The sequence below is a fragment of the Nonomuraea sp. NPDC049421 genome (assembly GCF_040677005.1).
GTDB classification, from domain to species: Bacteria; Actinomycetota; Actinomycetes; order Streptosporangiales; family Streptosporangiaceae; genus Nonomuraea; species Nonomuraea salmonea.
This window is the reverse complement of the sequence record NZ_JBFAQA010000007.1, coordinates 113,167-342,552: the sequence shown is the minus strand read 5'-3', so window position 1 is coordinate 342,552 and position 229,386 is coordinate 113,167. Positions and strand designations below refer to the sequence as shown.

207 protein-coding genes, 1 pseudogene and 1 riboswitch (2 of these 209 cut by a window edge) are annotated in these 229,386 nt (G+C 70.5%); of the genes and pseudogenes, 111 read left to right on the top strand and 97 right to left on the bottom strand.

Annotated features, from left to right (window positions below):
- Positions 1–1,016 carry the beginning of a DISARM system SNF2-like helicase DrmD gene (gene drmD, locus AB0K18_RS15495; RefSeq protein WP_364914654.1) on the bottom strand. It extends 2,113 nt beyond the left edge of the window, so only the first 1,016 of its 3,129 coding nucleotides appear in the window; it begins with the start codon at positions 1,014–1,016; its stop codon lies beyond the left edge, outside the window.
- A gap of 141 nt (positions 1,017–1,157) precedes the next feature.
- Entirely contained in the window at positions 1,158–2,192 is a 1,035-nt protein-coding gene (locus AB0K18_RS15490) for a helix-turn-helix domain-containing protein (RefSeq protein WP_364914653.1), read from the bottom strand.
- A 71-nt stretch (positions 2,193–2,263) separates the two neighbouring features.
- Here AB0K18_RS15490 and AB0K18_RS15485 point away from each other — a divergent pair, with 71 nt between their 5' ends.
- Positions 2,264–3,220 (top strand): NADP-dependent oxidoreductase, encoded by a 957-nt coding sequence (locus AB0K18_RS15485; RefSeq protein ID WP_364914652.1) that lies wholly within the window; start codon positions 2,264–2,266, stop codon positions 3,218–3,220.
- Here AB0K18_RS15485 and AB0K18_RS15480 read toward each other — a convergent pair.
- Both AB0K18_RS15480 and AB0K18_RS15475 read right to left on the bottom strand, forming a co-directional pair.
- Positions 3,210–4,649 (bottom strand): protein kinase, encoded by a 1,440-nt coding sequence (locus AB0K18_RS15480; RefSeq protein WP_364914651.1) that lies wholly within the window; start codon positions 4,647–4,649, stop codon positions 3,210–3,212. The genes AB0K18_RS15485 and AB0K18_RS15480 overlap by 11 nt on opposite strands.
- Positions 4,639–5,934 (bottom strand): DUF4407 domain-containing protein, encoded by a 1,296-nt coding sequence (locus tag AB0K18_RS15475; RefSeq protein WP_364914650.1) that lies wholly within the window; start codon positions 5,932–5,934, stop codon positions 4,639–4,641. Before AB0K18_RS15475 ends, AB0K18_RS15480 begins: the two co-directional genes overlap by 11 nt.
- 178 nt (positions 5,935–6,112) lie before the next feature.
- Here AB0K18_RS15475 and AB0K18_RS15470 point away from each other — a divergent pair, with 178 nt between their 5' ends.
- The 6 genes from AB0K18_RS15470 to AB0K18_RS15445 all read left to right on the top strand — a co-directional run bounded on the left by AB0K18_RS15470 (position 6,113) and on the right by AB0K18_RS15445 (position 13,312).
- Complete coding sequence (locus tag AB0K18_RS15470; RefSeq protein ID WP_364914649.1) at positions 6,113–7,462, top strand: hypothetical protein; 1,350 nt, start codon at positions 6,113–6,115, stop codon at positions 7,460–7,462.
- Positions 7,463–7,476: 14 nt separating this feature from the next.
- Positions 7,477–8,433 carry a hypothetical protein gene (locus AB0K18_RS15465; protein WP_364914648.1) on the top strand — a complete coding sequence of 319 codons (957 nt, stop codon included), beginning with the start codon at positions 7,477–7,479 and terminating at the stop codon, positions 8,431–8,433.
- The gene (locus AB0K18_RS15460; RefSeq protein ID WP_364914647.1) at positions 8,433–10,517 is read left to right on the top strand and encodes a hypothetical protein; all 2,085 of its coding nucleotides are present in this window, start codon (positions 8,433–8,435) and stop codon (positions 10,515–10,517) included. The genes AB0K18_RS15465 and AB0K18_RS15460 overlap by 1 nt, the downstream gene beginning before the upstream one ends.
- Before the next feature lie 187 nt (positions 10,518–10,704).
- On the top strand, positions 10,705–11,250 hold the full coding sequence (locus tag AB0K18_RS15455; protein WP_364914646.1) for a hypothetical protein: 546 nt from the start codon (positions 10,705–10,707) through the stop codon (positions 11,248–11,250).
- Between the two features lies 1 nt (position 11,251).
- Positions 11,252–12,898, top strand: a complete 1,647-nt coding sequence (gene rmuC, locus AB0K18_RS15450; protein WP_364914645.1) for a DNA recombination protein RmuC — start codon at positions 11,252–11,254, stop codon at positions 12,896–12,898.
- Between the two features lie 186 nt (positions 12,899–13,084).
- On the top strand, positions 13,085–13,312 hold the full coding sequence (locus AB0K18_RS15445) for a hypothetical protein (RefSeq protein WP_364914644.1): 228 nt from the start codon (positions 13,085–13,087) through the stop codon (positions 13,310–13,312).
- A gap of 72 nt (positions 13,313–13,384) precedes the next feature.
- Here AB0K18_RS15445 and AB0K18_RS15440 read toward each other — a convergent pair whose 3' ends face one another.
- Positions 13,385–14,104, bottom strand: coding sequence for a DUF6082 family protein (locus AB0K18_RS15440; protein WP_364914643.1), 720 nt, complete (start codon positions 14,102–14,104; stop codon positions 13,385–13,387).
- 249 nt (positions 14,105–14,353) lie between these two features.
- Entirely contained in the window at positions 14,354–14,722 is a 369-nt protein-coding gene (locus tag AB0K18_RS15435; RefSeq protein ID WP_364914642.1) for a hypothetical protein, read from the bottom strand.
- A 60-nt stretch (positions 14,723–14,782) separates the two neighbouring features.
- On the opposite strand from AB0K18_RS15435, the gene AB0K18_RS15430 reads away from it, so the two are divergent.
- Entirely contained in the window at positions 14,783–15,511 is a 729-nt protein-coding gene (locus AB0K18_RS15430; protein ID WP_364914641.1) for a phosphotransferase, read from the top strand.
- A 144-nt stretch (positions 15,512–15,655) separates the two neighbouring features.
- On the opposite strand, the gene AB0K18_RS15425 is transcribed toward AB0K18_RS15430, so the two are convergent.
- Positions 15,656–16,288, bottom strand: coding sequence for a TetR/AcrR family transcriptional regulator (locus AB0K18_RS15425; protein WP_364914640.1), 633 nt, complete (start codon positions 16,286–16,288; stop codon positions 15,656–15,658).
- A gap of 96 nt (positions 16,289–16,384) precedes the next feature.
- On the opposite strand from AB0K18_RS15425, the gene AB0K18_RS15420 reads away from it, so the two are divergent.
- Genes AB0K18_RS15420 through AB0K18_RS15410 form a run of 3 tightly spaced genes read left to right on the top strand, consistent with a single transcriptional unit; the run spans position 16,385 to position 19,680 of the window.
- Positions 16,385–17,782, top strand: coding sequence for an MFS transporter (locus AB0K18_RS15420; protein WP_364914639.1), 1,398 nt, complete (start codon positions 16,385–16,387; stop codon positions 17,780–17,782).
- Positions 17,766–19,010 carry an FAD-dependent monooxygenase gene (locus AB0K18_RS15415; protein WP_364914638.1) on the top strand — a complete coding sequence of 415 codons (1,245 nt, stop codon included), beginning with the start codon at positions 17,766–17,768 and terminating at the stop codon, positions 19,008–19,010. The genes AB0K18_RS15420 and AB0K18_RS15415 overlap by 17 nt, the downstream gene beginning before the upstream one ends.
- Before the next feature lie 4 nt (positions 19,011–19,014).
- The gene (locus tag AB0K18_RS15410) at positions 19,015–19,680 is read left to right on the top strand and encodes an AIM24 family protein (RefSeq protein ID WP_364914637.1); all 666 of its coding nucleotides are present in this window, start codon (positions 19,015–19,017) and stop codon (positions 19,678–19,680) included.
- Here the strand turns inward: AB0K18_RS15410 and AB0K18_RS15405 are convergent.
- From AB0K18_RS15405 to AB0K18_RS15395, 3 genes are all read right to left on the bottom strand, one after another.
- Positions 19,677–20,708, bottom strand: coding sequence for a cellulose binding domain-containing protein (locus AB0K18_RS15405; protein WP_364914636.1), 1,032 nt, complete (start codon positions 20,706–20,708; stop codon positions 19,677–19,679). The genes AB0K18_RS15410 and AB0K18_RS15405 overlap by 4 nt on opposite strands.
- Before the next feature lie 108 nt (positions 20,709–20,816).
- Entirely contained in the window at positions 20,817–21,656 is an 840-nt protein-coding gene (locus AB0K18_RS15400) for a universal stress protein (RefSeq protein WP_364914635.1), read from the bottom strand.
- Positions 21,657–21,665: 9 nt separating this feature from the next.
- Entirely contained in the window at positions 21,666–22,016 is a 351-nt protein-coding gene (locus tag AB0K18_RS15395) for a hypothetical protein (RefSeq protein ID WP_364914634.1), read from the bottom strand.
- A 90-nt stretch (positions 22,017–22,106) separates the two neighbouring features.
- Positions 22,107–22,219, top strand: a riboswitch (TPP riboswitch).
- On the opposite strand from AB0K18_RS15395, the gene thiC reads away from it, so the two are divergent.
- Positions 22,212–23,756 carry a phosphomethylpyrimidine synthase ThiC gene (thiC, locus tag AB0K18_RS15390; protein ID WP_364914633.1) on the top strand — a complete coding sequence of 515 codons (1,545 nt, stop codon included), beginning with the start codon at positions 22,212–22,214 and terminating at the stop codon, positions 23,754–23,756. Its footprint overlaps the riboswitch before it by 8 nt.
- 83 nt (positions 23,757–23,839) lie before the next feature.
- Here the strand turns inward: thiC and AB0K18_RS15385 are convergent, their stop codons facing one another.
- The 6 genes from AB0K18_RS15385 to AB0K18_RS15360 form a co-directional block, all read right to left on the bottom strand.
- Complete coding sequence (locus AB0K18_RS15385; RefSeq protein WP_364914632.1) at positions 23,840–24,691, bottom strand: SDR family oxidoreductase; 852 nt, start codon at positions 24,689–24,691, stop codon at positions 23,840–23,842.
- 40 nt (positions 24,692–24,731) lie between these two features.
- Positions 24,732–25,691: a glycine betaine ABC transporter substrate-binding protein gene (locus AB0K18_RS15380; RefSeq protein WP_364914631.1), complete on the bottom strand. Its 960-nt coding sequence runs from the start codon at positions 25,689–25,691 to the stop codon at positions 24,732–24,734.
- Positions 25,688–26,464 carry an ABC transporter permease gene (locus tag AB0K18_RS15375; protein WP_364914630.1) on the bottom strand — a complete coding sequence of 259 codons (777 nt, stop codon included), beginning with the start codon at positions 26,462–26,464 and terminating at the stop codon, positions 25,688–25,690. Before AB0K18_RS15375 ends, AB0K18_RS15380 begins: the two co-directional genes overlap by 4 nt.
- Positions 26,461–27,648, bottom strand: a complete 1,188-nt coding sequence (locus AB0K18_RS15370) for a betaine/proline/choline family ABC transporter ATP-binding protein (protein ID WP_364914629.1) — start codon at positions 27,646–27,648, stop codon at positions 26,461–26,463. The genes AB0K18_RS15375 and AB0K18_RS15370 overlap by 4 nt, the downstream gene beginning before the upstream one ends.
- Entirely contained in the window at positions 27,641–28,306 is a 666-nt protein-coding gene (locus AB0K18_RS15365; protein ID WP_364914628.1) for an ABC transporter permease, read from the bottom strand. Before AB0K18_RS15365 ends, AB0K18_RS15370 begins: the two co-directional genes overlap by 8 nt.
- A 255-nt stretch (positions 28,307–28,561) precedes the next feature.
- Positions 28,562–28,759 (bottom strand): hypothetical protein, encoded by a 198-nt coding sequence (locus AB0K18_RS15360; protein ID WP_364914627.1) that lies wholly within the window; start codon positions 28,757–28,759, stop codon positions 28,562–28,564.
- 19 nt (positions 28,760–28,778) lie between these two features.
- Between AB0K18_RS15360 and AB0K18_RS15355 the strand changes: the two genes are divergently transcribed.
- The 7 genes from AB0K18_RS15355 (at position 28,779) to AB0K18_RS15325 (ending at position 35,727) form a co-directional block, all read left to right on the top strand.
- Positions 28,779–28,934 (top strand): hypothetical protein, encoded by a 156-nt coding sequence (locus tag AB0K18_RS15355; RefSeq protein ID WP_364914626.1) that lies wholly within the window; start codon positions 28,779–28,781, stop codon positions 28,932–28,934.
- A 12-nt stretch (positions 28,935–28,946) separates the two neighbouring features.
- A complete protein-coding gene (locus AB0K18_RS15350; protein WP_364914625.1) occupies positions 28,947–30,356 on the top strand; it encodes an ATP-binding protein in 1,410 nt (469 codons plus the stop codon).
- Positions 30,353–31,015, top strand: coding sequence for a response regulator transcription factor (locus AB0K18_RS15345; protein ID WP_364914624.1), 663 nt, complete (start codon positions 30,353–30,355; stop codon positions 31,013–31,015). Before AB0K18_RS15350 ends, AB0K18_RS15345 begins: the two co-directional genes overlap by 4 nt.
- Positions 31,016–31,534: 519 nt before the next feature.
- Entirely contained in the window at positions 31,535–32,080 is a 546-nt protein-coding gene (locus AB0K18_RS15340; RefSeq protein WP_364914663.1) for a DUF4956 domain-containing protein, read from the top strand.
- The gene (locus tag AB0K18_RS15335; RefSeq protein WP_364914623.1) at positions 32,080–33,093 is read left to right on the top strand and encodes a polyphosphate polymerase domain-containing protein; all 1,014 of its coding nucleotides are present in this window, start codon (positions 32,080–32,082) and stop codon (positions 33,091–33,093) included. Before AB0K18_RS15340 ends, AB0K18_RS15335 begins: the two co-directional genes overlap by 1 nt.
- A 529-nt stretch (positions 33,094–33,622) precedes the next feature.
- On the top strand, positions 33,623–34,558 hold the full coding sequence (locus tag AB0K18_RS15330) for an alpha/beta fold hydrolase (RefSeq protein WP_364914622.1): 936 nt from the start codon (positions 33,623–33,625) through the stop codon (positions 34,556–34,558).
- Between the two features lie 539 nt (positions 34,559–35,097).
- Positions 35,098–35,727: a DUF6879 family protein gene (locus AB0K18_RS15325; protein ID WP_364914621.1), complete on the top strand. Its 630-nt coding sequence runs from the start codon at positions 35,098–35,100 to the stop codon at positions 35,725–35,727.
- A 10-nt stretch (positions 35,728–35,737) separates the two neighbouring features.
- Here AB0K18_RS15325 and AB0K18_RS15320 read toward each other — a convergent pair whose 3' ends face one another.
- From AB0K18_RS15320 to AB0K18_RS15300, 5 genes are all read right to left on the bottom strand, one after another.
- Positions 35,738–36,961, bottom strand: coding sequence for an acyl-CoA dehydrogenase family protein (locus AB0K18_RS15320; RefSeq protein WP_364914620.1), 1,224 nt, complete (start codon positions 36,959–36,961; stop codon positions 35,738–35,740).
- Between the two features lie 33 nt (positions 36,962–36,994).
- Positions 36,995–37,858: an oligopeptide/dipeptide ABC transporter ATP-binding protein gene (locus AB0K18_RS15315; protein ID WP_364914619.1), complete on the bottom strand. Its 864-nt coding sequence runs from the start codon at positions 37,856–37,858 to the stop codon at positions 36,995–36,997.
- A 261-nt stretch (positions 37,859–38,119) separates the two neighbouring features.
- Positions 38,120–39,973: a dipeptide/oligopeptide/nickel ABC transporter permease/ATP-binding protein gene (locus tag AB0K18_RS15310; RefSeq protein WP_364914618.1), complete on the bottom strand. Its 1,854-nt coding sequence runs from the start codon at positions 39,971–39,973 to the stop codon at positions 38,120–38,122.
- Between the two features lie 106 nt (positions 39,974–40,079).
- Complete coding sequence (locus tag AB0K18_RS15305; protein ID WP_364914617.1) at positions 40,080–41,018, bottom strand: ABC transporter permease; 939 nt, start codon at positions 41,016–41,018, stop codon at positions 40,080–40,082.
- On the bottom strand, positions 41,015–42,640 hold the full coding sequence (locus tag AB0K18_RS15300) for an ABC transporter substrate-binding protein (RefSeq protein ID WP_364914616.1): 1,626 nt from the start codon (positions 42,638–42,640) through the stop codon (positions 41,015–41,017). Before AB0K18_RS15300 ends, AB0K18_RS15305 begins: the two co-directional genes overlap by 4 nt.
- A gap of 107 nt (positions 42,641–42,747) precedes the next feature.
- Between AB0K18_RS15300 and AB0K18_RS15295 the strand changes: the two genes are divergently transcribed.
- Positions 42,748–43,425, top strand: coding sequence for a TetR family transcriptional regulator (locus AB0K18_RS15295; RefSeq protein WP_355411763.1), 678 nt, complete (start codon positions 42,748–42,750; stop codon positions 43,423–43,425).
- An 8-nt stretch (positions 43,426–43,433) separates the two neighbouring features.
- Here AB0K18_RS15295 and AB0K18_RS15290 read toward each other — a convergent pair whose 3' ends face one another.
- Genes AB0K18_RS15290 through AB0K18_RS15275 form a run of 4 tightly spaced genes read right to left on the bottom strand, consistent with a single transcriptional unit; the run spans position 43,434 to position 48,173 of the window.
- Positions 43,434–45,362, bottom strand: coding sequence for a DUF6807 family protein (locus AB0K18_RS15290; protein WP_364914615.1), 1,929 nt, complete (start codon positions 45,360–45,362; stop codon positions 43,434–43,436).
- Positions 45,362–46,414, bottom strand: a complete 1,053-nt coding sequence (locus AB0K18_RS15285) for a mandelate racemase/muconate lactonizing enzyme family protein (RefSeq protein WP_364914614.1) — start codon at positions 46,412–46,414, stop codon at positions 45,362–45,364. Before AB0K18_RS15285 ends, AB0K18_RS15290 begins: the two co-directional genes overlap by 1 nt.
- Complete coding sequence (locus AB0K18_RS15280; protein ID WP_364914613.1) at positions 46,411–47,283, bottom strand: 5-dehydro-4-deoxyglucarate dehydratase; 873 nt, start codon at positions 47,281–47,283, stop codon at positions 46,411–46,413. Before AB0K18_RS15280 ends, AB0K18_RS15285 begins: the two co-directional genes overlap by 4 nt.
- On the bottom strand, positions 47,283–48,173 hold the full coding sequence (locus AB0K18_RS15275) for an NAD(P)-dependent oxidoreductase (protein ID WP_364914612.1): 891 nt from the start codon (positions 48,171–48,173) through the stop codon (positions 47,283–47,285). Before AB0K18_RS15275 ends, AB0K18_RS15280 begins: the two co-directional genes overlap by 1 nt.
- A 192-nt stretch (positions 48,174–48,365) precedes the next feature.
- Between AB0K18_RS15275 and AB0K18_RS15270 the strand changes: the two genes are divergently transcribed.
- The 6 genes from AB0K18_RS15270 to AB0K18_RS15245 all read left to right on the top strand — a co-directional run bounded on the left by AB0K18_RS15270 (position 48,366) and on the right by AB0K18_RS15245 (position 55,033).
- The gene (locus AB0K18_RS15270) at positions 48,366–49,319 is read left to right on the top strand and encodes a LacI family DNA-binding transcriptional regulator (protein WP_364555327.1); all 954 of its coding nucleotides are present in this window, start codon (positions 48,366–48,368) and stop codon (positions 49,317–49,319) included.
- A 194-nt stretch (positions 49,320–49,513) separates the two neighbouring features.
- Positions 49,514–50,476, top strand: coding sequence for a sugar ABC transporter permease (locus AB0K18_RS15265; RefSeq protein ID WP_364914611.1), 963 nt, complete (start codon positions 49,514–49,516; stop codon positions 50,474–50,476).
- Positions 50,460–51,326, top strand: coding sequence for a carbohydrate ABC transporter permease (locus AB0K18_RS15260; protein WP_345397181.1), 867 nt, complete (start codon positions 50,460–50,462; stop codon positions 51,324–51,326). Before AB0K18_RS15265 ends, AB0K18_RS15260 begins: the two co-directional genes overlap by 17 nt.
- Positions 51,327–51,369: 43 nt before the next feature.
- Positions 51,370–52,653 carry an extracellular solute-binding protein gene (locus AB0K18_RS15255; protein ID WP_364914610.1) on the top strand — a complete coding sequence of 428 codons (1,284 nt, stop codon included), beginning with the start codon at positions 51,370–51,372 and terminating at the stop codon, positions 52,651–52,653.
- Positions 52,654–52,661: 8 nt separating this feature from the next.
- The gene (locus AB0K18_RS15250) at positions 52,662–53,942 is read left to right on the top strand and encodes a Gfo/Idh/MocA family oxidoreductase (RefSeq protein WP_364914609.1); all 1,281 of its coding nucleotides are present in this window, start codon (positions 52,662–52,664) and stop codon (positions 53,940–53,942) included.
- A 26-nt stretch (positions 53,943–53,968) separates the two neighbouring features.
- Complete coding sequence (locus AB0K18_RS15245; protein WP_364914608.1) at positions 53,969–55,033, top strand: hypothetical protein; 1,065 nt, start codon at positions 53,969–53,971, stop codon at positions 55,031–55,033.
- On the opposite strand, the gene AB0K18_RS15240 is transcribed toward AB0K18_RS15245, so the two are convergent.
- Genes AB0K18_RS15240 through AB0K18_RS15215 form a run of 6 tightly spaced genes read right to left on the bottom strand, consistent with a single transcriptional unit; the run spans position 55,005 to position 60,982 of the window.
- Entirely contained in the window at positions 55,005–56,789 is a 1,785-nt protein-coding gene (locus tag AB0K18_RS15240; protein ID WP_364914607.1) for an ABC transporter substrate-binding protein, read from the bottom strand. The two genes, AB0K18_RS15245 and AB0K18_RS15240, sit on opposite strands and share 29 nt — an antisense overlap.
- Positions 56,790–56,807: 18 nt before the next feature.
- Positions 56,808–57,083 (bottom strand): DUF2160 family membrane protein, encoded by a 276-nt coding sequence (locus AB0K18_RS15235; protein WP_345397202.1) that lies wholly within the window; start codon positions 57,081–57,083, stop codon positions 56,808–56,810.
- On the bottom strand, positions 57,084–57,905 hold the full coding sequence (locus tag AB0K18_RS15230; RefSeq protein ID WP_364914606.1) for a carbohydrate ABC transporter permease: 822 nt from the start codon (positions 57,903–57,905) through the stop codon (positions 57,084–57,086).
- A gap of 5 nt (positions 57,906–57,910) precedes the next feature.
- Positions 57,911–58,825, bottom strand: a complete 915-nt coding sequence (locus tag AB0K18_RS15225) for a sugar ABC transporter permease (protein ID WP_364914605.1) — start codon at positions 58,823–58,825, stop codon at positions 57,911–57,913.
- Positions 58,822–59,916, bottom strand: coding sequence for an ABC transporter ATP-binding protein (locus AB0K18_RS15220; RefSeq protein WP_364914604.1), 1,095 nt, complete (start codon positions 59,914–59,916; stop codon positions 58,822–58,824). The genes AB0K18_RS15225 and AB0K18_RS15220 overlap by 4 nt, the downstream gene beginning before the upstream one ends.
- Positions 59,909–60,982 carry an ABC transporter ATP-binding protein gene (locus AB0K18_RS15215; RefSeq protein WP_364914603.1) on the bottom strand — a complete coding sequence of 358 codons (1,074 nt, stop codon included), beginning with the start codon at positions 60,980–60,982 and terminating at the stop codon, positions 59,909–59,911. The genes AB0K18_RS15220 and AB0K18_RS15215 overlap by 8 nt, the downstream gene beginning before the upstream one ends.
- A 338-nt stretch (positions 60,983–61,320) precedes the next feature.
- Between AB0K18_RS15215 and AB0K18_RS15210 the strand changes: the two genes are divergently transcribed.
- Positions 61,321–62,460 carry an FAD-dependent oxidoreductase gene (locus tag AB0K18_RS15210; RefSeq protein WP_364914602.1) on the top strand — a complete coding sequence of 380 codons (1,140 nt, stop codon included), beginning with the start codon at positions 61,321–61,323 and terminating at the stop codon, positions 62,458–62,460.
- Positions 62,461–62,597: 137 nt separating this feature from the next.
- On the opposite strand, the gene AB0K18_RS15205 is transcribed toward AB0K18_RS15210, so the two are convergent.
- On the bottom strand, positions 62,598–63,422 hold the full coding sequence (locus tag AB0K18_RS15205) for an SDR family oxidoreductase (protein ID WP_364914601.1): 825 nt from the start codon (positions 63,420–63,422) through the stop codon (positions 62,598–62,600).
- Positions 63,423–63,506: 84 nt separating this feature from the next.
- Between AB0K18_RS15205 and AB0K18_RS15200 the strand changes: the two genes are divergently transcribed.
- From AB0K18_RS15200 to AB0K18_RS15190, 3 genes are all read left to right on the top strand, one after another.
- Complete coding sequence (locus tag AB0K18_RS15200) at positions 63,507–65,069, top strand: hypothetical protein (protein ID WP_364914600.1); 1,563 nt, start codon at positions 63,507–63,509, stop codon at positions 65,067–65,069.
- A 69-nt stretch (positions 65,070–65,138) separates the two neighbouring features.
- Complete coding sequence (locus AB0K18_RS15195) at positions 65,139–65,435, top strand: hypothetical protein (RefSeq protein WP_364914599.1); 297 nt, start codon at positions 65,139–65,141, stop codon at positions 65,433–65,435.
- On the top strand, positions 65,435–66,616 hold the full coding sequence (locus tag AB0K18_RS15190) for a DUF6745 domain-containing protein (RefSeq protein ID WP_364914598.1): 1,182 nt from the start codon (positions 65,435–65,437) through the stop codon (positions 66,614–66,616). The genes AB0K18_RS15195 and AB0K18_RS15190 overlap by 1 nt, the downstream gene beginning before the upstream one ends.
- A gap of 6 nt (positions 66,617–66,622) precedes the next feature.
- On the opposite strand, the gene AB0K18_RS15185 is transcribed toward AB0K18_RS15190, so the two are convergent.
- From AB0K18_RS15185 to AB0K18_RS15140, 10 genes are all read right to left on the bottom strand, one after another.
- Complete coding sequence (locus AB0K18_RS15185; protein ID WP_364914597.1) at positions 66,623–67,450, bottom strand: STM4011 family radical SAM protein; 828 nt, start codon at positions 67,448–67,450, stop codon at positions 66,623–66,625.
- Positions 67,444–68,712, bottom strand: coding sequence for an STM4012 family radical SAM protein (locus AB0K18_RS15180; protein ID WP_364914596.1), 1,269 nt, complete (start codon positions 68,710–68,712; stop codon positions 67,444–67,446). The genes AB0K18_RS15185 and AB0K18_RS15180 overlap by 7 nt, the downstream gene beginning before the upstream one ends.
- Positions 68,699–69,490, bottom strand: coding sequence for an STM4013/SEN3800 family hydrolase (locus AB0K18_RS15175; RefSeq protein ID WP_364914662.1), 792 nt, complete (start codon positions 69,488–69,490; stop codon positions 68,699–68,701). Before AB0K18_RS15175 ends, AB0K18_RS15180 begins: the two co-directional genes overlap by 14 nt.
- An 88-nt stretch (positions 69,491–69,578) precedes the next feature.
- Complete coding sequence (locus AB0K18_RS15170) at positions 69,579–70,625, bottom strand: STM4014 family protein (RefSeq protein ID WP_364914595.1); 1,047 nt, start codon at positions 70,623–70,625, stop codon at positions 69,579–69,581.
- The gene (locus AB0K18_RS15165) at positions 70,622–71,650 is read right to left on the bottom strand and encodes an STM4015 family protein (protein ID WP_364914594.1); all 1,029 of its coding nucleotides are present in this window, start codon (positions 71,648–71,650) and stop codon (positions 70,622–70,624) included. The genes AB0K18_RS15170 and AB0K18_RS15165 overlap by 4 nt, the downstream gene beginning before the upstream one ends.
- Before the next feature lie 6 nt (positions 71,651–71,656).
- Positions 71,657–72,622: an STM4015 family protein gene (locus AB0K18_RS15160; protein ID WP_364914593.1), complete on the bottom strand. Its 966-nt coding sequence runs from the start codon at positions 72,620–72,622 to the stop codon at positions 71,657–71,659.
- Positions 72,623–72,694: 72 nt separating this feature from the next.
- The gene (locus AB0K18_RS15155) at positions 72,695–74,062 is read right to left on the bottom strand and encodes a cellulase family glycosylhydrolase (RefSeq protein ID WP_364914592.1); all 1,368 of its coding nucleotides are present in this window, start codon (positions 74,060–74,062) and stop codon (positions 72,695–72,697) included.
- A 4-nt stretch (positions 74,063–74,066) separates the two neighbouring features.
- Complete coding sequence (locus AB0K18_RS15150; protein WP_364914591.1) at positions 74,067–74,915, bottom strand: carbohydrate ABC transporter permease; 849 nt, start codon at positions 74,913–74,915, stop codon at positions 74,067–74,069.
- Positions 74,912–75,784, bottom strand: a complete 873-nt coding sequence (locus AB0K18_RS15145) for a sugar ABC transporter permease (protein WP_364914590.1) — start codon at positions 75,782–75,784, stop codon at positions 74,912–74,914. Before AB0K18_RS15145 ends, AB0K18_RS15150 begins: the two co-directional genes overlap by 4 nt.
- Positions 75,785–75,867: 83 nt before the next feature.
- Positions 75,868–77,148, bottom strand: a complete 1,281-nt coding sequence (locus tag AB0K18_RS15140) for an extracellular solute-binding protein (protein ID WP_364914589.1) — start codon at positions 77,146–77,148, stop codon at positions 75,868–75,870.
- Positions 77,149–77,294: 146 nt separating this feature from the next.
- On the opposite strand from AB0K18_RS15140, the gene AB0K18_RS15135 reads away from it, so the two are divergent.
- The gene (locus AB0K18_RS15135) at positions 77,295–78,305 is read left to right on the top strand and encodes a LacI family DNA-binding transcriptional regulator (RefSeq protein ID WP_364555366.1); all 1,011 of its coding nucleotides are present in this window, start codon (positions 77,295–77,297) and stop codon (positions 78,303–78,305) included.
- A gap of 64 nt (positions 78,306–78,369) precedes the next feature.
- Positions 78,370–79,116, top strand: coding sequence for a maleylpyruvate isomerase N-terminal domain-containing protein (locus tag AB0K18_RS15130; RefSeq protein WP_364914588.1), 747 nt, complete (start codon positions 78,370–78,372; stop codon positions 79,114–79,116).
- 94 nt (positions 79,117–79,210) lie between these two features.
- Here AB0K18_RS15130 and AB0K18_RS15125 read toward each other — a convergent pair whose 3' ends face one another.
- Entirely contained in the window at positions 79,211–79,642 is a 432-nt protein-coding gene (locus tag AB0K18_RS15125) for a MarR family transcriptional regulator (protein WP_364914587.1), read from the bottom strand.
- 50 nt (positions 79,643–79,692) lie between these two features.
- Between AB0K18_RS15125 and AB0K18_RS15120 the strand changes: the two genes are divergently transcribed.
- The 3 genes from AB0K18_RS15120 to AB0K18_RS15110 all read left to right on the top strand — a co-directional run bounded on the left by AB0K18_RS15120 (position 79,693) and on the right by AB0K18_RS15110 (position 85,983).
- Entirely contained in the window at positions 79,693–80,049 is a 357-nt protein-coding gene (locus tag AB0K18_RS15120) for a nucleotide pyrophosphohydrolase (protein WP_364914586.1), read from the top strand.
- Positions 80,050–80,310: 261 nt separating this feature from the next.
- Complete coding sequence (locus AB0K18_RS15115; protein ID WP_364914585.1) at positions 80,311–82,821, top strand: hypothetical protein; 2,511 nt, start codon at positions 80,311–80,313, stop codon at positions 82,819–82,821.
- A gap of 30 nt (positions 82,822–82,851) precedes the next feature.
- A complete protein-coding gene (locus AB0K18_RS15110) occupies positions 82,852–85,983 on the top strand; it encodes a BTAD domain-containing putative transcriptional regulator (protein WP_364914584.1) in 3,132 nt (1,043 codons plus the stop codon).
- On the opposite strand, the gene AB0K18_RS15105 is transcribed toward AB0K18_RS15110, so the two are convergent.
- Positions 85,972–86,385, bottom strand: coding sequence for an SRPBCC domain-containing protein (locus AB0K18_RS15105; RefSeq protein ID WP_364914583.1), 414 nt, complete (start codon positions 86,383–86,385; stop codon positions 85,972–85,974). The two genes, AB0K18_RS15110 and AB0K18_RS15105, sit on opposite strands and share 12 nt — an antisense overlap.
- A gap of 98 nt (positions 86,386–86,483) precedes the next feature.
- On the opposite strand from AB0K18_RS15105, the gene AB0K18_RS15100 reads away from it, so the two are divergent.
- The 3 genes from AB0K18_RS15100 to AB0K18_RS15090 are packed head-to-tail and all read left to right on the top strand — an operon-like array spanning position 86,484 to position 89,502.
- The gene (locus AB0K18_RS15100) at positions 86,484–87,698 is read left to right on the top strand and encodes an amidohydrolase family protein (RefSeq protein WP_364914582.1); all 1,215 of its coding nucleotides are present in this window, start codon (positions 86,484–86,486) and stop codon (positions 87,696–87,698) included.
- 58 nt (positions 87,699–87,756) lie between these two features.
- The gene (locus tag AB0K18_RS15095) at positions 87,757–88,803 is read left to right on the top strand and encodes an alpha/beta hydrolase-fold protein (protein WP_364914581.1); all 1,047 of its coding nucleotides are present in this window, start codon (positions 87,757–87,759) and stop codon (positions 88,801–88,803) included.
- Between the two features lie 9 nt (positions 88,804–88,812).
- A complete protein-coding gene (locus AB0K18_RS15090; protein ID WP_364914580.1) occupies positions 88,813–89,502 on the top strand; it encodes a helix-turn-helix domain-containing protein in 690 nt (229 codons plus the stop codon).
- 186 nt (positions 89,503–89,688) lie between these two features.
- On the opposite strand, the gene AB0K18_RS15085 is transcribed toward AB0K18_RS15090, so the two are convergent.
- Positions 89,689–90,330, bottom strand: coding sequence for an alpha-ketoglutarate-dependent dioxygenase AlkB (locus AB0K18_RS15085; RefSeq protein ID WP_364914661.1), 642 nt, complete (start codon positions 90,328–90,330; stop codon positions 89,689–89,691).
- Between the two features lie 299 nt (positions 90,331–90,629).
- Entirely contained in the window at positions 90,630–91,319 is a 690-nt protein-coding gene (locus tag AB0K18_RS15080; protein WP_364914579.1) for a 2OG-Fe(II) oxygenase, read from the bottom strand.
- A gap of 133 nt (positions 91,320–91,452) precedes the next feature.
- Here AB0K18_RS15080 and AB0K18_RS15075 point away from each other — a divergent pair, with 133 nt between their 5' ends.
- The 3 genes and pseudogenes from AB0K18_RS15075 to AB0K18_RS15065 all read left to right on the top strand — a co-directional run bounded on the left by AB0K18_RS15075 (position 91,453) and on the right by AB0K18_RS15065 (position 94,154).
- Positions 91,453–92,259, top strand: coding sequence for a lysophospholipase (locus AB0K18_RS15075; RefSeq protein ID WP_364914578.1), 807 nt, complete (start codon positions 91,453–91,455; stop codon positions 92,257–92,259).
- An 893-nt stretch (positions 92,260–93,152) separates the two neighbouring features.
- A pseudogene (locus AB0K18_RS15070) lies at positions 93,153–93,335 on the top strand (maleylpyruvate isomerase N-terminal domain-containing protein); the annotation flags it as partial.
- 414 nt (positions 93,336–93,749) lie between these two features.
- Positions 93,750–94,154 (top strand): hypothetical protein, encoded by a 405-nt coding sequence (locus tag AB0K18_RS15065; RefSeq protein WP_364914664.1) that lies wholly within the window; start codon positions 93,750–93,752, stop codon positions 94,152–94,154.
- Positions 94,155–94,811: 657 nt separating this feature from the next.
- On the opposite strand, the gene recQ is transcribed toward AB0K18_RS15065, so the two are convergent.
- Positions 94,812–96,635 carry a DNA helicase RecQ gene (gene recQ / locus AB0K18_RS15060; RefSeq protein WP_364914577.1) on the bottom strand — a complete coding sequence of 608 codons (1,824 nt, stop codon included), beginning with the start codon at positions 96,633–96,635 and terminating at the stop codon, positions 94,812–94,814.
- A gap of 394 nt (positions 96,636–97,029) precedes the next feature.
- Here recQ and AB0K18_RS15055 point away from each other — a divergent pair, with 394 nt between their 5' ends.
- Positions 97,030–97,827: an SDR family oxidoreductase gene (locus AB0K18_RS15055; protein WP_364914576.1), complete on the top strand. Its 798-nt coding sequence runs from the start codon at positions 97,030–97,032 to the stop codon at positions 97,825–97,827.
- Positions 97,828–97,855: 28 nt separating this feature from the next.
- A complete protein-coding gene (locus AB0K18_RS15050; RefSeq protein ID WP_364914575.1) occupies positions 97,856–98,107 on the top strand; it encodes a type B 50S ribosomal protein L31 in 252 nt (83 codons plus the stop codon).
- 99 nt (positions 98,108–98,206) lie between these two features.
- Here AB0K18_RS15050 and AB0K18_RS15045 read toward each other — a convergent pair whose 3' ends face one another.
- From AB0K18_RS15045 to AB0K18_RS15030, 4 genes are all read right to left on the bottom strand, one after another.
- The gene (locus AB0K18_RS15045) at positions 98,207–98,446 is read right to left on the bottom strand and encodes a DUF6343 family protein (RefSeq protein ID WP_364914574.1); all 240 of its coding nucleotides are present in this window, start codon (positions 98,444–98,446) and stop codon (positions 98,207–98,209) included.
- Between the two features lie 26 nt (positions 98,447–98,472).
- Positions 98,473–99,177 (bottom strand): maleylpyruvate isomerase family mycothiol-dependent enzyme, encoded by a 705-nt coding sequence (locus tag AB0K18_RS15040; RefSeq protein WP_364914573.1) that lies wholly within the window; start codon positions 99,175–99,177, stop codon positions 98,473–98,475.
- Positions 99,178–99,208: 31 nt separating this feature from the next.
- Positions 99,209–99,910, bottom strand: a complete 702-nt coding sequence (locus tag AB0K18_RS15035) for a DUF4344 domain-containing metallopeptidase (protein WP_364914572.1) — start codon at positions 99,908–99,910, stop codon at positions 99,209–99,211.
- A 170-nt stretch (positions 99,911–100,080) separates the two neighbouring features.
- Positions 100,081–100,821 carry a hypothetical protein gene (locus AB0K18_RS15030; protein ID WP_364914571.1) on the bottom strand — a complete coding sequence of 247 codons (741 nt, stop codon included), beginning with the start codon at positions 100,819–100,821 and terminating at the stop codon, positions 100,081–100,083.
- 192 nt (positions 100,822–101,013) lie between these two features.
- On the opposite strand from AB0K18_RS15030, the gene AB0K18_RS15025 reads away from it, so the two are divergent.
- Positions 101,014–101,886 (top strand): sugar kinase, encoded by an 873-nt coding sequence (locus AB0K18_RS15025; protein ID WP_355411865.1) that lies wholly within the window; start codon positions 101,014–101,016, stop codon positions 101,884–101,886.
- On the opposite strand, the gene AB0K18_RS15020 is transcribed toward AB0K18_RS15025, so the two are convergent.
- On the bottom strand, positions 101,883–105,158 hold the full coding sequence (locus AB0K18_RS15020) for a discoidin domain-containing protein (protein ID WP_364914570.1): 3,276 nt from the start codon (positions 105,156–105,158) through the stop codon (positions 101,883–101,885). The two genes, AB0K18_RS15025 and AB0K18_RS15020, sit on opposite strands and share 4 nt — an antisense overlap.
- Before the next feature lie 240 nt (positions 105,159–105,398).
- On the opposite strand from AB0K18_RS15020, the gene AB0K18_RS15015 reads away from it, so the two are divergent.
- The 6 genes from AB0K18_RS15015 to AB0K18_RS14990 all read left to right on the top strand — a co-directional run bounded on the left by AB0K18_RS15015 (position 105,399) and on the right by AB0K18_RS14990 (position 111,721).
- Positions 105,399–106,388, top strand: coding sequence for a LacI family DNA-binding transcriptional regulator (locus AB0K18_RS15015; protein ID WP_364914569.1), 990 nt, complete (start codon positions 105,399–105,401; stop codon positions 106,386–106,388).
- A 106-nt stretch (positions 106,389–106,494) separates the two neighbouring features.
- Positions 106,495–107,847 carry an extracellular solute-binding protein gene (locus AB0K18_RS15010; RefSeq protein ID WP_364914568.1) on the top strand — a complete coding sequence of 451 codons (1,353 nt, stop codon included), beginning with the start codon at positions 106,495–106,497 and terminating at the stop codon, positions 107,845–107,847.
- Between the two features lie 5 nt (positions 107,848–107,852).
- Positions 107,853–108,719 carry a sugar ABC transporter permease gene (locus AB0K18_RS15005; protein WP_364914567.1) on the top strand — a complete coding sequence of 289 codons (867 nt, stop codon included), beginning with the start codon at positions 107,853–107,855 and terminating at the stop codon, positions 108,717–108,719.
- Positions 108,716–109,648 carry a carbohydrate ABC transporter permease gene (locus AB0K18_RS15000; protein WP_364378994.1) on the top strand — a complete coding sequence of 311 codons (933 nt, stop codon included), beginning with the start codon at positions 108,716–108,718 and terminating at the stop codon, positions 109,646–109,648. The genes AB0K18_RS15005 and AB0K18_RS15000 overlap by 4 nt, the downstream gene beginning before the upstream one ends.
- Before the next feature lie 4 nt (positions 109,649–109,652).
- Complete coding sequence (locus AB0K18_RS14995) at positions 109,653–111,167, top strand: glycoside hydrolase family 13 protein (RefSeq protein ID WP_364914566.1); 1,515 nt, start codon at positions 109,653–109,655, stop codon at positions 111,165–111,167.
- A gap of 26 nt (positions 111,168–111,193) precedes the next feature.
- Entirely contained in the window at positions 111,194–111,721 is a 528-nt protein-coding gene (locus AB0K18_RS14990) for a carboxymuconolactone decarboxylase family protein (protein ID WP_364914565.1), read from the top strand.
- 3 nt (positions 111,722–111,724) lie between these two features.
- Here the strand turns inward: AB0K18_RS14990 and AB0K18_RS14985 are convergent, their stop codons facing one another.
- From AB0K18_RS14985 to AB0K18_RS14950, 8 genes are all read right to left on the bottom strand, one after another.
- Entirely contained in the window at positions 111,725–111,979 is a 255-nt protein-coding gene (locus tag AB0K18_RS14985) for a hypothetical protein (RefSeq protein ID WP_364914564.1), read from the bottom strand.
- Positions 111,980–112,013: 34 nt separating this feature from the next.
- Positions 112,014–113,009, bottom strand: coding sequence for a LacI family DNA-binding transcriptional regulator (locus AB0K18_RS14980; RefSeq protein WP_364555417.1), 996 nt, complete (start codon positions 113,007–113,009; stop codon positions 112,014–112,016).
- Between the two features lie 32 nt (positions 113,010–113,041).
- Entirely contained in the window at positions 113,042–114,412 is a 1,371-nt protein-coding gene (locus tag AB0K18_RS14975) for a GH1 family beta-glucosidase (protein ID WP_364914563.1), read from the bottom strand.
- Positions 114,409–115,212: a carbohydrate ABC transporter permease gene (locus AB0K18_RS14970; protein ID WP_364914562.1), complete on the bottom strand. Its 804-nt coding sequence runs from the start codon at positions 115,210–115,212 to the stop codon at positions 114,409–114,411. Before AB0K18_RS14970 ends, AB0K18_RS14975 begins: the two co-directional genes overlap by 4 nt.
- On the bottom strand, positions 115,209–116,171 hold the full coding sequence (locus tag AB0K18_RS14965; RefSeq protein WP_364914561.1) for a sugar ABC transporter permease: 963 nt from the start codon (positions 116,169–116,171) through the stop codon (positions 115,209–115,211). Before AB0K18_RS14965 ends, AB0K18_RS14970 begins: the two co-directional genes overlap by 4 nt.
- Complete coding sequence (locus tag AB0K18_RS14960; RefSeq protein WP_364914560.1) at positions 116,168–117,463, bottom strand: ABC transporter substrate-binding protein; 1,296 nt, start codon at positions 117,461–117,463, stop codon at positions 116,168–116,170. Before AB0K18_RS14960 ends, AB0K18_RS14965 begins: the two co-directional genes overlap by 4 nt.
- Before the next feature lie 174 nt (positions 117,464–117,637).
- The gene (locus AB0K18_RS14955; RefSeq protein ID WP_355411894.1) at positions 117,638–118,528 is read right to left on the bottom strand and encodes a serine/threonine-protein kinase; all 891 of its coding nucleotides are present in this window, start codon (positions 118,526–118,528) and stop codon (positions 117,638–117,640) included.
- A gap of 40 nt (positions 118,529–118,568) precedes the next feature.
- On the bottom strand, positions 118,569–120,377 hold the full coding sequence (locus AB0K18_RS14950; protein WP_364914559.1) for an N-6 DNA methylase: 1,809 nt from the start codon (positions 120,375–120,377) through the stop codon (positions 118,569–118,571).
- 77 nt (positions 120,378–120,454) lie between these two features.
- On the opposite strand from AB0K18_RS14950, the gene AB0K18_RS14945 reads away from it, so the two are divergent.
- The gene (locus tag AB0K18_RS14945; RefSeq protein ID WP_364914558.1) at positions 120,455–121,225 is read left to right on the top strand and encodes a protein phosphatase 2C domain-containing protein; all 771 of its coding nucleotides are present in this window, start codon (positions 120,455–120,457) and stop codon (positions 121,223–121,225) included.
- 181 nt (positions 121,226–121,406) lie between these two features.
- Positions 121,407–122,297 carry a CHAP domain-containing protein gene (locus AB0K18_RS14940; RefSeq protein WP_364914557.1) on the top strand — a complete coding sequence of 297 codons (891 nt, stop codon included), beginning with the start codon at positions 121,407–121,409 and terminating at the stop codon, positions 122,295–122,297.
- Here AB0K18_RS14940 and AB0K18_RS14935 read toward each other — a convergent pair.
- Positions 122,294–123,343 (bottom strand): glucose 1-dehydrogenase, encoded by a 1,050-nt coding sequence (locus AB0K18_RS14935; protein ID WP_364914556.1) that lies wholly within the window; start codon positions 123,341–123,343, stop codon positions 122,294–122,296. The genes AB0K18_RS14940 and AB0K18_RS14935 overlap by 4 nt on opposite strands.
- Positions 123,344–123,446: 103 nt before the next feature.
- Here AB0K18_RS14935 and icmF point away from each other — a divergent pair, with 103 nt between their 5' ends.
- Positions 123,447–126,680, top strand: coding sequence for a fused isobutyryl-CoA mutase/GTPase IcmF (gene icmF, locus AB0K18_RS14930; protein ID WP_364914555.1), 3,234 nt, complete (start codon positions 123,447–123,449; stop codon positions 126,678–126,680).
- 92 nt (positions 126,681–126,772) lie between these two features.
- The gene (tpx, locus tag AB0K18_RS14925) at positions 126,773–127,273 is read left to right on the top strand and encodes a thiol peroxidase (RefSeq protein WP_364914554.1); all 501 of its coding nucleotides are present in this window, start codon (positions 126,773–126,775) and stop codon (positions 127,271–127,273) included.
- A gap of 4 nt (positions 127,274–127,277) precedes the next feature.
- On the opposite strand, the gene AB0K18_RS14920 is transcribed toward tpx, so the two are convergent.
- Positions 127,278–128,183 carry a TIGR03619 family F420-dependent LLM class oxidoreductase gene (locus AB0K18_RS14920; protein ID WP_364914553.1) on the bottom strand — a complete coding sequence of 302 codons (906 nt, stop codon included), beginning with the start codon at positions 128,181–128,183 and terminating at the stop codon, positions 127,278–127,280.
- Between the two features lie 3 nt (positions 128,184–128,186).
- Positions 128,187–129,011, bottom strand: a complete 825-nt coding sequence (locus AB0K18_RS14915) for an SAM-dependent methyltransferase (protein WP_364914552.1) — start codon at positions 129,009–129,011, stop codon at positions 128,187–128,189.
- 80 nt (positions 129,012–129,091) lie between these two features.
- On the opposite strand from AB0K18_RS14915, the gene AB0K18_RS14910 reads away from it, so the two are divergent.
- Positions 129,092–129,838 (top strand): helical backbone metal receptor, encoded by a 747-nt coding sequence (locus AB0K18_RS14910; protein WP_364914551.1) that lies wholly within the window; start codon positions 129,092–129,094, stop codon positions 129,836–129,838.
- Here AB0K18_RS14910 and AB0K18_RS14905 read toward each other — a convergent pair.
- From AB0K18_RS14905 to AB0K18_RS14885, 5 genes are read right to left on the bottom strand one after another with little or no spacing between them, the layout of a single operon-like run.
- On the bottom strand, positions 129,831–130,991 hold the full coding sequence (locus AB0K18_RS14905) for an ROK family transcriptional regulator (RefSeq protein WP_364914550.1): 1,161 nt from the start codon (positions 130,989–130,991) through the stop codon (positions 129,831–129,833). The two genes, AB0K18_RS14910 and AB0K18_RS14905, sit on opposite strands and share 8 nt — an antisense overlap.
- A 6-nt stretch (positions 130,992–130,997) precedes the next feature.
- Positions 130,998–131,843 (bottom strand): carbohydrate ABC transporter permease, encoded by an 846-nt coding sequence (locus AB0K18_RS14900; protein WP_364914549.1) that lies wholly within the window; start codon positions 131,841–131,843, stop codon positions 130,998–131,000.
- Positions 131,830–132,798 carry a sugar ABC transporter permease gene (locus AB0K18_RS14895; RefSeq protein WP_364914548.1) on the bottom strand — a complete coding sequence of 323 codons (969 nt, stop codon included), beginning with the start codon at positions 132,796–132,798 and terminating at the stop codon, positions 131,830–131,832. The genes AB0K18_RS14900 and AB0K18_RS14895 overlap by 14 nt, the downstream gene beginning before the upstream one ends.
- Entirely contained in the window at positions 132,795–134,165 is a 1,371-nt protein-coding gene (locus tag AB0K18_RS14890; RefSeq protein ID WP_364914547.1) for an extracellular solute-binding protein, read from the bottom strand. Before AB0K18_RS14890 ends, AB0K18_RS14895 begins: the two co-directional genes overlap by 4 nt.
- Positions 134,166–134,197: 32 nt before the next feature.
- The gene (locus AB0K18_RS14885; RefSeq protein ID WP_364914546.1) at positions 134,198–135,085 is read right to left on the bottom strand and encodes a sugar phosphate isomerase/epimerase family protein; all 888 of its coding nucleotides are present in this window, start codon (positions 135,083–135,085) and stop codon (positions 134,198–134,200) included.
- 113 nt (positions 135,086–135,198) lie between these two features.
- Between AB0K18_RS14885 and AB0K18_RS14880 the strand changes: the two genes are divergently transcribed.
- Positions 135,199–136,227, top strand: a complete 1,029-nt coding sequence (locus AB0K18_RS14880; protein WP_364914545.1) for a zinc-binding alcohol dehydrogenase — start codon at positions 135,199–135,201, stop codon at positions 136,225–136,227.
- A 2-nt stretch (positions 136,228–136,229) separates the two neighbouring features.
- The gene (locus AB0K18_RS14875; protein WP_364914544.1) at positions 136,230–137,015 is read left to right on the top strand and encodes a sugar phosphate isomerase/epimerase family protein; all 786 of its coding nucleotides are present in this window, start codon (positions 136,230–136,232) and stop codon (positions 137,013–137,015) included.
- Between the two features lie 1,184 nt (positions 137,016–138,199).
- On the opposite strand, the gene AB0K18_RS14870 is transcribed toward AB0K18_RS14875, so the two are convergent.
- Together AB0K18_RS14870 and AB0K18_RS14865 are read right to left on the bottom strand one after the other, a co-directional pair.
- Complete coding sequence (locus AB0K18_RS14870) at positions 138,200–139,306, bottom strand: zinc-binding dehydrogenase (RefSeq protein WP_364914543.1); 1,107 nt, start codon at positions 139,304–139,306, stop codon at positions 138,200–138,202.
- Complete coding sequence (locus tag AB0K18_RS14865) at positions 139,296–140,240, bottom strand: Gfo/Idh/MocA family oxidoreductase (protein ID WP_364914542.1); 945 nt, start codon at positions 140,238–140,240, stop codon at positions 139,296–139,298. Before AB0K18_RS14865 ends, AB0K18_RS14870 begins: the two co-directional genes overlap by 11 nt.
- 107 nt (positions 140,241–140,347) lie before the next feature.
- Here AB0K18_RS14865 and AB0K18_RS14860 point away from each other — a divergent pair, with 107 nt between their 5' ends.
- Both AB0K18_RS14860 and AB0K18_RS14855 read left to right on the top strand, forming a co-directional pair.
- Complete coding sequence (locus AB0K18_RS14860) at positions 140,348–141,322, top strand: glucosyl-3-phosphoglycerate synthase (protein ID WP_364914541.1); 975 nt, start codon at positions 140,348–140,350, stop codon at positions 141,320–141,322.
- Entirely contained in the window at positions 141,319–142,437 is a 1,119-nt protein-coding gene (locus tag AB0K18_RS14855) for a glycosyltransferase (protein WP_364914540.1), read from the top strand. Before AB0K18_RS14860 ends, AB0K18_RS14855 begins: the two co-directional genes overlap by 4 nt.
- Here the strand turns inward: AB0K18_RS14855 and AB0K18_RS14850 are convergent.
- Positions 142,434–143,228, bottom strand: coding sequence for a universal stress protein (locus AB0K18_RS14850; RefSeq protein ID WP_364914539.1), 795 nt, complete (start codon positions 143,226–143,228; stop codon positions 142,434–142,436). The two genes, AB0K18_RS14855 and AB0K18_RS14850, sit on opposite strands and share 4 nt — an antisense overlap.
- Before the next feature lie 124 nt (positions 143,229–143,352).
- Between AB0K18_RS14850 and AB0K18_RS14845 the strand changes: the two genes are divergently transcribed.
- Both AB0K18_RS14845 and AB0K18_RS14840 read left to right on the top strand, forming a co-directional pair.
- Positions 143,353–143,610, top strand: coding sequence for a hypothetical protein (locus tag AB0K18_RS14845; protein ID WP_364914538.1), 258 nt, complete (start codon positions 143,353–143,355; stop codon positions 143,608–143,610).
- An 83-nt stretch (positions 143,611–143,693) separates the two neighbouring features.
- Positions 143,694–144,305: a phosphatase PAP2 family protein gene (locus tag AB0K18_RS14840; RefSeq protein ID WP_364914537.1), complete on the top strand. Its 612-nt coding sequence runs from the start codon at positions 143,694–143,696 to the stop codon at positions 144,303–144,305.
- On the opposite strand, the gene pip is transcribed toward AB0K18_RS14840, so the two are convergent.
- The gene (gene pip / locus AB0K18_RS14835; RefSeq protein ID WP_364914536.1) at positions 144,236–145,201 is read right to left on the bottom strand and encodes a prolyl aminopeptidase; all 966 of its coding nucleotides are present in this window, start codon (positions 145,199–145,201) and stop codon (positions 144,236–144,238) included. The two genes, AB0K18_RS14840 and pip, sit on opposite strands and share 70 nt — an antisense overlap.
- A gap of 49 nt (positions 145,202–145,250) precedes the next feature.
- Between pip and AB0K18_RS14830 the strand changes: the two genes are divergently transcribed.
- Positions 145,251–148,367, top strand: coding sequence for an NACHT domain-containing protein (locus AB0K18_RS14830; RefSeq protein ID WP_364914535.1), 3,117 nt, complete (start codon positions 145,251–145,253; stop codon positions 148,365–148,367).
- Here AB0K18_RS14830 and AB0K18_RS14825 read toward each other — a convergent pair.
- A complete protein-coding gene (locus tag AB0K18_RS14825; RefSeq protein ID WP_364914534.1) occupies positions 148,361–148,936 on the bottom strand; it encodes a hypothetical protein in 576 nt (191 codons plus the stop codon). The genes AB0K18_RS14830 and AB0K18_RS14825 overlap by 7 nt on opposite strands.
- A 39-nt stretch (positions 148,937–148,975) precedes the next feature.
- Positions 148,976–149,395 (bottom strand): large conductance mechanosensitive channel protein MscL, encoded by a 420-nt coding sequence (gene mscL, locus AB0K18_RS14820; protein WP_364914533.1) that lies wholly within the window; start codon positions 149,393–149,395, stop codon positions 148,976–148,978.
- Positions 149,396–149,605: 210 nt separating this feature from the next.
- Here mscL and glgX point away from each other — a divergent pair, with 210 nt between their 5' ends.
- The 4 genes from glgX to AB0K18_RS14800 all read left to right on the top strand — a co-directional run bounded on the left by glgX (position 149,606) and on the right by AB0K18_RS14800 (position 156,832).
- Positions 149,606–151,699 (top strand): glycogen debranching protein GlgX, encoded by a 2,094-nt coding sequence (gene glgX, locus AB0K18_RS14815; protein WP_364914532.1) that lies wholly within the window; start codon positions 149,606–149,608, stop codon positions 151,697–151,699.
- Positions 151,692–153,821: a malto-oligosyltrehalose synthase gene (gene treY / locus AB0K18_RS14810; protein ID WP_364914531.1), complete on the top strand. Its 2,130-nt coding sequence runs from the start codon at positions 151,692–151,694 to the stop codon at positions 153,819–153,821. Before glgX ends, treY begins: the two co-directional genes overlap by 8 nt.
- Positions 153,811–155,520 carry a malto-oligosyltrehalose trehalohydrolase gene (treZ, locus tag AB0K18_RS14805; RefSeq protein ID WP_364914530.1) on the top strand — a complete coding sequence of 570 codons (1,710 nt, stop codon included), beginning with the start codon at positions 153,811–153,813 and terminating at the stop codon, positions 155,518–155,520. The genes treY and treZ overlap by 11 nt, the downstream gene beginning before the upstream one ends.
- A 328-nt stretch (positions 155,521–155,848) precedes the next feature.
- A complete protein-coding gene (locus AB0K18_RS14800; protein ID WP_364914529.1) occupies positions 155,849–156,832 on the top strand; it encodes a hypothetical protein in 984 nt (327 codons plus the stop codon).
- Positions 156,833–156,894: 62 nt separating this feature from the next.
- Here the strand turns inward: AB0K18_RS14800 and AB0K18_RS14795 are convergent, their stop codons facing one another.
- The gene (locus AB0K18_RS14795; protein ID WP_364914528.1) at positions 156,895–158,490 is read right to left on the bottom strand and encodes an FAD-dependent monooxygenase; all 1,596 of its coding nucleotides are present in this window, start codon (positions 158,488–158,490) and stop codon (positions 156,895–156,897) included.
- A gap of 285 nt (positions 158,491–158,775) precedes the next feature.
- Positions 158,776–159,360, bottom strand: coding sequence for a TetR/AcrR family transcriptional regulator (locus AB0K18_RS14790; RefSeq protein ID WP_364914527.1), 585 nt, complete (start codon positions 159,358–159,360; stop codon positions 158,776–158,778).
- A 78-nt stretch (positions 159,361–159,438) separates the two neighbouring features.
- Between AB0K18_RS14790 and AB0K18_RS14785 the strand changes: the two genes are divergently transcribed.
- Both AB0K18_RS14785 and AB0K18_RS14780 read left to right on the top strand, forming a co-directional pair.
- Complete coding sequence (locus AB0K18_RS14785) at positions 159,439–159,987, top strand: nuclear transport factor 2 family protein (protein ID WP_364914660.1); 549 nt, start codon at positions 159,439–159,441, stop codon at positions 159,985–159,987.
- Positions 159,984–160,214, top strand: a complete 231-nt coding sequence (locus tag AB0K18_RS14780; RefSeq protein ID WP_364914526.1) for a heavy-metal-associated domain-containing protein — start codon at positions 159,984–159,986, stop codon at positions 160,212–160,214. The genes AB0K18_RS14785 and AB0K18_RS14780 overlap by 4 nt, the downstream gene beginning before the upstream one ends.
- Before the next feature lie 138 nt (positions 160,215–160,352).
- Here AB0K18_RS14780 and AB0K18_RS14775 read toward each other — a convergent pair whose 3' ends face one another.
- The 8 genes from AB0K18_RS14775 to AB0K18_RS14740 form a co-directional block, all read right to left on the bottom strand.
- Complete coding sequence (locus AB0K18_RS14775) at positions 160,353–160,643, bottom strand: MTH1187 family thiamine-binding protein (RefSeq protein ID WP_364378896.1); 291 nt, start codon at positions 160,641–160,643, stop codon at positions 160,353–160,355.
- A 276-nt stretch (positions 160,644–160,919) separates the two neighbouring features.
- Positions 160,920–161,246: a hypothetical protein gene (locus AB0K18_RS14770; RefSeq protein WP_345397482.1), complete on the bottom strand. Its 327-nt coding sequence runs from the start codon at positions 161,244–161,246 to the stop codon at positions 160,920–160,922.
- 10 nt (positions 161,247–161,256) lie between these two features.
- Positions 161,257–161,934, bottom strand: coding sequence for a uracil-DNA glycosylase (locus AB0K18_RS14765; RefSeq protein ID WP_364914525.1), 678 nt, complete (start codon positions 161,932–161,934; stop codon positions 161,257–161,259).
- 70 nt (positions 161,935–162,004) lie between these two features.
- The gene (locus AB0K18_RS14760; RefSeq protein WP_364914524.1) at positions 162,005–163,381 is read right to left on the bottom strand and encodes a M1 family metallopeptidase; all 1,377 of its coding nucleotides are present in this window, start codon (positions 163,379–163,381) and stop codon (positions 162,005–162,007) included.
- Between the two features lie 124 nt (positions 163,382–163,505).
- Positions 163,506–164,417, bottom strand: a complete 912-nt coding sequence (locus AB0K18_RS14755) for a carbohydrate ABC transporter permease (protein WP_364914523.1) — start codon at positions 164,415–164,417, stop codon at positions 163,506–163,508.
- Positions 164,414–165,790 carry an ABC transporter permease subunit gene (locus tag AB0K18_RS14750; protein WP_364914522.1) on the bottom strand — a complete coding sequence of 459 codons (1,377 nt, stop codon included), beginning with the start codon at positions 165,788–165,790 and terminating at the stop codon, positions 164,414–164,416. The genes AB0K18_RS14755 and AB0K18_RS14750 overlap by 4 nt, the downstream gene beginning before the upstream one ends.
- Positions 165,791–165,802: 12 nt before the next feature.
- On the bottom strand, positions 165,803–167,125 hold the full coding sequence (locus AB0K18_RS14745) for an ABC transporter substrate-binding protein (RefSeq protein ID WP_364914521.1): 1,323 nt from the start codon (positions 167,123–167,125) through the stop codon (positions 165,803–165,805).
- 7 nt (positions 167,126–167,132) lie between these two features.
- Positions 167,133–168,380 (bottom strand): ABC transporter substrate-binding protein, encoded by a 1,248-nt coding sequence (locus AB0K18_RS14740; RefSeq protein WP_364914520.1) that lies wholly within the window; start codon positions 168,378–168,380, stop codon positions 167,133–167,135.
- A gap of 124 nt (positions 168,381–168,504) precedes the next feature.
- On the opposite strand from AB0K18_RS14740, the gene AB0K18_RS14735 reads away from it, so the two are divergent.
- Genes AB0K18_RS14735 through AB0K18_RS14725 form a run of 3 tightly spaced genes read left to right on the top strand, consistent with a single transcriptional unit; the run spans position 168,505 to position 172,006 of the window.
- The gene (locus tag AB0K18_RS14735; protein ID WP_364914519.1) at positions 168,505–169,017 is read left to right on the top strand and encodes a PadR family transcriptional regulator; all 513 of its coding nucleotides are present in this window, start codon (positions 168,505–168,507) and stop codon (positions 169,015–169,017) included.
- On the top strand, positions 169,014–169,742 hold the full coding sequence (locus AB0K18_RS14730) for an ABC transporter ATP-binding protein (protein ID WP_355411976.1): 729 nt from the start codon (positions 169,014–169,016) through the stop codon (positions 169,740–169,742). Before AB0K18_RS14735 ends, AB0K18_RS14730 begins: the two co-directional genes overlap by 4 nt.
- The gene (locus tag AB0K18_RS14725) at positions 169,739–172,006 is read left to right on the top strand and encodes an FtsX-like permease family protein (protein ID WP_364914518.1); all 2,268 of its coding nucleotides are present in this window, start codon (positions 169,739–169,741) and stop codon (positions 172,004–172,006) included. The genes AB0K18_RS14730 and AB0K18_RS14725 overlap by 4 nt, the downstream gene beginning before the upstream one ends.
- Here the strand turns inward: AB0K18_RS14725 and treS are convergent.
- Together treS and AB0K18_RS14715 are read right to left on the bottom strand one after the other, a co-directional pair.
- Positions 171,993–173,717: a maltose alpha-D-glucosyltransferase gene (gene treS / locus AB0K18_RS14720; RefSeq protein WP_364914517.1), complete on the bottom strand. Its 1,725-nt coding sequence runs from the start codon at positions 173,715–173,717 to the stop codon at positions 171,993–171,995. The two genes, AB0K18_RS14725 and treS, sit on opposite strands and share 14 nt — an antisense overlap.
- A 264-nt stretch (positions 173,718–173,981) precedes the next feature.
- Positions 173,982–175,619, bottom strand: a complete 1,638-nt coding sequence (locus AB0K18_RS14715; RefSeq protein ID WP_364914516.1) for an asparagine synthetase B family protein — start codon at positions 175,617–175,619, stop codon at positions 173,982–173,984.
- Positions 175,620–175,690: 71 nt separating this feature from the next.
- On the opposite strand from AB0K18_RS14715, the gene AB0K18_RS14710 reads away from it, so the two are divergent.
- The 6 genes from AB0K18_RS14710 (at position 175,691) to AB0K18_RS14685 (ending at position 183,855) form a co-directional block, all read left to right on the top strand.
- Positions 175,691–177,538, top strand: coding sequence for a hypothetical protein (locus tag AB0K18_RS14710; RefSeq protein WP_364914515.1), 1,848 nt, complete (start codon positions 175,691–175,693; stop codon positions 177,536–177,538).
- Positions 177,539–177,600: 62 nt separating this feature from the next.
- Positions 177,601–178,209: an anticodon-binding protein gene (locus tag AB0K18_RS14705; protein WP_364914514.1), complete on the top strand. Its 609-nt coding sequence runs from the start codon at positions 177,601–177,603 to the stop codon at positions 178,207–178,209.
- Between the two features lie 120 nt (positions 178,210–178,329).
- The gene (gene lysA / locus AB0K18_RS14700; protein ID WP_364914513.1) at positions 178,330–179,712 is read left to right on the top strand and encodes a diaminopimelate decarboxylase; all 1,383 of its coding nucleotides are present in this window, start codon (positions 178,330–178,332) and stop codon (positions 179,710–179,712) included.
- Complete coding sequence (locus tag AB0K18_RS14695) at positions 179,709–181,004, top strand: homoserine dehydrogenase (RefSeq protein WP_364378859.1); 1,296 nt, start codon at positions 179,709–179,711, stop codon at positions 181,002–181,004. Before lysA ends, AB0K18_RS14695 begins: the two co-directional genes overlap by 4 nt.
- Before the next feature lie 86 nt (positions 181,005–181,090).
- Positions 181,091–182,164, top strand: a complete 1,074-nt coding sequence (locus AB0K18_RS14690) for a family 2 glycosyl transferase (RefSeq protein ID WP_364914512.1) — start codon at positions 181,091–181,093, stop codon at positions 182,162–182,164.
- A complete protein-coding gene (locus tag AB0K18_RS14685; protein ID WP_364914511.1) occupies positions 182,161–183,855 on the top strand; it encodes a glycosyltransferase in 1,695 nt (564 codons plus the stop codon). The genes AB0K18_RS14690 and AB0K18_RS14685 overlap by 4 nt, the downstream gene beginning before the upstream one ends.
- A 344-nt stretch (positions 183,856–184,199) precedes the next feature.
- On the opposite strand, the gene AB0K18_RS14680 is transcribed toward AB0K18_RS14685, so the two are convergent.
- Positions 184,200–185,639 (bottom strand): glycosyltransferase, encoded by a 1,440-nt coding sequence (locus tag AB0K18_RS14680; protein WP_364914510.1) that lies wholly within the window; start codon positions 185,637–185,639, stop codon positions 184,200–184,202.
- 210 nt (positions 185,640–185,849) lie between these two features.
- Here AB0K18_RS14680 and thrC point away from each other — a divergent pair, with 210 nt between their 5' ends.
- The 22 genes from thrC to AB0K18_RS14570 all read left to right on the top strand — a co-directional run bounded on the left by thrC (position 185,850) and on the right by AB0K18_RS14570 (position 207,737).
- Positions 185,850–186,908, top strand: coding sequence for a threonine synthase (gene thrC, locus AB0K18_RS14675; RefSeq protein WP_364914509.1), 1,059 nt, complete (start codon positions 185,850–185,852; stop codon positions 186,906–186,908).
- Between the two features lie 28 nt (positions 186,909–186,936).
- Positions 186,937–187,851, top strand: coding sequence for a homoserine kinase (gene thrB, locus AB0K18_RS14670; protein WP_364914508.1), 915 nt, complete (start codon positions 186,937–186,939; stop codon positions 187,849–187,851).
- Positions 187,852–188,310: 459 nt separating this feature from the next.
- The gene (rho, locus tag AB0K18_RS14665) at positions 188,311–190,329 is read left to right on the top strand and encodes a transcription termination factor Rho (protein ID WP_364914507.1); all 2,019 of its coding nucleotides are present in this window, start codon (positions 188,311–188,313) and stop codon (positions 190,327–190,329) included.
- 187 nt (positions 190,330–190,516) lie between these two features.
- On the top strand, positions 190,517–190,735 hold the full coding sequence (rpmE, locus tag AB0K18_RS14660; protein WP_148033924.1) for a 50S ribosomal protein L31: 219 nt from the start codon (positions 190,517–190,519) through the stop codon (positions 190,733–190,735).
- An 89-nt stretch (positions 190,736–190,824) separates the two neighbouring features.
- A complete protein-coding gene (prfA, locus tag AB0K18_RS14655; RefSeq protein ID WP_364914506.1) occupies positions 190,825–191,877 on the top strand; it encodes a peptide chain release factor 1 in 1,053 nt (350 codons plus the stop codon).
- A complete protein-coding gene (prmC, locus tag AB0K18_RS14650) occupies positions 191,874–192,728 on the top strand; it encodes a peptide chain release factor N(5)-glutamine methyltransferase (RefSeq protein ID WP_345397538.1) in 855 nt (284 codons plus the stop codon). Before prfA ends, prmC begins: the two co-directional genes overlap by 4 nt.
- Before the next feature lie 120 nt (positions 192,729–192,848).
- The gene (locus tag AB0K18_RS14645) at positions 192,849–193,496 is read left to right on the top strand and encodes an L-threonylcarbamoyladenylate synthase (protein ID WP_364914505.1); all 648 of its coding nucleotides are present in this window, start codon (positions 192,849–192,851) and stop codon (positions 193,494–193,496) included.
- 98 nt (positions 193,497–193,594) lie between these two features.
- Complete coding sequence (locus AB0K18_RS14640) at positions 193,595–196,288, top strand: hypothetical protein (protein ID WP_364914504.1); 2,694 nt, start codon at positions 193,595–193,597, stop codon at positions 196,286–196,288.
- Complete coding sequence (locus AB0K18_RS14635) at positions 196,288–196,665, top strand: hypothetical protein (protein WP_364914503.1); 378 nt, start codon at positions 196,288–196,290, stop codon at positions 196,663–196,665. Before AB0K18_RS14640 ends, AB0K18_RS14635 begins: the two co-directional genes overlap by 1 nt.
- 71 nt (positions 196,666–196,736) lie before the next feature.
- A complete protein-coding gene (gene glyA, locus AB0K18_RS14630) occupies positions 196,737–198,002 on the top strand; it encodes a serine hydroxymethyltransferase (protein WP_364914502.1) in 1,266 nt (421 codons plus the stop codon).
- A 57-nt stretch (positions 198,003–198,059) separates the two neighbouring features.
- The gene (locus AB0K18_RS14625; protein WP_364378825.1) at positions 198,060–199,346 is read left to right on the top strand and encodes an MraY family glycosyltransferase; all 1,287 of its coding nucleotides are present in this window, start codon (positions 198,060–198,062) and stop codon (positions 199,344–199,346) included.
- Between the two features lie 131 nt (positions 199,347–199,477).
- Positions 199,478–199,900 carry a hypothetical protein gene (locus AB0K18_RS14620; protein ID WP_364914501.1) on the top strand — a complete coding sequence of 141 codons (423 nt, stop codon included), beginning with the start codon at positions 199,478–199,480 and terminating at the stop codon, positions 199,898–199,900.
- 65 nt (positions 199,901–199,965) lie between these two features.
- Positions 199,966–200,181 carry an AtpZ/AtpI family protein gene (locus AB0K18_RS14615; protein ID WP_355429926.1) on the top strand — a complete coding sequence of 72 codons (216 nt, stop codon included), beginning with the start codon at positions 199,966–199,968 and terminating at the stop codon, positions 200,179–200,181.
- A 67-nt stretch (positions 200,182–200,248) separates the two neighbouring features.
- A complete protein-coding gene (gene atpB, locus AB0K18_RS14610; protein ID WP_364914500.1) occupies positions 200,249–201,046 on the top strand; it encodes a F0F1 ATP synthase subunit A in 798 nt (265 codons plus the stop codon).
- Positions 201,047–201,124: 78 nt separating this feature from the next.
- The gene (gene atpE, locus AB0K18_RS14605) at positions 201,125–201,355 is read left to right on the top strand and encodes an ATP synthase F0 subunit C (RefSeq protein ID WP_020546689.1); all 231 of its coding nucleotides are present in this window, start codon (positions 201,125–201,127) and stop codon (positions 201,353–201,355) included.
- Positions 201,356–201,383: 28 nt separating this feature from the next.
- Positions 201,384–201,932, top strand: a complete 549-nt coding sequence (locus tag AB0K18_RS14600) for a F0F1 ATP synthase subunit B (RefSeq protein WP_345397575.1) — start codon at positions 201,384–201,386, stop codon at positions 201,930–201,932.
- An 85-nt stretch (positions 201,933–202,017) separates the two neighbouring features.
- Positions 202,018–202,827, top strand: a complete 810-nt coding sequence (locus tag AB0K18_RS14595; RefSeq protein ID WP_364914499.1) for a F0F1 ATP synthase subunit delta — start codon at positions 202,018–202,020, stop codon at positions 202,825–202,827.
- Positions 202,828–202,850: 23 nt separating this feature from the next.
- Positions 202,851–204,500: a F0F1 ATP synthase subunit alpha gene (gene atpA / locus AB0K18_RS14590; protein WP_364914498.1), complete on the top strand. Its 1,650-nt coding sequence runs from the start codon at positions 202,851–202,853 to the stop codon at positions 204,498–204,500.
- A gap of 3 nt (positions 204,501–204,503) precedes the next feature.
- The gene (locus AB0K18_RS14585) at positions 204,504–205,406 is read left to right on the top strand and encodes a F0F1 ATP synthase subunit gamma (RefSeq protein WP_364914497.1); all 903 of its coding nucleotides are present in this window, start codon (positions 204,504–204,506) and stop codon (positions 205,404–205,406) included.
- A 1-nt stretch (position 205,407) separates the two neighbouring features.
- Entirely contained in the window at positions 205,408–206,856 is a 1,449-nt protein-coding gene (gene atpD / locus AB0K18_RS14580) for a F0F1 ATP synthase subunit beta (protein WP_355429910.1), read from the top strand.
- A 66-nt stretch (positions 206,857–206,922) separates the two neighbouring features.
- The gene (locus AB0K18_RS14575; RefSeq protein WP_364914496.1) at positions 206,923–207,324 is read left to right on the top strand and encodes a F0F1 ATP synthase subunit epsilon; all 402 of its coding nucleotides are present in this window, start codon (positions 206,923–206,925) and stop codon (positions 207,322–207,324) included.
- 32 nt (positions 207,325–207,356) lie between these two features.
- The gene (locus tag AB0K18_RS14570) at positions 207,357–207,737 is read left to right on the top strand and encodes a DUF2550 domain-containing protein (RefSeq protein ID WP_355429907.1); all 381 of its coding nucleotides are present in this window, start codon (positions 207,357–207,359) and stop codon (positions 207,735–207,737) included.
- Here the strand turns inward: AB0K18_RS14570 and AB0K18_RS14565 are convergent.
- Positions 207,734–208,324, bottom strand: a complete 591-nt coding sequence (locus AB0K18_RS14565) for a cob(I)yrinic acid a,c-diamide adenosyltransferase (RefSeq protein WP_364914495.1) — start codon at positions 208,322–208,324, stop codon at positions 207,734–207,736. The genes AB0K18_RS14570 and AB0K18_RS14565 overlap by 4 nt on opposite strands.
- A 127-nt stretch (positions 208,325–208,451) precedes the next feature.
- Between AB0K18_RS14565 and AB0K18_RS14560 the strand changes: the two genes are divergently transcribed.
- From AB0K18_RS14560 to AB0K18_RS14545, 4 genes are all read left to right on the top strand, one after another.
- Complete coding sequence (locus AB0K18_RS14560) at positions 208,452–209,348, top strand: ATP-binding cassette domain-containing protein (RefSeq protein WP_364914494.1); 897 nt, start codon at positions 208,452–208,454, stop codon at positions 209,346–209,348.
- Complete coding sequence (locus AB0K18_RS14555; RefSeq protein WP_364914493.1) at positions 209,345–210,454, top strand: ABC transporter permease; 1,110 nt, start codon at positions 209,345–209,347, stop codon at positions 210,452–210,454. Before AB0K18_RS14560 ends, AB0K18_RS14555 begins: the two co-directional genes overlap by 4 nt.
- Entirely contained in the window at positions 210,455–211,621 is a 1,167-nt protein-coding gene (locus tag AB0K18_RS14550; protein WP_364914492.1) for a histidine kinase, read from the top strand.
- Between the two features lie 78 nt (positions 211,622–211,699).
- Positions 211,700–212,017 carry an STAS domain-containing protein gene (locus tag AB0K18_RS14545; protein ID WP_364914491.1) on the top strand — a complete coding sequence of 106 codons (318 nt, stop codon included), beginning with the start codon at positions 211,700–211,702 and terminating at the stop codon, positions 212,015–212,017.
- Positions 212,018–212,135: 118 nt separating this feature from the next.
- Here AB0K18_RS14545 and AB0K18_RS14540 read toward each other — a convergent pair whose 3' ends face one another.
- The 3 genes from AB0K18_RS14540 to nucS form a co-directional block, all read right to left on the bottom strand.
- A complete protein-coding gene (locus tag AB0K18_RS14540) occupies positions 212,136–212,678 on the bottom strand; it encodes a TetR/AcrR family transcriptional regulator (RefSeq protein WP_364914490.1) in 543 nt (180 codons plus the stop codon).
- Positions 212,679–212,822: 144 nt separating this feature from the next.
- Complete coding sequence (locus tag AB0K18_RS14535; protein ID WP_364914489.1) at positions 212,823–214,295, bottom strand: aldehyde dehydrogenase family protein; 1,473 nt, start codon at positions 214,293–214,295, stop codon at positions 212,823–212,825.
- Between the two features lie 143 nt (positions 214,296–214,438).
- Positions 214,439–215,101 (bottom strand): endonuclease NucS, encoded by a 663-nt coding sequence (nucS, locus tag AB0K18_RS14530; protein WP_364914488.1) that lies wholly within the window; start codon positions 215,099–215,101, stop codon positions 214,439–214,441.
- Between the two features lie 36 nt (positions 215,102–215,137).
- On the opposite strand from nucS, the gene AB0K18_RS14525 reads away from it, so the two are divergent.
- From AB0K18_RS14525 to AB0K18_RS14495, 7 genes are all read left to right on the top strand, one after another.
- Positions 215,138–216,595, top strand: a complete 1,458-nt coding sequence (locus AB0K18_RS14525; protein ID WP_364914487.1) for a 3-hydroxyacyl-CoA dehydrogenase NAD-binding domain-containing protein — start codon at positions 215,138–215,140, stop codon at positions 216,593–216,595.
- Positions 216,592–216,882, top strand: coding sequence for an ATP/GTP-binding protein (locus AB0K18_RS14520; RefSeq protein ID WP_364914486.1), 291 nt, complete (start codon positions 216,592–216,594; stop codon positions 216,880–216,882). The genes AB0K18_RS14525 and AB0K18_RS14520 overlap by 4 nt, the downstream gene beginning before the upstream one ends.
- Before the next feature lie 10 nt (positions 216,883–216,892).
- On the top strand, positions 216,893–217,597 hold the full coding sequence (locus tag AB0K18_RS14515; protein ID WP_364914485.1) for an alpha/beta fold hydrolase: 705 nt from the start codon (positions 216,893–216,895) through the stop codon (positions 217,595–217,597).
- 172 nt (positions 217,598–217,769) lie between these two features.
- Complete coding sequence (locus tag AB0K18_RS14510) at positions 217,770–221,048, top strand: LamG-like jellyroll fold domain-containing protein (protein WP_364914484.1); 3,279 nt, start codon at positions 217,770–217,772, stop codon at positions 221,046–221,048.
- A gap of 390 nt (positions 221,049–221,438) precedes the next feature.
- A complete protein-coding gene (locus tag AB0K18_RS14505; RefSeq protein ID WP_364914483.1) occupies positions 221,439–222,182 on the top strand; it encodes an alpha/beta fold hydrolase in 744 nt (247 codons plus the stop codon).
- A gap of 391 nt (positions 222,183–222,573) precedes the next feature.
- Positions 222,574–222,999 carry a helix-turn-helix transcriptional regulator gene (locus AB0K18_RS14500; protein WP_364914482.1) on the top strand — a complete coding sequence of 142 codons (426 nt, stop codon included), beginning with the start codon at positions 222,574–222,576 and terminating at the stop codon, positions 222,997–222,999.
- A gap of 5 nt (positions 223,000–223,004) precedes the next feature.
- The gene (locus AB0K18_RS14495; RefSeq protein WP_364914481.1) at positions 223,005–223,418 is read left to right on the top strand and encodes a VOC family protein; all 414 of its coding nucleotides are present in this window, start codon (positions 223,005–223,007) and stop codon (positions 223,416–223,418) included.
- A 9-nt stretch (positions 223,419–223,427) separates the two neighbouring features.
- Here the strand turns inward: AB0K18_RS14495 and AB0K18_RS14490 are convergent, their stop codons facing one another.
- The 3 genes from AB0K18_RS14490 to mce all read right to left on the bottom strand — a co-directional run bounded on the left by AB0K18_RS14490 (position 223,428) and on the right by mce (position 226,738).
- On the bottom strand, positions 223,428–224,666 hold the full coding sequence (locus AB0K18_RS14490; RefSeq protein ID WP_364914480.1) for an AI-2E family transporter: 1,239 nt from the start codon (positions 224,664–224,666) through the stop codon (positions 223,428–223,430).
- Between the two features lie 143 nt (positions 224,667–224,809).
- Positions 224,810–226,111 (bottom strand): DivIVA domain-containing protein, encoded by a 1,302-nt coding sequence (locus tag AB0K18_RS14485; protein WP_364914479.1) that lies wholly within the window; start codon positions 226,109–226,111, stop codon positions 224,810–224,812.
- A gap of 204 nt (positions 226,112–226,315) precedes the next feature.
- Positions 226,316–226,738: a methylmalonyl-CoA epimerase gene (gene mce, locus AB0K18_RS14480; protein ID WP_364914478.1), complete on the bottom strand. Its 423-nt coding sequence runs from the start codon at positions 226,736–226,738 to the stop codon at positions 226,316–226,318.
- A gap of 85 nt (positions 226,739–226,823) precedes the next feature.
- On the opposite strand from mce, the gene AB0K18_RS14475 reads away from it, so the two are divergent.
- Positions 226,824–228,011, top strand: a complete 1,188-nt coding sequence (locus tag AB0K18_RS14475) for an acetyl-CoA C-acetyltransferase (RefSeq protein WP_364914477.1) — start codon at positions 226,824–226,826, stop codon at positions 228,009–228,011.
- 140 nt (positions 228,012–228,151) lie between these two features.
- Here AB0K18_RS14475 and AB0K18_RS14470 read toward each other — a convergent pair whose 3' ends face one another.
- From AB0K18_RS14470 to AB0K18_RS14460, 3 genes are all read right to left on the bottom strand, one after another.
- A complete protein-coding gene (locus AB0K18_RS14470; RefSeq protein WP_364914476.1) occupies positions 228,152–228,442 on the bottom strand; it encodes a hypothetical protein in 291 nt (96 codons plus the stop codon).
- Positions 228,443–228,653: 211 nt separating this feature from the next.
- Positions 228,654–228,806 (bottom strand): hypothetical protein, encoded by a 153-nt coding sequence (locus tag AB0K18_RS14465; RefSeq protein WP_345397648.1) that lies wholly within the window; start codon positions 228,804–228,806, stop codon positions 228,654–228,656.
- A gap of 141 nt (positions 228,807–228,947) precedes the next feature.
- On the bottom strand, positions 228,948–229,386 hold the 3' portion of the coding sequence (locus tag AB0K18_RS14460) for a DUF4230 domain-containing protein (RefSeq protein WP_364914475.1). Its footprint extends 233 nt past the window's final position; only the last 439 of its 672 coding nucleotides appear in the window; its start codon lies beyond the right edge, outside the window; its stop codon occupies positions 228,948–228,950.

The window sequence follows — 229,386 nt, the reverse complement described above, 5'->3', positions numbered from 1 at the left end:
TTGGTGCCGTCGGCGTTCACGATGTGCCGCTTGAGCCGGCGGATCACCGTCTCCTTCACGGCGGACTCGTCCGGATCGACGCCCCGGGCGAATCCCTGGTCGTCCAGGATCTCCAGCAGCGCGGTGAACGATGCCTGGTAGCCGTTGTGCGGCGTCGCCGACAGGAACAGCCGGTGGGTGAAGTGCGGGGCGAGGCGGCGGATGAGCTTGGTCTGCTGGGAGTCGACCGCGTAGACCTGCTTGGGTGCGGCGGGCGCCACGTGGTGGGCCTCGTCGAGGATCAGCAGGTCGAACCGGCGCTCCATCGCGCCCGGGTCGAGGACCTCGTCAAGCAGCCGCTGGGCCTTCTGCCCGCGCAGCCAGGGCAGGCTCACGATGCTGAGCGGGTAGACCGTGAACGGGTTGGCGGCGCTGCCGTGCGTGCGTCGCACCTGCGCGCAGCGCTCCGTGTCGATGATCGTGAAGTCCAGGCCGAACTTGTCGGCCATCTCGTCCTTCCACTTCAGCGTGAGACCTGCCGGACAGACGATCATGACGGTCCGTGCCCGGTGGCGCAGCAGCAGCTCTTGGGCGACGAGGCCGGCCTCGATGGTCTTGCCCAAGCCGACGTCGTCGGCGAGCAGCAGGTTCACGCGGGGCGCGTCGAGGGCGCGCGACACCGGTTCGAGCTGGTAGTCCTCGATGGCCACCCCGGAGCGGTAGGGGGCCTGCAGGGTCTTCACGTCGGCGCTCGTCACGGCCGACCAGCGGATGGCGTCGAGGAACGCGGCGAGCCGCTCCGGCGAGTCGAACCCGTCAGGACTGACGTCGGGCAGGGAACCACTGGGCAGGACGCGGCGGCCCGGTTCGATCTCCCACACGACGTCGAGGGTGTCGCCGTACCGGCCGTCCTCGACGCTCTGCAGGGTCACCAGGGTGCTGCTCTCGCCCGGTTCGACCTCACCGACCACCCAGCGCTGCCCGCGGACCGAGACCAGCTCTCCGATGGCTGGTCTCTCAGAGGTCGCACTCGTCACCGTTCACTCCTCGCCGACGGACCTTGCAGCTTGCGCCAGACAGGGAACGATCCAAGCCCCATCCGCCCCGGAAGCACTCGCTGAATTTACGGCAGGCGCCGAACCGCTGTCCATAAGGCCGTGGAGGGAAGGGCTTGGGGGTCAGGCGGTCGGGGCCGAGGTGCGGAAGGTGCGGCGGTAGGTCGAGGGGGCTACGCCTGTTTCTGTTGCGAGGTGGCGGCGTAGGGACGTGGCCGTTGCGAAGCCGACCTCGTGGGCTACTCGTTCCACCGGCAGGTCGGTGGACTCCAAGAGGTGGCGGGCTCGTCTCAGGCGTTGCTGGGTGAGCCAGCGGCCGGGGCTCATGCCGGTCTCCTGCTGGAAGCGGCGGGCGAAGGTGCGGGGGCTCATGGCCGCGTGGGTGGCCAACTCCTCCAAGGACAGGGGCAGGTTCAGGCGCTGCAGGGCCCAGTCGCGGGTGGGGCCTGTGCCGGTTTCACCGCCGGGTGGGAGCGGGCGTTCGATGTATTGGGCCTGGCCGCCGTCCCTGTACGGGGCTACGACGCAGCGGCGGGCGACCTGGTTGGCGACCTCGCTGCCGTGGTCCTTGCGTACCAGGTGCAGGCAGATGTCGACGCCGCTCGCCGCTCCCGCCGAGGTCAGGACGTCGCCGTGGTCGACGAAGAGTACGCCGGCGTCCAGCTCCACCCGAGGGAACAGTGCCAGGAAGATGTCGGTGAGCGCCCAGTGGGTCGTGGCGCGGCGTCCGTCCAGGAGGCCGGCGGCGGCCAGCAGGAAGGCGCCGGTGCAGATGGACACCAGGCGGGTGCCGGGGCGGACGTGGGACAGGGCCCTCAGGGCCAGCGGGTCGGGGGTGGCGGCGGAGGACGGCGTGATGCCGTACGGAGGGATGATCACGGTGTCGGCCTCGGCCAGCACTTCGGGGCCGTGGCCGGGGGTGATCGTCAGGTCCGCGTCGGTACGGACCGGGCCCCCGTCCACGCTCGCCGACAGCACCTCGTAGCGGCCGTCGGCGGAGCCCAGGACCCGGTGCGGGATGCCCAGTTCGAACGGGTAGACGCCGTCGAGGGCGAGGACGACGACCTTGTGGGCGCCGGGCCGTGGGGGCGGGTCCAGTTCGGCCGCGCGATCAGCGAGCCCGCGGGGAACGCGGTGGGCGGCAGGGGCGAGAGGCATGGCAGGAATGTATCGGAGGATGACGTTCTTGCCATCGCCCCGTACCAGACGGCAGGGCCAGGATCGAAGGCATGACTTCGACAGACGCCCCCACGATGCTCGCCCTGCACCAGACGGCCCTCGGCGGCCCTGACGTGCTGCGATTGACCGAGCTACCGCGCCCCGAGCCCGGCCTCGGGGAGATCCTCGTCGCCGTGCACGCGGCCGGGCTCAACCCCACCGACGTCAAGCACCGCGCCACGAGCATCTTCCTGCCACCCCCGCCGCTGACCCTCGGCTGGGACGTCTCCGGCACCGTGGCGGCGACCGGCCCCGGCGTCACCCTCTTCGAGCCGGGTGACGAGGTGTTCGGCATGCTGCCCTACCCGTACGGGGCCGGCTCCCACGCCGAGTACGTGACCGGCCCCACCCGCGCCTTCGTCCCCAAGCCCGCCGGGATCGACCACGTCCAGGCGGCCGCTCTGCCGCTGGCCGCGCTCACCGCCTGGCAGGCCCTGGTAGAGACCGCGAAGCTGGAAAAGGGGCAGCGGGCGCTGATCCACGCCGCGGCCGGCGGTGTCGGGCACCTCGCCGTACAGATCGCCAAGGAACGCGGAGCCCACGTCACCGGTACGGCGAGCGCTCCCAAGCACGCCTTCCTGCGCGAGCTCGGCGCGGACGCCTGCATCGACCACCGCTCCGAGGACTTCACGAAAACCGGCGAGCGCTACGACGTCGTCCTCGACGCCCTCGGCGGGAAGAACGCCACCCGTTCCGTAAGCGTGCTCCGCCCCGGCGGCGTCCTCGTCTCCCTCGTGCCGGGCGCCGAGGACACCCAGGCGGCGGCCGAGAAGGCGCAGGTCCGTGCCGTCACGCTGATCGTCGAGCACGACCAGGCCGGGATGCGCGCCATCGCCGACCTGGTCGACCGGGGCAGGCTCCGCGCCCACATCTCTGCCACCTTCCCCCTCGCCGAGGGTGCGCGGGCCCACGCTCTGGGGGAGACCGGCCGCACCACGGGCAAGCTGGTGATCACCGTCAGTTCGTGAGCCTGCTCCGGACGGCGGCGCGGGTGCTGTCGGGGAGGCGGGAGAGCAGGTGGTCGCGGGTGGAGCGGGGGCAGTGCGCGAGGACGTCCGCGATGGTGGCGGGCAGGAGCCGGTTCAGGGCGCGTACGGCGGGATCCTCCGGCATGGCGGCGACCACGAGGCCCGTCTGGCGGGGGTCGGCGGCGGCCATCGCGCCGATGGCGGCGGCGGAGTTCCTGTCGTGCATGCCGCCCAGTATGCGCCCGCGGTGGCGGGGGTCCATCGCCAGCACCACGTCCGCGACCAGGGCGGGGTCGCGTACCTGATCCAACAGCCGGCACGCGCGGCGGGGGAGCAGCATCTGCAGGATCTTGGCGCCCTTGGCCGCCTGCCGGCACATCTCCTCCACGGCGTCGGCCGTGAGGTCCTGCCACCGTTCGCCGAGCATCGACGCGGCTTCGGCGGCGGGGAGCGCGAGCAGCTGCTCCCCCTGGTGCGCCATCGGCGGCCGGGCCCTCCGCACGACGGGACCCTCGCGATCGCGCCCGATCGCTCCGCCTTCGGGCGGTTTCCGTGGGCGAGGGGGTTTCTGAGGGTGAGGAGGTTTCTGCAGGCGGGGCGGTTCCTGAGGGCGGGGCGGTTTCCGTGGGCGAGGTGGCTGGAGGAGGCGGTTGAGGTCGTGGGCCAGTTCGGCGGCCTTCATGCGGGTGCCCGGCTTCTTGTCCAGCAGGCGGCTGATCGTCGGGCCGAGCCTGCCGGGCTCGCGCATGGGGTCGGGTTCGGCGGTGAGTATCGCGAACTTGACCGCCTCCGCGTTGCTCCTGCGGAACGGCGGCCGGCCCTGCAGCGCCGTGTAGAGCGTGGCGCCGAGCGACCACAGGTCGGCGGCCTCTCCGGCCGGGTCGCCGTGCAGCCGCTCGGGCGCCATGAAGTCGAGCGTTCCGACGAGCTGCCCGAGCCCGGTGAGCGAGGAGCGGCCCTCGATGGCGGCGATGCCGAAGTCCACCAGCACCACCTCGCCGGAGGCGGTGATGAGGATGTTGTCCGGCTTCACGTCGCGGTGGTACACCCCGACCGCGTGCGCCGCCGTCAGCGCGTCGAGCACCCGGGCCCCGATCCTGGCCGTTTCGAGCTCCGGCAGCGGCGACCGGTCGAGCAGCGCGCCGAGCGTGTCGCCGCGTACGTGGTCCATCACGATCCACGGCCCGTCCTGGGTGTCCAGGATGTCGTGCACCCTGACGATGCCGGGATGGATGACCCTGGCCAGTGCCTGTGCCTCCCGCCTGGCGCGCGCCGCCAGTTCGGGCGCGGGCCCCATGTCGGGGCGGATCTGTTTGAGCGCCACCGTACGGTCGAGCGCGCTGTCCCTGGCCCGCCAGACCCGTCCCATGCCGCCCCTGCCCAGGGGCGCCTCGATGACGAACCGGCCGGCGACGCGGTCACCAATCATCGTTCAGCCGCCCGGCGTGCTCGTAGCGCCCGCCGCCGGATCGGGTGTCGCGCAGGGTGCGCAGCGCGTCGTCCTCGAAACTGCGCGTCCCGTGGCTCTCCGTGGGGTACGAGCCGGAGTCGTCACGTTCGGGCGGCTCGTAGGAGGAGGTGGAGGAGGTGGAGGAGTAACGCCGTGTCTCGGCGGGTTCGTCGCGGATGTCGTCCAGCGCGTCGCGCAGCCGCTTCGCGTCCAGCTTCTCTTCGATCTTGTCGTACGACCCGGGCCGCTGCATCAGCTTGACCAGCACCGGCAGGCACTCGATGACCAGGATGAACAGGAAGAGCAGCAGCCGCGCCATGGTGAGCGAGGCGTTGTCCTGGGAGACCCGGCCGAGCGCCTCCAGCCGGAGCAGCAGGCCGTCGGAGTCGAGGTTCTCATCGACGAACTGGCCGCGGAGCTCGGCCTGCTGGGCGTTCAGGCGATCCAGCTCGGCCCGCACCTTCGGCAGCTCCTCCTCCGCCGCCTCCAGCCGCCTGGCCCGCCCGGTGGCCTGGGTGTTGCCGAGCTGCTGGCGGCGCTGCTCGATCTGCCGCTCGATGTCGTCGACGCGGGTGGCGGCGCGCCGGTAGGCCCGTTCGGCCGCCCGCGCCAGCGGTCCCGCGCCCTTCTTCGCGCATTTCGGCGGGCCCACGTAAAGCTGGCACTGCCATTCGTCGTAGAAGGTGTCCCGCTGTTTCACCGCCTCTTTGCGGGATTTCTCCAGCTCCTGGATCCGCTGGTCGGAGGCGGGGTCGAGGGCCGTCTCCCCTCGGGAGGCGATGACGGCTTCGAGCTCCGTCACCGTCGTCTCCAGGGTGGCGACGCGCCTGCCCGTCTCGCCGGTCTGCTGGGCGCGGGTGAAGGCGTCGAGGCGCTCCTGCTTGATGTCGAGGATGGTGGCGTCGATCTCCGGCTTGAAGATCTGCAGCACGAGCGGCGTGGAGATGACCGCGCCGAGGAGGAGCGCCAGGAGGACGCGGGGCAGCGCGAGCCAGAACCGCCGCCGGCCCCTGACCGGCAGCGAGGTGGCGAGCCAGCGGTCCAGGCCCAGGATGATCACGCCCCAGACCAGGCCGATCGCGATGGCGAGCGGCAGGAAGACCTTGAGCGCCGAGGAGAGCGCGAACGTCATGGCCAGCGCGGCTAAGCAGGCGGTGGTGAGGATGGCCCCGCCGAGGCCGATGAACCTGGCGCGTTCGCCGTCGTATCTCTCCAGCACGTCCTGGCGGGCGCCGGACAGGATGATCAACCATCTACCGATCACACGCCGCTCCCTCGCGTCCCGCCGCTACCCTCTCGGCAGAGTACTTATTAGCATCAACAATCGGCAACGACGGGGTAACCAACCGCGTCTGACACTTTGACCGGCCACCGCGAGCCTCGAATAACCAGGAAACGGGCGCAATATTGACAAATTCCCTCAAACTTCACATTTCCGCACTATGAGCGCGTCCATTCACGACCTCATCGCGTCGTTCGCGGAGCAGCTCACCGTCGTGGAGATCGACGTCGCCGGCATCAGGTTCTTCGAGGTCCGCGCGGACGAGATCGGCACCCCGTACGTCATCCGCAGGGCCGCCGCCAAGTGGTCCACCCTCACCGCCACCGGGGACGAGGTGGCGGACGCGGTGGGCGACGTCGCCCGCGAGCTGATCTCCCCGGACGGCAGGGACGCGGTCGTCGTGCTGCCCGCCGCCGACGGGCCCGAGCAGGAGGCGAGCCTGCGCGCGATCACCGCGTGGTGCCCCGCCGCCCAGGTCATGCGGCCGCCCGGGGTCAAGGCGGCCGACCTGCTGCGCGACCTGGTGACCCAGGTGCCGCTGCGGCAGTCGTACGACCTGGTCGTGGTCAGGGAACGGGCCGCGGACGGGCGGCTGGAGCTGGCCGGGCAGCCGCTCTTCGCCGCGGGCACGTTGCCGGGGCAGGACGTCCACGTCGCCGTGACCTGCGCCGACCCCGGCGGCATGCTCCTGGCGGTCTCGGCATGGGCGGGCCCGCTCGAACCCTCGGGCCTGGTCTCGGTCGACCACGCGCCCCTGCCCCCTGGCCGGCACACCCTCAGGGCGGTGCTGGAGGCCCCCGGCCGGGTCGGCTTCCCCGGCGTCGCGGACCTGCGGCCGCACACCGGCTCCTGGTCGGAGGTGGTCGCCGGCCTGCCCGCGCGGCGGCGTCCCCCTTCCTCCCGCCCCGCCCACCTGATCTGCGCGATCGAGACCACCGGCGCCCAGGACGAGCTGGAGGCCCGCTGCCACTGGCCCGCGTACCTCATCGATCTGCTGGCCGACAGCCCCACCCAGTTCTCGGTCATCAGCTACGGCACCCACGTCTTCGGCGAGCGCCATCCCACCCACGTCCCGCCCCGCGTGGCCCTCTGGGGCGGCTCGGCGGCCCAGGCCAGGCTGGCGCTCGACTCGCTGCGTCCCACTCCGCCGACGTATCCGAACGCCGCCCAGGTGGAGGACGTCCTGGCCGAGCTGCGCGGCCTGCTGCCGCAGGACGGCGCCCGTACCGCGCTGCTCACGATCGGCGCGCGCCCGCCGCACCCCCGCAGGGTCGGCAGGGACCGCGTGCCGCCCTGCCCGCACCGGCACGACTGGCAGGCGCTGCTGCAGGAGCTGGAGCGGCGCCACGGCACCAGGTTCGCGGCGATCTGCGACGCCGCCTCGCCGGCCTGGGAGCGGCTCGGCTCGGCGGCGCTGTACCAGGTGGACGCGGTGGACGTCGAGGAGCTCGCCGCCCGCCTCGACCTGACGTCCGCCGGGGGCTCGCTCACCCTTCCCTTCGTCAGCTGAAATGAGGACCCCGCGTGACCGACTCAGAACCCGCGCCCGACATCGCGATGTGGGGCGCCTCGGGTAGCGGCAAGACCGCCTTCCTCGCGGCGCTGAGCATCGCGCTGAACAGGGCCGGGACGAGCTGGAGGCTGGTCGGCGAGAACCAGGCGTCGGGCGCCGAGCTGATCAGGCTCCGCAACAGGCTGCTGGACGATCGCATGTTCCCCGACTCAACCGAGTCCCTGACGTACTACAACTGGCTGCTGATCGGCGCAGCCGAGAGCCGGCGGCAGTGGTGGCGGCCGTGGCGGACCCTGCCGGGCAGGGCGCCGCGGATCAGGCTCGACTTCCTGGATCCGCGCGGCGGCCTGTACGCCGAAGAGCAGGCGAGCGTCGACAAGGAGACCCTGGTGGCCAGCCTGGTCAGGAGCCGCGGGCTGATCTACATGTTCGACCCCGACAGGGAGAGCCGGGTCGGCGACGCCTTCAAGCACCTCGACCAGGCCCTGAACGAGGTCGCCGGGCAGATGCTGGTGGGCGAGGAGTTCGCCGACGGCAAGCTGCCCCACTACATAGCCGTCTGCATCACGAAATATGACGACCCGCGGGTGCTGATGCTGGCCGACCGGTGGAAGCTCGCCGAGCCCGACGTCAGCGACGATCTGCGCATCCCGCGCGTGGACGAGGACCGGGCCAGGGAGTTCTTCCACCGGCTCTGCCGGCACGGACGCAGCCACAACGCGGAGATGATCGTCGATCTGATCGAGACCTACTTCCACAAGGACCGCGTGCGGTTCTTCGTGACCTCGTCGGTGGGGATGTACATCGACGAGCGCCGCCGCCGCTTCGACCCTGACGACTTCCTCAACGTCATCGACGATCCGCACAAGGGCCTCATGATCCGCGGCGCCGTCCGTCCCATCAACGTCATGGAGCCGGTGATCTGGCTCGGCGACATGCTGAGCTCGCGTTCGATGAGGAGCGGGTGATGGCGGTACGGCCGACCGCCCACTGGGCGGTCCTCGGCAAGACGCCGCAGAGCCTGGACGACTACGACGTCATCGGCTCCAGTACGGGAGCGCTGAGCAGGGCCGAGTTCTCCGACTGGCTCAAGTCGTTCGCCTCGGGCACCGTGGAGCCCAAGGCGCTGCCGCGGGTGGCGGCCAGCCCCTTCGACCGGGGCGGCGAGTCCTGGCTCGGCCTGTCGCTGCAGACGAAGCCGGAGTCCCAGGACGGCTTCCACCGGCCGTACACGATGACCTGGCACATCTGCCTGCGCTGGGAACAGGTCGCGAAGATCCCGCTCTCCTACCGCGCGCTGTACGAGGCGCTGCAGCGCAAGGACTTCTCCGGCGAGAGCCCGTTCCGGCTCAGCCTGCACGACTACGACCCGCCCAGGCTGGCCGCCGTGGCCAACGCCACCGCGCGCCGGGCGGCGGCGCTCCTGCTCACCGGCCGGCCCGTCTGCGTGGTCCGCGCCGAGCTCCCGCTGGAGCAGCGGCTCGACTTCCTCGACTGCGTGGCGGCGCTCCTCCCGTACGGCATGCGCAGCCGCCTCGCCGTCTCCACCTGGACCAACAGCGCCTCCAGGCACCGCATCCGGCTCTCCTTCGCCGACGTCGCGCCCGCCCAGGGCACCTGGGAGCTGCCGTGGGAGCGGGACGTCGCGCACGATCTCCCCGCCGAGGCCCGCCACTACGAGCAGGAGCTCGCACAGTACGAGGCCGACGGCCTCACCGGTCTGATCAGCCGCATGGCCGGCCTCGACCGCCCGCTCGACCTCGACAGCGCGGGCGACCGCGCGGAGGCCCTCATGCGCGTACGCGAGCACGCCGCGATCAGGCTGGCCTCCTCCGTGCGGCAGCTGCTCCCCGAGTCGCTGGCCGGCCTCGCCCGCGCCGACGAGGCGCGGCTGCACGAGCTCAACGGCCGGCTGTCGCAGGCGCTCGACCGCGTCACCGACGCCGACCGCCGGGCCTATCGCGTCATCGTCCAGCGGAACCTGACCCCGCTGCCCGACCGGCTGGCCGGCTCTCCCACCGCGGAGACCTTCTTCCGCATCCTCCTGAGCCTCCTGTACGGCCCCGTCCTCCGCCCCCACGACATCGACGACCTCCGCGGCGACTTCAGCCCGCTCGGAGCCCTTCCCGGCCCGCTCGCCAAGGCGCTCAAGGCGGTGTCCGCCCGCTGCGAGCCCCTGGTCAAGCTGCGGATCGCCTTCCTCACAGGCGACGGCGGGATGGTTCGGCGGGTCCTGTCGGGCCTGCCCGTCGAGGAGCTGCTGAACCTGATCGAGCAGTCCCGTGAGCGCCACGTGCTGGACGGCGTCCTGCGCGAGCTGGACGGCCGCGGCAGCGGGAGAGACGTCGCCGAGCAGCTCCACCGCCGCCGCTACCTGGTCAGGCCGATCTCCGCCTGCTTCCACGACGACAGCCTGGAGCGTCACCGCCGCATCCTGCGGCTCAGCCGGGGCCGCCTGCTCCTGCCCGCAGACGTCAAGGAGATCCTCGAGGCCCTGGACGAGCCCCCGCCGCAGGCGTTCCTGCTCGCGATCATGGCGGAGAGCGGCTGGGGCACGAGTGCGGCCCTGCTGACCGGGCTGGCCGCGCACGCGCTGCGAGAGCTGCGGCTGGACGGCCCAGTCAAACGGGACATCGAGGACGGCGTCACCAGGATGACCGCCCCCGCGTTCGTCCGCGCGCTGCGCAGCCCGCGCAGGCTCTTCGGCGGCCGGCTCCCGGAGACGGCGTCCTCCTCCATCGGCACGATCCAGTCGGTCCGGGAGGGGCTGCGCCGGCGCTTTCCCACCCCGCTCACCGAGCACGAGGTCAATGCGGCGCTCAACGGGCTCGGCCGCCCCCTCCGGCTGGAGGAACTGGTCGCGATCATGGCGGAGAGCGGCCCGGGAACGGCTCGGGAACTGCTCTACTGGCTCGCCCAGCGCGCGGCCGACCAGCTGGGCTCGGGCGTCACCGAGAAGGCGGCCGCCGACATCGGCCAGGGCCTGGAGCGGATGACCGGCCCCCGCCGCACCCTGCCCTTCGTCCGACGCTCCCCCGGAGGTCAGGCTTAAGGCGCGGTCTCCCGGTTGTTCGTAGAGGCCGGGTGTCAGGAGGCGGCAAGTCGCTCGCAATGCTTTCCATGAAAAAAGCTGATAAATGGGGTTATCGGCTTGAATTCAGCGGGCGGCAAGGCGCTCGCACCACAGTTCTCTCGTCAACCCCATTGGGCTCAGAAGCTCGACCGCGAGAGGACTTGATATGACCAACCACAACCTTGGCGCTGGTCCCCACCCGCAGTCCCCGCACCAGCAGGCTTTTCGCGAGCCCGGCTGGCAGCCTGCCGCGCCTGCGCCTCCCGCGGCGCGTACCGGCCGGCGTTTCCTCGCCTACGGTCTGACCGCGGTGGTCTCCTTGACCATCGGCGTGGGGATCGGTGCGGGTGGCGACGGCGGAACCTCGGCCGCTCCGCGCCCCACCGTCACGGTGACCGAGACGACGCCGGCCGATTCGATGCCCGCCACGGTCACAGCTGACCCCACGGCGGACTCGAAGGAAGAAGACGGCCCGCGCACTGCCTTCCCCGGTGACGGGCAGTACCTCGTCGGTGAGGACATCAAACCCGGCACTTACAAGACGGCCGGGGCGGACGGAGCCAACTGCTACTGGGCCCGGCTGAAGAACGCCTCCGGTGAGTTCACCTCGATCATCGCCAACGGCAACGTCCGGGGCCAGACCAGGGTGGCGCTCAAGAAGGGCGAGTTCTTCGAGACCAGCGGGTGCCAGGACTGGAAGCGGGTGGCCTGAGATGACCCTGTTCCATGTCGTACTGGCGATCGTGCTCATGATGGTCAGCGCCACGATCTCCTATCTGATCGCCCGTAGCCGCGTGGCGGACGAGCGTGTCGCGTTGAGGCTCGCCGAGGAGCAGCGAACCCAGGCGGCCGAGCAGTCGGCCGCGCTGCGTGCCGAACGGGACAAGCTCCAGAGACAACTGGCTGACGTGAACCACGCGTACACCACCGCGCTGACCGAGCGCAGGACGCTGGACGAGCGACTCGGCCGGCTCACCGCCGAGCTGGACGCGACTCGGAGCGGCCTCCAACGCAAGGCGGCCGATGCGGAGCGTCTGCGAGCGGAGCTTCAGGCGGAGCAGGCGCGAGGAGCGGAAGCGGGCACTCGTCTCCGCGGCGGCGAACTCGCGATCACCGAGCTGCGGGCGAGGGAGTCGGTTCTGCGCTTGGAGGTACAGGACCTGAAGACGCAGCTCGCCGAGTCGGCCATGCAGAAGCAGGCGCTCCTGGAGCAGGCCGCGACGGTGCAGGCGGTCCGCGCGGAGCTTGACCAGACTCGCCTGGACAACAACCGGCTCCTGGAGGAGACGCTGCGCGCGGCGACCAAGGAGATGCTGAAGCAGTCTCAGGCCGAGCTGGTCACCAAGGCCGAGGCGACCCTCAGCGCGGCCAGCAGGCCGGTCCATGAACAGCTTGCTGAGATGGACCGGCAGCTCAAGGAGTTCTCCACGAGCCGTGTCGCCGCCGAAGCCTCGCTGAGCCGGCAACTGCTCACCCTCACCGAGGAAGGACAGCGGACCCGGAAGGAGACCCGGGCGCTCGTCGAGGCGCTCAAGAAGCCGCAGGTGCGCGGGTCCTGGGGCGAGATGCATCTCAAGAGGGCGGTGGAACAGGCGGGTCTGGTCGAGCGGTGCGACTTCGACACCCAGGTCCACTTCGCCGACAGCGAGGGCGCACTCCGGCCCGACATGCTGATCCATCTGTCAGGGGGCAAGCACGTCGTGGTGGACTCCAAGGTGCCGATGGCCGCGTTCATGTCGGCGATCGAGGCCGTGGACGACACTGAGGCGGACAGGCACTGGGCCGATCATGCCCGGCAGTTGCGCCAGCACGTGGATGCGCTCGGAGGCAAGGAGTATTTCCGGAAGGTCCTCTCGCCGGAGTTCGTCGTGCTGTTCGTGCCCAGCGACGCCTTCCTCCAGCCGGCGCTGGAGAAGGAGCCGACGCTGCTCGAGTACGCGAGCGCCAAGAACGTCCTGATCGCGACGCCGACCTCGCTCATCGCCCTGCTCCGCACCGTGGCGTTCGCGTGGACGCAGGCGGCGCTCCAGGACAATCTCAAGCAGGTCTACGAGCTTGGCCGCGAACTGTACGAGCGGCTCTCGACCATGGGTGATCACCTCAACAGCTTGGGCAGATCCCTCGACCGGTCGGTCAAGGCGTACAACGACACGGTCGGATCCATGGAGAGGAGGGTCATGGTGACCGCGCGGAAATTCCACACACTCAAGGTCGTGGAAGGCCGGCTGGTCGAGCTCAAGGCGGTCGAGCAGAGTACGCGTCCGCTCGGTGCCCCCGAGCTCGGGGAATCGGCCAGTGCGGTGGCGGGTGTCCGGGCCATCCCGCCGGCGCCGGACGCGGAGAACGGGCTCGCAGGTTGAGCGTCCCGTCGTAAAGCCGCGGCTTCCGTTAGACGGCGTCGGGTCCGGCGGATGCCTTATAGGCAGATTGACAATGAACGACAAATGCGTCGGTCAGCCATGTAAGGTTCGCCTGAATCGGTACTACCCGACGAGTGGCCCATGGAGGCTGAGGGTATGGCGAAGTGCAACGGGTGTGGTTGTGACGTGTCGGAGGGCAGTCTTTGCGCTTTGTGCGCCGCGAAGATGGTCGCCTATCACGACGGAGATTACGACGACGAAAATGACCCCGCGGTAAAGCTCTACCGCGAAACCGCTGCCAAAATGAACTCGAAATCATCCTCCAGCGGGTGCGCCCTCGTCGTGCTCGCCCTCACCTCCGCCTCCGCCGCCCTCGCGGCCGCAGGGATCGGCATCGAGCACTTCATCGGCTGACCGGCCAGTGATGACCTCTGCGCGGCGCGACCGTCATCCTTCAGCTCTGGATCATCCGAGGCGTGCCCGCGGTCAGCTCCGGCGGCCGAGTTTCGTGTCGAGCAAGGCCTTGGCTCCGATGATGGCGAGCGCTGCTATCCCGCCTGCCACGAGCTCTCGGGACAGGCGGCGGGCGACGTGCGAGCGCTCCGCCGTCGCTTCGCCCGCCTGGAGGGCTTTCTGGTACTCCTCCTCGACGACGTCACAGAACCGCTGATCCCTGCGGTGCCGAGCGCTGGCTCGGTACCAGGTTCGATTGGTCTTCCAATGGTGTCGGCCGGTCCGCGACCTGAACCGGCCGGCCATCTGCAACCGCAGCTCCGCTTCCGGAAGCTCCTTGAGCACGTACAACGACCGGAAGTGCGCGAGCTGGATGTTCGCGTAAACCCACCGCCGGATCTCCTCGGACGACTCCGCAGTGCCATCCCAGGTCAGGCCTTCGACCTGGGCGAGGGACGGATCCTCCATCACCAGCCGCATGATGTCATAATGCAGGACCCGCGTGGTGGTCTCCGAGGAGATCCGAGCAGCCCTCACCTGGAAGGCCGCTGAAATGGCGAGCACCAGAAGAGACACAGCGGTGAGCAGTGCGACGGCGGAGCCGTAGGCCTCACCGACGTCGGCAAGAGAAGCCCAATCGACTCCGTTCACGGTCGCGAGCCCGGCTAGCGCGAACGGCGTCATCAGGAGCAGTAGCAGGACCGCTAACCCCGCCACCGAACCGCCGATCCACGTCGCGGCGTTTCTCGTCATGTGGCCCTTTCCCGAGGGGTGCGCTCCTCCGGCTGCAGTCGCCTCAGTCGCTACGGCATAACGGCTCGGATGGCGCGCCTCGCATCCCAGCCAGGATCTATCGATCCCTGTACCCGCTCCTGGCGTCCACATAGTCCCCACGCCGCTGCCGACTCGTTCCACCACGTGTGGGCGGGCGCCTCCGGGAGGGCCGCGCTCGTTCCTTCGACACCATGGACGATCTCTTCGCCGAGACGGACGCGCTTCGGGTCAGGAGGCGGTGAAGCCGGTTTTCGCGGTGTGGCAGAAGTCGCGGAAGCGCCTTAGCCAGTCGTTCGAGGCGGAGTAGTTCAGGCTGAGGTCGTCGCGGTGGAACTCGTTCGTGTCGGGTTCTGTGGTGGTGGAGCCGTCCAGCATGACCTGGGCTTCATCGGGGAGGCTTGCCAGGTACGTGTCCAGGAATGTGGCGATCCGGTGGGCCTGTGCGGCGGTCAGGTCCACGGCGATGTTGTAGCCCAGGAGGCCGGCGGTTTCTTCGTCGAGAATGCCGGATCTTTCCAACAGCTCCAGGGTCGGGCGCCAGTTCCACGCGTTGACTCTCAGCGCGGCGCCGTCCGGGGTTTCGAGGGTCCAGGACATCGGCTCAGCCTACGGAAAACCTGGCGACGTCACGTCGATCTCGTGGTGATAATGGCCCGCGTGGACGGGATCGAGGTCGTCGTCGCTCATCGGGAGCGGGCGACCTTGCGTGTCGGGGACGTGTTCCTGAAGGTCGATGCCGATCAGGAGCGGGCCGAGGTCGAGGTCGCGGCGATGGCTTGGGCGCCCGTTCCCACTCCGGAGATCCTGTGGCGGCGGCCGCCTGTGCTGGCGCTCGCCGCGCTGCCCGGGAGAGCGCTTGGACGGCTCAGTGAGCCGTCCACGGCGTCGCCGGCGGCGTGGGCCGCGGCGGGGGCCGCCGTACGGAGGCTGCACGAGGCGCCGCTGCCGCCGTGGGGCGGGACCAGTCTCGACAAGGTCGTGCGCGAACTCGACGTCGAGTGCGAGTGGCTGGTCGCGAACGGGGTGGTCGGTGCGGACGTGGTCGCGCGCAACCGGCGCGTCGCCGAGGCGGCGTTGCGGCCGTGGACGCCCGTGTTCATGCACGGCGACCTGCAGATCTCCCACGTGTTCGTCGAGGACGACGAGGTCACGGGTGTGATCGACTGGTCCGAGGCGGGGCGGGGCGATGCCATGTTCGACCTCGCCATCTTGACGCTCAACCACGAGGACCGGCTCGCCGACGTCCTCGCCGGTTACGGCGCCGGCGTCGATCTCGACGCGATCCGGGGATGGTGGTCGGTGCGCAGCCTCCAGGCGGTGCACTGGCTGATCGAGCACGGCTTCGACCCGGCCCCCGAGTTGGCGGTGCTGCATTCCCGCAGGTGAGCCCGCCTGCCCCCGGTGAGGGGCGGGCTGCTACGAGGCGAAGCTGGGCGCGGGCGTCCCGGGCGAGCGGTGCATGGGCGGGTCGGGTGGTGCGGTAGGCGTAGCTGGGCGGGTCGGGTGGTGCGGTAGGCGTAGCTGGGCGGGTCAGGTGGGGCGGTAGGCGCGGAGGAAGGTGCGGACGCCTTCCTCGATCAGGGGGCGGACGCGGGTGTCCTCCGCCGCGTTCGCCGAGCCCAGCCGGCTCAGCGCGACCCCAAAGGTCAGCGCGATGAAGTGGTCGGCGGCGAGCCGGGCGTCGGGGACGGACAGGAGGCCGGCGCGGCCCAGAGCCGCGAGGCGTTCGCCCAGCGCCTCGTCGGGGGCGTAGGAGATGGGCTGGTCGGCTCGGTCGGGCAAGTGGCCGGACTCGGTCACGACGAGGCGTTGCAGGGTGGCGTACTCGGCGGAGTCGAGCATGTCGGTCGCTATCCGCATCGCGAACGCCACCAATGCGTCCTCCAGCTCGTCCGGCCGGGTGAGGCCGGTGAGGGTGGCGTCGAGGGTGTGCTGGACGGCGGTCACGAGTGACTGGCCGATGGCCTCGACGACGGCCCGCAGCAGGGTCTGCTTGTCGCCGAAGTAGTCGTAGACCGTGCGCGTGGACACCCCGGCCTTGGCGGCGATGGCCCCGATGCTGGAACGGTCGAAGCCGTCGGTGAGGAACAGCTCCCTGGCCGCCGCGAGGATGGCGGCCCGCTTGTGCGGGGAGCCCTCACGCAGGGTCTTCGTGGTCTGCATGGCCCCGATCGTAGCCGAACTACACTGGTCGTTGTAGCAGCGACTACACTGCACGTTGTAGTGTAGTGACGTACATCCACGGGGGGAAGGACGTTCATGACGCAGACCTCGGCACCGCCCATCCGCATCGGAAGACCCGCGATCGCCGCGCTCGGCACGCTGGCCGTCGCGACCAGCGTGCTGGAGTCGGTGATGGCGCCGGCACTCCCGCTCCTCCAGCGCGAGCTGGACGTCAGCCCCGCCGTCGCGGCCCTGCTGCCCATCACCACGCTGATCGCCGGCGCGCTCATCACCCCGGTCGCCGGCAAGCTGGGCGACCGCTACGGCGCGAAGCTGGTGCTGATGCGGCTGATGGCGGTGGTCGCCGCGGGCGGGCTGGTCTCCGCGCTGGCGCCCAACCTGCCGGTGCTGCTGGTGGGGCAGGTGTTACAGGGCGCGATGATGGGCGTGCTGCCGCTGTCGTTCATCCTCGTCCGCAAATACCTGCCGCCGGGGGACGCGCAGGTGGCGATCGGGCTGGTCACGGGGCTGTTCATCGGCGGCGGCATGGTCGGGACGCTCATCGCAGGGCCGCTGGCGGAGGGGTTGTCCCGGCATGCGATGTTCGGGCTGCCGACGCTGGTGATCATCGCGGCCACGGTGACCGTGGCCAGGATGATGCCGCGTGACCCGGCGGGACGGCCGGGCGCGGGCGTCGACTGGCCCGGCCTCGCCCTGCTGAGCGGCACCATGATCTCCCTGATGGCCGGTCTGGCGATTCTGCCTCAGATCGGGGCGCGGCCGGTCGTCATCGTCGCGGTGGTCATCGTCACGATCGCGTTCGGGACGGCGTTCGTGCTGGTCGAGCGCAGGGTGGCGGCGCCGATGGTGGACCTCGCGATGCTGACCGCGCCCGGCATGTGGACCTCCTGCGTGATGACGCTGGTCGTCTGCGTGGGGTCGGCGTCCGCGACATACCTCGTCCCGCAGCTCTTCGGGGTCGCGGGCGACGGTTACGGCTTCGGCGTCAGCGCCACCGCGACCGGCCTGCTCCTGCTGCCCAGCCTCATCACCTCGGCGGCGAGCGGCCCGATCGCCGGGTTCGCGGTGCGGCGGTACGGCTCGCGTCCCGTGGCCGTCGCCGGGATCGCCGTCATGGCGGCCACGCTGCTCGTCCTCGCCGCCGCGCACGCCGAGCTCTGGCAGCTCGTCGTCGGCAAGGCGGTGATCGCGCTGGCCGCGGGCCTCTGCGTAACGGCCCTGCTCACCGGTACGACCGGCGCCGTCGCCCAGGCCGATACCGGCATCGCCACCGGCCTCGTCCTGGTGGCCAGGGTCGTCGGATCGGCGGTCGGCATGCAGGCGAGTGCCGGGCTGCTCACCGCCGGCACCGACCCGGTGTCCGGCGTGCCGGGGGAGTCGGGCTTCGTGCTCGGGTTCGTCCTCGCCGGCGTCATCACGGCCACGTCCCTGTTCGTTCACAGAGGAAGGAAGTCCAGTGACATCGAAGCGTGAAGTACTGATCTCCGGCGGCGGCATCGCGGGCCCGGCGCTCGCGTACTGGCTCGGCCGCTACGGCTTCGCCGTCACCCTCGTCGAGAAGGCCGGCGGGCTGCGCGGCGGCGGCTACCCGATCGACGTGCGCGGCACCGCCTTGGAGGTGGTGCGCCACATGAGGATCCTGCCGCGGCTGCGCGCGGCGCACGTGGACACGCACAAGTTCACGTTCCTCGACGTCGCGGGCGACGAGGTGGCGGTGATCGATCCGCGGCTCATCGACGGCAGCGTGGCGGGCCAGGACCTGGAGGTACGCCGCGGCGACCTCGCCGAGGCGCTGCACGCGGCCGTCGGCGACGACGTGGAGTTCGTGTTCGGCGACTCCATCGCGGCCATGACCGAGACCGGGCAGGGCATGGACGTCACGTTCGCGAGCGGCGGGCGGCGGACGTACGAGGTGGTGATCGGCGCCGACGGGCTGCACTCGCGTACCAGAGAGATGGTGTTCGGCCCTGAGGAGCGCTTCCAGCACTACCTCGGCCACTGCTTCGCCGGGTTCACCATGCCGAACATCCTCGGGCTGGCCCACGAGGGGGTGCTGTGGAGCACGCCGGGCCGGGCCGCCGTCCTCTACGCGGCGGGCGACGGCGGCGAGGTGCACGGGTTCCTGAACTTCGCGCGGAAGGACCCGCCGTTCGGCGCCTTCCGCGACCCCGAGGCGCAGCGTGACCTGGTGGCCGCGACCTTCGCCGACGCGGGCTGGCGGGTGCCCGACCTGGTGGCGGCCATGCGGGCGGCGGACGACCTGTTCTTCGACACGGTCAGCCAGATTCGCATGCCGGCCTGGTCGAGCGGGCGGGTGGCGCTGGTGGGCGACGCGGCGTACGCGCCGTCGTTCCTGACGGGGCAGGGCACCAGCCTCGCGCTGGTCGGGGCGTACATGCTGGCCCGTTCGCTGGCCGTGCACCCGGGGCACGAGGAGGCGTTCGCCGCGTACGAGCGGGACATCCGCGAGTTCGTCACCCTCAACCAGGCGCACGTGGACGGCGGCGGCAGCGTGCTCTTCCCCGCGACGCAGGAGGCGATGGACCGGCGCGACGCGATGCTGCGCGACCTCACCGCCGACCCCGTCCCGATGGAGCGGCCGGCCCACTCGGCGCTCACCCTGCCCGGCGTCGCGGGGGAACCGGCGGACGGCGGCGGGCGTTGGTCCTTCCATACGGTGCCCGCAGGCGAAAGGTCATGAGGACGTGCGCAGTTCGGTGTTCGGCAATCTCGGCTCCCAGCAGCTGCCTCCGGGGTTCGCCCTGGAGAACGGCAAGATGCTGCGCGTCCAGCTCCCCGACGACGTGCTGGCCAAGCAGGGGTCGATGGTCGCCTTCCAGGGGGAGATGGACTTCGACTACGAGGGCGGCGGGCTCGGGAAGCTGTTCAAGAAGGCCGTCACGGGCGAGGGCGCCGCGCTGATGCGCGTACGCGGCCAGGGCCTGCTCTACCTCGCCGACAACGCCGACGACATCCATCTGTTCTACCTGGAGAACGAGGGCATCACGGTCAACGGCCGCAACCTGCTGGCCTTCCAGCCGCAGCTGACCTGGGACATCAAGCGGGTCCAGGGGGCGGGCATGGCGGCCGGCGGGCTGTTCAACACGACGATCACCGGCACGGGGTGGGTGGCGGTGACCACCCACGGCACGCCGGTGCTGCTCGACGCGGCGCGCATGCCGACGTTCGCGGACGGGCAGTCGGCCGTGTGCTGGAGCACCTCCCTGCAGGTCGGGGTCAACCGGACGATGAAGGTGGGCGCGCTGATCGGCCGGGGGAGCGGTGAGGCGATGCAGCTCGCGTTCAGGGGTCAGGGGTTCGTGCTGGTGCAGGCCAGCGAGGGCGCGCCGGTGATCAAGGCCCAGTCCTAGATCGCGCAGGTGGGCGCCGGGGCGGTGCCGGCCCCGGTGGACGAGCCGAGGAAGCCGAACGTGGTGGACGCCCCCGGCGCCAGCGAGCCGTTCCACGCCGCGTTCCGCACGGTCACCGAGGAGCCGTTCGCGCTCAGCGTGCCGCCCCAGAGCTGGGTGACGCGCTGACCGTCGGCGTACGTCCAGCTCACCGTCCAGCCGCTCATCGGCGCGGTGCCGGTGTTGGTGACGGTGACCTCGCCCTGGAAGCCGCCCTGCCACTGCCCGGTCGTCTTGTACGCGGCCGTGCAGTCACCGGCCGGCACGGTGGGCGTGACGGTGGGGGTCGGGGTGCCCGCGAGCGCCTCGACCAGGGCCGGGTACCACTTGTCGGACATCTTCTGGTCGCCGGCCGCGTTCGGATGCACCCCGTCGTAGGTGTCGGTGGCGGTGTTGAAGCCTGTCCACTGGTCGACCACGGTGATCGGCGACTGGTCGGTGGAGGTCGCGGCGGCCCAGGCGGGGATGGCGTCGTTGAGGGCCACGGTGCGCCGGCCGCAGTCGGGGCAGGTGGCCGGGTTCATCGGGATGATCTCGGCGACCAGGATCCGCATGTTCGGGTTGCTCGCCCGCATCTGGTTCACCAGCGTGGTGAACGCGCCGAGGATCGTCGCGGGCGCGATGTTGCTCCACACGTCGTTGGTGCCCAGGTGCATGAGCACGACGTCGGGCCGGGTGGCCGAGAGCCAGCCGGGCAGCATGTTCTGGTTCGCGATGTTGGTGGCGAGGTAGCCGCCGTGGCCCTCGTTGTCGCCGTCGTGCGCCACCCCGCAGCCCTGCGGCGGCAGCGTGCCGACGAAGTCGATGTTCGTGTGGCCGGTGCTCTGCAGCCGGTTCCACAGCATGGCCCGCCAGCAGCCGGGGGAGCCGGTGATCGAGTCGCCGAGCGGCATGATCCGTACGGCCGCCGCCTCGGCCGGCGTCGTCGCGAACAGCACGGCCGCGATCACGGTCACCATTCCGGCCAGCACGGCGCCGATTGCGCGCATCGTCCGATCTCCCGTCGTCAGCCTGCGCAGATCGTAAGGAGCAGCGGGCGGAACGGGGAAGGAGGCGATCAGGACCGCGGACGTGACCTGCGGGGACGCATGTAACTTTCAGGCGGGGGAGCGCACCACCGCCAGCGGGCAGGGCGCGTGGTGCAGCATGGCCTGGCTGATTGATCCGATGAGCATGCCGGCGAGTTGCCCGCGCCCGCGCGAGCCCACCACCAACAGCTCGGCCCCGGCCGCCGCCTCCTTCAGCACGTCCACGGGATGCCCGTGCACGATCTCGGCGACCGCCTCGACGCGGGGATGCCGGGCGCGGTACGGCGACAGCGCCTCGTGCAGCGCCCGCAGGTGGCCCTGCTCGCTCTCGGGGTCGGCCGGCCCGAAGCCGCCCGGCTGGGGCCAGGCCCACGCCTGGACCACCCGCAGCCGCGCCCCGCGCAGCTCAGCCTCGGCGAAGGCGAACTCCAGGGCCCGCTCGGCGCATGCGGACAGGTCGGTGCCCGCGACAACCTCGCCGGGCGTGGCGGGGCGGTCGCGGACGAGGACGACGTTCGTCTCGGCGTGCGCGACGACCCCGTACGCGACCGAGCCGACCAGCAGCCCGCGCACGCCGCCGATGCCGCTGCTGCCGACGACCAGCAGCTCGGCCTCGGCGGCGGCCTTGACCAGGGCCGCGCGGGGATCGCCGGGGAGCAGGACGGTCTCCACGCGCGCCTGGGGCCGCTCGCGCAGCGCACGGTCCTTGGCGGAGGTGAGCACGGTCTGCGCGCCCTCGCGCATCCACCGCGCCACCTCGGCGTAACGGACGGGCTGGTCCTCCTCGCACACCCACTTGGGCACGACGTGCGCGACGGTCAGCGGCACCTGGCGCAGCACGGCCTCGGTGGCGGCCCAGCCGGCCGCCTCCAGGCCGGCACGGGAGCCGTCCACACCTACGATGATCAACTCGGCTCCTCAGGACGCGGTGTAGCACTCCACCTCGGCGCGGCGGAACGACAGTCCCTCGGCCTCGGAGTCGCGGACGCACGCGCGCTCCGCCTTGCTGAGCTTGAGCGTGCCGCAGACGGTCACGCCGGAGTAGGTACGGCAGTCGAGTGACGGATCGGTACGGCCGACGCGATAGAGCTCTCTGACGTTCGCGCGGCACTTGGCCTTACCGGTATCGGAGTAGCGGCACTGGGCCAGCAGGGTGTCGAACTGCTCCTGGCTGACCTCGTGCTGTTGCATGCCGTCCCCGGCGGCGGCGGTGGCGCCGGATGCGGCCATCACGACGAGTAGTCCTGCGACAGCGGCGATTCTCATCATGTTTCCCCTGATGGGGTCCGTACCGCTGAGAAGCCCCGCCAAACCTTCTCGCCCTGGTTTGGGATCGCGCCCCGCGTGGGTACGATCACCGCCGTCCAACGCGGGAGCCCGGTGGAGACCGGGCTGAGAGGACGGCTGCCAGCCGCCGACCGCCAGAACCTGCTCCGGGTAATGCCGGCGAAGGGAGTTTGCGCGATGACCGACGCGCGCTTTTCCAAGATCTACAGCGGCGAGCTGCGGGTGCCGATGCGGCGGGTGAACCTGTCGAACGGCACGGCGGTGACGCTGTACGACACCTCGGGCCCGTACACCGACCCCTCCTACGAGCCCGACCTGCGGCGGGGCCTGCCGCGCCGCCGGGCCGGGTGGATCGAGGAGCGGCGGGCCGCCGGGCACCCGGTCACCCAGGTCGGCTGCGCGCGGCGCGGGCTGGTGACCAAGGAGATGGAGTTCGTCGCGGTCCGCGAGGGCGTCACGCCGGAGTTCGTACGGGACGAGGTCGCGGCCGGCCGGGCCATCATCCCCGCGAACGTCAACCACCCCGAGACCGAGCCGATGATCATCGGCCGTGACTTCCTCGTGAAGATCAACGCCAACATCGGCAACTCCGCGGTCACCTCCTCCATCGAGGAGGAGGTGGAGAAGATGACCTGGGCCACCCGCTGGGGCGCCGACACGATCATGGACCTGTCCACCGGCGACGACATTCACGAGACCCGCGAGTGGATCCTGCGCAACTCCCCGGTCCCGGTCGGCACCGTGCCGATCTACCAGGCGCTGGAGAAGGTCAAGGGCCGGCCTGAGGAGCTGTCGTGGGAGGTCTTCCGCGACACCCTGATCGAGCAGTGCGAGCAGGGCGTGGACTACGTGACCGTGCACGCGGGCGTGCGGCTCGCGCACGTGCCGCTCACCGTGCGCCGCAAGACCGGCATCGTCTCGCGCGGCGGCTCGATCATGGCCGCCTGGTGCCTGGCGCACCACCGCGAGAGCTTCCTGTACGAGAACTTCGCCGAGATGTGCGAGATCCTGGCCCGCTACGACGTGTCGTTCTCGCTCGGCGACGGCCTGCGGCCCGGCTCGATCGCCGACGCCAACGACGAGGCGCAGTTCGCCGAGCTGCGCACGCTGGGCGAGCTGACCGTGATCGCGCGCGAGCACGACGTGCAGGTCATGATCGAGGGCCCGGGACACGTGCCCATGCACAAGATCAAGGAGAACGTCGACCTCCAGCGCGAGCTGTGCGACGACGCCCCCTTCTACACCCTCGGCCCGCTCGTCACCGACGTCGCGCCCGGCTACGACCACATCACCTCGGGCATCGGGGCCGCCATGATCGGCTGGTTCGGCACCGCCATGCTCTGCTACGTCACCCCCAAGGAGCACCTCGGCCTGCCGGACAAGGACGACGTGAAGACGGGCGTGATCACGTACAAGATCGCCGCGCACGCCGCCGACCTCGCCAAGGGGCACCCGAAGGCGCAGGAGTGGGACGACGCGCTGTCCGACGCGCGTTTCGAGTTCCGCTGGGAGGACCAGTTCGACCTCTCGCTCGACCCCGACACGGCCCGCGCCTTCCACGACGAGACGCTGCCCGCCGCGCCCGCCAAGACCGCGCACTTCTGCTCGATGTGCGGCCCCAAGTTCTGCTCGATGCGGATCAGCCACGACATCAGGCGGGCCGGTTTCGAGGAGAAGGCCGCCGAGTTCCGGCGCCTCGGCGGCACGATCTACGTGGAGTGACGCATTGTCCGATGTCCAGAGCCGCAGCTCTGGACGAAGATCACGCCGCCGCGCGGAGGAGCCATCAAGGACTCGGGCCGCGTCTAGCCCGGTAGCGTCTCGCCGCCGATCGGGGCCAGCACCTCGCCCGTGTAGTACGAGGACAGCCGGTCGGAGGCGAAGAACACGTACGAGGGGGCGATCTCGTCCGGATGGGCGGGTCGCCCCATCGGCACCTGCTGGCCGAACTTCTCCACCTTCTCCTCCGGCATCGTGGCCGGGATGAGCGGCGTCCACACCGGGCCAGGCGCCACCGCGTTGACCCGGATGCCCCGCTCGACCAGGTTCTGGGCCATGGAGTAGGTGAAGGCGTTGATCGCGCCCTTCGTGGCGGCGTAGTCGATGAGCGACTTGTTGCCGCGCAGGCCGTTGATCGACGAGGTGTTGATGATGGCCGCGCCCTCGCGCAGGTGCGGGAGCGCGGCCTTCATGACGCGGAAGTAGCTGTGGATGTTGACGGCGAACGTGTGCTCCCACTGCTCGTCGTCCAGCTCCTCCAGGCCGCTCACCGGCTCCTGGTAGGCCACGTTGTTGACCAGCACGTCCAGGCCGCCCAGCTCGGAGACGGCCTGCTCGACGACCGACGCGCAGTGCGCGCGGTCGGCCAGGTCGCCGGGCAGCGTCACGCAGCGCCGCCCGGCCTCCTCGACCAGCTTGCGGGTGTGCGCGGCGTCCTCGTGCTCGCTCAGGTACGCGATCGCGACGTCCGCTCCCTCCTTGGCGAACGCCACGGCGACCGCCCTTCCGATGCCCGAGTCGCCGCCCGTGATCAGGGCCTTCTTGCCGGCGAGCAGGTCGCGGCCGACGTAGTCGCGCATCTCGTCGCGCGGCTCAGGAGCCATCTCGCCGGTGCTGCCCGGGTACGGCTGGTTCTGCGGTGGTGGTGTGTGCGACATGCCTTGCGGGCTGCCCGTGGTCAGGTGGGGTTAACGCCCGTCATCGGACGAATCCCTCCGACCTGAGCCAGTCGCGGGCCACCAGCGCCGGCATGCCGCCGTCCACGTCCACCTGCGCGTTCAGGTCCCGCATGACGTCGTCGGTCAGCTTCGCGCTGATCGGCGCGAAGATCTTCGCGATCTCCGGGTGTGCGTCGGCGAGCTGCCTGCGCATCGTCACCGCCGCGTTGTACTGCGGGAAGAAGTGCCGGTCGTCCTCCAGCAGCACCAGGTCGAGCGCCTTGACCCGGCCGTCGGTGGTGGTCATCATGCCGAGCGTGCACTGGCCGCTGGCCACCGAGTTGTAGAGCACGCCGACCGACACCCTGCGCACGTTCGCCCTCGGCACCTCCTCGCCGTACGTCAGGCCGTAGCCCTTGAGCATGCCGAGGAAGCCGTCGTCGCGGCCGAACGTCTCGTGGTCCACGCAGAACGTGCGCTGCGCCACCGGCACCTTGGGGATGTCGGAGATCTTCGACAAGCCCCACTTCTCGGCCGACGCCCGGGTGACGCCGATGGCGTAGCTGTTGTTCAGCGGGGCGGGCGGCAGCCACACGATGCCGTTCTTGCGCAGGTCGAGGTCGCGTACGGCCTCGTACTGCGCCTCCGCCCCCTGGACGGGCTTCTGCTGTCCCAGGTAGGTGATCCAGCCGGTGCCGGTGTACTCCCACATCAGGTCGGTGCCGCCGCGGATGAGCGAGGCGCGGGCGTTCACGCTGCCCTGGACGTTGGTCCTGTCCTCCACGTCCGCGCCCGCCGCGGTGAGGGCGAGCACGGCGATCTTGCCGAGCACGAGCTGCTCGGTGAACTCCTTGGACGTCACCCGTACGCGCTGCCCTTCGAGCCCCGGCACCGGGCGGATGCCGCCCGGCTCCACCGGCGGCACGAACGACGACGCCGGCCGCAGCCCGCAGGCCACGACGCAGACCAGGACCGCCACGGCCGCCAGGAACGCCCTCATGAGAGCCCCTTCGGCGACAGCAGCCGCTGCGCCAGGCCCGCCGCCCAGTCGATGAGCAGCGCCAGCACCGCGATCAGCACGCAGCCGGTGACCAGGATCAGGCTGCGCTGCGTGCTCACCCCCGCGGTGATCAGGTCGCCCAGACCGCCCGAGCCGATGAACGCCGCGATGCCCGCCGTGCCCACGTTCAGCACCAGCGTCGTACGGATGCCCGACAGGATCACCGGCACCGCCATCGGCAGCTCGACCTTGAACAGCACCCCTGACGCCGACATGCCGATGCCGCGCCCCGCGTCCACCAGGCGCGGGTCCACCTGCTCCAGGCCCACCATCGTGTTGCGCAGCGTCGGCAGCAGGCTGTAGGCGAACAGCGCCGCCACCGCCGTCCAGAACCCGATCTGGAACACCACCGCGAGCAGCACCACCAGGCCCACCGCCGGGGTGGCCTGGCCCAGGTTCACCAGCGACAGCACCACCGGCGTGGCCTTACGCAGCCCGCGCCTGGTCAGCAGCACGCCCAGCGGCAGCGCCACCAGCAGCACCAGCACGGTCGAGAAGAACACCAGCTGGATGTGCTCCCACGTGCGGCGCATCAGGAACGTCAGGTTGAGCGAGCCGCGCTCGATGCTGTCCAGCGGAGCGACCTGCGTGTAGACGATCATCGCGGCGGCTACGGCGAGGTAGCACAGCGGGGGCAGGATCGCGCGCCAGGACCGCCCGATGCGCGGCTCAGGGGTGGTCGCCTCCCTGTCGGCGGCGCTTTCGACCGTCATCGGGCACCGCTCCTGCGGTGGCGGCGCTCGCGTTCGCGCGCCTTGATCGTCTGGATCGCGTTCTGCACCGTGCTCAGCGACAGCGCCCCCGCGTACGAGCGCCGCCTGCCCTCCACCGGCACCACGTCGGTGTCGGCGTTGAGCAGCGCCTCCAGGGCGTCCTGCAAGGTCATGCGGTGGTGGATGGTGCCGGTGACCGGGTCGCCCGCCGTACCGACCGGGCCGGTCCGGCCTTCGAGGTCGGCCTGGCTCACCCAGCGCAGCGGGCGGCGCATCCCGTCAGTGATCAGCGCGTAGCCGCGGCCGTCGCGCTCGATCTCGCGCAGCAGCTCCGCGCAGTCACGGTCCTCCGAGAAGTACGGCACCTGGTCCAGGTCGATGTCGCCCACCTTCGTCAGCCGCAGCAGGCGCATCGACGAGCCGGCGCCCAGGAACTGCTCGACGTAGTCAGTGGCCGGGTTCGTGAGGATCTCGGCAGGGCGGGCGTACTGCACGATGTGGCCGGGCCGCTGCATGATCGCGATGTGGTCGCCGATCTTGAGCGCCTCGTCCACGTCGTGCGTGACGAAGACGATGGTCTTGGCCAGGTCGTCCTGGAGGCGGAGCAGCTCGTCCTGGAGGCGTTCGCGGGTGATGGGGTCGAGCGCGCCGAACGGCTCGTCCATCAGCAGCACCGGCGGGTCGGCGGCCAGCGCCCTGGCCACGCCCACGCGCTGCTGCTGGCCGCCCGACAGGCGGCGCGGATAGCTGTCGCGGAACGTCTCGGGCTCCAGCCCCACCAGCGTGAGCAGCTCGTCCACCCGCTCGGCGATGCGCGCGCGGTCCCAGCCGAGCATCTTCGGCACCTGGGCGATGTTCGCCGCCACCGTCATATGGGGGAACAGCCCGGCCTGCTGGATCACGTACCCGATGTGGCGGCGCAGCCGGTCGGGGTCGATCTCGCGGGAGTTCTGGCCGTTGATGATGATGTCGCCAGAGGTGGGCTCGATCAGCCGGTTGATCATGCGCATCGTGGTCGTCTTGCCGCAGCCCGACGGGCCGAGCAGGACCACGATCTCGCCCGCCTGGATGTCGAGGTCCAGCTCCTGTACGGCGGGCTCGCCGCCGCCGGGGAACGACTTGGTCACCTTGCGCAGCTCGATCGGCACGCCGCCGGTCGTCGCGGGCCGCTGCAGGTCAGCCACGGGCACCTCCGGTCGCGGGCCGCCGGCTCGGCGTGGTCAGCCGGCCGATGAGCACGAAGACGCCGTCGAAGATCAGCGCCAGGATCGCCACGCCGATCGTGCCCGTCAGCGTGGCGTTGACCGCGTTCGCGCCGCCGAGCCTGGCCAGGCCGGAGAAGATCTGCTCGCCGAGCCCCGGGCCCGACACGAACGCGGCGACCGCGCCGATGCCCATCGCGAGCTGCGTGGCCACCCGGATGCCGGTGAGGATCACCGGCCAGGCCAGCGGCAGTTCCACCCTGGCCAGCGACCTGCGGCGGCTCATCCCGATGCCGCGGGCGGCGTCGACCAGCAGGGGGTCCACGCCCTGCAGGCCGACGACGGTGTTACGGACGATGGGCAGCAGCGCGTACAGGACGATCGCCGTCACGGCGGGGGCCACGCCCAGGCCGAGCGGCGGGATCAGCAGGCCCAGCATGGCCAGCGACGGCACCGTGAACAGCACCCCCGCCGCCGCTATCGCGAAGGCCGACGGTCTGACGCGGCGGTAGGTGGCCACGCCGATGAGCACGCCGAGCACGGCCGCCACCAGGACACACTGGGCGACCATGCTGGCGTGCTGCAGCGTCTCGAAGACGATGAGATCCCATCGGTCTTCGATGTACTCCCACAAGGTCATCTCTTCCCCCGTAACCGGGATGCCGCACCTCAAACGCCCCATCTGTCACTTTGTTCCCAACAATGAGGTGGGGAGGGTTGCGTCTTGACCCGGCGCTTCACCGCTTTAGATGAGAGGTTTCTCATCTGGGCCTCAGCGTGGTCTCCTCGAAGGGCGGCAGGGTCGGGGCATGAGACATCGGGGCACGGTGATCCTCCTCGTTCTGGGGGCCGCGGCGGTCGGGTTCATGTCGGTGGGGCTGGTGCGGGCCGCCGATCAGGGGGCCGACCTGGGCGGGCCCATCGTCGTCACGCCCGAGCCCCCGGGGTCGCTGACCTCGTCGACGCGGGCCTCCACACCGTCGCCGTCGCCCTCCTCCTCGTCCTCGCCGTCGCCCTCCTCGTCTTCGCCGTCGGGCTCCTCGCCGTCCGCGGCCTCCCCGTCCGAGGGGTCTCCGTCCGCCCGGGACGGCACCCCTGATGCGGAGCCGCGGGTGAGCGAGCGGGCCGCCGCCGAGCGCAGGTCCAGGGCCGAGCCGGTCGCGCCGCCTCCGCCGCGGCGCGGAGGCGGCGGTTTCGCCGATGACGACGACGGGGGCGATGATGACGACGGTGACGACGCCGGTGATGACGCCGGTGACGACGACTGACGAGGAGGCCACATGCGGGTGAGCGCCCGTGCCCGGATCGTGGGCTGGATGCTCGCCGTCGTCGGCCTCGCACTCGCCGTCGCGATCTTCGCCACCTGGACCATCCTGCTCGCCCGGCTCGACGACCGCATGACCCACGAGCTCGGCAACGAGGTCGACAAGCTGCGCCGCTACGCCGCCACCGCCCTCGACCAGCGGACCGGGCGCAAGGTCACCGACGTGCGCGACCTGCTGACCGGCTACCTCGCGGTCAACGCGCCCGACCGATGGGAGACGTTCTTCAGCATCGTCGACGGCCGCGCCGACCGCGCCACCTCCGTGCCGCCGCCGGTCCCGCTCGACGGCGACGCGGAGCTGGTCGCCGACATGGCCGAGGCCACGCGCGTCGAGCGCGACGAGGTCGAGACCAGCCGGGGAACGGTCCAATACGCGGTCATCCCGGTCACCGTGTCGGGCGACGCCCGCCAGGGGCACTTCGTCGTGGCCATCTTCTACGACAGGCACCGCGACGAGATCGTGGACGCCGTACGCGTGCTCGGGCTGTCCGCGCTCGCTGCTATGGCGCTGGCCGGGGCGGCCGGCTGGCTCGTGGCCGGGCAGGTGCTCGCGCCGCTCCGGCTGGTCAGGCAGACCGCCGAGCAGATCAGCGACTCCACCGACCTGACCCGCAGGCTCGACGTGCCCGGCGACGACGACGTGGCGGCGGTCGCGGCGACGTTCAACCACATGCTCGACCGGCTGGAGCAGGCGTTCGTCGTGCAGCGGCACTTCATGGACGACGCCGGACACGAGCTGCGCACCCCCATCACCGTCATCCGCGGCCACCTCGAGCTGATGGGCGACGACCCCGCCGACCGCGCCGAGACCCTCGCCCTCGTCACCGACGAGCTCGACCGCATGAACCGCATCGTCGACGACCTGCTCACCCTCGCCAAGGCCGAGCAGCCCGGCTTCCTCGCGCTCGACAACGTCGAGCTGGCCGACCTCACGGTCAGCGTCGTCGCCAAGGCCCGCGCGCTCGGCGCCCGCACCTGGCGGGTCGACGAGGTGGCCGAGGCCAAGCTGCCCGCCGACCGGCAGCGGCTCACCCAGGCGCTCATGCAGCTCGTCGCCAACGCCGTGCGCCACACCGCCGACGGCGACCTCATCGCCGTCGGCTCCGCCGTCCGCGACGGCCGCGTCGAGCTGTGGGTACGCGACAGCGGGCCCGGCGTCCCGACCGCCGAGCGCGAGCGCATCTTCGGCCGGTTCGTCCGTGGGGCCGGCCGCACCGGCGCGCACGACGGGGCCGGGCTGGGCCTCGCCATCGTGCGCTCCATCGCCCAGGCCCACGGCGGCCACGTCCGCGTGATCGACGCGCCCGGCGGTGGCGCCTGCTTTGTCATGTCCCTGCCGATGTGGGAGTTGTGGAGGCTCGGATGAACCGCATCTTGATCGCCGAGGACGAAGCCAGGATCGCGGCCTTCGTGGAGAAGGGGCTGCGGGCCAACGGCTTCGTGACGGCCGCGGTGGGCGACGGGGTGGCGGCGTACGATCTGGCCGCTGCGGGCGGGTTCGACCTGCTCATCCTCGACATCGGGCTGCCGCGCAGCGACGGGTTCACCGTGCTGCGGCGTCTGCGCGAGGCCATGGTCACCATCCCCGTGATCATCCTTACCGCGCGCGACAGTGTCAGCGACACCGTGGCCGGGCTGGAGGGCGGGGCCGACGACTACATCGCCAAGCCCTTCGCCTTCGAGGAACTGCTGGCCCGGGTGCGGCTGCGGCTGCGCGCCGACCGTACACCTGAGGTGACCGTGCTGCGGGTGTCGGACTTGTCGCTCGATCTGCGGACGCGGCGGGTGTACGTGGGGGATCGGGCGGTCGATCTGTCGACCCGCGAGTTCGCGCTGGCCGAGATCTTCTGCCGCCACCCCGACCAGGTCCTCACCCGTGAGCAGTTGCTGAGCCACGTGTGGGGCTTCGACTTCGACCCCGGCTCCAACGTCGTGGACGTCTACGTCCGCTACCTCCGCCGCAAAATCGGCCCCGAACGCATCGAAACGGTCCGCGGCACCGGCTACCGCATGCGAATCGCCTGACTCCCGGCCATCGCCCGCGCTGCGGCCTGCCCGCAACGCGGCTGCATGAGAGCCGCCTGATGGCGCCGGCCACCGAACGGGAGCCGCCTGATGGCGCCGGCCACCGAACGGGAGCCGCCTGATGGCGCCGGCCACCGAACGGGAGCCGCCTGACCGCCCCGTTCATCGCACGAGGTTGGGCCTGCCCTGCCCGCAGTGGCGACCGCACACGCCTGCCGGCGGGGCCGCTGCCTGCGAACTGCCTGATCGCAGGAGGAAGCGACAGGCGAGCCGCCTACGCTCCCGTATGAGCCGCCTGATCGGATCTGCCGCCCGCTCGTCAGCCGCACCCGTTCGCCGATCGCGCGTCCGCTCCCAGGTCACCGCCTTCGCCGGCCACCGCTCGTCGGTCACTGCGCACGTCATGCCGGCGCTGGATGAGAGTCGCCTCATCATCGCCTCACTTCCACCTCACCCCCGCCTACCAAGCTGTTCACCAGGAAGCCAACGAAAGGAGCAGCCTTGGCAGCCGGACTGGCGATGGACCTCGTGGCGATCCTCGTACTCGCCTATGGGCTCTACTACCGCCGACACCACCGCCGTGATCTGTTGTTCGCCTACATCGCCCTCAACGTGGGCATCTTCGCCGTCGTGTCCCTGCTGCTGGTCCAGCGGGTCGACATCGCCGTCGGGTTCGGCCTGTTCGGGGTGCTGTCCATCATCCGCCTGCGGTCGAGCGAGATCACCCAGCAGGAGATCGCCTACTACTTCATCGCGATCGTGCTGGGCCTGGTCAACGGCATCGCCGGCGCGTCGTGGCCGTTGACCGCCCTCCTGCTGAACGCCGTCCTCCTCACCGTCATCTACGTCGCCGACCACCCCCAGGTCCTCGGCCGCACCCGACATCAGGTCGTCACCCTCGACGTCGTCCACGCCGACCCCGACCTGCTCCGTGCCGACCTGGAGAGCCGGCTGCGGGCGAAGGTGCTGCAGTGGGAGGTGACGCAGGTGGACTACGTACGCGACGTGACGGTGGTCGACGTCCGCTTCGCCTCCACCCCGCCCCTCGGCGTAGGAGCCCGCTGATGCCGACCATCCATCGAGCGCCCCTCACCGCCTGCGGGTCCACCCCCAACCTGCCGTCCACCGGGTGCCGCATACCTGGGGCCCGTGGCCTGCCGCCCGGCGATCGGGGCCTGCCGCCCGGCGATCGGGGCCTGTCGCCCGGCGATGGGGGCCTGCCGTTCGCGAGCCTCGCGTCCGCGTCGGAGCACGGCCGGTCCGCCGACGAGACGCAGGTCCACGTACGGCGGGGGGAGGGGTTCGTCGGGCGGCCCTACGCCGACGCGTTGCTCGCCGGGGTCGCGGCCCGGTTGCCGGGCATGGAGCTGGACGACGTCCCCCAGCTCATGAGCCGGGTCGACCGCAAATACATCGTGACGGCCGCCACCATGTCCCACCTGGCCGCCGAGCTGGGCGACCGGTTCCAGGTGCTGCGCATCGACGGCCGCCGTCAGTTCCGCTACACCTCCACCTACTACGACACCCCCGACCTGCTCACCTACCACCACCACCGGCAGGATCGCCGGCGCCGGTTCAAGCTCCGCACCAGGACCTACCTCGACGGTGGCGGCCACTGGCTGGAGCTCAAGCTGAGCGGCGCCAGGGGCAGCACCGACAAACACCGCATCCCGTACGACGGCGCTCCTGGGCAGCCGCTCACCGAGGAGGCGCTCGACTTCGCCCGCGACACACTACTCAAAGAGCTGCACCTCGTCGCACCCGAGCCGCTGCAACCGGTGCTGGCCACCGACTACAGACGGGTGACTTTCATCGACCAGTCGGGTGGCGCCCGCCTCACCTGCGACACCGGCCTGGTGTGCCGTGACGGCCACCGCCGCGCCCCCGCCCGTGGCGACCTGGTCCTGCTGGAGTCGAAGTCGGTGGACGGCCGCGCGCTGGCCGACAAGGTGCTACGCGGCCTCGGGGTGCGCCCGGTCAGCGTGAGCAAATACTGCCTGGCCGTCGCCGCCCTGCGCGCCCAACCCGCCAACCGCTGGCACCCCATCCTCCACCGCTACCTCCTCCCAGCCGGATGACGGTGTACGACGGGTCCGCCGGGAGGTGGGAGTGGTCCCTGGGGCGGGTTGCCCCCGCCTACGTGGGTGTGAGGGCGCTGGTCAGGTTGGGCGTTGGGGATGCGGGTCCGCAGGGCGCTGGCGCTGGCGCTGGGGTGTTAGGGGTGCCGGTGCAGAGTATGGGGGTGGGGGTTGCGGGTCTGGGGCTGGTGTGTTGGGGTGCGGGTTCAGGGTGTGTGGCTGGGGTGTTGGGGTGCGGGTTCAGGGTGTGTGGCTGGGGTGGTGGGGTGCGGTTCAGGGTGTGTGCTGGGGTGGTGGGGTGCGGTTCACGGTGTGTGCTGGGGTGGTGGGGGGTGGTTGTTCGGTGAGTTTCTTGGGGTGGTCGGGGCTTGTCCCCCTTGCGAGCTACGCGCAGTTGTCCACCGTGTGGTGACGACCGGCAGGGGGTCGGATCCATAGCGTTTGGGGTGTCGGGGGCGAGCCGACTAAGCGGCCGCCGGCACCGTCGGTCGGTCAGGCCGGCGGACTGAGACTCGCTTGGGAGGATGACATGATCCGGACGTTCAAGGCAGCCGCTGTGATCACCCTGTGCGCCGCCGTCGGCCTGGGGGCCGCCGCGGGGCCGGCCGCCGCTGCCGAGGAGTGGGACCCGTTCGCGAACACCAACATGGCGAGCTGGGATCCGTTCTCCGGGGGGAAGCGCGTCGCGGACCCGTTCGTCGGCACCAAGAAGATCAAGGTCGCGGCCAAGTCGGTGAACGTGTCGTGCTCGGGGCGGCCGGCCAAGGGGCGCAAGCCGGTCATCGTGCTGCTGGCGGGCATGGGTGACGGGCTGGACAAGCTGGCCAAGCTGCAGAAGACGCTGAGCAAGAAGAACCGGGTCTGCTCGTACGACCGGCTCGGCGAGGGCGCGAGCGACAAGCCGTCCGGCAAGCAGACCTTCGCCAGCACGGGCAAGATCCTGACCGGGGTGCTCGACCGGGTCGCGGGCAGGCAGCCGGTCGTGCTGGCCGGGCACTCGCTGGGCGGGCTCATCGCCGCCCGGTACGCCCCCGAGCACCGCGACCGGGTCAAGGGCCTGGTGCTGCTGGACGCCACCCCCTCCACCATGCTGCGCGACGTCAAGAAGGCGATCCCGGCGTCGGCCAAGGGCCCGGCGGCCGAGCTGCGGGCGCAGAACCTCGCGGTCTTCCAGGGGCAGAACCCCGAGATGCTGGTCGTTCCCGACGGTAAGGTGCGCTACGCCGGGAACATCCCGGTCGAGGTGATCAAGCACGGTAAGCCGTACCTCGCGGCGCTCCCGACGTACGGGCCGAAGCTGGAGCGGGCGTGGACCGCCGGTCAGCGCAAGTGGCTGGCCCTGTCCCGGCAGAGCCGCCTGACCGTGGCCAAGAAGAGCGAGCACTACATCTACGTCGACCAGCCCGAGGTCGCCGTCAAGGCCATCCAGACCGTCGCCACCGAGGCCGCCCGCCACGGCCGCTGAACCTGGCCAGAGGTGTGGCGTCTGGGGGGTACGAAGCACGGCCGCTGCCGGGGGTGGGCACCTGCCCGGCAGCGGCCGGCAAGTTTCCATGCCCGGCCGAATCCCAGGTCCGGATTTTTGGGGAAATGCGGCTTTCCGGTTGATTAGTGGTAATCGTGGGCGATCGGCTGGGCTGGGGCGTGTGCCTGGAGAAAGGTCGCAGGGCTCGCCGGGGCGCACCGGAAGAAGGGCTGCGGGGAGCGCCGGGGTGGCCCAGGAGAAGGGCTGCGGGGAGCGCCGGGGTTGCACATCGGGACAGCGCGAGAGCTCGCCGGGCGTACTTCGGGAAAGGCTGCGGGGGCTGGCCCGGGGGCGTCTGGAGGCAGGGGGTGGGATTTGCCGGGGGTGGGTGGGGACGCTCGACAAGGGGGCTTCGTGGTGATAGGCAGGGACTTGACCTGCGGATATGAGCGAATGCCTGCGAGAGTGGTGACCGGGTTCTGGCGTGATGTCTGGTTGTTCGGTGGGCAGGCTGCTTGCGTAACAAGGGATATTTTCTCATGCTTGAGCGCATTCATGAGATACCGGGCGTCTTGCTGAGTGCGGATGAATATCTCGACGACTTCTGGCCTAATTTCCGGAAAATTGATGACGTGTTCTGGAAGCTGGAGCGCATCCAAAGCTTTCGGGAGGCCGGGGAGCCGAGCTGGGTCGCGATGATGGAGGGCGACTGGGATCGTTCGCTCAAGCTCATCGACGACAAGCCCATCGGCCTGTTCGACAGCCGGGGCGGGCTGATGCGGGAGTGCGAGCGCCCGGCCGAGAACTTCCTGCGCCGCCGCATCAGGATCGTGGAGCAGCCGGTCACGCCGTACCTGCAGTGGGAGATGCACGTGCTGGCGCTGCGGGTGGCGACCGTCGAGCAGGTACGGGTGCTCGACGCGGGCGAGGTGGCCGAGCTGGAGGGCGGGCGGCGGCTGCCGGAGCTGGTGGTGCTGGGAACCGTGGTGATGTACGAGGTGACGTACGACGAGGCTGGGACGCACAGCGGGGCGCGGCGGATCGACGACCGGGAAGTGATCGAGGCCTGCCACGGCGAGCTGGACAAGCTGTTCGCGGCGGGTGAGGACTTCCGGGCCTATTACGACCGGGAGATCGTGCCGTTGCCGGCGCCCCGGGTGAGCGTCTGAGGGTGCGGGCCTACAACGGCAGGTCCCCGGTGGCGGCCGAGGTGGAGCCGGTGGCCTGGTAGGCGGCGATGGTGCGCTCGGCGATGCGCATCTGGTGGATCTCGTCGGCCCCGTCGGCGAAACGGGCCCACCGGGCGTGCTGGAACATGTGGGCCAGCGGCGTGTCCGTGGAGTAGCCGAGCGCGCCGTGCACCTGGATCGCGCGGTCGATGATCCGGTTGAGGCTGTTGGCGACGAAGTGCTTGGCCATGGAAACCTCCGTACGGAAGTCCTCGCCCTTGTCGATCTTCGAAGCGGCGTGCAGGACCATGAGCTTGCACTGATAGAGCTCCATCGCCGAGTCGGCGATCATCCACTGGATGCCCTGCTTCTCGGCCAGCAGCGAGCCGTGGCTGTAGCGGTTGAGCGCGCGGTCCACCATCATGTCGAGGGCCGTCTCGGCCTGGGAGATCCAGCGCATGCAGTGGGCCAGCCGGGCCGGGCCGAGCCGATACTGCCCGAGCCGGTGCCCGTTGCCCCGCCCGCCGAGGATGGCGCTGGACGGCACGCGCAGGTCCTTGATGACGATCTCGCTGTGACCGGTGGAGCCGTGCATGGTCTCCACCTCGCGGACGTCGTTCCAGCCCGGGTTGGGCAGGTCGATGAGGAACGCGGTGTTGGCGCCCCGCGACCCCTCCGGGACGTCCTTCTCGGTACGGGCGATGAGGATCGCGAAGTTGGCTCGCCGCGCGTTCGAGATGAACCACTTGTGACCGTTGATGAGCCATTCGTCCCCGTCCTGCACGGCCTCCGTACGGATCAGCGTCGGGTCGGAACCGGCCACCTCCGGCTCGGTCATGGCGAAGCAGGACATCTTCCTGCCTTCCAGGAGCGGCCGGAGGTACTTCTCCTTCTGCTCGTCGTTCGCCCAGTGCAGGAGCGTGTGCATGTTGCCCTCGTCGGGGGCCTGGCAGTTGAGCACCCACGGGCCGATGCGGGTCTTGGCCGCCTCCGACTGCACCATGGCCAGCTCGACGTGCCCGAGCCCCATGCCTCCCCACTCCTTCGGCATGTGCGGCAGCCACAGCCCCTGCTCCTGGGCGAGCGAGCGCAGGTGGAAGATCGTGCGCAGGTACGCGTCGCGGTCCCCCTCCTGCACCTCGTCCATGGCGGGGATGACCGTGCCCTGGATGAACGCGCGGACCCGCTTGCGGATCTCCTCGTGCTCGGGGGCGAGGGTGAAGTCGATGGCCATGCGGTCGTACCTCTCAGTGTTCTCGGTGGGTGATCAGTCGGGGAAGTGGCAGGCCAGCCAGTGGTCCTCGCCGATCCGCCGGATCTGGGGCTCCTCCTGCGCGCACCGCGCCGCCGCGCGCGGGCAGCGGGTACGGAAGCGGCACCCCGTCGGCGGGCTGACCGGCGACGGCGGCTCGCCGCTGATCAACATGTCGGCGGGCGGCAGGTCGAGGCCGCCGCCCGGGATGGAGGCGATCAGGGCTTTCGTGTACGGGTGCGCCGGCCGGCCGATCAGGTCGGCGCTGGGCGCCAGCTCGCACACCTTGCCCAGGTACATCACCATGATCCGGTCGCTGACGTTCTTCACCACGGCCAGGTCGTGGGCGATGAAGACGAGCGTGAGCCGGAAACGCTCCTTGAGGTCCTCCAGGAGTCCCAGGATCTGCGCCTGCACCGACACGTCGAGCGCCGACACCGGTTCGTCGCAGATCACCACCTCGGGGTCGAGGACGAGCGCCCTGGCGATCGAGACGCGCTGGCACTGCCCGCCGGAGAACTCGTGCGGCCTGCGGACCGCCGCCGTCTCCGGGTCCAGGCCGACGGCTTCCAGCACCTCGTCCACGCGGTCGCCCGGCAGGTTCCAGACGCGGGGGCCCTCGCCGACGATGTCGCGGACGCGGCGGCGCGGGTTGAGCGAGGAGATCGGGTCCTGGAAGATCATCTGGAGGCGCCTGCGGGTCCTGCGCAGGGCCTCGCCGCGCAGCTCGGTCAGCTCCACCCCGTCGAGCCGTACGGAGCCCGAGCGCGGCGGCGGGAGCTGGACGAGCGCGCGGGCGGCGCTCGACTTGCCGCAGCCCGACTCGCCCACGATGCCCAGGGTCTCGCCGCGCGCCAGGTCGAAGCTCACACCGGACACGGCGCGCACAGTGCGACCTCGGCCGGCGGGAAACTCCACCACCAAATCCTCCACCCGCAACAACACGTCGTCACGGCCCCGAAGGTGCGTATTTCCACTACCGGCCATCAGGGGCTCGCCTCTTTTCGGGGGGAAGGGGGAGCGACACGTCGCCGTGGGGGTGGAGGTGCGCATTTCCACTACCGGCCATCAGGGGCTCGCCTCTTTTCGGGGGGAAGGGGGAGCAACACGTCGCCGTGGGGGTGGAGGTGCGCGTTTCCATCACCGGCCACTGGGCTCACCTCTCTCTGCGAGGTCGGAGGAGGGTGCGGAGTCGAGGGTTGAGTCGGGTCCTGCTGAGGCGCGGGGGTGCCAGCAGGCGTAGGTGTGGGGGTGGTCGGTGAGGAGTGGGGGCGCATCCTCGGCGCAGCGGGCGGTCGCGTACGGGCAGCGGGCGCGGAAGGCGCAGCCCTGTGGCAGGTCGACCAGATCGGGTGGGCGGCCGGGGATGACGCGGAGGCGGTGGTGGACGGGGTCCGTCAGGCGGGGCGCGGCCTGGAGGAGGGCCTCGGTGTACGGCATGCGGGGCCGCGCGAACACCTCGGCGGCGGGCCCGCGCTCGACGATCCGCCCCGCGTACATGACGATGACCTCGTCGGCCCACCGGGCGACGACGGACAGGTCGTGGCTGACCAGCACCACCGCCATGTCCCGCTCCTCGCGCAGCCGGTGCAGCAGCCGCAGCACCTGGTCCTGGATGGTGACGTCGAGCGCGGTGGTGGGCTCGTCGGCGAACAGCACGTCGGGCCGGCACGACAGCGCCATCGCGATCGTGACCCGCTGCCGCATCCCGCCCGAGAGCTGGTGGGGGTAGCGGCGCAGCATGCGGGCCGGGTCGGGGATGCCGACGGAGGCGAGCAGGCGGACGGCCTCGTCGCGGGCCTCGCGCCGGCTCATCCGCAGGTGCACCCGGAGCGGCTCGGCGACCTGGGTGCCGATCGTGCGGACGGGATTGAGCGCGGTCATGGGGTCCTGGAACACGGTGCCGAGCCGCAGCCCGAGCACGGAGCGCATCTCGGCGGGCCCGTACGCGGTGAGGTCGTCGCCGGACAGCAGGACATGGCCGCCGCGTACGGCGGTGCCCGGCAGCAGGCCGAGGATCGACCGGATCAGCATGGACTTCCCCGACCCCGACTCGCCGACGATGGCCAGCGTCCTGCCCCGGTCGAGGGCGAAGGAGACGCCGTCCACGGCCTTGACCAGGCCGCGCGGGGTGACGAGGTGGGTGCGCAGCCCCTCGACCTGGAGCAGCGCGTCAGCCACGGGAGCGATGGGGGCGGGGGCGGCGATCTCGGGAGCCTGTCGCACCGGCTCCAGGCCGCTCTCGCGGACGTCCGTCAGCGACCGCAACCGGTCCCCGACCAGGTTGAACGAGAGCACGGTCAGGAACATCACCACGGAGGGAGCCAGCACCACGTGCGGCGCGGTCTCCATCAGCGTGCGGCCCTCGTTGATGAGGCCGCCCCAGGTGGGCGTGGGCGCCTGGACGGACAGGCCGAGGAAGGCCAGGCTGCCTTCGGCGACGACGACCACGGCCATGCCGATGAACGCGTACGAGGCGGCGGGCACGGCCACGTTCGGCACGATCTCCCGCCACAGGATGCGCCGGTCGCGGGTGCCGAGCACGCGCGCGGCCAGCACGAACTCCCGCTCCGCGAACGTCAGCGTGGCCCCTCTGATGAGCCGCACCCACGAGGGGATGCCCAGGACACCGAGCACGATGAGCACGTTCCGCAGGCTCGCCCCGGCGAAGGCGACCACGGCCAGCGCGAACACCAGGGCGGGGAACGCCTGCGCGACGTCGTTGACCGCCATGATGACCGCGTCGGCGGCCTTGCGGCGGTAACCGGCCAGGATGCCGAGCGGCGCGCCGATGCCGAGGCCGAGCAGGACGGCGCCGACGCCCACGCCGAGCGAGACGCGGGCGCCGTACACGACCCTGCTGAGCACGTCGCGGCCGAGCCCGTCGGTGCCGAACGGGTGCGCCGCACTGGGCCCCGACTGCGGCGGCCCGGCCAGCGTCTCGTCGTAGCGGGCGAGCGGCAGCAGGTCGGCGAGCACGGCGGCGAGCAGCACGAGCCCGATCCAGCAGGCCGCCAGCCAGAAAGCGGGACCGAGCCGCCTACCGGGCCGCCTACCGGGCCGCCTACCGGGCCGCCTGCCGGGCCGCCTACTGGGCCGCCTACGCACGCCGGATCCTGGGGTCGACGGCGGCGTACACCAGGTCCACCGCGAAGTTGACGACCACGTAGCCGACCGAGATCAGCACGACGCCTCCCTGAACCGTCAGGTAGTCGCGGGAAAAGATGGAGTCGACGATGAGCCGCCCGACGCCGGGCAGGCCGAACAGGGTCTCGATGATCACCGTGCCGCCGATGAGCGCGCCCAGGTTGAGCCCGACGGCGGTGATGAGGGTGATCGCGGAGGGGCGCAGCGCGTGCCGCCACAGGATGCGGCGCGGCGACAGGCCGCGGGCCCGCGCGAGCGTGATGTAGTCCTCCTGGAGGGTGGCGATCAGGTCCGTACGCAGCAGCCGCGCATAAACGGCCAGCTGCCCGCAGCCGAGCGTCACCGCGGGCAGGATCACGGAGGTGAGGTTCCACCCGAGGTCGAGCGAGATCGGCGTCCACCCGGTCGCCGGCAGCACCTGCCAGGTGACCGCGAAGAGCAGGATCAGCAGCACCCCGAGCACGAACACGGGTGTGGACAGCAGCGCGAAGCTGAGCGCGGTGAGCGCCTGGTCGAGGGCGCGGCCGGCGCGGCGGGCGGCGGCCACGCCGACGGGGATGGCGAGGCCGAGCGCGATGAGCTGCGCGGCGACGAGCAGCTCCAGCGTGACGGGCAGCCGCTCGGCCAGCTCGGCGGCGACGGGCATCCTGGTGATGTACGAGGTGCCGAAGTCGCCGGTCGCGAGCCCGCCCAGCCAGTCGGCGTAGCGCACCAGCAGCGGCTGGTCGAGCCCGAGCTCCTGGCGGAGCTGGGCGCGGGCCTCCTCGGTCGCCGACAGGCCCAGGATCTGCGTGACCGGGTCACCGGGCAGCAGGTTGAGCAGCACGAACGACAGGAAGGTCACCACGACCAGCACCACCGCGAGCCGGACCAGCCGGTGGAGGAGGATCACCGCTCGCTGACCCAGAGCTGGCCGAACGGGTGGTACGGGATGGGCGAGCCGGTCAGCGGCAGACCCTTCTCACCGTCGGGCAGCAGGTGCTCGCCGATGCCGCGCACCTTGGTCCGCGCCACGATGGCGCCGGTGTCGAGGTGGTCGATGAACACGTACGGCACCAGCTCGCGCAGGCGTTCCTGGACGGTGGCGTACGCCTGCTTGCGCACGGCCTCGTCGGCGACGGCCCTGCCCCGGTCGAAGGCGGCGCTCAGCTTGTCGTCCTTGAGCCTGGTCATGTTGAGCGAGACCTCGCCGACGGGCTTGGCGTAGCCCTGGTGCATCCAGATGTACTCGCCGTCGGGGTCCTGCGAGGAGAACTGGGTCCAGACGGTGGCCGCGAAGTTGCCGGTGATGGCCCGGTTGATCAGGTCGGCCTGGTCGGCCTGCTTGATCGTGACGTCGATGCCGGCCTTGCGCCACATGTCCTGGGCCAGCTCGACGCCCTGCATGGTGTTGGGGTCGGGGGTGGAGATCAGCTCGAAGCGGATCGGGCCCTTCTCCGCCTCGACCTCCTTGACCAGGGCGGCGGCCTTGGCGGGGTCGTAGCCGGGGTAGCCGCCCTCGGTGTACCACTTGGAGTCCTTCGACCAGGGGCCGTCGGCGGGCTGGGTCAGGCCGCCGCGCAGGGTGGAGATGACGGTCTCGCGGTCGGTGGCGTGGGCCAGGGCCCTGCGCACGCGTACGTCGTCGAGCGGCGCGGCGGCGGTGTTGAGCAGGAACATGTACTCGGCCACCGCCATGCCCTGCGCCCGGTGCACGGTGTAGGTGTCCTTCATGGCGCCGAACTTGGTGAGGTCCTCGTCGCGTGAGGTGCCCATGGCGTCCACGCCGCCCGCTTCGAGGGTCTGGGCGCGGGTCTGCGTGTCGGGCAGGATGCGGAACTCGATCTCGTCGAGGTACGGCAGGCCCTGCCGCCAGTAGCGGGGGTTGCGGGTGACGACCATGCGGTTGTCGGGGACGTACTCCTTGAAGATGAACGGCCCGGTGCCCACCGGTTTGAGGCTGGCCGCCTTGGGGTCGCTGAGCGAGGCGGGCGGGACCATCATGCCGGTCTGGGTGGACAGGTAGTAGGGGAAGGCCACCCAGGGCTGGTTCAGCACGACCTTGACCGTCATGGGGTCGGCCAGCTCGAACGACTTGATCGGCACGAAGACCGCGGCCGTCAGCGGGGACGCCTTCTGCGCCTCCAGGTTGGCCTTGACGATGTCACCGGTCAGCGACATGCCGTCGGAGAACGAGATGCCCGATCTCACCTTGATCGTCCACTCGTCGTACGTCTTGTTCGGCGTGACCGACTCGGCCAGGTACGGTTTCCAGTCGCCGTCGGCGGCCACACTCACCAGCGGCTCGATGATGGTGCCGACCATGCTGTAGCTCTGCGCCGCGAACTGGTCGGTGACCGGGTTGAACCCGTTGGCGTCGGCGCTGAGTGCGTAGACCAGGCGTCCGCCCTGGGTCGGCCCGGTCGCGGCGGGCTCCCCTCCGGGTGGTCCTCCTGCGACCGGTCGTTGCCCGCTGCAGGCCATGAGCAGCGTCACGGCCAGCAGCAGTGCGGCCGGCGTCCTCCAGCGTCTCATCCACGCCTCCTCCCGGCTGATCCCCCGAGAGCAATTTCACCGATAGTACTATCGGTGAAATTCCGCACAAGACCCGCGAGAGAATCGTTACTGGAGGGAGGGGATCGATGACGAGCACGCCGCTCACCAGGAGCGAGGCCAAAGACCTGACCAGGCGCAAGCTCATCCGCGCCGCCTTGACCATCCTCGACGAGGAGGGCGAGGCGGGCCTGACCACGGTCAAGGTCGCCAAGGCCGCCGGCATCGCGCAGTCCAGCTTCTACGTGCACTTCAAGGACATGCAGGAGTTGCTCAGGGTGCTGGCGGAAGAGGGCGGCGAGCGGTTGCGCGCCTCCATGCGCGAGGCCCGCCGCAGGGCCCGCGAGGCTCCCGGCGATCTCGAACGTCACCGCGAGACGTTCCGCATCCCGCTCGAGGCCATCTGCCGCCATCCCGAGCTGCTGCGCATCCAGCTGCGGGCCCGCCACGACCCCTCGTCATCGCTGCGCGACTTCGCCCGCGAGACGGCGGCCGCCTACCGCGACCATCACGCCGCCGACCTGGCCGCGCTCGGCTACACCGCCGACGACGAGCGCGACAGGCGGCGGCTCGAGATGATCGCCGAGGGCATCAACGCGGCCACCAACGCCCTGGCGATGGGCCATCTGGAGGGCCGCTACCCCGACCTCGACGAGGCCGCCGACATCCTGACGGCCCTGTCCCGCGGCGCCCTCCGCCTCCTCCGCCACACCTCAGGCAGGACCGCGCCGGGTGGGGGCTCCGGCGAGGTGCCGCCGGAGCCCTGAGGTGGTCGTCAGAAGGTGACGGCGGACGCCAGCTCCCCAGCCTCGTCCGCCGTCAGCCGGCCGTCCGCCACGACCGTGACCACCCGCCGCGACAGCGTGTGCTCGAAGGTCAGCGGCGTGTCCCAGGCCAGCGCCTGACCCACCCCCGGATAATCCGCCACCCGGACGAACCACGGGTCCCCGTCGGCCTGCACGAAGACCAGCGTCCAGTCGCGCCCGTCGGGCGCGCTGCCCGACATGGCCACCCACGGCCGCCGGCTGCCGTGCACGGCCTGCTCGTCACCGGGCAGCGTGACCCGGTCGACGGAGGTGCCGGGCGCCCGCCAGAAGAAGCCGCCGTATCCGGCGCCGGCCCGTCCCTTGGTGGCCGAGCTCTCGACCTTCAGCGGCGCCCCGGTGAGGTTGGTGAGCGTGAACGCGAAGTCCAGAGCCCACGCCTCGCCCAGCGGCCGGGCGGCCACCGTGCGCTCCTCGCGGGCCAGCGGCCCCCCGGGCCCCGCCCACTCCAGCAACTCGGTGAAGCCGCCGTCGTCGAGCCGGGTGAAGGCCAGGTGCCGCTGGGTGCCGTGATCGTCGAGCCAGGTCGGCCCCTGGTCCCTGACGTACGTGCGCCCGCCCCAGAAGTTGGCACCGCCGAGGTCGGAGATCGCGACCCCGGCCCCCAGATGGTGCACATGGTCGTCGGGCCTGACCTGGGTGACCTCCACGCCGCCGAGCGTACGGACGCCGTGCAGGTAGGGGCGCGGCGAGTCGGTGGCGGGCAGGTCGGGACGCCAGTCGTAGGCGGCCACCTCGGCGCCCGACACCAGCAGCGCCACCCGCGTCCACGGCGCGTCCAGCTCGGAGTAGAGCGCCAGCTCGTCGGCGCTGCGCCGGGTCAGCTCGACCACGCCGGGCAGGACCCGGCCGGCCACCTCGCCGTCGGCGTCCCTGAGGACGAGCTGGTGCCGTTCGGGGATCGGCACCGGCTCGGGCGAGAGCCTGATCGCGTCCACCACCTGGGTGAACCGCTCGGTCACGGCCAGCGGAGCCAGCAGCTCCGCGCCGGTGCGGACGTGGTCGATGAGGTTCTCCAGCAGCCCCGTGCGGCCGTGCACGGTCGTGGTGACCGAGCCGTCGGCCAGCTCCACCTTGAGCCGGTCGTTGGTGTACGTCAGCGTCGCCCGCCCCCGGTCACCGTGCACCACCAGATAAGGCTCGTGCCGCGGCACCGACTCGGGCGCGCACAGCGTGACCGCGATGGTGATCACGAGCCCGTCCGCCAGCCGGATCCGTACGCAGGAGGTGTCGTCGGACTCGATGGGGTGGGCGTGGTAGAGCTCGGTCTCGATCCCGGCGACGGGAGCGTCCACGAGGGCCAGCGCGGTGGCGGTGGCGTGCGCGAACGGGTTGGTCAGCGCGCCGTCCATCACGTCCACGCCGTTCAGCCGGCGCCGCCCCGACCAGGGGGCGCGGGTGAAGTACGAGGAGGGCCGCTCCCACGCGCCGGACCCGCCGATGCCGCGCACCCGGCCGAGCGCGCCGCCCGCGATCAGCCGCCGCAGGGCGGGCACGGCGGCCGAGCCGAGCGACTGGAAGCCGACCTGGCAGGCCAGCCCGGTCTCGGCGACGACCTCGGCGATCCTGCGCTGTTCCTCGATGCTCGGCGCGGGCGGCTTCTCCAGCAGCACGTGCGAGCCGCCGCGCAGCGCGGTGATCGCGAGGTCGGCGTGGGTGTTGATGGGCGTGCAGATGATCGTGAACTCGGCGCCGGTCTTGGCGATCAGCTCGCCCAGGTCAGGCGACTGGAGGGGGGTGCAGAAGTCCACCTCGACGGGCTGCAGGTCGCACACGCCCGCCAGCTCGACCAGCCCGCGCGCGGTCAGGTCGCGCAGGATGCCGAGGTGGTGGCGGCCGTGCCCGTTGGCTCCCGCGAGGACGACCTTGGCCGGCGCCATCACGACCACCTCAGCCCGAGCCCGGCGTGCCCGCCCGCGCGCAGCACGCCGTCCGACACCGCCACCGGGTACGGCTCCGCCAGCAGCCCCAGCCGGGCGAAGGAGGCGTCCTCGACGTCCTCCACCATGACCGGCAGCGGCAGCGAGAGCGCGAGCTGTCCCGACACCTCGCTCAGCAGGTGCGGATAGACCGGCACGTCGTAGGTGCGCGCCAGCTCGGCGATCCGCAGGAACGGCGTGATGCCGCCGACCCGCACCACGTTCGGCTGCACCACGTCGCACGCCCCGGCGGCCAGCAGGTCGCGGAAGCCGTAGGTGGTGTAGACGTTCTCGCCGACGGCGATCGGCACGTCGATCGAGCGGCGCAGCTCCACGTGGGCGGCCACGTCGTCGGCGGGCAGCGGCTCCTCGATCCAGTGCGGGCCGAACTCGCGCAGCGCGGCCATCGCGCGCCGGGCCCTGTGCAGGTCCCAGCGCTGGTTGGCGTCGATCATGAGCAGCCGGTCGGGGCCGATCACCTCGCGGACGGCGGCGACCCTGGCGACGTCCTCGGCCAGGTCGGGGCGGCCCACCTTGATCTTGACGCCGCGGAAGCCGGCCGCCACCCAGCGCCTGGCCTGCTCGACCAGCTCCTCCAGCGGGTAGTGCAGGTTGACGCCGCTGCCGTAGACCGGCACCTCGTCGCGCCGCCGCCCGAGCACGTCGGGCAGCGCCGCCTCGCCGCAGCGCAGGTCCCACAGCGCGAGGTCCACGCCGGCCAGCGCGATCGTGGTGATCCCGCCAGGCCCGGCCTCGCGCAGGTGCCGCCAGAGCAGGTCCCACACCACCTCGGGGTGGGCGGGCGCGCCGATCAGCGCCTCCCGGATGTCGTGGTCGAGCAGCGCCTTGACGGCGTGCGCGCCGATCTGCGGCGTCCACGAGAACCCGGTGCCGGTGCGCCCGTCCTTGAGCGTCACGTGGGTGACGATCACATGGTTGTACGGCACGTCCGCGCCCCAGGGGCGGGGCAGGGAAGCCGTGCGCAGCTCGGTACGCAGCTCCGCGATCGTCATGACGTCACCCGGTCCAGCCCGATCTTGATCAGCTCGGCCAGCTCGGCCAGGTGCTCGTCGGTCACGTCGACCAGCGGCGGGCGTACACCGCCTACGTCGAGGCCGCGCAGCCGTACGCCGGCCTTGACCAGCGACACCGGGTAGCCGGGCACCTTGCCGCGCAGCCGGACGAGCGGCGCGTAGAACGCGGTGAGCAGCCGCTCGTCGCCGTTCAGGTACGCCAGCGCGATCTCCGGCGCGAAGGCGAACACCGCGCTGGAGTAGAGATGCACGCCGATGCCCCGGTAGGCGGGCATGGTCAGCTCGGCCGTCGGCAGTCCGTTGAAGAACAGGAAGCCGGGGTGGCTCTCGCGGACCGCGAGCACGATGCGCTGCATGCGGTCGATGTCGCCGACGCCGTCCTTGAGCCCGATCACGCCGGGGATCTCCGCCAGCCTGACCACGGTCTCGGGTTCGAGCACGACCGAGCCGCGCTGGTAGATGATCACCGGCAGCACCTCGGCCACGGCCCGCACGTACGCCTCGAAGCCGTGCCCCGGGCCCTGCGCCAGGTAGGGCGGCATGAGCAGCAGCCCGTCGGCGCCCGCGTCACGAGCGGCCCGCGCCTGGTTCAGCGCCGCGCCGATCGGCCCGCCCGCGCCCGCGAACACCGGCGCGCGGCCCGCCACGACCTCGGTGCTCACCCGCACCACCCGGGCGTGCTCGTCCTCCGACAGCGCGGAGAACTCGCCGGTGCCGCAGGCCGCGAACACGCCGCCGGGGCCGTGCTCCATGCCCTTGCGCACGTGCTCGGCCAGCACGTCCTCGGCCAGCGCGCCGCCGGCGTCGAAGGGGGTCACGGGGAAGAACAGCACACCGCTGAGTTTCATCAGGTCTCATCCTTGAGTTCGGTACGCCAGCTGCGCTTGGGCTGCCAGCCGAGCAGGCGCTCTGCCTTGGCGGTCGAGAAGGCGGGGGTGGTGCCGGTGAGCCCGTCGGCGAAGCCCTCGGTGCCGGGCACCACCTGGGGGAGCAGGTCGGCCAGCGGCTTCCTGGCCAGCGCGTCGGCGGCGCCGGCGAAGAACACCTCGCCGTTCGGCAGCTCGGGCAGCGCCTCGGCGAGCACGGCGATCATCTCGGCGGCGTCGCGGGAGTCGATGTAGTTGAACAGCGACACCCCGCCCAGCTCGGGCCGGTCGAGCCGCTCGCGTACGGTGTGGCCGGACTGCGTGGGCGCGCCCGCCCACTCCTCGGGCGGGATCACGAAGCACGGGCGCACGGCGGCCAGCTTGGTCGTGCCCGCCGCCGCGAACGCCTTCATCGTCTGCTCGGCGGTCACCTTCGACAGGTTGTACGCGTTCCAAGGCAGGACCGGGTGCTCCTCGTCGATGGGGAGGTAGCGGGGCGCCCAACCGCCAGGGGCGCCGTACCCCATGACGGTGGGGCTGCTGGCCACCACCACGCCCGCCACGCCGAGGGCGAGCGACGCCTCGCACACGTTGAACGCGAGCTGCGTGTTGACCTTGAAGATCACCGACTCGGGATGGCTGAACGGCGTGGCGATGGCGGCCAGGTGGATCACCGTCTCAGGACGGAACCGCGCCATCACCTCGAACGTCTCTCCCGTGTCGGTGAGGTCGGCCGGTAACGTGGCGGCTGCCTCCGCGGGTGTCCCTGGGGTCCTGTCGACCCCGATGACCTCGTGCCCGGCCGCCGCGAGCGTGGTGACCACGCTGCGGCCGAGGCGTCCTGCGCTTCCGGTGACGAGGACTCTGCTCACCGTGTGGGGCTCCTTCAAGACTGCAAACAGTTGCACTAAACCTTTGTGTCAGGAAGGGTGAGGCGTCAAGAGGGGATTTCGTCACCGGCCGTCTAGCTGGGGCTTCCTTCGGGCTTTCCCGTACCAGCCGCGTGGCAAGCGCTTTCACCGGTCTAGCGGGCCCTGCAAGCGGTTGCGTTAGGGTGAGCGACTGTGACAGTGACGATTCGCGATGTGGCCCGGGCGTCCGGCGTCCACGTGTCGACGGTCTCCCGGACGTTCTCCGCGCCGCACATGGTCAACGCGGCCACCCGCACCAGGGTGCTGACGGTGGCCGAGGAGCTGGGCTACCGGCCCAACCGGGCGGCCAGGGCGCTGACGACCGGGCGTACGCACAACCTCGGGCTGATCGTGGCCGACATCGCCAACCCGTTCTTCCCCCCGCTGATCAAGGCCGCGCACGCGGCGGCCAGGCAGCGCGACTACCACCTGTTCGTGGCCGACACCGACGAGGAGCCGGCCGTGGAGGAGGAGCTGGTCCAGGCGTTCTCCAAGCAGGTGGACGGCGTGGTGCTGTGCAGCCCGCGCTCGTCCAACAAGGCGCTCGAACGCTTGGCCGAGCGGGTGCCGTTCGTGGTGATCAACCGGCGGCTGCGCGGCGCGGCCACCGTGCTCATGGACGTCGGCCACGGCGCCAGGCTGGCGGTCGAGCACCTCGCCGGGCTCGGGCACCGCAGGGTCGCGCTGGTGTCGGGCCCCGCGGGGTCGTGGACGAGCGCGGAGATCCGTACGGCGGCCGAGCAGGTGCCGGACGTCGAGCTGATCGTCATCGGCCCCAACGCGCCCACCGAGCGGGGCGGGTTCGCGGCGGCGGCGCGGGTGCGCGACTCGGGCGTGACCGGCGTGCTGGCCTACAACGACCTGGTGGCCATCGGGCTCATCGAGGGACTCGGCGACCTCGGTCTGTCCGTGCCGCAGGACGTCAGCGTGGTGGGGATCGACGATATCGTGCCGGGGCGGCTCAACCGGCCGAAGCTCACCACGGTGGCCATGCCGACGGCCGCGGCCGGGCGGCTCGCGGTCGATCTGCTCATCCAGGAGGTGAGCGCCACGACCTCGCTGGAGACCCGGCTGGTGATCAGGGACTCCACCGCAGCTCCACGGTGACGTGGAGTCTGCAAACGGTTGTACTAAACCGTAACGAAATTCATCAGACTTCTGCGGTGGAAGAGCATGCTACCTGGGGAAACGCCGGAAAGATATATCGGTAACGGCTATGTAACGCCTGCAAAGGGTTGACGTAACTTTCCCAGCAGCTATAGGAAAGCGCTATCCGTTCACTACTCGCCGGAAGGTCCGTGATGACTGAAGTTTCGGTGGCGGTGAAACCCCGGCGGGCGGCGCCTGACGCCCCTCGCGGTGGACACCGCTCCACGAAACGGTCCCGTCGGGAGGCACGGGCCGCCTACCTCTTCCTGGCCCCCTGGTTCGCCGGCCTGCTCGTCATCACGGTCGGCCCGATCCTCGCCTCCCTGTACCTGTCGTTCACCGACTACAACCTCCTCGAAGAGGCCAAGTGGGTCGGGTTCGACAACTACGTCAAGATGTTCACGCAGGACCCGAGGTTCCTGAACTCGCTGAAGGTGACCACCATCTACGTGGTCGTCTCGGTCCCGCTGCAACTGGCCTTCGCCCTCGCGCTGGCCCTCGTGCTCGACCGCGGCCTGCGCGGCCTGTCGATCTACCGCTCGATCTTCTACCTGCCCTCGCTGCTCGGCGGCAGCGTCGCGATCGCGATCCTGTGGCGCAAGGTGTTCGGCGCCGACGGCCTGGTGAACGCGGTGCTCGCGATCTTCGGCATCGAGGGCCCCGGCTGGGTGGGCGACCCGGACACGGCGCTGTCGACGCTGATCCTCCTGCACGTGTGGACCTTCGGCGCCCCGATGATCATCTTCCTGGCCGGTCTGCGGCAGATCCCGAGCAGCTACTACGAGGCCGCCGCCGTGGACGGCGCCGGGCCGCTGCGCCAGTTCAAGTCGATCACGGTGCCGCTGCTGACGCCCATCATCTTCTTCAACCTGGTGCTGGAGCTCATCAAGTCGTTCCAGTCGTTCACGCAGGCGTTCATCGTCAGCGGCGGCAGGGGCGGCCCCGCCGACTCCACCCTGTTCTACACGCTCTACCTCTACCTCAACGGCTTCAAGAACTACGACATGGGCTACGCCGCCGCGATGGCCTGGGTCCTGCTGCTGATCATCGCCGGGCTGACCGGGGTGAACTTCCTCGCTTCCAAGTATTGGGTCTTCTATGGCGACACCAAGTAGGCCGACCCCGGTCCTGTTCCGCCCCTTCCGCGGCGGGCCGGTCGTCAAGCACATCCTGCTGATCGGCTTCGGCCTGATCATGCTCTATCCGCTGTTCTGGATGATCTCCAGCTCGCTCAAGCCGGAGGAGCTGATCTTCCGGGAGCCCGGCCTGTGGCCGAGCACGGTCACGCTGGAGAACTACACCGAGGGCTGGTACGCGCTCAAGCACCCCTTCGGCTATTACCTGTGGAACTCCGCGGTGGTCACCGTGCTGTCGGTGGTGGCGAACCTCGTGGCCTGCTCGCTGGCCGCCTACGCCTTCGCCCGGCTGAACTTCCCGCTGAAGAAGCTCTGGTTCGCGCTCATGCTGGGCACGATCATGCTGCCGGCGCACGTGACGATCGTGCCGCAGTACATCATGTTCTCGAAGCTCGACATGATCAACACGATCTGGCCACTGATCATGCCGAAGGTGCTGGCCACCGACGCGTTCTTCATCTTCCTGATGGTGCAGTTCATCCGCACCCTGCCGAGGGAACTGGACGAGGCGGCGGAGATCGACGGGGCCGGCTATTGGCGCATCTTCATCAGGGTCGTCATGCCGCTCTGCATGCCCGCGCTGGCCACTACGGCGATCTTCACCTTCATCTGGACATGGAACGATTTCCTCAGTCAACTCTTGTATCTCAACAACCCCGACAACTTCACCGTACCGGTAGCGTTGCGCACGTTCCTGGACGCCAGTAGCGACTCGTCGTGGGGCCCGATGTTCGCCATGTCGATCATCGCCCTCGGTCCTATCTTCGGGTTCTTCCTGGCGGGCCAGAAATACCTGATCCGTGGTGTCGCCACCACGGGACTGAAGTAGTTCCTCCACCCCCCAACAGCGAACACCCATAGGAGGTAGAGCCGTGAGCTCTGGCAAGAAGATGTGGTCGGCGGCGCTGCTCGCCACAGCTGTGCTGGCGGTCACCGCGGCCTGCGGCAGCGGAAGCGGCGAAGAGGCCGCCGATGGCAAGGTCAAGCTGCGCTTCTCCTACTGGGGCAGTGACGCGCGGCAGAAGATGACCGAAGAGGCGATCAAGAAGTTCGAGGCCAAGAACCCGAACATCGACGTCGAGGGCGAGTTCTCCGACTGGGCCTCCTACTACGAGACGCTGTCCACCAAGGTCGCCGGCAGCGACGCCCCCGACGTCATCAGCCTGGAGATCCGCGGCCTGCGCGAGTACGCCGACCGCGGCACGCTCGCCGACCTGGCCAGCAAGGTCAACACCGCCGACATCGACGGCAAGGTGCTGGCCACCGGCGCGATCGACGGCAAGCAGTTCGCCATCCCCACCGGTGTGAACGCCTTCTCCCTGCTGGTCAACCCCGGCCTGGTCAAGGAGGCCAAGGCCGAGATGCCGGACGACACCAAGTGGACGTGGCAGGACTACGTCGAGCTGTCGGCCAAGATCACCTCGGGCAGCGGCGGCAAGCTCACCGGTACGCAGCTGAGCTGGAACCCCGCGTACCTGCAGATCTACGCCGCGCAGAAGGGTGAGCCCTTCTACCAGGGCAACAAGCTCGGCCTGTCGCCTCAGACCATCAAGGACTGGTGGAAGATCATGCAGGACCTGATCTCCACGAAGGGCGCGCCCGAGGCGGCCAAGAGCTCCGAGATCGGCGCCACCAGCATCGACCAGTCGCTGCTCGGCACCAACACCGGCGCGATGGGCATGTGGTGGAGCAACCAGCTCGGCGCGGCGGCGAAGGCGTCCGGCCAGGAGCTGGAGCTGCTGCGGATGCCGAAGCTGGAGGGCGCGACGACCGGCGGCATGTTCCTGCAGCCCGCCATGTTCTACGCCGCCTCCTCCAAGTCCGAGCACGCCGCCGAGGCCGCCAAGTTCATCGACTTCATGGTCAACGACCCCGAGGCGGGCGCGATCATCCTCAGCGACCGCGGCCTGCCGGCCAGCTCGAAGGTGCTGGCGGCGGTCAGGGACAAGCTGCCCGACGCCGACAAGAAGACGCTGGCCTTCCTCGACGAGGCCAAGGGCGAGCTGACCGACCCGCCCGCCGCTCCGCCGAAGGGCGCGAGCGCCATGGAGGACATCCTGACGCGCTACTCGGAGGAGGTCATGTTCGGCCGCATGACCCCCGATGACGCCGCGCAGAAGTTCATCACGGAGGCCAACGCCTCCATCGCCGGTTAAGGAGAGTCATGAAGTACGCGTTCGTCGGGCTCGGGCACCGCGCGCAGATGTACGTCGACGCGCTGCTCGGGGAGTGGCGCGACGCCGGCACCATCGTCGCCCTGTGCGACACCAACCGGACCCGCATGGACTACTACGCCGAGCGGATCGGCCGGCAGGTGCCGTGCTTCGCCCCCGAAGAGTTCGGCAAGGTGCTCGAGCTCGCCGACGCGATCATCGTCACCACCGTCGACGCCGCGCACGCGACGTACGTGTGCGCGGCGCTCGACGCGGGACGTGACGTCATCGTGGAGAAGCCGCTCACCATCGACGCCGACGGCTGCGCGGCCATCGCCGCGGCCGCCGAGCGCAGCAGCGGCAAGCTGATCGTGACCTTCAACTACCGCTACTCGCCGCGCAACTCCGCGGTGCGCCGCCTGCTGCAGCGGGGCGCGATCGGCGAGGTCACCTCGGTGCACTTCGAGTGGACGCTGGACACCATCCACGGCGCCGACTACTTCCGCCGCTGGCACCGCGACAGGGTCAACTCGGGCGGCCTGCTGGTGCACAAGTCCACCCACCACTTCGACCTGGTCAACTGGTGGCTGGGCGCGGCGCCCGAGATGGTCTTCGCGCAGACCGGGCTGCGCTTCTACGGCGCCGAGAACGCCGGGAAGCGCGGGCTCGGCGAGCGGCCCGAGCGCGCCCACGGCGCCCCCGGGCTGGGCAGCGACCCGTTCCTGCTCGACATCTCCGCCGACGAGCGGCTCAAGCGGCTCTACCTCGACGCCGAGCACGAGGACGGCTACCTGCGCGACCAGGACGTCTTCGGCGAGGGCATCACGATCGACGACAACATGTCGGTCATGGTCCGCTACACCAACCGGGCCGTCATGACGTACTCGCTGCACGCCCACGCGCCGTGGGAGGGCTACCGGGTGGCCTTCAACGGCACGGCGGGCCGGCTGGAGCTGGACGTGGTGGAGCGCGAGTGGACGCCCGTGCACGCCGCGATCGACCCGAGCGCCGCCTCCAAGGAGCACGCCACCGGCTCGTCCGAGCGGCTGCTGCTGCGCCCCCACTGGGCGCCGCCGGAGGAGATCCCGATCGAGAACGGCGCGGGCGGCCACGGCGGCGGCGACCGCCTGCTGCTCAACGACGTCTTCCGCGGGCCGGGCGACGACCCGCTGGCCCGGCAGGCCGACTACCGCGACGGCATCCGCAGCGTGCTGACCGGCCACGCCGCCAACGTCTCCGCCAGGACCGGCGCCCCGGTCCTCCTCGGGGACGAGGGGACCCGTGTCCTCTGAGCCGGCTCGCTTCAGCGAGGCATCCCGTGTTCTCTGAGCTGGCGCCCATCGCCGCCGCGCAGCGCGGGCTCTACCCGGCCTTGCCGGGGCCCGAGCTGCGCGCGGCGGCCCGTGACGCCATCGGCGTGCTCGACCTCACGGCGGACGACGTCCGCGTCGAGCGCACCTGGAACTCGGGCGACCTGTACGGCGAGGAGCTGTCCTGGTCGGTGGGCTTCGGCCCGCGCACGCGGGCGTACCTGCTGCGCCCGCGTGACGTGGAAGGCCCGCTGCCCGGGGTCGTGGCGCTGCACTGCCACGCCGGCATGAAGTGGGCGGGCAAGGACAAGATCTCCGACGGCCCCGGGGAACCGGCTCCCGAGGTACGCCGCCTGCGCGACGAGCTCTACGGCGGCCGGGCCTTCGCCGACGAGCTGGCCAGGCGCGGCTTCGCGGTGCTGGCCCACGACGTGTTCGTGTGGGGCAGCCGCCGCTTCCCGCTGGAGCTCCCCGAGGCGGACGGGCTGAGCGAGGCCGACCGCTACGACCTCGCCGCCCGCGACCACGAGCACGTGGTGGCCAAGCACTGCGCCGCGCTCGGCACCTCGTTCACCGGCGTCGTCGCGGGCGAGGACCTCGCGGCGGCCGCCTACCTGCGCTCGCGCCCCGACGTGACCGAGGTCGGCTGCGCCGGCCTGTCCGGCGGCGGGCTGCGGGCCGCGCTGCTCGGCGCGTTCGACCCGGAACTGCGCGCGGTCGTGGTCGCCGCGATGGCCGCCTCCTTCCGCGACATGCTCGGCGGGCACGTCGAGAAGCACACCTGGATGTTGTGGCCGCCCGGCCTGCCGCGCCTCGGCGACTACCCCGACCTGGTGGCCGCCCGCGCGCCCGCGCCGCTCATGGTCCAGTACGCCATGCGCGACAGCCTCTTCCCCGAGCAGGGCATCAGGCGGGCGCACGCCATCATCGCCGAGCGCTACCGCGACGCGCCCGGCGCGTACGAGGCCGTCTTCGCCGACGTGCCGCACAGCTTCGACGTGCCCATGCAGGAGCGGGCCTTCGACTGGCTGACCGCCAACCTCGCTAGTTCCCCTGCTTCCACGTCGCGATGAGCTTGTCGTAGTCCACGGTCTCCGGCTTGCCCCGCTCGTCGGCCAGCTTCGGCGCGGGCGCGCCCGGCTGGTCGAACCAGTACTGGGCCGGCTGCTCCGGGTTCAGCTTGGGCGCGCACTGGCCGCCGTAGCCCTCCCGTTCGCGTGAGAGCCGCTCAAGCCGGGCCATGATGTCGTCCTGCTGCTTGGCCAGGTTGTCCATCGACTGCTGCGGCGTGGTCTCGCCGGTCACCGCCGTCGCCACGTTCTGCCACCACAGCTGCGCCAGCTTCGGGTAGTCGGGCACGTTCGTGCCGGTGGGCGTCCACTGCACGCGGGCCGGTGAGCCGTAGAACTCGATCAGGCCGCCGTACTTGTCGGCGTTGTCGGCGAAGTAGTCGCTCTTGATGTCCGACTCGCGGATGAACGTCAGCCCGACGATCGACTTCTTCAGTGACACCGTCTTCGAGGTGACGAACTGCGCGTACAGCCAGGCCGCGGCGCGGCGGTCCTGCGGGGTGCTCTTGAGCAGCGTCCAGGAGCCGGCGTCCTGGTAGCCCAGCTTGTGGCCGTCCTTCCAGTACGCCCCGTGCGGGCTCGGCGCGATGCGCCACTTCGGCGTGCCGTCCTCGTTGACCACCGGCAGGCCGGGCTTGGTCATGTCGGCGGTGAACGAGGTGTACCAGAAGATCTGCTGGGCGACGTTGCCCTGGGCCGGCACCGGGCCCGCCTCGCTGAAGTTCATGCCGGCCGCCTCGCGCGGCGCGTACTTCTTCAGCCAGTCCACGTACTTGGTGAGCGCGTAGACGGCGGCAGGGCCGTTGGTGTCGCCGCCCCGGGTGACCGACGAGCCGACCGGGCGGCAGTTCTCCACCCGGATGCCCCAGTCGTCCACCGGCAGGCCGTTGGGGATGCCGGGGTCGCCGTTGCCCGCCATCGACAGCCACGCGTCGGTGAAGCGCCAGCCCAGCGACGGGTCCTTGCGGCCGTAGTCCATGTGGCCGTAGACCTTCTGGCCGTCGATCGTGCCGTCGCCGTTGACCTTGGTGGTGAAGAACTCGGCGATGTCCTCGTAGGCCGCCCAGTTGACCGGGACGCCCAGGTCGTAGCCGTAGGCGTCCTTGAACTGCTTCTTGATCGCCGGGTCGGTGAACCAGTCGTAGCGGAACCAGTAGAGGTTGGCGAACTGCTGGTCGGGCAGCTGGTAGATCTTCTTGTCCGGGCCGGTCGTGAAGCTGATGCCGATGAAGTCGTCGAGGTCGAGCGTGGGGGAGGTGACGGTCCTGCCCTCGCCGGCCATGTAGTCCGACAGCGGCACCACGTAGTCGCCGCGCGAGTGGGTGCCGATCAGGTCGGAGTCGTTGACGTAGGCGTCGTAGATGTTCTGGTCGCCCTGGATCTGGGTCTGCAGCTTCTCGACGACGTCGCCCTCCTGGATCAGGTCGTGCTTGATCCGGATGCCGGTGATCTCGGTGAACGCCTTGGCGAGCTGGCGCGACTCGTACTCATGGGTGGTGATCGTCTCGGAGACCACGTTGATCTGCATCCCCCGGTACGGCGCCGCGGCCTTGATGAACCAGTCCATCTCCGCGAGCTGCTGCTCCTTGCTCAGCGTGCTGGGGGTGAACTCCTGCGACACCCACCGCTCGGCCGCCGCCTTACCGCCGGCCTCCGTGTAGTCGGAGGCCGGCCGCTCGGCGCCCTGCGTGCAGCCGGCCGCCATCACCACCATCGCGGTGAGACCTGCGATCGCCGACCTGCCTGCCCGATGCCTCATCGTTCGGCTCCTTCTCTGTCATCCCCATATGCCGATCACGACCGCCACCAGCACCGCGCAGCCGAGCGCGAGCCACATGGACAGGTCGGTGATCGCGATCCAGCCGGCCAGCACGACGGCGGCGCTGATCAGGCCGATGTAGAGCCGGTCACCGCGATCGGTCTCGATGCGCAGGAACCCCCGCCTCGCGACGGGCGGCGAGATGCGCGCCCACACCGCCATGACGACCAGCAGCAGGGCCAGCCCGGCGAACACCAGGGCGGTCGGGACGGTCCAGACCATCCACTCGAGCATCTAGACCCTCCCCAGCGCGAAACCCTTGGCGATGTAGTTGCGCACGAACCAGATGACGACCGCGCCAGGCACGATGGTGAGCACGCCGGCCGTGGCCAGCAGCGCCCAGTCCACGCCGGCCGCGCTCACCGTGCGGGTCATCGTCGCCGCGATGGGCTTGGCGTCGACCGAGGTGATCGTCCGCGCGATCAGCAGCTCGACCCAGCTGAACATGAAGCAGAAGAACAGCGTGACGCCGATCGCCGAGCGGATCATCGGCAGGAAGATCCTGATGAAGAAACGCGGCAGCGAATAACCGTCGACGGCCGCGGTCTCGTCTATTTCCCGTGGAATTCCGGACATGAATCCCTCCAGGATCCACACCGCCAGCGGGACGTTGAACAGCATGTGCGCGATGGCCACGCCGAGATGCGTGTCGAACAGGCCGACGCTCTGGTAGATCTGGAAGAACGGCAGCAGGAAAACCGCCGGCGGCGCCATGCGATTGGTCAGCAGCCAGAAGAACAGATGCTTGTCGCCGGCGAAGCGGAACCGTGAGAACGCGTACGCCGCGGGCAGCGCCACCAGCAGCGACATCACCGCGTTCAGCGAGGTGTAGATGATCGAGTTGAGGTAGCTCGAATACCACGCCGGGTCGCCGAAGAAGGCGGCGTAATTGTCGAACGTCACCCGCTGCGGAATGAGCGAGAAACTGCCGAGGATGTCCTCGTTGGGCCTGATCGACATGCCGAACATCCACAGCAGCGGCAGCATGAGCGTGGCCACGTACAGCCAGAAGACCGTGCGCGCCCAGGGGAGCCGCCGGCCGGTGGTCCGCGCCATCCACCTCACCTTCCCGACCTGGTGAGCACGGTGAAGAAGACGTAACAGAAGACCTGCACGATGAGGAAATAGAGCAGCGAGAACGCGCCCGCAGGGCCGAGGTCGAACTGGCCGACCGCGATCTTCGACAGCAGGATGCTGAGGAACGACGTCGCGTTCCCCGGCCCGCCGCCGGTCACCACGAACGGCTCGGTGTAGATCATGAAGCTGTCCATGAACCTGAGCAGGATCGCGATCGTCAGCACCCCGCGCAGCCGGGGGAGCTGGATGTGCCGGAACGTGGCCCACGCCGAGGCCGCGTCGATCTGCGCGGCCTGGAAGTACGGCTCGGGGATCGAGCGCAGCCCCGCGTACGCCAGCAGCGCCACCAGCGGCGTCCAGTGCCACACGTCCATGACCAGCACCGTGATCCAGGCGTCGGTCGAGTCGAGCGTGTAGTTGAAGTTGACGCCGAGCACGTTGTTGACCGCCCAGCCGCCCAGCCCGATGTCGCCGCGGGCGAAGATCTGCCAGATCGTGCCCACCACGTTCCACGGGATGAGCAGCGGCAGCGCGACCAGCACCAGCGCCACCGACACGCCGACGCCCCTGCGCGGCATCACCACCGCGAGCGCCACGCCGAGCGGGATCTCCAGCAGCAGCACCTGCGCGGAGAACAGCAGCGTGCGCAGCAGCGCGCCGTGCACCTCCGGGTCACGCGCGATCGACCGGAACCACTCCAGGCCGACGAACACCCGGTCGTGCGGGCCGAAGACGTCCTGCACGGAGAAGTTGACCACGGTCATCAGCGGGATCACCGCCGTGAACGCCACCGACACCACCACCGGCAGCACCAGCCACCAGGCCCGGTTGTCCCTGCGCTTGGGGGTGACGCGCGGCTCGTCCGCCGCCGCCGGCTCGACCGCCGCCTGCTCGCTCACGCCAGGCCCCTCTCGTGCAGGGGCGCGAGCGAGCCGCACCTGACCTGGTCCCTGAACAGGAACGTGCGTTCGGCGGGGAAGCGCAGGTGGACGCCGTCGTCCGGCCGGTAGGGCGCGTCCGACTCGGTCTTGACGATCACGCGGTGCTCGCCGACCACCGTGTGGACCAGGTCGTACGCGCCCATCCTGTCCACCCCGGTCACCCGGGCCGGCACGCCCGGCGACGTCTCAGGCCCGCCGATCTCCACGAACTCCGGCCGCACCCCGATCCGCACCGGCCCCGGGGGCAGGCCGTCGTCCGCCGCGCCCACGTCGCCGCCGTCCACGCGGACCACGCCGCCGGCGATCTCGGCCGGCACCACGTTCATGCCGGGCGAGCCGATGAAGTGCCCGACGAACTCGTGCGCCGGCGACAGGAACAGCTCCGCCGGCTCCCCGGCCTGCACGATCTCGCCGTCGTTGACCACCACCACCTCGTCGGCGAACGTCAGCGCCTCGGTCTGGTCGTGGGTGACGTAGATGAGCGTGTGGCCGGTGTCGCGGTGGATCTCCTTCAGCTTGCTGCGCAGCGTCCACTTCAGCGCCGGGTCCACCACCGTCAGCGGCTCGTCCAGCAGCACCGCGGCCACCTGGGCGCGGACGAGGCCCCTGCCCAGGCTGACGATCTGCTGGCGGCCCGGGTCGAGCCGCCGCGACCTGCGGCCCAGCACCTGGTCGAGGCCGAGCAACTGGGAGACCTGCCGGACCCGCCGGTCCACCTCCTGCTTCGGCACCTTGCGGTTGCGCAGCGGGAAGGCCAGGTTGTCGTAGACCGACATCTCCTCGTACAGGACGGGGAACTGGAAGACCTGCGCGATGTCGCGGCCCGCCGTCGGCACGCCGGTGACGTCGCGGTCGTCGAAGTAGACGCGGCCCACCGTGGGGGTGATGAGGCCGGAGATGATGTTCAGCAGCGTCGTCTTGCCGCAGCCGCTCGGGCCGAGCAGCGCGTACGCGCGCGAGTCACGCCACGTCCAGGTCATGGGCTTCAGCGCCCAGGTCTTCCCGCCGTCGTAGCTGTGGCCCACGCCGTCGAGCCGGATGTCAGCCATGCCGGCCCACCTCCGCCGCGCTCGTGCCGGCCAACCGGCCGTCCTGGTCGAAGACGAGGACGTGGGCCGGATCGACGTAGGCGCGCGTGGTCTCGCCGGGCGTGAACCGCTGGGTGCCCGGCAGGTGGGCGACCAGGTGGCGGCCGCCCTGGAGGAGCAGGTGCAGGAACGTCGCGCTGCCCGTCACCTCGGCCAGCCTGATCTCGGCGGGCAGTTCCAGCGCGCCGGGCCGGCCCCGGCCGATCGTCACCTGGTGGGGGCGTACGCCGAGCACGACCTCCTGCTCGCCCTGCTCACCGGCGGTGCCGAGGACCTCGACGCGGCCGTCCCTGACGACGCCGGGCAGCACGTTGAGCGGCGGATCGCTGAGCGTGGCGGCCACGGCCAGCGTGGGCGGGCGGGCGTACATGTCGGCGACGTCGCCGACGTGCCGCACCCTGCCCTCGCCGAGCACCACGGTCGGCGCGGCGAACGTCAGCGCCTCGGCCGGGTCGGCGGTGGCGTAGAGCACGACGCCGGGCGAGCCGGCGAACATGCTCTTCAGGTCGGCGCGCAACTGCTCGCGCAGCTTGAAGTCCAGGTTGGCCAGCGGCTCGTCGAGCAGCAGCAGATCGACGGGGCGGGCCAGGGCGCGGGCGATGGCGGTGCGCTGCTGCTGGCCGCCCGACAGTTCGGCGGGCCTGCGCTGCAAGAGGTTCTCGATGCCCATCAGCTCGGCCACCTCGCGCACCCGGCGGTCCACGCCGTCGCGGCGGAAACGGGGGTCGAGGCGGAGCGGTGAGGCGATGTTCTCGTAGACGGTGAGCGACGGGTAATTGATGAATTGCTGGTAGACGAAGGCCACCGATCGTCTGCGCACCGACATTCGTGTGACGTCTTTGTCGTCGATCAGCACGCGGCCCGCGTCGGGGGTCAGCAAACCGGCGGCGACCCGCATCAACGTCGTCTTTCCCGCCGTCATCGGGCCGATCAGGGTGGTCATTCCAGGGGATAATTCGAGGTTGACGTCGGCCAGCCAGACTTCGCCGCGCGAACGCACGGAGACGCCGTCGAGAATCACCGTCACGGTGCCCGGTCCTCTCTGCTTCCCTCCCTTCTAACATGATCTGAATGGGCCTGCAAAGGTTGTTGTCGTGGCTTGTGAGGCTGGTGTTACTCGGATTTTCTGCTCATTGTCAAGGTGCAGAGAATGGTGAACGGGAAGTTCTATCGCGGTGGCGACTTCTGCGCTGGTCATTGGTGGCGGCAGTGGAAATTTCGAGACATGTGGGCATAGGGCGCGGTGGGTCGGCTCTCGTCAGTGCCAACAGGTGTTGGCCTACAAGTGTTGACGCTTGCGGGGGAGGCGGCGTAGCGTCTACAGATGTTGGCCAACTGATGTTGGCTTCGTTTCGAGGAGGAGACATGAATGCCACGGACGTGATCGTCGTGGGCGCCGGCCCCGTCGGGCTCACCGCCGCTCTGGTCCTCACCCAGCGCGGGCACCGCGTCGTCATCGTGGACGGGCAGGCCGAGGGTGCGAACACCTCGCGCGCCGCCGTCGTGCACCCGCGCACGCTGGAGCTGCTGGAGCCGTACGGGGTGACCGGCGACCTGGTCACGCGGGGGGTGCCGACGCCGCGCTTCACCGTCCGGGACCGGGACCGGGTGCTGGTGCCGGTGCCCTTCGAGGGGCTGCCGACGCGGTACCCGTACACGCTGATGATCTCCCAGGCCGACACCGAGGCGTACCTGCTGGCCCGGTTCGAGGAGCTGGGCGGGCGGGTGCTGCGGCCGGCCCGCGTCGCCGCCGTCACCCAGGACGCCGCCGGCGTCACCGCCACCCTCGGCGACGGGCGCACGCTGCGCGCCTCCTACCTGGTCGGCGCCGACGGGATGCACAGCCTCGTCCGCGAGCAGGCCCGGATCGGCTTCGCCGGCGGCACGTACGCCGAGTCGTTCGTCCTCGCCGACGTGCGGCTGCACGGCGGGGTGCCCAAGGGCGAGGTCATCCTGTACTTCTCGCCCGACGGCCTGGTGGTCGTCGCGCCGCTGCCCGACGGCATGTACCGGATCGTCGCCACCGTGGACGAGGCGCCGCGCGAGCCCGACGTCGCGTTCGTGCAGCGACTGCTCGACACGCGCGGGCCCGAGTCCGCGCCCGCCGTCGTCGAGGAGGTCGTCTGGGGCTCCCGCTTCCGCGTCCACCACCGCATCGCCGACACCTACCGCGACCGGCGCGTCCTGCTCGCCGGCGACGCCGCCCACGTGCACTCACCGGCCGGCGGGCAGGGCATGAACCTGGGCATCGAAGACGCCGTCCAGGTGGGCGAGGCGCTCTCTGAGGTACTGAACGGCGCCCCGGACGAACGGCTCGACGCCTACGCGGCGGCCAGGCGCCCGGTCGCGGAGAAGGTGGTCGCCCTGGCCTCCCGCCTCACCCGGCTGGCCACGGCCCGCGCCGCCGCCCGTCCCCTGCGCAACGCCGTCCTCGCCCTGGCCGGCCACCTCCCGGCGGTCCGCCGCCGCCTCGCCTGGCAACTGTCCGGCCTCGACCGCCGCTGACCTGTCGCGGCCGGCGGGAGTGAGGGCGAGGCGGTGGCGGCGGCTGCTCGTGCCGACCTCTACCCCCGGCTCCTGGTCCGCGACTTCGACACGAGCCTCGCCTTCTACCTCATCGAGCTGCAGTCGTACTGAGATCGTCAGGGAATGATCGAGTCCACGTAGCCGCCGTCCACCCGTACGGCCGCCCCCGTCGTAGCCGAGGCGAAGGGCGAGCTGAGATAGACGACCAGGTTCGCGATCTCCTCGGGCTCGATCAGGCGCTGGAGCAGCGACTGCGGCCGGTGCAGCCGCATGAACTCGCGCTGCGCCTCCTCCCACGGCAGGTCGCGGTCCACGAGCTGGTAGACGAAGTCTTCGACGCCGCCGGTTTGGGTCGGCCCCGCGATCACCGAGTTGATCGTGACCCCGCTGCCCGCCGCCTCCTTGGCGAAACCGCGGGAGACGGCCAGCAGCGCCGTCTTCGACATGCCGTAGTGGATCATCTCGGCTGGGATGACGACGGCGGAGTCGCTCGCGATGTACTGGATGCGGCCCCAGCCCCGCTCCCTCATGCCCGGCAGGTACGCCCGGGTCAGCCGGACCGCGGCCAGCACGTTCACCTCGAAATAGCGCCGCCACTCGTCGTCCTCGATCTCCAGCGGCGGCTTGGCGCCGAAGATGCCGAGGTTGTTGACCAGGATGTCGACGTGCGGCAGCATCCGCAGCACCTGCTCGCAGCCCTCGTCGGTCGAGACGTCGCCCGGCGCGGCCACCAGGTCGTAGCGCAGGTGCTCGCCGGCTTCGCGCTCGGCGTCGATGCGCTCGTTGTCCATCCGTTCGATGGCCGCCGCCACCGAGCCCTCGCCGCGGCCGTTGATCCCCACGCGGGCGCCGGCCCGCGCGAGCCCGGTGGCGATGGCCGCCCCGATGCCCTGGGTCGAACCGGTCACGAGAGCGGTTTTGCCTGTGAGATCGATGCGCACTGTGGTGTACCCCCTTGCGGGCCATTCTCCGTGATCGCCGGTGATCGCCCGCATGCGGGGGGTGCTGCGTAGTCTGGAGGGTGCGTGGAAGGGGTGTGGGTGCACCGGATCCTGTGGCTGGTGGTGGCGGCCGCCTTCGTGGCCGGCCTGGTCGTGCCCGACGAACCGGTGCGTAAGGACGACGAGTGCCCGCCGCGCGACCTGCGGGTGTCCGCCCCCTATGCGGTGACCGGCTATTGGGTGATGCCGCGCGCCGATCCGTGCGTCACGCGGCGGATGGTCGAGGCGATCCACGCCATCGGGGGCGACACGCTGATCACGTTCGGGCCCAGGTTCGCGGCCGGGCAGCCCGATCCCGACTTCGCCGCCTGCCGGGTGGACGGGCGGCCGTGCGCCGAGGTGCCCGGGGTGCGGCGCGTCTACACGTACGTCACCAGCGAGGAGTTCGGCGAAGGGCTGCTGCGCTGCCCCGGCCTCGACCGGCGCGTGGAGAGCGACGGGCGGATCTTCTACCGGCTGACGCTGGCCGGCTCGTGCAACGCTCCCACGCATGACCTGGTGCTGGTCGCCACCGACGGCGACGGGCTCGGCAACCTGATGCGGGAGGCCGCCGCGTACGGGATGACCGTCTTTCCCGGGCTGCCCGCCGCGCCGCAGCGCGCGGGCAAGCCGTGGGAGCCCGACCTCGCCCACACCGCCGCGCTCAACGCGTTCACCGCGCGGGTGCTGGCCGACTACCGGGGGCGGTTCGGGGCCGCGTTCGGCGGGGTGTACCAGTCGTTCGAGCTGGCCGCGCGGGCCCGGTCCGACCGCGATCCGATCATCTCCCTGTACGCCGCCCAGCACGCCGTCGTCGCCGACGCGCTGCCGGGCAAGAAGATCGTCGTCAGCCCGTACATCGACGCGCGGCGCGGGCGCGGGTTCCCGCCGTCGCAGGTGCCTGAGGGCATCGCGGACATCGCGGGCACCCGGCACGGGCTGCCCATGGCGATCGCCGTCCAGGACGGGCGGGGCACGGGCAAGGTGCCGGTGCACGGCCCGCACGAGGACGAGGCCGCGGTGGCCGCGCGGCTGGTGCCCGTGGTCGGCGCGGTGCGCAATGGGCAGGCGTACTACGGGTCCACGGCCTCCTACGTGGAGGCGGCGGCCCGCGAGGTGCCCGACGGGGTCGAGCTGTGGGTGAACGTGGAAGGCTTCGAGCCCACGCCCGTCGCGGGGGAGTGCGGCCGGGTGGACCCGCTGCCGCTGCGCGGGCGTACCACGAAGGCCCGGCTCGACCAGCAGGTCATGGCCGCCGGGCGGCACCCCGCCAAGATCATCTCGTACGGCTGGGACCCGTTCTTCACCTGCCAGGCCCGCCACGACACGCCTTCGCTGGCCGACGACATCGCGGCCGGGTGGCAGCAGCCGATCATCGTGGCGGCGTACCGGAAGGCCATGAACGGGCGGCCGGGCGTGCAGGTGGAGGGCTACAACCTGCGGGGCGGCACGCTGACCTTCGGTGAGACGTCGGTGCGGCAGGAGTGGTACGCCCGCTCCCGCCTGGAGACGGCCTGGGCGCCCTACGAGCCCGCGTCCCCCTGGATCCCGGTCACCGCCACGAACGCGGCCGGCCACACCAGCACCACCCCCTACGTGATGCCCTGAAGGGCACCGGGTTTTGTCGGTGGGGCCCGCTAGTTTTCGATCATCCCCCCGAACGATGGAGGTTGGTCGATGTACCGACAGGGCGACATCCTGCTCGTGCCCGTCCCGGAGGCGTCCGCGCCCGCCAAGATGCGTCCCGAGCCGCGTGACGCGTGCGGGCGGCTGGTGCTGGCCTACGGCGAGGCGACCGGGCACGCGCACGCCATCCCCGGTCCTGGCACGCTGTCCCACGGGTTCCTGCACCTGCCCGACGGCGGGCGGCTCGAGCACGAGGAGCACGCGGCGATCTCGCTGCCCAAGGGCTGGTACCGCGTGGTCAGGCAGCGCGAATACGTGCCCGGCTCCTACCGGGTGGTGGCCGACTGATGGCCACGCTGACATGGGAGCAGGTCGCGCTCGCCACCGGGCCGGGCGAGGGGGCCGAGGCGGCGGTGCGTCAGGCGTACAGGGAGGCGGGGCTGGCCGAGCCCGAGCTGGTCCTGGTGCTGCCGTCCCCGGCGGCGGGAGCGGTCACGGCCGCCTGGCTGACAGGCGACCCGCAGACTCGCGCGGCCCTCACCGCGGCGGGGCTGGGGCCGTCGAGTCGAGCCGGCGCTCAACCCGGCACCCCGGCGGGGCTGGGGCCGGAGAGTCCTGCGGGGGCCTTTCCGATCCCGGGCCTGCCCGACCTGCTGCCCGACGGTCCCGGACGTTCGGTGCGCGACGACCTTCGCACCCAGCCGTGGGCGCGCGCCAGAGCGGAGGTCTACGCCGAGTGCGGCCCGGCCGGCTGGGCAGCCCTCTGGGCCGACACGGGCGGCCGCCTCTGGCCGCAGGCCGAACGCCTGATCAACGACATTCGCCGGGCGATCGGCGAGCTGGGCGGGCATGGCGAGCAGGACGGCGCGGCCCAGGCCCAGGGTGGGCGGGCGCTTGGGGCGGTGTTGCGCGAGGTGACGCTCGACGCCGTGTTCGGGCAGCACGACGCGCCCTGGCTGTCGGCCTTCGACGGGCTCGACGGGCTCGACGGGCTCGACGGGCTGAAGCGGGTGGCCGAGCAGGCGGGATGGTGGTGGCCGTACGAACGGGTGGCCGTCGTCACCGAGCGTCCCGTGGAGCTGCACCTCGACGACCTCGGACGGCTGCACCGCGCCGAGGGCCCGGCCCTGGCGTACGCCGACGGGTTCGCCCTGCACGCCTGGCACGGCATGCCCGTGCCGGCCGGCTTCGGCGCCGCGATGACCGCGCTCACCCCCGAGCGCATCCGCGCCGAACCCAACGCCGAGCTGCGCCGCGCCATGCTGGAGCACTTCGGCCTCGAATGCTACCTCGCCGAGTCCGGCGCCGAGCCGCTCCACTCCGACGAGACGGGCGTGCTGTGGCGGGTCGAGCTGGAGGGCGACGAGCCGCTGACCATGGTCGAGGTGGTCAACGCCACCCCCGAGCCCGACGGCACCCGCCGCACCTACTTCCTCCGCGTCCCGCCGTGGACCGAGCGGGCCCGGCAGGGCGTCGCCTGGACCTTCGGCGTCGCCGAGAACGACTACCACCCCGAACGAGAGACCTGACCACCCTCACCAGGCATGGGGGATGCGTTCGAGGACGCCGCCCGTGAAGACGTCGTACAGGCCCAGCGGTTCCAGGTGCACATAGCCGATGTGGCAGTCGCACAGGGCCGCCGGGCAGGGGCGGGGGCGCAGGGCTTCGCGGTACGTGCCGTCGTACAGGTTGCCCAGGACCTCCGGGACGAAGTGGCAGCGGCGGACGGTGCCGTCACCGTTCACCGAGATCACCGTGTCGCCGGTGCGGCAGGAGAGGCCGGCGCTGGCGTGGGGGAAGCGGCTGTGGCGGAAGAGGGGGTCGATGGCCGTCCAGTCGGCGGCCTCCTCGTCGGTGTAGTGGCGGCCCTCCTCGGCGTTGACCCACAGGTACGTCTCCGGCGGCAGGCCGGCCCGCAGCCGCCGGGCGTCCGGCAGGTGGGCGGGGTCGCCGACGATGCCCACGCTGTGGCGCACCGGGAGCGAGCGCACCTTGGCCAGGAAGCGCTCGTACGGCACCTGCGTCGGGTGATACGTCACCCACAGCGCGGCCCGCTCCGACGCCTCGGCCAGCCACTCGGTACGGCAGCTCAGGTTCGTCTGGATGGCGACCCTGGTGACGTTGGGCAGCCACGACAGCTCGACGAGCGCCCGCCGGTACCACGACCTGACCAGCCCCTCTCCCCACGGCGTGAACAGGATCGACAGCTGGCCGTCGTGCCCGCCCGCCCAGCGGGTGAAGCGTTCGAGCGCGGCCCGGTCGGCGCGCAACTGCTCGGGGGTGTCGCGGCGCTTGGCGAACGGGCAGTAGGCGCAGTCGTAGTCGCAGCTCGCGAGCGGGCCGCGATAGAGGATGGTCAGCATGCCTCGTACGCCTCCATGAGGGCCCGCACGCGCGGCGAGAACAGAGCGGGGCCGATCGCGTCGGAGTGGGCGAGCCCTTCGGGGGTGAGCGTGATCGTCTCGTCGGTGATCGTCAGCCAGGAGGCGAACGCGTCGAGCGGGAAGTCGTCGAGCACGTCGGTGCCGAAGCGGGCGGCGTACAGGGGACGCGACATCCCCTCGGCGCGCAGCAGCGACTGGATGAGGTGGCGGCGCCTGCGCTCGTCGGGAGTGAGGGCGAAGCCGACGTTCGCGACGTCGAAGTCGGTCCTGGTCACGTAGTCGTCGATGATCGAGCGGACGTGGCGGGCGCCGACGGCGTACTCGAAGGAGTAGTGCAGGCCGCTGATGTACGAGCGGGCGCCGCAGCCGAGGCCGACCATGCCGTCGGTCTGGCAGCAGTAGTCGGTGCCGGCGGACGGGGTGCCGGGCAGGCGGAACATGCGCATCGAGACCTGTTCGTACCCGGCCGCCATGAGGTGGTCGCGGCCCTCCCGATAGAGCTCCAGCCGCTGGTCGTCCCAGGCGCGGCCCTGCTTGCCCAGCCCGGTCAGCGGCCGCACGTAGAGCGGGTAGAGGTAGATCTCCTCGGGACGCCAGCCGAGCGCCGTGTCCAGGGAGTACCGCCACGATCGCGGTGTCTGTCCGTCGATGCCGTAGATGAGGTCGATGTTCAGGACGGGCACGCCGGAGGCCCTGATGGCGTCGAGGGCGGCGTCCACCTCGGCCCGTTTCTGCGGGCGGACGGCCGAGCGCGCCTCCTCCGGCACGAAGCTCTGCACGCCGATCGAGATCCGCGCGGTGCCGCGCTCGGCCAGCACCGACAGGCGGTCGGGGGTGGCGGTGGCGGGCGAGGTCTCGACCGACAGCGGCACCCGCGCCAGGTCCACGCCCATCGCCTGCTCGGTCAGGTCGAACAGCCGGGTCAGCTCGCGGGCGCTGAGGTAGGTGGGGGTGCCGCCGCCGAAGGCCGCCGTGCTGAACGCGGTCTCCTCCAGGCACTCGCGCACCTGGCGGGCCTGGCGTTCGAGCGTGTCGAGGTAGGCGGTCACCAGCTCCTCCGGGGCGCCGGTGCGGGTGAACAGGTTGCAGAAGCCGCAGCGCATCTCGCAGAACGGGATGTGCACGTAGAGGGCGCCGGGGCGCTCGCCGGCCCAGACCTCCTTGAGGTGCGGGCGCGGGTCGAGGGGGCGGTAGGCGGTCTTGTGCGGGTAGGCGTAGACGTAGCCCTCATACGGCCGCATGACTCTCCAGGACGAAGTGGGTGTAGGGGACGGTCCAGACGACCTCGTGGCCGATGCGGTGACCGGTGTGCCCGTCCTCGCCGTACGCGGTGCCGTGGTCGGAGCAGACGATGGTCAGGCAGGGACGGCGGCGGCGCATGAGGGCGTAGAGGCGGCCGATGTGCCGGTCGACGTAGCGCAGGGCGGCGGCGTGGCTGTCGAGGGAGTCTTCCCCGGCGCCGGGCAGGTAGAAGTGGTTGGGCTGGTGCAGGGCCGAGATGTTGAGAAAGAGCATGACCGGGCCAGGCACGCGGGCCAGCACCTCGGCGGCGCGGTCGATCTGGCGCTCCAGCGACTCGGGGTTCGTCACGCCGAACTCCGGCTCCCAGTGACTCTCGGCGAACAGGCCGGGCAGCGCCGACCCGAGCGGGGTCAGCTTGTTGAAGAACCCGACCCCGCCGATGCAGACGGTGTGATAGCCCGCCCGCGCCAGCCCGGTGGGCAGATCGGGCGCATCGAACACCCACGTGCCCTTCCCGGTCGTCTCGCTCCCGGGGAAGGTGGCCGCGAACAGCCGCGGATGCGGCCCCGGCGTTACCGGCGTGGGCAGGAACCCGGCGAACATGGCGGCGTGGGCGGCATAGGTGAAGCTCCCCGGACTGTGCCGCCGCTCCCATCGCACACCGTCCGGCAACAGGTTGGGCAACAGCCCAGCCTCGGCCTGCGCAACGGCCACGTCGTAGCGCAGCGTGTCGAGGGTGACCATGAGCAGGTCGTGCGTCCCCACGACAGCGTTCATGTCGATGCCGACGCCACCGCCGCCGGGACGCGGGCCGGCGCTCACATCGGGGCGAACGTTGGGGTGCGGGCTGTGCGCCCCCTTTCGGTCAGTGGTGGCCATTCAGGACCGCCTCGACCTGTTCGGCGTACGTGTCGCGACCATGCCCAGAAATATCCCCCAGCCTCGGGAGAAGGTCGCCGAACGCGTTGACCTCCGCCACCACCACGGACCGCCAATCGGTCCCCACCATCACGTCGACCCCCGCACTCAAACTCCGCGGAAAGCAGCGCGCCGCAGCGGCGCACACCTCCAGCACCCGCTCCCACAACCCGGTCCGCCGGCGTACGACATCGAGGTCGCCCCGCGCGCCCCCAAGGTGCAGGTTCGTCATGGGGAAGCGGCTCGTGCGGACGACGGCGTGCGTCGGACGGCCCGCCACCGTCACCACCCGCAGGTCGAACGCCCGCCCTTCGGTCATCGCCTTCGGGAACCACCGTTCGACGTGCAGCCCGTCGGGCGCCAGCACGTCCACGAGCCGCCGCACCTCGGCCTCCTCGGTCACGGTCCTGACCTGGAGGGAGTTGCACAGCACACCGTCCAGCCAGACGGCCGAGGTGACGGCGTGCACCCGACTGCCATGGGTCTGGAAGGCGATCACGCCGGACGCCGACGAGCCGTGGGCGGGCTTGACGAACACCCGCTGCCAGCCCCGCCGCGCCATCTCCTCCCGCAACCCGTCGTAGGAGCGGGCCTCGAACGCCTCCGGCACCGGCACCCCGGCCGCCGCCAGCACCGCGTGGCAGCGCCGCTTGTCGAACATCACCTTGATCTCGCCCACGTCGCCCAGCAGCCGCGCACCGGGGATCGCCGCGGCCCGATCGAGCCCGGCACAGAACGACGCGTACCAGGCCGCGCCACCCCCGGCCCGCGCCGGATCGCCGGGGCCGCGCAGCAGTTCGTCCGCCCGCGCGTCCTCACCGGGCGAGTCGATCCGAAGCAGCGCCCCCTCGGGCACGCCGATCTCCCGCCCGGCGAGCACGTCCTGCCACGACACGACATAGGGCTCCGCAAGCCCCCGCGCCACGACCGCGTCACGAAACAACGTGACCCGCCGATCGCCCGGCGTACCGACCACGGCGAAGCGCACCGTCATTCCCACTCCGCGATGTAGGGCTGGTCGTGGGCGCCGGGTGGGCGTGTCAGGTCGAGGGTCACGCCGGGGAGCGCCCGGCGCACCCGCTCCACCATGGGCTCGCTGAGGAAGTGGTGGTGCAGGTCGAGCACCCGCAGGTGGGTCAGCGGCTGACCGCTGAGCAGTGCCTCCATGCCGTGGTCGGTGAGCGCGCCCCGGCCCAGGCTGAGCTCGTGGAGCCCGGCCACCACGGGCGCGGTGGCGACGGCGGCGGCGATGTCGTCCTGGTATTCGCTGTTGCGCAGGCCGAGCCGCCTGAGCGCGGGCAGCCGGGCGCCGGACAGCGGCTCGTCGAGGTCGCCGATGGTGTTGTCGCCGAAATAGGCGGGGGTGCCGAGCCACATCTCCAGGTGCTCCAGCGCGGGGAACGAGCTCGCGCCCACCGCCCTGACCACGGCGCCGGGCAGGCCGCCGCTCTCGAAGCGCAGCACCCTGAGGCGGTCGTGGGTGACCGGCCGCAGCGCCAGCTCGTCGGAGCCGCGCACCTCCAGGCGCTCCAGCAGCGGGTACGCCTCCAGGACCGGCGTGATGTCGCCATGGCCGATCCAGGAGATCTCCCACTGCTCGGTGGGCGTGAACCCCAGGAAGACGGCGCGCAGGGCGGGCAACCGGTCGGCGTAGCGGGCGAGGATCTCCGGCGCGTGGGACACGCTGTAGCCGCTCACCGCCAGGGCCCGCACACGCTCGGGCGCGACGCGGTCGAGCAGCGCGTCGAGCTCACCGGGCAGGGCGCTCTCACCCCGCTCGCCTGGCTCGACGGAGTCGGTGACATCCCAGGCGACCAGCTCGGGGGACAAGGGGACGGTCTCGCCCACCTGCTCGACCGGCAGACCGGCGAACCGATCGCCGCTGTAGAGGTCGGGATCGGCGAGAAAGCTCGCCCCCGGGTCGGTGCTCGGGTCGGTGGCGAAGGTGACACCCCGACTGGTGGCCGTGTCGCCGGAGGAGCTGCGGCCCGGGGCGGTGGCGGTGGGATCGGTGGTCACGTTGGGTTACTCGCTCACCGCGACGTAACGCCAGTCCTCTTCGCGGCTGCGGCGGTCGTCGAGGCGGAGCTCTACGCCCGGCAGCGCCGCCGGCAGGCGGGCGGCCATGCTTTCGCTCAGGTAGTTGTGGTGCAGGTCGAGACGGCGCAGGTGGGTGAGTGGCTGGCCGCTGAGCAGGGCCGTCGCGCCCTCGTCGCCGAGCGAGCCCATCGACAGGCTCAGCGTCTGGAGCCGGGCCACGACGGGGGCGGCCGCCACGGCGCCGGCCAGCTCGTCGGCGTAGGGGCAGTTCTGCAGGCCGAGGTGGCGCAGAGCGGGCAGGCGCTCACCGGCGAGGATGCCGGCGACGTCGGCCACCGTCGAGTCGCCGCCGTATTCGTCGACGCCGAACCAGAGCTCCAGGTGCTCCAGCGCGGGCAGGTCGGAGTCGCCGACCCCGCGGACGACCTGGGCGGGCAGCCCGCCGGTCTCGAACCTGAGCACGCGCAGCGACTCGTGCCGCACCGCCGGGAACTCCAGCCCCGTGCCGCCGCGCACCTCCAGCCGCTCCAGCCGGGGGAAGGCGGTCAGCAGCGGTGTGACGTCGGCCTGCTGGATCCAGGAGATCTCGGACTGCTCGGGCGACATCGCGCCGAGGAACACCGAGCGCAGCTCGGGCAGCCGGTCGGCGTTGCTGGCGAGCGCCGTGATGACCGGCTCGCAGCTGTCCTCGTAGTTGTCCTCCCACTCGCCGAGGACGATCGCCGTGACCTTCGTGGTGTCGACGTGCTCGAAGAACCACTGGACACTCGTGGCGATCTCCTCGGGGGCGTCGTCGTTCCACTCGCTCGCCTCGAACTTCCAGGCGACCGCCCCCGGGTCAGGGGGCGGCGCCTCGACCTCGCTCTCCTCGCACAGCACGGTGAACACCGGCAGCCCGGCGTAGGAGTCGTGGTAGGTGTCGTAGTGGCTGGGCTGCTCGTCGAAGGTCACGGACGGTCCTAGATGTCGGGGGGATGCGGCGGCTCCTGTTCTACTAGATCCACCCGACAATTCCGCATCGGCTCAGCCCTGAAGGTTCGCGGACAGCAGGTCGAGCAGCGGCTCCCTGCGTACGCACCGCTCCAGCAGGAACGAGTCGGCCAGCTCGGCCAGCTCGTCGTCGCTCAGCCCGCGGAAGCGCTCGGCGTACTCCGGCAGCAGCGCCTGCGCCATCATGATGTGCCTGATCAGGTCGTCCGTCTGGTAGCGGGCGCCCCACGGGTAGGGGTCCCAGCCGGGGAACTCGTTCTCGACGAGCGCGTGCAGCGGGGCCAGCACGTCGGCCGCCTCCTCCATGGTGGAGCCCCAGCGGTCCACGCCGAGCCGCCGCTTCTTGGCGATGACGTCGCCGAACCGGTCCAGGTACGCCCCCGAGGCGTGTACCAGGCCCTGCAGCCCGACGTCCTTGTACGTCCACAGCGACCAGCCCACGTCCTGCGCGTCGTAGATCGCGAGCTGGTCGCGCAGGATCTGGTAGCGCTGCCCGTCCACCTCGGGGTCACCGGTGTAGACCGGCCCGAACTCGCCCACCCACAGCGGCGTGCCGGTCTCCCGCTGGAAGCGGGAGCGCTTGGCGAAGGTGCGCTCCAGCTCGTCGCGGTCGCACCACTCGCCGCGCGTGTAGCCGGGGTACGGGCCGCCGTGCGCGAAGCCGGCCAGCGCGTAGTCGTGCAGGACGAAGACCGTGTTCTCGTACACCTCCCGAAATATCGAGAAATCGGTGGCGTACGTGTTGCCGTCCAGGAACAGCACGTGCTTCGGATCCGCCGCCCTGATCGCCTTCACCAGCCGGTCGTAGAAGGGCCCGATCACCTTCCCCGACACGTCCCCAGGCTCGTTGACCGGGTTGTACCCGGCGACCCACGGATGCTCGCGATAGTGGTCGGCGATGACCTCCCACAGATGCACCGCCCGGTCCTGGAAGTGCCGGTGCTGCCAGAACGCGGCGACGTGGGTGGGATTGTCGCTGTGCCAGTGCTGGTTCTGCGAGCCCGGCAGCGCGTGCAGGTCGATCACGCTGTAGATGCCGCGCTCGCCGAGCAGCCCGATCACCCGGTCGAGATGGCGGAACCCGCGCGGGTCGATCTCCATCGGCCGGTCGTCGGACTCCCAGTGGCGGTAGTTGACCGGGATGCGCACGCAGTTCATGCCGAGCCCGGCCAGCAGGTCGGCGTCGCGCTCGGTGAAGAACGAGGTCAGCAGCCGGTCGAAGAACAGCTCCGCCCGGTCGTCGCCGAGCACGCCGCGCACGGCCTGCCGCATGGCGGACTCGTTCGCCGGGTAGCCGGTGATGAAGTTCTCCATGTTCATCCAGCCCCCGAGACCCACCCCCCGCAGTCGTACCGGTGTGTCGTCCTCGGTGACGAGCTGGGTTCCGGACACATGCAGCATGGACTCACCCCTTCGTCGCGCCGGCGGTGAGCCCACCGACCAGGTGTCGTTCGGCAATGGCGTAGAAACCGAGCGCGGGCACCATGGCCAGGATCAGGTAGGCCAGGATGCGCGCGGTGTCGGAGGCGTACTGGCCCTGGAACTGCTGGATGCCGAGCGGCAGCGTCCAGCTCGCCTCCTCGCTGAACACCACCAGCGGGAGCATGAAGTTGTTCCAGCTCCCCACGATGGCCAGCACGGAGACGGTGGCGATGGCGGGCCTGGCCATCGGCAGCAGGATGCGCCAGAAGAACCCGAACGGCGAGCATCCGTCGATCGTGGCGGCCTCCTCGATCTCACCCGGGATGCTGCGGAAGAAGCCGCGCAGGATGATGATCGTCAGCGGCAGGCCGAAGGCCGCCTGCGTGAGGATGACGCCGAGCGGGCTGTCCAGCAGCCCGAGCGTGCGCAGCAGGACGAAGATCGGCAGGATCGCCACCGCGAACGGAAACATCAGCCCCGCCGTGAACAGCATGAAGAACAGCTCCCTGCCGCGGAAGGCGAACCGGGCGAAGACGAACCCCGCCAGCGCCGACACCGCCACGGTCAGCACGGTCGTGGCGACCGCGATGAACGTGCTGTTCCACACCTGCCGCCAGAACGCGCCCGAGGCGAGCACGTCGGTGTAGTTCGCGGTGATCCACGCCTCGGGCAGGCCGAACGGGTTCTCCGACAGCTCGCTGTTGTCCTTGAAGCCGCCGAGCAGCGCGTAGATGACCGGGGTCACCATGAAGGCGCCCACGATCACCGCGATCACGTGCAGGGGCAGCGTGTTGCGGCGCCGTTTGAGCGGCCTGCGTGTCCTGTGGTTCATCGCCGGCCTCCCATCGAGGTCGTCGCGCCCTCCAGGTCACGGCGCATCACGAAGCGCTGGTAGACGAGGGCGAAGATGAGGCTGAGCGCGAACATCACGACGCTGATCGCGCTGGCGTAGCCGACCTGGGAACGCTTGAAGCCCCACTCCATCATGGTGACCGCCATCGTCTCCGAGGAGTGCGAAGGGCCGCCGCCGGTCAGGATCCAGACCAGGTCGAACAGCTGGATCGTGTAGATGACCGACAGGAAGACGCTGATCCTGATCGTCGGGCCGAGCAGCGGCAGCGTCACGTACCTGAAGGTCTTCCAGCCCGTGGCGCCGTCGATCTGGGCGGCCTCGATCAGCTCGTTCGGGATGTTCTGCCGCCCGGCGAGGTAGATCATCATGTGGAAGCCGAAGTACTTCCACGTCATGACCAGGAACAACGACGGCATGACGGTGTCGGGGTCGGCCAGGAACTCCGACTCCAGCCCGACCAGTCCCAGGATCTGGTTCGCCATGCCCGAGCCGGGCGAGAGGATCAGCGAGAACAGCACGCCGGTGATGACCTCACTGAGCACGTACGGGGCGAAGAACAGCACCCGGTAGAGCGCCCTGCCGCGGATGCGCTGGTTCAGCAGCATGGCGATGGCCAGCGAGAAGGGCAGCTGGACGAGGATCGAGAAGAGCACCAGGACCAGCAGGTGCCACAGGTCCTGGGCGAAGATCTCGCTGGTGATCAGCCGGGTGAAGTTGTCCAGCCCGATGAAGTCGGTCGGCAGGCCGCCGAAGCCGTTCCACTTGAAGACGCTGGAGTACAGGGCCACCAGCATCGGGGTCACGACCAGCATCAGGAACAGCACGAGCGCGGGGAGCAGGAACAGCATGATGCCCACCCAGCGCCCGCGGCGCCTCCCGACAGGGGCGGGGGCCGGAAGCTTGACCGCTTCCGGCCCTCTCGTGAGTGTCGTCATCCTTCGCTCTTGGCCACTTCGGTGATGGCGGCGCCGACCTCTTCCGGTGTCTTCGTCCCGGCGAACAGCTCGGCCACGCTGTCATTGACCTGCTGTCCGACGGCCGGCGGGTAGGCCTGGTCCAGGTAGAGCTGGTAGCCGGTGGCGCCGGCCAGCTGCGTGGCCACCTCCTTGAGGTTCGCGTCCTTGACCGCGCTCTCCTCGCCCTTGAGCACCGGCAGCACGGCGCCGGACTCCACGGCCTCGGAGTGCTTGTCCATCTGGGTCATGAACTTGACGAAGTCCACGGCCTCCTTCGGGGCGTCCGCGCCCACGGCCAGCCCGCCGCCGCCGCCGAACGCGTCGTCGATCGAGCCCTTACCGCCCTCGACGGCGGGGAACGGGAAGAAGCCGAGGTCGTCGCCGAGGCCCTTGCCCGCGTCCGCCTGGGTGACGGGCGCCCACTGGCCCATCAGCTCCATGGCCGCCTTGCCGTTGCTGACCAGCGCGGCCTGGCCGTCGGGGGTCGAGTAGGCCGCGCCGAGGAAGCCCTTCTGGAACGGCTGCAGGTCGGCCAGCGCCTTCGCCTGCCGGCCCGCGGCGATGAAGTCGGGCTTGGTGAAGTCGTGGTCGGTCTCCGCCTGCTTGAGCCCCTCGATGCCGGCGATGCGCAGCGCGAGGTAGGCCCAGTAGTAGTGGCCCGGCCACTTCTCCTTGCCCGCGAGGGCGATCGGGGTGATCCCGGCCGCCTTCAGCTTCTTGACGGCGTCAAGGAACGCCGACCAGGTGGCGGGCGGCTCGGTGATGCCCGCCTGCTCGAAATGTTTCTTGTTGTACCAGAAGCCGACCAGGCCGATGTCGGTCGGCAGCCCGTACGTCTTGCCGTCCACCTGGTACGCGCTCAGCGACGCGGGGGTGAAGTTCGGCAGGACGTCGGCGACGTCGGACGAGATGTCCTTGACCAGACCGGCGTCGATCTGCTGCTTGAGCACGCCGCCGCCCCAGGAGGCGAAGATGTCGGGCGCCTTGCCCGACTGCGTGATCGTGGTGAGCTTGGCCTTGTACGCCTCGTTCTCCAGGACCGTCGCCTTGATCGTGACGTGCGGGTTCGCGGCCTCGAACTCCTTGGCCCGCTTGGCCCACAGGGTCTTGAGCGGGTCCGCCGTCGACAGGTGCCACCACTCAAGCGTCACCTTCTGGGGAGCGCCGCCACTCTCCTGAGGAGCGGACTCCCCTCCACCGCCACCGCAACCGGCCACGAGCACGGCGGTGGCGATCACCACCAGACTGCGTTTCATGGGGTTCCTTCCTCAGCTGACTGTTGAAAGTTTCGAGAACCCCCCGATAGTTTCGCTGCCGTGATCGTAGGTAAACGCCAGGTAAAGCGTCAACACCCCCTATGGGAGCGATCCCAAACCGAAACTTTCGGATACACTCCCGATTTGTGTCAGCGAAGAGGCGGGTCACGATCGCACTGATCGCGGAAGAGGCCGGCGTATCCATCCCCACGGTCTCCAAGGTCATCAACGGGCGCCCGGAGGTCGCTCCGGCGACCCGCCATCGTGTCGAACGCCTGCTGCAGGAGCACGGCTACCAGCGGCGCATCAGCCAGGACGACACCCCGGCCGGCCTGGTCGACCTCGTCTTCGCCGAGATCGAGTCGCCGTGGGCCATGGAGATCGTCCGCGGGGCCGAGAGCGCCGCCCACGACGCCGGTGCCAGCGTCGTCATCTCCGTCCTGCACACCCATGCCGGTCCAGGGCGCGACTGGCTCGAACGCCTCGCCGCCCGGCGCACCGACGGCGTCGTCATCGTCGCCTCCCGGCTGTCCACCGGCATCCAGGCCCAGCTCAGCGCCCGGTCGCTGCCGTTCGCCGTCGTCGACCCCGAGGGCGAGCCCGCGCCCGGCGTCGTCTCCGTCGGCGCCACCAACTGGAACGGCGGGCTCGCCGCCACCCGCCACCTCATCGAGCTGGGCCACCGCCGCATCGGCATGATCAGCGGGCCGTCCGACATGCTGTGCAGCCAGGCCCGCATCGACGGCTACCGCGCCGCGCTCGAGACCGCCGGGCTGCCCGTCGAGCCCGAGCTGATCAGGCGCGGCACCTTCCTCGTCGAGTCCGGCCACGACGAGGGCCACGCCCTGCTGTCGCTGCCCGAGCCGCCCACCGCCATCTTCGCCGCCAGCGATTTAATGGCCTTCGGCGTTTTCGAGGCCGCCCGGCAGCGCGGGTTGCGCGTCCCCGAGGACCTGAGCGTCGTCGGCTTCGACGACCTGCCGCTGGCCAAGTCCGCCTGGCCGCCGCTCACCACCGTCCGCCAGCCGCTCCAGGAGATGGCCGCGCTGGCCACCAAGACGGTGCTCGCCATGGGCCATGGAGAGGTGCCGGAGACCAAGCGGGTCGAACTGGCCACGGAGCTGATCGTCAGGGAGAGCACGGCCCACTACGGGTAGCCCCGTCCCGGGGTGTCGCGGGAAGCGTCGCATGCGGACTCGATCATGTGTTTGAATTCTTCGCATGGACTTCCCGCGATACCTCGAACTCATCGACGCCGACTGCGCCCGCCTGCGCGCCGCAGCCGTGCGCGACCTCGCCGCGCCCGTGCCGTGCTGCCCCGGATGGACGGCCTCCGACGTGCTCTTCCACACGGGGGAGGTGTTCCTGCACAAGATCGAGGTCATGCGCACCGGCTCCTGGCCCGACCCGTGGCCGCCGGAGCCCGACCCCGCCGAGCCCGCCGGATACTTCGACCGCGCCGTGCGGGAGCTGAAGGCGGAGTTCGCCGCGCGCAAGCCTGAGGACGCCACGCCCACCTTTTACGACCCGGACCAGACGGTCGGGTTCTGGATCCGCAGGATGGCGCAGGAGGTCGTCGTGCACCGGGTGGACTCCGAGCTGGCGGCGGGCGGCCCCGTCACGCCGATCCCCGACGACCTGGCCCTCGACGGCATCGACGAGGTGCTGGTGGTCTTCCTGGCCTACGCCTCGGCCTCCTGGCCGGACGAGCTGGGCGACGCGCTCAAGACCGCCGACGGCCGGTCGGTGGCGATCGAGGCGGGCGGGCGGCGATGGGTGGTCCGCATGGCCCCCTCCGGCGTCGAGGTCGCCCCGGGCGACGGCGAGGCGCAGGCGTCGGTCGCGGGCGCTCCGCAGGAGACGCTGCTGTGGCTGTGGGGGCGCGGCGACGCCTCCGCACTGAACGTTTCAGGCGACGAGCAGCCGATCGCCCGCCTGCGCGACCTGCTGCGAGCCGCGACGCAGTAGGGCGACCAGGGCGGGTGGTGCCGGCCGGTCGGCGCGGCGGCCGGGGATCGGCCGGGGATCGGCCGGGAGATCGGCCGGGAGATCGGCCGGGGGGTCAGGTGCGGCGGTCGGGGATCAGCTCGTCGGCGAGGGCTTCCAGGGTGGCGACCGTCTTGCGCACGTGTTCGAGGTCGTCCGTACGCAGGGCCGCCGCCAGCGCGTGGTCGATGGGGGTCTCGCGGACCCGGGTCACGCGTTCCGAGACCTCGGGGGCCTCGCGGATGATCGTGCGCCGGCGGTCGCGGGGGTCGGTGGCGGTCGTCACGGCGCCCGCCGTGCGCAGCCGGGCGATCGCGGCCGAGACGGCGCTCTGCGGCAGACCCGTACGCGCGGCGATCTCGCCCACCGTCGTGTCCGGGTGCGCCCGCAGGTCGCTCACCACGATCAGCACCGTACGCATGCTCGCCGGCTGATCACCGATCCCCTCCGTCGGCATCGCCTCTTCGCCGATCTTCATCAGTGCCCGGCCCAACAGGAACAATTCCACCCCATTCACGCTCAGCAACATACAGGTACGGCTCGGTAGGGTCCTGAGACGTGACGAGCGAGTTGGAGTGCCTTGCCGCGCGGTTGCGCGAGTTCGCCCGGGTCAGGGAGTGGGAGCAGTTCCACACGCCGAAGAACCTCGCGATGGCGCTGGCCGGCGAGGTCGGCGAGCTGGTGGCCGAGTTCCAGTGGCTGACGGCGGAGGAGTCGGCGAGCCCCGATCGGGAGACGCTCGACCGGATGCGTACGGAGCTGGCCGACGTCACCCTCTACCTCGTGCGCCTGGCCGACGTGCTGGGCGTCGATCTGATGGCGGCGGCGCAGGCGAAGCTGGAGGACAACGGCCGCCGCTACGACGCCGAGCGTTACCGCGGCTCGGCCAGAAAGGCGCCACCGAGCGGAACGTGACCGCCCGGAATTTAGTTCCCAAAGGGGCAATTATGCCAACGGATATTTTTACAGCATATATCTGACCTTGGCGCTATAGGCTCGATCACATAAGTGCGACAGTCGGGATAGATCGTCAAGGCTGCGACATGCGGAGGCGCGACTTGAGTAGCCTCGTTCCACCGAGTCGCGCAGGCGAGCATCAATGGGGAGGATTGATCGCTCATGGCATATGCCCCCGCATATCCCCTGATAGTAGACGCCGTACGCCGCCCCTCCCCGTTGTCCAGAGAAGACGGCCGCCCGATCCTGGTCTTCACCGGCGACCTGCGCGCGGCCGACGAGGCCGTTGACGACGTCGACAGAATCGGCCGCTGGGCGCCCCACGCGCGCATAGAGGCGACGGCCGCCTCCGACGTGGCGGGCGTCATCGAGAAGCTGACCTTTCGCGACGGCCTTTTGACGCGCTGGGTCGGGGGCACGCTGCTTCCGCCGCCCCGTTTTCTGCTGACCCGATTCATTCTCTGGGCCTGGCGGGAAGCGCACCCCGCGGCGAGCGGAGAACACCGGGAAACGCCGACCCGCGAAGACTACGTACGCTCCCATACCGCGTGGCGAAAGGCGGAGACGTTCACCGGGCCCGCGCTGCGCAGCTGGGCCGACTACGTCAGCCGCACCATGACCACGTGGCTGCCCGCCTCGGGGCTGACGGCCTTCGGGCTGCAGCAGTTCATGGACGGCGTCAATCTGCTGCTCTGGCTGATCAGCCCGGCCGTGGCCGTCGTCCTCGCCCTGCTGCACGCCACGCTGCTGGTCAGGGGCCTGCTCTCCTACCGCTGGTTCCGCCGGGCGCCCTACCTGCCGCGCCGGGCGGGCGAGCCGCTCATCGACTACGCGATGCGCATCGCGGGCACCGAGCTCCCGCCCGGGCACGAGGACGAGCACCGGGAGCAGGCAGAACGCCTGCTCGTCGCCGCGCTGCTGGAGGACCTCCGCCAGGCATATCGGCGCCGCCTGTTCCCGTGGGCGTGGCCGGGCTGGGGCCGCCACACCTATCCCGTGGTGGGCATCAAGCACGCCGATCCCGGCACGGCGGGGCGCCGGTTCGTCGAGCTGGTGGAGGAGATCAGGGTGGGCACGGGCCAGCGGGGCCCGCTGCTGCTGGTCGTCTCCACGTCGGTGCCGCCGGCCGCCCACCATGCCCGGTTCGACGGCGGGGGCATCGACGCCCCGGCCGAGCTGTACGCCGAATGGGGCAGGGCCATGCGCCGGTTCCAGCCGAGCCCGTACCTCGTGATCGACACGACGCGTCCGGTGGAGCCGGGGACGGTGCGGCGGCGTCCCGAACGGCGGCTGCGTCCCGTCAGGGCGATGGTGTTCTGGGCGTTCGTGCTGACGCTGGTGGCCGCCCCGGTGACGGTCACCGCGGCGAACGCGCTGGGCTGCGGCTCCGGCCTGCACGAGCTGGCCGACCAGTGCGTGGGCATGGGCTCGCTGGACAAGATCGCCCCGCACGCGACCCTGCAGCCGGTGACGGACAAGATCGAGCAGCAGAACGCCGCCATCCCCTTCGGCGCCAAGGTCATCAAGATCGCCTATCTGGGCCCGCTGACGACGCAGCCGGGCGCCCAGTTCAAGGAGGGTCAGATGACGGCGGTCGCGGGCGAGCTGACCGGGCTCGGGGCGTACCAGGCGGAGTTCAACAAGAGCAAGTCCGACTGGAAGATGAAGGTGCTGTTCGCCAACACCGGCCAGGACTTCCTCGGAGCCGAGCTCGCGGCCGACGAGATCGCCGAGCACGCGAAGAACGACCCCTCCCTGGCGGCCGTCGTCGGGTTCGCATGGAGCAGGGACGAGGTGCGGCGGGCGGTCACGCGGCTGACGAAGGTCAACATGCCGATGGTCGGCACGGTCAGCACCGTGCACCAGATCGCGGTCGACGACGAGCGAGGGCGCTCGCCCTACTTCTACCGGCTGGCGGTCGTGGACACGCTGCAGGTGAAGGCCACCGTCCATTGGCTGGAGCGGATCGGACTCGACCCCGCGGTGGGCAGGAGGCCCGGCGTGGCCGTCGTCTGGCAGAAACAGCCCGGCGAGCTCTACAGCAAGGACCTGCGGGACCTGTTCTGGGCGGCGTACCAGGGGGACAAGACCGAGCACCCCTTCACCGACGACGCCTCGCTCGAAGCGGCCGTGCGCGACGCGTGCCGCACCAAGGCGAAGGTGCTCTACTACACCGGCAGGGCCGACTTCCTGGCCATGGTCCAGCGCGCCTGGGGCACGGCGTGCCAGCGGGCCGGCGTACGGCTGCTGGCCTCCGACGACGTGACCGGCGCCATCGCGAACGACGTGCGCGGCAACCCCGGCAAGCACACCGTGACCATGTCGTTCGTCTCCCTGACCGACGCCAGGAACCCCTCCGACAACCAGAGCCAGGAGGTGCTGTGGCGATGGGCGGACAAGACGTCGAAGACCTTCTCGTACGTGCACGCCGCCTTCGGCTACGACGCCGTCCAGGCCGTCGCCATGGCGTTCAACACCTACCGCAACCAGAGCCCCGACGCCCTCGCCGTACGCGCCGGCGTGCACTACAACCTGCGCGGCCTCAGCTTCGACGGGGCGACGGGCGCGGTGGCGTTCTCCTCCGACGCCACCGACCACGACGCCCAGGGCCGCGCGATCTGGCTCATGACCGTCGAGGCGGGCGAGGAGATCAAGGCGGTACGCGAGTGCCACCCCACCGCCGAGACACCCGGATGCGGGCAGGCACGCGACCCCGGGGACACGACCTGACGGGCCCCCCTCCCGCATAGGGTGACGGGCATGCGATTCGGCGTGCTCGGCCCGCTGGCCGTGTGGACGGATGCCGGGCAGAGCGTCACGATCCCCGGGCTCAAGGTACGCGCGCTCCTCGCGGACCTGCTGGTCCACGAGGGGCACCCCGTGTCGGTCGACCGGCTGGTCGACGACCTGTGGGGCGAGGACCCGCCCGCCAACCCGGCGGGCGCGCTGCAGGTGCGAGTGTCGCAGTTGCGCAAGGCGTTCGAGGACGCCGAGAGCGGCGGCAAGAATCTCGTCGTCTCCCGCGCGCCCGGCTACCTGCTGCGCGCCGACGAGGGGGCGGTGGACGCCGTACGGTTCGCGGAGTTACTGGCCAGGGCCGAGGCCGCTGACAGCCCCAGGACCAAGGCCGGGTTGCTGGCCGACGCGCTGGCGCTGTGGCGCGGCCCGGCGTACGCGGACTTCGCCGACGAGGAGTTCACCAGGGCGGCCGTGCACCGCCTGGAGGAGCAGCGGCTGTCGGCGCTGGAGCAGCACGCCGAGGCCCGGCTGGAGCTGGGCGAGCACGGGCTGCTCGTGGGCGAGCTGAGCGACCTCGTACGCCGCCACCCCCTGCGCGAGCGGCTGCGCGCCGTGCACCTGCGGGCTCTGTACCGCGCGGGCAGGCAGAGCGAGGCCCTGGCCGGTTACGCCGAGCTGCGCGACCGGCTGGCCGACGAGCTGGGCCTCGACCCCGGCCCCGAGCTGGTGGCGCTGCACCAGGCGATCCTGCGGCAGGACCCGGCGCTGAGCGTGCCGGCCGAGCGGCCGTCCACCAACCTGCCCGCCCCGGTCAGCAAGCTCATCGGACGTGACGCGGCGCTGGCCGAGATCGGCGCCCTGCTGGGCGAGGAACGCCTGGTGACGCTCACCGGCAGCGGCGGCGTCGGCAAGACCAGGCTCGCGCTGGAGGTGGCGAACCGGCTGGCGGAGGAGTTCGGGGGCGGCGCCTGGCTGGTGGCGCTCGACCAGGCGTCCCGCACCCCGGCCGAGGCGGTGACGGCCGCGCTGGACATCAGGGAGGACGCCGGCCCCGAGGCCGCGCCCGCCAGGCTGGCCACGGTGCTGCGGCAGCGGCGCACGCTGCTGGTGCTGGACAACTGCGAGCACCTGGTCGAGCAGGTGGCCGAGCTGGCGGAGTCGCTGCTGCGCGCCTGCCCCGACCTGCGGATCCTGGCCACCAGCAGGGAGCCGCTGGCGGTCGAGGGCGAGGTGCTGTGGAATGTGCCGCCGCTCGGCGTGCCCACCGGGGAGGACCTCGCGGCCATGGCCCGCTCCGACGCCGTACGCCTCTTCGTGACCAGGGCCGCCGCCTCCGCCCGCGGGTTCGCCCTCGACGCCGGCAACGCCCCCGCCATCGCGCAGCTGTGCCGCAGGCTCGACGGCATCCCGCTGGCGCTGGAGCTGGCCGCCACCCGGGTGCGCGCGCTCGGCGTCCACGGCGTGGTGGCCAGGCTCGACGACCGGTTCAGGCTGCTGGCCTCCGGGCAGCGCGGCGCCCCCGCCCGCCAGCAGACGCTCACCGCGGTCATCGACTGGAGCTGGGACCTGCTGTCGGAGGACGAGCGCGTGGTCCTGCGCCGCCTCGCCGTCCACGCCGACGGCTGCACGCTGGAGGCCGCCGAGTCCGTCTGCGGGCTGGACCCGCTCGACGTGCTGGACCTGCTGGCCAGGCTGGTCGACCGCTCGCTGGTGACGGTCGTGGACACCCCAGGCGGGGTGCGCTACCGGCTGCTGGAGTCGGTGTCGGCGTACTGCCTGGCCAGGCTGGCCGACGCGGGCGAGCTGGACGAGGTACGCCAGGCGCACCTGCGCCACTACCTGGAGCTGGCCCTGCGCGCCGAGCCCGAGCTGTACGGCCCCGGCCAGCGCGAATGGCTGCTGCGCCTCGACGCGGAGTCGGCCAACCTGCGCGCGGCGCTCGACACCGCCGCGGCGGCGGGCGACGCGGACGGCGCGGCCCGGCTGGTCAACGCGCTGACCTGGTACTGGTTCCTGCGCGGCCGGCTCACCGAGGGCAGACGGGCCCTGGCGACGGCGCTCGCCGTGCCAGGACCGCAGGGAGACGAGCGGGCCAGGGCGGCGGCCTGGGAGGCGGGCTTCGCGCTCATGATGGGCGAGGAGCCCGACTGGCCGCCGGTCGTGGCGGCGATCGCCGACCCCGGGGCGCGGGCCAGGGCGGAGCTGTTCATGTCCCTGCACGTCGCCGACATGACGACGGGGCAGGAGCTGGGGGAGCGGGCGCTGGCCACGTTCAGGGAGGTCGGCGACCGCTGGGGCGTCGCCACCGCGCTCACCAGGCAGGCCATGGACGCCTTCACCCTGCGCGACACCGAGGCGCTGCGGCGCGTCGCGGGGGAGAGCGCCCGGCTGTTCACCGAGCTGGGCGACCGGTGGGGGCTACTGCGTGCCACCGAGTGGCTGGCCTCGCTGGCCCAGATGGAGCACGACACCGAGGAGGCCGACCGGCTGTTCGGCGCGAACCTGCGGATGGCCGAGGAGCTTGAGCTGTGGCCCGAGGTGGTCACGTACATCGCCTGGCTGGGCTGGACCGCGCTGGAGAGCGGCGCGTACGAGCGCGCCATCGAGCTGAGCGAGCGCGCGCTCGCCCAGGCCACCGCCCAGGGCTACAGCAAGGCCGCGACGATGGCCGAGATGGGCCTGGCCTTCGCCGCGCGCCGGTCGGGCCGGCTCGACCTGGCCGAGCCTCATCTGCACCACCTGCTCGACGGCGTGTCCCGAGACCCGTCCGCCGAGCCCGCGATGCACCTGCCCGACGTCCTCGTCGAGCTGGGCCGGCTGCTGGAGCTGCGCGGCGACCCGGCCGGGGCGCTGGAGCTGCACGCCGAGGCGCTGGCCGCGATCCGCAGGATCGGTGACCCGTGGACGGCGGTGGGCGCGGTGGAGGCCGCCGCGTCCGCCGCCGGGCCCACCGAGCAGGGAGCGCGGCTGCTGGGGCTGGCCGCCGCCGCCCGCCGGCACCACCAGCTGGCCGCGGGGCCGGTCGAGCAGGAGGACATCGGCAGGACGGCCGCGCGGGCGCGGGAGGCGCTGGGGGAGGCGGCTTACGCGGCGGCGTACGCGGAGGGGGAGACGTACAAGCTGGAAGACGCACTGACCCTGCTAGGGCTCTAGGTACGCGGCCAGCCGGCCACAGAACTCCTCCCACCCCTCACGCCCGACGCCCACGCCGATCTCGCGTACCCGCAGCTCGGTCCCCGCGCCCGCCGCGACGAACACCACCGTCACCACGGACGCGGCCCGATCGCCCGCACCGGTCGTGAACACCAGCCGCTCGGGCGCCACCACCTCCCGATACCGCCCGCCCACCACCATCTCGAACCCCTCGTCGCCGACCAGCGTCACCCCCCACGCCCCGCCCGCCCGCACGTCGAGGGTGACCCGCCCCAGCGGCGTGGCCATCCAGGCGGGCCCGAACCAGCGGCAGAACCGCTCGGGCTCGGTCCACGCGGCCCACACCAGCGGGCGCGGCGCGCCGAGGAGATGGACGAGGTCATAGGCGACGGTCATGGACATGCGCTCTGCCCTCCGGAGGTGACGGATGCTCCCAGAGTGCGACGCGGTCCTTACGATCCCCTTCTCGCCGCCTTCAGGCCCGTGGCACGCTGGAACGCATGCGGATCATTCGGGCGGCGAAGGTGCTCACCGGACGTCCAGGAGAGGTGATCGAGAACGGCGAGATCCTCATCGACGGGCCCCGCATCGTCTCCGTGGGGCCGCGCGGCAGCGCCGGCGAGGCGGGCGAGGTGCTCGACCTGCCGGGACACACCGTCCTGCCAGGACTGGTCGACGCGCACGTGCACCTGGGCTTCGACGCCAAGGTCGACCCGGTGACGCGGCGCAGCGCCGAGAGCGACGCCCACCTGCTGCTGCGCATGGCCGAGAACGCGCGCAAGCTCGTCTCCGCCGGCGTCACCACCGCCCGCGACCTCGGCGCGCGCGGCTTCCTCGACCTGGCGCTGCGCGACGCCGTCGAGGAGGGCCTGGCCGTCGGCCCGCACATCGTGGCCGCCACCAGGCCGATCACCATCACCGGCGGCCACTGCTGGTACATGGGTGGCGAGGCCGACGACGAGGCCGCCATCCGCCGCGTGGCCAGGGAGAACCTGCGGGCCGGCGCCGACTGCCTCAAGGTGATGGCCTCCGGCGGTCAGATGACGCCGGGCGCGCCGCCGAGCTGGGTCCCGCAGTACGGCACCGAGCAGCTCCGCGCCGTCGTCGAGGAGGCCGCCACGCGCGGCAAGGGCGTCGCCGCCCACGCCCACGCGCACGCCGCCATCCGCAGCTCCGTCGAGGCCGGCGTCACCACGATCGAGCACTGCACGTTCTTCACCCCGTCGGGACACCGCTACGACCCGAAGCTGGTGGAGCTGGTCGCGGCCAGCGGCACGTACGTCTGCCCGACCGTGCACGGAGTCTTCGACCGCATCAGGAAGGTGCACGGGCAGGAGATGCTCGACGCCTGGCTGTCCGGCGTCGCCCGCATGCGGGAGGCGGGGGTGCGGCAGATCGCGGGCACCGACGCCGGGTTCGCGGTGGGCGAGGTGGCCAACCCGACCGACGGGTACGTGGGCGGGCTCGAGGTGTTCGCGATGGCCGGCTACCGCAACGCCGAGATCATCGAGCTGGCCACCGTGCTGGCCGCCGACGCCTGCGGGGTGGGCGAGGTGACCGGCAGCCTCGACCCCGGCAAGCGGGCCGACGTCATCGCGGTCACGGGCGACCCCCTCGAACGCATCGCCGACCTGCGCAACCTCTCGCTCGTGCTGGTCTCGGGCCGGTCCGTGACCCAGGCGGGCGTCGACACCACCACCCTGTCGGTCGGCTGAACTGTCGGTGCCGTACGGCATCCTGATCTCACCACACGTTCCCCCGAGGAGAGCCCGTATGCTGCCCTGGTCCGCCGACCTCGCCGGTCGCCTCGACCACCGCGTCGTCGAGAGCGCGCTGCTGCGCGGCAACCCCCTCGGCGACCCGCACGAGCGGCCGCTGGTCGTCTACGTCCCGCCCGGCTACGACGACGCGCCCGACCGCCGCTACCCGACCATCTACGTCCTGCTCGGCTACACCGGCCACGTCGCGATGTGGTTCAACAGGGCCCCGTTCCGCCAGCCCTACCCCGAGCTGACCGACGCCCTGTTCGCGGCGGGCGACGTGCCGCCCGCGATCGTCGTCTACGTCGACGCCTGGACCTCGCTCGGCGGCAGCCAATATCTCGACTCGCCCGCCACCGGCCGCTACCACTCCTACCTGCGCGACGAGATCGTCCCCTACGTCGACGCCCACTACCGCACGCTCGCCGACCGCGACCACCGCGCGATCACCGGCAAGTCGAGCGGCGGCTACGGCGCGATGGTGACCGCCATGCTGGCGCCCGACGTGTTCGGCGCGCTGGCCACCCACGCCGGAGACGCGCTGTTCGAGGTCAGCATGCGGCGCACGTTCCCGATGCTGGCGCGGCGGCTGCGCGACCTGTACGACGGCTCCTACGACGCCTTCCTCACCGACTTCCGCGGCCGGCTGGCCGGCACGAAGGACGGCGACCTGGAGCTGCTGGAGATGTACGCCTACGCGGCCGCCTACTCCGCCGACGACGACGGCACCGTGCGGCTGCCGTTCGACGACACCGGCGCGGTCGTGCCCGAGGTGTGGCAGCGCTGGCTCGCCCACGACCCGGTCGTGATGGCCGGCGAGCCGCGCCACGCCGAGGCGCTGCGCTCCCTGCGGGCCGTCTGGATCGACGCGGGCCGCCGCGACGAATACTTCCTCGACTTCGGCGCCGTGGCCTTCCGCCGCGCGGTGGAGGCGGCGGGCGTGCCCGGCGACCGGGTCGCCTTCGAGCTCTTCGACGCAGGTCACGGGGGCATCGAATACCGCTATCCACTTGCCCTTGCCTGGCTCGCCCGCCGCCTCACCGCAGACGAGGTCCAGTAGGCTGCCGCAATGGAACTGAAGGACCAGGTACGCGAGCTGCGCGAGCAGGGCATGTCGCCCAAGCAGATCGCGCGGGCGCTCAAGGTCTCGCCGTCGGTCGTCGCGCCGCTGGTGCGCGCCATCGCCGAGGAGACCGCTCAGGCCACCGGCCCCGGCGAGGCCGAGGTGATGGGCTGCTGGATCAACGTCGGCTGGAGCGAGGGGCTCGGCGTCGATTCCGCGCGCGGCTGGGTCGACGAGGCCCCCGGCTCCGGCGGTGGCGGCAACGTGTGCGTGCTGGTCGCCCGGCGCTACAACTGGGACCGCCTGACGGTCTGCGGCTACCTGGCCGACGTCTACTGCCAGGGCGTCAAGGCCGTCATCGGCCCCGACGTGCTCGACGACCGCGACCTCGCGCGCTTCCGCGAATACTTCTTCGGCGAATACGCCGGCTGGCAGGAGGCCCCGATCGAGCTGGCCAGGCACCTGGTGTTCGGCTCCATCGACTACGCCCAGTCGCTCGGCTTCGAGCCCAACGACCTGTTCTCGCTCGGCGCCGACGTGCTGGGCAAGTGGGAGGAGGAGCCGGCGATCACGTTCGGCCGCGACGGCAGGCCGTTCTACGTCGAGGGCCCCGACGACGACACCGCCAAGGTGCTGCGCACGCTGCGGCGCCGCTTCTCCGACGACGAGTTCGGCTACGTCCCCGCAACCCAGTGACGCGAGACTGCGTCACCCGCCCGCGCTGACGCGGAGGCGCGTCTCCCGCCCGCGCTGGCGCGAGACTGCGTCGCCCGCTTGCGCGGACGCGGGGGCGCGTCGCTCGCTTGCGCTGACGTGAGACTGCGTCGCCCGCTTGCGCTTACGCACGGCTGCGTCTCCTGCTTGCGGTGACGCGGGGGCGCGTCAGCCCAGGCCGGTGACGCGCATCGTGAGGTTGAGCCGGCCGGCGGCCAGGCCCGTGGCCGGGTCGCCGGTGCCCGGATAGACCTTCGGCACCCCGTGATAGGCCAGCCGCGACGGCCCGCCGAACACGAACAGGTCACCCGATTCGAGCCGCACGTCGGTGTACGGCTTGCCGCGCGTCTCGGTGTTGCCGAACCGGAACAGGCAGGCGTCGCCGATGCTGAGCGAGACCACGGGGGCGTCCGCGCGCTCGTCCTTGTCCTGGTGCATGCCCATCCGCGCCTGGCCGTCGTAGAAGTTGATCAGGGCGGTGTCGGGGTCGTACGGCGTCTCCTTCCCGTACGCGTCGGCCAGGGCCCGCCGGCCCAGCTCCTTGAGCCACGCCGGGAACTCCGCCACCCGGCGGCCGTTCACGTCGTGGGCCAGGCGGGTGTAGCGGTAGGGCTGCCAGTGCCAGCCGACGCAGACCGTCTGCACGGACATGACGCCGCCGCCCGGCAGCACGGTGTGCCGGATCGGCACGGGGCCCTTCGCCCATTCCCGGCATGCCTGGACGAGGTGGCGTTGCTGATCGAGGCTGAGCCAGCCAGGCACGTGCACCGCACCCGGGGCGATCTCTCGGAACGGTAGCGGGATCACGATATTTCCTGATCTGGGGTCGTTGCTCGGTGGGGAATCGTGCACCACATGCCCCATCTTCCCGGGGACGGCCCATGCGACCCATTCGGGCTCGTGAACCTGCTCGGCTCGTGAACCTGCTCGGCTCGTGAACCTGCTCGGCTCGTGAACCTGCTCGGCTCGTGAACCTGCTCGGCTCGTGAACCTGTTCGGCTTCGCTGAGCTGCTCGCGTGGCCTCCTGGAGTCGCTATGCGCGGCCCCGCGAAGCGGCCCGGTTCGGCCTCGTGGGGTCCGTCCCATTGGCGTGAGGCGTGACGGGGACTTATGTGGCGTCGTGGAGGACGAGGCCGAGGGTGTGGCGCAGGCCGGAGCGTACGGTGCTGACGCCGTGCCGCACCGGCGCGGCCGACCAGCCGCGCGACGACCGCACCGGCCGGTCGCGTGTGGTGAAGACCAGCCCGTGACCCTGGGGCAGCAGCGTCACCGTGCCCCGCGACTGAGCCCGCGGCCGCTGCTCCACCAGCAGGAACTCGCCACCCGTGTAGTCGTGACCGGGCCGGTCGAGCCCGATCACCACCTGCAGCGGGAACACCAGGTCGCCGTAGAGGTCGCGGTGCAGGGCGTTCCAGTCGTTCTCGCGGTAGCGGAGCAGGATCGGGGTCGGCCTGGTCTGGCCGGCACGGTGGCACATGTCCAGCCATTCACCGAAATCGTCCGGCCAGGGCGCGGGCTGCCCCAGCCGGGCCGCCCAATCCCTGGCGATCGGCAGCAACCGGGCGTAGAACGCGGCCCTCAGCCCTGCGATCAGGGGAGGGATCGGGTGCCCGAAATATCGGTACTGTCCGGCGCCGAAGCGGTGCCGTTCCATGTCGATGGTGGCGCGGAAGTGCCCGGGTTCGTCGTACAGGCCGGCGATCTGCGCGCACTCCTCCGGAGTGAGCACCTGCGGGGTCAGCGCGCAGCCGTACGCGTCGAGCTCACGCGCCAGCCGCTCGTCCGTCACGATGTCCATGTCTTTCCCAACACCGCCGCCTCGCCGGAACTCGGCAGTTTTCGGACCTCGCGCCCGGTTATTTGATCGCGGAGGCCGGACGTCGTACGCTCACCGCACTCCGAACCCAGGAGTGAGCACCCAGGGAGTAGGCATGGCCGCGTCGCGCGAGTACACCTTCACCGGCACCCGAGTCGTCAACCACGTCCGCGAATGGCCCAACGACCGGCCGCGCTACGTCGCCCTCCTGGTGCACGGCTACGGCGAGCACATCGGCCGATACGAGTACGTGGCCGACCGGCTCGTCCGCCACGGCGCCGCCGTCTACGGGCTCGACCACATGGGCCACGGCAGGTCCGAGGGCGACCGGGTGCTCATCGCGAACTACGAGGACGTGGTGGCCGACGTGCACACCCTCGAGGAGCAGGCCAGGGCGGCGCATCCGGACGTACCGGTGGTGATGATCGGCCATTCCATGGGCGGTCTCATCGCCGCCCGCTACGCCCAGCGCTACGGCAGCGGCCTGGCCGCGCTGGTCCTGTCGGGGCCGGTGCTCGGGGAGTGGGCGGTCGTGCCGCAGCTGCTGGCCTACCCGGAGCCGCCCGACACGCCCATCGACCCGGCCACGCTGTCCCGTGACCCGGCCGTGGGGGAGACGTACGCGGCCGACCCGCTGGTCTGGCACGGCCCGTTCAAGCGGACCACGCTCGAAGCCCTCGCCACGATCCTCGACGTCATCACCAGGTCCGGCCCCCTCGGCCCCCTCCCCACCCTCTGGGCCCATGGCGAGGACGACCAGCTGGTCCCCCTGGAAGGCACCCGCACCGGCATAGCCGCCATCCGTGGCACAAACCTGACCGAACGCATCTACCCAGGCGCCCGGCACGAGATCTTCAACGAGACGAACAAGGACGAGGTGCTGGACGACGTCACCGCATTCATCGACCAGTCCCTGTCGTAACAGAATCAACATCCGCTACGAACAGTGACCATCACCCAAGGGGCGGCGCTCCACGCCAGGACGCGGAGGCGATCGGGCATCACCCACGCTTCGTCGTGAGACGCACACCGGACTGTGGCGGCCAGTCGAGCATCAGCCGCCCCCTGCCATGACGGACCTGGGGCCTGATCAGCGGTCGGCCGTGGGCCGGAATGGCGGAGCCGGGGCGTCATTCCACCGGAAGCCAGACATGTCCTGAGCCACGCGTACGGCTGAGTTCGACCTTCCAACACCCCGCCTTCGGGAACACGAACCCAGTGCCCCACTCCTGCCCCGGCCTGCGCCAGGTGGACCCGCCATGCTCCTCAGGCCCCCAGACCCGCTTGGCCTGAGTACCGTCGCCCAGACTTGCCCGAACCTGCAGCGGCCCCTCCCCGGTCATCCGCCACACGATCTTGACCTCGTCCCCACGCTTCAACGGAGTCTCGGCCACGAACAACAACCCCCACAACTCAGCCCCCTGAGCGGTCCCTCGCACCTCCGGAAACCCCTCACCAAGCATCACCGACGTCCCCTGACACCCCACCCCAGTCCGCGCCGGACTAGCCGCCACCCGCCCCGACTCCCCACTCTCCGCCACCACCCCCGTAGCCGGAGGCCCACCACCAGCCTCACCCTTGGGTTCAGGGCCCTGCCCCGCACACCCACCCGCCACCATGGCGACCACAACACCCACAACCCCACGCCACACTCTCACCGGATCCTCCTCTACCTCGCTGTCCGCGTCGTCGTCCCACCCCCACTACTCCGAATCCCGACAGAAGGTTCCAGCTCCGTCCCAGCGCACGACCCGCTCTGACAGGTCCCCGATGAGTTCTCGCCTCGCCACGGGTCTCCCTCTATGAGGAGGCGATATGAGCGAGCATGAGCAGGCGCTGAAAGCAGGGGTGGCACTGCTGGAAAGAGCCATCACGTACGCCCTCGGCAGCCTGCGCCTGGTCACCCCGGCCACCCTCTGCCGCCCCACCCCCTGCACAGGCTGGACCCTGCACCGCCTACTGACCCACCTGACGGACTCATTCCAAACCCTCGCCGAAGCCGCAGGTACCTCTATCTCGCTCACACCCCAGAGCCAGGAACACGAGCGCCCACCCCTGACCCCCACCCTCCACCGGCCAACCCCACTCCCCGGCTTCGGCCCTGGGCTTGGGCCGGGGCTCGGGGCCGGCCCTCCATCCGGGTACGAGCACAGGCGTGGGCCTGGGGACGGACGCGGGTTCGGTGGAGCGCATGGATACGGGCCGAGGGCCGGACGCAGCTCGGAGCCTGCGCACCAAGGTGGGCTCGAAGAGGGGCGCGGGTCGGGTGCCGTGCGCGGCTACGAGCCGACGCCTCGCCAAGGCCCTGGGCTTGCGCCCGGAATAGAGCCTGACGACAGGCTTGTGCACGGAATGGAGCCTGGCGACAGGCTTGTGCACGGAATAGAGCCTGACGACAGGCTTGTGCACGGAATGGAGTCTGACGACAGGCATGGGGATGAGTGCGAGTCCGGGTTCCGTAACCCGGCTCTGCTGCTCAGGGATAGCGCCACCGAGGTGCTCGGGCAGTGGGTCGCTCTGTCGGGGGATGCTCTCATCACCGTCGGCGGACGCAGGTTGACCCGTCCGATGGTGGCTGCGGTGGGCGCGATCGAGATCGCCGTCCACAGCTGGGACGTGGCCATGGCGTGCGGTGAACGCCACCCGCTTCCGCCTCTCCTGGCCGAAGAACTGCTCGACCTGGCCCGGCTGTTCGTCACCAATCAGGAGCGGCCCGCCCGCTTCGCCCCACCCCTCACCGTCCCTCCGCACGCCCCCGCCCAGGACCACCTCCTCGCCTACCTCGGCCGCGACCCCACCTGGATCCCCTTCCACTGAACACCTGCACCGAGGCCCTCCACCAGCTACGTTGAGCCCGTTCGCCAACGGCGCTGAGGCCGTTCGCCAACGGCGTCGTGCTGCAGCGTCTTCGTCAGTGGCTTCGTCCACGGGTGAGGAGAGGGCGGGTTCCGGCCGAAGGTTGCGCTTGTGGGCTCTGCTCCGAAGGCCCAAGGTGGCGGGTTTCGCCGGCTGGGCGTTCGAGGAGGCCGTGGCGCGGTGGGTGCTGGGAGGGGCTCGTGGTGGTGGCGACGGCCGCACGAAGAACGGTCGTCGCCACCACGTTGGCCGGCCTGTCCGCGGTGGACGAAGGGGTCGCCTCGCGGACTCAGGCCGGACGGGTTACCGTCCCCCCGGCACGGTGTGGCTTGGGTGGCCTTCCAGCCGTGGCTGGATACCTTAACCGATCTTCTCACCGTATCGGTCGGAACGACGCTGGGTTGTACCAAGAGCCGCGTCACGGTGTGCGGTTTGACATTTCCGTACAAAGTGATCGTACGACGTGTGGGGTGGTGTTGTGCAGCCGGGTTCCGGTGCCTGGACGCTCCTTACGTCACTGTCCGCGGTCGACTCGGGTTGGCTGGGCGATGTGCTGGTGGTCGGCGCGGGGGGTCGGTCCCGGAGTGTTGCAGCCGGATGGCTTCCGGGCGCTTGCGGTTACGGGGCGGGGGTGTCCTCCTGCAGGACTTCCAGGACTTGTTCGCCGTACTTCGCGAGTTTGTTCTCGCCTACGCCGTTGACCTTGCTCAGCTCTGCCAGGGTCGTGGGGCGGGCGGTGGCGATCTCGCGGAGAGTCGCGTCGTGGAAGATGACGTAGGCGGGGATGCCCTGCTCCTTGGCGGTGGCGCCGCGCCACGCGCGGAGGAGTTCGAAGAGGGGGGCGGCTTCGGCGGGCAGCTCGACGGCGGCCTTCGCGGACTTCGCCGAGCCGGCCACCTTGGCGCGGTCCGGGCGGAGGGTGTCGCGGCGCAGCCGCACCTCGCGCCGGCCGCGCAGCACGTCGGCGCTGGCGTCGGTGAGCACCAGGGCGCCGTAGTCGGACTCCACCGCCAGCAGGCCCTGGGCGAGGAGCTGGCGTACGACGCCGTGCCACTCCGCGTTGCCCAGGTCGGTGCCCACGCCGAAGACCGTCAGCGTGTCGTGGTCGTGCTGGATCACCTTGGCGGTCTTCTTGCCGAGCAGGATGTCGACCACCTGCCCCACCCCGAACTTCTGCCGCCGCTCCCGCGCCAGCCGCAGCACGGTGGACAGCACCTTCTGGGCGGGGACCGTGCCGTCCCACGACTCGGGCGGAGCCTGGCAGGTGTCGCAGTTGCCGCAGGGCTGCGAGCCCTCCTGGCCGAAGTAGTCGAGCAGCATCGTGCGGCGGCAGCCGACCGTCTCGCACAGCGCGAGCATCGCGTCGAGGTGGAGCACCTGGCGGCGGCGGTGGGCGTCGTCGCCCTCCATGGCCATGCGCCGGTGCTGGACGACGTCTTGCAGCCCGTACGCCATCCACGCCGTCGCCGGCAGCCCGTCGCGCCCCGCCCGCCCGGTCTCCTGGTAGTAGCCCTCCACCGACTTCGGCAGGTCGAGGTGGGCCACGAAGCGCACGTCAGGCTTGTCGATGCCCATGCCGAACGCGATCGTGGCCACCACCACGAGCCCGTCTTCGCGCAGGAAGCGGGCCTGGTGGTGGGCGCGGGTGCGGGCGTCGAGGCCCGCGTGGTAGGGGACGGCGGCGATGCCGTTGTCGGCCAGGAACTCGGCGATCTTCTCCACGGACGAGCGCGACAGGCAGTAGACGATGCCGGAGTCGCCGTCGTGCTCGGTGCGCAGGAACTCCAGCAGCTGCCGCTTGGGGTCGTTCTTGGCACTGATGCGGTAGTGGATGTTGGGGCGGTCGAAGCTGGCCACGAAGTGGCGGGCCTGGTCGAGGTTGAGCCGGGAGGAGATCTCGCGGTGGGTGGCCGGCGTGGCGGTGGCGGTGAGCGCGATGCGCGGCACCTCCGGCCACAGCTCGTGCAGCCGGGAAAGCTCCAGATAGTCGGGACGGAAGTCGTGGCCCCACTGCGCCACGCAGTGTGCCTCGTCGATCGCGAACACCGAGATGTCGCCCTTGGCCAGCAGCCGCTGCGTCGCCTCGACACGCAGCCGCTCGGGGGCGAGGTAGAGCAGGTCGAGCTCGCCGGCCAGGAACTCCGACTCGACGAGCTGGCGTTCGTCGAAGTCCTGCGTCGAGTTGAGGAACCCGGCGCGTACGCCCAGCGCCCTGAGCGCGTCCACCTGGTCCTGCATCAGGGCGATCAAGGGGGAGATGACCACGCCGACGCCTCGGCGCACCAGGGCGGGGATCTGGTAGCACAACGACTTGCCGCCGCCGGTGGGCATCAGGACGAGCGCGTCACCCCCGGCGACCACGTGATCGATGATCTCCTGCTGGCCCTCGCGGAAGGAGTCGTAGCCGAACACGCGATGCAGGACGTCGGTGGGGGTATCCATGCGGCTACCTTACGTGTTCGGTGGCGGGCGGATGGCCGGTTCCGCCGACGGCGGAGCCGGGCAGCAGCCTACGAAACCGCCCAGATGCGGGGGTCTCGACCTCTCCGGAGGCCGACGCCGTCACAAGGGCCGGTACGACTCGACCTGCCGGCTAGGGGGTGGCCGAGGGATCGTGCTGCACGTCTACCGTACTCAAGCGGTCGCCTCTCCCGTACGCCCTCCGCCGGTCGATGCGTGTAATGAAGCGCGCCGTAGCCGGCCGTCCGATTGATCGCCGGTGTGCCGATCAATCGTTTGCGGAACGTCCCGCCGCTGATCGCGAACTACTGCATTCCCGGCCATTCTCGCGGGCATTGCGGGAATGGCGTGACGCGTGTCACTACGCGCACTACAAATGATCGAATGGCCGCATAGCGTAAGCATTATGAGCATTTCCTACGTAGTGACTGGTGGCGGACGAGGCATCGGCAGGGCCGTGGCCGAGAGGCTCCTGCGCGACGAGGAGGCCACCGTGATCGCCGTCGAACGTGACAAGGAGGCGTTGTCCTGGGCGGACGGCCGGCGGATCGTGCCGGTGATCGGGGACGCGGCCGACGAGGAGGTCGCCGCCTGGGCCGCCGACCTGGCGCAGGAGTCGGGCACGCTGGCTGGGTGGGTCAACAACGCGGCGATCTTCCGTGACGCCTCCGTGGACGCGTCGCCGATCGCCGAGGTCAGGGCCTTGATCGCGGCCAATCTCGATCTGGCGGTGGTGGGGTGCGCGACCGCCGTACGCCACTTCCTGGCCGCCGGCACTCCCGGCGCCATCGTGAACGTCACCTCGCACCAGGCCGCCAGGCCCGTGCCCGGCAGCCTGCCGTACGCGACGGCCAAGGCCGCCACGGAGGGGCTGACCAGGGCGCTGGCCGTGGAGTACGGGCGGCGTGGCATCCGGGTGAACGCGGTGGCGCCCGGTTCGGTGGCGACCGAACGGTATGAGCGGTTCCTGGCGGAGCAGGGTCCCGAGGGGGCTGCGGCCGTGGAGGCCGAGCTGGCCCGGCTGCATCCGCTGGGGCGGGTCGCCACGCCGGCCGAGGTGGCGTCCGTCGTGGCGTATCTGCTCTCGGCCGACGCGTCCTTCGTCAACGGGGTGACGGTGCCGGTGGACGGGGGTCGTGCGGTGCTGGGGCTCGATCCTGAGGCTCGGGAATGAAAACCGTTGCCATCGGGTTGCAGGGGGCATGAAGAAGAACCTGCACCCCGCGTACCGCCCGGTCGTCTTCCGCGACCCGAGCGCCGGCTACGCCTTCCTCACCCGCTCCACGCTGACCAGCGACAAGACGGTCGAGTGGCAGGACGGCAGGACCTACCCCGTCATCGACGTGGACGTGTCGTCCGCGAGCCACCCCTTCTACACGGGCAAGGGCCGCATCCTCGACACGGCCGGCCGCGTCGAGCGCTTCAAGCAGCGCTATGGCCGCGCCACGTCCTGAAATTTCCGGACAGATCGCACTGACGCCCGCGCGCCCCGAGGGCCCCATCCCGGGACGCGCGGGCGCACTGCGTTCCGGGGGCGGCCCTGAAGGCGGTGGTCAGCGGGTTTCCCGGCGGCGCCGGATGATCAGGAGGTCGACGGCCGCGACGACGGCCACTGCGGCGGCGATCGCCGCCTCCCACACCCACACCTGTTCGCCCGTCCGCATGGCCTGGACGGCGAAGAACACCGCAGCCACCACCCCCAGCACCAAGGCGACGATCGACAGCACCCGCCGCACGCCCAGCGCGCTGCGGGCCGTCACCGGCTCGGTGCCCTCGCGATCACGTAGCCACATGGGATCCGTCCTCTCCGAGTAAGGGTTCAGGCCAGGCAGCGCAGGGCGGCCGCCAGCCGTGGGTCGAGGTCGTGGCCGGCGGGGAGCCGGCCCACGGTGGCCGCCACGAAGTCCGAGGATGGGAGCGTCGCGCTGACCCCGTTCACGGACGCCCTGATCTGCCCGTCAGCGGGCTCCACCTGCACCTTGGCCTCCTGCTCGGCCAGGACGAAGCGGCCCACCGCCACCCGCCACGCCGTCCGCCCGGCGGCCTCGTCGGACGAGACGGGCGCGCCCACGTCGTCGGCGTGGGTGGCGTACTCGGAGTCGTAGTGGAAGGTCTGGTGGCCCACCGGGTAGGGCCCGGCCAGGGTGTCGAGGGTGCCGTCGTAACCCAGTGCCCGCATGCGCGCCCGAGTCTCGCCGTTCTTGGTGCGCCACTCCTCCAGCACCTGCCCGATGGGCAGGCTCCTGCGCTGGCGTACGGACAGCTCGTTGAAGTCGTTGTAGTCGCTCACGCCCTCGGTGGCCAGCCGCGCCATGAGGTCCGGGACGGTCCCGTCGAGGCAGGCGTGGTTGTAGAGCTCCTCGCCCGCGAGGTGCGCGAGCACGTCGCGGACCGACCAGCCGGAGCATCGCGACGGCCGCGCCCAGCCGGCCTCGTCGAGGCCGGAGAAGAAGCGGTCGAGCCTGGCGGCCTCGGCGTCGAAGATGTCGAACGGGTTGACGTCTCTGAGCAGGTCCTCGGACATACCGGGGACGCTACCCGTCAGATCCGACGATTCACGGCCCGGTACGGACGGCGCCCCCGATGGCCGACCTGACCCGCTCGTACTCGGCGGGGCAGGAGGGCGCCCGCTCCGGCGGCACCCAGCCGCCCTTGGCGATGGGGGCGTACTTGGCCGGGTCGGAGCCGTAGAGCAGGCAGGCGAACGTGGCCGACTCCTTCATGCCCTCCAGGTGCTCGGCGCCGTCGTGGCCGGCGAGCAGGTGGCGGGCCTCGGCGGCGGCCACGACGTGCTCGGGGTCGTCGGCGAGCAGCGTGAGCGCGGCGAACTGGTCGGCCTGCCCGACGCTGTCGGGCAGGCCGTTGAGGGTGGTGAGCGCGTGGCCGAGCTGGCGGTGGAAGAGCATGGCGAGCGCGCCGTCGGTGCGGGCACCGGTGGCCTTCGCGTCGGCCTCCTCGGTCTCGGAGATGCCCTTGATCGTGCGGTGCACCTTGTCGACCAGCGAGTAGCAGATGGTGATGCGGCGCTCGCCGGAGCTCCAGGTGGCCTCAGGGGAGTCGCAGTCGCGGGCGACGACCTTCACCTCGCGCGGCGGCATGATGTCGGTCTTGAGCGCCTCGCTCTTCTTCAGCAGCCGTTCTGCCTGCTCGGCGCGGTTGGAGGAGGGCTGCTCATAGCGTACGGACACCTCAGGTGAGGGTGCCGCTCCCAGGGCGCTCGTGATGCTCAGGACGAGGGCGATCACGGGGTGCGGCATCCGGGGAGCTCCTTCAGGGGTCGGCCGTCGCAATGGGTGGTCCCATGCGGCGAAACCAAGATCGCTAAACCTCCCGGACGGTAAAAAAGCCGGAAGCCCGGCCCCACGAGGGGGACCGGGCTTCTCGGCCTGGATCACATGAGCGGGACCTTCAGGCCCTGCCCAGGTGGTCAGTGACGGTGCCAGGTGTAGACGCGCACGTAGTCGGTACGGCTCTTGGTGTCCTCGAGACGGCGGTCGCCGCTGAAGACGGCGCGGAAGGAGCCGCTCTTGTACGCGCGGGTCTTGGCGTAGAACTTGCCACCCCACGACGTACGGTCGGTGGCGACCCACTTCCAGGTGCTGGAGCCGAAGGCCTTGTAGTAAATGTTCACCCGCTCGTTGCGGACGCCGTCCCAGTCACGGCCGTCGCGGGCCTCGAGACGACCGGTGAAGGTGATGGACTTGCCCTTGCGCACCTTGCCGGGGCTGGCGTAGAAGCGCGAGATGCGGGTGTCGTCCTTGCTCTTCACCTGCTTGACGTAGAAGTACGCCGAGTCCGTGGCGATCCGCTTGCCGTCGCGGTCGAAGGCCACGGCGGTGGCCCTCCACTTGCCCTGCGGGTCGTTCTCGTTGAAGGCGGCGCTGAAGCGCCAGCCCTCGAGGCCCTTGACGTCCTTGGCGGCGAGCGTGCGCACGCCCGCGGGGGCGACGCTGAGCTCGACGCGCTCGACGTTGCGGCTGGCGAGGACGTTGAAGTGCGCCGTGGTCTCGGCGCCCTCCTTGACCAGGACCGGGTTCGGGCTGACGTCCTTGATGTAGAGCTTGGTGTGGGGCCTCGCGGCGGTGGACGCCGAAGCGACGCCCGCGCCCGAAACCAACATGGTGCCGCCGACCATGGCGGTCAGGATGCCTACTGCGAACTTCTTCATGAGGGTGCTGATTCCTCTCCCCGTATTGACTTCAGAGCGTGGCCTGGGGGTGCCGCGCTCCCTCTACTACTTTGAGGCACGGGATCGGGAAAAGGTTGGGCCAAAGTTCCGGAAAAAATTCGATCAAGCTTTAACCAGGACTTATGCGGAAAAATGGGATTTAGGACACGTGATCGACTACGCTCTGGCGCCATGACGGACGTCTACACCCTGGGAGAGCCACTGGGGGTCGTCTCCAGCGGCAGAGTCCGCCATGAGAGCGAGGCCAGGCTGGACGTCTGCGGTCCCGAGTTCACCCTCGCCGTCGCACTCGCCAGGCTCGGCCACGACTGCGCCTACCTGGGCAAGGTCGGCGAGGACGAGCTGGGGGCCAGGGCGCTGACCGTGCTGCGGGGCGAGGGCGTGGACGTCGCCGACACGCGGGTGGTGGCCGGCACGCGCACGGGGATGCTGCTCCGCGACACCCGCGTGGCCAGGCCGACGGGCGTCTCCCACTACCGCGCGGGCTCGGCGGGTTCGCTGCTCGCGCCGGGCAACGTCCCGATCGACCGGATCGGCGCCGCGAAGATGGTGCACGTGACGGGCATCACCGCCGCTCTGGGCAGGGACCCGCTCGAGGCCGTGCGTACGGCCGTCAACGCGGCGCGCAACGCCGGGGTGATGATCTCCTTCGCCGTCGAGTACGTCCCCGAGCTGTGGCCGTCCGTACGCGAGGCAGAAGAGGTGCTCGGGGAGCTGGCCCGCGCCTCCCACCTGCTCTTCCTCCGCCAGGACGAGCTCGACCTGGTCAAGCCCGCCCTCACCCCCGAGCGCGAGGTCATCGTGGACCGGGGCGCGAAGGGCGCGAGCGTGCGCGCCGACCGCATGCGCTACGACGTCCAGGGCTGGCAGGTGCCGATCGTGGACACCTGCGGCGCGGGCGAGGCGTTCGCCGCCGGCTACATCAGTGCCGCGCTCGACGGACTCACCCCGCAGGAACGCCTGCACCGCGGGGCGCTGCTGAGCGCCGCCGCGGTGACCAGCGTGAGCGACTGGCAGGGCATGCCCACCAGGGCCGAGCTCTAGTCGATGGTGAGGGTGAACGTCGAGGTCGTGTTCCTGACGTTCTGGTGGTTGTCGCTGAAGCGCAGACCGTTGAAGGTGGCCGACCCGATCGCCGGGCCCTGACCCGGCTCGGGCAGCTCGTTCACCCAGATCCCGAAGCCGGACTTGGCGTCGAAGGCGTCACCGCTCTTCCTGGCCCCGCTGATCGACACGTTCGTGAAGACCGTGTCCTGCACGGGGTTGAGCGGCGTGCTCGGGTTCTGGTAGCCGGTCTGGAACATGATCCCGCTGTACGTCGGGTCCACGATGTCCAGGTTGCTGACGCGGATGCCCTGGAACACCTTCGAGGAGGAGAACAGCCACATCGCCGGGAACGTCTGCTGCCCCCAGAAGTGACCACCGGCCCTGACCAGCGAGATGTTGTCGAACCTCGTCGGCGGGCTCGCGCCGAAGCCGTGCATCGGGTAGCCGAAGTCCAGCGAGGAGATCGTGACGCCCGAGTACACCAGCGTGTCCGCCACGTAGATGTTCCTGAAGGTGTTGTCGTAGCCGCCATAGACCGCGAGGCCGGCCGCCCGCCAGGTCAGCAGCGAGGTCAGGTTCTCGTAGACGTTGCCGAACTGCTCGCCCGGGTTGTTGTCGGTGGCCGAGAACAGCGCGAAGCTGTCGTCGCCCGTTGACCTGGTCTCGATGTTGCTGACGCGGTTGCCGGTGCTGCCGTTGGTGAGGTTCAGGCCGTCGGCGAACACGTTCCTGATCCTGGAGTTCTTGATGGTCAGGTTGTCCACGTTCGTGCCCCACAACAGGCAGACCTGGTGCTCGACCCAGATGTCGTCGATGGTGAGGTTCGCGACGTTGGTGAGGTCGAAGACCTTGCCGGGGCCGTTGATGCGGTCCACGTAGTTGCCGAAGTAGGCGAAGCCGGTGAACGACGAGCCGTTGGCGGTGGCGTCGGCGCGGAAGCCGACGTCGGTGTTCTGCTGCCCGGCGGGCGCGTGGAAGCGGGTGAACCACGGTCCCGCCCCGACGACCCTGATCGCCTTGCCGTACACCTGGAACTTGCCGCTCGTCTGGTAGTCGCCCGCGGGGAGGTAGACGCCGGTCAGGTTCGTGTCCATGCGGGCGCGGTCCAGGGCGTTCTGCACGTCCTGGTGGGTGAAGCCGGCCGGTACGGCGAACTTCGCCGGGTCCGGGTTGGGCACCTGCGCGACCTGTTCGAAGTCCACGAAGTCGATCGCGTACGTCGAGGAGTTGGCCGCGTCCTTCTGCAGCCTGATCCTGCTCCCCGCCGGGACGGTCGTGCCGAGCATCAGGTTCGCCTCGTCGTAGATGTGGCGGGGCGGGCCGGCGCCCGGGTTGTTCGTCGGGCTGTCCTCGGGGCCGTACAACCAGGCGTGACGCGAGGTCAGGGGGATGGCCTTGCGGAACGTGCCGTCCACGTAGACGTTGAGCGTGGTGTCGATGCCGCCTCCGCCCGGCGCGTCGGGGATCGAGAAGCGGGTGACCAGGGTGTTCGTGGGGGCCTTCGCGGTGAACTCGACGTACGCGCCGGTCTGATTGAGCGTCACCGCGCGCCGTCCCGACGCCTCGCCGGCGATCGTGCCGATCTCCCTGCTCGGTCCGACGCGGGTGGCGCCGCCGCCGATGGCCCCGTCCTCGGCCTCGTACGTGTCGTACGGCATGTTCGCGCCCCGCCCGACGAACAGCGGCAGCGTGCTGGTGTTGTTGTCCCGCTTGACCGGCAGTTCGTTGGCGTCGGCGGCGAGCACGGTCCTGACCGTGTACCTGCCGTCGGCCGCCGTCCATGTGCCCAGATTGACGGGGTTCGTGGTGGCGCCGGGGGCGATCGTGCCGCTCACGGAGCCGGTCAGCGTCCTGACGACGGTGCCCGACGCGTCGGCGACGGTGAGCGTGATGCCGTGGGAGCCGCCGCCGGAGGCGACGGTGCCCTGGTTCTTGACGGCGACCGAGAACGTCACCGTGCCGCCCGCCGCCGGGTTGCCCGGCGTCCAGGAGACGGGGGAGGCGATGAGGTCGGCTGTGTCGACCGGCCGGACCGTGAGGGTGCCTGTGGCGGTGTTGTTGGCCTCGTTCTGCTCGGGGACCTCGCCGTCCTCGTCCACCTTGGCCGACAGCTCGTACGTCCCCGCCTCCCGCGCGCCGATGTCCGCCGACACGGTCGCGGAGGCTCCGGCGGCCAGCGCGCCCACGGCGGCGGTGCCGACCTCGGTGTCGCCCGCGTAGAAGGTCACGGAGGTCGCGGCGGAGCCGGTGCTGCCCGCGTTCCTGACCGTCGCCGACAGCCGTACGTCGTCGGTCTCGACCGGCGAGGCGGGTGAGGAGGTCAGGCCGGTGACGGTGAGGTCGGGGTTGGGCGCGGGCGTGCCGAAGATCTGGAACTCGGCGATCTGCCCGCCCGGCGCGCCGGTGTTGGCCGTGACCTGGAGGCGGACGTCGGCCGCCCGGCCGCTCACCGGGATCGTGACGCTGTTGCCGGTGGCCGGGTCGAAGGTGTAGGCGGCCTGGGGGACGAGGGTGGTGAAGGCGGTGGCGCCCTGGGCGCGGCCCTGGACGGTGAGCGTCTGGGTACGGCGGGCCCAGACGGCGTCGGGGTTGAGCTTGAGGGTGATGGAGGTCAGCGTGGCGTCGGCGCCGAGCTGGGCGGCGAGCGTGGCAGGGTAGGCGGCGCTCTCCCAGTAGGTGCTGAGGTTGTCGTCGTTGGCGTTCGCGGCGACGTACGTGTGCGTGTGCGACGACCCGGTCATCGTCTTGCCGAGCGCGAGGTTGGCGCCGTCCTGCGGGGTGCCGGGAGCGGCGCCCCAGACCTCCAGCTCGGAGAGCTGCCCGGCGGGCCAGCCGCTGTTGGCCGTGATGTGCAGGCGCACGTGGCGGGCGGTCGTGCCGGCGGGGAGGGTGATCGTGGTGGCCGGGTTGACGGCGTAGGTCGTCTGGGGCACGACGGTGGTGAAGGCGGTGCCGTTCGTGCCGGTCTGGACGGCGAGCGTCTGCGTACGGTTCGGCCAGCCGCCGGGGAGCTTGAGCACCAGGCGGGAGAGGGCGGCCGTGGCGCCGAGGTCGACCTGGATCCACTGCGGGAAGGCGTTGCCGGCCGACTCCCAGTAGGTGGCCTGGTTCCCGTCGGTGACGTTGGCGGGCCGGTAGACGTCGGTGTGGCTGCTGGCGGTGGCGGGCCGGCCGGCGGCGAGGTTGCTCTCAGAAGCGGCTTGAGCGGCCGGATGGGGGACGACGAGGAGCGCGGTGAGTAACGTGAGGGCGGCTGACAGTGCTCTCATGAGGGGTGGCCCTTCGAGGGTGGGGCGGATGGCCGAACCATAAGATGTCGAGCAGATGGCCGCAATATTTCGACGACATTGCGCAAACGATGAACTGACTCACGCTGTCGAATTCCGCCAAGCAGCGCTGGTCAGCGCACCCTTGCAGGCGGGAAGCCGCCGTGAGGGCCGCGCAAGGCACGACGTACGGTCTACGTAAGCCGTTGCAAGCGCTTGCGCTGAAGGCCGTATAGTTTGCGCATGACTCGACGACTCGCAGAGGTGGCCAAGAAAGTCGGAGTGAGCGAGGCGACGGTGAGCCGCGTGCTCAACGGCAAGCCCGGCGTGTCCGACGCGACCCGCGAGGCGGTGCTGACGGCGCTCGACGTGCTCGGCTACGAACGCCCCACCCAGCTGCGCGGCGACCGCGCCAGGCTGGTCGGCCTGGTGCTCCCCGAGCTGCAGAACCCGATCTTCCCCGCCTTCGCCGAGGTCGTCGGCGGGGCGCTGGCCCAGCAGGGGTTCACCTCGGTGCTGTGCACCCGCACGGTCGGCGGCGTCTCCGAGGCCGACTACGTCGATCTCCTGCTCCAGCAGCAGGTCAGCGGCGTCGTCTTCGCCGGCGGCCTGTACGCCCAGGCCGACGCCTCCCACGGACACTACGAGCTGCTGCACGAGCGCAGGCTGCCCACCGTGCTGGTCAACGCCGCCGTCGAGCGCCTCGACTTCCCCCAGGTCTCCTGCGACGACGTGGTGGCCGCCGAGATGGCCGTCGCCCACCTGCGCGCCCTCGGGCACGAGCGCATCGGCATGGTGCTCGGGCCGAAGGACCACATGCCGTCGCGGCGCAAGCTGGAGACGTTCCTCGCGTCGGGCGGCGACGCCGAGCTGGTCGAGCACACGATGTTCTCGCTCGAAGGCGGGCACGCCGCCGCCGCGCGGCTGGTCAGGCGCGGGGTCACCGGCGTCATCTGCGCCAGCGACCTGCTCGCGCTCGGCACCGTACGCGCCGCGCGCCGTGCGGGGCTCGCCGTGCCCGCCGACATCTCGGTCATCGGCTTCGACGACTCGGCCCTGATGAACTGCACCGAGCCGCCGCTCACCACCGTCCGCCAGCCCATCGACGCCATGGGGCGGGCGGCGGTCGACCTGCTGGTCGCGCAGATCGACAAGGCCGTCGTCCCGGCCGACGAGCTGCTGTTCGAGCCCGAGCTGGTCGTCCGCGCCTCCACGGCCCGCGCCAAGGACTGACCTGTCATGTGATGCAGTCGTTATCTTGCAACTTGAAGTCGAAATCTTGCGCCCTTCGGTCGAGGAACCTATGGTGTGGGCACCTCGCATCAAGAAGGGTCAGACCATGCAGAGATCCACCGGACTCCTGCTCGTAACCGCGCTGAGCCTCACGGCCACCGCATGCGGCTCGGGCGGCGAGCCCGCCACCCCGTCCGCCGGCGGCGCCAAGGCCGTGTCGATCACGGTGGCCTGCCAGCCGGCGAAGTCCGCGCCCAAGGAACGCCAGGCGTGGGACGACGACGTGGCGACGTTCATGAAGGAACACCCCGGCGTGACGGTCAAGAGCACGGACCAGCAGCCGTGCTTCGACCCCAAGACGTTCGGACCCAAGCTGGCGGGCGGCCAGATGGAGACGGCGTTCATGGTGCCGATGACGAACTACGCCGATGTGATCTCCAAGGGCCAGGCGCTCGACATCACGCCGTACACGAACCTGATCAAGAACTGGAACGACCTGCGCGCCGACCACAAGGAGCTGCTCACCAAGGACGGCAAGGTCTACGGCGTCCCCAACGTGCACTACAGCGTGGGCCTGGTCTACAACCGCGCGCTGTTCACCAAGGCCGGGCTCGACCCCGACGCCCCGCCGCAGACCTGGGCCGAGGTGCGCGAGGCCGCGAAGAAGATCGCCGGGCTGGGCGCCGGCCACATCGGCTACGGCGAGTACTCCGGCGGCAACACCGGCGGCTGGCACTTCACCCAGGCCCTGTACGGCCGCGGCGGCGACATCCTGACCCCCGACGGCAAGAGCGCCGCCTTCAACTCACCCGAGGGCAAGGCCGTGCTGCAGACGCTGCACGACATGCGCTGGGCGGACGACAGCATGGGCACCAGGCTCCTGGTCGGCTGGGAGTCGCTGATGGTCGCCATGGGCAGCGGCAAGGTCGGCATGATGCTCGGCGCCCCCGACGTCGTGACCGACGTCGTCACCAAGTTCAAGGGCAACGTCGACGACTACGGCATCACCGGCTTCCCCGAGGCCAAGGCGTCGCTGAGCGGCGGCGAGGCGTTCATGATCAACCCGAAGGCGACCCCTGAGGAGGCCAAGGCCGCGATCGAGTGGCTCGACTTCCGCTACAACACCGTCGGCAAGGGCCGCTTCGACTTCGCCCGCGGCAAGAGCATCGGCAACCCGGTCGGCGTGCCCGACAACGCGGTGTACGGCGACTCGCCCACCGGCCAGGCGCTCCAGGCGGACCGGGTGAAGAACGCGACGCTGCCGGTCGCCAACTACGACTCCTACGTCAAGGCCGCCGGCACCGTCCCGCCCAAGGCCGAGCCGGCGCACGCCCAGGAGCTGTACGCCGTCCTCGACGTGCCGATGTCGGGCGTGCTGAGCCGTAAGGACGCCGACATCGACCAGCTGCTCGCCGACGCCGAGTCGAAGGTCAACTCGCTGCTGGCGGCCAAGGGCTGACCTCCATGCAGATCTTGAGGCGCAACCTGACGGCCTACGGGTTCTTGTGCGCGGCGCTGTTCTGCTTCACGGTGTTCGCCTGGTATCCCATGGTCAGGGAGTTCATCCTGAGCTTCCAGAAGACCGACCTGATCAACGAGCCGATCTGGGTCGGGCTGCAGAACTTCACGACGGCCTTCCTCGACCCGGCCTTCGGCGAAGCCTGGCTCAACACCCTGGAGTTCACGCTCCTCGCCCTGCTGTGCGGCTACGCCGTGCCGTTCGTCGTCGCGCTCGTCCTGAACGAGCTGCGCCACGCCCGGGCCTACCTGCGGTTCGTGGTCTACCTGCCGGTCATGCTGCCGCCGATCGTGGCGGTGCTGCTGTTCCGGTGGTTCTACGACCCGGGGCCCGGGCTGTTCAACCAGGTGCTCGACTTCTTCGGCCTGCCCGGCCTCGCCTGGCTCGACAGCTCCGCCACCGCGCTGATCTCCCTGGTCATCGTCTCGACCTGGATGAACATGGGCAGCGCGACGCTAATTTACCTGGCCGCGCTGCAGAACATCCCGCCCGAGCTGTACGAGGCGGCCGAGCTCGACGGCGCCGGCATCTGGAAGCGGATCAGGCACGTCACGATCCCGCAGACCCGGCTGATCCTGCTGCTCATGCTGATGCTGCAGATCGTGGCCACCATGCAGGTGTTCATCGAGCCGTACATGCTGACCGGCGGCGGGCCGGAGAACGCGACGGTCACGGTGGCGTACCTGATGTTCCAGAACGCCTTCACGTTGCAGGACTACGGCTCGGCGGGGGCGCTCGGCATGATGCTGATGCTCGTGCTGCTCGTCTTCGCCGCCTTCCAGCTCCGTCTGACCAGGGAGGACAAGGCGTGATCTCCGTCGGAGCCGGGGCGGCCGCCCGCCGCGCCCGGGGCAGGAAGCGCGCGCCGAAGCCGATCGAGGTGCAGTTCCGCACGATCGTCTCGCCGCACCAGCTCAACAGCAGGTGGGGCCGGCGCATCTACTGGCTGGTGCTGGTCGCGGTGCTCGTACTGTTCACGCTGGCGTTCGTCTTCCCGCTGTACTGGATGGCGACCGGCGCGCTGAAGACGCCGGAGGAGCTGGCGCAGATGCCGCCCACGCTCTTCCCGGCCGACCCGTCGCCCGAGGCGTTCTTCGAAGCGTGGGACCTGTTCGACATCGGGACGCTGCTGGCCAACACCGCCTACTACTCGCTCGGCGGCTGGGTGGTCTGCATGGCCGTGGACGTGTCGGCGGCGTACGCGCTGTCGAAGCTGCGGCCGATGTTCGGCAACGTCATCCTCGGCATGATGCTCGCCACGCTGATGATCCCGGCGATGGTGGTGCTGATCCCGCTGTACGTCACGGTCGTCGACCTCGGCCTGCTCAACAACCCGTGGGCGCTGTGGCTGCCGGCCGCCGCCAACGGCTTCAACATCTTCCTGCTCAAGCGCTTCTTCGACTCGATCCCCAGGGAGCTGATCGAGGCGGCGCAGATCGACGGGGCGGGGGCGGTGCGGATCCTGCGTTCTGTGGTCCTGCCGGTCTCCCGGCCCATCCTGGGTGTGGTCTCCATCTTCACGATCGTCACCTCGTTCAAGGACTTCGTCTGGCCGCTGCTGGTCATGACGGACAGCGACAAGATGACGATCAGCGTGGGCCTGTCGCAGACGGCCGGAGCCGTCACCCAGAACCAGGTCATGGGCGGGCTGCTGATCACCAGCATCCCCATGGTCATCGTTTTCTTCATCTTCCAACGGCACATCATGGCGGGCCTGACCGCCGGAAGCATCAAGGGATGAGCGCATGTCGCAAACGTGGTGGCGGGGGGCCGCGATCTACCAGGTCTACCTGCGGAGTTTCGCCGACGGGAACGGCGACGGCGTCGGCGATCTCGCCGGCCTGCGCTCCCGCCTGCCGTACCTGAAAGAGCTCGGGATCGACGCCATCTGGCTCAACCCGTGGTATCCGTCGCCGATGGCCGACGGCGGCTACGATGTGGCCGACTACCGCGACATCGAGCCGGTCTTCGGGACGCTGGACGAGGCCGAGCGGTTCATCGAGGAGGCGCACGAGCTCGACATCAAGGTCATCATCGACGTGGTGCCCAACCACAGTTCGACCGAGAGCGCCTGGTTCAAGGAGGCGCTGGCGGACCCGGCGGCGCGCGACCGGTTCTGGTTCGCCGACGAGCCGCTCAACGACTGGCAGTCGATCTTCGGCGGCTCGGCCTGGACGCAGGTGCCCGACGGGCAGTGGTACCTGCACCTGTTCGCCCCCGAGCAGCCCGACCTCAACTGGACGAACCCCGAGGTGCACCGGGAGTTCGAGGACGTGCTGCGGTTCTGGTTCGAGCGCGGGGCGGACGGCTTCCGCATCGACTCGGCGGCGCTGCTCATCAAGTCGGACACGGCGTACGAGGACCTCGACGAGGTCCACGACGTCTACCGCCGCTGGCGCGAGGTGGCCGACGAGTACGGCGAGCGCATCCTCATCGGCGAGGTCTGGCTGCCCGACCAGGAGCGCTTCGCCCGCTACCTGCGCCCCGACGAGCTGCACACCGCCTTCAACTTCGACTTCCTGTCCTGCGCGTGGGACCCGCGCGACCTGCGCAGGTCCATCGACCTGACGCTGGCCACGCACACCCCGATCGGCGCCCCGCCGACGTGGGTGCTCTCCAACCACGACGTGACCAGGCCGGTCACCAGGTACGGCCGCGCCGACACCTCGTTCGCCCACGGCGGCGCCCTGCACGGCAGCCCGACGGACCTGGAGCTCGGCTACCGCCGCGCCCGTGCCGCCGCGCTGCTCGCGATGGCGCTGCCCGGCTCCGTCTACGTCTATCAGGGCGAGGAGCTGGGACTGCCCGAGGTGGAGGACCTGCCGGACGAGGTGCGCCAGGACCCCATGTACGCCCGCTCGGGCGGCACGAACCCGGGCCGCGACGGCTGCCGCATCCCGCTGCCCTGGTCGGGGGAGGAGCCGCCGTTCGGGTTCGGCACGGGCACGCCGTGGCTGCCGCAGCCGGAGAGCTGGCGGAAGCTGACCGCCGAGGCACAGCGTACGGACCTCGGCTCGATGCTCAACCTCTACCGCTCGGCGCTCGGCATCCGCCGCGAGCTGCTCGGCGACGGGACGCTGACCTGGCTGCCGATGGGGGAGGAGGTGCTGGCCTTCACCCGCGACTCGGGCCTGACCAGCGTCACGAACCTGAGCGCCGCCCCGGTGCCGCTCCCCGAGGGCCGCGTGCTGCTGTCCAGCGGCCCGCTGGACGACGGCCTGCTGCCCGCTGACACCACGGTCTGGCTGACCCCCGCCTGACCGAAGGGGCCCGTTACGATCGCGGCATGGCACGCCTGCGACGTACACCACCGCACGAACTCGGCCCCGAGGCGAAGACGCTCTATGACGGCATCACCTCGGGGCCGCGCGGCCGGTTCATGGTGGACGAGCACGGCGGGCTCACCGGGCCGTTCAACGCCATGCTCCTCAGCCCGCCGGTCGGCGACCCGCTGCAGCAGCTCGGGGCGGCCATCCGCTACCGCTCCACGCTCACCGACCGGGCCAGGGAGCTGGCGATCCTCGTGGTGGCCGGCCACCAGGACAGCGCCTTCGAACAGTCCGCCCACGAGCCGATCGCCCGCGACCTGGGCCTCACCGAGGAGCAGCTGGCCGCCCTGCGCGCCGGCGACACCCCCGAGCTGGACGACCAGGGGGAGCGGGCCGTGCTCCGCGTCGCCCGCGCCCTGGTCACCAAGGGCGACCTGGACGACGAGGAGTACGCGGTGCTGGGGGAACGCGAGCTCTTCGAGCTGACCACCCTGGTCGGCTACTACACGACCCTGGCACTCCAGCTCCGCGTCTTCCGCGTCTGACGGTCAGCGGGTCTCGCCGGTCGGGTCGTCGAGCTCGCGGGCCAGGGCCTCCTCCGGGCGCGCCCGTCCGAGCGCGGTGACCGTGGGCACCCTGGCCACGACGGGCGCGGGGCGCAGATGGACGCGCACGTTGAACGAGTCGTTGAGCACCACCGGCTCCCGCACCCGCACCCCGTGCTCCCGGGCCACCGCGACGGCCGCCGCCGCAGCCGAACGGGCGGACACCGGCGCGGCCACGTCAGCCTCCGGCGGGCGCACGGGAGATCCCGTGCCGGACCTCGGTCCGCCCACGTCAGGCCGACTCTCGGACGACCAGCTCCGTGGGCAGGATGACCGGGGCGGTTGGGCCGCCCTCGAAGAGATTGAGCAGCAGCCGCACCATGGCCGCCGCCTGCTCCGCGATCGGGTGGCGCAGCGTGGTCAGCGGCGGCTCGGTGTATTTGGCCGCCTCGATGTCGTCGAACCCCACCACCGCAACGTCATCGGGCACCCGCCGCCCGGCCTGGCGCAGCGACTGCAGCGCGCCCACCGCCATCAGGTCGTTGGCGACGAACACCGCGTCGAGCGCGGGGTCGTCGCGCAGGAGCTGCCGCATCGCGACGGCACCCGACTCGCGGGTGAAGTCGCCGACCGCGACGATGGAGCGCCGGTCGGAGTCGCGCAGCACGTTGCGGTAGCCGGTCAGCCGGTCCTGCCCGGCGATCATGTCCTGCGGCCCCGCGATGGTGGCGATCCTGCGTCGCCCGGTCTCGACCAGGTGGCGCACCCCCGACTCGGCCCCGCCGACGTTGTCGTTGTCGACGAACGGGATCTCGACCGGCACGGCGGGCCGCCCGTAGGAGACCACCGGCACCCGCAGCCGCGACAGAGCCGACGGCAGCGGGTCGGCGCCGTGCATGGACAGCAGCATCACGCCGTCGACGTGGCCGCCGGAGATGTAGCGCTCCACCCGGGCGTGGCTCTTGGGCGAGGACACCAGCATGAGCACGACCTGCTTGTTGACCGCCTCCAGCTCCACCGAGGCCGACCTGATGGCGGTGGAGAACATCGGGTCCTCGGAGAAGACCCGGTTGCCGGGCTCGCTCACGACCAGGGCGACCGAGTCGGTGCGCTGGGTGACGAGGCTGCGCGCGGCCGAGTTGGGGACGTAGCCCAGCTCGTCGATCGCGCGCAGCACGGCGTCGCGGATGTCGGGCGCGACCGTGGTCTGCCCGTTGACGACGCGGGAGGCGGTGGCCCGCGAGACACCCGCCCGGGCGGCGACCGCCTCCAGGGTCGGGCGTCTCATGACTGCACACGAAGGGAGAGCACGGTAAAAATCTACAGGCCGTTCCTGACGATGACGTCCCTGTACCAGAGCGCGCTGTCCTTGGGCACCCGCTCCTGCGTCGCGTAGTCCACGTGCACGATGCCGAAGCGCCGCCGGTAGCCCTCCGCCCACTCGAAGTTGTCGAGCAGCGACCACACCAGGTATCCGCGCAGGTCGGCGCCCGCCTCGATGGCGCGGTGCACCTCGCGCAGGTGCCCGTCCAGGTACGCCACCCGGTCGTCGTCGTGCACCCTGCCGTCCTCGACGACGTCGTCGAAGGCCGCGCCGTTCTCGGTGACCATGAGGCCGACCTGCGGATAGTCCTGGGAGAGCCGGACCAGCAGGCGGGACAGGCCGTCGGGGACGATCGGCCACCCCATGGCGGTGGTGGGCGCGTCCGCGGGGGCGAACCTGACGCCCTCCGAGCCCGGCCAGGCGGCGTCGGCCGGCAGCCCGGGGCCCGCCTCGACGACGCACGGGTTGTAGTAGTTGATGCCGATCAGGTCGAGCGGCGCGTTGATCAGCTCCAGGTCGGCGTCCTGGATGTGCGCGGTGCCGCCGTTGCGCTCCGCCGCCGCGAGCACTTCCTCCGGGTACGTCCCGTACACGGCCGGGTCGAGGAACTGCCGGGTCAGCAGCGCGTGGATGCGCCGGGCCGCCGCCGCGTCCGCCTCGCCCGCCACCGCCGACGGGTCGTTGACCTGGTCCGGGGTGAGCACGGGCGCGGAGTTGACGACGAGCATGATGCGGCCCGCGCCCGACTCGCGCAGCCGCCGGGCCGCGAGCCCGTGGCCGAGCAGCAGGTGGTGGGCCGAGCGCAGCGCCTGGCCAGGATCGCGGCGGCCCGGCGCGTGCACGCCGTTGCCGTAGCCGAGGAACGCGGCCACCCAGGGCTCGTTGAGCGTGGCCCAGTCGGTGACGCGGTCGCCGAGCTGGTCGTGGACGGCCTGGGCGTAGTCGGCGAACCGGTACGCGGTGTCGCGGTTCGTCCAGCCGCCCCGGTCCTCCAGGGCTTGGGGGAGATCCCAGTGATAAAGCGTGACATAAGGCGAAATGCCGGAGGCGAGCAGCTCGTCCACGAGCCTGTCGTAGAAGGCCAGGCCGCGCGGGTTGATCTCCCCCTCGCCGTCGGGCTGGATGCGCGGCCAGGCCACCGAGAACCGGTAGGCCGCCAGTCGCAGCTCGCGCATCAGGGCGACGTCGTCGCGGTAGCGGTGATAGTGATCGCAGGCCACGTCGCCGGTGTCGCCGTCGGCCACGTTCCCGGGGGTGTGGGAGAAGGTGTCCCAGATCGACTGGCCCCGCCCGTCCTCCTTGACCGCCCCCTCGATCTGGTAGGAGGCCGTGGCGGCTCCCCAGACGAAGTCCTCGGGAAAGATCATCCCTTAACAGCTCCTTGCATGATTCCGCCGATGATTTGCTTGCCGAACAGGGCGAAGACCGCCACGAGCGGCAGCGTGCCGATCGCGGTGCCGGCCAGGCCGAGCACGTAGTCGTTGACGTAACCACTGGCCAGGGTCGACAGCGCCACCTGGACGGTGGGGTTGTCCGGGGTGAGCACGACCAGCGGCCAGAAGTAGTCGTTCCAGGCCGACATGAACGTCAGCATGCCGAGCACCGCCGCCGCCGGCCGCGCGGTGGGCAGCACGACGTGCCAGAACAGCCGCCACGTCGTGCAGCCGTCCACCCGCCCGGCCTCCAGCAGTTCGGTGGGCAGCGCGCGCTGGAGGTACTGCGTCATGAAGAACACGCCGAACGCGTTGACCAGCGCGGGCACGATGAGCGCGTAGTTCGTGCCGGTCCACTCCAGCTTCACCATGAGCATGTAGAGCGGGATGATGCCGAGCTGCGCCGGGACCATCATGGTCGCGACCGTGATCACCAGCATGATGTTCCTGCCCCTGAAGCTCAGCTTGGCGAAGGCGAACCCGGCCAGCGTCGAGAAGAACATCACCGCGATCGAGATCGAGCCGGCCACGATGACCGAGTTGAGCAGCGCCAGCCCGAACGGCACGGTGTCGAAGACGCGCGCCACGTTGGCGAAGAAGTTGCCGCCGGGCAGCAGCGGCGGTGGCACCTCGGCCAGCGCCGAGTTGTGCCTGGAGGCCACCACGACGCTGTAGTAGAGCGGGAAGGCGGAGAAGAAGGCCACCGCGGTCAGGGTCAGGTAACGCAGCCTCACAGCAGACCGCCCTTCACGCGACGGGTGAGGAGGAAGTTGACGCCGGCGACGACCACCACGGCCACGAACATCAGCCAGGAGGCCGCTGAGGCGTACCCGAAGTCGAACGTCGCGTTCGCGAAGCCCTGCTCGTAGACGAACAGCGCCAGCGTCTGGAACTGCCGGTCGGGCCCGCCCGTGGCGATGCCGCCACCGCCGCCGCTGCTCTGCCCGAACAGCATCGGCTCGGCGATGATCTGCATCGCGCCGATCGTCGAGACGATGACCACGAAGATGATCGTCGGCCGGATCATGGGGATGGTGATGCGGCGGAGCTGGGTGAAGCTGCTCGCGCCGTCGAGGGTGGCGGCCTCGTACAGATCGCGCGGTACGGCCTGCATGGCCGCGAGGAAGATCAGCGCGTTGTACCCGGTCCAGCGCCACATGATCATCACCGAGAGCGCGACGTGCGAGCTGGCCGTGCCGGCCGCCCAGTCGATCTGGCCGACCCCGAACCAGGACAGGAGCCAGTTGATCATGCCGAAGTCGCGGCCGAAGAGCTGGCTGAAGATCACGACCACCGCGACCACGCTGGTGACGTTCGGCAGCAGCAGTGCGACCCTGAACAACGTCTGGAGCCGCAGCCGCCGGTTGAGCAGGTGCGCGAGCCAGATGGCCAGCGCGAGCTGCGGCACGGTGGACAGGATGCCGATGGACAGGGTGTTGAAGGTGGCGTTCCAGAAGTAGGAGTCGGCCAGCAGCGTCGAGTAGTTGCCGAGGCCGATGAACTCCTGTGTCTCCGACAGCAACGTCCACTCGTGCAGGCTCACCCAGGCCGTGTAGACCAGCGGGAAGAGCCCGAAGGCGCAGAACAGCAGGAAGAAGGGGGCCACGTAGGCGTACGGCGACACCCTCACGTCGAGGGTGTGCCGCACGCTGCGCCTACGCCTCTGCGTGACCGCGAGAGGAAGCGAGCTCATTTGATCTTCTTGACGTCCTCGAGCACCTGCGCCCACGCCTCGTCCGGCGTCTGCTTGCCCTGCTCGACGCGGCCGAGCCCGTTGCCGATGGCGGTGCGCACGTCGGCCTCCTTCGGGCCGAGGTGCTGCGGCTTGAGCGCCTTGGCGGCCTCGGAGTAGATCTTGCCGATGGGGGCGTCACCGAAGAACGGCTTGGTGAAGCCCTGGATCGACGGGTCGTCGTACAGCGAGGGGATCGACGGGAACGTGCCCTCCTCCTTGAAGACCTTGGCCTGGTTCTCCTTGGAGGTGAGGAAGTCGATCAGCTCGGCCGCCTCCTTCGGATGCTTGCTCTGCTTGGGCACCATGAGGTGCGAGCCGCCGCTGTTGCCCGAACCGCCCGGCACGGCCGCGATGTCCCACTTGCCGGCCGAGTCCTTGGCCTGCTCCTGGATGAAGCCGGTCATCCAGGCCGGGCAGATGATCGTGGCGAACGAGCCCTTGGCGAAGCCGGTGTTCCACGGCGGGGAGAAGGCGGCCAGCTTGGCGGTCAGGCCCTCCTGGGTGATCTGGTTCGACAGGTCCCAGGCCTTCTTCACGTCGGGGTTGGACTCGACGATGATGGTGTCCTGGTCGTCGTACAGGCCGACGGGCGCCTGGTTGACCATCGCACGGAAGATCTCACCCGGCGAGTCCACGAACTTGGCGCCGGCCACGTTCGCCGCGGCGAACTTCTTGCCGGTCGCGATGTACTCCTCCCAGGTCGGCCAGAGCGCCGAGACCTTCTCGCGGTCGTCGGGCAGCCCGGCCTTCTTGAACAGGTCCTTGCGGTAGCACATGGCCAGGCCGCCGACGTCGGTGCCGAGGCCGAGGACCTGCGCGCCGTCCTTGGACAGGCCCTGCTGCCACTTCCAGTCGAGGTACTCCGGCCGGCGCTTGTCGAGGCCGTACTGCTTGAGGTCGACGAACTTGCCGGGCTGGGCGGTGAAGGTGCTGATGTAGCCGACCTCGACCGCGGCGACGTCCCCCGCGCCCGCGTTGGTCGCCAGCCGCTTGACCAGGTTGCTGTGGTGGTCGTTGAACTGGGTGACGTTCTCGACGATCTCGATGTTCGGGTGCGTCTTCTTGTATTCCTCGTAGAGCGGCTGGAAGCCGAAGTCGCCGAACAGGTCGACGGTCAGCTTGATCTTCTCGCCTGGCTTGGCGCTCGACTCGGCCGCGGTGCCGTCGCCGCCTCCGCCACAGGCCGTCGCCAGGGCGAGGACGGACGCGGTGAGCAGGGGCAGGCCGAGCCGATGGATGCGAGGGGCCATCGAAACCCTCCTGGGTCTCTTGCAAAGGGGTGGGTGAGAGAGCGCTCTCTCAGAAGATTCGCTGGGCTCACAGGGCTCTGTCAACGGGAGTTACATAACGAATGCGTTATCCGTGAGAGCGCGATCTCAGGTGCTCGGAGGCCGTTTCCCGAGGTGGCGCGGAGGGGAACCGGTTCAGCCGGTGAGTGCGCGGCCGGCCATGCGGGCGTACATGCGGCCGGGGCTCGGCGCCGTGGTGAGGAAGCCGGGCAGCATGGGCAGCGCCACCGCGAACGGGTCGAGGCGCTCGTACAGCTCGTCGGCGTCGGCGGGGCGGTCGGCGGGCTGCTTCTCCAGCAGTTGCGCCAGCAACGCGCCCAGCGGCTCGGGCAGCCCGGGGATATCCGGCGGGCGCTCCTTGACCTGCTTCTCGAAGACCACGTAGTCGGTCGGCCCGGTGAAGAGCTGCCGCCCCGAGAGCATCTCGTGCAGGACGCAGCCCAGGGAGTAGAGGTCGCTGCGCGGCTCGGTGACGCCGTGCTGGATCTGCTCGGGCGCCATGTACGCCGGCGTGCCCAGGATCTGCCCGATCCTGGTGAACGTCGTCACGTCGGAGTCCCTGAGCATCGCCAGGCCGAAGTCCAGCACCTTCACGCTGCCGTCGGGGCAGAGCATGAGGTTGGTCGGCTTGAGGTCGCGATGGCAGATCGACAGCGCGTGGGCCGCCGACAGCACCGCGCACGCCTGCGCCGCGATCGCCGCCGCCCACGGCACCGGCAGCGGCCCGTGCTCGTGCACCAGGTCGGCCACGGTGACGCCCTCGATGAACTGCATCACCTGGTAGAGCCGCTGCTCGTGGGTGCCGAAGTCGTAGAGCACGGGAGCGCCGGGATGCTCCAGCCTGGCGAGGATCCGCGCCTCCCTGATGAAGCGGCGCTCCAGCTCGTGGTCGGGGCCGCTGGGCAGGCGCAGCAGCTTCACCGCCACCCTGCGGTCGAGGTGGCGGTCATGGCCCGCGTAGACGGCGCCCATGCCGCCTTGCCCGAGAGGGAGGTCGTCGAGCTCGTAGCGGTCACCGATGACCATAAACCCCCTCTCCCGCAGCCTTCCGGAGAAAACTACACCGTCAGGACTGCGGGTGCAGGTGGCCGTCGGCGAGGCCGTCGAGGCCCAGCCGGATCAGCGTCTGCCCCAGCGTCGAGGTCTCGCGGATCGCGTCCTCCAGCACGGCCAGCTGACGGAACGCCGCGCCGTACGCCTTCTGCTCCTTCAGCGACAGCCGGGGCAGCCGGGTGCGGCGCACGTCGAACCTGCTGGAGCCGGTCGTCACCCGCCCGCCCGCGGCCCGCAGGAACCCGGCGAGGAAGTCGGGGTCGAGCCGGCGCCCGTCCACGCGGTAGAGCGTCAGGTGCGGTCCGAGCACCGCCCCGCCGTCGGCGATCACGCGGACGGCGGAGTAGGAGGCCACGACGTCGCCCGCCCTGATCGGCACCAGGCCCTGCTGCATGGTGGTCGAGCCGGACGGCGAGCCGCCGTTGAGCAGGTCGTCGGAGGTCAGCACCGGGATGTCGCCCCCGTCGGCGGCCATCTTGGGCGGCGCCTGCGAGGTGGTGACCAGGCCCTCCTTGATGAGGTCGCCGAGCGTCGTGGCGGGCTGGTCGAGCGGCTGCTCCAGCACCTTCAGGTCCGGCGGGACCGCCGTGGCGGCCAGGAAGCGGTCGCGGGCCTCGGCGAAGGCCCGGCCCACGTCGTCGCGCCGCTGGTGCCTGGCCGGGGTCATGTCGACCTCGTCGGCCAGCAGGTCGATGATGCGGACGGTCTGGTCGGAACGGTCCTCCACGTACGCCTGCCAGGCCGGCTCCACCGCCGACAGGTCGGCCGTGGCGTCGAGGATCAGCACCTCCGACGGCGGGCGCTCACCGGCGGCCGGGCGGCGCAGCAGCCACAGGTCGCTGCCGGGCAGCGCCACGACGGCCCGCAGGGCGCCCGCGCGCAGCAGGTTGGCCCTGATGCGGCGGCCCGCCTTGCGGCTGGCGGCGGCCGGCGGCATCAGGATGGCCACCAGGCCGCGCGGCTTGACGTGGGTGAGGCAGTGCTGCACCCAGGCCAGCTCGGGCTCGCCCCTGGGCGGCAGGCCGTACTCCCAGCGGGGGTCGCCGGTCAGCTCCTCATAGCCCCAGGCCCGCTCGTTGAACGGCGGGTCGCACACCACCGCGTCGGCCCGCTCACCGGCGAAGCCGTCGCGGCGCATGGAGTCGCCGGCCACGATCGTGGCCTCGACGCCGCGCAGCCGCAGCCGGGAGGCGGCGATGGCGGCGGAGGTCTCGCTGAGCTCCTGGCCGAGGATGCGGCCCGCGCGGCTGGAGGCCAGCAGCAGCGTGCCGACGCCGCACGCGGGGTCGAGCACGGTGGCGTCCTCGGCCCCGGTCAGCCGGACCATGAGCGCGGCCACGTCGTCGCGGGTGATCGAGAGCTGGCGCGAGTGAGCCTCGAGATAGCGCTCGCAGAGGAACTCGTACGCCCGCAGCGGCCCCAGCTCCTTGCCCAGCTCCAGGATGAGCCCGGTCAGCTCGGGATCGAGCGCCCCAGGATGACCTGCGGTTTCCTGGCCGGAGGCGGCCGCCTGGCCGTCGCCGGCGGCGTGGGCCGCGCCGGTCAGCAGCGCTCCCGCGCGGGCCACCAGCTCGCCCAGGCGCAAATCTCCGGCGGCTTTCAGGCGTTGCCACGCCCGATCTCCCAGGGAGACCTGGTAGGACTTCCCATAGCGACGCAGCCATGACTCGACCTGCCGCAGCGAGAACAGCGGCTGGTTGGCGGTGCCGCCGATGGGCTGGGGGAAGTCGTCGTGGCGACGGCGCCAGTTGCTCACCGCGGCCCGCCCGACGCCGGCGAGCCGGGCGATGTCCCCGGCGTTGACGGTCGGGTCGTGGCTCATGGAGCCCACAGTAGTTCACAACGAGTCTTCAGCGCATCTGCTTGTGAAGTCTTTCAACCAATGATTTACTGCAGGGTATGAAGCACAACATCCGCTATGCCGCCGGATCAGATGTGGGCCGCCGCAGGGAGCAGAACGAGGATTCTGGCTACGCGAGCGGCCGGTTGCTCGTGGTGGCTGACGGGATGGGTGGACACGCGGCCGGCGAGCTGGCGAGCTCGGCGGCGATCGCCGTCATGCGCGAGCTGGATGCCACGCTTCCCGAGACGGGCGCCGACCTCGAGGCGGCCCTGGAGGGCGCCGTGCACGAGGCGGCGCGCAGGCTGGTCGAGCTGGCCGACATCGACCCCGCCCGCAGGGGGATGGGGACCACGGTGACCGCCATGCTCTGGGACGGCTACCGCTTCGCCCTGGCTCATCTCGGTGACTCCCGCGGATATCTGCTTCGCGATGGTGCTCTCTACCAGATGACCAAGGATCACACACTTGTGCAGTCGATGGTGGACGAAGGGCGCATCACGGAGGACCAGGCCGCCGTGCACCCGCGGCGGTCGATGGTGCTGCGCGTGCTGGGCAGCGAGGGCCGGGCGGAGCCCGACATGGCGCTGCGCGAAGCCGAGCCTGATGACCGCTACCTCCTCTGCTCCGACGGGCTCACGGCCGTGCTCGGGCCCGAGGTCCTGCACGAGGTGCTGACCAATGTGGCAGACCCGGCGGCGGCCGTCCAGCGGCTCATCGACCTCGCCAACGAGGGCGGCTCGCCCGACAACGTCACCGTGATCGTGGCCGACGTCGTGGCACCCGGTGCGGGGGACGTGACCGTCTACCGCGTGGGCGCCGGCTCCTAAATCACGTAGTAGCCCGTCTCATCAGCATCAGCAGTAACACAACCGAAATTTCGGCTCATAGGGTGACACTTTCCTGGTGACCCGCGCGCATTCGCGATGGCGCTACTACAGTCCATCGTGATTCGCCGGTTTTCTGGGAGGAGTCACGCTGGACCCGATCGCCGACAAGCTGCTGAAGACGGTGCGACAGGAACTCGGATACAAGGAGAAGAGCGGCCAGTTCACCAAGTTCGGCCAGTGGTACGCCGATCGTGTCCAAGACACCCAATACCGCGACGCGCCGTGGTGCGACATGTTCCTCGCCTGGGCCGCGGACAAGGCCGGCGTCACCGACTACGTCGGGGAGTTCGCCTGGACGCCCTCCCACGCGGCCTGGTTCATCCAGAAGGACGCGTGGAGCCAGCGTCCTGAGCCGGGCGCGCTGGTCTTCTTCGACTGGCGCGGCGGCAAGAGCTACAAGGGCATCGACCACGTCGGCGTCGTCGAGCGGGTGTCCGGCAAGAAGATCCATACCATCGAGGCGAACGTCGATCGCGTCTGGCTCAAACGCAAGACCAGAGAGACCGACAAGGTCGTGGGCTACGGGATCCCGCGCCTGGTCAAGGCCAAGGCCGACCAGGAGGAGATCCGCTCGACCGAGCAGCCCTTCGTCTCGCCGCCGCGGACGCAGACCGGGCACGGCTCGCCCTTCGACGTGTTGGGCACGCCGCCCGCGTTATTGGCCGTCATGGTGCTGACGACGATCATCCTCTCGCTGCGCGTCACCCGCCGCCGTGGCACCCACCGCCGCCTCGCATGGCCGTGGCTCGGCCGCCGCCCTTCCAGCGCCCCGGACATCCAGCGCGTCCCGTCTCCCAGAAACCCGTTCGCGGGCGAGGGAGCCGCCAAGGGCGACGCGCGCAAGCCCGCCAGGCCGCAACCCAGGCCCGCTCCTTCCCAGCCCGCTCGGCCCCAGCCCGCCAAGGCCCAGGGCGCGGCGCCCGCGCGTCCCGCCCGTCCGCGGGTGCCCGCCGGATCAGGTTCCGCCGCCGAGCACGCCCCCAGGCGGCGCAGGCCGTACGACGAGGGCTAGGCCGTCAGGTCGATCACCGCCTTGACGTCCTTGGCCGGCTCGAACGCCTCCAGCGCCCGCGTCAGCGGCACCCGCCGGGTGATGAGCCGCTCCAGCCACCCCTGGTCGGCCCGCGCCAGCGCCTCGGCAGCCGCGCGGAAGTGCCGCAGGTTCGCGTTGACCGTCCCGAAGACCACGTCGTTCTCCAGCACGATGTCCCGGTTCATGACGCCCGCGTCCACGCGGTGCGTGCGCCCGCCGGGAGCCAGCCCGCACAGGCACACGATGCCCACCGCCGCGGTGGTCGTGAGCGAGTCGATGACGAGCTGCCCCGCACCCGTGCACTCGATGATGATGTCCGGTTTGGCCTGCTGGAAGTCCTCCAGCGTCGAGGACGAGTGGTAGATGCCTCCCAGCTCCTCCACGAGGCTCGGCTTGAGCCCGTGCGGTGACCGGTCGAGCACGTGCGTCTCCAGCCCGCGCTGCCGGCCGAGCAGCGCCGCCAGCAGCCCGATCGGCCCGGCGCCCGTCACCAGCAGCGTGCGCGGCTCGAACCAGGCCCTGGCGCCGATGCGCTCGATCTGCTCCCACGCCTTGGCGACCACGGAGGCGGGCTCCACCAGCACGCCGAGGGTGTCCAGAGCGGGATCGACGCGGACGGCGTACGCGGCCTCGATCGTCCACAGCTCGCTGCCGAAGCCGTCCAGCTCCTTGATGCCCCGCTCGGTGTAGCGGCCGTTGCGGCACATGTCGAACTCGCCGCGGCGGCACGCGCCGCACGGCTCGGGATCGGGCCGGCGGACGACGCCCACCACCAGGTCGCCGGGCGAGAACGCGGAGCCGTCCGGGGCCCGCAGCACCCGGCCGAGCGACTCGTGCCCGATGATCATGCGTTCCTCGCCGGGCGGCGGCCAGCCGTAGTCGCCCTGCTCCAGCTCCCTGTCGGTCCCGCAGATCCCCAGGGCGAGCCCCTGGACGAGCAGCTCGCCCTGGCGCGGCTCGGGGTCGGGCACCTCCCGCACCTCCAGCGTGCCCTTGCCGCCCGGCACGAACGTGAGCGCGCGCATCGCCTCACCTCCTCGCCACGGCCCCTACCCCGGAGTCCCTTGGGAAATAGTAGGACGTCCTAGTATCTTCGTAAGTGAAGCCTCCACGAAGGAGTGATCAGGCGTGCACGTCCCGGTACACCCCGTCCGCTTCGTGACCGCCGCGGCCCTGTTCGACGGGCACGACGCGGCGATCAACATCATGCGGCGCATCCTCCAGTCCCAGGGGGCCGAGGTCATCCATCTCGGGCACAACCGCTCGGTCGACGAGATCGTCACGGCCGCCATCCAGGAGGACGTCCAGGGCGTGGCGATCAGCTCCTACCAGGGCGGGCACGTCGAGTTCTTCAGCTACCTGGTCGACCTGCTGCGCGAGCGCGGCGCGGGCCACGTCAAGGTGTACGGCGGCGGCGGAGGCGTGATCGTCCCCGAGGAGATCGAGCTGCTGCACTCGCGCGGCGTCGCGCGCATCTTCTCGCCCGAGGACGGCCAGCGCTACGGCCTGCCCGGCATGATCAACCAGCTCGTCCAGGAGTGCGACGTCGAGCTGGGCGACCCGCCGCCGGCCGAGGCCGTGCTGGCCGGCGACCAGGCGGCGCTGGCCCGCGCGATCACCCTCATCGAGGGCGGCAGAGCCCCCGCCGACCTGCTGGACGGCCTGAAGAACGCCACCGACCGGCGCGCGCCCGTCCTCGGCATCACCGGTACGGGCGGCTCCGGCAAGTCCTCGCTCACCGACGAGCTGGTCAGACGCTTCCGCGTGGACCACGACGACAAGCTGCGCATCGCCGTCATCGCCATCGACCCCACCCGCAGGCGCGGCGGCGGCGCACTGCTCGGCGACCGCATCAGGATGAACAGCCTGAGCCCGCAGACCTACTTCCGCTCCCTGGCCACCAGGGGCGCGCCCAACGAGGTGCCCGCCTGCCTCGACGACGTCATCGCCGCCTGCCGGGCCGCCGGCTACGACCTGGTGATCGTCGAGACGCCCGGCATCGGCCAGGGCGACGCGGGCATCGTGCCGCACGTGGACGTGCCGATCTACGTCATGACGCCCGAGTTCGGCGCGGCCTCGCAGCTGGAGAAGATCGACATGCTCGACTTCGCCGAGGCCGTGGTGATCAACAAGTACGAGCGGCGCGGCGCCGAGGACGCCCTGCGCGACGTGCGCCGCCAGCTCGTACGCAACCGCGAGGCGTTCGGCGTCGCGCCCGAGGACATGCCGGTCTTCGGCACCATCGCCGCCCGCTACAACGACAGCGGCGTCACCGCCCTCTACCACCACCTCAAGCCGCTGCTGTTCACCGGCGCGACGGGTCCTGGGCTGCTGGCGCCGGTCGAGGGGCGGACGTCCAAGGTGTCGGCGGCCATCGTGCCGCCCGCGAGGTCCCGCTACCTGGCCGAGATCGCCGAGACCGTGCGCGGCTACCACGCCGAGACGCTGGCCCAGGCGGAGGTGGCCAGGCGCAGGCAGCAGCTGGCCGCCGTAAGCGACCTGCTGGGGGAGGGCCTGAGGGAGGGCCTGCGGGAGGGCGCGGAGCCGGAGCGGCTCGCGGAGCTGGCCGAGCAAACCGAGCGGGAGCTGAGCGACGAGAGCCGCGCGCTGCTCGACGCCTGGCCCGCGCTCAAGGAGCGCTACCGCGCCGACGAGCTGGTGGTGCGGATCCGCGACCGCGAGATCCGCACGCCGCTGTGGCGCGAGACGCTCTCCGGCAACCGCATCCCCAGGGTCGCGCTGCCCCGCTACACCGACCACGGCGACCTGCTCCGGTTCCTGCGCAGCGAGAACCTGCCCGGCATGTTCCCGTTCACCGCCGGGGTGTTCCCGTTCAAGCGCGACGACGAGGATCCGACCAGGATGTTCGCCGGCGAGGGCGACCCGTTCCGCACCAACAGGCGCTTCAAGCTGCTCTCGGAGGGCCAGCCCGCGACCCGGCTGTCCACCGCGTTCGACTCCGTCACCCTGTACGGTCACGACCCCGACCCCAGGCCCGACATCTACGGCAAGGTCGGCACCTCCGGCGTCTCCATCGCCACGCTCGACGACATGAAGGTGCTCTACGACGGCTTCGACCTGGCGGCGCCCAACACGTCGGTGTCGATGACGATCAACGGGCCCGCCCCGACGATCCTGGCCTTCTACCTCAACGCCGCCATCGACCAGGCGCGGGACCGCTTCCGCGCCGAGCACGGCCGCGACCCCGGCGAGCAGGAGGACCGCGAGCTGCGCGCCCGCACGCTGGCCACCGTCAGGGGCACCGTGCAGGCCGACATCCTCAAGGAGGACCAGGGGCAGAACACCTGCATCTTCTCCACCGAGTTCTCGCTGCGGTTGATGGCCGACATCCAGGAGTGGTTCATCCACAACGGGGTCAGGAACTTCTACTCGGTCTCCATCTCCGGCTACCACATCGCCGAGGCGGGGGCCAACCCGATCAGCCAGCTCGCGTTCACGCTGGCCAACGGGTTCACGTACGTGGAGGCGTACCTGGCCAGGGGCATGAAGGTGGACGACTTCGCGCCCAACCTGTCGTTCTTCTTCTCCAACGGCATGGACCCCGAGTACAGCGTGCTCGGCCGGGTGGCCCGCCGCATCTGGGCGGTCGCCATGCGCGAGCGCTACGGCGCGGGGGAGCGCTCGCAGAAGCTGAAGTACCACATCCAGACCTCCGGGCGCTCGCTGCACGCCCAGGAGATGCACTTCAACGACATCCGCACCACGCTGCAGGCCCTCATCGCCGTCTACGACAACTGCAACAGCCTGCACACCAACGCCTACGACGAGGCCGTCACCACGCCGTCGGCCGACTCGGTGCGCCGGGCCATGGCCATCCAGCTCATCATCAACCGCGAGTGGGGCCTGGCCAAGAACGAGAACCCGCTGCAGGGCGCGTTCATCATCGAGGAGCTGACCGACCTGGTCGAGGAGGCGGTGCTGGCCGAGTTCGAGCGGCTGTCGGACCGCGGCGGCGTGCTCGGCGCGATGGAGACCGGCTACCAGCGCGGCCGCATCCAGGACGAGTCGATGCTGTACGAGACGCGCAAGCACGACGGCTCGCTGCCCATCATCGGGGTCAACACCTTCCGCAACCCCGCGCACTCCGACGACGCCGACCCGCACAAGCTGGAGCTCGCCAGGGGCACGGAGGAGGAGAAGCAGTCACAGCTCGACCGGCTGCAAGCCTTCCACGAGCGGCACCGCTCCGAGGCGTCCGCCCAGCTCGCCCGGCTGCGCGAGGTCGCCATGTCCGACGGCAACGCCTTCGAGGTGCTGATGGAGGCGGCCAGGCACTGCTCGCTCGGCCAGATCACCGACGCCCTGTTCGAGGTCGGCGGACAGTACCGGCGCAACGTCTGAGCACGACCCGGTGCGCCGGAGCGGCAGGCCGGCGTCGATAGGATCGCGCTGCTGGGCAAGATCAGGGGACCATCGTCATCAGGAGGTTTTTCATGTCCGACGTCACGTTCAAGGGCAACCCCATCACCGTCGCCGGCACCTTCCCCAAGGCGGGCGACACCGCTCCCGCGTTCCGGCTGGTGGGCGGCGACCTCGCCGAGCGCACGCTCGACGACTTCGGCCAGAAGACCAAGGTGCTCAACATCTTCCCGAGCCTCGACACCGGCGTGTGCGCCGCCTCGGTGCGCCGCTTCAACGAGATCGCCGGTGAGCACCCCGACGTGGCCGTGCTCTGCATCTCGGCCGACCTGCCGTTCGCGCAGGGCCGCTTCTGCGGCGCCGAGGGCCTCGAGAACGTCACCACGCTGTCGATGATGCGCGGCCGCGAGTTCCTCGCCGACTACGGCGTGGCGCAGGAGTCGGGCCCGCTGGCCGGCCTCGCCGCGCGCGCGGTGGTCGTGCTCGACGGCGACAACAAGGTCGTCTACTCGCAGCTGGTGCCGGAGATCACCCAGGAGCCCGACTACGACGCCGCCCTCGCGGCCCTCAAGTAAGAGGTCAGCCGAGGCGGGTGGCCAGCTCGTCCTGGAAGGACGCGGCGAGGTCGAGCAGATGGCGGTCGTCGGTGGCGGTGTGCTGGAGGTCGAGGATCAGCTCGTGCGCCCCGGCCTCCACCGCCTCGGCGAGGTAGGCGCTGATCTCGGCGACGGTGCCGCTCCTCGGCGGCCGGCCGTCGCCGGTGACGATCGGGTTGGCGCGCAGGATCATGCGCAGCGCGCCGGGATCGCGCCCGGCCTCTTCCGCGGCCCGGCACACGGTCTGCCACATCGCCGTCAGCATGGGGATGGGCAGCGTGGCCGTCAGCCAGCCGTCGCCGCGCCGCCCGATGCGGCGCAGCGCGGGCTCGGCGAAGCCCGCGAGATAGAGCGGCGGCCTGCGGGCCGGCTTGGGCTCGATGTGGCTGGGCGGGATCGTCCACAGCTCGTGCTCGAACGAGACGGGGTCGGTGGTCCAGATGGCCTCAAGGGCGTCGAGCGTGGCGTCGTAGCGCCGGGCCCGGTCCTGCCACGGCACGCCGGCGGCGGCGTACTCGTCCGACGACCAGCCGAGCCCGAGCCCCGCGTCGAGCCGGCCACCGCTGAGGTGGTCGATGGTGGTGAGCGAGCGGGCCAGCACGGCGGGTGCGTACCAGCAGGCGTTGAGCGCGCTGGTGCCGAGGCGTACGGACGTGGTGACGGACGCGGCGACCGACAGCACCGCGAACGGGTCGAGGAAGACCCGGTGGGCCTCGGGGATGGAGCCGTCACCGCCGGGATAGCGGTCCTTCGGCGCCACCGGGGTCAGCAGCCGGTCACCGGCCCACAGGCTGTGGAAGCCCATCTTCTCGGCCGCCCGCGCCACCTCGAGCACGCTGGCGAGCGAGGCGAACCTGCCGTACTGCGGGACGGCCAGCCCGACGCGCATGGCTCAGCCCTTCCTGCCGACGCCGCACAGGATGAGCGAGGAGGCGGGGTCGTCGACGAAGTCGATGACGTCGGCCTGCTCGGGCCGCCACTCGGGCAGCCACACCAGCCCGGGGTCGATGAGCGTGAACCCGTCGAACAGCTCGCGGATGCGCTCTCTGCCGCGCAGCGTGAGCGGGGCGCTGGCGCTCTGGTAGACCTGGGTGCCGCGATCGACGGCGGCGGCCCTGGCGTCGCTGGTGCCGTGGGACAGCACGAGGTAGCTGCCGGGCGCGAGCGCGTCGCGCAGGGTGGCGAGGATCTCGCCGGGCCGCTCGGCCTCGGTGATGAAGTGCAGGATCGCGACCAGCAGCAGCCCCACGGGCTTGCTGAAGTCGATGGTCCGCGTCACCTCGGGATGGGCGAGGATGGCCGCCGGATCGCGCAGGTCGGCCTCGATCACGGTGGTGTCGGCGCCCTGGTCGGCGAGCAGCGCCCTGGCGTGCACCAGCACCACCGGGTCGCGGTCGACGTAGACCACCTTGGCGTCGGGCACGACCTTCTTGGCCACGTCGTGCACGTTGCCCTGGGTGGGCAGGCCGGTGCCGATGTCGAGGAACTGCGTGATGCCGGTCTCGGCCAGGTGGCGCACCGCGCGGCCCAGGAAGGCGCGATTGGCCCTGGCGGCGGCCCGCAGCTCGGGGGCGACCTTCAGGATCTGCTCGGCCGCCTCGCGATCGGCGGGGAAGTGGTCCTTCCCGCCGAGGTAATAGTCGTAGAGCCGGGCCACGCTGGGGGTGTTGGGGTCGAAACCGAGTGACTCCTGCTCCAACCGTCTTCTCCCGATCATCGAGGTAACGATCTTTGCCTGGAGTCTACGGCCCGGTGCCGACAAAAGAGATCATCGAGCCGTCGATCTAGGCTGTCAATGTGGATGACACCGGGACGACCGTAAAGATTCCCGGCGAGGTGCGGCGGATCGTGTCGCTGGTGCCGTCGCTGACCGAGTCGGTGGCGGCCACCGTGCCGCACGCGCTGGTCGGGGCCACGAAGTGGTGCTCGCATCCGGCCGATCTCGACGTGGCGAGGGTGCGCGGCACGAAGAACCCCGACCTCGGCGCGATCCTGCGGCTGCGCCCCGACGTGGTGCTCGCCAACGCCGAGGAGAACCGCCCGTCCGACATCGAGGCGCTGCGCAGGTCAGGCGTCGCCGTCTGGGTGACCAGGATCGCGACGCTGGAGGAGGCGTTCGCGTCGCTGGAGCGGATGTTCACGCACGCCTGCCGTACGGACCCGCCCGGGTGGCTGGCCGAGGCCCGCGCGGCGTGGGGCACGCCGTGGGAGGGCCCGAGGCGTACGGCGATCATCCCGATCTGGCGGCGGCCCTGGATGGTCGTGGGCCGCGACACCTTCACCGGCGACGTGCTCAGACGCCTCGGCGTCGACAACCTGTACGCCGGCCACCCCGAGCGCTACCCCAAGATCCCGCTCGACGAGCTGACCGGCCGCCGCCCCGACCTCGTGGTGCTGCCCGACGAGCCCTACGCCTTCAGCACGAGCGACGGCCCCGAGGCGTTCCCCGGGCTGCGCTGCGTGCCGGTCAGCGGCCGGCTGCTGACGTGGTACGGCCCTTCGCTGGTGGCGGCGGCCGGCGAGCTGCGCCAGGCGCTCAGCTGACCTTGTCGCGCCTGGCCTCGGCCAGCGCGGTGTCGACGGCGGCGGCCGACAGCACGTGCTCCATGACGATCACCGCCATGCCCACGATGCCGGCCCGGTCGCCGAGCGAGCCGGTGACGATCTCGAGGTTGCGGGTCGTGTACGGCAGGCTGCGCCGGTAGACGGTCTCCCTGATGCCGGTCAGGTAGTGCTCCCTGGTGCGTGCCATGTCGCCGGCCAGCACCAGCACGCCGGGGTTTAGCAGGCTGACCGCGGTGGCGAGGACGACGCCGAGCGTGCGCCCCGCCTCCTGCACCTTGGCGATGGCGGCGGCGTCGCCGCTCTGCACGAGCCTGACGACCTCGCGGCTGGAGGACACGCCGAGGTCGGAGGCCAGCGCGTGGCCGCTCGCCAGCGAGGCCACGCAGCCGCGCGAGCCGCAGGTGCAGACCCGGTCGTCGGTCTCGCGCAGGCGTACGTGGCCGATGTTGCCCGCCGCGTCCTCGACGCCGCGGTAGACCTGCCCGTCGAGCACGATGCCGGTGCCGATGCCGGTGGAGACCTTGACCAGGACGAGCGAGTCGGTGCCGCGCCACGACGACCACCACTCGCCGAGCGCCATCGCGTTGGCGTCGTTCTCGACCAGGATGGGCACGTCGTAGGAGGCCCTGATGGCCTCGCGCACGGGATGGTCGTCCCAGCCGGGCATGAGGAACGACCTGATGACGTGCCCGGTGACGTGATCGACCGAGCCGGGCACGTCGAGCCCGATGCCGCACACGTCGGCGGCGGGCCGCCCGGCCCGGTCCAGCATGCGCTGGAACGCCTCGCGCACCCACGAGAGCACCGCGTCGGGGCCCAGCTCGATGCGCATCTCGGTGCGCTCTTCCGCCATGGGGCGGGCGGCGAGGTCGGTGAGCGCCACCCTGGCGTGGGTGGCGCCCAGGTCGGCCACCAGGATCAGCCGCCTGGCGGCGTGCACGTCGAGCACCGAGGGCGGCCGCCCGCCCCCTGACGCGCCGACGCCGGACTCGTGGATGTATCCGGCGGCGATCAGCCGGTCGACCCGCTCGGTGATGGTCGAGCGGGACAGGCCGGTGTGCTCGATGAGCTCTTTACGGGTACGGCAGGAGCCATGGCGGATGAGCTGGAGGATCTGCCCTGCCGTCAGCATGGGGGTCTATCCCTTCTCCGCTCCTGCGGTGAGGCCCTCCGTCAGCAGTCGCTCACTGGCGAAGAACACGATCACGATGGGCAGCGTGAGCACCACCGACCCTGCCATCAGGACCGTCGTCGGTATCTCGATGCTCCCCGCGAGCTGCGAGAGCCCCAAGGACACCGTCCAGCTCTCCCGCCGTTCCACGAGGAAGAGCAGGGCGAACAGGAACTCGTTCCACGCGATCATGAACGCGTAGAGGCCGGTGGCCATCAGGGCGGGTTTGGAGAGCGGCAGCACCACCCGCCAGATGGTCGACAACCTCGTGCACCCGTCGATCGCGGCCGCTTCCTCCACGCTTTGCGGCACGGTCTCGAAGTAGTTGCGGAGCATGTATACCGTGACCGGCACCGTCTGCGCGATATAGACGAGGATCAAGCCCACAAGAGATCCGCGCAGGCCGATCATGGTGAACAGCACGAACAGGGGGATGGCCAGCACGATCGCCGGGAACAGGTACACCGCGAGGAAGAGGAAGTGCACCTGGCGGCGGCCGAAGAAGCGCAGCCTGGCCACCGCGTACGCGCCCGGGATCGAGATCAGCAGCGTCACCGCCACCGACGCGACCGCGATGATCGCGCTGTTCCTGAGGAAGGTCAGGAAGCCCTGCCTGGTCAGCACGTTCACGTACGTGTCCAGGGTGAACGCCGACGGCCACAGCGAGCCGGGGTCGAGGATGAGCTCCTGGATGTCGCGGACGGACAGCATCACCATGTAGAGGAACGGGAACGCGGTGATCAGGAAGAGGAACGCGATCACCAGCGGCCTGAGGACCTTCAGCAGGCCCCGCTCGAACCTATCCCTGCTCACGTTCGCCTCCCGCGAAGAACCTGAGGTAGATCGCCAGGAAGACGACCAGGAAGACGGCCAGCACGATCGCCTGGGCGGCGGCCGCGCCGATGTCGTCGCGCGAGGTCAGGAAGTTGTAGACGCGCACGCTGACCACCTCCGTGCCGGCGCCGCCGCCGGTCAGCAGGTAGACGTCGTCGAACTTGGTGAAGGTGAAGACGAACCGCAGCACCGACAGCAGCGCGATGATGCGCCACAGCTGCGGCATGATCACGTAGCGGAAGCGCTGGGTGGGCGTGGCGCCGTCCACCACGGCGGCCTCGTCCAGCTCCTTGGGCAGCGCCTGCAGCCGGGCCAGGATGAACAGGAACGCGAACGGGAAGTACCGCCACGCCTCGAACGCGATCACGGTGAGCAGCGCGACCGGCACCTGCACGCCGAGGATCTCGCCCTTGGCCTGGGTGAGGAACGCGATCGGCTCGTCCAGCCAGGTGTTGACGATGCCGTACTGCGGGTTGAGCATCGTCTCCCACAGGAACGCCACCGCCACCACCGGGGCCACGTACGGGATCAGGATCGAGGCCCTGACCAGCGTGCGGCCCTTGAACCTGTCGCGCAGCGCGAGCGCGGTCACCAGCCCGGCCGCGATCGACAGCGCCGTCCCCGCGACGGTGTAGACGAGCGTGTTGACCAGCGACGACCAGAAGCCGGGCTCGGAGATCACGTACGTGAAGTTCTCCAGCGTGTAGTGCCCGAAGACGCCCACCCGCCTGATGTTGATCAGCCGCGCGTCCTGGAACGCCAGCATGATCGCCCACAGCAGCGGCAGCACCACCACGACCAGCGTGATGATCAGCGTCGGTGAGATGAGCACGAGCCCGGCGCGGCCCTCCTGCTGCCGCAGCGTGCCCCCGCGCCGCCGGCGGGCCGGGGAGCCGGCCGGTGTGCGCGGCTCCCGTGTGCCGGTGGCGGTCACTGCCTGATCCCGCGCTTGATGCTCTCGACGTCGGCCTTGGCCTGCGCGGCGGCGGCCTGCGGGGTCAGCGACCCGTCCACGACCATGCTGAGGGCCTTGGGCACGGGCAGCTCGCCCATCGTGGCGCCGACCAGCTTGCCCTGGCCCTGCGGGATGCCCCAGCGGGCGAAGGTGTCGGGGCTCTTGCGCAGCGCGTCGAGCACGTCGGCGGGGTAGACGTCGGCGAGCGGCTTCTTGGTGTCGACGCCGGCGGGCAGCGCGTCCCACTTCGCCTCGAAGCCCTTGCGGGTCGGGAACTTGCCCTCGGGCGCCATCCCGATCCAGCGCTCGTAGCCCTCGTTCATCATGTACGACACGAATCTGCCGGCCGGGTCCTTGGCGGCGTCGCGGGTGATCGCCCAGGAGACGATCTCGCCGTACTGGGCGGGCGCGGCGCCGTCAGGGCCCTTGAGCGCGGTGACCACGCCGGTGTTCTCGGCCAGCCACTCGGGGTTCTCGCGGCACTGCGCGCAGCTCGGCAGCGCGTCCTTACGGAGCCCGGCCAGCTCGTCGAGGATGAACGACGACCAGATCGTCATGGCCGCCTTGCCGGAGAAGTAGGTGGCCCTGGTCGAGTCGACGTCCTGCTTGCCCTTGACGGACAGGTTCTTGGCCAGGTTCGCGTAGAACTCGAAGGCCCTGACGCACTGCGGCGAGTCCAGCGTGATGTTGCCCGAGCCGTCCACGAGCTGGCAGCCGTTGGCCTGGGCGATGTGCTCGAAGCTCTGCGCGGTGAAGGAGTCCTTCGGGGCGATGGCGAGCGTGATGCCGGCGACGCCGCCGGTGTTGAGCTTGGTGGCGGCCTCCTGCAGCGCCTCGTACGTGTCCGGCGGCCGCAGCCCGGCCTTGTCGAACAGGTCCTTGCGGTAGAGGATCAGCTGCGCCCACCCGTCGCTGGGCACCGCGAGCAGCGTCCCGCCCGAGCTGTCGAGCTCCAGCGCGCGCGGCGAGAACGTGTCGCGGCCGAGCCCGTCGACGATCTTCCCCGGCGTCTCGGTGTCGAGCAGGTCGTTGGCCTCCAGCTCGCGGATGGACGACAGCGGCAGCGCCCCGATCACGTCGGGCAGGTCGTCGGCCGCCGCCGCGGCCGTGATGGTCTGGCTGAACTGGTCCTCGGCCACGCCGACCAGCTTCACCTTGATCCCGGTCTTCTGGGTGAACTCGGTGACGATCGCGTTCTGCACGGCCATCCGGTCCTCGAGGTTCTCCTCGGTCCAGACCGTGATCTCGTTGTTCGCTGACTGCTCGCCACCGTCGTCGCCGCAGGCCGCCAGTGAGACGGCGGCCAGCAGGGCGACGGAGAGGACGGCGGTTACCTTCGTCGGCATGGCACGCTCCTCTGATTGGGGATAAGCCGCACTTACCCCTGCACGAGATGGCGCAACGTGCGGTAGGCGATACCGAGACCGGTCTGTACCCTCTCCGTGCTTCCGCTCCACACCGGGTCCTCGTGCTCGACGGAGACCACCCCGTCGTAGCCGCCCTCGTACAGCGTGTCGATCACCCGCGTCCAGTCCACCTGGCCGAGCCCCGGCACGCGGAAGCGGTACCAGCCCTTCTCGCCGCTGATCGGCCCGTAGAAGCCGTAACGGTCGATCGCGCCGGGCAGGAGCTGGGTGTCCTTGGCCTGCACGTGCGCGACGTTCGAGATGTACGGCCGCAGCGCGGCCACCGGGTCGATGCCGAGCGCCACCAGGTGGGACGGGTCGTAGTTGAGCTTGAGCCCGAGCGTGAACATCCACTCCCACAGCTCGGGGGAGTAGGCGAGGTTGCCCGGATAGCCGTCGGGGTGCCAGCTCTTCATCACGCAGTTCTCGATGACCAGCTCGACCCCGCGGGCGGTGGCGTACTCGACGAGCGGGCCGAAGACGTCCTCGGCGCGCTTGAGGTTGTCGCGGACCGGCAGCCCGGGGTCGCGGCCGACGAACGTGCCGACCGTGGGGCAGCCGAGCGCGGCGGCGGCGTCCACGCAGCGCATCACGTGCGCGTTCACCTGCGGCCCTAGCTCAGGGTGAAGATTGTTCTCGTAATAGGCGATCGAGGAAAGCGTCAGTCCGGTCTCCGTGAAGATTCGCCGGACTCGGGCGTTTTCTACCTCGTCGAAACAATCTACCTTGATGTGATTTCGGTCATCCGAAGCCGGCCAACCCGCGACTTCGAGAGCCTCGTAGCCCTGGCTCGCGGCCCACCGGGCAATGTCGGTAAGGTCGCTTTCCGGAAGACACGCTGTCAGAAACCCCAATTTCATCAGTCACCTCCGACAGAAGTCGTAGACTTAAGCGTGTTACGAACGCTACTAGTGCGTACCAAGAATCACTAAATCTTTGACTTTTGTTTGATCATTAAGCGTAAGTGTGGAGAATGCGCGTCATCACCTTCGAAGAGCCAGGCCATGTCCGCGTCGGCCTGGAGTCGCCCGCCGATCTCATCCCGGGCACAGTGCGCGTACGCACTCTCTATTCAGGAGTCTCAGCGGGCACCGAACTCACCGCCTACCGCGGCACCAATCCCTACCTCAATCGCAAATGGGACACCGAGCGCCGGCTCTTCGTCGAGGGCCAGACCCATGCCTACCCGCTGGCCGGGTGGGGCTACCAGGAGGTCGGCGAGGTCATCGAGGCCGCACCCGACGTGGCCGACCCGCCGCTCGGCAGCCTGGTCTGGGGCATCTGGGGCCACCGCGCCGAGGCCGTCGTCCCGGCCGCCAAGCTCGAAGGCCACGTGCTGCCGCCCGGCGCCGACCCGCTGACCGGCGTCTTCGCCCGCGTGGGCGCCATCGCGCTCAACGCCGTGCACGCCGCCGACGTGCACCTCGGTGACCAGATCGCAGTCTTCGGCCAGGGCGTCATCGGGCTGCTCGCCACCCGGATGGCCGTGCTCAGCGGCGCCCGCGTGGTCGCCGCCGACGCCATCGCCGACCGGCTGGAGCTGGCCAGGCGCTTCGGCGCCGCCGAGACCTTCGACATCGCCTCGGGCTCGGTGGCCGAGTTCATGCGCAAGCGCGTCGAGGGCGCCGACGGCGTCATCGAGCTGAGCGGCAGCAACGCCGGCCTGCACGAGGCGATCAGGACCGTGCGCAGGGGCGGCCGGGTGGTCGCCGCCGGGTTCTACCAGGGCGACGGCGTCGGCCTGCGGCTCGGCGAGGAGTTCCACCACAACCAGGTCCAGCTCGTCTCCTCGCAGATCGGCGGCGTCGCCTCGTGGCTGGCGCACCGCTGGGACGTCGAGCGGCTGCAGCGCACGTTCATGGAGCTCGTGCACCGCGGCGAGGTCGACGCGCGCGCTCTCATCAGCCACGTCGTGCCCGTCGACCGGGCCCCTGAAGCCTTCGACCTGCTCGACAAGCACCAGTCCGAGGTGCTTCAGCTCGTCTTCGAATTCAAGGAGTGACAGTGAAGCTCGCCGTACAGGAGCAGCTGCTGCCTGGCCGCAGCCTGCAGGAGAAGTTCGCCTTCGCACTCGACGCCGGCTTCGACGCCATCGAGCTTCGCGGCAAGGGCGATTTCCACTTCGCGGGCCGGCTCACGGAGCTCAAGCGCGCGCGGGCCGACGGCGTCGTCATGCCGACGGTGTGCGTGGACATGCCCCACTTCATCGGCGACTTCGACCCGGCCAAACGCAAGGACGCGATCCAGCAGCTCCGATCGCAGCTCACCGTGATCGGCGAGCTCGGCGGCGTCGGTGTCATGACCCCCGCCTCCTGGGGCCAGTTCTCCCGGCGGCTGCCCCCGTTCGAGCCGCCGCGCAGCCCGGAGGAGGACCGCGAGGTGCTGGCCGAGGCGCTCGGCATCCTCGGCGAGCACGCTCACCGCAACGGCGTGCTGATCATGCTGGAGCCCCTCAACCGGTACGAGAACCACATGGTCAACACGCTGGCCGAGGCCGTCTCGTACTGCTCGATGGACTCCATCAGGATCGTCGGCGACACGTACCACATGAACATCGAGGAGGACGACCCCTGCCGCGCCCTCATCGCGGCGGCCCCCTACCTCGCGCACATGCAGATCAGCGAGTCCAACAGGCATCAGCCCGGCACCGGACACCTCGACTGGGGCGCACAGCTCGCCACCCTCGACGCCGTGGGCTACGACGGCTATCTCGCCCTCGAATGCCGCCTGCGCGGCGAGCCCGAGATCGTCCTCCCCCAGACCGCCGCCTTCGTCAGGAAATATCTATGATCCTTCGCGACGCCGTGCGCGTTCTGGTGAGCAACTGGGACGGCAGCTACACGGTCCCCTCCCGTCGCCTCTACCCCCACCAGTGGAGCTGGGACTCCGCCTTCGTGGCGATCGGCAACGCCCGCCTGTCGCCGCGAAGGGCCAGGTCGGAGTTGCTGACCCTGTTCGGTGCGCAGTGGAGTGACGGCCGGGTGCCGCACATCGTGTTCAATCCCGAGGTGGCCGAGGGCGCCTACTTCCCCGGGCCGGCCTTCTGGGCCGCGCGGGCGCCGTCGGGCGTGCGCACCTCCGGCATCGTCCAGCCGCCCGTGCACGCGCTGGCCGCGTGGAAGACGTACCTGGCCGAGCCCGATCTCGGGTTTCTTGGCCGCATCTATCCCCGGCTGGTGGCGCAGCAGGAGTTCCTGCGCGCCCAGCGGCGCTCGCCCGAAGGGCTGATCGCGATCGTGCACCCCTGGGAGTCGGGCATGGACAACAGCCCCGCCTGGGACGTGCCGCTGGCCGCGGTCGAAGCCGCGCCCGGGGGGTTCGTGCGCAGGGACCTGCAGAGCGTCAGCGCCGACGAGCGGCCCACCGACCGCGACTACCAGCTCTACATCGCGCTGGCCGAGGCCTACCGCGAGTCCTGCTACACCGCGCCGGGCGCGTTCCAGGTCGAGGATCCGCTGTTCAACGCCGCGTACGGGCTGGCCGAGTCGACGCTGGCGGACATCGCGCGGGCGCTCGGGCTCGACCCAGAGCCGCACGAGCGCGAGGCGGCGGCCGTCACCCGCGCCATGGTCGAGCACCTGTGGGACGGCGCGCTCTTCCAGGCCCGCGACGTGCGCACCGGCAAGCAGACCGAGTCCGCGAGCGCGGCCGGGCTGACCCCGCTCGTGCTGCCGGGGCTGCCCGACGAGGTGGCCGACACGCTGGTCAGGACCGCGCTCGACCGGTTCGGGCTCAAGGAGCTGCCGCTGCCCAGCTACGCCACGGACGCCCCCGAGTTCGACCCCGCCCGCTACTGGCGCGGCCCGAGCTGGATCAACGTCGGCTGGCTGGTCTGGCACGGCCTCAAGGACCGCCGCCCCGACCTCGCCGCCGACCTCGCCGACTCCATGCGGCGCGCGGTGTGCAGGTCGGGCTTCCGCGAGTACTTCGACCCAGTCAGCCTGCGTGGCCACGGCTCGCGCGACTTCAGCTGGTCAGCCGCCCTCATCCTCGACCTCGTCGCAGAGCACGGCCTGAACGCACTGCAGCCGTCCGGCCGCGAGCTCTGTCATGAGACGTGGCGCTTCGCCGAATCCGACCAGATCGGTGACCACGTGACGGCGTAGCGCCGTTCCGTGCCGCCGCAGCAGTGCGATGGTCTCGTGCGACAGGCGTTCCCTGTCCCAGGCGTGCGCGAGACCGCGCGGCACCCGGCCGATCTGGGCGCAGCGCACGGTGAGCCCGTTGTGGTGGAACTCCTCCCCGAGCCGCACCTCGGGGGCGCCGCCGGTGTAGAAGGCCAGGTCGATCAGCGTGCCCTGGGGGCGCAGCAGGCGCAGGCCGAGCGCCAGCGCCCTGGCCTGGCCGCGGCACTGGAAGACGACGTCGGCGCCGCGGTCGTTGGGTCCGTGCCGCCAGCGCCGCTTGAGCTCCACCGCCGGGTCCTGCGCGGCGTCCATGGTGCCGGCGCCCAGCGCGGCGGCGATCTCCAGCCGGGACGGCGTCTCGTCCACCACCACGACCTCGGCCGCGCCCGCGTACATGGCGAAGCAGGCCGTCAGCAGCCCCACCACGCCGGCGCCGACCACCGCGACCCGCCGGCCGCGCACACCGTCGCCCAGGTCGCGCACCGCCGGGCCGTGCAGGTCGTGGGCGGCGTGCAGCAGGCCGTTGGCGCAGATCGGGCCCATGTGGGCGACGTAGATGCCGAGCAGCGGGTCGAGGTCGTCGGGCAGCTGCACGAACCGGTCGGTCATCGGGTCGGCCACGTACGCCGTGCGGTGCCCGTACGCCATCGCCACCAGCGCGCCCTCGCGCACGGCCCGCGTCCGCGTCTCGACCACCAGCCCCACCTGCATGTAGCCGATGCCGCGCACCGGGTACGCCACCGACGGCGCGCCGTCGAGGAACAGCCCGAGCGCCGGGTCCCAGCTCGCGCCGAGGTAGGGGTTGGTGCCCTTGACGTAGGTCAGCTCGGTGCCGGCCGAGACGCCGCTGTGGGTGGTGGCGACCATGAATCCGCCGTCGGGCAGGTCGGGCAGCTTCTCCTCGACCAGGCACACCTCCCCGGGCGCCTCGATGCTGAGGGTCTCACTGGTCATCGAGCATCACCGGCCTCTGCTCGGCTGCGGATCGGGCGAGTGCCAGCGCCAGGCGGTGGGTGCGCAGCGCCTCCCCGTACGGTACGCGCACGTCGGCCGCCTTGCCCTGCACCGCGTTGATGAACTCGCGATCCACCCGCGTCTTCGCCCGGCCGTCGTCCTCGATCGCGCGGTGCCCGTCCACGAGCAGCCGGGTCTCGCTCAGCTCAAGCGCGATCCCGTCGGCGCACACCTCGAGCCCCACCCGGTGCTTGCGGGTGAGCAGGCAGGAGGTGGCGAGCAGCCCGGCCGCGCCACCGGAGAAGCGCAGCACGGCGGAGGTGGCGCGGTCGATCTCGCCGTCCACGGGGGTCCCGCCCGGCACCGCGTGCACCATGGACACCTCGCCCACCAGCACCCGCGCCAGGTCCAGCACGTGCACCGCCTGCTCGACGATCTGGCCGCCCGACCTGCCGGGGTCGAGCCACCAGGCGACCGGCGGCACCTTGTCCAGCCAGTGGCCGAGCGCGAGGTGGACGGGCCGGCCGGCGAGCAGATCATGCGCCTGTCGGACAATGTCTAGATATCGCCAGTGATGTCCGACTGCTGAGGGCAGAGACCTCCGTTCGATTTCGGACGCGATGTTCTCTGCGGTCTGGAGGTCAAGAGACAGTGGCTTTTCCACGAAAATCGGGAGATTGCACGACAGAACGTCATGTTCCGGGTTACCGTGCGCGAAAGGAGGCACACAGACGTAGACAGCGTCCAGGCCGCCGGCGCTGAGCAGGTCGGCGTGGCCGCCATAGGCGGGGGAGCCGTGCTTCGAGGCCAGAGCCTCGGCCCTGTGGGGATCGGTGTCGGCGATCCCGGCGATGGTCACATCGGGGAAGCCGGACAGGACGTCTGCATGGCGAGCGGCAACATTTCCGGCACCTATGATGCCGACACGGGTCATTGGGGACACAACCCGGCATATGCCACTTGTGGGCTAAATCAAACAAACATGTTCAGGCGCCTATAGATCGGGCAGAGGTCGGAACCTCTTTAGATCGGGGCTGATACATGGAAAAAGATCTGCGAGCCTTGGCCAGAGTCCGTGAATGGTACGGACCGCACTCGAGTACGGCGGCGGAATGGCCGGTCGACGCCCTGCTGATGGCCAAGGGGAACACCACGGTGAGCGTGGTGCTGCCCGCCCGCGACGAGGAGAGCACGGTGGGCGGCATCGTCGCCGCCATCCGCCGCGACCTCGTCGAGCGCATGCCGCTCGTCGACGAGATCCTCGTCGTCGACTCCAACTCCACCGACGCGACCGCCCAGCGCGCACGCGAGGCGGGCGCCCGCGTCGTCGCACAGAACGAGGTGCTGCCCCACCTCGAACCGCTCACCGGCAAGGGCGAGGCCCTGTGGAAGGGGCTCGCGGCCTCGAAGGGCGACATCGTCGTCTACATCGACGCGGACCTGCGCAGCTTCGGCCCCCACTACGTGTCGGGCTTAGTCGGTCCGCTGCTGGTGGACGCCCACACGCACTTCGTCAAGGCGACGTACGAGCGGCCGTACACCGGGGCCGACGGGGTCGTCCAGCGCGGCGGCGGCGGGCGGGTCACCGAGCTGGTCGCGCGGCCGCTGCTCAACATGTTCTGGCCCGAGCTGGCCGGCTTCTCCCAGCCGCTCGGCGGCGAGTACGCCGCCCGGCGCGAGGTGCTGGAGCAGGTCCCCTACGTCACCGAGTACGGCGTCGAGTTCGGCCTGCTCGTCGACCTGCTGCACCTCGTCGGGCTGGACGCGATGGCCCAGGTGGACCTGGGACACCGCACCCACACCCACCAGTCGATGGCCGCGCTCGGCAGGATGGCCGGGCAGATCATGCACACCGCCTGGTCGCGGCTGGAGCGCCAGGGCCGCGTGCTCGCCTCGGAGCCTCCGGGGCACACACTGCTGCAGTTCGGGCTCGAAGGACAGGCGGGCCTGGTGGACGTGGCCGTGGCGGAGCGTCCCCCACTGGCCTCGCTCGTCCTGGAGGAGGATCTGGCATGAGAGTCCTGGTGAACGCCGGGCCGTGGCTGGAGGTGCCGCCGGCCGGTTACGGCGGGATCGAGAACGTGGTGGCCACGCTGGTGCCCGCGCTGCGCGAGCGCGGGGTGAGCGTGGTGCTGGCCTCCGTCGGCTCCAGCACGCTGGAGACGGACGAGCTGGTCTCCGCGTACGACGAGGGCTGCTTCAGCGAGCTGCAGAAGCCGTACAACCAGGTCATGGGCATCACCCACGCCCATCTCGCCAGGGTCGTGGCCGAGCTGCGCCGGCGCGACGACATCGACCTCGTGCACGACCACGTGGAGGTGGTCGGGCCCGCGGTGCTCTCGGCGTACGGCGGCCCGCCTGTCCTGCACACCCTGCATTGGGACCTGCGCAAGCACCCGGCCTTCTACGGCGCCTTCCCCGGCGAGATCGCGGTCAACGGCGTGTCGGAGTCGCAGCTCGACCGCGCCCCCGAGGCGCTGCGCGCGGCCTCCCTGGGCGCGATCCACCTGGCGACCCCGCTGGCCGACCGCGACGTGCGGGTGCCGCGCGGCGAGCACCTGGTGGTGATGGGCCGCATCTGCGGGCTCAAGGGCCAGCACGTGGCCGCCAGGATCTGCCAGAAGCTGGGCCTGCCACTGGTGCTCGCCGGTCCGGTGAGCGCCCGGGACTCGCAGGCCGAGCTGGACATCGTCGCCCAGAACCCCTATCACCCGCTGCACAGCCATCCCGACGTCCGCTACCACCTCGACCACGTGGCCCCCTACCTCGACGGCGAACTCGTGAAGTGGGTCGGGGCGGTGGGCGGCCAGGAGCGCGACGACCTGTACGGCTCCGCCCGCGCCGCCCTGTTCCCCATCCAGTGGGACGAGCCGGGCGGCACCGCCGTCGTCGAGGCCCTGGCGCTCGGGGTGCCCCCGATCGGGCTGCGCAGGGGCTGCCTGCCGGAGATCATCGACCACGGACGTACCGGCTTCCTCGCCGACACCGAGGAGGAGCTGGCCGAGTGGGTGCTGCGGGCCGACGAGATCGATCCCGAGGAGTGCCGCCGCGAGGCCCGCCGCCGCTTCTCGCCGTCGGTGATGGCCGATCGCTACCTGGAGCTGTACGAGCAGGTGATCAAGCGGCGTTAGCCGAAGCCGCGCGGCAGCACGGTGACCGGACGCGGGGACGCGCGCAGCACCTTCATGGCCAGCTCGCCGAGGAACACCCGGTGCGGCTGCGCGTCCTCGCTGGCCGCGCAGACCAGCAGCTCGCCGTCCAGCCACTCGACGTCGCCGAGCGCGGCGGCGACGTCGTGGCCCTCGGCGACCTCGGCCTCCGCCTCGATGCCGGTGCTCTCCCAGGCGAGCCGCACGGCGAGCGCGAGGTCGTCGCGGAGCCTGCCCTGGTCCTCGGTGCGCAGGTCGAACGTGAGCAGCCGCAGCGGCACCCCGAGCCGCAGTGCGGCCTGCGCCACCTGCTCGACCGCCGCGTCACATTGAGGCCGGTGCACGTAGGCCAGCGTGAGCCTGGTCAGCTCGTCGGGCGGGACGTAGTCGGCGGGCGCCAGCATGACCGCCTCGGGTGACATGTGCAGGAGGTGGTCGGCGGTGGCGCCGATGGAGATGCGGCCGTGCTGTCCGCCGCCCCCGGAGCCGACCACGATCAGGTCGGCCTTGATCCGGCTGGCCAGCACCGACAGCCCGCGTCCCGTGCCCCTGCTCTCGAACGTGAGGTACTCGGCCGGCACCGGGCCCAGCTCCTCGGCCGCGTGCGCGAGGTTGGCCTGCGCCTCGACCGCCAGCCCTGGGCTGCCCGGAGGGTAGATCGTGGCGACCGTCAGCTCGCCGCCGGTGACACGGGTGATCACGCCGGCGAGGGCGAGCGCGTCCCGCCCGCCTGGGTCGTTCGCATATCCGACGATCACGTGCGCTCCGATCACGACGGCCCTCTTACCCACTATCACCTGGGAATACGCCGCTTTGATCCGAACGTTGTAAACGTCCGGAGGCGTAAAGAACGTGAAGATCACTCTTGATACCCGTTTCAACGGGTCCCTCGGCCCCGTGACCCTTCGTGAAGCGGTTCAGCAGCTCAGGGCACGGGATCTCGCCTGTACGGTCGCCGCCGACGCCCTGGAGCAGAAGGTGACCGTCTTCGCCGACTGCGTCGAGCGCGGCTTCACCCCGCTGCGCAGCGAGATCATGGCCGCCTACTACGTCGCCGAGCGCGACGCCACCACGGCGGCGTTCGACCGAGGGCTGATCACCCGCGCCGAGCTGGAGTCGAAACAGGCCGCATTGGCGCGCCAGCTCCTGACCTGACGACTTTCCGCCTTATGGTGGAGGCGCCGGAGGCTTCCTGTTCGTAAGGTTCTGTCCATCGGACATTCATCGATTGGACAGGCGTGTACCACGACATCGTCGACTTCGCTCTCAGCACACCCGCATGGCTGCACACCGTCGCCGAGGTCGGCACGGACGCGGGGCTCTTCCTGTTCGCGCTGCTCTTCGTGGTGGCGGCGGTGCGGGCCTGGCGCGGTCCCGCGCGCGACCTGGCGCTCGTCGTCGCCGGGCCGGCCGGGATCGTGCTCGCGTACGTGCTGAGCGAGGTCGTCAAGGTGTTCGTGAAGGAGGACCGGCCGTGCCGGGGCGGGATCGCGACGATCGCCGCGTGCCCGCCCCTCGACGACTGGTCCTTCCCCAGCAACCACTCCGTGATCGCGGCCGGCGCGGCGGCCACCCTCGTGCTGTGCTGGCGCGCCCTGGCCTGGGCGGTGTTCCCGCTTGCCGTGCTGATGGCGTTCTCACGGGTGTTCGTGGGCGTGCACTACCCGCACGACGTGGCCGGCGGCTTCCTGTTCGGCCTCGCTCTGGCGCCGCTGTTCGCGCTGCTCCTCGTGGGGGCGATCACCCCCGCCGTACGGCTGCTGCGCGCCCGCCTGCCGCGCTACTTCCCCGAGTCCGCGAACCCGTCCGTGGCGGCGATCAACCGGTCGAGGATGCCCGGCTCCGAGTAGGCGTGCCCGGCCCCCGGGATGACGTGGAACTCCGCCTCGGGCCACGCCTTGTGCAGGTCCCAGGCCGTGGCCATGGGCGTGCAGAGGTCATGGCGGCCCTGGACGATCACGCCCGGGATGTGCCGGATCCTGTCCGCGTTCCTGATGAGCTGGTCGGGCTCGAACCAGCCGCCGTGGGTGAAGTAGTGGTTCTCGATCCTGGCGAACGCGACCGCCGTCTCCGCCTCGCCGAAGTGCTCGACCAGCTCGGGATCCGGCATCAGCGTGACCGTGCCGCCCTCCCACTGCGCCCACGCGCGGGCCGCCGCCAGCCGGGCCGCGTCGTCGTCGCCCTCAAGCCGCTTCCTGAAGGCGCCGATGAGGTCGTCCCGCTCGTCCTCGGGGATCGGCGCCACGAACGTCTCCCACAGGTCGGGGAAGAGGTACGAGGTGCCCTCCTGGTAGAACCAGCGCAGCTCCTGCGGGCGCAGCGTGAAGATGCCGCGCAGGATCAGCTCGGACGTCCTGTCCGGGTGCGTCTGGGCGTACGCGAGGGCCAGCGAGCTGCCCCACGACCCGCCGAACACCTGCCACCGCTCGATCCCCAGGTGCTCGCGCAGCCGCTCCATGTCGGCGACCAGGTGCCAGGTCGTGTTCGTGCTCAGGTCGGTCGTCGGGTCCGAGGCGTGCGGTCGGCTGCGGCCGCAGTTGCGCTGGTCGAACAGCACGATCCGGTACCGCTCCGGGTCCCATTGGCGTCGGTGCCCGGCGTTGCACCCGCCGCCGGGGCCGCCGTGCAGCATGACCGCGGGCTTGCCCTCGGGGTTGCCGCAGACCTCGTAGTAGATCTGGTTGCCGTCGCCCACGTCGAGCAGGCCGGAGTCGTACGGGTCGATGGGCGGGTACAGAGTTCTCATACGTCCTGATCCTGCCGCATCCTGCCCGGTGAATGGCCATACTGGCGCTGTGGCACTCGATGCGGCGGCGCTGGCCGTGGGCAGGGCGGTGGGGGAGCGGGCCGCGCGCGTCTGGCTCGGCGCGCGCTCGGGCAAGGAGAGCCGCTCCAAGGACCTCGTCGAGCTGATGCGCGCCCATTTCGCCGACCAGCTCGTCCGGCGCAAGGCCGAGCGGCAGATCGAGGACATCGCCGACTCCGTCACGGCCCGGGTGCTCAAGGTGTGCGCGCACGAGTATCCGGGGCTGACCGACGACGACCGGGGCGTGGTCCTGGCCGAGGTGGTCGGCACGCTGAGCCGCGCCGACCTGTCCGACCGGGCGCTGTTCGCGGCCGCCGCCGACCCCGTACGCCTCGCCCGTGACGTACGCGCCGCTCTGCCCGCCTCCCAGGACCTGCCCGAGGCGGCCGCCCGCCTGTACGAGGTCGTGCTCGACGAGTGCTGCGACTGCCTCGTCCGCATCGTCTTACATCTGCCCGAGTTCCAGCCCCGCGCCGCCGCCGACACGCTGGCCCGGCTGGCGAAGGTGGGCGACGACATCTCCGTCATGCTCGAACGGCTTCCCGCCAGGACCCTGGAGGCGCCCGACGGCACCGACCGGGACACCGCGTTCACCCGCCGCTACCTCGAACACGTCAGCAGGACGCTCGACACGCTCGACCTCATCGGGGTGCGGGTCGAGCGGTTCACCCCGCGTACGTCGCTGAGCGTGGCCTACATCAGCCTGTCCGTCTCCGCCACCAGGACCCGCCCGCGCGAGCCCGCCGCCGAGCCGTGGCACGAGCCCGTCGGCGCGCCGTCCGCCATGCGTGTGGAGAGCGCGCTCGCCCAGGGGCGGCGCATGCTGCTCAGAGGCGAGGCCGGCGGCGGCAAGAGCACGCTGCTGCGCTGGCTCGCGATCACCGCGGCGCGCGGCGGCTTCACCGGCCCGCTGACCGGGTGGAACGGCTGCGTGCCTTTCCTGATCAAGCTGCGCGGCTACGCCGACCGCGCGCTGCCCAGGCCGGAGCAGTTCCTGGACGGCGCCGCCGATCCGCTCGCCGGGCTCATGCCGGCCGGCTGGGTGCACCGGCGGCTCTCGTCCGGGCAGGCGTTGTTACTGGTGGACGGCGTGGACGAGCTGACCGGCACGCAGCGCCAGGCCATCAAGCCGTGGCTGCGCGGGCTGCTCGCGGAGTTCGGCGCGACGAAGGTGGTCGTCACCTCCCGCCCGTCCGCGGCCCGCTCGACCTGGCTCGACGGTGAGGGCTTCGCACCCGCCTTCCTCGAACGCATGACACCCTCCGACACCCGGGCCCTGGTCGAGCACTGGCACGCCGCCGTCAAAAGCGGCGACGACCTGCCCTGCCCGCCCGAGCTGCTGCCCGTCATCGAGTCCCGGCTGCTGCGCCACCTGGAGAACACCCCCAGCCTGCGCTCCCTCGCCGCCACCCCGCTGCTGGCGTCCATGCTGTGCGCGCTCAACCTCGACCGCGCCGCGCAGCTCCCGCCCAGCCGCATGGGCCTGTACGCGGCGGCCCTGGACATGCTGCTCGAACGCCGCGACCGCGAGCGGGCGATCCCCAGCTACGGCGAGTTCCGGCTGGACCGGGCCCAGAAGCTGCAGATCCTGCAGCTGCTGGCCTGGGAGCTGTCCATGGGCAACCGGGTGGAGCTGCCCTTCCGCGCGGCCGCGGCCAAGGTCGCCCGGCTCGTCGCCGGCATGCCCCTGGTGTCGGCCTCGGGGGAGGAGGTCCTGCGGTACCTGCTCGACCGCAGCGGCGTCATCAGGGAGCCCGCGGACGGCCGCATCGACTTCGTGCACAGGACCGTCCAGGAGTACCTCACCGCGCGGGCCGCCGCCGAGGACGGCGACCTGGAGCCGCTGATCGCCGCCGCGCACCGCGACACCTGGCGGGAGACCGTCATCATGGCCGCCGGCCACGCCAACGCCCCGCTGCGCCGGGAACTCCTTGAGGGCCTGCTCCGCAGAATCCACCAGGAACCCAGGCACCGCCGCCGCCTCAAACTCCTGGTCGCGGCCTGCTTCGAGACACTGCCGCACGTACCGGATGATCTGCGACCGGGCGTGAACGCCTGCCTAGACGACCTCGTCCCACCCCGAGACGCCGCCACCGCCCGCTCCCTGGCCACCGGCGGCGAGGCGGTCCTGAACCGCCTCCCCACCACCCTCGCCGGCCTGTCGGACGAGGCCGCCAAGGCCACCGTGCGCACGGCCTGGCTGATCAACGGCCCGAAAGCCCTTGAGGTCTTGGTCCGGTATGCGCGCGACGAGGGCGCGGAGATCCAGGACGAGCTGAACGAGGCGTGGAGCTACTTCGACCCCGATGACTACGCGAAGAGAGTCCTCTCACAGACCACCTTCGTCGGACCGCTCCGCGTCGACACCCCGGGTCAGTTCCGAGCCCTGCGCCACGTCCCGCCGTCGAGATCCCTGCGCGTCCGGAACTTCGACCTCGACGACCTGAACCCGCTCCTGCACTGGCGCGCGTCGCTGCGCCGGCTCAACCTCTCACGCGTCACCCTGCCTGACGATCTGACGCCGCTCAGCTCCCTCACCACGCTCACGAACCTGGCGATAGGCGCGGTCGGCATCCCGGGGCTGAGCTTCCTCGCGGGGCTGCCGCAGCTCGCCTACCTCTACCTCATCGAGCTGACCAGGGTTGAGGACTATCGGCCGCTGCGGCGGCTCTCCCGGCTGCGCTCGCTGAGCCTCTACGGCGCGACGCGGCTCACCCGCTGGGACGACCTGCCGCCGCTCGACCGCCTCTTCCGGCTCACCCTCGACGGCACACCGGTGGTCACCCGCCTCGCCGAGGTCATCGAGCGGGCTCCGTCGGTCCGCGAGCTGCGCCTGTCGGACCTGCCGCTGCCCCCGGACCTGGACCGGCTGCCGGAGCTGCCCCTGACACATCTCAACCTGCGAGGGATGCGGGACCTGACGAACCTCGCCCCGCTGGCTGGACTGTCCGGGTTGCGCGAACTGTGGATCCCCGGCATCGCCCCCGGCACGGATCTCGAGCCGCTCGCCGAACTCCCCTCGCTGGAAACCGTCCACGTCTCCGCCGACGCGGATCACCCGAACGCCGCGCTGCTCGGCACACGCGTCAAGGTCGTCGACTACTGAGACCAGGTGTGCCGGTTGAGGAAGGTGCGGTCGCCCGTGGCGTAGTCGTGGAAGGACTGCTGGACCTCTGACAGGTCCTCGACCATCGTGCGGATCAGCGTGTTCTCCTTGTACTCCAGCTCGTACCCCGGCGACACCTGAAGGAAGTGCCGGCCGAAGTTGACCAGGGCGACGAACGGGTTCTGGGGGGACATCGTGGCCAGGACGTCGTGGACGAGGCCCAGGTCCGGGTCGTTGACGATCATGCCGTCCCCCGTGTGGAGCTGCATGCCCTCGTAGACCCCGAGCGGCGCCACGTTGTGCACCAGGTCGCGCTGCGGGTCGTAGCAGACCATGCCGTGCGCGCGGGCCACGGTGAACACCTGCGAGGAGACCTCGTCCATGGTGTCGAGGTCCATCGTCACCAGCACGTGGCCGGGGTAGAGCGTGACCTCTCCCGGCAGCTCCTTGGCGACGTCGGGTGCGGGGCCGTCGCCGGGCTCGGTCCGCTTGACCGCCAGGTACGTCGCGCGCGCCTGGTCCCTGCTGATCGGCACCGGTTCGTCCCAGACCATCAACTCAACGCTCATCGGTCCATCTTGACGGACCCGCACCCGTGCCGTGCGTCACTACCTGGGTTTTTCCGAATCCGGCACCAGGTGGGCGGTGCAGTGGGCGCACCGGCGCGCCTCGGCGGGGATTTCCGACAGGCACTCGGGGCACTGCTTGGTGGTGGCCGCCTTGTCCCGCTCGAACAGCTTCACGAGCCGGGTCATCGGAGCCACGATCAGCCAGTAGACGACGGCCGCGATGATCAGGAAGGTGACCAGGTGGTTGAGGAAGTCGCCGTACAGGAAACGACTGCCGTTGACCGTGAAGGAGTAGTCGGCGAAGTCGGGTTGCCGGCCGCCGGTCACGGCGCCGATCAGGGGCGTGATGAGGTCGGTGACGAAGGCCTCCACGAGGCCGCTGAAGGTGGCGCCGACGATCACCGCGACCGCGAGTTCGACGATGTTGCCGCGCAGTAAGAACTGTTTGAAACCGCCCATGACATCAGCATGTAGCCCGAACGGGCGGTGGCAAACGATGCTGGAGACGTGGGCCGTCTCCGATACCGCGCCGTCGGGGACGGCCCACCCCTTTGACCTCGGTCGGAGTAACCACGGGCGTGGCGTGGGAAGGAACAGGGTGGTCAGGGGGCGGGGTTGTCGCGTGGAGCGGGGGAACGGAACATGGGGAAAGACCGCAAGGGAGCCTCGATGATCGAGATCTGGCCGGGAGACCCCTACCCGCTCGGGGCGACGTACGACGGGGCCGGCACGAACTTCTCGCTCTACACGGAGGTCGCGGACAAGGTCGAGCTGTGCCTGTTCGACGACGACAACGTCGAGTCGCGGGTGCCGCTGACGGAGGTCGACGGGTTCATCTGGCACGGCTACCTGCCGGGCATCGGGCCCGGCCAGCGTTACGGCTACCGGGTGCATGGGCCTTACGACCCGGCGAGCGGGCTGCGCTGCAACCCGGCCAAGCTGCTGCTCGACCCGTACGCGATGGCCATCGAGGGCGGGGTCGACTGGAACGAGGCGGCCTACGGCTACCGCTTCGGGCAGCCCGACTCCAGGAACGACGTCGACTCGGCCCCTTACGTGCCGCGCTCGATCGTCATCAACCCGTTCTTCGGGTGGGGCCACGACCGGCCGCCGGCGACGCCGTACCACGACACGGTGATCTACGAGGCCCACGTGCGGGGCCTGACGATCGGCCATCCCAAGATCCCGAAGCACCTGCGCGGCACGTACGCGGCGCTCGGCCACCCGGAGATCCTCGACCACCTCACCAAGCTCGGCGTGACGGCGCTGGAGCTGATGCCGGTGCACCAGTTCGTCACCGACCACATCCTTGAGCAGCGCGGCCTGGCCAACTACTGGGGCTACAACTCGATCGGCTTCTTCGCCCCGCACAACCGCTACTCCAGCCAGGGGCAGCGTGGCGGGCAGGTGCTGGAGTTCAAGGCGATGGTGCGCTCGCTGCACGAGGCGGGCATCGAGGTGATCCTCGACGTCGTCTACAACCACACGGCCGAGGGCAACCACCTGGGGCCCACGCTGGGCTTCAGGGGCATCGACAACGTCAACTACTACCGGCTGGTCGAGAACGACAAGCGCTACTACGTCGACACCACGGGCACCGGCAACAGCCTGCTCATGCGCTCGCCGCACGTCCTTCAGATGATCATGGACTCGCTCCGCTACTGGGTCATCGAGATGCACGTGGACGGGTTCAGGTTCGACCTGGCCTCGACGCTGGCCAGGGAGCTGCACGAGGTAGACCGGCTGAGCGCGTTCTTCGACCTGGTGCAGCAGGACCCGGTGCTGTCGCAGGTCAAGCTCATCGCCGAGCCGTGGGACGTCGGCCCTGGCGGCTACCAGGTGGGCAACTTCCCCTCGCGCTGGACGGAGTGGAACGGCCGCTACCGCGACACCATCCGCGACCTGTGGCGGGGACAGGCGGCCACGCTGCCGGAGTTCGGCTCCCGGTTCACCGGGTCGAGCGACCTCTACAAGGACGACAGCCGCCGGCCCGCCGCCTCGATCAACTTCGTGACCTGCCACGACGGGTTCACGTTGCAGGATCTGGTGTCGTACAACAACAAGCACAACGAGGCGAACAAAGAGGGCAACCGCGACGGCACCGACGACAACCGGTCCTGGAACTGCGGTGAGGAGGGGCCCGCGGGCATCGCCGTCGAGTCGCTGCGCGAGCAGCAGAAGCGCAACTTCCTCACCACGCTGTTCCTGTCGCAGGGCGTGCCGATGCTCTCCCACGGCGACGAGCTGGGCCGCACGCAGCGCGGCAACAACAACGGCTACTGCCAGGACAACGAGCTGACCTGGGTGGACTGGTCGGACGTCAGGGAGAACTGGCTGCTGCTGGAGTTCACCCAGACGCTGGCGGAGCTGCGCAAGAAACATCCGGTCTTCCGGCGGCGCCGCTTCTTCTACGGCAAGCCGGTACGCGGCCTGAACGACATCGCCTGGCTCACCCCGTCAGGGGAGGAGATGACCGACGGCGACTGGAACGTCGGCTACGCCAAGTCGCTGGCCGTCTTCCTCAACGGCGACGCCATCACCGAGCCCGACCGGCGTGGCCGGCCGATCAGGGACGACTCGTTCCTGCTGCTGTTCAACGCCCACCACGACACGATCACGTTCACGATCCCCAAGGACTACGGCGAGATGTGGCAGACCGAGATCGACACGGCCATGCCGATCAGGCTCGACGCGCGCCCGGTGAAGGCGGGGGACGCCATCGAGGTGCCGGGCCGCAGCGTACGGGTGCTGCGCCGTGTCTAGGCCCACCTCCACCTACCGGGTGCAGCTCACCCCCGACTTCGGTTTCGCGGAGGTGGCCGAGATCGCCGGCCAGCTCCGCGACCTCGGCGTCAGTCACGTCTATCTGTCACCGATCCTGCAGGCCACGCCCGAGTCGCGGCACGGCTACGACGTGACCGATCACTCCAGGATCAGGGAGGAGTTCGGGGGCGCGACCGGGTTCAGGGAGATGGCGCAGCAGCTCGCGGCGCACGACCTCGGCATCGTGCTGGACATCGTGCCCAACCACATGAACACCGTGAACGCCGCGTTCTGGTCGGTGCTGAAGGACGGGCCGGAGTCGCGGTACGCGAGCTGGTTCGACATCGACTGGACCGACGGCACGGTCGCGCTGCCCGTGATCGGCGACGACGTGCGGCCCGTCGTGGACGGCGACGTGCTGCGCTACCACGAGCACGCCTACCCCCACCCCGGCCACTACCGCCTGGTCGACTGGCGCGAGGGCCCCGGCTACCGGCGCTTCTTCGACGTGTCGTCGCTGATCGGGCTGCGTGTCGAGGACCAGGCGGTGATGTTCGCGACGCACGAGGTGATCTTCTGGCTGCTGGACGAAGGGCTGGTCGACGGGCTGCGCGTCGACCACCCCGACGGCCTGGCCGACCCGCGCGGCTACCTCGAACGGCTGCGCGAGCGCACGGGCGGCGCCTGGACGGTGGTCGAGAAGATCCTCATCGGGCCCGAGCGGCTGCCCGCCGACTGGGCCTGCGACGGCACGACCGGCTACGACGTGCTCAACCGGGTCAACGGTTTGTTCGTCGACCCCGACGGCAAGAAGCCGCTGGTCGAGCTGTTCACCCAGCTGACCGGGCAGCCCGCCGACTACCGGCCGGTGATGGCGCGGGCCAAGCGGGAGGTGCTCGACCTGTTCTTCGGCGCCGAGGTGGACCGGCTGGCCAGGCTCACCTCGTGCCCGCCTGACGCCGTGCGCGAGCTGCTCGCCGCGATGCCGGTCTATCGCGCGTACGTGGTGCCGGGCGAGCCGCCGCCGCCCGAGTCGGTCGAGATCGTCGAGCGGGCCGCCGCGACCTGCTCTCCCGCCGTCCGGCCGCTCGTGCAGGAGGTCCTGTACGGCTCCGCCGAGTCGATCGTGCGTTTCCAGCAGGCGTGCGGTCCCGTCATGGCCAAGGGCGTCGAGGACACGGCGCTCTACCGGTGGTTCCCGCTGGCCTGCCTCAACGAGGTGGGCGGCGAGCCGGACGTGTTCGGGATCCCGGTGGCGGAGTTCCACGAGTTCTGCGGGCGGATGTCGCCGCACACGATGACCACGCTGTCCACCCACGACACCAAACGCTCCGAGGACGTGCGGGCGCGGCTGTCGGTGCTGTCGGAGATGCCGGGGGAGTGGGCGGCGGCCGTGGCCGAGTGGTCGGCGCAGGTCAGCTTCGACCCGCACCTCGACTACCTGGCCTGGCAGAACCTCATGGCGGCCTGGCCCATCTCCGCCGAGCGGTTCACCGACTACCTGCTGAAGGCGGCGCGCGAGGCCAAGACCGCGATCTCCTGGGTCAACCCCGACCCCGCCTACGAGCGGCGGCTGCGGGCCTTCGCCGAGGCCGCCGTGCGGCTGCCGGTGGGCGGGTTCACCGAGCGCATCGACCCGTACGCGATGGCGAACTCGCTCGGCGCCAAGCTGGTGCAGCTCATGATGCCCGGGGTGCCCGACGTCTACCAGGGCAACGAGACCACCGACTTCTCGCTGGTCGATCCCGACAACCGGCGGCCGGTGACGTACCCACGCAAACCGGAGACCGCTTGGGACTCCGCCAAGCTGCTCGTCACCACCCAGGCGCTGCGGCTGCGGCGGCGGCTCGACGGCGACGCGGCGTACCTGCCGCTGCGGGCCGAGGGCGAGCGCGCCGGGCACGTGATCGCCTTCGCCCGCGGCGACCGTCCGCAGGCCGTGGCCGTGGCGACCCGGCTGCCCGTACGCCTGGCCGCCACCGGCTGGGGCGCCACCACGCTGACGCTGCCTTCCGGCACCTGGCGTGACCTGCTCACCGGCGGCCGCCACACCGGCCGCATCCCCCTCGCACACCTGCTCGGTCAGTACCCGGTCGCACTCCTGGAGAGACATGATCTTTGAGGTCTGGGCACCGAAGGCGACGGCGGTCGAGGTCGACACCATGGGCTCCCGCCGGGCGATGACACGCGGCGACGGAGGGTGGTGGTCGCAGGAGGTCGCGGAGGCCGGCCACGGCACGCGGTACGCCTTCACGGTGGACGGCGAGGGCCCCTACCCCGACCCGCGCTCCCGGCGGCAGCCCGAGGGCGTCTTCGGGCCCAGCGCCGTCTACGAGCACGACCGCTTCACCTGGGCCGACCACGACTGGAAGGGCCGCGACCTGCGCGGCGGCGTCGTCTACGAGCTGCACATCGGCACCTTCACCCAGGAGGGGACGTTCGCCGCCGCCATCGAGAAGCTGCCGCACCTCATCGAGCTGTGCGTGGACTTCGTCGAGATCATGCCGGTCGCGCCCGTGCCCGGCGCCCGCAACTGGGGGTACGACGGGGTCGATCTGTACGCCGTGAACGAGACGTACGGGGGGCCCGACGGGCTCAAGTCGTTCGTGGACGCCTGCCACAGGGCCGGGATCGGCGTCATCCTCGACGTCGTCTACAACCACCTCGGGCCGTCGGGGAACTTCCTGCGGCCCTTCGGCCCTTACTTCGCCGGCTTCGAGGGCAGCTACTGGGGCGAGGCGGTCAACCTCGACGGGCCCGACTCCGACGAGGTACGCCGCTACTTCATCGGCAACGCCCTGCAGTGGCTGCGCGACTACCACATCGACGGCCTGCGCCTCGACGCCGTCCACGCGCTGCACGACCGGCGCGCCACCCACCTGCTGGCCGAGCTCGCCGCCGAGGTGGACGTGCTCGCCTGCGCCGTCGGGCGTCCCCTGTCGCTGATCGCCGAGTCCGACCTGAACGACCCGCGCATGGTCCGCTCGCTCGACGCGGGCGGACTCGGCATGACCGCGCAGTGGAACGACGACGTCCACCATGCCCTGCACTGCGCGGTCAGCGGCGAGAGCCACGGCTACTACCAGGACTTCGCCGACCTCTCCGCGCTGGCCAAGGTGCTCACGCACGGCGTCGTGCACGACGGGACGTACTCCAGCTTCCGCGCCCGCTCCCACGGCCACTCCTTCGCCGGCGTGCCGGGGCACCGGCTCGTCGCCTGCCTGCAGAACCACGACCAGATCGGCAACCGCCCGCTCGGCGACCGCCTCCCGCTGCCCGCGCTCAAGCTCGGCGCCGGGCTGCTGCTCACCTCGCCGTTCACGCCGATGCTGTTCATGGGGGAGGAGTGGGGGTCGCGCTCGCCGTTCCTGTTCTTCTCCGACCATGTGGACCAGGAGCTGCGGGGGAGCGAGGGGACGCGGCGCGCCCGCGAGTTCGTCGGGTACGGCTACCGCTGGGACGCGCCCGACCCGTCCGACGAGGAGACGTTCCTGCGGTCGAAGCTGGACTGGAGCGAGGTCAAGGAGGAGGCGCACTGGTCGCTGCTGTGCTGGTACCGCGACCTGATCGCCCTCCGCAAGGCCCTGCCCGAACTGTCCGACCCGCGGCTCGACCGGGTGCGGGTGGAGGTCGATCCGCTGGCGCGGTGGCTGGTGATGTGGAGGGGGGAGCTGGCGGTGGCGGTCAACTTCGCGCAGGAGACGGTGACGGTGCCGGTGGGCAAGGGGACGGTGCTGCTGGCCTCGGACGAGCCCGTATCTACCGATACGGACGGCCTACGCCTGCCGGCCCAATCCATGGCCATCACCCGCCCCGCCTGACCTCTCATGGGGGCGCCGAACTCCCGGCGCCCTCAACTCCCAGCCCTCAACTCCCAGCCCTCAACTCCCAGCCCCCGGCTCCTGGCCCCCGGCTCCTGGCCCTCACCCCCGGGCACGCCACCCCCTGGCCCCTGGCTCCGCGGCCCCTGGCCTTCTTGGTCCCCGAGGTTGTCCACAGACCGGCACGCCGTAGCTCTCCCCATCCACAGAACCGCATTCCAATCCCCGAACCCCACCCGCCTTCGCTCATCCTGGTTGCCGCCTGATCCACGCTTCACCGGATCGCCGCAGCCAACATCCACCCTCAGTTCCGCGAAGGCCCAGACCCATGAAGATCACCCTCCCCCTGCCGGCCACCACGACCTCCCGCTTCGTCGTCGCCATGGAACACCTGCCGTTCGACCCCACGTCCTTCATCCCCTGGCGCATCGGCTCCCCCTACCGGCGAGCGGCGATCAGCGCAGCGGCCGCCGGCATGCTGGCGGTCACCCACCACACCACCCAGTGGAGACCTGCGGGCGCCGGCCTCACCGACGACGAGAGACGCCGCCTGCGCCGTACCAGACAACACCTGGTGGTCACCTCGGCAGCACCCCCGCACCGGCTGCCCACCGCCGCCCAGGTGGCGAGGGCCGCCGCCAGAGCCATGGCCAAGGAGTGCGACGGCCTGCTGATCGACCCACTGACCGCCTCCACGATCCTCACCTGCGGCCGCTGCTCGGGCGAGCCCACCCACTTCCGGCTCACCGACGACTGGCTGTCCTGGGACGTCCAGGTCCACGACGCCGCCACCTGCCCGCCCTGGGACCCTGCCGACATGGGCGCCTGCGACTGCCTGCGCGTCACGTCGAGGGGCCTGCGCCGCTTCGCCCTCCCCGAGATCACCCTCGACGGCGCCGCCTGCGCCCACAACCTCTGCGCGACCAACCTCCTCCGCACGGTCGCCAACCGCCTGGTGACCGACCACCTGTCCTACCTCAACGCCCACCCGGGAGCCGCCGCCCGCAAGATCGACGACTTCCTCCGCATCCACCCCTCCGACCAGCCCGACGGCGGCCTCCCGTTCGCCGTCCAGCTGACCCCATACGACGCGGACGCCGGCGAACTGGGCCGCACGGGCAGCATCCGGCGACTCAAGATCGGCCCCACCCCAGGCACAGGAGTGGTCACCTGCCTCAAGGTAGGCCCGCCCTCAGGCTTCACCGGCTCCCTCAACAGCTGGCTCTGCGCCACCCAAGCCTCCCGCCACACCACCCCGGGCCTCGGAGCCCGGGACCTTGAGGCCCTTGATTCCACCCGGATGGCCGCATGACCATGACCCAGCAGGTCACCACCTGCCCTCACCTTGGCTCAGCCGCCGGCCCCCGTAGGCCGTCAGCGGCTGAGGATCCGGCAGAGAACACATTCGAGCGTCCCCAGCGGGTCCTGGGCGGCGTCGGGGGACCGCCAGGCGACGTACCCATCGGGCCGCACCAGAACGGCGCCGCCCTCGCGCACGCCGTACCGCTCCATGAAGCGTCCCTCCACATCGACGAGCTCGTCACCCACCAGCAGCCGAGTGAGCCGGATCCCGAGCCGGTCCTTCATCAGCCGCCCGGCGTCCATCCACACCTGACCACCGGGCTTGGCGGCCAGCAGGACGAACCCGGTGCCGAACAGGTCGATGGTGGAGATGAGCTGCCCGTCCCAGTCGAGAACGACGTGCGCCGCCCGACTGCCGGGCCGCCCAGTAGGGATACGCGGGTCCTCCAGGATCGACCCGTCATCGCCGGGCTCATCGATGATCGCGGAGGAGTGATACCGGCGTCCGAGCAGCACACCGATCGGATCCTCAAGAGGCTCGGGATACCCGACACGGGCGGCGGGCGGCATGCGTACGCCGAGGTTGGCGAGCTGCGAGTCGGCCATCAGCCTGCCGATGGGCCGGCGTTCGGCGTCGTAGGTGTCGAGGAAGGCCGGCCCCGCCTGCCCGCTGAGCACGAGCCACAACCGCCACGCCAGATCACACCCATCCTCGAGAGCGGTGCTCCCGCCCTGCCCACCAGTGGGCGGCATGGTGTGAGCGGCGTCCCCGGCGAAGAACACCCGTCCAGCACGGTAGGTGTCGGCCAGCACATGGGAGATCCCGACCAGGGGCCGATCGAGCACCCGTACGTCGAGCTCGGGCCGCCCAGTGGCCAGCCGTACGAGCTCGACACAGCGCTCCTCGGTGAAGTCGGCCTCGCTCTCACCCTCCTTGAGATTGACGCCGAGCACGTGACTCCCGGTCCCGGTGCCGGTGACGATCACGCCGGTGAAGACGTCGTTCTGCAGATACCAGAGAGTGACCTCCCGCTCCCTGACCAGCCCCGACAGATCGGCGTCGAACATGATCGAGCACAGCTCCCCCAGCGGCCCTTCACCGGAGGTGGAAACGTCCAGTGCCACCCGCAGCGGGCTGCGATACCCATCGGCAGCGATCACGTACTCAGCCCGTACGAGCCGCTCACCATCCTTGTCCCTGATCACCGCACTGACCCCGGTGGCGTCCTGCTCCAGAGAGACCAGCTCAGTGGAGAAGCGCAGATCAGCACCGAGATCCTCGGCTTTGGTACGCAGAATCCGCTCGATCTCCGCCTGCGGCGCCCCCACCGCAGGCACGGGTGTGAGCTCAGCCAGGAAGGCGAACTCCTCCTGCTCATCGTGCACGATCATGTGCGGCTGAGGATCGGCCAGGCTGGCGGCGATCGCGATCCGCATGTTCTCCCCGATGCCCGCCCAGATGGCAGTCAGCTCCTCCTCGACACCGGGCACCGACCGCAGCATCTCCAGAGCTTGCGGCCCGACCCCGAACGCCTTGGGCTGCACGGACGTACTGGCATGCCGCTCAACCAGCATGACCGGCACCTCCCGCCAGGCCAGCAGCGCCGCCGCACTGAGCCCCGCATACCCCCCACCGACAACAAGAACCGGCACCCGCTCCTGCTCCATTGCCCCCACCTCCCGAGTCGCGTACTATCGCGTCTACAACGCAACAAGATATGTCGCGTTCAAGAACGGGTCAAGATATATCTCGAAATCCACCCGCCCTCAGGACGCGCCGCCCCACCCAGCCACCCTTATGGCCCCGCACACCGGCCTCAACGGCGACGGCAGCAGAGGAACGGCGACGGAGCCGCCGCCATCCCGCCGCAGCGCACCCACTCCGACTGGTGCGCGCACTCATTCGCTGATGCGGGAGCTTGGTCAGGGTGGTCGCGCTGGGCGGAAGTGTGGTCAGGATGGGCGGAGGAGGCGGAGGAGGCTGATGCGGAGGGCTTCGTCGGCCTCGGCGGCGGGGAGGCGGCCGGCGGTGCGTTCTTCCCCGGCGGTGTGGCTCAGCGTGATGACGGCTGCGATCAGCCAGTCCACCGGGAGGTGGTTGTCGAACTCGCCTGTTCGCCGGCCGCGTTCGATGATGCGTCTCAACCGGTCGCCTACCGGGGTGTGGCGGGTCTGATCCTCGTCCGGAGGGACGGGCAGGGTGCTGAGGTGTTGCATCAACTTGGTGTGGCGGCCGGCGGCTCTGGCGCCGGCGTCGATCAGGCGCAGCAGGGCGTCGGCGGCTGGGCCGGTGTCGAGGTCGGCGGCGTCCATCTCCGCCACTGCCTCTTCCGTGAGTCGGTCGAGCACTGCCGTCAGCAGCCGTTGTCGTGAGGGGAAGTGGGCGTAGACGGTCTGGCGGGTCACGCCTGCCGCGGTGGCGATGGCGTCGACGCTGGCGTCTGGCCGGGCGTCCAGCAGCTTGATTGCGGCGTCGAGGATGGCCGCACGGCTGCGTCGGGCGTCGGCGCGGCGAGCACGGGCCGGTGAGGAGCTCAATTCTTACACCTTGCCAAAGTTAAGAACGTATGTATCTTTGACGTATTGTCAAAGTTACTACAGCCGACCGGAGTGAGCATGCGTCCACTCAGTGACAGCGACCCCAAAGAGTTCATCACCGAGTTCTTCACCTCCTTCACAGAGGATCTCCTGCGTGACGACGAGGATCCGGCGGTGATCGTGGATCGCTACCACACGGCGGACATCGTCGAGATAGCCGACGGTCACCGGATGGATCGGGAGAAGTTGATCGCGCACACCCGCCCTGTGCGCAAGAACCGGCCCGTCAGCCGCATGGAGGTGCACGAGGCGGTGGCCGATGGAGATCGGCTCGCCGCCCGCTACACGATGCACGTGCAGCAGCGGAAGAAGGAGTTCGCCATGGAGGTGTACTTCTTCGGGCGGTTCGCCAACGATGGGCGGATGCGCGAGGCACACATGCTCACGCGCACGGTCCCTGGTGAGGAGGGGAAGGGCGGTTCGGTGGCACGGGTGGCCGGCGAAAACCTCGGCGAGCGTCCTGGCGGGGATTCAGGCGAGCGCTCGAATGGGCCCACCGGCGATCGTTCTGACGATCGTTCTGGGGAGCGCTTCGGTGAAGGTGCCGGTGGGGAGGTGCCGGCGTGAGTATCAGCACCTACGTGGTGAGCGGTATGGCGTGTGGGCACTGTGCGGACGCCGTCACCGAAGAGCTTGAACGTGTCCCCGGCGTCACTGCCGTGCGGGTAGACGTCGAGGCGGACCGGGTCACGGTGACCAGCGATCGGGAGCTGGATCTTGCGCGGGTGCGGGCCGCCGTCGAGGAGGCAGGCTACGAGCTCACCGACCCCGGCCCTGGGCGAGCAAGCGGCTGAGCGGTTGGTCTGAGAAGACGGTCTACTCAGCCAGTCCTGTAAGTCGGCCGGGTCCGTCGGTCGGTGCGGTCAGCCGGTCTCGGCCTTCGGGTTGTGGGTCTTGGGCTGGGTCTTCGGTTCGTGGAGGTGGGACTGGGGTCAGGTGAGGTGGCTTTCCAGGGATTCGAGTTTTGAGGTCATGCCGTCTGTTACGCCTTCCCTGATGTCGGCCTTCAGGACGAGGCTCACTCTGGGAGCGACCTCCGCCACCGCGTCCACGGCCCGCTTCACCACGTCCATGACCTCGTCCCACTCGCCCTCGATGGTGGTGAACATCGCGTCCGTGCGGTTCGGGAGGCCGCTTTCGCGGACGACCTTGACGGCGCGGGCGACGGGTTCGGCGACTCCTTCGCCGACGCCCAGCGGGGTGATGGAGAATGCGACGATCATGAGGCTCCCTCTTAGCGGCGTCAGGAGAAGATCCTAACCAGCGATACAAGCGGGGGCAGGGAAGGGCCGGCAAGCGAATCGAGGAGGCGGTTGCGCCTCGGGAGAAGCCGGAGAGGCGGAGGAACCGGCGGAAGGAAGCCGACCCGGAAGCCGGAGAGGCGGAGGAACCGCGGCCGGGAAGCCGGGGGTGGAGAGAGCCGGAATGCGGGAGTGGGGGGATCGGTGAGGGCGGAGAGCCACGACGTGCGAATGACGTCGTGGCTGACGCCGTACGGGTCACGCGTGGTCGTGCTCTTCCTCGTCCTCTTCCTCGCTGGGCCCCTCGGACGGCTCGACGCCGAGGACGGCCTCCCGAGGTTCGATCTCGTCGATGTGGTCGACGAGCTGCAGCACGTGGTCGGGTTCGATCAGCCACTGCAAGGCGGAGGCGCCGCTGTCGTCGGAGGCGACCAGTTCGGCCTGCTCCGTGCGCTCCTCGTCGGTCAGGTCGGCGTCGGGGTGCCTGATCTCACGCAGCGCCGCCGCCTGAAGCGCGTCCATGTCGAGCACCTCGACGGTCAGCTCGACCGTGAGACGCAGGAACTTCGGTTCTTCATCAGTCATGGCGACGATGCTAGGGCAGCTTCCACTCGACAGGCGCGGCGCCTTGCTGGACGAGCAGCTCATTGGCGCGGCTGAAGGGCCGCGAGCCGAAGAAGCCGCTGCGTGCGGAGAGGGGGGAGGGGTGGGCGGACTCGATGCGCGGGATGTCGCCGAGCATGGGGGCGAGGTTGCGGGCGTCGCGGCCCCACAGGATGGCGACCATGGGCTTCTGGCGTGCGACGAGGGCGCGGATGGCCTGCTCGGTGACCTGTTCCCAGCCCTTGCCCCGGTGGGAGGCGGGCTTGCCCGGCATGACGGTGAGCACCCTGTTGAGCAGCAGGACGCCCTGCTCGGCCCACGGGGTGAGGTCGCCGTTGGCGGGGCGGGGCAGGCCGAGGTCGGTCTCCATCTCCTTGTAGATGTTGACCAGGCTGCCCGGCAGCGGCCGCACGTCGGGGGCGACGGAGAACGACAGCCCGACGGGGTGGCCGGGGGTGGGGTAGGGGTCCTGGCCCACGATCAGCACCTTGACGTCGTCGAAGGGCTGGTTGAAGGCGCGCAGGACGTTCGCGCCCGCGGGCAGGTATTGCCTGCCTTCGGCGATCTCCTTGCGCAGGAACTCGCCCATGTGGGCGATCTGCTCGGCGACGGGCTCGAGCGCGCGTGCCCATCCGGTTTCGACGACTTCGTTCAGGGGACGACCGGCCATGGGAGTTGAGCTTAGTCAGGTCTGGTACGGCTTGCCGCCGAAACGTCAGGGACGAGCCGTACCAGAATGATCACAGGGACGGCTTGCCGGGCTGGTGGAGCCAGGCGTCGAAGAGAGCGCCGAGGCGCCGGCCGGAGACGCGTTCCGCGAGGGAGACGAAGGCGGCGGTGTCGGCGTTGCCGTAGCGGTGCTCGCGGGCCCAGGCCCGCAGGATGGCGAAGAACGTACGGTCGCCGACCGCGCCGCGCAGGACGTGCAGGGTCATGGCGCCGCGGTCGTAGACGGGGGCGTGGAAGAGGTTCTGGGGGCCGCCGGGGTCGGCGGTCGGGGTCTGCCAGAAGTCGTCGTCGGCGGGCCGCGCGTACGCCTCGTCGAACGACTCCTGTACGGTCCTGGTGCCGAGTTTGTCGGACCACAGCCATTCCGCGTACGTGGCGAAGCCCTCGTTGAGCCAGATGTCGCGCCATAAGGTCGGGGTCACCGAGTTGCCGAACCACTGGTGCGCCAGCTCGTGCGCGAGCAGCGACTCGCCGGGCGCGCCGGGGTAGACGGGCCTGGTCTGGGTCTCCAGCGCGTAGCCGACCTCGGGCGCGTGGTCGACGATGCCCCCGGTCGAGGAGTACGGGTACGGCCCGAACAGCCCGCTGAAGTAGTCGAGCACCGGCGGGTGCCGCTCGGCGAAGCCCGGCGCGGATTGCTGGGGGTCGACGGCCGTGGTGACCCGGTAGCGGCCGATCCTGGTGTCGGTGAGGGCGAACGCGCCGATGGTCACGGTGGCGAGGTAGTCGGCCATGGGCTCGCGGGAGTTCCACACGTAGGTGGTGCGCCCGGCCCGCGACGTCCGCCGTACGAGGTCGCCGTTGGCGACGGCGACCCGCGTGCTCGGCACGGTCACGGTGAACCGGTGGGTGGCCTTGTCCGTCATGTGGTGGTTGCCGGGGAACCAGCTCTTGGCGCCCTGGGGCTCGTTGACGTTGTAGGCGCCGTCGGAGGTCTTGATCCAGCCGTCCATGGAGCCGTCGGGGTCGACGACGTGGACGGGCTCGCCGTCGTACCGGATGGTGGTGGTGAAGGAGCGTCCGCGGGGGAGTGCCCGCGCGGGCGTGACGACGAGCTCGGAGCCGCTCTGCGCGTGGGCGGCGGGCCGGCCGTCCACGGTCACGGACCGGACGGTGAGCGTGTCGACGAGGTCGAGGTTGAAGCGGCTGAGCGCCTGCGTGGTACGGGCGGTGACGCGGGCGAGGCCCTGCAGCCGTCCCGTGGCGGGGTCGTAGTCGAGCGTGAGGTCGTAGTGGGCGGCGTCGTAGCCGCCGTTGCCCTGCTCGGGGAAGTACGGGTCGCCGGCGCCCGGCGCGCCGGGACGGGCGCCGTGCACGGGGGAGGCGGCCGCCGGGGTGAGGGGGAGCGTGATGAAGGCCGCTGCGGTGAGAGCGAGGAGACGCTTCATGGACGCACATCGGGACGGCGGCGGCCGCCGTTACGCGGGCGGGCGCCCGCCCACCCCCCTCGGGTGAACGGGCGCCCGTCAGATCAGGCCGGTCACTTCACGGAGCCGTCACTTCACGCAGCCGTCACTTCACGGAGCCGGCCATCATGCCCTGGACGAAGTACCGCTGGAACGCGAAGAACAGGACCAGCGGGATGATCAGCGACATGAACGCGCCCGACGACAGGATGTCGACGTTCGACCCGAACTGCCGCATCTGCGACTGCAGGTACTTCGTCATCGGCTGGTTGCCGGTGTTGGCGAAGACCAGCGCGATGAGCATGTCGTTCCACACCCACAGGAACTGGAAGATGCCCAGCGAGGCGATGGCGGGCTTGCCCAGCGGGAAGACCACCGACATGAAGATCTTCCACTCCGAGGCGCCGTCCATGCGGGCGGCCTCCAGCAGCGAGGCGGGGATGCCCACGAAGAAGTTCCGCAGCAGGAAGATCGCGAACGGCAGGCCGAACGCCACGTGGAACAGCACCACGCCGGGGATCGAGCCGAAGATGCCGGTGGACCCGTAGAAGGACGCGATGGGGATCAGCGCGATCTGGATCGGCACGATGAGCAGGCCGACCACGACGAGGAAGCTGACGTCACGGCCGGGGAAGTCCATCCAGGCGAACGCGTACGCCGCCATGGCCGCGATGCCGATCACCAGGACCGTGGTGGGCACCGTGATGGCCACGGTGTTCCAGAACGAGGCGGTGAACCCGCTGCCGAGCAGGTTGGCGTAGTTCTGCAGGGTCAGCTCGGCCGGCTTGGTGAAGACGGTCCACCAGCCCTCGGCGTTGTTGACCTGCGTCGTACGCATGGAGACGACGAGCAGGCCCAGGGTCGGCACCAGCCAGAACAGGCCCAGCACCACCATGATGACCTGCACGGCGCCGCCGCCCAGGCGATCGACGATCTTGCCGACCACGCTCCTGCGCGGCGTGCCCGACTCCAGCCCCGACGAGGCGCCGGAGGATGCGGTGGCGGTCGCGGTGGTCATGAGTCTCCCCTCCGGAACCGTCGGATGTTCATGATCATGAAGGGAAGGACCAGGATCAGCAGGAAGATGGCCAGCGCACTGCCCAGCCCCTGGTTGTTCCCGCCGCCGAAGGAGACGCGCCACATCTCCAGCGCGACCACGTTCGCCTGGGGTTGCACCGAGGCGGGGGCGATGATGAACACCAGGTCGAACACCTTCAAGGTATTGATGATCATCGTCACGAAGACGACGAGCAGGACCGGCGACAGCAGCGGCACGGTGATCTTGCGGAACACCTGCCACTCCGTGGCGCCGTCGATGCGGGCGGCCTCCAGCGAGTCACGCGGGATGGCCGCGAGGCCGGCCGCGATCAGCACCATGGCGAAACCTGCCCACACCCAGACGAACGCCCCGATGATCGCCGGGGTGATGAGGGTCGGGCCGAGCCAGGTCAGGCCGTTGTAGGACGCCTCGAAGTTGTCCTTGGGCAGCCGTACGGTGTAGGTGCCGTCGGCCAGCCCGTCGAAGCGGAACGTGCCGTCGGCGGCGGTCGTGGTGGTGGCCGCGACCTCGCCGTTCTGCTGCACGGCCTCGACGGTCATGCCGGGCAGGCCCTTCTCCGTGCCGTCCACGGCGCCGCTCTGGCCGCCGCCGCCCGGCGTGAAGTCGAACCACACCGTGCCCGACAGTCCAGGACCGGTGGCGGCCTTGGCGGGCTGGGCGTCGGCGGGCAGCACGTCCGGCTTGACGCCGACGATCGGGATCAGCACCGGCTGCCCGCTCTGCACGGGCTGCTTGGTGACGACCGAGCCGGCCTCGTCGGCCACGGGCGACTGGTCGCCCTCGCGCGGCCTGGCCTCGGGGTAGCCCTGCGAGGAGGAGAACGTGTCGCCCACGGTGGTGAGGATGGCGTTGGCCAGGCCCTTGTCGGGGTTCTCCTCGTAGACGAGGCGGAAGATGACGCCCGCCGCCATCAGGGAGACGGCCATCGGCATGAACACGATCAGCTTGAACGCGGTCGCCCACCTGATGCGCTCGGTCAGCACCGCGAAGATCAGTCCCAGCGTGGTGACGATGATCGGTGCGACGACGACCCAGATGAGGTTGTTGCGGATGGTGGTGAGCATGCCCTGATCACTGAAGATCGTGGCGTAGTTGCCCAGGCCCACGAATCCGGTGCCCGCCGCGTCGAACAGGCTCCGGAAAATCGAGTAGACGATCGGATAGACCACCCAGATGCCCAGCAGCACCGCGGCTGGGAGGAGGAAGGCGATGGCGACCGCCGGCGAGGGGCCGAGGCGTTTTCTCGTACGGGGGGTTTCAGCCGGTCCGGTGGGGGGCTCGCCCGCGGTGGCCGCGGGCGAGTCCTGCCGGCCGTCCAACCGTTCGGTCACGGCCTTACCTCTTTACTTCCAGGCCTTCTTGGCCTCGGCTTCGAGCGCCTCCTGGGTGCCCTTGACATCGCTGGGGTCGCGCAGGAAGTCCTGCAGGACCTTCCACTCGCCCTTGCCGTCCGTGCCGCCGAACGCGCTGGGGGCCAGGTCGGACATGTCGTAGCGGACCGCGTCACCGGCGGAGACGATCGTCTGGCCGAGCTGCTTCGTCAGCGGGTCGGGGTAGTTGTCGGGGGAGACGTTCTTGTTGGGCGACAGGTAGCCGGGGAGCTTGGCCCAGACCTCGCCGCCCTCCTTGGAGGCGAGGAACTGCACGAGCGCCATCGCGCCGGGGTTGTCCTTCATCGCCACGGCGACGTCGCCGCCGAGCACGACGGGGGCGGTGTCACCGGCCGAGGGGAACGGGAAGTACTTCGCCTCCTCGCCCAGCTTGGCGCCCGACTGGTCGGCCTCGACGGCCACGAAGTCGGCCTCGATGACCATGGCCGCCTTGTCGGTGCCGTACACCTTGCTCACGCAGGTCGGGAAGTCCGTCTGCATGGTGCCGGAGGTGCCGTCGACCAGGAACTCGCTCTTGGAGACGATCTGCTGGATCTTCTCCAGCGCCACCTTGACGGTGTCGTCGGTCCACGGGATCTCGTGCTTGGAGAGCTTGTCGTAGTTCTCCGGGCCCGCGGTGGACAGGTAGACGTTCTCGAAGAGGTCGGTCAGCGTCCAGCCCGAGGCGCCGCAGAAGGAGAACGGCGGGGTGCCGGAGTCGGCGATGGTCTGAGCGGCCTTGACCATCTCGTCCCAGTTGGTGGGCGCCTGCACGCCGGCGTCCTCGAACGCCTGCGAGCGGTACCAGACCAGCGACTTGTGCGCGGCCTTGACCAGCACGCCGTACACCTTGCCGTCGACGGAGCCGAGCTCCTTCCAGTACGGCGTGTAGTTGGCGTCGATCTCCTTGACCACGTCGTCGGTCAGCGGCTTGAGCGCGTTCTGCTCGGCGTACTGCTGCACCAGACCCGGCTGCGGCAGGATGGCCACGTCGGGCGGGCTGCCGCCCTGGATGCGCGGGCCGAGGTAGGCGCCGGTGTCCTCACCCGTGGAGGCGTAGGTGACCTCGGCGCCGGTCTTGTCGGAGAAAGCCTTGAGCACCTGCTCGAAGTTCTTCTGCTCCGCCCCGGTCCACTTGGCGGCGACTTCGAGCTTCACGCCCTGGAGCGTCTTGGCGCCGTCGGACGCGGGAGCCGACTCCGACGCCGTGGGCTCGGTGGTCGTCGGCGCGTTACCGCAGGCGGCGACGGCTACCGCGAGCCCGGCCAGGATCGCTGCTGCTCTGCCTTTTCGCATGGCTGCCTCACTGGGTTCTGATGATCTCTTGGAGTTCGGACTTCATGGAGGCCGCCACGTCCTGCGCGGCCCCGGGGGAGGGGTTGCTGAGCGCCTTGGCGACCGAACTCGCGATCACCAGGCTCAGCTGGGTGTAGTTGGCGCTCACCGGACGAGGGTGGGCGGCCAGAATGCTCTCTTTGAGCACGGGCAGGTAGGGGAAGCGCTTGATCAGCTCGGGATCGTCGTAGAGCTCGGTCCACACGGGCGGGAACGAGCCCTCGGTGAGGACCCGGCGCTCGTTCTCCAGGCTCGTGAAGTAGCGGATGAACTCCTGCGCGGTCTGCTGGTGCTTGGAGTAGGCGCTGATCGCCAGGTTCGCGCCGCCCAGCGTGCTGGAGCCAGGGCCGTTCAGGCCGGGCAGCCGGGTCACGCCCAGCTTCTTGCCCAGCTTGGCCTTGGCCGGTCCGTACGCGTGCGGCCAGTTGCGGGCGAAGGCCAGCCGTCCCTCCTGGAAGGCCAGGCGGGACTCCTCCTCCTTGTAGCTCAGCGACTCGTGCGGGATCCAGCCCTCGCGAAGTCCCTGGAGCAGGAATTCGATCGCGGTCGCGCCCTTGGCCGGGTCGAGGGTCACCTCGGTGCCGTCGCGGCTGACGATCTCGCCGCCGGCCGAGTGCACGGCTTCTGAGAAGTTGACCGTGAGCCCCTCGTAGGCCAGGAACTGCCCGGCATAGCCTCCTATGTTGTGCTTTTTCGTGATTCGGCGTGACTCGGCGCGAAGCTCGGCCCACGTTCTGGGCGGCTTCTTGACCAGGTCGGTCCGGTAGTAGAGCAGCCCCGCGTTACTGGTGTACGGGACGGCCCAGAGCTTGTCCTTGTAGACGGCCGTCTCCACGACGGGCGGCAGGAACCTGTCGAGCGGGAACAACCCGCGCTCCAGGGGGATGATCCAGCCGTTCTCCGCGAATTCGGCAGTCCAGAAGACGTCAAGCCCGAGCACGTCGTACCGGCTGCTCTGGGCCTGGAGGTTGGCCGCCATCTGAGCACGTTGCTCGTCGGCGGCCTCGGGCAGTTCCAGCAGCGTCACCTTCTCGGCCGGGTGGGCCTCGTTCCAGCGATCCAGCAGGGGTTGCAGGTACGCCGTGGTGTCGCGTCCGGTGGCGAACGTGATCGGGCCTGTGCCGCCCGTCCCCGTCTCGCCCCCGCCCTCGTCGCCCGTCGCCGCACAACCGGCCGCGAGAGTCACGGCCAGGAGCAGCGGCAGCGAGCGAAGCACCCTGTTTCCTCCGTGTTCAGAGTGTTTTACATACGTGTTAGGTAGATGCATTCATGTTATGCACACCTGTAATCTGTAGGTCAACGGATTGCTCTGTAACGCATACGTAACAGGACGCGGGGAGGTGGCGGTGCGGCTTCACCTTCTGGCGCTCCTGGCCAAAGAGCCGGCTCACGGCTACGAGCTGAAACAGGCACTGGAGCAGACCTTCGGCAGTGCCTATCCTTCGCCCAACATCGGGCAGGTCTACGTCACGCTCGGCAGGCTGGAGAAGGACGGCCTCATCCGGGTGGTCGACGTCGAGCAGTCCAACCGGCCCAACAAAAAGGTCTACTATCTGACCGCCAAGGGACGGGAGGTGCTGGAGGACTGGGTCGACGAGCCGACCGAGGGTCCCCGGGTGCGCGACGAGTTCTTCATGAAGCTCGTGCTCGCCCCGCTGACCGGCATCGCCGACCGCATGGTGCTGATCAGCCGTCAGCGCCGCCACTACTTGTCACTCATGAGCGATCTCAACGAACTCCTGGCCGCCACTCCGCCGACGGACCGCGTGGCGATGCTGCTCATCGAAGGAGCCATGCTGCATCTCCAGGCTGATCTTGACTGGCTCGAGCGCTGCCAGGAGGATCTGGCATGAGCTCGGTTGTGAAAACGGTCAATCTGGTCAAAATCTACCAGGATGGCGCGGTGCCGGTGCCCGCCGTGCGCGGGGTGGATCTCCAGGTCGAGCCGGGCGAGTTCGTCGCGATCATGGGTCCTTCCGGCTCGGGGAAGTCCACGCTCGTCCACATGCTGGGCGGGCTCGACGCGCGTACGAGCGGGGAGATCTGGCTCGACGGCAAGCGCGTCGACACCCTCTCGGAGAGCGCCTGGGCGCTGCTGCGGCGCAAGAAGATCGGCTTCGTCTTCCAGTTCTTCAACCTGGTCGCCAACATGACCGTCGGCGACAACGTCGAGCTGCCCGCGCTGCTGAGCGGCGCCTCGCCCAAGGTGGCCCGCGAGCGCCGCGAGAGCCTGCTGGAGGCGCTCAACCTGACCGACCGGGCAGAGGCGGCCCCCGCCCAGCTCTCCGGCGGCGAGCAGCAGCGGGTCGCGCTGGCCAGGGCGCTGGCCAACCAGCCGAGCCTGCTGCTGGCCGACGAGCCCACCGGCAACCTCGACAGCCGCAACACCCGCGACGTGCTCAACCTGCTCAGCAAGGTGCACAAGGAGGGACAGACCATCGTCATGGTCACCCACGACGCCCGCGTGGCGAGCCTGGCCGACCGGCTGGTGTCGCTGTTCGACGGCGAGATCGTCGACGACGGCCGCATCGCCCGCCGCCGCACCCGCACGGCGGGCGAGGTGATCGACCTCCGATGAGCACGTCTCTGGCCGGCAGCCGGTGGATCAGGGCCGACCTCCGCGCCAGGAGGGGCCAGGCCGCGCTCACCGTGCTGGCCGTGGCCGGCATCGTCGCCGCGCTGATCACCGCGGCGACCCTGCTGGAGGAGGGCACCAACCCGTGGCGCAGCCTGTTCGCCCAGACCGACGGCGCCCACGTCTGGCTCTACACCAAAGACAGCCCCCAGGTCGCCTTAGGCGGCATCGAGGGCGTCACCCAGACCGCCGGCCCCTACCGCTCGGCGCCCGTCACCGTGGCTCAGAACGGCAAGAAGGAGCCGGCCGCGCTGCGCGCCATGCCGGCCACGCCGCCGGCCGTGGCGCACCCCGTGGTGGCCGAGGGCAGGTGGCTGGACCCGTCCCAGCCCGACGGGGTGGTGGTCGAGCGCTCGTTCGCCGACTCGCTGGGGCTGCGCATCGGCGCGCCCTTCTCGATCATCGCGCTCAGCGGCCAGCGCCACACCCTCTACGTACGCGGCATCGCCGACTCCGCCGAGCAGGGCTTCTACCCCGAGTGGACGCCCGGCCTGGCCTACGTGCTGCCCCTCATGCTCGACCGCATCGAGCCCATGCTGGGCCGCAGCGAGTGGGTGACCGGGCTGCGCCTGACCGACGCCGAGGCCTCCCAGGTGGTCTCCCAGCGCGTCGTGGTCATGCTGGAGGACCGCCTGCAGCGCGTCTACACTTGGCGCGAGGTCAGGGCGGCCATGGAGCTGGACAACCGGCTGCTGGGCACGCTGCTCGCGCTGTTCGGCGTGGTCGGCATCGTGGCCGCCGCGCTCGCCCTGGCCAACGCGGCCGGCGGCCGGGTGCTGGGGCAGCTGCGCGACCTCGCCACGCTCAAGTCGATGGGCTTCACCAGGGGCCAGCTCGCGCTGCTGCTCCTCGTCGAGCACGGCGCGCTCGGCCTGCTGGGCGTGGTCATCGGCACGGTGGCGGGCTGGGGCGTGATGGCGGCCGTGCTCGGCCCGACGTCCGTGGCGCCCATCCCGGTGCTGGCCATCGTGGCGGGCACGGCCCTGCTGGTGCTGGCGGCCGTCGGGGTGCCGGCCTGGCGGGGCGGGCGCACGCCGCCGATCCCCGCCGCGCCCGCGGCGCCGCCGAGTGGCCGCCTGTCGAGGCTGGCCCGCCTGGCCCTCCTCGTACGCCTGCCGCCCGCCCTCGTGCTCGGCACCCGAGACGCCTTCACCCGCAGGGTGCCCGCGTTCCTGACGGCGTTCGGCCTGGCCGTGCCGATGATGATGATCACCATCGGGCTCGGCGTCTGGGCCACGCTGGACAACTTCCTGGCCCACCCGGAACAGGTCGGCCAGCACGCCGCCCTCTACGTACGTCCAGGAAAACTGGAAGCGGCCGCCGCCGAGAAGCTGGCCGGCAGAGACCGCGACGTCAGCGCCGTCTACGCGGGCACCGACGTCAACGCGCTGGCCCCGGGCGAGGCCCGCTCGGTGCGGGTGCGGGCGATCGGCAGCTCGACGGACCCCTACCCGTTCCCGGTGGTCGAGGGCCGCATGTACACCCGCCAGGGCGAGGCCGTGGCCGGGCAGGGCCTGCTCGACCTACTGGGGGTGAAGATCGGCGACCGGGTGCGGCTCACGGTGGGCGGCACCCCGCTGATCGTCCGGATCGTCGGCAGGACCGTCGAGCCGGAGCAGGACGGCGAGGTGCTCTCGGTCGGCATCGACAGCCTGGCGGCGAAGGACTCCGTGCCGCCGGAGTATTACGCGGTGGCGCTCAAGCCGGGCGCGGACCCCGGCGAGGTGCGGGGAAGGCTGCTCGCGGAGTCGGGCGAGAGCCTCGACGTGCAGGCCGCGGTCAACCCGGCCGACCGGCTGTCGATCATCAGAGTGGTGATCGTGGCGATGATCGCCGTGCTGGCCCTCATCGGCCTGGCCAACCTGCTCACCGCCAGCGCGCTCGGCCTGCGCGACCACGCCTTCGACCTGGCCGTGCTCAAGGCCATGGGGCTGACCCCGCGTCAGGTCATGGCCACGCTGGTGACCGGCACGGGCCTGCTGGTCGTGCTCGGCGTCGGAGTGGGCGCCGTGGCGGGGGTCAGCGTGGTCACCGGCCTGATCGACCTGCAGGGTCACACCAGCGGCGTCGGCGCGGGCATCGGCCGCGCGCCGTCGCCGGTGACCCTGACGGTGACCGTGCTCATAGCCGTGGGCACGGCCCTCGCGGTCGCGCTGATCCCAGCGCGCCGCGCGGCCCGTGCCCAGGTGCCGGTCACATCTCGCTGATCGCCTTGGGCTCGCTCTGCTCGTCCTTCTTCAGGGCGAACCAGTAGAAGCCGTGGCCGGGCAGCGTCAGCAGGTAGGGCAGCTCCCCGATGGGCGGGAACTGCACGCCGCCGCGCGCCTCGACCGGGACCATGCCCTCGAAGCGGCGCAGGTCGAGCTCCACCGGCTGCGGGAACTTCGACAGGTTGTTGACGCACAGCATCACGTCGTCGCCGTCCTCGCGCACGTACGTCAGCACGGACGGGTTGGACGACCACATTTCGGTGTACGCCCCGACGCCGAACACCGGGTGCTTGCGCCTGATCTCCAGCATCTTGCGGGTGAAGTGCAGCAGCGACCCCTCGTGGCGCTGCTGGGCCTCCACGTTGACCGCCTGGTAGCCGTAGATCGGGTCCATGACGGCGGGCAGGTAGAGGCGGCCGGGGTCGGCCGAGGAGAAGCCGGCGTTGCGGTCGGGGCTCCACTGCATCGGCGTGCGGACCGAGTCGCGGTCCTCCAGCCAGATGTTGTCGCCCATGCCGATCTCGTCGCCGTAGTAGATGATCGGTGAGCCGGGCAGCGACAGCAGCAGCGCCGTGAACAGCTCGATGCGGTCACGGTCGTTGTCGAGCAGCGGGGCCAGGCGCCGCCTGATGCCGAGGTAGGCCCGCATGCGCGGGTCCTTGGCGTACTCCTTGTGCATGTAGTCGCGCTCTTCCTCGGTGACCGTCTCGAGCGTCAGCTCGTCGTGGTTTCGCAGGAAGATGCCCCACTGCGCGTTCTCCGGCAGCTTGGGTGTGCGGGACATGATCTCGGAGATCGGCTCGCGGGTCTCCTTCTTCACCGCCATGTAGATGCGCGGCATCAGCGGGAAGTGGAAGGCCATGTGGCACTCGTCGCCGCCCGTGGTGGGGTCGCCGAAGTATTCGACGACGTCCTCGGGCCAGCCGTTGGCCTCGGCGAGCAGCACGCGGTCGGGGTAGAGGCGGTCGATCTCGGCCCTGATCTTCTTCAGGTACGAGTGCGTCTCGGGCAGTCCGGCGCAGGCCGTGCCCTCGCGCTCGAACAGGTAGGGCACCGCGTCAAGACGGAAACCGTCGATGCCGAGGTCCAGCCAGAACCGCAGCACCTCCAGCATGGCCTCCTGCACCGCCGGGTTGTCATAGTTCAGGTCCGGCTGGTGGTGGAAGAAACGGTGCCAGTAGTACTGCTTGCGCACCGGGTCGTACGTCCAGTTGGACTCCTCGGCGCCGATGAAGATGATCGGTGCGTCGGGGTAGCCGCCGGGATGGTCTGACCACACGTAGAAGTCGCCGTACGGCCCCTCGGGGTCGTGCCGGGACGCCTGGAACCAGGGGTGCCGATCGCTGGTGTGGTTCATCACGAGGTCGGTGATGATCCGCAGGCCGCGTTCGTGGGCGGCCTCGATCAGCTGGACGAAGTCCCCCAAGTCCCCGAAGTCGGGAAGGATCTTCATATAGTCCGAGATGTCATACCCGCCGTCGCGCAGCGGCGACTCGTACAACGGCAGCAACCACAGGCAGTCGACACCGAGCCACTCGAGGTAGCCGAGCTTCTCGATGAAACCACGTAGGTCGCCGGTGCCGTCGCCGTTGGAGTCCTTGAACCCCCGGACGAGAACCTCGTAAAACACCGCCCGCTTGTACCAGGCTGGGTCTTCCGAGACGAAGGCCTCGGAGATCGGCTCCGGCGTTGGGGATGCGTTGATCATGATGTCGCTCACAGGAAGAGATGTGGGCAGGACGAAGTCACCGGTTGCCCCGGCGTTACTATCTGGTGACCGCGCCGCGTGGAGTCGTCATCCCTGCGAACTCCACTGCCCTCGAACGAGACCGGATTTGTGATCTGGTGCCCGTTTGTGCGGCGCTTACGGGCCGAACACTACCAGCCCGTTGGCTTTCCGGAACCCGCTTCTGCTGTGCGACGGTTAATACCCGAGAGATCCGTATGTAATCGCCCTGTTACCCAGAGTTCACTAAAAAGGTGGAGCGACGTCCGAGAGGTCGTTCTCGAAGTCGTTCAGCCACAGGCCGAACAGCACGAGACCGCGCACCCAGAAGCGGTCGTTCCAGCCGTTGAACCTGGTCAGAGCGTCGGGACCGCCGGCCACCACCTCGTGCAGCTCGTCCGACAGCAGCCCCGGCACCCGGCTCACCACGACCTCCAGCATCCGGTGCGCATAATTTCGGGCAGGAGCCGCCGTCGAGCGCAGCGGGACCCTCATGAGCGGCTGCTTGACCACGTTCGTCGAGGGCAGAGCGGCCACCCGCGGATTGGCCGCGTGCAGCACCTCGCGGTAGAAGCGGCCCTGGTGCTTGCGGGCCACCCCGACCGACAGCGCCGCGTCGAAGAACTCCGGATGGATGAACGGCGCCAGGAACGACGCCTCGGGGCCCACCAGGTTCACCGCCGAGCGCGCGATGCCCCGCACGGTCCTGGTGTGCAGCACCGACAGCGGCAGCTCGGCCCGGTGGCCGTGGAACATGGAGGTGGCCGCGAGGAACTGCTCGCGTACGGTCTCCTCCATCCACTGCGCGGCCGCCTTCGACAGGAACGGTTGCGACGGCTGCCCCAGCGACAGCGAGCCCAGCACCGCCGCCGAGCGCTCGGCCTGCGTCCTGGCCTCCAGCGCGGCCCCGCTGACCATGAAGTTCTTCAGCAGCGGCCCGCCCGCCAGGCCGTCCACCAGGATCCGGCCCGCGCCGTGCACCTCCTTGGCGAAGGGGGCGTACCAGGCGTGGTGCGGCGTCAGGTACTCCAGCCTGCGCGCCACCTCCATGGCGTCGGCCGGGTAGGAGGCGGCGTCCTGCGGGACCACCCGGTGCGGGATGCCCAGCTCCCTGGTGATCGCCCTGGCGAACGCGATGTCGGTGTCGGTGCCGTCGTCGGGGCTGGTCGTCCACGACTCGACGTCCGCGCCCCTGGCCTTGGCCACGCCGGCCAGCAGCCGGGAGTCGTAGCCGCCGCTGACCGGCACCAGCAGCGGGCGGCCCTCGTAGTCGGCGTAGACGTGGTCGAGCAGCTCGACGATCTCCTGGGGGCTGATCCACGCCTCGTACGGCTCCGTACGCAGCCAGCGCGGCAACCGCCGCTCGGTGGTGAGCCTGCCGTGCTCCCACACCAGCGCGCTCGCCCCCGGCAGCCGTTTCACCTCCGTGTACGGCGTCGCCTCGCCCAGCGGGAACGTCACCTGCAGGATCGAGGCCCACGCCGACCAGTCGATCGCGACGGGCACCAGGTTGAGCAGCGGCTGGATCAGCGACGAGAAGTAGACCGCGTCGTCCACCTGCACGTAGTAGACGTCCACCAGGCCGAGCGCGCCCGTGTGCAGCGCCACCCGCCCGCCGTCGCCGATCAGCCCGGGGGACTCGTACGTCTCCGCGACCGTGATCCACTCGTCCTCGGCCGCCTTCGGCCGGCGCTCGCCCCAGGCGAACGCGTACGCGTCACCGGAGCGGTGGTAGGGCGGCAGCGGCATGGAGCTGAACAGCGCCGCCTCGGCCGACTGCAGCGCGGGCCAGACCTTGGGTCCCGCGGCGGTCAGCTTGCCGAGCAGTGCGGTATCGATCCGGCCGAGAGCGCCGCAGACGTAGGGCCTTACGTTGAACTGCACCGGATCTCATCCCTTCGAGACGCTTCCGCAAAAGAGTATCCTTTGCCGGGCTGAGAGAGTGGAGGTCCGGTTTGTCGACTGAGCTAGAGAGTACGCGGAGAGCGCTGCGTGACGCCGTCGCGCAGGCCGAGCGTGCCGCCGAGCTGGCCAGGCTGCTGGACGCCGCCCAGGCCAGGCTGGCCGAGGCCGAGCAGCGCGCCGAGGAGGCGAAGGCGCTCGCGGAGCAGCTCAGCGAGACCGAGGAACGGCTGGCCGCCGAGCAGGCCGCCGCAGACAAGCTGCGCAAGGAGCTGGCCGAGCAGCGCTTCCAGGCCGAGGTGGCCAACTGGAAGCTCTCGTCGATCAAGGTCGCCCGCTGGAACCGGCTGGGCGACGCCATCAAGAGCGGCAAGAGCAACCCGGTACGCCTGGCCAAGGGCCTCAAGGGCGCCGCCAAGCCGGTCAAGCGCCCCTCGGCGCCCAAGCGCAAGCCCGTCGCCACCGCGAACAAGCCCAAGGACGAGCGCCCCGGCGCCGCCTTCCAGGCCACCACCAGCACCAGGACGCTCGGCGGCGCCCAGTTCAAGCTCAAGCCCTTCCGGGTGCCCACCGGCCCCAACACCAGGCCGCACCTGACCGCCGCCGTCATCGCCGACCCGCACGCCGAGGCGCTGCTGCGCTACGAGTGGCGGCAGACCACCGGCTTCACGCCCCGCGACTTCGCCAGGGTGCTCCCGCTGGAGGTGCCCCACCTGCTGGTCGTGGAGTCTGTCACGCAGGGCCCGTGGGCCGAGGAGATCATCGGCGAGCCGGGCGAGGGGCTGAGGTCGCTGCTCGCCTGGTGCGCAGAGCGCGGCATCCGCACGGTCTTCTGGCACACCAAGGGCGACGTCTCCGCGTACGCGCAGGCCGCCGACCTGTTCGAGCACCGCTTCACCGCCGACCTGACCGTGGCGTGGCCGCGCCTGCAGTTCGGGGTGCAGCCCCGGGTGCACAACCCGCTGCCGCTGTCCGGTGGCCGCATCGACCGCGTGCTCACCCTCGACCAGCTCCTGCCCGATCACCTGGCCTACCCCGACGTGCTGACCTCCTACCGCTGGCCGGCCGCCGCCGACTGCCCGCCTGGCACCCCGCAGTGGCGCCTCGCCGAGATCGCCGCCTGCGGCACGCCCATCGGCACCGAGGCCGACTCGCGGCGGGCGCACGTGGCGCTGCGGCGGGCGTACGCGATGGGCACGATGAGCGAGCGCATCGACGAGATGCTCGACGCGATCGGCCTGCCCAGCGCGCGGCCCACGCTCAACACCTCCGTGCTGCTGCCCATCGTCGACCCCTACACGATGGAGCACGCGCTGGCGCAGGTCGCCCGGCAGTCGGGCGTCGACCAGCTCATCCTCATCGGGCCGCCGGAGGCCGAGTTGCGGGCCCGCGACGTGCTGCCCGACGTCGAGGTCATCCACCGGCGGCCGGCGCCGTCCATGACCGTGGGCGCGATGCTCAACGCCGGCATCGACCTGTGCGAGGCCGACCTGGTCGCGGTCATGGACCCGCGCGACGTCTACGGCCCCCACTACCTGTCGGACCTGCGCAGGGCGTTCCTGTTCAGCACCGCCGACATCGTCGGCAAGGCCGCCTTCTACGCCCACCTGCGCAAGCCGCAGGCCACGCTGCTCAAGCAGCCGGAGGCCGAGTACGACCACCTGCCCGAGATCGCCGGCGGCACCCTGCTCGCCCGCCGCAACGCGCTGCGCGAGCTGGGCTTCGCCGACCTCACCGAGGGCTGGGACGAGGTGCTCATGCGGCAGTGCCGTACCGACGGCGTCAAGGTCTTCTCCGCCGACCGGTTCGGCTACGTACGGGTGCGCGACGAGGACCGCTGGCTGCTCGGCGCGGCCCAGCTCGTCGAGTACGGCTCCGCCGAGCCCCACGCGCTCATCTGAGCCGCCCCCGTCCGCTCGACGCGGAGGAACGAGCCGGGCTCCATGCGCATAGGGTCTTCGAAGTGACGTCCGATGAGCTGGTCGCCGTGCTGGGGGGGCCGCCCGTGCCCGACGGCACGTGGGAGCACGAGATCCGCTTCGTCTCCGCGGCGGCCCTGCGGCGCCGGATCCCGCCCGCCGGGCTGGCCGAGCGGGTGCGCGCGCTCGGGGGCGTCGTCTCCGCCGAGGTGGCGGGGGCCGGGTTCGTGCGGATCGTCGTGGACGACCCCTTCTGGCTGATCGAGGCGGGGCCGGTGCCGTACGAGCCGTCCTGGCCCGACTCTCCGCGCACCTGGGACAACCCCGGCTTCGTCGTGCGCTACGCGCACGCGCGCGCCTGCGCCGTGCTGAGGTGGGCGGCGGACCTCGGGGTGCCAGGCCCGGCGGGCCTGCCCGAGGACGCGGCGCACCGGCACGTGCTCAGGGTCCTGGCCGAGCTGCCGGGACGCCGTGCGAGCAGGGACCCCGGGTGGGAGGCGTACCTGGTGCGGCTGGCGCTGGCCTACCACGACGCGCACGAGCGCGCGCCCGCCGTCCCGGTGGGCGACGAGGAGCCGTCGCCGGCGCACGCGGCCCGCGTACGGGTGGCCGATGTGGTACGTACGGTGCTTCCCGGCCCAGACCGGCTGTGAGCAGAAAATATCCGGTGAAACGGCGAAAAAGAGTAAAAATTACCCTGCCAGACCTTGATCGCGTCTCGATACGTGGTCACAGGGTCATGGCTTACTTGCGCTTCCGATAGCCTCGATCGGGTGAGTCGATTCGCCCATCCCGCCGGGGACCGGCACGCCGAGATGCTGCCCCACGAGCGCCCGCCGCAGGCGCCCGCCGACCTCAACCGGATCAACCCCGCGATCTGGCCCCGAACGTCGAGCCGGGCCGACGGGGCGCTGACCGTGGGCGGGGTGGACGTACGCGACCTGGCCCGCGAGCACGGCACCCCGCTCTACGTCATCGACGAGGACGACGTGCGCTCGCGCATGCGCGACTACGCCACGGCCTTCGCCGGCTCCGAGGTCCACTACGCCGGCAAGGCGTTCCTGTGCAAGGAGATCGTGCGCTGGCTGCTCGACGAGGGCCTCGGCCTCGACGTCGCGAGCAGCGGCGAGCTGGCCGTCGCGCTCAGCGTCGGCTTCCCCGCCGAGCGCATCACCATGCACGGCAACAACAAGTCCGGCGCCGAGCTGCGCAGGGCGCTGGAGGCCGGCGTCGGCCACATCGTGGTCGACTCCTTCGACGAGATCGCCCGACTCGGCTACCTCGCCCAGGAGCACGGCAAGCGGCCCAAGGTGATGATCAGGGTGACCACGGGCGTCGAGGCCCACACCCACGAGTTCATCGCCACGGCCCACGACGACCAGAAGTTCGGGCTGTCGCTCAACTCGGGGGCGGCGGCCGAGGCCGTACGCCGCATCCTGGCCCTGCCCCAGCTCCAGCTCGTCGGCCTGCACTCCCACATCGGCTCCCAGATCGTCGACACGGCCGGGTTCGAGGTCGCCGCGCGGCGCCTGGCCGGGCTGCTCGTCGAGATCAAGGAGGAGCACGGCGTCGTGCTGCCCGAGCTCGACCTCGGCGGCGGCTACGGCATCGCCTACGTCGAGGGCGACGACGCCCCCGACATCAAGGAGCTGGCCGACGGGCTGCGCGAGATCGTCACCAAGGTCTGCACCGACGCCGGCCTGCCGGTGCCCCGCCTCACCATCGAGCCCGGCCGCACCATCGTCGGCCCGGGCGGCATCACCCTCTACGAGGTCGGCACCATCAAGGACGTCGAGGGCCTGCGCACCTACGTCAGCATCGACGGCGGCATGAGCGACAACGTCCGCACCGCCCTCTACGGCGCCGAATACACCGCCGTGCTGGCCAGCCGCGCGAGCGAGGCGGAGCCCATGCTCAGCCGCCTGGTCGGCAAGCACTGCGAGAGCGGCGACATCATCGTGCGCGACTTCCACCTGCCGAGCGACCTCGCCCCAGGCGACCTCATCGCCGTCGCCGCCACCGGCGCCTACTGCCGCTCGCTGGCCAACAACTACAACTACCTGCCGAGACCCGCCGTGGTCGCCGTCTCGGGCGGCGCCTCCCGCGTGATCGTGCAGGGCGAGACCGAGGACGACCTGTTGAGGGGGCAGCTGTGAAACCGCTGAAAGTGGCGCTGCTGGGCTGCGGCGTGGTCGGCTCCCAGGTCATCAGGCTCATGCACGAGCAGGCCCCCGACCTCGCCGCCCGCGTCGGCGCGCCGCTCGAACTGGCCGGCGTCGCCGTGCGCAGGCTCGGCCGCAAGCGCGACGTCGAGGTCGATCCCGCGCTGCTCACCACCGACGCCGAGTCGCTCGTCACCCGCGACGACATCGACATCGTCATCGAGGTCATCGGCGGCATCGAGCCGGCCCGCTCGCTGATCACGGCCGCCCTGTCGAGGGGCAAGTCCGTGGTCACCGCCAACAAGGCGCTGCTGGCCGAAGACGGCGCCACCCTCCACGAGGCGGCCAGGGCCGGCAACGGCGACCTCTACTTCGAGGCCAGCGTCGCCGGCGCCATCCCGCTGCTGCGCCCCCTGCGCGAGTCGCTGGCCGGCGACCACGTCAAGCGGGTGCTCGGCATCGTCAACGGCACCACCAACTACATCCTCGACAAGATGGACTCCACCGGTGCCTCCTTCACCGACGCGCTCGAGGAGGCCCAGACGCTGGGCTACGCCGAGGCCGACCCGACCGCCGACGTCGAGGGTTTCGACGCCGCCGCCAAGGCCGCCATCCTCGCCGGGCTCGCCTTCCACAGCCGGGTGCGGGCCGAAGAGGTGCACCGCGAGGGCATCACCGAGATCACCGCCACCGACGTCGCCTCCGCCAAGGCCATGGGCTACGTCATCAAGCTGCTCGCCATCTGCGCGCGCTCCGACGACGGCCGCTCCTTCGGCGTGCGGGTGCACCCGGCGATGATCCCGCGCAGCCATCCGCTGGCCGGGGTGCGCGAGGCGTACAACGCGGTCTTCGTGGAGGCCGAGTCGGCGGGGCAGCTCATGTTCTACGGCAAGGGCGCGGGCGGCGCGCCCACCGCGTCCGCCGTGCTCGGCGACCTGGTGGCCGTCGGGCGCAACCGCCTGGCCGGCACCCGCGGCCCCGAGGAGTCCACCTACGCCGAGCTGACCGTCCACCCCATGGGCGAGACCGTCACGCGCTGCCACGTGGCGCTCGACGTCGCCGACAAGCCGGGCGTGCTGGCCCGGGTGGCCGAGCTGTTCTCCAAGCACGACGTGTCCATCCAGACCGTCCGGCAGGAGGGCAGGGGCGACGACGCCCAGCTCGTCATCGTCACCCACCGCGCCACCGACGCGGCGCTCTCGGCCACCATGGAGGGGCTGCGCGAGCTCGACATCGTCCGCGCGGTGGCCAGCGTGATGCGCGTGGAGGGCGACGAGGTCGGCTGAAGGGGCGGTAATCGCCAGATCGCTCCCGAAACGGGCGTAAGGTAGGCGCCGCCGATTCCGTCCCTGCGCCCGAGGAGCAGCCTGCGATGTCCGAGACCCCCTGTGGCTTCGCGCGTACGCCGGAGAAGGGGCTGGCCCGCCTCCACTGGAACACCGGCGCATGGGCGGTCGAGGGCGGGCCGCCCGAGGTGCCCGAGCTGCGCCCGCTGCGCGGCCTGGAGGTCGAGTGGCCCGAGCGCGAGGTGCCCCTCGACGGGCTCATGCGGCTGGCCGCGGCCGGCGTGCCGCTGACCGCCGCCGACGCGCCCGCGTGGGTGCCCGCCGACCTCGCGGCGCTGCTCACGGACCGCGACTGGCTCGCCCACCCGGCCGACGGCAGCGCGCGCTCGCTGGCCGACCTGCGGCGCGAGGAGCACAGCGTACGCCTGCGCCGCCTGGCCCATCCCACGTCCATCCCGCACGTCAGCATCGTCATGGCCACCAAGCGGCCCGCCATGGTGCCCGCCGCGCTGGCGCAGATGGAGCGGCAGCGCGACGTCGTCGCCGAGGTGCTGCTCGGCCTGCACGGGGTGGCCTTCGACGAGGTACGCGAGGCCGTCGGCTCCTGTGCGCTGCCCGTGCGCCACGTGGAGGCCGACGCCTCGGTGCCGTTCGGCGAGGTGCTCAACCGGGCCGCCGCCCTGGCGGAGGGCGACCATCTGGCGAAGTGGGACGACGACGACTGGTACGGTCCCCGCCATCTGGCCGACCTGTTCATGGCGATGACGTACGCGGGAGCCGACGTGGTGGGCACCACGGCCGAGTTCTTCTACCTGGAGCCGCTGGAGGCGACGATCAGGCGCACGACGTTCGCCAGCGGGGCGAGCTATCCGAGCGAGGTCCACGCCGATCACGTGGCGGGCGGCACGATCATGGTGTCCCGGTCGAAATTCCACGACATAGGCGGATATCCCGCGCTGCCACGGGCCGTCGACCTCGAGTTCCTCAAGGCGGCCAAGAGCGCCGAGGCCCGCATCTACCGCACCCACGGCCTCGGCTACGTCCTGCGCCGCGGGCTCAGCGGTGAGCACACCTGGCAGCTCCCGCTCGCCCACTTCCTCAAGGTGGCCGCCAACCAGTGGCGGGGCTTCCGCCCGAGCCTGCTGATGGAAGCCGCGTGACCGCCCGCGTACGCGGCAACGACTACCGCGTCCTCGCCCGCGACGAGCCGCTCGAACCCCGGCTGACGGTCAGCGTCGTCGTGCCCGCTTACGGTGGACAGGACAAGCTCGACCTGGTGCTCGCCGCGCTGGCCAGGCAGACGTACCCGGCCGAGCTCATCGAGGTCATCGTCGTCGACAACGGCAGTGAGCCGCCGCTGCGCCTGCCCGCCGAGCGGCCCGAGCTGACCCGGATCGTGCGCTGCGAGCGTCCAGGACGCGCCGCCGCCCGCAACGCCGGGCTGGGGGCCGCCACCGGCGAGGTGATCCACTGGCTCGACTCCGACGTGCTGCTCACCCCCGGCGCGGTCGAGGCGCACATGCGCTGGCACCACGCCGCCCCCTACCTCGTCGTCACCGGCTACCTGCGCTTCACCGAGGCGCCCGTGCCAGCCCAGCTGCCGTCCGACCTGGAGGCCGCCTTCGAGCCCGCCGAGCCGCACGCCTGGCTCGTCGACTTGGTCGAGCGCACCGACGGGCTCACCGACAACCCCCAGCGGCCCTTCAGCCTGCACGTGGGCGGCGCCACCTCCGTCAACGCCGCCCTGATCAAGGCCGCCGGGCCCATGGACGACGACCTGGTGCTCGGGCAGGACACCGAGCTCGGCTACCGGCTGTGGCAGGCGGGCGCGGTCTTCGTCCCCGAGCCCGCCGCGCGCGGCTACCACCTCGGGCCGACCATGCGCATGCGCGACAAGGCGCCCATCGACCGGGTCAGCCACGCGTTCGTCGCCGACCGCATCCCGGCCTACCGGTGGCTGCGCGGGCATCCCGGGCGGCAGTGGAAGGTGCCGTACGTCACCGCCGTCGTCTCCGCGACGACCACCGGCTACGACGAGGTGCGGGCCACCGTCGACGCGCTGCTGGCCGGCACCGTGCCCGACGTGTCCGTGCTGCTCGTCGGCCCCTGGGACACCCTCGACCACGATCGCCGTGCGCCCCTGAAGGACCCGTCGCTCGACCTGGTGCTGATCGAGGGACACTACCGGCACGAGGGCCGGGTACACCTGGTCACCTCGGGCTCGGGTTCGGCCTCCGCTTCCGCCTCGGCCTCCGCTTCCGCCTCGGGTTCCGCTTCCGCTTTCGCCTTCGCCTCGGTCGACCCGGCGGTGCCGTACACGCTGCACCTGCCCGCCGGCTGGATCCCCGGCCACGACACGCTCGCCCGCCTGCTCGACCTGGCCCGCGACGAGGGCCTCGGGTTGCTGAACGTGCTCCTGGACGAGAGCTCGGGCGGCGTCGTGGCGGCCCGGCTGGAACGCGCCTCCGCCTTCGCCAGGGCCCGCATCGTGGCTGCCGCGGGCGAGAACCTCGACGACGTGGTGGACGAGGTCGCCGGCGTGCTGTGGGCCGACGGCGCCACCTACGGCTTCACCACCGAGGCCGAGCCGCCGCAGGGGCGGCGCAGCGCGTACAAGGAGAAACTGGCCGCGCAGGCGGAGGCGGCCCGGCTGGCCAAGGAGGCCGAACGCCTGCGCGCCCAGGTGGCGAAGTGGCGCGAGGAAGCAGGCACCTGGCGCAAGTCAGCAGTGGAACTCCGCCGCGAGGTGGGCTCGCTGCGCCGCCGCATAGCCGCCGCCAACCGCCCCCAGCAGGACCTCCGCTCACTGGTGTCAACAACCGTAAAACGCGCCTTCCGCCGCACCCGCTAATCCCTTGGGGCGGGTGGGGCACAGCCGACCCCATGGGCTGGGGGCATAGCCAGGCCCACGGGGTGGGGGCATGGTTTCACGCCCCACGGGTGGGGGCGACAGCGGTCGAACGCTCAGCCGGCCCTCCAGCGCGCGCAGCGGACGCGCTCTTCGCGGTCGGAACCGCTGAGCCACCCTCCTCCGCAACCGCCGGCCTCACAGTATGAGAGGTGGGGGGCGGGCGTAGCCGGTTCCCCTCCTCCTCAAAGGACTCAGCCAGCGTGGGTTCCCCCTTCTTCTCGAAGGACCTCAGCCAGCGTGAGTTCCCCCTCCTCCTCAAAAGGACCTCAGCCGATGGCGGTGGGTCAGTTGGGGCGGAGGGCTGATTTGAGGCGGCGTAGCAGGGTTTTCTCTGGTGGGTCCGACGGCACCTGCACGGCTGCCTTCGGGGCCGGGATCGTGACCGGGTCCGGCTGCGCGGGCTTGGGCCAGAAGCGGTCGGGCGGCTCGTGACGTACGCCGTGCGTGGCCGCGATGACCTCGTCCACGTCATCGCCCGCGCCGGTGAGCAGCACCGCCCGGCCCAGGGCGGAGGTGCGTTCGAGGCGGGCCGTCCGTCCGTCCGGGAGGTTCACCACCAGCACACCCGTCAGATCCTTCTGCACCGACTCGATCATCCGCTCCAGCGTCACCCGGTGCAGTGGCACGTCCACCGGCCCCCGGTAGCGGAACGGGATCGGGGCCGGCGTGGGCGCGGGCTCGTCGATGAGGCGGACGCGTTCGTCGTGCGCGAACAGGTCACGCAGCAGCCGCAGCTCGAAGTCCGGGTCGGACAGCGAGTAGCGGCGCCCGTCGGCCAGCCGCGACCACGGCCCGACCAGCGTCACCACGACGTCCTGCACCTTGCCGTCCAGCGCCGCCGCCACCGCCTGCCGCACGGCGGTCCCGGAGGCGCCGGAGACGTCGAGGACGACCTCCACGTACGGCACCAGCCACCGCCGCCCCCGGTCCTTGCGCAGGTCACGGCGGAGCGGGATGCGATGGGCCAGGAAAGGCTCCACGGCACGCACCGCCCGCTCCCTGTCGCGATGCTGCGAAGGCAGCCCCAAGTGGACCGCCTGGGCGTCCATGTCGGGCACGAAGACCACGCCGTGCATGGCCAGCCGGTAGGAGAACTCGGTGTCCTCGCCACGCGCGACCGTGGGGTCGAGCCCGCCCACGGCGTGGAAGACCTCCCTGGGAAGGGCGAAGGTCGGCCCCGTGCACACGTGGTACGGATTGCGGCTCTTGCGCAGCCCGTCGGTCTTGGCGATCGTCGCCTCCGTCGAGCTGGCCACCGCCGTCTCCAGGTCGAACAGCTCTCCCAGGTGTCCCGCCAGGAAGACCTGCTCGGGGGTGACGGGCGGCGCGTCGACGAACTTCTTCATGCCGATCGTGACCAGGTAGTCGGTCTCGTGGTGCCAGCGCGCCAGCGCCTCGATGTGCTCCCTGCAGGCCACCATGTCGGAGTCGAGCCGCTGGATGATCTCGCCGTCGGCGGCCTTCGCCCCGGTGTTGACCGCGTTGGAGATGCCCCAGCCGTCGCGCACGCGTACGAGACGGGTGTTGAACGGCCGGATCTCGGGCAGGCGGATCGGCGGGTCGCTGCCGTCGTCGACGACCAGCACCTCCATGAGGTGCTCCGGGTACGTCTGCGCGGCCAGCGCCGCGAGCGTCAGGTCAAGCTTGTCCTGCCCGCCGCGCGCGGGTATCACCACGCTGACGGAAAGGGCGGGTGACCAGGCGCCGAGCAGCGGTGCCGTCACCGGTGAATAGTCGTTCTGCCTCAGAGCAGGACGCGCGTTCATGGTCGTGACCCCCTGGGCGAGACCTTATCGGGAGATGCTGAGAATTTCCTGAATAGTGCTCCTGTCCAATGCAGGAGTTCGACGGGTGTCCGACCCGTGGACGCCGCTCCGCGACGGTCCCCGGCACCCCGTACACTCTGTGCCCAACAGCGCAGGTAGGGAGTCATCATGAGCAGGTCGTGGCGTGGCCTCATCGAGGAGTACCGCGAGCGTCTTCCGGTCACCGCGAAGACGCCCGTCATCACGCTGCTCGAAGGCGGCACGCCGCTGGTGCCCGCGCACCGCGTCTCGGCGCTCACCGGGTGCGAGGTCTACCTGAAGGTCGAGGGGGCCAACCCGACGGGCAGCTTCAAGGACCGCGGCATGACGATGGCCATCAGCAAGGCCGTCGAAGAGGGCGCCAAAGCGGTCATCTGCGCCTCCACGGGCAACACCTCCGCCTCGGCCGCCGCCTACGCCGTACGCGCCGGGCTGACCTGCGCCGTGCTGGTGCCACGGGGGAAGATCGCGATGGGCAAGCTGGCCCAGGCGCTCGTGCACGGTGCCACGCTGCTGCAGGTCGAGGGGTCGTTCGACGACTGCCTGGAGATGACGCGCAAGCTGTCGTCCAACTATCCGATCGCGCTGGTCAACTCCGTCAACCCGTACAGGTTGCAGGGCCAGAAGACCGCCGCGTTCGAGATCGTCGACGCGCTCGGCGACGCCCCCGACATCCACTGCATCCCCGTCGGCAACGCCGGCAACATCTCGGCCTACTGGATGGGCTACGGCGAGTACGCCGACGACGGGGTGGCGACGAAGCGGCCGCGCATGTTCGGCTTCCAGGCCAGCGGCGCGGCGCCCATCGTGCAGGGCGCGCCCGTCACCCACCCGCACACGATCGCCACGGCCATCCGCATCGGCAACCCGGCGTCATGGGCGCTGGCCACCGCGGCCCGCGACGAGTCGGGCGGCGTGATCCAGGCGGTGACCGACCGGCAGATCGCGGCGGCGTACAAGTTGCTGGCGCAGGAGGAGGGCGTGTTCGTCGAGCTCGCTTCCGCCGCCAGCGTAGCGGGGTTGCTGCAGGCCCACGCGCAGGGCATGGTTGATCCGGGGCAGCGCATCGTGTGCACGGTGACGGGCAACGGGCTGAAGGACCCTGACTGGGCGATCTCGGGGGCGCCCGCGCCGGTGGTCATCCCCATCGACGTCCACGCCGCCGCGGCGGCGCTCAACCTCGCCTGACGGGGAGTGACGAGGGAAAAGTGAACGAATGAGGACCGTTGACATTCGCGTGCCCGCGACGTCGGCCAACCTGGGGCCGGGTTACGACGCGCTCGGGCTCGCGCTGAGCCTCTACGACGAGGTCACGGCCACGCTCACCGGGGAGAGCGGCGTGCACGTCGTCGTGGAGGGCGAGGGGGCGGGGGAGGTCGATCCCGGCGAGGGGCATCTGGTCGTCAAAGCCATGCGGATGGCGTACGACCGCATGGGCGTGCCCCAGCCGGAGGGCATACACCTGCACTGCCGCAACCGCATCCCGCACGCACGGGGGCTCGGATCGTCGTCGGCCGCGGTGTGCGCGGGCATCCTCGCCGCGCGCGCACTCGCGGACTCGGGGGAGAACGCGCTGAGCGACGACGACGTCTACGCGCTGGCCACCGAGATGGAGGGCCATCCCGACAACGTCGCACCCTGTCTTTCCGGCGGGCTGACGGTCTCGTGGTCCGACCACACCGGGCTGCCGCGTAGGCTGAAACTAGTTCCCGACCAGCGCATCCGTCCGGTCGTCTGCGTCCCTTCGACGCGGCTGTCGACGGAGGCCGCCCGGGGGCTGCTGCCGAAGGACGTGCCCCACGAGGACGCCTCCTTCAACGCCGGCCGGGCCGCGCTGCTGATCGCGGCGCTGACCCAGCGGCCAGAGCCAGGGCTCCTGCTCGCCGCCACAGAAGATCGGCTCCACCAGCAATACCGCGCGCCTGCCATGCGGCAGAGTGCGGATCTGGTAGAACGTCTCCGTGCAGTGGGCGTGCCCGCGGTCGTTTCGGGAGCGGGTCCCACGGTTCTTGCGTTTTCGACATCGGATTCGCAGGATTTGATCGCGCCAGAAGTGGGTAATGACTGGCACATCCAGCAAATGGACGTCGACCCGGTTGGTGCGAACGTTCAGTTCCCCGAGACACGCTGATACCTCTTTAGACCTTCAGGGAATAGCCGTGTGCGCTGGTGATGTTAGGCTGATAGCCGCACCAGATGCCCCCTTGGTGGGTGCGTGCTTGTCAGCCATACATCGCTGCATCATGTTTCTCACGTCGCGAGGCGTGAGCAGCGCGGCTGTCTCCCCGGAATCCGTTGCCTCCGGTTGGCCCACACCCGGTTGGCGCAACGCGAGGTGGCGACGACGGGGATCTGCGCGTTCGAATCATCTCGACATCTGGTTGGCGACAGCAATCTGGGGGGTGTCGGCCACGCGCCAAGGGCCATCGGCGGCGTGGACGAACCCCTCCCCAAGAGTGGCGGCCGTCTCAAGCGACAGCCGAAGATCGCAAAGTGCACCCCGACCCGGTCTGTCCCGCCGGATCGCAAGCACCTCCGGGACGCCCGGAAGAACAAATCCGGCGCCCGACCCCTGGGAAGGACCTTTTAGTTGAGCGACACCACCGAACTCCTCTCCGACGCATCAGGCGCTGAGCCGGCGTCCGGCGACACCCCCACCCGCGCAGCGGCCAAGCCGCGTGCGCGTCGCTCCGGCACCGGCCTGTCCGCCAAGGTGCTGCCCGAGCTGCAGAAGATGGCAGCGGAGCTGGGCATCAGCGGGACCGGGCGCATGCGGAAGAGCCAGCTCATCGCGGCCATCCAGGAGAAGCAGGGTGGCGGTTCCGGAGACGGCGCAGCGACGGCCGCGCCGGTGGCCGAGGCCCCCGCGGCCGCCCCCGCAGAGGCGGCGCCCGCGGCGGAGCGACCCACCCGTACACGCAGGGAACGTTCCCGCGCCAAGACCGTGGAAGAGCCCGCGCAGCAGCCCGCCGCCGCCGCGCCCGAGCCCGTGGCCGCAGCGCCTGAGCCGGTCGCCGCCGCCGTGGCGGAGCCGGTCGTGGAGCAGCAGTCGCAGCCCGGGGACGCCGGACAGGGCGAGTCGCGCTCCGAGCGCGGCGAGAGCAGGCGTGAGCGCCGCAGCCGTGGCGAGCGCCGCGAGCGGGGCAGCGACCGTAACAGCGACCGTGGTGACCGCGGTGACCGCGGCGATCGCGGTGACCGCACCAGCGACGGTGGCCGTGACGGCGGTCGTGATGGCGGCCGTGACAGTGGTCGTGACGGTGGCCGCGATGGGGGTCGCGGCGACCAGCGCGAACGCGTCGCAGCCGACGCGGGCGGCCGTTCCGACCAGCGCGGCGACCAGCGGGGCGACCAGCGCGGCGGCGACGACGACGAGCGCGGCGGACGCAGCCGCAGGGGCCGCTTCAGGGAGCGCAACCGTGGCCGCGGCCGCGACCGCTTCGACAGCGGCGAGCCCGTCATCGGCGACGACGACGTGCTCATCCCGATCGCCGGCATCCTCGACATCCTCGACAACTACGCGTTCGTCAGGACCAGCGGCTACCTGCCCGGCAGCAACGACGTCTACGTCTCGCTCGCCCAGATCCGCCGCAACGGCCTGCGCAAGGGCGACGTCATCACCGGCGCCGTGCGGCAGCCGCGCGAGGGTGAGCGGCGCGAGAAGTTCAACGCGCTGGTCCGCCTCGACACCGTCAACGGCATGGACCCGGAGCAGGCCCGCAACAGGCCCGACTTCAACAAGCTGACGCCGCTCTACCCGCAGGAGCGCCTGCGCCTCGAGACCGAGCCCAACATCCTCACCACGCGGATCATCGATCTCGTCTCGCCGATCGGCAAGGGCCAGCGCGGTCTCATCGTCTCGCCGCCGAAGGCGGGTAAGACGATGGTGCTGCAGGCCATCGCCAACGCGCTCACCCGCAACAACCCCGAGTGCCACCTCATGGTCGTGCTCGTGGACGAGCGGCCCGAAGAGGTCACCGACATGCAGCGGTCGGTCAAGGGCGAGGTCATCCACTCGACCTTCGACCGTCCCGCCGAAGACCACACCACGGTCGCCGAGCTCGCCATCGAGCGGGCCAAGCGCCTGGTGGAGCTGGGCCACGACGTCGTCGTCCTGCTCGACTCGATCACCCGGCTCGGCCGCGCGTACAACCTCGCGGCCCCCGCGTCCGGGCGCATCCTGTCGGGTGGTGTCGACTCCACGGCGCTCTACCCGCCCAAGCGCTTCTTCGGCGCCGCCCGCAACATCGAGAACGGCGGCTCGCTGACGATCCTCGCCACTGCCTTGGTCGAGACCGGGTCCAAGATGGACGAGGTCATCTTCGAAGAGTTCAAGGGCACCGGCAACATGGAGCTCAAGCTCAACCGCTCCCTGGCCGACAAGCGGATCTTCCCGGCGGTCGACGTCGACGCGTCCAGCACGCGTAAGGAAGAGATCCTCATGGCCAAGGAGGAGCTGCAGATCGTCTGGAAGCTGCGCAGGGTGCTGCACGCGCTCGACATGCAGCAGGCGCTGGAGCTGCTCCTGGAGAAGATGAAGGAGACCAAGTCCAACGCGGAGTTCCTCATGCAGGTCCAGACGACCACGGTGAGCAACGACCGCGGCTAGCGGCTGCGTCGTGAGGGGTGGCGGGGTCGCCCGCCACCCCTCACGCGTTCCCGTGCCGGGCTCATGAGGAATGAGCGATGGCCTGGGATGGTTTCACGATCTGGCACACTGGTAGCTGACCATTTTGCGGTTCCGGTTCACGCCATGCGTGAAGGCGACCCGGCGGCCGCACCCCGAAAGGACAGCGATGAAGCGCGACATCCACCCTGACTACCACGTGACGCAGGTGACCTGCTCCTGCGGCAACACGTTCACCACCCGCAGCACCGCGAAGAACGGCGTGATTCACGCCGACGTGTGCTCGGCCTGCCACCCGTTCTACACGGGCAAGCAGAAGATCCTCGACACCGGCGGCCGGGTGGCCCGCTTCGAGAAGCGCTTCGGCAAGAAGGCCTCGGGCAAGTAGCTCCACGTACGCCGGCCCGGACGCACACGCGTGCGCCGGGTCGGCGTTGTTGGTGAACGGCCCGTACTTCTCGATACAAAGGATCCACGGTGAATCTCGACGAGTTGCTCAAGGAGTATTCCGAGCTGGAGTCGCAGCTCGCCGACCCCGCCGTGCACGCCGACCAGAACAAGGCCCGCACGCTCGGCAAGCGCTACTCCCAGCTCACGCCCGTCATCGGCACCTACCGCGAGCTGGAGTCGGTCCGCGAGGACCTCACGGCCGCCAAGGAGCTGGCCGGTGAGGACGAGACGTTCGCGGCCGAGGCCATCGAGCTGGAGGCCCGCATCCCGCAGCTCGAAGAGCGGCTGCACCACCTGCTCATCCCGCGCGATCCCAACGATGACAAGGACATCATCATGGAGATCAAGGCGGGCGAGGGCGGCGAGGAGTCCGCGCTGTTCGCGGGCGACCTGCTGCGGATGTACCTCCGCTACGCCGAGCGGCTCGGCTGGAAGACCGAGATCATCGACAGCCAGCCCTCCGACCTCGGCGGCTACAAAGACGTCACGGTCGGCATCAGGGCCAAGGGCGACGAGGGCGTGTGGTCGCGGCTGAAGTTCGAGGGCGGCGTCCACCGCGTGCAGCGGGTGCCCGTCACCGAGTCGCAGGGCCGCATCCACACCAGCGCCGCGGGCGTGCTCGTCTACCCGGAGGCGGAGGAGGTCGACGTCCAGATCGACCCCAACGACCTGCGCATCGACGTCTACCGCTCCAGCGGCCCCGGCGGCCAGAGCGTCAACACCACCGACTCCGCGGTGCGCATCACCCACCTGCCCACCGGCGTCGTCGTCTCGTGCCAGAACGAGAAGAGCCAGCTCCAGAACAAGGAGTCGGCCCTGCGCATCCTGCGCGCCCGGCTGCTGGCCATGGCGCAGGAGGAGGCCGAGGCCGCCGCCCAGGCGGAGCGCAAGTCGCAGGTCCGCACCGTCGACCGCTCCGAGCGCGTCCGCACCTACAACTTTCCGGAAAACCGCATCTCCGACCACCGCGTCGGCTTCAAGGCGTATAACCTCGACCAGGTGCTCGACGGCGAGCTCAACGCCGTCACCCAGGCCCTCATCGACGCCGAGATGGCGGAGAAGCTCGCACAACACTCATGACATTTCTGCTGGACGAGATCGCGCTCGCCACTGCCCGGCTGGCCGAGGCAGGCGTTCCTTCGCCGCGCACCGACGCCGAGGAGATCGCGGCCTTCGTCCACGGCGTGCGCAGAAGCGAGCTGCACACCGTCAAGGACTCCGACTTCGACGCGCTCTTCTGGGAGGGCGTGGCCAGGCGTGAGGCCCGCGAGCCGCTGCAGCACATCACCGGCCACGCCTACTTCCGCTACCTCGAGCTGGCCGTCGGGCCCGGCGTGTTCGTGCCGCGGCCCGAGACCGAGGTGATGGCCGGCTGGGCCATCGAGACCCTGCGCGAGATGGACGTCACCGCGCCGCTCGTCGTCGACCTCGGCACCGGCTCCGGCGCCATCGCGCTGTCCATTGCGCAGGAGGTGGCGCTGGCCGAGGTGCACGCCGTCGAGGTCGACCCCGCGGCGTACACGTGGGCCAAGCGCAACATCTCCGAGCTCGGCCAGGGGCGCACCCACCTGCACCCGGAAGACCTCGCCGAGGCGCTGCCCGAGCTCAACGGCAAGGTCGACCTCGTCATCTCCAACCCGCCCTACATCCCGCCCGGCGCCATCCCGCGCGACCCCGAGGTGCGCGACTACGACCCCACCAGGGCCCTTTACGGCTCGGGCGACGACGGGCTCGGCGAGGTGCGCGCCGTCGAGCGCACCGCGCGCCGGCTGCTGCGGCCCGGCGGGTGGGTGGCCGTCGAGCACGCCGACGAGCAGGGCAGGGCCGTCTACCTCACCTTCCCCGAGGACAACGGCTGGCGCGACGTACGCCTGCGGCAAGACCTCACCAGACGAGACCGCTTCGTCACGGCCAGGCTGGGCCAGGACTAGGATGCACGCGAAGCGGCGCTACCTGCTCCTGACCGCCGGGGGCCACGGCGACCGTACTTGGAGGAAGGAGGAGGCCTCGACAGCGCCGTTCACCCGCTGAGCGGAGCGAGGCAACCTATCGTGGGACGACGTTTCGACTGCTCCGATCCCGACCAGCGGACCATCGGGCTCATGGAGGCCGCGGCCGCCGCTCGCCGGGGCGATCTCCTGGTGCTGCCGACCGACACGGTCTACGGCATCGGCGCCGACGCCTTCACACCGGAAGCCGTCACCAGACTGCTCGAGGCCAAGGGGCGCGGGCGTGACATGCCGCCGCCCGTGCTGGTGGGCACCGTACGCGCGGCGAGCGCGCTGGTGGACGACCTGGGGCCGTACGGGCAGGACCTCATCGACGCCTTCTGGCCCGGGCCGCTGACGCTCATCTGCAAGGCCAACAGGGCTCTGTCGTGGGACCTGGGCGACACGAAGGGGACGGTCGCCGTACGCATGCCGCTCCACCCCGTCGCGCTCGACCTGCTCAAGGAGACCGGGCCCATGGCCGTCTCCAGCGCCAACCGGTCCGGTGCGCCCGCCGCCACCACCGTGGACGAGGCCGAAGAGCAGCTCGGCGACGCCGTCGAGGTCTATCTCGACGGGGGCAAGACCACCGACAACACCCCGTCCACCATCCTCGACCTCACCACCGCCGTGCCACGGCTGCTGCGGCGCGGGGCGATCCCCGTGGAGAAGCTGCGCGGCATCATCGGTTACGTCGCCACAGACGACTGACTGACGACTAGTCGTATACCCGCTGCTTATTCCGGCTGCCAAGCCGCTCCCGTCGTGGTTACGTGGGCGCGGAGCGGCTAGACGTCGGGGAGTGGCGCATGGGCAAATACGACGGCATGGACCCCAAGCTGGTCCGTGACCTGCTGGCCGAGGTCAAGCGGGCGGCTGCGCAGATGCGTACGACGGAGGAGCGCGTCCGCCTCGCCATGCACCAGGCCGGGCTGCCCCTGCAGAGCACCCACCGTCCCGTGCAGGTCGCCGACGCGGTGGACGTCATGGTGCGCGACGTCGACAAGCGGCTCGCCACCCTGGAGAAGCGGGTGGATCCGCCGCCGAAGGCGGGCTCGGGTTCGGCCGGGGAGGACGCGAACTCCACCCCGAAGGAGTCCCGGGGGGACCGGGACCGGTACGAGAACCCCCGCAACCCCGGCTCCCCTTCTGGTTCCGACGACAGAGCCGGGTCGAACGGGCGCGCCGAGACCGGCGGAAAGACCGGCACCGGCGGGAACCCCGGCTCCGACGGCAAGCCCGACGTGGGTGACAAGCCCGGCGGCGGGCGGCCCGACGCGAACGAGCGGCTCGACTCATCGGGAAAGACCGGCACCGGCGACAAGCCGGATGTGGGCGGCCAGAACTGCGACGACAAGAACCCCCGCCCCGACCAGGACAACGAGAACGCTCGTGACGGGGGAACCGGCCAGGGGAACGGGACCGGTCGGGACAGCGGGACCGGCCAGGGGAACGAGACCGGTCGGGACAATGGGACCGGGGGCGACGGCAGGACCGGCGATCGAGCCGGCGACCAGCCTGTGAGCCAGCCCAAGGACGACGACCTGGACAGCCGCCGTGACCGCGGCAACGACGCCGACGCCAGAGGCACGGACACCGGCGCTACGGACAACGGGACCGCGGACACCGGAGCCGCGGACACCGGAGCCTCGGACAACGGGACGGCCGGCACCCCTGTGGGCGACGGTCAGGACGCGTCCAAGCCACAGGTCGTGGTGGTCGATGGCGTGAAGGTGCTGCAGGTGCCGCTGGACCCGCCGTCCGCCGCAGCCATCGAGGAGATGCTGCGGAACCCCGACAAGGTCCAACCGGCGGACATGCCGAAACTCCCCGCCGACAACGCCACACTCCCGCCGGACACCAACGACACCGGCTCAACGAACGGCACCGGCTCGTCCGACGCGACCGGCACCGCGAACGTCAACGGCTACGCGAACGACGGCAGCGACGTCGTCTCGGCCGAGGCCCGCCCACCGGACCTGGACGCCCTCAAGACGGTCATCGAGAACCACCGGGACATAGCTCCCCAGGAGATGCCCGGTGTGGAGGTCCCGCGCGGCGAATACGGTCAGAGCCAGTGGGCCGAACGCGACATCCGCCCGGACGGCCCCACCGGCTCGATCGCCCCCGGCGCCCCGATCACGGGCATCACCCAGACCCTCCCACCGATCGACGCGACCTCAGGCGGCCTGACGACGGACGGCCACGTCACCTCGACGAGCGGCGCCGCAGCAGGCGGCGCGGGCACGATCGCGGGAGGCCACACCCCGGACGCACCCGGCACAGGCACCACACCGTCAGACCCAGGTGCCGGCAACCAACCCGACGGATCCTGCCCACCCTCCAAGGACGCACCCCAGGACACGGGGGAACGGGGTACAGGCGGTACCGGGTCTGGTGACCAAGGTGCCGACGGAAGCGGTTCCGGTGAGCGGGGCACGGGTGGTCAGGGCTCCGGTGGCGGGGCCGGGGACCAGGGCTCCGGTAGTGGTGGTGCCGGGGAGCGTGGCGTGGGCGGTCAAGGCTCCGGTGGTGGCGGGGCCGGGGAACAAGGTGCGGGCGGTGGCGGGGAGCGTGGCGTTGGTGGTGGGAATGGGGATCGGGGTACGGGTGGTGGCGGGGGTCAAGGTGCCGGTGGGGGCGGGGGACAGGGCGGTACGGGTGGTCAAGGTGCCGGTGGCGGGAGCGACGGCCAAAGTGCGGATGGCCGGGGCAGGCCCGTCACGATTCCGCCGACCAGTCCGTCCGTCGAACCCCCCAACGGCGCCGCCACCGACCCTGCGACCACAGCGCCTGACCGTGGCGCCGGTGGTGGAGCTCAAGGTGCCGGTCCTGCCGGGGCGTCACAGGGCTCGGGGGCCGGGAACCCGCCAGGGGCCGGGGATGGCGCCGTGATGGCTCAGGAGGCCGGTTACGGGTTCGGCGCAGGGCAGGAGGTCGGTTACGGAGCGGAGGCGGCGTACGGCGCTCTGGGCGAAGGCGGCGACGGCGGGAGCTCCGACCGTGGAGCTCAGCCCGGAGCAGGCGGGCCCGGCACGGTGGCCGGAGATCGAAACGAGGGCTCGGGCGGTGGCGGGCCTGGGGCGGTCGCCGGGGAGCGCCACGAGGGCTCGGGCGGTGGGGGGCTTGGGGCGGTCGCCGGGGAGCGGCGCGAGGGCTCGGGCGGTAGCACGCCTGGGGCGGTGGCCGGGGAGCGGCAGGTTGGTGCGGCCGGTGCGTACGAGGTGTTGATCGCGTACGACGTCGAGCCGGGCTACGAGATGACGCCCGGCTCCGACAGCGGGAGGTGGGCGAATGACGGTGACGACGTCGTGTCGGCCGGGGTGCGGCCGCCGAGCCTGGAGGCCATGAGGACCGTGATCGAGCACCACCGCGACATCCGTCCCCAGGAGATGCCGTCCGTGCAGGTGCCGCCGGGCGAGTACGGCAAGGGGGAGTGGGCGCCCGAGGACATCAGGCCGGACGGCCCGCCCGGTGAGGTGGACCCGGAGAGGAGAGCGTGATGTACGTCGACCCGCCGGCCCCCAGGGCGAAGGGCCGTTCGGAGGCGCCCCCGATCACCTCCACGGGCCCGCTGGAGGACCCGCAGCGGGCCTGGCGCTTCAATCCCGACTACGAACGCCTGGTCACGGCATGGGAGACGGTCAAGCCGCAGCTCGACGACCTGAGAACGGTGCTGGACAAGGCGTTCGCGCTGGCGAAGAGCCCTCAGACGTGGGACGCCCCGGTGGGCGAGCGGTACCTGGAGGACATCAGGGAGTGGCGCAACAGGCTGGCCCTTTACCGGCACGCCGTCCTGACGTCGATCAGCGACGAGGCCGCCGACACCCCGCGCTGGGTCCAGACGACGGCGAACGCCCCGCACGCCTACCCGTCGTGAGGTCATGAGGGCGGATTTCGGGGCAGCCATCGTGTATGGGAGAAACGGACATCCGGTCGTACAGTGGGGAAATGGGTGCAGAGCCCTACTACGGCCCTGACTTCGGGCAGCTGCGTGAGCGTGACCCCGAGATCGCGCAGGTGCTGCTCGACGAGCTGGACCGGGTACGCGGCGGCATCCAGCTCATCGCCAGCGAGAACTTCACCTCGCCCGCCGTCATGGCCGCCCTGGGCTCCACGCTGACCAACAAGTACGCCGAGGGCTACCCCGGCCGGCGCTACTACGGCGGCTGCGAGGTCGTGGACCGGGCGGAGCGGCTGGCGGTGGAGCGGGCCAGGAGGCTGTTCGGGGCGGACCACGCCAACGTGCAGCCGCATTCCGGCGCGTCGGCGAACCTGGCCGCCTACGCCGCCCTGCTCCAGCCGGGCGACACGATGCTGGCGATGGCGCTGCCGCACGGCGGTCACCTGACGCACGGCTCGAAGGTCAACTTCTCCGGCCGGTGGTTCGACGTCGTCTCGTACGGCGTGCGCCGCGACACCGAGCTGATCGACTACGACGAGGTGCGCGACCTGGCCCTGCGCCGGCGGCCGAAGCTGATCGTGTGCGGGGCGACGGCGTACCCGAGGCTGATCGACTACGGGGTCTTCCGCGGCATCGCGGACGAGGTGGGCGCGTGGCTGATGGCGGACGTGGCGCATCCGATCGGGCTGATGGCGGGCGGCGCGATCCCGTCGGCGGTGCCGTACGCGGACGTCGTGACGTTCACCACGCACAAGGCGCTGAGGGGACCGCGCGGCGGCGCCATCCTGTGCACGTCGGAGCTGGCGAAGCGGATCGACCGCGCGGTGTTCCCGTTCGTGCAGGGCGGCCCGCTGATGCATGTGGTGGCGGCGAAGGCGGTGGCGTTCGGCGAGGCGATGCGGCCGGGGTTCGCCGGTTACGCGCGCCGGGTGGTGGCGAACGCGCGGTCGCTGGCGGCGGCGCTGGCGGCGGAGGGGATGCGGCCCGTGTCGGGCGGCACGGACACGCATCTGGCGCTCATCGACCTGCGCGAGGTGGGGGTGTCGGGCGCCGAGGCGGAGCGCAGGTGCGCGGCGGCGGGCATCACGCTGAACCGCAACGCCGTCCCGTACGATCCGGAACCTCCGGCGGTGACGTCGGGCATCAGGGTGGGCACGCCGTGCGTGACGACCCAGGGGATGGGCGAGGACGACCTGGCGGAAGTGGGAGAACTGGTGGCCAGGGCGGTGCGCGGGCCGGAGGCATCGGCCGAGGTCAGGGAAAGAGTTGCGGCCCTTCTGGCCATCCATCGCCCATATCTCAGCGAATATTAAGCTGGTCTGTGTCGTTTTCCGGTCACAGCTGGCCGGCGTATCCGGGAAACTAGGGTCGTGCGCGAATACCTGTTCATGGCGCTCATCTCAGCGGCGGTGACCTATCTGCTGGTGCCGTTGGTGCGCCGCTTCGCCATCCGCATCGGCGCCATGCCCGAGGTTCGCGAGCGCGACGTGCACACCACGCCGACGCCGAGGCTCGGCGGCCTGGCGATGTACGGCGGCCTGGTGGTGGGCCTGCTGTGCGCGAGCCGATTGCCCCACAGCGGCGCGGCGCTGTCGGAGTCCGACGCCAACGCGGTCACGGCGCTCATCGTGGCCGGCGGCCTCATCACGGTGACGGGCTTCCTCGACGACTGGTGGGGCATGGACGCCTTCATCAAGCTCGGCGGGCAGATCGCGGCGGCGGGCGTGCTGGTCGCCTACGACCTGCGGCTGCTCTACATCCCGCTGCCGAAGGACTGGGGCGGCTCGACCAGCCTCGACTACACCCTCAGCACGATCATCACCATCATGGTCGTGGTCGTCACCATCAACGCGGTCAACTTCGTCGACGGCCTCGACGGGCTCGCGGCCGGCATCGTCGGCATCGCGGCCATGGCCACCTGGGCCTACTCGATCTTCCTCGCCCAGAGCATGAGCGTCGGCAACATCACCACGACCGCCGCCATCGCGGCCGTGCTCATCGGCACCTGCGTGGGCTTCCTGCCGCACAACTTCCATCCGGCGAAGATCTTCATGGGCGACACCGGAGCCATGCTGATCGGCCTGGTGCTGGCCTCCTCGATCGTCACCGTGACCCCGCTCGACCCGGCGGCCATCGAGGACATGAACAAGTTCGGCGTGCTGCTGCCGCTGATGCTGCCGGCCGCCGTGCTGGTGCTGCCGCTGGTCGACCTGATCACCGCGGTGGTGCGGCGCACGTCGCAGGGCCTGTCGCCGTTCGCCCCCGACCGCGGTCACCTGCACCACCGGCTGCTCGACATCGGCCACTCGCAGCGCCGCTCGGTCCTGATCATGTATGCGTGGGCGTTCCTGTTCGCCTTCGTCGTGGTGCTGATGTCCCGCCAGGGTGTGCCGGTGCTGCTGTTCCCGGTCTTCATCGTGCTGGCGCTGGCCGTGCTGGTGCTGATGGCGGCTCCGCGCTGGCGCGGCAGGGGCGGCTCGCGCCCGGCGTCACGGCGTGACGAGCCCGACGACGACGGCCCGCCGACCGGCCCGATGCCCCCGATCCTGCCGGACCCGCAGGTCAGGCGGCAGATGCCGCCGCCGGGCGGCGCCGCGCACGAGCGCGCGAGCACAGAGGGCAATCCGGTCATCACCGCATTTCCGCACCGTCCGTGACAGTGAACTAGAAACGGCAGGTAAAAGCGGTCTTCCGTGAGCTTGTGATATCTTTCACGAGCAGGGGCCTCCAGATGTACCGGTTCTGGAGGTAGCAAACGCTCGCTTGATAACTTGCCGATGGAGCATTGATGCAGGCCAACGACGTGCGCGTACTCAAGAGCGCCGCGATTCCGACCCTCGCGGTCGGGCTGGTCGCCGTGCTCGTGTCCCTCCTGCTGGCAGGTGGCAAGGGAGCGCTCGGAGCCGCGCTCGGCACCTTGCTCGTCGGGGTCTTCTTCAGCATCAGCGTGGTGGCGGTGTCCTACGCCGCCCGGGTCTCCCCTCAGGTGATGGCCATCGCGGCGATGCTGAGCTACCTCGTCAAGGTCGTCGTCATCATGCTCGTGCTCAACGCGTTCCGCGACACCACGGCGTGGAACACGCTCGCTTTCGCTTGGTCGGTGGTGATCGGCACCATCGTGTGGACCGGTTTCGAGGTCCGCGCCTTCATGAAGACCAAGATGCTGTACGTCGACCCCGAGGCCCGGGTCCCCGGTAAGGGTGACTCATGATGCCGATGGCCGGGCGGGGCCCGATATGACTAGCCCTCTGTCCGCCTGCTATCGTCGGGGCCGCGATGAGCGCACAGGAACGCCGACCGGAAGAAGACGGTCGCGACTTCGCCGACGCCATGTGGTCAGTCCCCAGCTATCTGCTCGCGGGGATGGCCGTCTACGGCGGTCTCGGGTGGTTGCTGGACCGGTGGCTGGACATGTCCGCGTTCTTCCCCATAGGCGTGGTTCTGGGGGTTGTGCTCGCCGGCTACCTGGCCTACCGGAAGTTCAGTCGCTAACCCGGCGCAGCGATCACTTCGCCGAGGTAACTCTTGTGATCCACTACGACGTTGAAGGGAACGCCGCGTGAGTGCGCTGACGGTCCTCGCTCCTCCTGGCGAACAGTTCGGGGCGCCTACGCCAGACGAGCTGTTCAATCTCCCCCCCATCATCGAGGGGGTCGCCTGGTTCACCAAGCCGGTCCTGCTCGCGATCCTCACCTCGCTCGTGGTGATCGCTCTGTGCTGGGGCGCCTTCGGTAACCCGAAGATCGTGCCCAGGGGCCTGCAGAACGTCGTCGAATACGGCTACATGTTCGTCCGCGACCAGGTCGCCCGGCCCTTCCTGGGCAAGGACGCCGACCAGTGGATGGGCCTGCTGGTCTCGATCTTCTTCGTGGTCCTGCTGTGGAACTTCATGGGCGTCATCCCCGTGCTGCAGTTCCCGGTGGCCTCCCACATCGCCTTCCCCGCCGTGCTCGCCCTGATCATCTACGTCCTCAAGGTCTACCTCGGCATGAAGCACCAGGGCGCGGTCGGCTACTTCAAGAACATGATGTTCCCCCCGGGCCTGCCCAAGTTCATCTACGTTCTGCTGGCCCCGATCGAGTTCCTGTCGAACCTGATCATCGCCCCCTTCACCCACGCGGTCCGACTCTTCGCGAACATGTTCGCGGGCCACATGCTGCTGGCCTTCTTCAGCATGGTCGGCTTCTGGTTCCTGTTCGAGAAGCTGACCCCGCTGGGCGCGCCCGTCGGCGTGATCGGCGTGGTGATGACGATCATCCTGACCGGCTTCGAGATGTTCATCCAGTTCCTGCAGGCCTTCCTGTTCGCGATGCTGGCGGCGATGTACATCGGCAACTCGCTCCACGCGGAGCACTGAGAACCACCGCACGACTCACGGAATGTCCATGACCGGTGATACCCAGTCCACCGGCCGTTAAGTAAAGGAATACGAACAATGAGCGTTCTCGCTGAGGTCTCCGGCAACGTCACCGCCATCGGTTACGGTCTCGCCGCCATCGGCCCCGGCATCGGCGTCGGCATCATCTTCGGTCAGGGCGTGCAGGCCATCGCGCGCCAGCCGGAGGCTTACGGCCTGATCCGCCAGAACATGCTCCTCGGCTTCGTCCTCACCGAGGCCCTCGCCCTGATCGGCCTGGTGGCGCCGTTCATCTTCTCGGGCATCTGATCGCCCCTAGCTGACGGAAGGCTGCAATATGATCATCAAGGCAGCTACGCTCCTTGCGGCGGAGTCGAGTCCGCTCATTCCGCACACGTACGAGCTCGTCGTCGGTATCTTCGCGTTCCTCGTCGTCTTCCTCGTCGTCGGCAAGATCCTCGTCCCGCGCATCCAGAAGACGCTGGCCGAGCGCACCGACGCCATCGAGGGTGGCATCAAGCGGGCAGAGGAGGCGCAGGCCGAGGCGCAGGCCCTGCAGAAGCGCTTCTCCGAGCAGCTCGAAGAGGCCCGTCGCGACGCCGCCAGGCTGCGCGAGGAGGCCCGTGAGCAGGCCGCGCAGATCAAGGCCGAGCTTCGCGAGGAGGCGCAGGCCGAGGCCCGCCGTCTCGTCGAGGCCGCGCACGCCCAGATCGAGGCCGACCGCCAGGCGGCGTTCGCCCAGCTCCGCACCGAGATCGGCCGCCTGTCGACCGAGCTGGCCGGCCGCATCGTCGGCGAGTCGCTGGAGGACGAGGCGCGTCAGAGCCGCATCGTGGACCGGTTCCTCGACGAGCTGGAGAACAGCAACGCGCAGGCGGTGCGCTGATGCTGGAGCGAACCCCCCGCGGTGAGCGGAGCGGACACGCGAGCGTGCGCGTCCGCGCGGCGAACGAGGAGCGGGTGAGCGCGCGATGAGGGGTTTGAGCAGGACCTCGCTGGCCGAGGTCGAAGAGCGGTTCAATGCGGTCGCGGGCAGCGCCGACCTCGGCGCGCTCTCCGACGAGCTGTTCGCGGTCGCGGATCTGCTCGACCGCGAGCACGGCCTGCGCCGCGCCCTGTCCGACCCGGCGAGGCCGGCCGAGCAGAAGTCGGGCGTGCTGCGCTCGCTGCTGCAGGGCAAGGTCGGCGAGGCCGCCCTGGCCACGGCCGAGGCCGCGGTCGCGGCCCGCTGGTCGCGCACGGGCGACCTGGCCGACGTGCTGGAGCGGCTCGGTGTCGTGGCCGCGGCGGCGGAGGCGGAGGGCCAGTCCAGGCTCGACGACGTGGAGGACGAGCTCTTCCGCTTCGGCCGCATCGTCGCCGCCAACCCCGACCTGCGCAGGGCGCTCACCGACGCGGGCGCCTCCGAGGACGGCAAGCGCGCGCTGCTGCGCGACCTGCTCGACGGCAAGGTGGCGCCGACCAGCCTGCGCCTGGTCACGCAGCTCGTCGTGCATCCGCGAGGACGTAGTCTGGAAGCCGGTCTCGAAGAAGTCGGCCAGCTCGTGGCCCAGCAGCGCCAGCGCCTCGTGGCGGTGGTGCGCAGCGCGGTCGAGCTGTCGGACGCGCAGAAGGAGCGCCTGGCCACGTGGCTGCGCTCCTCGTACGGGCGTGATGTGCACCTGAACGTCGAGGTGGACAAGCGAGTGCTCGGTGGGTTCTCGGTCCGCATCGGCGACGAGATCATCGACACCACCATTGTGGGACGAATCGAAGAAGTCCGCCGCCGGTTGGCCGGCTAGGCGAATAGGGAGACAGAGTAGAGATGGCGGAGCTTACGATCCGGCCGGACGAGATCCGGGACGCGCTTGAGCGCTTCGTCCAGGCGTACGAACCGGAAGGCGCCGCGCGCGAGGAGATCGGGACCGTCGTCGACGCCGGCGACGGCATTGCCCATGTCTCCGGCCTTCCCTCGGCGATGGCGAACGAGCTGCTCGAGTTCGAGAACGGTACGCGCGGCCTGGCACTCAACCTCGACACCCGTGAGATCGGTGCCGTGGTCCTCGGCGAGTTCGCCGGCATCGAGGAGGGCCAGACGGTCCGCAGGACGGGCGAGGTCCTGTCCGTGCCCGTCGGCGATAACTTCCTCGGCCGCGTGGTCGACCCCCTGGGCAACCCGCTCGACGGCAAGGGAGCCATCGAGGCCGAGGGCATCCGCGCCCTTGAGCTGCAGGCCCCCTCGGTCGTCCAGAGGCAGCCGGTGAAGCAGCCGCTGCAGACCGGCATCAAGGCGATCGACGCCATGACGCCGATCGGCCGCGGCCAGCGCCAGCTGATCATCGGTGACCGTGGCACCGGCAAGACCGCGATCGCCGTGGACACCATCCTCAACCAGCGCGAGGGCTGGCTGTCGGGCGACCCCGAGCAGCAGGTCCGCTGCGTCTACGTCGCCGTCGGCCAGAAGGGCTCGACGATCGCGCAGGTCAAGGCCCGCCTGGAGGAGGCGGGCGCGATGGAGTACACCACCATCGTCGCCGCCCCGGCCTCCGACCCGGCCGGTTACAAGTACCTTGCCCCCTACACCGGCTCGGCCATCGGCCAGCACTGGATGTACCAGGGCAAGCACGTTCTGATCGTCTTCGACGACCTGACCAAGCAGGCCGACGCCTACCGCGCCGTGTCCCTGCTGCTGCGTCGCCCGCCGGGCCGTGAGGCCTTCCCCGGCGACGTCTTCTACCTCCACTCCCGGCTGCTGGAGCGCTGCGCGAAGCTCTCCGCCGACATGGGCGGTGGCTCGATGACGGGTCTGCCGGTCATCGAGACCAAGGGCAACGACGTGTCGGCGTTCATCCCGACCAACGTCATCTCCATCACCGACGGTCAGTGCTTCCTGGAGACCGACCTGTTCAACGCCGGTGTCCGCCCGGCCATCAACGTCGGTATCTCGGTGTCCCGAGTCGGTGGCTCCGCGCAGGTCAAGGCCATGCGCAAGGTCTCCGGCACGCTGAAGCTGTCGCTGTCGCAGTACCGCGACCTCGAGGCGTTCGCCGCGTTCGCGTCCGACCTCGACGCCGCCTCGCTCGCTCAGCTGGAGCGCGGCCAGCGGCTGGTCGAGCTGCTCAAGCAGCCGCAGTACGCGCCGTTCCCCGTCGAGCGTCAGGTCGTGTCGGTGTGGTCCGGCACGAGCGGCGAGCTCGACGAGGTGCCGGTCGAGGACATCCGCCGGTTCGAGGGCGAGTTCCTCGACTACCTGCAGTCCTCGCACAAGGGCATCCTCGACACCATCCGCGAGACCCGCGAGATGTCCGACGACACGGTGACCGCTCTCAAGGACGCCATCACGGAGTTCAAGAAGGGCTTCACCACCTCCTCGGGTGAGCTGCTGGTCAAGGACGAGCCGATCGCTCCGCTGGGTGCCGACGAGGTCGGCCAGGAGAAGATCAAGAAGGTCGTCCGTCCGGCGGAGAAGAAGTAGCAGATGGGTGCCCAGCTAAGGCAGCTGCGCCGGCGGATCACCTCGGTGAAGTCCACCGCGAAGATCACGCGCGCGCAGGAGCTCATCGCCTCTTCACGGATCGTGAAGGCGCAGCAGCGGATGCAGGCGGCGCTGCCGTACGAGCGTGAGATCACTCGCGCCGTCACCGGCGTCGTCAGCAACGCGGCCAGCGTCGACCATCCGCTGACCGTGGCGAAGGAGAACCCCGCCAAGGCGGGCGTGCTCATCGTCACCAGCGACAGCGGGTTCTGCGGCGGCTTCAACGCCAACGTGCTGCGCGAGGCCGAGGCCCTGCGCGGCCTGCTGGAGGGCCGCGGCCTCGACGTCGTGCCGTTCGTGACCGGCACCAAGGGCGTCACCTGGCACACCTTCCGTAACAGGGAGATGGGTGGCAGCTGGACCGGCTTCACCCGCCGGCCGGCCTACGCCGACGCCAAGGAGATCGCGAGCACGCTGATCGAGTCGTTCAAGGACGACAACGGCATCGACGAGATCCACATCGTCTCGACCGAGTTCGTCTCGATGCTGGCGCAGAACGTCGTGGTCAAGCGCGTCCTTCCGCTGGAGGTCGAGGAGACCGAGGCGACGGAGTCCACCGTGATCCCGCCGTACTTCGAGTTCGAGCCGACCGCCGGCGACGTGCTGGAGGCGCTGCTGCCGCGCTACGTGGAGTCGCGCATCTTCACGGCGCTGCTGCAGTCCGCGGCCTCCGAGGAGGCCGCGCGGCGGCGCGCGATGAAGTCGGCGACCGACAACGCCAACGAGCTGATGCGGGTGCTCACCCAGCAGATGAACCAGGCTCGCCAGGCCGAGATCACCCAGGAAATCAGCGAGATCGTCGGTGGCGCCAACGCGCTCGCTGACGCCGCAGCGGGGAAAGAGTGAAATGACTGCAGAGGCTGTAGAAACTGTGGAAGCCCCCGCGGCCGGCACTGGCCGCGTGGCACGTGTCACCGGCGCCGTCGTCGACGTGGAGTTCCCCGTCGATGCGATGCCCGACATCTACAACGCGCTCAACGTCGAGGTGACCCTCGGTGGCGAGACCAAGACCCTGACGCTCGAGGTCGCCCAGCACCTGGGTGACAACCTCGTGCGCGCCATCTCCATGCAGCCCACCGACGGCCTGGTCCGCGGTCAGGCCGTGGTCGACTCCGGCGCCCCGATCTCGGTGCCGGTCGGCGACGTCGTCAAGGGCCACGTGTGGAACGCGCTGGGCGAGACGCTCGACGTGCCGACCTCCTCGCTGAAGGTCGAGGAGCGCTGGCCGATCCACCGGCCGTCGCCCGCCTTCGACCAGCTGGAGTCCCGCACCGAGCTGCTGGTCACCGGCATCAAGGTCATCGACCTGCTCACCCCCTACGTGCAGGGTGGGAAGATCGGCCTGTTCGGCGGCGCCGGCGTGGGCAAGACGGTGCTCATCCAGGAGATGATCCGCCGTGTCGCCCGTAACTTCGGCGGCACGTCGTGCTTCGCCGGTGTCGGCGAGCGCACCCGTGAGGGCAACGACCTCTGGCTGGAGATGGAGGAGGCGGACGTCCTCAAGGACACCGCGCTCGTCTTCGGCCAGATGGACGAGCCGCCGGGCACCCGTCTGCGGGTCGCCCTGTCGGCGCTGACGATGGCGGAGTACTTCCGCGATGTGCAGAAGCAGGACGTGCTGCTGTTCATCGACAACATCTTCCGCTTCACGCAGGCCGGTTCCGAGGTCTCGACGCTGCTCGGCCGTATGCCGTCCGCCGTGGGTTACCAGCCCACGCTGGCCGACGAGATGGGTGTGCTCCAAGAGCGCATCACCTCGACGCGTGGTCACTCGATCACCTCCATGCAGGCGATCTACGTCCCCGCGGACGACATCACCGACCCGGCGCCGCACAACGCGTTCGCGCACCTCGACGCGCAGACCGTGCTCTCGCGGCCCATCTCCGAGAAGGGCATCTACCCCGCGGTGGACCCGCTCGACTCCTCCTCCCGCATCCTCGACCCGCAGATCGTGGGCGAGGAGCACTACGCGGTGGCCCAGGAGACCAAGCGGATCCTGCAGAAGTACCGCGAGCTCCAGGACATCATCGCGATCCTCGGTATCGACGAGCTGTCCGAAGAGGACAAGGTCACCGTCCAGCGGGCCCGCCGCATCGAGCGCTTCCTGTCGCACCCGATGTACGCGGCCGAGGCCTTCACCGGCCAGCCGGGCGAGACGGTGCCGCTGGACGAGACCATCGCCTCGTTCAAGGGCCTGTGCGCCGGCGAGTACGACCACCTGCCCGAGCAGGCGTTCTTCATGGTCGGTGGCATCGAGCAGGCCATCGCCAAGGCCAAGGAACTCGAGCGTCGCTAATCGCCCCACGGTGGTGGTATGGCAGGAGCGCCGTGCCACCACCTGATCGGAAAGGAACCTACACAAGTGGCGAAGCTACGCGTAGGGGTTGTCTCACCCGAGCGTGAGATCTGGTCGGGCGAGGCCGACATGGTGATTGCCAAGACCGTGGACGGCGAGATCGGTATTATGCCGCAACACGCACCTGTGCTCGGCGTCCTCGTCGAGGGCGGGGTGCTGCGCGTGAAGCGGGAAGGCGAGCCGGAGCTGGTGGCGGCGGTGCACGGGGGCTTCATCTCCGTCGCCGACGACGAGGTCTCCGTGCTGGCCGAGGTGGCCGAGCTCGGCTCCGAGGTCGATATCGCGGCGGCTCGTGACGCTCTCGACCGGGCCCAGGCCTCGATCGAGGCCAACCAGGAGGACGCCGACGCGGCCGTGGAGGCCAAGCGTGCCAGGGCCCGCCTGCGCGCGGCGGGCGAAGAGGTTTAATAGCACCTAGCAAGCGGGCTCAGGGGGGCGGCATGGTGGCGACGGTTGTGATTCTCGTAGTGCTACTTGCCGCCCTCATCGTCGTGCGGGGGGCCATGCTGTCCCGCGCGCGCGGGAGCGTACCCTGTCGGCTGCGCGTGGGGGAGCGCGGATGGCAGAGCGGGGTGGCCCGCTACGCCGACGGGGAGCTCCACTGGATCCCGCTGCTGGGCGTCCGACTCAGGCCGCGTCACGCTATCGCGAGGCGCGGCCTTGTCGTCTCCGCCCGCAGGGAGATCGACGGCGGCCTGTTCGCCGTCGACTGCTCGGGCAGCACCCGGGGCATCTCGCTGGCGATGAGCGCCGACGCGATGACCGGGTTCCTGGCCTGGCTGGAGTCGGCGCCGCCGAGCGCCTATCTCGACGTCGCCTAGCGGGTGCCGCCTGGCTTCCAGAGGATCTCGCCGCCGTCGTGGGCGACCCGGCAGGCGATGAACAGCAGGTCCGACAGGCGGTTGAGGTATTTCGCGGTCAGCGGGTTGGTGTCGTCGTGCGCCCGCATGGCCGCCCACGCCGAGCGCTCCGCACGGCGTACGGTGACGCGGGCCACGTGCAGGGCGGCCGTGGCGGGGTCGCCGCCGGGCAGGATGAAGCTCCGCAGCGGCTTGAGGCCGGCGTTGAAGCGGTCACACTGCTCCTCCAGCCACGCGATGTACGACGCCTCGACCCGCAGCGGCGGGAACTCGGGCTCGGCCACCACCGGCGTGGCGAGGTCTGCCCCCACGTCGAACAGCTCGTTCTGCACCCTCACCAGCACCTCCGCCAGCTCGGGCGGCAGCGTGCCGTGTGACAGCGCGACGCCCAGGTGGGCGTTGGCCTCCTCGACGTCGGCGTAGGCGACCAGCCGGGGGTCGGTCTTGTGGGTGCGGCTGCCATCGACCAGCGAAGTGGTGCCGTCGTCACCGGTACGGGTGTAGATGCGGGAGAGTACGACCGGTTTGTCCTTGTCGGCGCGCGTCATGGGCACAGCGTAATGACAAATGTCATCGGGATCGGACGCGGGATGCACCTCGGGCCGGTGATTTCTCCGACTGGCCGGGCCAATGGGGCAAACGCCACCATGGACGCATGACGAAGGAGATGACCTGATGCTCGAGATCAGCGAGCTGCGCAAGACTTTCGCGGGTGGTCCCGGCGCCCCGGGCGGCAAGCTCGCCCTGGACGGCGTCAGCTTCAGCGTACGGCCGGGCGAGATGTACGGCTTCGTCGGCGCGAACGGCGCCGGCAAGACCACGACGATGCGCATCGTGATGGGCGTGCTCCAGGCCGACTCCGGCTCGGTGGGCTGGCAGGGCAGGCCGCTCGGCTACGACGCCCGCCAGCGCTTCGGCTACATGCCGGAAGAGCGCGGGCTGTACCAGAAGATGCGGGTGGGCCAGCAGATCGAGTACTTCGGCCGGCTGCACGGCCTGAGCACCACGGCCGCCAAGAAGGCCACCGACGAGCTGCTGCAGCGGCTCGGGCTGACCGAGCGCAGGAACGACGCCGTGCAGGCGCTCTCGCTGGGCAACCAGCAGCGGGTCCAGCTCGCGGTGGCGCTGGTGCACGACCCCGAGGTGCTGATCCTCGACGAGCCGTTCTCCGGACTCGACCCGATCGCGGTGGACGCGCTCGCCGCGGCGCTGCAGGAGCGGTGCAGGAGCGGCGTGCCGGTGATCTTCTCCAGCCACCAGCTGGAGCTGGTGGAGCGGCTGTGCGACTCCGTGGGCATCGTCTCGTCCGGCCGCATGGTGGCCACCGGCACGGTGGAGGAGCTGCGCGCGGCCGAGGGCGGCACGACGGTGGTGGCCGTCCGCGACCCGGCGCCCGGCTGGGCCGACGGCCTGCCCGGCACGGTCACCGTCCACGGCGACCTGCACACCCTGCGCACGAACGCGGGCGACGGCCAGGAACTGCTGCGCCGCGCCATGAAGGCGGGCGTGGTCGAGCGCTTCGGCGCCGAGCACCCGTCGCTCACCGAGATCTTCAAGGAGGCCGTGGCGTGAACGGACTGATGCTGGTCGCCGGGCGTGAGATCACCACGCAGGTCAGAACCAAGGGGTTCGTGATCGGCCTGGTCATCACGGCGGTGCTGGTGGGGCTGCTGTCGTACGCGCCCAAGCTGTTCGACGGCGGGGACTCGTACACGGTGGGCACCGTCAACTCCGAGCAGCTGCCGCTGGACCGGGCGGCGCCGGACATCACGTTCGAGTGGCGCCAGTTCGCCGACGAGGCGGCGGCCAAGACCGCCGTGCTGGCGGGCGACGTGGACGCGGTGCTGGTCGACGGCACCAGGGTGCTCACGGACGGCGAGATCGACCAGGAGCTCGGCGTGCTCATGCAGAGCGTGAACCGGGAGGTCAAGCTCGGCGCCGCGGGCGTCGACATCCCGCCGCTGCAGGTCCAGTCGGTCGGCGCGGACACGCGCTACGAAGCGGCCAGGACGGGCATCGCGACGGTCCTCGTCTTCGTGCTCTTCTTCATGATCATCGGTCAGGTCGTGATGGTGGCCATGGGCGTGGTCGAGGAGAAGGGCAGCCGCATCGTCGAGATCCTGCTGGCCTCGGTGCGGCCGTGGCAGCTGCTCGGCGGCAAGATCCTCGGCCTGGGCGTGGTCGGTCTGATCAACCTGGTGACGATCCTGGTCGTCGGCCTGGTCGCGGCCTCGGCCTCGGGCCTCGCGGCCGACTTCCCGCCCGGCATGACCGGGCTCGTGGTGGCGGTCGTCCTCTGGTTCGTGCTCGGTTACGCCTTCTTCGCCACGCTGGCGGCGGCCTCCGGCTCGCTGGTCTCGCGGCAGGAGGAGGTCAACACCGTGATGACGCCGCTCACCATGGTCATCATGGGCACGTACTTCGTGGCCTTCTACGCGGGCAACGAGCCCACGAGCACGCTGGCCACGGTCGGGTCGTTCATCCCGCCCTTCTCCTCCATGATCATGCCGGTGCGGATGGCCGCGACCGAGGTGCCGGTGTGGCAGGTGGCCGCGTCCATGGGGCTCATGATGCTGGGCGTGGCGGGCGTGCTGGCCTTCGGGGCGACGGTGTACCGCCGGGCCGTGCTGCGGACGGGGGCGCGGCTCAAGCTCACCGAAGTCCTCCGTACGCGGTAGATGGACACGATCGAACAGGCGCGTGCGATCACCAAGAGGGTGCTCGGGTTCGCCTTCCTCGCCTCCTGGATCCTGATCGGCCTGGCCGTCTTCAACGCACTCGCCGACGGTCGGTTCATCTGGTGGCGGGTGGTGCCGGCCGCGGTCGCCGCGGCCGGCTTCACCTGGGTCTCCTGGCAGGTGGTGGACGAGCTCCTGGACCGCCGCTACCCCACCAGGAAGGTGGGGATGGCGGCGGTCCTCGCCGTGCTCGCGGCGGCCCTGGGCGGGGCCGAGCCGGTCGGGTGGGGCTTCCTGCTCCTGTGCTGGTTGTCGATCGCCGTGCTGGAGATCCCCAAGCGCTGGTCGTACGTGGTGGCGGCCGGCACGTGGGTGACCGGTGTGGGCCTGTCGGCGCTCAGCGGCGGGACCATGCTGTCGGGGATCGTCTCCGGCATGACGATGACCCAGCGGTTGTTGCTGGACGCGATGGCGTACGGCCTGCTGTGCGTGATCATCCCGCCCTCCAACAGGGTGTGGATGTGGATCTGGAGGCTGGCCGTGGAGGCGCACCGGGGCAAGGAGGCGCACACCCGGCTGGCGCTGGCCGAGGAGCGGCTGCGCTTCTCCCGGGATCTGCACGACCTCGTGGGACACCAGCTCTCCGCCATCGCGGTCAAGACCGAGCTCGCGGTACGCCTGTCGGACGTGGACACCGGCGCGGCCAAGGCCGAGATGGCCGAGGTGAACGCGCTGACCAGGAAGGCGCTGAAGGAGCTGCGGCAGGCCGTGCGCGGCTACCGCGAGCTTGACTTGACCGCTGAGCTGAATAGCGTGAAAAGTGTGCTCGAAGCGGCGGGGGTCCGCTGCGAGGTGGCACTGCCCCACCGCGAGTCACCGGACGGAGTGGCGCCGGTGTTCGCGTTCGCGGTGCGCGAGGCGGTGACGAACGTGCTGAAGCACAGCACGGCGACCTTCTGCGACATCTCCTTCCGCTTCACTGCGGACGAGGCGGAGCTGACCGTGCGCAACGACGGGGTTGCCCGCAGGAAGGCGGCCGACCTGGGCAGTGGCCTGGCGGGGCTGAGCGAGCGGCTGGCGGCCGTGGGAGGCGCGATGACCGCCCAGCCGACAGGAGAGGGACAATTCCTGCTACGAGCAGTCGTGTCACTCCCGATGGCTGGGTAGGGACATGGTGAGGTTTTACCTCGTCAAGCGCTGTCCGCAGCGCTGTGACCACGCCGTGTGCGTGACTGAGGAGGTGGCATGCGCGTCCGGGGCAATCCGCGGGCCCAGGTGGTGAGGATCGGTGCCCGGCTCGACGCCGGCACGTCGGCGGGGGTGCGCGAGCGGCTGCACAAGGCGCTCGACTCCGGCGAAGGAGACCTGATCCTCGATCTCTCCAAGCTGGAGATGATCGACGCGACCGGGCTCGGTGTGCTCGTGGGCGCTCATCGGCGCGCGATCGGCGTGCGACGCCGCCTCGTCCTTCGGGGGGTGCCACCGCGGATCATGCGGATCCTCGCGGTGACCCGGCTGAATCGGGTGCTGAACGTGGAGGTTCCCGAGGCCGCGGTGGCCTGATGTGACATATCGGAGCGGGCGACGATCAGCCGTCGCCCGCTCTTTTTCTGCATTGACTAAATGACGATTTCGGCCGGGTCGCTCCGGCTGCAAATGTGCAATGGCATTGAACGGACGATCAGGTGGGGCCCAGTGCGCGGCCGAAGATGTGCACCGCGACCTCGACGAGTTCGTCGATCTCCGGTTGATCGTCGGCCAGCAGCCATTCGATGAGCAGCTCTTGTAAGGCCCCTATGGCGCCCAGCGCGACCAGCCGCCGATTGAGGCCGCCGGCGAGCGGGAAATCGGCGGACGCCTCCTCGACGAGCTTGGCGAAGGAGCCGATCGCGCGCTGGCGGGACAGGGCCAGGACGTCGCCTGATCGGCGTACTTCGACGTGCATGATGCGCGCTCGCCGCCAGTCGGCGGTGGCGAACTCGATATACGCGCGAATGCCGGCCTTCACCCGGCCGTCGAGCGTGGCAGGCGCGTCCTGAACGGCCTTCGCGACGACGGCCAGGCTTTCGTCCACGCAGCGCTCGTGCAACGCCTGCAGCAACTCTTCGCGGCCGCCGAAACATTCGTAGAAGGCCCGGTTGGAGATCCGCGCCTCCGAGCAGAGCCTTTCGATGGTCGTCGCCGCGAAACCCGGCTTCGCGTATAGCGTGTACGCGGCCGTCATCAGCCGCTCTCGTCTGTCTGCCAGCCTTTGCTCAGCCGACATTCCCCGGTAAGACCGGTTCACATTCCACCCGTCCAACATGATCGTGGCCCCCAGAGCACACAATTATGGACGGATGATCGGATCTGGGAAAGGGTAAGAAGATTACCTTTTACGTCTTCCATGCAAGAACGTGACAAGCCTGACCAGTCGCTCAAGTTCGGCGGGGGCCCTGGTGAACGAGGTGATGTTCATCCCCGGCATCGCGAAGCGCTGCCGCGAGATGGCCTTGGGCCTGGCGAATTCCCGCAATCCGTCGGCGCCGTGGATGCGGCCGAACCCCGAGTCGCCGACCCCGCCGAACGGCAGCGAGGGCACTCCCGCGAACGAGATGACCGAGTTGATCGCCGTCATGCCGCTGCGCATCAACCGGGCCAGTTCGGTGGCGCGGCGGGCGTTGCGGCTGAAGATCGTGCCGCCCAGCCCGTACGCCGAGGTGTTGGCCAGCTCCAGCGCCTCCTGCGCGTCGCGGGTGCGGCGGACGGTGATGGTCGGGCCGAAGGTCTCCTCGCGGACGGCGGGGGAGTCCTCGGGCACGTCCTCGACGATCACCGGATCCACGTACGGCGCCCTGACCGCGTCGGAGCCGCCGGTGACCGTCCTGCCCGCCTTGACCGCCTCGTCGATGTGCCGCTTGATGACGTCCACCTGGCCCGGCATGGTGATCGGGCCGTAGTCCTCGCCCGCCTTCAGCCGGGCCGCCCGGCCGGTCAGCTCGCGCATGAAGCCGTCGTAGGCCGCGTCCACCACGTAGACCCGCTCGACGCCCACGCAGGTCTGGCCGGCGTTCGACATGGCGCCCCACAGGCAGGCGTCGGCAGCGGCGGCGAGGTCGGCGTCGGCGTCCACGATGAAGGCGTCCTTGCCGCCGCACTCGGCGACGATCGGGGTGAGGTTCTCGGCGCAGGCCGCCATCACCCGCTTGGCCGTGGCGGTGGAGCCGGTGAAGGCCACCTTCTTCACCCTCGGGTCGCCGGCCAGCGCCGCGCCCGTCTCGCCGAGACCCGTGACGGTCTGGAAGACCTCGTGCTCCGGCACCGACTCCCTGAACAGCTCGGCCAGGCGCACCCCGATGCCGGGGGTCAGCTCGCTGGGCTTGAACACGACGGCGTTGCCGGCCGCGAGCGCGTACGCGATGGAGCCCATGGGGGTGAAGACCGGGTAGTTCCACGGGCCGATGACGCCGACGACGCCGAGCGGCAGGTATTCGAGGGTGGCGGCCAGGTTGAGGCCGATCATGCCGGTGTTGACCCGGCGGCGGCCGAGCACCTTGGCGGCGTTGCGGGCCGCCCAGTCGAGGTGGGTGACGGCCAGCACCAGCTCCAGCGTGGCGTCGCCGACGGGCTTGCCGTTCTCCTCGTGCATCAGCGCGGCCAGCTCCCTGATGTGCTGGGTGAGCACCGCCTTGTAGTCGAGCAGCCGGCGCCTGCGCTCGGCGTGGCCCAGCGCGGCCCACCACGCGGCGGCCGTCTCCGCCCGGCCCACGGCCTCGTGCACGGCCTCGGGAGTGGCCTTCGGGTGGCTCCCGACGACCGCGCCGGTCGCCGGGTTGAGTGAGTCGAACGTCAGGGTCGTCATGGCGTCACGATAATCCGGTAAGCCACCGCTTACCAGAATGTCCGGGGACGTCCATGGCGGCCGCTGAAGGCGGGGCCGCCGTCAGGGGTCTGGCAGGTGGGCGTTCGGCCCGCAGGGGCGCGTGCAGCGCCGTGCACGGGCGCTCAGAACAGCGTGGGGTTCTCCGGCTCGATGCCGCGCAGGGCGTCGTAGTCGAGGGTGACGCAGTCGATGCCGCGGTCGCTGGCGAGGACGCGGGCCTGCGGCTTGATCTCCTGGGCCGCGAACACCCCGCGTACGGGCGCCAGGATCGGATCGCGGTTGAGCAGCTCCAGATAGCGGGTGAGCTGCTCGACCCCGTCGATCTCGCCCCGGCGCTTGATCTCCACCGCCACCGTCGCGCCCGAGGCGTCGCGGCACAGGATGTCGACGGGACCGATGGCCGTCATGTATTCGCGGCGGATGAGGGAGTAGCCGGGGCCGAGCGTCGTGATGTGCTCGGCGAGCAGCTCCTGCAGGTGGGCCTCGACGCCGTCCTTGATCAGGCCCGGGTCGACGCCCAGCTCGTGACTGGAGTCGTGGAGGATCTCGGCCATCGTCAGCACCAGCTTCTCGCCGGTCTTGCCGTGGGTGACCGTCCAGGTCTCGCCGTCCTCTTTGAGCTTGCACGGCGGGTTCATCCAGTTGAGCGGCTTGAAGGCGCGGTCGTCGGCGTGGATGCTCACGCTGCCGTCGGCCTTGATGAGCACGAGTCTTGGGGCCATCGGCAGATGAGCCGTGAGCCGTCCGATGTAATCCACGCTGCAGCGCGCGATGACCAGCCGCATGACCGTCCACCTTAGTGCCTCTGGAAAACTGAAGGCATGGCGTTCGAACGGGTGGGTGTGGTCGGCCTGGGCACGATGGGTGCCGGCATCGCGGAGGTGTTCGCACGGGCGGGGCTGCGCGTGCTCGGCGTCGAGGCCGACGCCGAGGCGCTCGCGCGCGGCCGCTCGCTGCTGGAGGGTTCCACGGCGCGGGCGCTCGACAAGGGCAGGCTCACCGAGGAGGAACGCGCCGCGATCCTGGACCGGGTCACGCTGACCACCTCCAGGGAGGACCTGCGCGAGGCCGATCTCGTCATCGAGGCCATCCCCGAGCACCTCGACCTCAAGCTCGCGCTGTTCGCCGACCTCGACCGCATCTGCAAGCCCGAGACCGTGCTCGCCACCAACACCTCGTCCCTGTCGGTGACGGCGATCGCCGCCGCCACCGGGCGGCCGGGCCGGGTCGTCGGCCTGCACTTCTTCAATCCCGCGCCGGTCATGCGGCTGGCCGAGGTGGTGCGCACCGTGCTGAGCGAGCCCGCCGTCGTCGACGAGGTCGCCGGGCTGGCGGGCCGGCTCGGCAAGACCGCCGTGACCGTGGGCGACCGGGCCGGGTTCGTGGTCAACCGGCTGCTGCTGCCTTGTCTCAACCACGCCGCCGTGCTGCTGGAGCTGGGCGTGGCCACCCGCGACGACATCGACGCCGTCATGCGGCTGGGCGCGGGGCTGCCCATGGGGCCGTTCACGCTGCTCGACCTGATCGGGCTCGACACCGCGTACGAGATCATGGAAGTGCTCTACGACGAGACCCGCGACCGGCGGCACGCGCCGTCGCCGCTGCTGCGCGAGCTGGTCACCGCCGGGCGGCTGGGCCGCAAGTCGGGAGGCGGGTTCTACTCCAGCGAGCCGCCACGTGCCCCTGACGGCGGGTCGCGGCCGGGGGTGACGGCGTTCGAGGTGGCCGGGCCTGGGGCTGACGATCTGGCCGAGCGGCTCGGCGCGGCCGGGTTCAGGCGCTCGGGCGACGATCCCGACGTCGTGCTGCGGCTGGCCGACCGGCCGGTGGTCGAGCACGCCGTACGCCTGCGCGACCCTGCCAAGCTGGTCGGCGTGCGGCTGCACGGCGACCGGGCGGCCGAGCTGGCCGTCACCGCGCTCACCTCGCCAGCCGCCGTGGCCGCCGCGAGCGACCTGATGAAGGTGCTGGGCCTCGCGGCCGTGCCGTGCAAGGACCGCGCCGGGTTCGTCGCCGACGCGCTGCTGCTGCCCTATCTCAACGACGCCGTCCGCATGTACGACGCCGGCTACGCCTCCATCGCCGACATCGACACCGCCATGCGCCTGGGCTGCGGCTACCCCGCCGGGCCCTTCGCGACCATGGAGGCCATGGGCCTGGCCCGCGTACGCGACGGGCTGCGCGCCCTCTACGCCGAATACCGCGAGCCCGCCTTCGCCCCCGCCCCCCTGCTCGACCAGCTCGTCGTCGCCGGCGCGAGCACGTTCCCCCGCTCATGAGCCCCCGCCGCGCCCGCCGCAGGGAGTCCACCCGCCCCTTCGCCTTCCCGACCGGGCTGGACAAGGTGGAGGAGTGGCCCGACGGCGAGTGGAAGGTCCGCGTGCTCACCGGCGCCTCCTCGACGAAGAACTACCGCTGTCCCGGCTGCGATCAGGAGATCCGCAGCGGGCAGCCGCACCTGGTGGCCTGGCCCAACTGGCCGGGCGGCGACGAGGAGCGCCGCCACTGGCACCAGGCCTGCTGGCGTAAGAGACTCGACCGCGGCCCGGGCCGCACCCGCTACTGAAGGGATCGATGTGGAGATTCGCGCGGCGACCGTGCTGCCCGCCCGGCGCGAGCCGATCGAGCTGCACACGGCCGACGGCCTGACCCTGGTCGGCGAGCTGGCCCAGCCCCTCGACCGGCCGCCGGTGGCGACGCTGGTCACCCTGCACCCGCTGCCCACCCACGGCGGGTTCATGGACAGCCACGTCTACAAGAAGGCGGCCAACCGGCTGCCCGCGCTGGCCGACCTGGCCGTGCTGCGCTTCAACACGCGCGGCACCTCCTCCGAGCGCGGCACCTCGGAAGGCACGTTCGACGGAGGCGAGGGCGAGCGGTTCGACGTGGCGGCGGCCCTCGAATACGCCGAGTTCCACGACCTGCCCCACGTCTGGGTGGTCGGCTGGTCGTTCGGCACCGAGCTGACGCTGAAGTGGGCGCACGACCCGCTGGTCGAGGGGGCGATCCTGCTGTCGCCGCCGCTGCACAGGGCCACCGATGCCGACCTCGACAAGTGGGCGGAGTTCGGGCGGCCGCTGGTGGCGCTGGTGCCGGAGTTCGACGACTACCTGCGGCCCGACGAGGCCAAGGCGCGCTTCGCGCGGGTGCCGCAGGCCGAGGTGATCGGCGTCGACGGGGCCAAGCACCTGTGGGTGGGGGAGCCGTACGTACGGATCGTGCTCGACGAGATCGTCAGGCGGGTCAATCCGGCCGCGTCGCCGCTGCCCACGGAGGTATGACGGTTCTCTCCATCGTGCCCGCCCGCGCTGAAGAGAATTTTGAGCATTATGAGCAGAACTCTGGTGTTCGCGATCGACGCGGGTGAAAATCCGATCATCACGTGAAGATCGTGGAGACGCCGGACGTTCGCATGTCCGCGCGTCATCCCTGCTCAGCATGGGCGAGGCACGTATGCGATTAGTGCACGGGCTGGTGGCGGCGGCGTTATCGATCACGACTTTGGCGGTGGCACCGCCTTCGGCGGCGGAAAAGGCGCCACGTCCCAGCCCCGTCGCTGGGCGGGCTGCTCCACCGCAACCGGCCGACCCCGAGCGGGCCGCGGCCGCGCGGGCCCGCCGTGACGGGCGGCCGGTCGAGGTGGAGGCCCTGCGCAGCGAGACCCGTACGGTCTTCGCCCAGCCCGACGGCACCATGAAGATGGAGCTGAACGTGCGCCCGGTCCGCGTCCGCAAGGACGACCGCTGGGTGCCCGTGGACACCACCTTGCGTCTGCGCCCCGACGGCGCGGTCGAGCCGGTCGCCGCGGCGGTCGGGCTGACGTTCTCCGGCGGCGGCGACAGCGCGCTCGCCCGACTCTCGCGCGGCGGCAAGTCGATGGAGCTGGGCTGGACCGGCCCGCTGCCCACCCCCACGCTGAGCGGCGACACCGCCACCTACGCCGAGGTCAGGCCCGGCGTGGACCTCCAGGTCACCGCCGACGTGGACGGCTTCTCCCACGTGCTGGTCGTCAAGTCGCGGGCCGCGGCCGAGAGCCTGACCGAGCTGGCGTACCCGCTCGCCGCACAAGGGCTGGAGCTGGAGACCGACGCGGCCGGCAACCTGGAGGCGACCGACGACAACGGCGGCACGCTGTTCATCGCGCCGACCCCCAAGATGTGGGACTCGAAGGGCCTGCCCGACCAGAAGGCGTTCAAGGAGGGCCGCTCGCCCGAGGCCCGCGAGGCCGTCATGGACGTGGAGCTGAAGGGCAAGAAGCTGCGGCTGCGGCCGGATCGCAGGATGATGACCGATCCAGGCACGAAGTTCCCCATCTACCTCGACCCGTACTTCTCGGCCGCGCGCAACGCCTGGACGGCCGTGTGGAGCAACTGGCCCAACTCCAACTACCTCAACTCCAGCGACATCGCCCGCGTGGGGCACGTCGAGTCGCAGAAGAACCGCTCGTTCTTCCAGATGAACACCGGCTCGACCATCCACGGCAAGCAGATCATCTCGGCGACGCTGCGCACGTACGAGACGTGGTCGTACTCCTGCAGCGCCCGCAAGGTCGAGGCGTGGGCCACCAACACGATCAGCAAGTCCACCACCTGGAACAAGCAGCCCTCCTGGGTGACCAAGCTGGACACCAAGAACGTCGCCAAGGGCTGGGGCACGAGCTGCAAGCCCGGCGGCGTGGAGTTCAACGTCACGCCGCAGGTCGTCAACGCCGCCGCGAACAACTGGGCGAACGTCACGATCGGCCTGCGCGCCACCAGCGAGACCGACGTCTACGCGTGGAAGAAGTTCAGGAACAACCCGAGCCTGAACATCGAGTACAACTCCTACCCCGGCGTCCCCGCGGCCGCCGACGTGTGGTCGGACCCGGGCGGCCCCTGCGTCTCCGGTGACGACCGGCCGGTCATCAGCACCGCCACGCCCAAGCTCTGGGCCAGGCTGAAGGACGCCGACAACTCGGTCAAGGGCCGCTTCGAGTGGTACGACGAGGCCGGCACCAAGACCGGCGAGTACGTCACCCCCTCCGGCTCGTCGGGCACCGCCTTCTCCGCCACGATCCCGCAGGCGCTCTTCGCCGACGGCGCGCTCGTCCGCTGGCGGGTGCGGGCCGAGGACGGCAAGGCCAACAGCGCGTGGAGCCCGTGGTGCGAGGCCACCGTGGACGCCACCGCCCCCGGCAGGGAGCCGGTCGTCACCTCCACGGACTACACGGAGAACGGCTGGAGCGACGGCGCCGGCCTGGCGGGCGCGTTCACCTTCGACCCCGACGGCGTCACCGACGTGGTCGGCTACGTCTACGGACTGGACACCACGCCGAAGACCGAGGTGGCGGCGGGCGCCGACGGCCGGGCCACGATCCGGCTCACCCCGTCGCACGACGGCCCGAACGTGCTGTCCGTCCGCAGCAAGGACCGCGCGGGCCAGCTCGGCCCCATCCGCATCTACGTCTTCAACGTCAACCCGGGCCGTCCGCCCGCCGCGCACTGGCCGATGGACGACGGCCAGGGCGACACCGCCGCCGACGCCACAGGGGCGCACCCCGCCACGCTGTACGGCGCCACCTGGACCTCGGGCCGCACCGGCGGCGCGCTCCGGCTGGCCGGCGCCTACGCCCAGGCGTCAGGGCCGGTCGTCGACACCACCCGCAACTACACGGTCGCCGCGTGGGCCCGCCTGACCGGCACCGCCGCCGACGCCACCGTCCTCACCCAGGAGGGCGCGAGGACGGGCGCGTTCGCGCTGCAGTACGCCAAGGCCGACAACCGCTGGGCGCTGGTCGCGCCCGGCGCCGACGCGGACGGCGCACCCGCCGCCCGCGCCCTGTCGGCCGCCGCGCCACGCCTCAACGAGTGGGTCCACCTGACCGGCGTCCACGACTCGGCGGCGGGCCGGATCTCGCTCTACGTGAACGGCAGGCTGGAGGGCACCGCCGCCGTCACCACCGCATGGAACGCCACAGGCTCCCTGACGATCGGCCGCGGAAAGGTCGCCGGGGCGGCTTCGGGCCACTGGCCCGGGGACGTCGACGAGGTGCGCGTCTATGACCGCGCGCTGTTCGCCGACGAGGTCGCCGATCTGGTCAACAGCGCTGCCACGCTGGTCGGCCACTGGAAGCTGGACGAGGAGTCCGGCTCGTCGGCGGCCGACTCCTCGGGCCGGGCGACCGCCGCGTCGCTGTCCGGAGCCGCCTCGTGGACGTCGGGCTGGCTGGACGGGGCACTCGCGCTCGACGGCGCCAACGGGTACGCCCAGACCGGCGGTCCCGTGGTCGACACCAGGTCGAGCTTCACCGTCACCGCCTGGACCCAGCTCGACTACCTTCCTGCCCGCGACAGCGCGGCCGTGGCCCAGCCGGGCAGCAGGGCCGCCGGGTTCCAGCTCGGCTTCGACAAGGAGCAGGGCAGATGGACACTCGGTATGGCGGCCGCCGACACCGACGCCGCCGCCCTCGTACGGACGCGCTCCGACGCCATCCCCAACCCCATGGAGTGGACGCACGTGGCCGGCGTGTACGACGCGCTCGCCGGTCAGCTGCGCGTCTACGTCAACGGGCGGCTGGCCTCCACCACCGTCACCAGCCACCTGAGCACGTGGAACGCCACCGGGCCCGTGCAGCTCGGGCGGACGAAGCTGGCGGGCGTCTTCACCGGCTACTGGCCGGGGGCCGTGGACGACGTCCGTACGTACGACGGGGCGCTGAGCGCGGAGCAGATCGCCGCGCTCGCCGCCCAGTGATCGGCTGATCCAAGGGCCCGGCGGCTCGAAGACGAAGACGATGTACGTCTCGTACGCCGCCGGGCCCCTGGCCTGCCGCCCTGGCGGCGCCCATCGCCGTCGTCGCCGCGCTGCCGAGCCGGTCGTCCGACCAGGAGGCGACGGCGTCGGCGGCGTCGGGAAGGGCGGGACGCTTTCCTGCCATGGTTCACCTCGGGCGCGGGACGGTCGTGCCTGGATTGTGCGGGTGTTTTATGCGGCGGGCAATGTCACTTTTAGGGCGGACATTAGCTGTGTGCGGCATTTAGCGGAATATTTGGCATGGGCCATTGAGTGAATGTCGCCGTGAACCGCGTTACCGTGAGGTCCGTGCAGCTCTACACGAGATCGGCCGGGACCGGAATCCCGCTTGTGCTGCTTCACGCGTTCCCGCTCTCGTCCGCCATGTGGCTGGCCCAGCGCGAAGGGCTGGCCAAGGTCTGCCGCGTCATCACGCCTGACCTGCGCGGCTTCGGCGGGTCGCGGCTGGGCGACGACGAGCCGTCACTCGACCTGATGGCCGACGACGTCGCCGCCCTGCTCGACGCGGAGGGCATCGACAAGGCCGTGATCGGCGGACTGTCGATGGGCGGCTACGTGACCATGGCGTTCTGCCGGCGGCATCCCGACCGGGTGCTCGGCGTCATCCTCGCCCACACCAAGGCCAGCCCCGACCCGCCCCCGGCCAGGGAGAACCGCGAACGCATCGCGCAGGCCGTGCTCGAGTCCGGCAGCGAGGTGCTGGTCAGCGAGGTCCTGCCCGCGCTCATCGGGCCGACGACCAAGGAACGCCGTGCCATGGTGTTCGGCCGCGTCAAGGGCCTCGTCCAGTCGGCGCCTCCCGGCGCGGTGGCCTGGGCCCAGCGCGCGATGGCCGCCCGCCCCGACTCCTCCGACACCCTGACCGCGCTGAAGGTGCCGTTGCTGGTCATCGTGGGCGAGGAAGACGAGCTCTCACCGCCGTCCGACGCCGCCGCCATGGCCAAGGCAGTCCCTGACGGCCGCTTGGAGATCATCCCCAAGGCCGGCCACCTGACCGCCGTCGAACAACCAGAACCCTTCAACGCCGCGATCACGGAATTCCTCCGCACAGACCTCCCCACCCCCCGCCCCTGACCCCAGGCCCCACGCACGGCCCATCTCCGCCACATGCGGGTCCACACTCCGCCCGCCCCGCCACATGCGGGTCCGCGCTCCGCCCGCCCTCGACGTGCGCGCGGAAGTGCGCGGCCTGGCCTGCGTACGGGTCTGCGCGATCTGGCCTGCGCACGGAGCTATGCCCACCCCCGACCGGGACGTGCGCTTGTGGGGGCGGGTGGTGGCTCTTGCCCGGGTGGGGACCTGGCCCACCGCCCTTGGGTGGGGGATGGTGTGGGGTGGGTGGCTTCGGCCGGGCGCGGAGCTGTGCACCCACCCACCCACCCCCCACAAGAAGGATGTGCAGTTGTGCGGCGGGGCTGCTCCCGGCACGTCGGGGGTTGTCGGTGGGGTGTGGCATGCTGACGGCGTGACGCTTGAGGACCTGGTTCGGTTGCGGCGGGCGCGGGATGTGATCAACCGCGACTACGCCGAGCCGCTCGACGTGCCCGCGCTGGCGCGCGTCGCCCTCATGTCGCCGGGCCACTTCTCGCGCAGTTTCCGCGCGGCCTTCGGGGAGACCCCCTACAGCTATCTCATGACGCGCCGCATCGAGCGGGCCAAGGCGCTGCTGCGGCGCGGCGACATCTCGGTGACCGAGGTGTGCTTCGCGGTCGGCTGTACGTCGCTGGGCTCGTTCAGCTCGCGCTTCACCGAGTTGGTCGGCGAGAGCCCGAGCGCCTACCGCGCCCGCGATCACCACGAGCTGGCCGCCGTCCCGTCCTGCTACGCGAAGATCTACCTGCGGCCGGTCCGCCATCATCCGGGCAAGACCGCCGACCGCCACGTAACGTGACGGGCATGGACATCCGACTCAACACCTGCTTCATCGCGGTCGACGACCACGACAAAGCGCTCGCCTTCTACCACGACATCCTCGGCCTGGAGGTACGCAACGACGTCGGCTTCGAGGGCATGCGCTGGATCACCCTCGGCTCGCCGTCACAGCCCGACGTCAACATCGTCCTTGAGCCACCGCTGGCCGACCCCGACGCCTCGCCCGCCGACCGTCAGGCCATGGCGGAGCTGCTGGCCAAGGGCCTGCTGCGGGCGGTCATCTTCGAGGTCGGCGACTGCGACGCCACGTACGAGCGCATCAGGGACGCCGGCGGCGACGTGCTGCAGGAGCCGATGGACCAGCCGTACGGCGTGCGCGACTTCGCCGTCCGCGACCCGGCGGGCAACCTGTTGCGCATCAACCAGGCGGCCAGGTAGCGCGCCCGCTCAGGCGCGGTCCTGGCGGGGCACCACGACCTCCCTGATGACCAGCGCGATGGCCGCCGCCACCGGGATGGCCAGCAGCGCGCCGACGATGCCGAGCAGCGCGCCGCCGAACAGCGCGGCGATCACGGTCACCGCGGGCGTGACATCGACCGAGCGCTTCATCACCCGGGGATAGACGAAGTAGTTCTCGATCTGCTGGTAGACCACGAAGAAGATGGCGCAGGCGATGCCGGCGGGCAGCGAGTCGAGCAGCGCGACGCCGGTCACGATCACCGCGCCGATCGTGGCGCCGACCAGCGGGATCAGGTCCGTCAGCGCCACGACGAGGGCGAGCGCGAGCGCGTACTGGACGCCGATGATCGACAAAAAGATCCAGGCCAGCACGCCGGCGATCAAGGAGATGAGCACGTTGCCCGCGACGTAACCGCCGATGCCGCCGAGGATCTCCTCGCTCATCGCCCGCGTACGCGCCCGCCGCGAGGCAGGGACGAGCTTGAGCAGATACTCCTTGATCGTATGCAGCGAGCCGAGGAAGTACAGCATGAGCACCAGAAGCGTCACCGTGGTGAAGACGCCGTTGAGCACCACCAGCCCCGCGCCCATGATGCCGCTGGCCAGCGCCGGCCCCAGCGTGGTCGTCACGAACGTGCGGATCTGGGGGAGTATCTGGTAGTCGGCGTCGAGCTGCCGCAACGTCGGATGGTTGCTCAGCTCGGTGAGGTAACCGGGCACGGCGTCGACGAACTCGCTGAGCTGCTTGCTGACGGGCGGCACGATCGCCAGCCCGAACAGCACGAACGCCACGATGACGCCGATGAACACGATGGCGATCGCGCCCCGCCTGGCCAGGCCCCTGCGCTGGAGCGCCTCGACCGCGGGGTTGAGCCCGACGGCCAGGAACATCGCGACGACGACCAGGATGATCGTGCTCAGCGAGGCCATGATCATCTGGGCGAGCGCGAGCGCCGTCAGCACGCCGAGCCCGCCGACCAGCCCGAACAGGAACGGGCCGCGCGCCAGCGGCTTCCCCGGCAGCCCGTACGGCGTCTCGCCGCCGTCGGCGCCCTGCTCCCGCACCTGCTCCTGCGCTGGGGAGCGCGCTGGGGAGCGCTCGGAGTCCTCGTGCCGGGAGCCTCCGGAACCGCCCTCGCGGGAGCCCCCGTCCGCGTCGGGCACGGGATCGGCCGAAGGGGTGCGGGCTTCGTCCCGCTCGGTCGCGGGTCCGGCGTCTGCCGACAACGGGGAACTCCAGAAAGGCTCGGTGACAACGCAGCATGACGGGCTCGTACCGGTTCGTACACGCCCGACGGCAAAGAGAGAGCCTAGCGACCGTGTGATCGCCAGGCTCTCCCCAGCCGTCGTTCAGCCCCCGTGTGCGGTCGTTACTCCTGCCACCACTCCGCGTCGTCCTCGGCCTTGGCCTCAGCCTTGGGAGCGGGCGTCGTCGCCGGAGCGGCCGGCTCGGCGGCCGGCGCCGCGGCGGCGGCGAGAGCGGGCTTCGGCGGAGCCGCGGTGACCGCGGCCTCGGAGGACTCCATGCCCGGCAGCGCGGCGCCGCCGAGGAGCTGGCGGAGCTGGGCCAGGTGGCTGGTGATGCTGTCACGCTGGCGGGTCAGCTCGTCGACCTGGCGCTGCATGGCGGTGCGGGTGCGCTCGGCCTCGTTCTTCGCCTCGGTGACGATGGTGTCGGCGCTCGTCTTGGCCTCGGCCACGATGGTCTCGGCGCTCTTGCGGGCGTTGGCGACCAGCTGCTTGGCGTGCAGATCGGCCTCGCGGCGGGTCTGCTCGGCCTGCTGCGTGGCCTTCGTGGCCCGCGACTCGGCGGTGGCGGCGCGCTGCTCGGCCTCGGCGACCAGCTTCTGCGTGGCGGCCTGGGCGGTGGCGTGGCGCTCGGCCTCCTGGCGCTCGGCCTCCTCGCGGCGGGCGGCGAGCTGGATCTCGAACTCGGCCTCGTCCTGGGCCCGCTTGGCCTCGGACTCCTCCAGCACCCGCTGCGCCTGCGCGCGCATCTCGTCGGCCTGCCGCTTGGCGGTGGTCAGCACCTCGTCGCGCTCGCGCTTGGTCGAGGCCCGCAGCTGGGCGACCTCGCGCTCGGTCGTGGTGCGGAGCTTGGCGATCTCCCGCTCGGCGTCGGCGCGCTTCTCCGCCACCTCGTGGTCGGCGGTGGCGCGCAGCTTGGCGGCCTCGCGCTCGGTGGTGTTGGTCAGCTCGTCGGCCTCGCGGCGGGCGGTGGAGCGGATGTCCTCGGCGTCGCGCTCGGCGGACGTGCGCATCTCGTCGCTCTCGCGGGCGGCCTGGGCGCGCTTGTCGGCGGCCTCGGCCTCCGCGGCGGCGCGCAGGTCGGCGGCCTCGACCTTGGCGGCGGCCTTGATCTCGTTGGCCTCGGACCTGGCGGCCTGGACGAGCTCGGTGGCCTGCTCCTCGGCCAGGCGGAGCAGCTGCTCGATGCGGGCGCCGAGACCGGAGTAGGTGGGGCGCTCCTGCTCCTGCAGCTGGCGCTGGGAGTCGGACAGGTCGCGCTGGAGGGCGGTGACCTGCTCGCGGGCCTGGCGGAGCTCCCCGTCGAGCTGCTTGAGATGGTCGTGGACCTGGTGCCGGTCGTAGCCGCGCAGCACCACGTCGAACTCGCGTGCTGGGGCGTCCTCGAAGAAGTTGTTGAGCTGGGCGTCGATGTCGGACTGCATGGAGGCTCGATCCTGGGTTGTCGAGACGGCTACACGGGCCGGACGGGGGGTTCGGGGCATCCGTACCAGGAGCCTGTGCCTCTCGGCAGGCCCCATGTCCGGTGGAAGGTCAAGCGTACTCCGCTGGTGCCGCGTGCGAAGCCCCGTCCAACTTTCTGCGTGACTAGTTACATATGAACGGTTTTTACGTTTTGTGGTGGTTTGCTATCGCTTGGCGGCTTGGACCAGCTCTGTAAGCATTCCGCCCACGTCCTTGGGATGCAGGAACGCGATTTCCGAGCCCATCGACCCGTGCCTGGGACGCTCGTCCAGGAGTCTCACACCTTTCTCGCTGATCTGGGACATGGCCTCGGCGACGTCGGGCACCCCGAATGCCACGTGATGGACGCCCTCGCCCCGCTTAGCCAGGAATTTTCCCACAGGCGAGTCGTCGGAGAGCGGCTCGAGGAGCTGAATGTAGGAGCCCCCGCCTTCGCCGTCGGCGATGTGCAGCATGGCCTCCTTCACCCCTTGCTCCTCGTTGACCTCTCTGGCGACGACCTCCAGGTCGAACAGGCGGGAGAACAGCTCGATCTTCTCCTCGAGGTCGCGGCAGGCGATCCCTATGTGGTCGATACGCAGGAACATGTGTGGTCCACCTCCATGGCGAGCGGTGTCGTACCCGTGGGTATGGTGTCAAAGACCCGACGCGCGAGCACAGGAGGCCGTTGTCATGTCAGGTTCCGTCATCGTCGCCGGAGCTCGCACCCCCATCGGCAGGCTGCTCGGTTCGCTGTCCGGGCTGCAGGCCGTCGAGCTCGGCGGCATCGCCATCAAGGCGGCGCTGGAGCGGGCCGGGGTCGCGCCCGACGCGGTCGAGTACGTCATCATGGGCCAGGTCCTCCAGGCCGGTGCCGGGCAGATCCCCTCACGCCAGGCCGCCGTCAAGGCCGGCATCCCGATGACCGTCCCCTCCATCACGATCAACAAGGTGTGCCTGTCGGGCCTCGACGCCATCGCGCTGGCCGACCAGCTCATCAGGGCGGGCGAGTTCGACATCGTGGTGGCCGGCGGCATGGAGTCCATGACCAACGCGCCCCACCTGCTTCCGGGGCTGCGCAGGGGCGTCAAGTACGGCGGCTCGGAGGTCGTCGACTCGATGGCGCACGACGGCCTGTTCTGCGTGTTCGACCAGTGCGCGATGGGCGAGTCCACCGAGCGCTACAACGCCAGGCTCGGCATCGGCCGCGAGGAGCAGGACGACCTGTCGGCCCGTTCACACCAGCTCGCCGCCGCCGCGATCAAGAACGGCGTCTTCGAGGACGAGATCGTCCCCGTCGAGATCCCGCAGCGCAGGGGCGAGCCGGTCGTCGTCAAGGAGGACGAGGGCGTACGCGGTGACACCACCGCCGAGACGCTCGCCAAGCTCCGCCCCGCCTTCGCCGCGGACGGCACGATCACCGCGGGCTCCGCCTCCCAGATCTCCGACGGCGCCTGCGCGGTCGTCGTCATGTCGAAGTCGAAGGCCGAGGAGCTGGGGCTGCCCTGGCTGGCCGAGATCGGCCGCCACGGCAACGTCGCGGGCCCCGACGCGTCCCTGCAGTCGCAGCCCGCCAACGCCATCAAGCACGCCATGGCCAAACAGGGCGTCACGGCCGACGACCTCGACCTGGTGGAGATCAACGAGGCGTTCGCCAGCGTGGTGCTCCAGTCGGTCAAGGAGCTGGGCGTGCCGCTCGACAAGGTCAACGTCAACGGCGGCGGCATCGCGCTCGGCCACCCCATCGGCGCGTCGGGCGCCCGCATCGTGCTCACGCTGGCCCACGAGCTGCGCCGCAGGGGCGGCGGGCTGGGCGCGGCCGGTCTGTGCGGCGGCGGCGGCCAGGGCGACGCGCTGCTGATCAGCGTCCCCAGGTCCTGAGCCCGAGGTCAGACGCGCTGCTGATCAGCGTCCCCGAGTCCTGAGCCCGAGGTCAGACGCGCTGCTGATCAGCGTCCCCGAGTCCTGAGCCCGAGGTCAGACGCGCTGCTGATCAGCGTTCCCGAGTCCTGGGTCCGAGGTCAGGGGTCGGGCTCCGTCGTCATGCGGACGTCGGCGGCGTCGCCGGTGGCGATGACGCCTGAGTTGTCGCCCTTGACGACCACGGAACCCGGTCCTGGGCCTGCGGGCGGGTCGCCGCGGATCATGCCGTACACCGAGACTCCCAGCCCGGCCAGGCCGACGAACGCGCCGATCACCCCGGCCAGTTTGTCGGCCTCGTCCAGTCCCGCCCGCGCGACGTAGACGACCAGCCCCGCCAAGGCGACGACCGCGACCGCGGAGCCGCTCCACACCAGTGCGCGCCTGCTCATACCGACATCATCCTCCGTGCGCGGACGATTGCACAGTGTGACGACGTGTGGGCGGACGCGAAGCCCCGGTCCGCCAGGAACGGGACCGGGGCCTCGTGATGCCGTCTCCCCGAGCCCGACCAGGATTCGGGCCGGGAACGCGGCCGCCTCCGTTAAGGAGGCGCTTCAGCCCGGCCGCGAGGGAGGGTGCGGCCGGGCTGCTTGTGGGCGGTCATGAGGACAGCAGGCGGGCGAACACCGAGCGGTGCCGGCGCTCGGCCGGCCGCTCCTGCCCCGCCTCGCGTGCGCGGCGGTGCTCGGCGGCCGCGCGGCGCAGTTCGGAGGCGTGGTGCTGCATGACGGTGTATTCGAGTTCGGCGTGCATCGAGTGCTCCTTCGGTTCGTTCCCTGCACTCTTAAGACTCCGCCTAAGGCCCCCATCCGCACATCGGGCGGATGTCCTATCTCTCGGCATCGGCGCCGACGGGAAGTACTTAGACGGGTGCGAGGAACGCCTAAGGCGCCTCTAGGGCTCGTCGGTGAACTTCACCGTGACCTTCGTGAAGCCCAGCGACCTGAGCATGCCGGACAGCATCGCCTTGGTGTTGGCGTCGGCCCTGGCCCGCAGGTCGCTCGCCACGGCGGCCTCGGTGATCTTCTTCTCCGCCAGGAGATAGAGCTCGCGCTGGTCGGCGGGGGAGCCGGACAGGAAGTCGCTCACCCGGTCGAACAGGCCGCGCTGGTGGGCGAAGACGTAGGAGCGGTTGTTGTCCAGGTTCGGTTTCTCGAGCTGCGCGCGCGGCACGCGTACGGTGGCCTCGGTGCGGTCCTGCGACACCGTCACGCCGTTGGTGGCGAGCGTCGAGAAGTCCACGTACGCGTCCACGCCGCCCGCGCCGACGAACAACGTGCGCGTGCCCTTGATGGCGTCCGGCAGGAACGCGGCGTCCTTCTCCAGGTCGACG

Coding starts and splice junctions, on each gene's coding strand:
- AB0K18_RS15490 (WP_364914653.1), bottom strand. CDS start 2,192: ATGCCTCTCGCCCCTGCCGCCCACCGCGTTCCCCGCGGGCTCGCTGAT.
- AB0K18_RS15485 (WP_364914652.1), top strand. CDS start 2,264: ATGACTTCGACAGACGCCCCCACGATGCTCGCCCTGCACCAGACGGCC.
- AB0K18_RS15480 (WP_364914651.1), bottom strand. CDS start 4,649: ATGATTGGTGACCGCGTCGCCGGCCGGTTCGTCATCGAGGCGCCCCTG.
- AB0K18_RS15470 (WP_364914649.1), top strand. CDS start 6,113: ATGAGCGCGTCCATTCACGACCTCATCGCGTCGTTCGCGGAGCAGCTC.
- AB0K18_RS15460 (WP_364914647.1), top strand. CDS start 8,433: ATGGCGGTACGGCCGACCGCCCACTGGGCGGTCCTCGGCAAGACGCCG.
- AB0K18_RS15455 (WP_364914646.1), top strand. CDS start 10,705: ATGACCAACCACAACCTTGGCGCTGGTCCCCACCCGCAGTCCCCGCAC.
- rmuC (WP_364914645.1), top strand. CDS start 11,252: ATGACCCTGTTCCATGTCGTACTGGCGATCGTGCTCATGATGGTCAGC.
- AB0K18_RS15440 (WP_364914643.1), bottom strand. CDS start 14,104: ATGACGAGAAACGCCGCGACGTGGATCGGCGGTTCGGTGGCGGGGTTA.
- AB0K18_RS15435 (WP_364914642.1), bottom strand. CDS start 14,722: ATGTCCTGGACCCTCGAAACCCCGGACGGCGCCGCGCTGAGAGTCAAC.
- AB0K18_RS15425 (WP_364914640.1), bottom strand. CDS start 16,288: ATGCAGACCACGAAGACCCTGCGTGAGGGCTCCCCGCACAAGCGGGCC.
- AB0K18_RS15420 (WP_364914639.1), top strand. CDS start 16,385: ATGACGCAGACCTCGGCACCGCCCATCCGCATCGGAAGACCCGCGATC.
- AB0K18_RS15405 (WP_364914636.1), bottom strand. CDS start 20,708: ATGCGCGCAATCGGCGCCGTGCTGGCCGGAATGGTGACCGTGATCGCG.
- AB0K18_RS15395 (WP_364914634.1), bottom strand. CDS start 22,016: ATGATGAGAATCGCCGCTGTCGCAGGACTACTCGTCGTGATGGCCGCA.
- thiC (WP_364914633.1), top strand. CDS start 22,212: ATGACCGACGCGCGCTTTTCCAAGATCTACAGCGGCGAGCTGCGGGTG.
- AB0K18_RS15385 (WP_364914632.1), bottom strand. CDS start 24,691: ATGTCGCACACACCACCACCGCAGAACCAGCCGTACCCGGGCAGCACC.
- AB0K18_RS15380 (WP_364914631.1), bottom strand. CDS start 25,691: ATGAGGGCGTTCCTGGCGGCCGTGGCGGTCCTGGTCTGCGTCGTGGCC.
- AB0K18_RS15375 (WP_364914630.1), bottom strand. CDS start 26,464: ATGACGGTCGAAAGCGCCGCCGACAGGGAGGCGACCACCCCTGAGCCG.
- AB0K18_RS15365 (WP_364914628.1), bottom strand. CDS start 28,306: ATGACCTTGTGGGAGTACATCGAAGACCGATGGGATCTCATCGTCTTC.
- AB0K18_RS15350 (WP_364914625.1), top strand. CDS start 28,947: ATGCGGGTGAGCGCCCGTGCCCGGATCGTGGGCTGGATGCTCGCCGTC.
- AB0K18_RS15345 (WP_364914624.1), top strand. CDS start 30,353: ATGAACCGCATCTTGATCGCCGAGGACGAAGCCAGGATCGCGGCCTTC.
- AB0K18_RS15340 (WP_364914663.1), top strand. CDS start 31,535: ATGGACCTCGTGGCGATCCTCGTACTCGCCTATGGGCTCTACTACCGC.
- AB0K18_RS15335 (WP_364914623.1), top strand. CDS start 32,080: ATGCCGACCATCCATCGAGCGCCCCTCACCGCCTGCGGGTCCACCCCC.
- AB0K18_RS15330 (WP_364914622.1), top strand. CDS start 33,623: ATGATCCGGACGTTCAAGGCAGCCGCTGTGATCACCCTGTGCGCCGCC.
- AB0K18_RS15325 (WP_364914621.1), top strand. CDS start 35,098: ATGCTTGAGCGCATTCATGAGATACCGGGCGTCTTGCTGAGTGCGGAT.
- AB0K18_RS15320 (WP_364914620.1), bottom strand. CDS start 36,961: ATGGCCATCGACTTCACCCTCGCCCCCGAGCACGAGGAGATCCGCAAG.
- AB0K18_RS15300 (WP_364914616.1), bottom strand. CDS start 42,640: ATGAGACGCTGGAGGACGCCGGCCGCACTGCTGCTGGCCGTGACGCTG.
- AB0K18_RS15295 (WP_355411763.1), top strand. CDS start 42,748: ATGACGAGCACGCCGCTCACCAGGAGCGAGGCCAAAGACCTGACCAGG.
- AB0K18_RS15290 (WP_364914615.1), bottom strand. CDS start 45,362: ATGGCGCCGGCCAAGGTCGTCCTCGCGGGAGCCAACGGGCACGGCCGC.
- AB0K18_RS15285 (WP_364914614.1), bottom strand. CDS start 46,414: ATGACGATCGCGGAGCTGCGTACCGAGCTGCGCACGGCTTCCCTGCCC.
- AB0K18_RS15280 (WP_364914613.1), bottom strand. CDS start 47,283: ATGAAACTCAGCGGTGTGCTGTTCTTCCCCGTGACCCCCTTCGACGCC.
- AB0K18_RS15265 (WP_364914611.1), top strand. CDS start 49,514: ATGACTGAAGTTTCGGTGGCGGTGAAACCCCGGCGGGCGGCGCCTGAC.
- AB0K18_RS15260 (WP_345397181.1), top strand. CDS start 50,460: ATGGCGACACCAAGTAGGCCGACCCCGGTCCTGTTCCGCCCCTTCCGC.
- AB0K18_RS15250 (WP_364914609.1), top strand. CDS start 52,662: ATGAAGTACGCGTTCGTCGGGCTCGGGCACCGCGCGCAGATGTACGTC.
- AB0K18_RS15240 (WP_364914607.1), bottom strand. CDS start 56,789: ATGAGGCATCGGGCAGGCAGGTCGGCGATCGCAGGTCTCACCGCGATG.
- AB0K18_RS15235 (WP_345397202.1), bottom strand. CDS start 57,083: ATGCTCGAGTGGATGGTCTGGACCGTCCCGACCGCCCTGGTGTTCGCC.
- AB0K18_RS15230 (WP_364914606.1), bottom strand. CDS start 57,905: ATGGCGCGGACCACCGGCCGGCGGCTCCCCTGGGCGCGCACGGTCTTC.
- AB0K18_RS15220 (WP_364914604.1), bottom strand. CDS start 59,916: ATGGCTGACATCCGGCTCGACGGCGTGGGCCACAGCTACGACGGCGGG.
- AB0K18_RS15210 (WP_364914602.1), top strand. CDS start 61,321: ATGAATGCCACGGACGTGATCGTCGTGGGCGCCGGCCCCGTCGGGCTC.
- AB0K18_RS15195 (WP_364914599.1), top strand. CDS start 65,139: ATGTACCGACAGGGCGACATCCTGCTCGTGCCCGTCCCGGAGGCGTCC.
- AB0K18_RS15190 (WP_364914598.1), top strand. CDS start 65,435: ATGGCCACGCTGACATGGGAGCAGGTCGCGCTCGCCACCGGGCCGGGC.
- AB0K18_RS15185 (WP_364914597.1), bottom strand. CDS start 67,450: ATGCTGACCATCCTCTATCGCGGCCCGCTCGCGAGCTGCGACTACGAC.
- AB0K18_RS15180 (WP_364914596.1), bottom strand. CDS start 68,712: ATGCGGCCGTATGAGGGCTACGTCTACGCCTACCCGCACAAGACCGCC.
- AB0K18_RS15175 (WP_364914662.1), bottom strand. CDS start 69,490: ATGAACGCTGTCGTGGGGACGCACGACCTGCTCATGGTCACCCTCGAC.
- AB0K18_RS15170 (WP_364914595.1), bottom strand. CDS start 70,625: ATGACGGTGCGCTTCGCCGTGGTCGGTACGCCGGGCGATCGGCGGGTC.
- AB0K18_RS15155 (WP_364914592.1), bottom strand. CDS start 74,062: ATGCTGCATGTGTCCGGAACCCAGCTCGTCACCGAGGACGACACACCG.
- AB0K18_RS15150 (WP_364914591.1), bottom strand. CDS start 74,915: ATGAACCACAGGACACGCAGGCCGCTCAAACGGCGCCGCAACACGCTG.
- AB0K18_RS15145 (WP_364914590.1), bottom strand. CDS start 75,784: ATGCTGTTCCTGCTCCCCGCGCTCGTGCTGTTCCTGATGCTGGTCGTG.
- AB0K18_RS15140 (WP_364914589.1), bottom strand. CDS start 77,148: ATGAAACGCAGTCTGGTGGTGATCGCCACCGCCGTGCTCGTGGCCGGT.
- AB0K18_RS15130 (WP_364914588.1), top strand. CDS start 78,370: ATGGACTTCCCGCGATACCTCGAACTCATCGACGCCGACTGCGCCCGC.
- AB0K18_RS15110 (WP_364914584.1), top strand. CDS start 82,852: ATGCGATTCGGCGTGCTCGGCCCGCTGGCCGTGTGGACGGATGCCGGG.
- AB0K18_RS15105 (WP_364914583.1), bottom strand. CDS start 86,385: ATGTCCATGACCGTCGCCTATGACCTCGTCCATCTCCTCGGCGCGCCG.
- AB0K18_RS15100 (WP_364914582.1), top strand. CDS start 86,484: ATGCGGATCATTCGGGCGGCGAAGGTGCTCACCGGACGTCCAGGAGAG.
- AB0K18_RS15095 (WP_364914581.1), top strand. CDS start 87,757: ATGCTGCCCTGGTCCGCCGACCTCGCCGGTCGCCTCGACCACCGCGTC.
- AB0K18_RS15090 (WP_364914580.1), top strand. CDS start 88,813: ATGGAACTGAAGGACCAGGTACGCGAGCTGCGCGAGCAGGGCATGTCG.
- AB0K18_RS15080 (WP_364914579.1), bottom strand. CDS start 91,319: ATGGACATCGTGACGGACGAGCGGCTGGCGCGTGAGCTCGACGCGTAC.
- AB0K18_RS15075 (WP_364914578.1), top strand. CDS start 91,453: ATGGCCGCGTCGCGCGAGTACACCTTCACCGGCACCCGAGTCGTCAAC.
- AB0K18_RS15065 (WP_364914664.1), top strand. CDS start 93,750: ATGGAGTCTGACGACAGGCATGGGGATGAGTGCGAGTCCGGGTTCCGT.
- recQ (WP_364914577.1), bottom strand. CDS start 96,635: ATGGATACCCCCACCGACGTCCTGCATCGCGTGTTCGGCTACGACTCC.
- AB0K18_RS15055 (WP_364914576.1), top strand. CDS start 97,030: ATGATCGAATGGCCGCATAGCGTAAGCATTATGAGCATTTCCTACGTA.
- AB0K18_RS15050 (WP_364914575.1), top strand. CDS start 97,856: ATGAAGAAGAACCTGCACCCCGCGTACCGCCCGGTCGTCTTCCGCGAC.
- AB0K18_RS15045 (WP_364914574.1), bottom strand. CDS start 98,446: ATGTGGCTACGTGATCGCGAGGGCACCGAGCCGGTGACGGCCCGCAGC.
- AB0K18_RS15040 (WP_364914573.1), bottom strand. CDS start 99,177: ATGTCCGAGGACCTGCTCAGAGACGTCAACCCGTTCGACATCTTCGAC.
- AB0K18_RS15035 (WP_364914572.1), bottom strand. CDS start 99,910: ATGCCGCACCCCGTGATCGCCCTCGTCCTGAGCATCACGAGCGCCCTG.
- AB0K18_RS15030 (WP_364914571.1), bottom strand. CDS start 100,821: ATGAAGAAGTTCGCAGTAGGCATCCTGACCGCCATGGTCGGCGGCACC.
- AB0K18_RS15025 (WP_355411865.1), top strand. CDS start 101,014: ATGACGGACGTCTACACCCTGGGAGAGCCACTGGGGGTCGTCTCCAGC.
- AB0K18_RS15020 (WP_364914570.1), bottom strand. CDS start 105,158: ATGAGAGCACTGTCAGCCGCCCTCACGTTACTCACCGCGCTCCTCGTC.
- AB0K18_RS15015 (WP_364914569.1), top strand. CDS start 105,399: ATGACTCGACGACTCGCAGAGGTGGCCAAGAAAGTCGGAGTGAGCGAG.
- AB0K18_RS15010 (WP_364914568.1), top strand. CDS start 106,495: ATGCAGAGATCCACCGGACTCCTGCTCGTAACCGCGCTGAGCCTCACG.
- AB0K18_RS15005 (WP_364914567.1), top strand. CDS start 107,853: ATGCAGATCTTGAGGCGCAACCTGACGGCCTACGGGTTCTTGTGCGCG.
- AB0K18_RS14995 (WP_364914566.1), top strand. CDS start 109,653: ATGTCGCAAACGTGGTGGCGGGGGGCCGCGATCTACCAGGTCTACCTG.
- AB0K18_RS14990 (WP_364914565.1), top strand. CDS start 111,194: ATGGCACGCCTGCGACGTACACCACCGCACGAACTCGGCCCCGAGGCG.
- AB0K18_RS14980 (WP_364555417.1), bottom strand. CDS start 113,009: ATGAGACGCCCGACCCTGGAGGCGGTCGCCGCCCGGGCGGGTGTCTCG.
- AB0K18_RS14975 (WP_364914563.1), bottom strand. CDS start 114,412: ATGATCTTTCCCGAGGACTTCGTCTGGGGAGCCGCCACGGCCTCCTAC.
- AB0K18_RS14965 (WP_364914561.1), bottom strand. CDS start 116,171: ATGAGCTCGCTTCCTCTCGCGGTCACGCAGAGGCGTAGGCGCAGCGTG.
- AB0K18_RS14960 (WP_364914560.1), bottom strand. CDS start 117,463: ATGGCCCCTCGCATCCATCGGCTCGGCCTGCCCCTGCTCACCGCGTCC.
- AB0K18_RS14955 (WP_355411894.1), bottom strand. CDS start 118,528: ATGGTCATCGGTGACCGCTACGAGCTCGACGACCTCCCTCTCGGGCAA.
- AB0K18_RS14950 (WP_364914559.1), bottom strand. CDS start 120,377: ATGAGCCACGACCCGACCGTCAACGCCGGGGACATCGCCCGGCTCGCC.
- AB0K18_RS14945 (WP_364914558.1), top strand. CDS start 120,455: ATGAAGCACAACATCCGCTATGCCGCCGGATCAGATGTGGGCCGCCGC.
- AB0K18_RS14935 (WP_364914556.1), bottom strand. CDS start 123,343: ATGCGCGCGCTCACGTTCGTGCCGGGCGGCAAGGGCACGCTGGAGGTG.
- tpx (WP_364914554.1), top strand. CDS start 126,773: ATGTCCGACGTCACGTTCAAGGGCAACCCCATCACCGTCGCCGGCACC.
- AB0K18_RS14920 (WP_364914553.1), bottom strand. CDS start 128,183: ATGCGCGTCGGGCTGGCCGTCCCGCAGTACGGCAGGTTCGCCTCGCTC.
- AB0K18_RS14915 (WP_364914552.1), bottom strand. CDS start 129,011: ATGATCGGGAGAAGACGGTTGGAGCAGGAGTCACTCGGTTTCGACCCC.
- AB0K18_RS14905 (WP_364914550.1), bottom strand. CDS start 130,991: ATGCTGACGGCAGGGCAGATCCTCCAGCTCATCCGCCATGGCTCCTGC.
- AB0K18_RS14890 (WP_364914547.1), bottom strand. CDS start 134,165: ATGCCGACGAAGGTAACCGCCGTCCTCTCCGTCGCCCTGCTGGCCGCC.
- AB0K18_RS14885 (WP_364914546.1), bottom strand. CDS start 135,085: ATGAAATTGGGGTTTCTGACAGCGTGTCTTCCGGAAAGCGACCTTACC.
- AB0K18_RS14880 (WP_364914545.1), top strand. CDS start 135,199: ATGCGCGTCATCACCTTCGAAGAGCCAGGCCATGTCCGCGTCGGCCTG.
- AB0K18_RS14870 (WP_364914543.1), bottom strand. CDS start 139,306: ATGACCAGTGAGACCCTCAGCATCGAGGCGCCCGGGGAGGTGTGCCTG.
- AB0K18_RS14865 (WP_364914542.1), bottom strand. CDS start 140,240: ATGACCCGTGTCGGCATCATAGGTGCCGGAAATGTTGCCGCTCGCCAT.
- AB0K18_RS14860 (WP_364914541.1), top strand. CDS start 140,348: ATGGAAAAAGATCTGCGAGCCTTGGCCAGAGTCCGTGAATGGTACGGA.
- AB0K18_RS14855 (WP_364914540.1), top strand. CDS start 141,319: ATGAGAGTCCTGGTGAACGCCGGGCCGTGGCTGGAGGTGCCGCCGGCC.
- pip (WP_364914536.1), bottom strand. CDS start 145,201: ATGAGAACTCTGTACCCGCCCATCGACCCGTACGACTCCGGCCTGCTC.
- AB0K18_RS14825 (WP_364914534.1), bottom strand. CDS start 148,936: ATGAGCGTTGAGTTGATGGTCTGGGACGAACCGGTGCCGATCAGCAGG.
- mscL (WP_364914533.1), bottom strand. CDS start 149,395: ATGGGCGGTTTCAAACAGTTCTTACTGCGCGGCAACATCGTCGAACTC.
- glgX (WP_364914532.1), top strand. CDS start 149,606: ATGATCGAGATCTGGCCGGGAGACCCCTACCCGCTCGGGGCGACGTAC.
- treZ (WP_364914530.1), top strand. CDS start 153,811: ATGATCTTTGAGGTCTGGGCACCGAAGGCGACGGCGGTCGAGGTCGAC.
- AB0K18_RS14800 (WP_364914529.1), top strand. CDS start 155,849: ATGAAGATCACCCTCCCCCTGCCGGCCACCACGACCTCCCGCTTCGTC.
- AB0K18_RS14795 (WP_364914528.1), bottom strand. CDS start 158,490: ATGGAGCAGGAGCGGGTGCCGGTTCTTGTTGTCGGTGGGGGGTATGCG.
- AB0K18_RS14785 (WP_364914660.1), top strand. CDS start 159,439: ATGCGTCCACTCAGTGACAGCGACCCCAAAGAGTTCATCACCGAGTTC.
- AB0K18_RS14775 (WP_364378896.1), bottom strand. CDS start 160,643: ATGATCGTCGCATTCTCCATCACCCCGCTGGGCGTCGGCGAAGGAGTC.
- AB0K18_RS14770 (WP_345397482.1), bottom strand. CDS start 161,246: ATGACTGATGAAGAACCGAAGTTCCTGCGTCTCACGGTCGAGCTGACC.
- AB0K18_RS14765 (WP_364914525.1), bottom strand. CDS start 161,934: ATGGCCGGTCGTCCCCTGAACGAAGTCGTCGAAACCGGATGGGCACGC.
- AB0K18_RS14760 (WP_364914524.1), bottom strand. CDS start 163,381: ATGAAGCGTCTCCTCGCTCTCACCGCAGCGGCCTTCATCACGCTCCCC.
- AB0K18_RS14755 (WP_364914523.1), bottom strand. CDS start 164,417: ATGACCACCGCGACCGCCACCGCATCCTCCGGCGCCTCGTCGGGGCTG.
- AB0K18_RS14745 (WP_364914521.1), bottom strand. CDS start 167,125: ATGCGAAAAGGCAGAGCAGCAGCGATCCTGGCCGGGCTCGCGGTAGCC.
- AB0K18_RS14730 (WP_355411976.1), top strand. CDS start 169,014: ATGAGCTCGGTTGTGAAAACGGTCAATCTGGTCAAAATCTACCAGGAT.
- AB0K18_RS14725 (WP_364914518.1), top strand. CDS start 169,739: ATGAGCACGTCTCTGGCCGGCAGCCGGTGGATCAGGGCCGACCTCCGC.
- treS (WP_364914517.1), bottom strand. CDS start 173,717: ATGATCAACGCATCCCCAACGCCGGAGCCGATCTCCGAGGCCTTCGTC.
- AB0K18_RS14690 (WP_364914512.1), top strand. CDS start 181,091: ATGTCCGAGACCCCCTGTGGCTTCGCGCGTACGCCGGAGAAGGGGCTG.
- thrC (WP_364914509.1), top strand. CDS start 185,850: ATGAGCAGGTCGTGGCGTGGCCTCATCGAGGAGTACCGCGAGCGTCTT.
- thrB (WP_364914508.1), top strand. CDS start 186,937: ATGAGGACCGTTGACATTCGCGTGCCCGCGACGTCGGCCAACCTGGGG.
- rpmE (WP_148033924.1), top strand. CDS start 190,517: ATGAAGCGCGACATCCACCCTGACTACCACGTGACGCAGGTGACCTGC.
- prmC (WP_345397538.1), top strand. CDS start 191,874: ATGACATTTCTGCTGGACGAGATCGCGCTCGCCACTGCCCGGCTGGCC.
- AB0K18_RS14640 (WP_364914504.1), top strand. CDS start 193,595: ATGGGCAAATACGACGGCATGGACCCCAAGCTGGTCCGTGACCTGCTG.
- AB0K18_RS14635 (WP_364914503.1), top strand. CDS start 196,288: ATGTACGTCGACCCGCCGGCCCCCAGGGCGAAGGGCCGTTCGGAGGCG.
- glyA (WP_364914502.1), top strand. CDS start 196,737: ATGGGTGCAGAGCCCTACTACGGCCCTGACTTCGGGCAGCTGCGTGAG.
- AB0K18_RS14620 (WP_364914501.1), top strand. CDS start 199,478: ATGCAGGCCAACGACGTGCGCGTACTCAAGAGCGCCGCGATTCCGACC.
- AB0K18_RS14615 (WP_355429926.1), top strand. CDS start 199,966: ATGAGCGCACAGGAACGCCGACCGGAAGAAGACGGTCGCGACTTCGCC.
- atpE (WP_020546689.1), top strand. CDS start 201,125: ATGAGCGTTCTCGCTGAGGTCTCCGGCAACGTCACCGCCATCGGTTAC.
- AB0K18_RS14600 (WP_345397575.1), top strand. CDS start 201,384: ATGATCATCAAGGCAGCTACGCTCCTTGCGGCGGAGTCGAGTCCGCTC.
- AB0K18_RS14595 (WP_364914499.1), top strand. CDS start 202,018: ATGAGGGGTTTGAGCAGGACCTCGCTGGCCGAGGTCGAAGAGCGGTTC.
- atpA (WP_364914498.1), top strand. CDS start 202,851: ATGGCGGAGCTTACGATCCGGCCGGACGAGATCCGGGACGCGCTTGAG.
- AB0K18_RS14585 (WP_364914497.1), top strand. CDS start 204,504: ATGGGTGCCCAGCTAAGGCAGCTGCGCCGGCGGATCACCTCGGTGAAG.
- atpD (WP_355429910.1), top strand. CDS start 205,408: ATGACTGCAGAGGCTGTAGAAACTGTGGAAGCCCCCGCGGCCGGCACT.
- AB0K18_RS14570 (WP_355429907.1), top strand. CDS start 207,357: ATGGTGGCGACGGTTGTGATTCTCGTAGTGCTACTTGCCGCCCTCATC.
- AB0K18_RS14565 (WP_364914495.1), bottom strand. CDS start 208,324: ATGACGCGCGCCGACAAGGACAAACCGGTCGTACTCTCCCGCATCTAC.
- AB0K18_RS14560 (WP_364914494.1), top strand. CDS start 208,452: ATGCTCGAGATCAGCGAGCTGCGCAAGACTTTCGCGGGTGGTCCCGGC.
- AB0K18_RS14550 (WP_364914492.1), top strand. CDS start 210,455: ATGGACACGATCGAACAGGCGCGTGCGATCACCAAGAGGGTGCTCGGG.
- AB0K18_RS14545 (WP_364914491.1), top strand. CDS start 211,700: ATGCGCGTCCGGGGCAATCCGCGGGCCCAGGTGGTGAGGATCGGTGCC.
- AB0K18_RS14540 (WP_364914490.1), bottom strand. CDS start 212,678: ATGACGGCCGCGTACACGCTATACGCGAAGCCGGGTTTCGCGGCGACG.
- AB0K18_RS14535 (WP_364914489.1), bottom strand. CDS start 214,295: ATGACGACCCTGACGTTCGACTCACTCAACCCGGCGACCGGCGCGGTC.
- nucS (WP_364914488.1), bottom strand. CDS start 215,101: ATGCGGCTGGTCATCGCGCGCTGCAGCGTGGATTACATCGGACGGCTC.
- AB0K18_RS14525 (WP_364914487.1), top strand. CDS start 215,138: ATGGCGTTCGAACGGGTGGGTGTGGTCGGCCTGGGCACGATGGGTGCC.
- AB0K18_RS14520 (WP_364914486.1), top strand. CDS start 216,592: ATGAGCCCCCGCCGCGCCCGCCGCAGGGAGTCCACCCGCCCCTTCGCC.
- AB0K18_RS14510 (WP_364914484.1), top strand. CDS start 217,770: ATGCGATTAGTGCACGGGCTGGTGGCGGCGGCGTTATCGATCACGACT.
- AB0K18_RS14495 (WP_364914481.1), top strand. CDS start 223,005: ATGGACATCCGACTCAACACCTGCTTCATCGCGGTCGACGACCACGAC.
- AB0K18_RS14485 (WP_364914479.1), bottom strand. CDS start 226,111: ATGCAGTCCGACATCGACGCCCAGCTCAACAACTTCTTCGAGGACGCC.
- mce (WP_364914478.1), bottom strand. CDS start 226,738: ATGTTCCTGCGTATCGACCACATAGGGATCGCCTGCCGCGACCTCGAG.
- AB0K18_RS14475 (WP_364914477.1), top strand. CDS start 226,824: ATGTCAGGTTCCGTCATCGTCGCCGGAGCTCGCACCCCCATCGGCAGG.
- AB0K18_RS14470 (WP_364914476.1), bottom strand. CDS start 228,442: ATGAGCAGGCGCGCACTGGTGTGGAGCGGCTCCGCGGTCGCGGTCGTC.
- AB0K18_RS14465 (WP_345397648.1), bottom strand. CDS start 228,806: ATGCACGCCGAACTCGAATACACCGTCATGCAGCACCACGCCTCCGAA.